This is a genomic window from Parazoarcus communis, from assembly GCF_003111645.1.
In the GTDB taxonomy this organism is placed as follows: domain Bacteria; phylum Pseudomonadota; class Gammaproteobacteria; order Burkholderiales; family Rhodocyclaceae; genus Parazoarcus; species Parazoarcus communis_A.
Window position 1 is genome coordinate 3891981 of record NZ_CP022187.1, and the last position, 226954, is coordinate 4118934.

Below are 226954 nucleotides of genomic sequence, written 5' to 3' on the forward strand. Positions count from 1 at the left end.
GCAGGTGGCTGGCGACTTCGTCCAGGGCCTGGCTGGCGCCCGCACACGAGAGGTCACCGACGTGCTGCGACAGAAAGGCCTCGTCGCCGCGGGTCATGCACAAGGTGTTCTTGAGCAATCCGCCGAAGGCCATGACCGGTTCGCCCTTGTCCGCCAGCCTCAGGGCGCGCGGGGTGTAGCCGCGCGAGCGGCGCACGAACTGCATCCTGAGATCGCCTGCACGCACGGCGGGCAGGCTGCGCACAACCGAGTCGTCGCAGCGGACGACGATCTCGCGGTCGTGGAGCAGGTAGGCGTCGGCGATCCCCATCAGGCGCCGTGTCGCCTCGCGGTCGCCGGTCACCAGCGGTTCGCCGCCGGGGTTGGCTGAGGTGCATACCAGCGCCAGTTCCTGCGCATCGCGAAGCCACCCTGTACCCGCAGGGCGGCCTGCGAAGTCGTGGAACAGCAGGTAATGCAGCGGTGTGTACGGCAGCATCAGACCGATCCAGGCCAGTCCCGGCGCCACACCGTGCAACTCCGCATCCACCGTGTCGTGCTTGTCGCACAGCACCACGGGGCGCTCGGGACTGCCGAGCAGCGATTCGTCGGTCGCTCCAAGGTTCGCCCAGTGGCGGGCCGAGGCCGTATTGGCCACCATGATCGCAAAGGGCTTGTCGTCGCGTGATTTGCGCTGACGCAGCCGATCGACAGCCTCCGGGTTGCGGGCATCGCACATCAGGTGATATCCACCGAGGCCCTTCACCGCAACGATCTCGCCGCACAGCAGGCGCAGCAAGGTGTCGGCGATCGGGTCGTGGCTTGCGACCGTTACCCCGTAGGCTTCGAGCAGGCTCAGTCTGGGGCCGCAGGCGGGACAGGCGTTGGGCTCTGCATGAAAGCGCCGGTGAAGCGGGTTGCGGTACTCGTCGGCACACTCCGGACATTGCGCAAATGCAGCCATGCTGGTGCTGACGCGGTCGTAAGGCAGGCCGCGGGTGATCGTGTAGCGTGGTCCGCACTGGGTGCAGTTGATGAAAGGGTGGCGCCAGCGCCGGCCGGTGGGGGCGAAAAGCTCATGCAGACATTCATCGCACACTGCGCTGTCGTGGGCGATCGATGTCGTGACGCTGCCCCCCTGGGATGCGCTGATGGTGAAGCCGCGGTCATTCGGATCGAGTTCGCACAGGCTGCTGTCGAGTCTCTCGATGCGAGCCAGCGGCGGCGCTTCGCCATGCAGGCGAGCGACAAGGGCCGAAAGGTTGCCTGCCGTCCCCTGTGCCTCGAGCTCGACGCCGCTACCGTCGTTGCGCACCCAGCCGCTCAGATCGAGTTCCTGTGCCAGGCGATAAACAAAAGGGCGAAAGCCCACGCCCTGCACGACGCCGCGCACAGTAAGGCGCCGCCGCTCGAGTTGTGGCCGGTTGCGTGGTGAAGTGCCGTACTCCTCATGCATCGCATGCACTCCCGGAAGGTGCTTCAATTGGTGCAAGCCTGATGGTGCGCAAGTCTGGGCGCGGTCCGTCGATGCGCCCGATTCTAATCCTGCATCCGAACGAAAAGGGTGGCGATACAGCTGCAGGGCACGTCGTCCGAAAGTCCTATTCTAGGGCTCGGGCTCTGCATGTGCGAGCGGTGATGCCGGAGCGACGATGGGCTGCCTCGGGCGTCTCGCACGGGCATTGCGGTCGTTCCGGATGCGCTCAAGGTCTGAAGGACATCGGATCGTCATTCGCGCGCATGGCCGTGACATTGCGTTGCGCTCAATACCACACCGGCTCGCAAGCCCCTGAGCACAGTGTTTTCAAGGCTTCGCAGTCCGGCACGAAAACCGGGTGTTGCTCCTGCGCAACAAGAAAGCGCTTCAGGTGCCAGTTTTTGATGCTGACGCTTGCGTGAGTCATGGCTCAATGCGCAGAATCGCTTCAACTTCTCGCATGAGAGGTAAGTCGGGATCCAGCCAAGCTGCATTCTCAACTTCAACTAGAGGAGAAACACATGCAAAAGAAACTGATCGCGCTGGCTGTTGCTGGCCTGATGTCCGCACCTGCCTTCGCTCAGTCGAACGTTACCGTTTATGGTCTTTTCGACATCGGTCTGGCTCACTACTCCGACAGCGCTACCTCGGGTAAGGCAAACCGCACCGCTCTCGATCAGGGCTTCCTGAACGGCAGCCGTCTGGGTTTCAAGGGTGTTGAGGACCTCGGCAATGGCCTGAAGGCTTCCTTCCAGTACGAATTCAACGTTGGTGTTGATAACGGCGGCGACGTCGGCGGTGGTCGTCAGACCGTGCTCGCGCTGTCGGGCAACTTCGGTACCCTGGCGCTTGGCCGTCAGTACACCCCCCAGTTCAACCTGTACGGTGAAGTCGACCCGTTCGGCGCCGGTTCGGTGGCTAACGTTGCCAACATCTCCCGCGTTCAGACCCGTCTGGACAACCTGGTTGCCTACGTTTCGCCGAGCTTCAGCGGCTTCAACGTGACCGCCGGTTACACCATGCAGGCTTCCGGTCAGGAAGTTGACAACGACAACGGCGTGCGCGTCTGGGCCGTGTCCCCGGTTTATAAGAACGGCCCGATCTACGTCGGCCTGAACTACCACGTTGCAAAGGACGATGCGACCAACGCTGAAGTGCAGAAGCGTATGGATATCGGCGCTTCCTACGACTTCGGTATGGTCAAGGTCAGCGGTACCTACGGTCGTGACAACTCTGAAACCCTGGCTGGCGTTGATAACGCCGCCAAGTACTGGATGCTCGGCGTGAGCGCTCCGGTTGGTGTGGGCAAGGTCATGGCCTCGTACAACTCGTACAAGGATCTGGACGGCCTCAAGGGTGAAGCCGACATGTGGGCCGTTGGTTACGAGCACCCGCTGTCGAAGCGCACCAAGGTGTACGCAATCTACGCTTCGATCGACAACGACGACACCACCAAGAGTGTTGACGGCAGCGATTACCAGAAGGGCCTGCAAGTGGCCATTCAGCACCGCTTCTAATCTCGTCTCCCGACGAGTTAGCGAAAACGGGCGCCTCGGCGCCCGTTTTTTCGTCAACGGATCAAAGGGGTCAGTTCAAGATCAAAGGGGTCAGAGTCGTTTGAAAGATGCTCTTTTTCGATGCCGACAGACCATCGTGCTACCATCGACGGCTCCGATTTGACCGAACCCGCATGTCGCAAACCGACGCCACATCAAGCTCCAGCCTTAAGATCTACCTGCGTCTGCTGACCTACGTCCGGCCTTATGTCGGCTTGTTTGCGATCAGTATTGTCGGCTTCGTCATCTTCGCTTCGTCGCAACCGATGCTGGCGGGCGTGTTGAAGTATTTTGTCGATGGTTTGAACAACCCCGCGCTCGCCGTCTTTTCCGGCATCCCGCTGCTCGGCGATCTCGCGCTGATGCAGGCCGTGCCGGCGCTGATCGTGGCCATCGCAGCCTGGCAGGGTCTGGGCTCCTATCTTGGTAACTATTTCATCGCCCAGGTTTCGCTTGGTCTGGTGCATGACCTGAGACTGGCCTTGTTCGACAGTCTCCTGCGCCTGCCCAACCGCTATTTCGACAGCAACAATTCCGGTCACCTGATCTCGCGCATCACCTTCAACGTGACCATGGTGACAGGCGCAGCAACTGACGCCATCAAGGTGGTGATCCGCGAAGGCCTGACCATCGTCTTTCTGTTCGGCTACCTGCTGTGGATGAACTGGAAGCTCACCCTGGTGATGGTCGCCATACTGCCCGTGATCGGCGTACTGGTCGGCAGCGCGAGCAAGAAATTCCGCAAGCAGGCAAAGAGGATTCAGGCTGCGATGGGCGACGTCACCCATGTCGCCTCGGAAACAATTCAGGGCTACCGGGTGGTGCGCAGCTTTGGTGGCGAGGCCTACGAGTCGGCACGTTTTCGTGCCGCAAGCGAAGACAACACCCGCAAGCAGCTGCGCATGGTCAAGACTGGCGCCACCTATACGCCGACCTTGCAGCTGGTCACGTATTCCGCGATGGCAGTGCTGCTGTTCCTGGTGCTGTGGCTGCGCGGCGATTCCACTGCGGGCGAGCTGGTCGCCTACATCACCGCAGCCGGTCTGCTGCCGAAGCCGATCCGGCAGTTGTCCGAGGTCAGTTCAACGATCCAGAAAGGCCTGGCGGGGGCGGAGAGCATCTTCAGTCAGCTCGACGAGGCGCCAGAGCTGGATCAGGGCACGCTCACCCGTCCACGGGTCGAGGGGCGGTTGTCGGTGAAACATCTCAGCTTCAGCTACCCCGGCACTGAACGCAAGGTGCTTGACGACATCAGCTTCGATGTCGAGCCGGGGCAGATGGTGGCGCTTGTGGGGCGTTCGGGCAGCGGGAAGTCGACGCTGGCCAACCTGATTCCACGCTTCTACGTGCATGACGAGGGCGACATCCTGATTGACGGGGTGGCGGTACAGAACTTTGCATTGCGTAACCTGCGCCAGCAGATTGCGCTCGTCACACAACACGTCACGCTGTTCAACGATACGGTTGCGAACAACATCGCCTATGGCGATCTGGCCGGCGCGCCGCGCGATGCGGTGGAGAGGGCGGCTGAGGCGGCGTATGCGCGCGAGTTCATCGACCGCCTGCCCTTGGGGTTCGATACCGAGATCGGTGAGAACGGCGTCTCGCTCTCGGGTGGCCAGCGACAACGCCTGGCGATTGCAAGGGCCTTGCTCAAGGATGCGCCCATCCTGATTCTGGATGAGGCAACCTCTGCGCTCGACACTGAGTCGGAGCGTCATATCCAGGCCGCCCTCGATCACGCCACCCGCGGGAGGACGACGCTGGTGATCGCACATCGCCTGTCCACGATCGAGCGTGCGGACATGATCCTGGTGATGGACCAGGGACATCTGGTGGAGCGTGGCACCCATGCCGAACTGCTTGCGGCGGGCGGCCACTATGCACGCTTGCATTCGATGCAGTTCAGGGATGAAGCCGGGGACTGACCTCCGCCGACCATCCGTTTCCCGGCGTCCGGCTATAATTCGAGGCTGTGTTCGGGCCACATCGGCCTGGCCTCCTCATTCACGTGCTCAAGTGCCGGTCGTCTGGAGATGTTTTGACTGAAGCCCGAATCCTGCAGTTCTGTCACTGCCATTACGGCCCGTTTCGGGATGTGGCCCGGCAGTACGCCACGCTGTTTCGCGACACCCCCTATAAGGTGACAACCGTTTATCTGACGGACCCGCCGAATGCGGAGGTCGAGGCCGGTTCGGCGTCGGACGAAGTCATTTTCCTGGATTACGACGGCAAGGACGTGCGCGGGCTGAAACTCGATGCCATGCGTCGCCTGCGACAGATCGTGGCGGAGCGGGACATTCGGCTTGTCATCGCACACAGGTTCAAGCCGATCTACATTTCGTGCTGGGCGACGAAACTTCCCGTCATTGGCGTGCATCACGCCTTTGGGGATTACGAGCGCCTGTCACACCAGCTCTTTGCGCGCTGGTTCGGCAAGCGACTCGGATTGCTCGGGGTTTCGGATGCGATTCGTGATGATATTCGCCGTGGCGTGCCGAGCTGGCCCGAGGGCCGGATCGAGACTTTGCACAACCGTATCGATGTCGAGACGGTGCGGGCAGGGCAGATCACGCGTGAGGCTGCGCGCGAGCGCCTCGGTCTGCCTGCGGATGCATTCATCGTCGGCAATGTCGGCCGCCTCCATCCGGACAAGGATCAGGCTACGCTGCTGCGAGCCTTCGCTCGCGCCTTGCCGCAACTGCCGGCGGAGGCGCAGTTGGTCATCCTCGGCAAGGGACGGCTGGAGAAGTCCTTGCGTGCGCAGGTCGAATCGCTAGGCATCGCAGGCAAGGTTCGTTTCTTGGGTCAGGTGCCGCAGGCGTGGCAGGCTTTCGCCGCCTTCGACGTGTTTGCGCTCAGTTCGGACCACGAGCCTTTCGGCATGGTCCTCCTTGAGGCCATGGCAGCCGGTGTGCCGGTGATCGCCACCAACTGTGGCGGTGCGCCGGAAGTGGTCGGTGAGGTCGGCAGCCTGTTCCCGCTGGGCGATGATGCGGAACTCGCACGACTGCTGGTCGAACATGCTGGTTGGTCGGTGTCGCGCAAGGAAGCGTGCGCCCATGCCAGTCTGACGCGGCTGCGTGAAGCATTCTCGGACGAGGCCGCAAGGCGCCGTTTTTTCGCCTTGCCAATGGTCCGCGATGTGCTCGGGGATGTGTGCGGATGAGCGCGTCGGTTCCGTCCTTGCCGAGTCTGTGTTTCGTCATTCCCTATTTTGGTCATTGGCCATTCTGGATGCCGTTCTTCCTGGAGAGCTGCCGCGCGAACCCGAGCATAGACTGGCTGCTGTTCTCCGATTGTGGTCAGGTCGAGCACTGTCCGCCCAACGTGCGCATCGTCGATATCGGCTACGACGCGTATTGCGCGCGGGTCACCCGCGCGCTTGGAATCGAGTTTGCACCGCAGAATCCCTACAAGCTCTGCGACCTGAAGCCCGCGCTTGGCTACATCCATGAAGAGGAACTGCGTTGCTACGACTTCTGGGCGTTCGGCGATCTCGACCTGGTGTTCGGCGACCTGCGGGCCTACTTCACGCCGGAGCGACTGGCGCATAAGGACCTGCTGTCTACCCACCGGCGTCGGGTATCGGGGCATTGTTGTCTGCTGAGAAATACGAAGCGCATGCGTGAGGCCTTTTTCCGCATCCGGGACTGGCGGACGCTGTTCTCAGATCAGAAACATCATGCGCTGGACGAGGGCGCCTTCAGCCGGATATTCATCCGCCACAAGAACTGGCCCGACTGGCTGTTCCGCCTCGCCGCGCAGGCAAACCCCTGGTATCGACGGGCTGAGTTCGTCGAGGCGTTCAGCACGCCAGATGCGAAGGTCCCCTGGGTCGATGGTGGTTTCGACTTTCCGCGACGCTGGTTCTGGAACGATGGCGCCCTCAGTAATGATCGTGACCAGGGCAGGGCTTTCCCATATTTCCATTTTCCCGTCTGGAAGAAGAACGCCTGGGCTGCATTGCCGCCGCAGGATGCCCGTGCGCTCGGCGTGCTCGCGGCCAGCGGGCGCTGGGAGATGAGTGAAACCGGGTTTCACGCGATGCAATCATGAAAAGACGAATCAAGGTTCTTCAGCTCCAGCCAGACTTCAACGTCAAGCATCACAGCTTCGCCGACCTCGCGGAGCAGATCGTGCTGAGTCTGCCGGCTAGTGACTACGAGGTGGTCTCCGCCTTTCTCAAGGGACGTCCCGCCGGGGACGATCCGGTGAGTCGCGCCGAGCGCTCGGTCTATTTCGACTTTTCCGATGCCCAGCTCAAGGGGGCGAGGCTTCGCGCCTTGTGGCGGCTGTTCCGCTTCTGCCGCGAGGAGCGGTTTGACGTAGTGATCTGCAATCGATTCAAGCCGGTCAACATGATGCTGTTGCTTAACCGCTGGTTACGCATCCCGTTGTGCATCGGGATCGCACATAACCTGGGTGACTACGAGCGCTCGTACCGTCGGCGTCAGGTGAGTCTGCGCGCAGACGCGCACTGGCGTTTCGTCGGTGTGTCCGCTGCGGTTCGTGACGAGCTGATCGGATACGGCAGCGGGTTTACGCCACAGAATACGGTTGCGATTACCAACGCCATCGATATCGATCAGGCCGAGTCGCTGCAGCTCGATCGCGATGCCGCCCGTCAGGCGCTCGGCCTGAGCGCAACGGCCCGCGTGATCGGAACCATTGGCCGACAGGTGCCGGTTAAGGGCTACCGTTACCTGGTTCAGGCGTTCGCGCGCATTGCGGACAGGCACGCTGATGCGCAGTTGATCCTGATTGGAGACGGTCGGGAGCATGCGGGGCTCAAGGATGAGGTGGCGCGGCTCGGGCTCGAAGGGCGCGTGCTGCTGCCCGGAATGCGCCCCTATGCAATGCAGTACGTGAGGGCCTTTGATGTGTGGATCATGCCGTCGCTTGCGGAAGGCTTCCCGCTCGCCTTGTTAGAAGGGATGAGCGGCAGATTGCCGGTCATCGCGTCGGACATTCCGTCGATGCATGAACTCGTCGCAGGTGCGGAGGGGCTGCTGGTGCCGCCGACCGATGTCGACGCGCTGGCTGAGGCAATGGACTGCTATCTCGCTGTGTCGCCAGATGAACTCCGCAGCAAGGGGGGACGCTGCTACAACTACCTTAAGGCGCATCATGGCATCAGCGAGTACAGGGCTGCGTATCGAAGGCTCATTGAATCCGGACTGCGCGCGAACACGGAGGGTGAGCGGTGAACGCTGATCCGGTCAGACCCCTGGTGACCGTGGTGATCGCTTCGTACAACCACGGTCCCTATGTGGAGGAATCAATCCGTAGCGTTCTGGCGCAGACCTACCCTTCCATCGAATTGCTGGTGATCGATGATGGCTCGAGCGATGACAGCGTAGCCAGAATACGGGCGCTCCAGGCCGAGCATGGCTTCGATTTCAGGGAGCAGAAGAATCAGGGGCTGACCCGAACGCTCAACGATGCGCTTGCGCGAGCCAAAGGCAGCCTTTTCGCGCCCTTTGGCTCGGATGACATCATGTTGCCTGAGCGAATTGCGCTGCAGGTCGAGTACATGACGGGCAAGCCTGAAGTCGGTATTTGCGCAGGGAACATCGAACTGATGCATGCGGACGGTAGCGCCTACCCGGCCTCCAGGCAGCGACTCGATATTCCGTTCCGGCGCCTGGATTTTGACGACATGTTTCTCGAGCGCAAGCCTTACCCGCCTGCGCCGACCCTGTTGTTTCGCACCGAGGTGCTGCGGGAGGTCGGTGGGTTCAATCCGGAGATCCGCCTCGAAGATCTGTACATCGAACTGAAGATTACTCACGCGGGTTATTTCATCGACGCACTCGGTGTGACCCTGGCCCGCTACCGGAAGCACGAGACCAACACGTACAAGAATCTGGGCTTCATGACCGCGAGTATTCTGAAGATCTACGACGAGTACGCCGCACATCCCCGCTACGAAGAGGTACGTGCCCGTTTTCTGAATTCGATGTTTCTGAAGTGCGCCAATCGTGACAGGAAGATGGCGTGGGCGTTGCTGAAACAGATTCCGCTGCAGAACTGGAACAGCAAGACGCTGCGCGGCCTCATCCGTCTGGTGTCTCCGACAAGGCGACACTAGCCGTTTGATGGCGCAGCACGACAGCGCTTACCTGGGCCGCGCCGCTGCATGCGCCAGAAATGCTGCGACGTCTCCCGAGCACAGGTGATGAACGATGCTGCGGATCTCCGCCTCGGGCCACGACCACCATGCTGTGGCCTGGATCGCAAGCCGGGTTTGTTCGTCAAAACGCCAGTCGATGGTCCGGGCAGGATTGCCGGCCACGATTGCATAGGGCGCGACATCCCTGGTCACAACGGAGCGTGCGGCGACGACCGCGCCGTCACCGACGGTGACACCTGACAGGATCAGGCTGCCCGACCCGAGCCAGACATCGTTCCCGATCACGACCGAACCCTTGCTGGTGACGTAGCCGGGTATCCCTTTCGCTTCCTCCATGTAGGCGGGGAATGGATAGCAACTGATCCAGTCGGTGCGATGGTTTCCACCGAGAAAAATGTGCACGTCATCGGCGATCGATGTGTAGGCACCAATCGAGAGGGTTGTGCCCTGAGCCCAGTCATGGACCTCGGGCATGCCGTAGGTGCCAAGCCCGATGGAAAAGCCGGGGTAGCGTTCCCTGAACCTGATCTGGTCGCGATAGAGCTTTGGGGGCTTCTGCTTTCTGCGGAAGAGTCTCTTGAATGCCTTCAGCATCTCCCGCCCGTCCCTTCGTTTTCCCGCCGCCTCAAGGTCGCGGCGGTGAGCAGCGCAAACGGGATCCAGAGCAGAAACCAGTGCTCCTTGGGTCTGGACAGGAAAGACCCGCCTTCGGTCATGCTGGCAACGAGTCCGTATACGATGGTCGCCGAAAATGCGAATATCATTACGTCCTTGCGGTTCTTCCAGCTCACGAACAGGGCAGACGCAAACAGTGCGGCCCAAAACACCAGACCCAGTGCTCCGCCCCTGTAGAACACGGACAGGGTCATGTTATGAGGGTCGGAAAAGGCGTAGTTGATTCCTTCGACCTGGATGCGCAGGGCATGGTTGTAGCCGTGACCAAACGTGGGGAACTCCAGCGCCTGGCGGATCGCCTCTGCCCAGATCTGTGGCCTGTAGGAAAGTCCCCGCTGTGCGATCGCCTCCGGCCACAACACGGCGATGATCCCTCCCGCAAGAACGAGGATGCTGAACGCGATCACGCCCCGGCGGTCCCCTGTCATCAGCCCCAGCCACAAAATCGTGGCCGAGAGGGCCAGCAGCGGAGTACGCGACCCCGTTGCGAGGATCAGGGCGCCCAGGACGGCAACTGCAATCATCGCTACCGGCAGGAAGAAGCGGCGGTGATGAATCCAGTATGCGATCCACAGCACCAGGAAAAAGCCGAAGACATGTGAGGTCAGAAGCGGGTTGTGGAGCGCGCCGTAGCCGGCCAAACGCGCGCCGTCATCCGACAGCAGGAAGAATGCAAGCTGCACGCTAGCTGCAACGACGGCAATGATCGAAGAGAGCCGCAGCACTGCCGTCAGCCGATCGGGCCGATGGAAGGCGACTCCGGCAAAGGCAAAAAACAGGCACAGGACGTAAAGCGGCCGCTTCAGCAGCGACAGCACGCTTTCGTCCGTTCCGGACCAGCTGATGCTGATGGAGAAATAGGCGGCGAAGCAGAGGAAGGCAATGAACACCGGGCTGCGGAGCAGTGCAGCGGCGAGGTCCCGGCAGTTCAGTGCCAGTACGAACGCGGGGAGTGCCAGGAATACATAGAACAGTTGCTGGAACAGCCTCTTTTCTCCCGCCCACATCATGCTGGTGAGCAGCAGCAGAATGCCCAGCGGGAGCACCCAGTTCGTCAGATGGTCGTTGATTCTGGCGCGCCACGCGGGGTATCCGGCCGCGCCGCCAAGTTTCTGTGTCTTCATTTGTCGAGCCTTGCCCATTCGATACTCCTGCGCAGCCATTCGCGATCGTCGCGATAGCGGAGCACGTGGCGAAGATTGCGGCGGCGCCTGAACGGCCCAAGTCTGAACCAGCTGATCCTGAGGTCCGAGATATCGATCAGGCCGAGCGTGTTCTCGGGTGTCAGCACGATGTTGCCGAGGTGTGCCGAGCGGAAGAATATCCCGAGCGAGTGGATGTGATGAATGAATTCCAGCAACTGATGCCTTAACGCGTCGGCTCTCGCCTCGCCGAGGCCGCCTGCGATGACCTGTCTGATGGTCTCGCCTTCAAGCGGAAGGTAATGTACCGCATCGCGGCTGATCGCCGGGATGCGGTAGTGCTTCAGCACCTGTGGGCAGGGTATGCCCAATCGGTGCAGAGCCGCAGCGTTGTCGACAAAGCGCTGTGCATACGGCTTCCACGCGGCAGAGGTCAGCACGCGCTTGCGCCTGAAGAGCTTGAAGTAGGTGCCGTCGGGCAGCAGGAGTACTTTTTCCCCATGCTCGTCCTGTTCGACAACGCGTGCGCCGGCACGCATCTCAAGATACTCATCGTGCCCAAGCAGTTGCAGCGGAATCCGGTTTCTCATGGGGTGAAATGTTAGCTTGGAACGCCTTTGGCCGGGCTTCATTTGCCGACCACATTGTCGTACATCATGAAGCGCGCGCTCTCGTGCAGCCCGCGTGCAAGTTTGGACAGACGCGCGAATTCCTCTGGATGGCTGGCCGAGACATCCTTCAGGGGCGCCTCGGCGGCGAGGTCGTGCATGCTTGCCTTGCTCCCGTCCGCGTTCATCCGCACCAGGTGCTTGCGGGTCACCGCACCGATGACCGGGAATGCGCCTTCGCGCAGGATCACGGGTACCGCGCGCTCGCCTTCGGGCGCCGGGTACTGAAGGTCGCGTCCCATGGTTGCAGTGCCGAATTCGAGTCCAAGCATGCCGGCGACCGTCGGCATCAGGTCGACGAGGCTTGCGGCCTCGTCGACGAGGCGTGGCTGAATCAGTTTTGGCGCATGGATCATTGCGTGCACATGCGTGCTTTCCAGCCCCAACAGTTCGAACGCAGGAGGCATGAAGGGCAGGGTGGAGATGCGGCCGTTATGGTCACCGAAGAGCACGAAGATCGTGTTGTCGTAGTAACCGCTCGCGCGCGCCATCTCGATGAAGCGACCAACGTTATGGTCGAGCAGTCTGACCGCATTGAACTGGGCCGTATTCTGGAATCCTGCCTGTTGCGCCTCGGCATCGGGAATGGAGCTTGCGATGAACCCGTCATTGTCTTCGGGAATGGTGAATGGCCTGTGGTTGCCTGCGGTCTGAATGTAGGCAAAGAAAGGTCCCTTGCGTGCCTGCTCGCGCAGGATGGCATCGATCTCGCGAAACAGGTTCAGATCGGAGATGCCCCATACGTCATCGTTGGGCGCGCGCCAGTGGCCCTCCTCATAGAGCCTGACCTTGTCGATGCTGCCGAGGACGAGTGCGTTCATGTTGGCCCATCCGGCGCTGCCTCCGACCGCGTAGATCTTCTCGTAGCCCCGCAGCGCGTTGATCACCGAGTGCTGGGAACTGATGAAGGGGTTGCGCGTGGCGCTTTCGCTGCGCGCCGCATCGGGGATGCCGGTGATGCTGGCCCAGACGGTCTTGGCTGTGCCGGTAACCGGAACATGGAGATTGCGGAACAGCCAGCCTTCGCGGGCGAGGGCGTCCAGCTCGGGGGTGGGATCAAGCGGGTTGCCGAACAGGCCGGAGCGACTCGCGCCAAGCGATTCGAGCATGATGAACACGACGTTGGGTGCTTGTGCGACCGGCAGGCGGTGCACATGCGGTTTGACCGTGCGCTGCATCGACAGTGTCGCGGGATCTGGCGAGTCGACCGACAGGTAGTGGGCGACGGTGTCGTAGTGTCGGCGGAGTTCGGCCAGATCGTATTTCTCGGGCGGGATCCGGTGGGTGTCGTAGATGAAGGTCACCGGGTTGAGACCGAGAGCGCCGACTGCAGCATTGCCGGAGAAGAATGCATCGCTCCAGCGCAGCGGTACCGGGTTCTCCGGGTTGATGTTGTCTACCCGGCCAAGCATCCCGAGAAGACCGAGCGCGGAAACCAGGACAATTCCTGCGATTGCGGGGAGCGGGCGGATCGGTTGCCGGCGTGGGCGGTCCAGCGTGACGCGTGCCGCCCTGAAGAGAAGACTGACGAAAGCTGCCGTCAGCGCGAGCCATCCGAGGCTGATCCAGACCACCGGGTAGCTCTCCCACAGCATGCGCGTCGAGATGTCCGCGTTTCCGGCGAAACGGAAGACCGTCGCGCTCAGCCGCTGGCCAAGATAGGAGTAGTGGCCGAAGTCGAGCACATAGACCAGCAGCACCAGCAGGGTTGCCAGTGCGAGGTAGAGCCCGGTCAGTGCCCGGGTGAATCTGCTTCGCACCAGATTGACCCGCGGCAGGGATGCGGCGAATGCAACCGGCAGCATGATCAGCAGTGCGAGCCGAAGATCGAAGCGGAGTCCAATCGAGATTGTCTGAAGGATGACTCCGGTGCTTTCGCCGGCCAGTGCAGCATGATCCGCGGAGGCGATGAGGAAGCCGAGACGCAGGGCGGCGAACAGGATGAAGAAAAGCGTGACGCCTGCGCAGAGAAAGCGGATGCGCCGGGAGTGAAGCCAGGACATGGAATAGCCTTATAAATTTGTCATTGCATGCGCGCAATACCGGTTCGCGTCGAACAGGATCACGTGCTGCGCCCGTCGGTGTGGTGACGGTACTGAGATGCAGTCATCTGCGCGCGCCGTGGCTGGCATTCGACGCGGATTGAGCGGCCCGCTTCAGCCTGCCGGAAGGTGAGCGTCAAGCCATTCAGACAGGACACAGTCAGGCGGCCAGTTGCGCAACAGTCGCTTGCGGTCACGCTGCCAGGCGCGCTGGTGGGCTGCGTCACTGCGGTGCTGTTGCATTGCGTCGAGATCGATCAGTTGAACATCCTTGCCGTCCCACAGCAGATTCGTTGCCTTGAGGTCGCCGTGACTGATGCGCTCGCGGTACAGGGTGGCAAAGAGAATCTGCAGTGCGCTGGCTTCGGCTGGCGGTGGTGCGGAATCCGGGTCGAGGTGGGTCAGCAGGTCGATGCCGGGGCAGTGTTCGGTGATCAGCCATGCGCGTCCGCGCAACGGCCCCCAGCGCTCCTCGACGAGTGCCAGCGGGGTGGGGGTCGGAATGCCGAACAGGCGCAGGCGGTGGCCTTCGCGCCATGAATGCCAGCCGCGGCTCGGGCGCCACAGCCGCGACAGGGCGTGGCGCAGGTTCTTGAGGTTGTAGCGTTTCACCACGACCGGCTGAGCCCCGGTCAGCACGCTGGCAACGGTGCAGGTGTTGCCGCGCTTGAGCAGGGAGCCGGCTTCGATGGATGCATCGATGTCGTCGAGCAGCGGTGCGAGGCGATTGCGCTCGCTGCGCAGCACGGCCTCGAAGCGCCTGAACCGGGACGTGACACTGAACAGCGAACAATCGCGCCCCGTCTTGTCGAGGTAGTCGCGCAAGCGCCACGCCAGTGCCGTCTTCAGTGCCCCGGCCTGCTCGGCGGTCGAGGGCATGTGCGGGTTGTTGTGGCGGTAAGCCTCCAGCAGGGGGGCGAGCGCTCCGTCCCAGGTGCGCGGGAGTTGTGCAATCAGCATGGCAAGGTCGCGCGCCGCGGCGGCGGAGGGAAGCGAGGGCCCGGCGTGAGTCTGCACGGCGTCGCCGTCGATCAGCAGCAGGCGGTTTTCATGCTGCAGAAAGTTGCCGAAATGAAGGTCTGAGTGCGTCAGGCCGGCTGCATGCAATTGCCCCAGCAGTGCAAAGGCAGGGGCGAGCGCTTCGCTTGCATCCGTCGCGGCAGGGCGGATGTCCGGCAGGGATTGCCAGACTTCGAGGAGGCTGCGGGCGTCAGCCAGGAAGCGGGTGAGCAGAACGTGGCCGCCCTCCGGCAGCGCTTCGGCAAGCAGCGCTGCGGGCGTCGGGATAGCGGCCTTGGTCAGGGCGGCAATGCCGGCATGTTCGCGCGACCAGTAGCGGGCGCTGCGCTTGTCGACAAAGAGCTTGGCGAGCACATGTTCGCCGTCCAGCACGGCTTCACCCACCACGCGTTTGCCCGGCAGCACGCGCAGCAGGCGAATGAGCTGCAACTCGCGTCCGTCCTTGAGGCGAATGCGGAATGCAGCGGGGGGCTGGCGGCCCGCCATCTGCAGGGCGGCAGCGTCGAGCAGGGGCGTCGTGCCCTCGGGGCGGGTGTCCGTCATGCCAGCCTCATTCGCGGCCGTCGAAGAAGCGCAGGATGTGGCGCACCCGCCTCCTGTCGCCGGCATCCAGTCGTGTCTTCTGCGTGTAGTCCAGATAGAAGCGCAGGCGCTGGGTGCGGGTCAGGTGGTACTTCGCCACCTTGTCGAGGCAGGCCAGGTCCTTGACGATCCGGTAGCGCAGGAATGGGCCCCACCAGAACTCGCCAGACGGGCAGTCGATCAGGTACAGGTGGGGTGTGTCCGCGTCGTCGACCAGCAGGTTGCGCCACTTCAGATCATTGTGCGTGAAGCGGTGGGCATGCATGATCCGCGTCATCTTCGCCAGCTGCCGCGATACCGCCGCGACCCAGCGCAGATCGGCTAGGCGCGCATCCTTGCGCAGCGCAAGCTGGTTCAGGTCGGTGGTGCCCGGCAGTTCGGCGGTGATCAGCGCACCGCGCAGGAATGCGCCTTTGCGTCGCTCCAGACCCCATCCGACCAGGGTGGCGGTGGGGATGCCCCACTCCGCGAAATGACGCAGGTTCTGCCACTCGGCCTGCACCCTGGGGCGGCCGAGCCAGCGGCGCAGCGGGTTCTTGCCGGCGCCGTGGTAACGCTTGACGTAGTAGCGACGCAGCCCTGCCGTAACACGCAATACCTGGCTGAGCGGGTCGGCCGCCACTTGCTCGCCTTCGAGCGCAAAGACGCTGTCGAGCGAAGCAAAAGCGCGTTCCGCGCTCGCATCGAGGGCGCCGGGATTGAGGGACCAGCGCATCATCGCTGCAATGCCGGGCGATTGGCGAACTTGCGCTCGAAGCGCAGCTTGAGCCGAGCCGCCTCGCGCTCAAGGTAGGCCAGCAGCCGGCGCTCCGTTTGCAGCGTGTGGCGCAGTGCACCCGGGAAGTAGGTCTGCAGAAAGCGCAGCTTGTCGCGGCGGGTGAGCCCAATGTCGAGCGCCGAGAAGTACAGGCCTGCGAGATCCTTGTCGCGCCAGCGCCGCGGAGTATGGCTGCGCAGCTGCGCACGGTGGAGGTCGATCAGTGCAAGCTCGAAGGCATCCGCCGCAGGTTCGGGGTCGGTACGCATGAGGAAGTGGCACAAGTAGAAATCGCGGTGGTTGACGCCACCTTCATGCAGGCGCCGTGCAATTGATGCGACCGCCCGGATCAGCGCGTGCTTCAGGGCGGGGTGCGGCGCTTGCTCGCGCCAGTTGCGGGTAAACTCATCGAGGTCGATGGCGGGCTCGATCGCCTCCGTGACGATGAACGAGTCCCGCCGTGCAGGCCCTGAACCACGCTCACCGAAGCCGACGGCTGTCATCGTGGGTACGCCGAGTTCATGGCAGCGCCCGATCGCGTTCCATTCGTTTCCTGCGCCCAGCACCGGACGCCGCAGGTGGACGAGCTCTTCGGCGATGCGTCTCCAGCTCACGCCGTTCTGCAGCTTCAGGTAATAGCCGCGACCGTCGATCTCGAAACGCAGCGTGCGCCGGCCCTCGACGTCACGCACGAGGTCGTCACTCGCAGCCTCCCGCGCGAGCGCGGCCGCGGCCGCAAAGGGATCGCAGCCGGACCATAGCGTCGTCAGCGGAGGGCGCAGTTCCAGCCGATTCATCCGCGCTTGCCCACGATCACATCGGTGGCGCGTTCCGGCAGGCTGTAGAGGTCGGCGCTGTCGGCAAACACGAGGGCGTTGTGCTGCCAGCAGGTAAGCGCGTCCGGGGTCGACAGCATCGCCGCCAGCGTGTCGTTCATCGCGCTTTGATGGAAGGGCTCGCCGATCACGCTGCCGGCGTCGGCGTCGGTGATGTAGTGCGCATAGCCGCAGGCGGCCGAGGCCAGTACCGGCAGGCCGGCAACGAGGGCTTCGAGCAGCACCGTACCGGTGTTTTCGTGGCGGGCGGGGTGGAGCAGAAGGTCGGCCGCGAGCAGAAAGTTGGGGACATCCTTGCGCCCGCCGGGCATGAACACCCTTTCGCCTACGCCCAGGCGCGCCGCCTGGCTCATGAAGGGGGCTGGGTCGTCGGCGCCGAGCGCGATCAGGCGGGTGCGCCGCTTGAGCGGCTCGGGCAATGAGGCCATGGCTTCGATACTGCGGTCCAGCCCCTTGCGCATGAAGTCCGAGCCGATCTGCACCAGCAGCAGGTCGCCGCTTTGCAGCTTGAACTCGGAGGCGAAGCGCGCGCGTGCGGCGACGCGCAGCTCGCTGGCGTTGGCCGGCGCGCGGCGATCCGGCGCAATGCCCGGTGGCAGCAGATGAAAGCGCTTGGACGGCGTGCCGTAATGCTTCTTGAACAGCGGTTGCTGCGTGGTCGAGATCATCAGGATCTCGGTGTGGCTCTCGGGCGCGAACACCGCACGTTCGTAGGCCGAGAAGTGGCGGTAGCGCGGGCTGTAGCGATACAGCGACTTGCGCATGGTGCGCGCCTTCTCCTCGTAGCACGGGTCGGCGGCGTAATACACGTCGAGCCCCGGCATCTTGTTGAATCCGACCACGCGGTCCACCGGCCGGCGCGCGAGATCGGCCTCAACCCAGCGTGTGAACTTGGCGTACAGACGGTGGTTGAGCATCGAGCTGACCGGCACCTTGATCAGGTCGAATCCGGGCGGCACTTCGCCCTCCCATTCGAGAACGTACACGCGGATGTCGTGGCCACGGGCCTGGCAGGCCAGGGCAATGCGAAGGAAATCGCGTTGCAGGCCGCCGAACGGGAAGTATTTGTACAGACAGAATGCAAGCTGCATCAGGCAGAGTCCTTGGTGGAGTCGAGTCGCCGCTCGAGCAGCGTTTCGAGCGCAGACCATACCTGCGCCGGCGCAAGCCGGGTAAAGCACAGGGGGTGTTCGGTTTCGAGGTCGAAGCGACTGCGGTCTTCGGCCGTTGGCTTGTAGCTGCAATCCTTCTGCAGGCAGGGGGCGCAATCGAAGTCTGCCGCCAGATGCACCTGACTGCGGCCCCAGGCCCCCGTATAGCCGGGGTTGGTGGGGCCGAACAGTGACAGCGTGGGGATGTCGAGTGCGGCCGCCAGATGGCCGAGGCCGGTGTCGACCGCAACACAGGCGCGTGCTTCGGCGAGTTCGGCGGCAAGATCGGTCAGCGTGAGCCGCGGCAGCACGCTGGCGCCGGCAATGCCGGCAACGATGCGGTCAGCGCGTTCATGTTCGGTGATGCTGCCCCACGGAAGCCGAACCTGCCAGCCATTCGCGCTCGCGCGCTCGACCAGCTGGCGCCAGTAGATTTCCGGCCAGTGTTTGGTGTCCCAGGTTGTGCCGTGCAGGAAGACGAGATAGGGCTTGCCTGTATCCGGGCGATGGGCGGCGGTTGCGAGCACGCGCTCATGATCGAGCCCGTAGGCCGAGGCGCCGGCGGGTTCTGCGCCGTCGCGGTCGCTGTGGGCATCCGGTGGCAGGCTGTAGCCAAGCACGTCGGCAAACAGTTCGCGCACGCGCAGCACTGCATGCCGCCCCCAGGGCACCGCATGGCGATGACGGTAGAGCAGGCTGGCAAGGGGTTCGCGCGCCGAGTGCCGGTCCAGGCCGTGCACTGTGCTGCGGGCGTAACAGCTGAGCCAGGCGCTCTTGAGCAGCCCCTGTGCGTCGATCACCGCGTCGTACTCGACGCTGGAGATGGCCTGGCGAAATGCGCGCCATTCACCGCTCTGGCGCGCTTTCAGCGGATGCTTGCGCCAGCGTCTCAGTGCCACCGGAATCACGCGGTCGACCGCAGGGTGCCAGGCAGGAATCTCGGCAAAGGCCTCTTCCACGACCCAGTCGAAGCGGATGTCCGGAAACACCCGCGCAGCATCGGTGACGGCGGGCAGCGTGTGGATGATGTCGCCCAGCGAAGAGGTCTTGATGATCAGGATTCGCATGGGCTGCTCAGTCTGCCGTGGCGGCCATGCGTGCGCCACCAGCGCCCAGGGTTTCGAGTGCCTGCAGCACGCTGGCCGGGGTGATGTCGACGAGGCAGCGGGTGTGACCGAGCGGGCAGACACGCTTGAAACAGGGCGAGCACTCAAGGCCGAGACTGCGGATCGAGACCTTGCCCGACAGGGGCGGCGTGTGCTCGGGGCTGGAGGAACCGTAGATCGCCACCAGTGGCACGTCGAGCGCCGCAGCGACATGCATCAGGCCGGAGTCGTTGGTCACTGCGGCCTCGGCAAGCGCGAGAAGGTCGACCGCGTCACCCAGCTGGGTGCGACCGGCCAGGTTATGGACCATGGGCGTGTCGGCGGCGATTTCCACGGCGGCCGGGTGATCCTTGGCCGAGCCAAGAATCCAGACCTGGTAACCACGGCCGACGAGTTCGCGGGCGAGTGCGGCGTAGTGGGGCAGCGGCCACTGCTTGGCAGGGCCGTACTCCGCGCCTGGCATGAACGCAATGCCGGGCCGGTCGTCGGCGAGTCCGAGCCGGCTGTGCAGCGTGGCCTGGTTGGCTGCGTCGGCAAGCAGGTGCGGGTTGGGAAAGGCGGGCGGCTGGGCGGCGTCCGCAGGCCGGCCGAGGGCGACGAAGCGCTGCACGGTCATCGGTAGCGCGGTCTCGTCGAGCAGGCGCAGGTCATTGAGCAGGCCGTAGCGCATCTCGCCCCGAAAACCTGTACGCAGCGGAATGCGGGCAAAGAACGGCACCAGCGCCGACTTCAGCGAGTTGGGCAGCAGGATGGCCTGGTCATAGCCTTCGGCGGCCAGTTCGCGACCCAGCGCCCAGCGCTTGCCGAGCCCGAACTCGCCATGGCCGAGCGGCATCGCCACCCCACGCCGCACCTCGGGCATGCGTGCAAGGATGGGGAGTGACCAGCCGGGCGCGAGCACGTCGATTTCACAGGGGCCGCTTCGCTTGAGCGTCACGAACAGGCTCTGTGCCATCACCATGTCACCCACCCAGGAAGGGCCCACGACCAGAATTCTGCGCATTCCTGCTGCCTTCACCGGGTCAGCCGTTGCGGGAGAGCCAGTCGAGGTAGCGCGGCACGCCGGTCTCGACATCCATGAAGGGACGGTCGTAGCCGGCTTTGCGCAGTGCGCTCATGTCGGCTTCGGTGAAGCTCTGGTAGCGGCCCTTCAGATGCTCCGGGAAGGGGATGTAATCGATGCCGCCGCCTTCGCTGCCGTTCGCGCGGGCCCACTTGATGGCTGCACGCGCCACTTCGTTGAAGCTCTGAGCGCGCCCGGTGCCAAGGTTGTAGATGCCCGATACCTGCGGGTTGTCGAGCAGCCACAGGTTGACGGCGACGATGTCATCCACGTGGATGAAGTCGCGGCGCTGTTCGCCCGGGCCGTAGCCGTCCGAGCCCTCGAAAAGGCGCACGCGGCCGGAGTCGTTGAGCTGGTTGTTGAAATGCCAGGCCACGCTCGCCATGCTGCCCTTGTGCTGCTCGCGCGGGCCGTAGACGTTGAAGTAGCGCAGGCCGACCACCTGGCTCTGCAGCCCGTCGAGCTGGGGGCGCAGGTGGCAGTCGAAAAGGAACTTCGAGTAGGCGTACATGTTGAGCGGCTGCTCGAACTCGCGCGCTTCGCGGAAGTTGGGGCCCATGCCGTACACGGATGCGGACGAGGCATAGATCAGCGGCACCTTGCGCGCCAGACACCAGGCCAGCAAGGCCTTGGTGTATTCGTAGTTCACCTTCATCACGAAGCGGCCATCCCATTCGGTGGTGGCCGAGCAGGCGCCTTCATGGAAGACGGCCTCGACGGTGCCGAAGTCATCGCCCGCCTCGATGCGTGCGAGGAAGTCGTCCTTGTCCATGTAGTCGCGGATGTCGGCGTCCGCGAGGTTGAGACACTTGTGACCGTCGCTGAGGTCATCCACCACGAGGATGTCGAAAATACCCCGCGCATTCAGGCCCTGAACGAGATTGCTGCCGATGAAGCCGGCGCCGCCGGTGACGATAATCATGCGAACTCCTAGTTCAATGTGTTGCGGTCAGCGCCGCGGTGAGCTCTGCGAGACTCACGGTGGCGGTGCCGAGCTTGCCGACGACGACGCCGGCAGCAGTATTGGCCAGTGCGGTGGCATCCGCCATCGACAGTCCGCAGGCGAGGCCGGTGCCGAGCACGGCGACCACGGTGTCACCTGCGCCGGTCACGTCGAATACGTCTCGCGCACGGGTCGGCAGGTCGAGCGCCGCCTGGCCTTTTTGCAGCAGGGTCATGCCGCGTTCGGAGCGGGTGATCAGCAGGGCTTCCAGGCCGAGCGCCTCGATCAGCGCTTCACCGCGACTGCGCACCGCGGCTTCGTCGCTGCAGTGCCCGACCACCGCTTCAAACTCGGTCATGTTGGGCGTGATTACGGTCGCACCGCTGTAGCGGCCGAAATCCGCGCCCTTGGGGTCGACCACGACCGGCAGCCCGCGTTCGCGAGCGAGCCGAATCAGGCTGCTGACCTGGGCAAGCGTGCCCTTGCCATAGTCCGACAGCACGACAGCGTGCGCGTCCGGCAGGGCAGCCTCGAAGGACTGTTCGATACCGGCGGATTCGAGTACTGCGAAATTGTCCTCGAAGTCGAGCCGGATCAGTTGCTGGTGGCGACTGATGATGCGCAGCTTGGTAATGGTTGGGTGCTGCGGTGCCTCGAGCAGCCTGCACAGTACCCCGCCGTGCTCAAGCCGCTCTCGCAGCAGGCGGGCAGGTTCGTCGCGTCCGACCAGGCCTACCAGTTCTGCGCAGGCGCCAAGCGAGGCCGCGTTCAGGGCGACGTTGCCCGCTCCGCCGGCGCGGAACTCATCGGTTTCGACCTTGACCACGGGCACCGGCGCCTCGGGCGAGATACGGGTGGTCGAGCCGTGCCAGTAGCGGTCTAGCATGACGTCACCGATGACGAGGAGGCGACCGGCGGAAAAGTCGGGCAGGATGTTCGGCATTAAGCGCAAGGCAAGACGTTGGAAAGACGGCGATTATCCCACGAAGGGCGGAAGGCGACGACTGCGAGCACGCACCGGCCCGTTTTCGAGGCGGCTGGCGCGTACTAGCGGTTGAACCACTTCAGCGTCGTGCCCCAGGATTCGACGTCGATCCGCGTGACCTGGCCACAGGCAAAGTCCAGCGCCAGCCAGCGCTCGGGGGGCAGGCCCAGCAGGTGGCCGGCAATGACCCGCAGCGGCCCGCCATGTGCAACGGTCACCACCGGCAGGTCGTCGGCCGCAGCGCTGCGCACCTCCGCCAGCCAGGGCAGGACGCGTGCGCTCAGCTCGCGGGCAGACTCGCCGCCCGGCGCGCGAAAACCGAGCGGATCGTCCGCCCAGGCGTCGATGGCGGTGCCGAGTTCGTCGAAACGGCGCCCCTCCCATTCGCCGAAGCTCATTTCCTGCAGGCGGGCGTCGATCTGCGGTGTGCCGAGTGCCTCGGCGAGCAGGCGGGCGCGACTGAGCGGACTGGCGTGCAGTGCGAAGCGCCCGGGCAGGAGCGGGCGCAGCCGGGCTGCGACATCGAAGGCGGATTCGGCCAGCCCGACGTCGGTCTGGCCGTAGCACACGCCGGGTGCGACGTCGGGCCGGGGGTGGCGGATCAGATGAAGTTCCATGCGCTCAGGATGCCAAGGTAGCAGGCAAGCTCGGTGACTTGCTGGGTGGCGCCGAGGAGGTCGCCGGTGTATCCGCCGAGCCGGCGCACGAACATGCGTGCGGCCCACACGGTGACGAGCGTGACCGCAGCCACGGCGAACAGGGCCTCGCGCGGGCCAAGGAGTATCAGCGGAAGCAGGCCGAAGCTGGCTGCGATCAGGAGTTCCGCACCGTTCATGCGGCGGGCAAGCGGCTTCGACTTTGCGCTTTCGTCCTCGCGCACGTAGGGCAGGCGGTGGATCAGGCTGGTCGCGCACAGGCGCGACAGCGGGTGTGCGACCAGCATGGCTGCAGCGACACCTGACAAGCCGTGGGCGCCGAGCTCGAACAGGGCGGCGGCCTTGGCGAGCAGCATCAGCACCATGCCGACGGTGCCGTAGCTGCCGATGCGCGAATCCTTCATGATCGTCAGTACCTGAGCTTTCTCCCAGCCGCCGCCGAGGCCATCGCAGGTGTCGGCCCAGCCGTCCTCGTGGAAGGCGCCGGTTGCACGAACCGTGACCGCCATCGACAGAATCACGGCGAGCGCGGGCGGGAGTGCCAGGGTGAAGATCAGATAGCTGCCTGCGCCGATCAGGCCCACGACCCAGCCCACCAGCGGGAAGTAGCGTGCAGCATGATTCAGGCGCTCGGTGGACCACGGTACCCAGGCCGGGACCGGCAGGCGCGTGAAGAAGCCGAGTGCGGTGAAGAAGAGTTCGAGCTGGTAGCGCATCAACGGGTGTCAGTCCTGCGCGCTGACGCCGGCCGACTCGAAGCTCGCCATTTCGTCGAGGAAGTTCACCGCCGCCTGCACCAGCGGGTAGGCCAGCGCAGCGCCAGTGCCCTCGCCGAGGCGCAGATCGAGTTCCATCAGCGGTTCGACGCCGAGGTGTTCAAGTTGCAGCGTATGGCCGGGTTCCTTTGAGCGGTGTGCGAACACGCAGTAAGGCAGGACTGCAGGTGCAACCGCATGGGCCACGAGCAGCGCAGAGGTCACGATGAAGCCGTCGATCAGCAGCACCATGCGCTTCTCGGCCGCGCCAAGCATCGCTCCGACCATCATCGCGATCTCGAAACCGCCGTATTGCACCAGGGCGACCAGCGGGTCGCGCTGGCGGCCACCGCGCGTGAGTGCCTGCTTGAGCAGTGCCTGCTTGCGCGCAAGACCGGCGTCGTCGAGTCCGGTGCCGCGGCCGGTCACCGTGGCGAGCTCGCCGCCGGCGACAAGGCAATGGGTCAGCAGCGATGCAGCGGCGGTATTGCCGATGCCCATCTCGCCAAAACCAACGCAGTTGCAGCCGTTTGCGGCCAGCGCGTGGGCGAGGTCACGGCCTTTGCCCAGGGCGGCTTCGCACTGTGCAGCGGACATCGCCGGGCGCTCGATGAAGTTGTCGGTGCCGGGTGCGATCTTGGCGTCGATCAGTCCGGGACGCTTGCCGAAGTCGTGATTTACGCCGGCGTCGATCACGGTCAGTCCGAGCCCCATCTGCCGGCTGAAGACGTTGATCGCGGCGCCGCCGGCGAGGAAGTTTTCCACCATCTGCCAGGTCACGTCCTGCGGGTAGGCCGAAACGCCTGCGCGCGCCGCGCCATGATCGCCAGCAAACACCATGATGTGCGGCTGGTTCAGAACGGGGGCCTCGGTCTGCTGGACGAGGCCGATCTGCAGGGCGAGCGCCTCAAGGCGCCCGAGTGCGCCCAGCGGCTTGGTCTTGGTGTCGATGCATTGCTGCAGCCGGGGGGCGATCGTCTGATCCGGCGCGCGGATGGTGAAGTTCATTGGTGATATCGCAACAGGGTGTGGATGAGCGCGGCGGATGTTAGCACGCTGCTTCAGCCACCCTTCAGCACCAGCGGCAAGCCGGCGGCGACGAATACGACGCGCTGGCTGCGCTCGGCAACGGCCTGATTGAGCCGTCCGGCTTCGTCGCGGAACAGGCGTCCGAGCGGATGTTCCGGCACCAGGCCGAGCCCGACCTCGTTGGCGACCAGCACGATGGTGCCGGGAAGTTCGGGCAGGGTGGCGAGCAACGCGTCGCGTTCGCGGCTGAACAGGGGCAGGGTGTCGGCACTGTGCGCAGAGACCAGCGTGTCCGCTTCCATGAGCAGGTTCGACAGCCACAGCGTGAGGCAGTCGACGATGATGCAGCGGCCCGGGGCGGCCTCCTGCTTCAGGGTTTCGGCGAGCCGGACGGGCGCTTCGACGGTGTGGAAGTGCGGCGGGCGGTCGAGCTGGTGGCGGCGGATGCGTGCGGCCATCTCCTCGTCTCCGGCTTCCGCCGTGGCAATCACGGTGACCGGCAGCCCGCTGTCGTGGGCGCGTTGTTCGGCGTGGCGGCTTTTTCCGGAGCGGGCGCCGCCAAGAATGAGTTCGCAGGTCATTGGAATGCTTCGCTTCTTGCAGTGCACTGGATAGCCGGACACGGTATCATCCGCCCCCTCTGCCCTGAAAGGGGCAACGCGTTCGTGGTGCCCGACGGCGACTCTCGCCACAGGGTTAAACGGGAAACAGGTGCGTACGCCGCAAGCGTGCAATGCCTGTGCTGCCCCCGCAACGGTAAGTGAGTGCAAGACGCCTCGAGAAGCCACTGGGTCATGCCCGGGAAGGCGATGCGTCGGGTCAGGAGGATGTTGCTCCAGACAGCTCATGAGCCCGGATACCGGCCCGAATGCGAAATGGCGGATGTGCTGCGGGGTGGCAGCGACGGGTGCGGCGTTTTCGGCTCTCTTCGGTTCTCTCCCGGCATGTCCTTGTGCGAATCAGTCACGGTATGCGGGGACGCGGGCCGTGGCGAAGGGAGTCTTTACAATGAAAATCCAGCTTTCCATTCTCGCGTCGGCGTGCGCACTCGTTTACCCCGTACTCGGCCAGGCGCAGACCGTGCATGGCGATTCCGAACTCGATCAGGTCGTTGTCACGGCCACCCGGCAAGCGGTCATTGCCTCAGAGGCACTCGCGAGTGTCGAAGTGATCAGTCGCGAGGACATCGCTGCAGCGGGCAATTCGAGCCTCGTCGAGTTGCTCTCCGCGCGATCCGGCATTCAGGTCGTGAGCAACGGCGGTGCCGGCGCGAGCAGCAGCATCTACATTCGCGGTGCCAACTCGGGTCACACCCTGGTGCTGATCGACGGCATGCGTATTGGTTCTGCGACCAATGGCGCCCCCTCGCTCGAAACGATTCCCCTGGCGCTGATCGATCGTGTCGAGATCCTGCGCGGGCCGGCGAGTGCGCTGTACGGTTCGGACGCAATCGGCGGTGTGATCCAGATCTTCACCCGCAAGGGCAAGGAAGGATTTCAGCCGTCGGTTCGCGTTGGCTTCGGCGCCGAGAACAGTCGCTCCCTGGAGGCTGCGGTCGCAGGCGGCGTGGATCGCCTGCGTTACAGTCTGGTCGTCGGTGAGGACCGCACCGACGGTATCAATGCCAGGCCCACCTCTTATGCAGGCAGGGATCAGGACGACGATGGTTTCCGCAACAATTACGTCAATGGATCGCTGACGGTGGGCTTTCGCGAGCGCGACGAGATCGGCCTGTCCGTGTTTCATACCGATGGCCGCAGCTGGTACGACGCCGGCAAGACCTACGACTCGTACCTGGATAAGCAGACCGATACCGCGAGCGTCTACATGCGCAACCAGATCACGGGCGACTGGGCCAGTACGGTCAAGGTCGGCTACAGCGCGGACACCTCGCATGACCACTCCACCGCGACCTCAACATCCGAGTTCGATACGGCGCAGACGCAGTTCACCTGGCAAAACGATGTTGCGCTGGCCGGCGGGTCGCTGCTGGCCGCATACGAGTACCTTGAGCAGAACGTGAGCACGACCACCGCGTATGCCAAGACGCAGCGCAACACCAATTCGCTGGTGCTCGGCTGGGGCGGCCAGCTCGGCAAGCACAACGTCCAGTTCAATGTCCGCCACGACGATGACTCGCAATTCGGCGGAGAAACCACCGGGTCGGCGGCATATGGCTATCAGTTCCTGCCTGAGTGGCGTGTGCATGGCAGTATCGGCACCGCGTTCAAGGCGCCGACCTTCAACGATCTCTACTATCCGCTGGCTTGTTTCGGCTCTTACGGCTGTTTTGGCGGAAACGCCGACCTCAAGCCGGAAGAGTCGCTCAATCGCGAGTTCGGACTGGTCTGGGAGCGTGGCGCGACCTCCGTGCGCGCGACCTATTTCAACAACCGGGTGAAGAACCTGATCGACTGGAGCTCCGGCATCGCGGACAACGTCGCCACCGCAACGCTGGAAGGCGTGGAGCTGGGACTGACGACGATGGTGTACGGCTACCGTCTGCGTGCAAACGTGGACTTTCTTGAGGCCAAGGACAAGGATAGCGGCAATTACCTTGGGCGTCGGGCCAAGGAAAGCGCGTCGCTGGCCATTGATCGCAGCACGGGCGCCTGGACCTGGGGGATGGAGCTGACCGGGCAGGGCCGGCGCTTCGACACAACGGCGAGCAACACGTCGGCAAAACGGCTGGCCGGATATTCCTTGCTCAACGCATACGTTCACTATGCGCTGGCGCCTGACTGGAGTGTGGAGCTGCGTGCGAACAACATCCTCGACAGGGACTACGAACTGGCTCAGGGCTACGGTACGAAGGGCGCGAATGCCTTCGTTGCGCTGCGCTACGCCCTGCACTGACAGCCGATGGAGGCCGTGGCATTGCGCAAGGGCGGGGAGGGCCTGATGACGAGCAGGCGTCGCCGCCTGCTCGTCGTCGCGCTGGTGCTGGTGCTGGTCGCGGCGCTGACGCTGGGGTGGGCGCTGATCGCGGGTAGCTTGCCAATCGCGCCCGCCGAGGTCCTTGCTGCCCTGGGCGGTGCCGACGGCATGTCAGCCAGCGTCGTGCGCGAACTTCGCCTGCCGCGCGCCGTGGCCACCTTTGTGTGTGGCGGCCTGCTCGCGCTGGCGGGGGCGCTGATGCAGGTCTTGCTGCGCAATCCCCTGGCCGATCCCTACATCCTCGGCATTTCCGGCGGCGCGGCGGTTGGTGCGCTGACCGGCATTTCGCTGGGGGCGGCGTCAATCTGGATCGATGGCGGCGCGTTTGCCGGCGCCCTGATTGCCATGTTGCTGGTGTTCGGACTTGCGCACGGCGACGGCAGCTGGACGCAGACGCGTCTGCTGCTGACCGGTGTGATCGTGGCCGCGGGCTGCGGCGCGGCGGTGACGCTGATGCTGGCGCTGGCACCGGACACACGCGTGCAGTCGATGCTGTTCTGGTTGATGGGCGATGCCAGTGGCGCGTCCAACCCGTGGCCGGCGCTGGGCGTGCTGCTGATCGGCCTGCTCGCGGTGCTGCCGTTTGCGCGTGATCTCAACGTGCTGGCGCGAGGCGAGATGACTGCACATGCGCTCGGTGTGAGCGTCAAACGCCTGCGCCTCGGACTGTACGTGCTGGCTTCGCTGCTGACCGCGGTGGCGGTGACGCAGGTGGGCTCGGTGGGTTTCGTCGGGCTGATCGTGCCGCATCTGGTGCGGCTTGCGCTGGGTAACGACCAGCGCGTGCTGTTGCCGACCGCGGCAGTGGCGGGCGGCATTCTGCTGACGGTGGCCGATACGCTGGCGCGCACGGTGATGGCGCCGCAGCAACTGCCGGTGGGCGTGCTGACCGCACTCATCGGCGTGCCTGTGTTCCTGTTCCTGCTTGCACGCCATCCGCGCTGACATGAAAACTTCGGGCGCATCCGCTTCCGCTTCACCCTTGCTCGAGGCCGACCGGCTCGCGCTGCAGGCAGGCGAACGCTGGCTGTGTTGCGAGTTCAGCCTCAAGCTGGCGATGGGCGAATGCCTGGTGCTGCTCGGACCCAATGGCGCGGGCAAGACCACGCTGCTGCATACACTGGCCGGACTGCGCGCGCCCAGCGTGGGCACGGTGCGTCTCGGCGGCGCGCCGTACTCGGAGTGGTCCACGCTCGATGCGGCGCGGTTCCGTGGCGTGCTGCCGCAGCAGCAGCCCGACCACTTTGCCGCGTCCGTCCTGGAGTCCGTGCTCATTGGCCGTCACCCGCACCTCGGGCGCTGGGGGTGGGAAGGCACGGACGACGAACGCATCGCCCGTGCTGCGCTAGCCGATGTCGGGCTGACCGGCTTCGAGCAGCGCGACATCCTTACCCTGTCGGGCGGCGAGCGTCAGCGCGTTGCGGTGGCCGCGCTGCTGGCGCAGGCGCCGACGCTGTTCCTGCTCGACGAGCCGCTCAACCACCTCGACCTGCGTTACCAGATCGCAGTGCTGTCCCTGTTCCGCCAGCTCGCTGACCAGGGGCGAGGGGTGGTCATGGTCTTGCACGACATCAACCTTGCCGCCCGCTTTGCCGATCACATCATCCTGCTCGATGGTCAGGGGGGCGTGATCGCCGGCGACCGCGACACCGTGCTGCAGGCCGATTGCCTGAGTCATGCCTTCGGGCATCCGCTGCGGCGCTTCGAGCTCGATGGGCGGATTACCTTTGTGCCCGACTGATGCGATGAAAACCCTGTTCCCACACTGCCCGCCAGAGGCAGTTCTGCAGTTGGAAACGCCACGGGCGTATTGCAGCCCGTCACGCCAACGAACCCCTGAACGAGAGAGAACACGATGAGCGAGAATCAGGACAAGGACGCGCGCCACAACGCACGCATGGCGCGCAAGAAGGAAGTGGTCGACAGCCACATCGCCGCAGCACAGATCGAGCGCGGGGTGTTGCTGGTCAATACCGGCAACGGCAAAGGCAAATCCAGTGCCGGATTCGGGCTGGTTGCGCGTGCGCTCGGCCATGGACAGAAAGTCGGGGTGGTGCAGTTCATCAAGGGCAGGTCGGACACCGGCGAGGAGGCCTTCTACCGCCGCCAGCCCGGCGTGAGCTGGCATGTGATGGGCGAGGGCTTCACCTGGGAAACGCAGGATCGCGCCCGCGACGTGGCAGCGGCACACGCCGCCTGGGAGCAGGCTCGCAGCTTTCTGCGCGACCCGGGGACTGGACTTGTCGTGCTCGATGAGCTCAACATCGCGCTGAAGTACGGCTATCTTGAAGTGGAGAGCGTGGTGGCCGACCTCATGGCCCGGCCGGTCGATCAGCACGTGGTGGTGACCGGCCGTGCAGCGCCGCCTGAACTGGTGGCGGTCGCCGACACGGTGACCGACATGACCGTGGTCAAGCATGCGTTTGCGGCCGGCATCAAGGCGATGGCCGGCATGGAGTGGTGAGATGAGTGTGCCCGTCATGCCTGGCGCGAGAGCGGGTGCCCAGCCCGGTCATGTGTATCTGGTCGGAGCCGGTCCCGGTGACCCGGAACTGCTGACGCTGCGCGGTGCGCGCCTGGTCGGGGGCGCCGATGTGGTGGTCTTCGACAACCTTGTCAGTCCCGCAATCGTCGCCCTGGCGCCTGCGGCCGCAGAGCGCATCTATGTCGGCAAGAAGGCTGCCGATCACACCCTGCCGCAGGACGAAATCAACCGCTTGCTGGTGACGCTGGCCCAGGCGGGAAAGCGGGTGGTGCGGCTGAAGGGCGGTGACCCCTTCATCTTCGGGCGCGGCGGTGAAGAGATGGAGGTGCTGGTCGAGGCCGGCATTACCGTCGAAGTGGTGCCGGGCGTCACGGCTGCAGCGGGTATTGCAGCGTACGCAGGCATTCCGCTGACCCACCGCGATCATGCGCAATCGGTGATCTTCACCACGGGTTTTCTCAAGAATGGCGCGCTCGATCTGGACTGGCCGATGCTTGCGCGCCCGGGGCAGACGCTGGTGATCTACATGGGCATTTCGCGCCTGGCCGAGATCTGTGAGCAACTCATCGCCCATGGCCTGCAAGCGGACACGCCGGCCGGGGTGATCGAGCGCGGCACGACCGATGCCCAGCGCGTGGTAACGGCCGACCTCGCGACGCTGACCGAGCGCGCACAGGCGGCGGGCATCCGCCCACCGGCGCTGACCGTGGTCGGCGGGGTGGTCGGGCTCTACCCGCGCTTGGCATGGTTCGCGCCGCAGAACGCTGTCGACACCCCCCATCCGCCGCACGCAGGCTGTGCGGTGGTGCATCCCGCAACGCCCGACGACCAGCGCTAGCGCCCGGCCCACGCCGGCGCGCATGTTGTTCAGCCTTTTTCGACGCCGATTCGTGGCGTCCATCGACATGACCGAAACCCGCACGCCGCGCCATTGTCCGGCGCTCTTCATCGCCGCCCCGGCTTCCGGTCAGGGCAAGACCACCGTCACCGCGGCGCTTGCGCGCATGCACAGCCGTCTTGGGCGCAAGGTGCGGGTGTTCAAGTCGGGGCCGGATTTCCTGGATCCGCAGATTCATGCCGTGGCCAGCGCTGCGGCTGTGTACAACGTCGATCTCGGCATGTGCGGCGAGGACGACATCGCACGGCGTTTGTACGACGCGGCGGGCGAGGCCGACCTGATCCTGGTCGAGGGCGTCATGGGCCTGTACGACGGCTCGCCCTCGGGTGCGGACATTGCCTGTCGCTTCGGTCTGCCCGTCATGGCAGTGATCGATGCCCGTGCGATGGCGCAGACCTTTGGCGCGCTGGCGCATGGGCTGGCGACCTACCGCGCAGGGCTGCCGTTTGCCGGCGTACTCGCCAACCATGTCGGCAGCCCGCGCCACGCTGGAATGCTTGAGGCGTCCTTGCCCGATGGCATGCGCTGGTTCGGCGCGCTCATGCGCGATGCCGATGCGGCCCTGCCCGAGCGCCATCTCGGGCTGATGCAGGCGGCGGAGATCGAGGATCTCGATGCGCGACTGGACCGTCTGGCCGACAGCCTGGCGCAGACCGGCGCGGCGGACCTGCCGCCTGCCGTTGCCTTCACCGCTGCGCCCGCAGTCCCCGTGGCGCCGGTCCTTGCCGGGCATACGGTCGCGGTCGCGCGCGATGCGGCTTACGGCTTCATCTATCCGGCAAACCTGGATAGCTTGCGCGCGCTGGGTGCCGAGCTCGCCTTCTTTTCTCCGCTCGCGGGCGACGGGCTGCCTGCCTGCGATGCTGTGTGGCTGCCGGGTGGATACCCGGAACTGCATGGCGAGCGCCTCGCGGCCAATCGCGGGTTCTGGCAGGCGCTGCACGCACATGTTGATGCTGGCCGTCCGGTGCTGGCCGAGTGCGGTGGCATGATGAGTCTGTTCGAGACCGTGGTCGACAAGGCGGGGGAGGCGCATGTCTTCGGTGGGTTGCTGCCGGGGCGCGCCGTGATGCAGAAGCGCCTTGCCGCACTCGGCTTGCAGATTGCCGACTTGCCCGAGGGCAGGCTTGCCGGGCATACCTTCCACTATTCGAAGAGCGAAACCCCGTTGCAGCCCTTGGTTCAAGCGCACACGCCGGACGGGCGCGAGGGCGAGGCGATCTACCGTCGTGCGCGGCTGACCGCCTCGTACGTGCACCTGTACTTCCCGTCCAACCCGGAGGCGGTCGGGCGTCTGTTCGCCCGTGCGGACGGCCTCCGCTGATTATTCCGGAGGTGTCCGCCGTGCGCGCTGCGGCAGGGATCAGGGCAGCGTCGGATAGTCCAGGTAACCTTTCTCCCCACCGCCATAGAAGGTCTTTGTGTCCGGCGCGTTGAGCGGCGCGTTTTCGCGCAGGCGGCGCACAAGGTCGGGGTTGGCGATGAAGGGCTTGCCGAAGGCGACCAGATCGGCGCGGCCATCGGCCACGACGGTTTCTGCCAGCGTGCCGTCGTAACCGTTATTCACCATCCACGCGCCAGCGCCGCCAGCCTCGGCATAAGCGGCGCGCAGGGCCGCGTAGTCGAAGGGCGTGTCGCCTTGCTGGAAATCACGCGCGCCACCGGTGGCGCCCTCGATCACGTGAATGTAGGACAGCGGCCATCTCGCGAGCTGTCGCACCACGTAGTCGAACAGCGGCTGCGGATCGGGATCCGATGCGTCGTTGGCGGGCGTGACCGGCGAGATGCGGATGGCCGTTCGGCCCGCGCCGATTTCGGCGGTGATCGCTTCCATGACTTCGACCAGCAGGCGTGCGCGGTTCTCGATGCTGCCGCCGTAGGCGTCGGTGCGGTGGTTGCTGCCGGAACGCAGGAACTGATCGATGAGATAGCCGTTCGCCGCATGCACCTCGACGCCGTCGAATCCGGCATCGATCGCGGCACGAGCCGCGCGCCGGTAGTCTTCAACGATCCCAGGCAGCTCGTCCAGCGCCAGCGCCCGTGGTTGAGAGGTGGCGACGAACTCGCCGCTGCCGTCTGCATTCACGATATAGGTCTTGGCCTTGGCGGTAATGGCCGAGGGAGCCACCGGCGCACCGCCCGCGGGTTGCAGCGAGGCGTGGGAAATGCGCCCGACGTGCCACATCTGCACCACGATTTTTCCGCCTGCGCCATGGACAGCCTCGGTGACGCGACGCCAGCCAGCCAGCTGTTCGGGGGCATACAGGCCGGGCACGTCGGCATAGCCCTGACCCTGCTGCGTAATGGCTGTGGCCTCGGTGATGATCAGGCCGGCGCTGGCACGTTGTGCGTAGTAGGTGGCCGTCATCTCGCCAGGCACCGCGCCGGGTGAGCGGTTGCGGGTCAGCGGGGCCATGACGATACGGTTGGAAAGCGCGATGTCGCCGGCGGTAAATGGGTCGAACAGGGTAGGCATGGGAGGTGTGTGTCCTGTAGTGAAGGGCGTTTCTGGAGCCTGGTGCTGATGATCGGGCGCGCGTTCAGTGCTGTGCCACAGGGGCCTGGGAGCAGGCGAAGCCCTAGAGCTCGTCGCTGATCTGGCGCAGGAAGGTGCTGATCGTTTCTTCGTTGCGTTTGTAGAACACCCACTGGCCGATGCGCCGCGTACTGACCAGACCAGCGTTCTGCAGGGTGGCGAGGTGGGTGGATACCGTGGATTGCGACAATCCGCAGCGCTCGAACATGCCCGCACATACACCGACTTCGAGCGGATGCGCTTGCTCGGAGAAGTGCTTTTCGGGCTCCTTCAGCCACTGCAGAATCTCGCGCCGTACAGGGTGCGCGAGTGCCTTGATGATGACGTCGATGTTCATGTCTGGGCGCCTGTCGGCGGGGCTGGGTTAATATCGAATTTTATCGAAGTATATATCGAAAAAAAGCGAAATATATATTCGTTGATCTAGATATGGGCTGGCGCATCACATTCGCAGCGTGTGACGGTGGTGTGGGTGAAGACCGGCGTGGAATGCAAAAAGGCCCGCCTGGGAGGCCGGCCTTTTCAGCTGGTGTTCGATATGATGGCTGGAGCGGGCGAAGGGAGTCGAACCCTCGTCATGAGCTTGGGAAGCTCAGGTAATGCCGTTATACGACGCCCGCTCTGAGGAAAGCCGGAAGGGCTTCACTGGACAGGCCGCCATTCTAATGGCGGGCGTCAGCGCGCGCAATCATGCTGATGAAAGCGTATGCGTTTGCGCGGAGCATGTGCTTCAAGGCAGGTTCCGGTCCATGTGTCGGGGCCGGACTTCCGACCCGTCGCCTAGCTTCCGAGCCGCTCCACGGCTTCGCGCACGCGTGCCGGCTCGTCCATCTTGAGAATGCGCTGCACTCGCGGTGCGAGTTCGCCCACATCGGCGCGCAGCACTTGCTGTTTGACCCCGAGGATATGGGCCGGGTGCATCGAGAAATTGCGCAGTCCCATGCCGAGCAGCAGTTCGGTATAGGCGGGGTCGCCCGCCATCTCGCCGCACACCGAAACCGGCACACCGAAGCGAACACCGGCCTGTATGGTGCCGCTGATGAGCTTGAGCACTGCCGGATGCAGGGGGTCGTAAAGATGAACGACGGACTCGTCCGAGCGGTCGATGGCGAGTGTGTACTGGATGAGGTCGTTGGTACCGATCGAGAGAAACGACAGGCGGCGGATGAACATGCCTAGCGACAGCGCAGCAGCAGGCACTTCGATCATGCCGCCGACGGGCACCGCTTCGTTGAACTTGACCTTTTCCGCACGCAGTTCGGTCTTGGCCTTTTCGATCAGGGTCAGGCACTGGTCGATCTCGTGCGCATGCGCCAGCATCGGCACCATGATCTGCAGTCTGCCGTGCGCAGATGCACGCAGCAGCGCACGCAGCTGGGTCATGAACATCTTCGGTTCGGCCAGGGAGTAGCGCACCGCTCGCAGGCCCAGCGCCGGGTTGGGCTCGTTGCGGCCCTGGTTGCCATTGAGCGCCTTGTCGGCGCCGACGTCGAAGGTGCGGATGGTCACCGGCTTGCTTGGCATGGCCTTGAGCACGGCGCGATAGGCTTCGTACTGCTCGTCTTCGTCGGGCAGGGTATCTCGACCGATGAAGAGAAACTCTGTTCGATACAGGCCGACGCCGTCAGAGCCGACCGCCTTCACCTGGGGCAGGTCCTTCGGGCCTTCGATGTTGGCAAGCAGATTGACGTTCTCGCCGTCGAGTGTCGTGGCGCGCGTGTCCTTGAGCCGGTTGAGCTTGGATTTTTCCAGTTCGAGCTCGGAGCGGCGCAGGCGGTATTCCTGCACGACCGTTTCGTCAGGATCGACAATGGCGACGCCGCGGGTGCCGTCGACGATGATGAGCTCACCGTCTTCCACGAGGTCGCGGATATGGTGCAGGCCGACGACGGCGGGAATTGACAGGCTGCGGGCAACAATCGCGGTATGGCTGGTTGGCCCGCCCACGTCGGTGACGAATCCCGAGATGTTGTGGTCGCGAAAGCCGATGGTGTCGGCTGGAGACAAGTCGTGTGCCACGACCACGGTGCCCAGTCCGTCGCGGCGTTTGGGTGGCAGGTGGCCCGGGTGGCCGAGCAGGACCTTCACCAGGCGTTCGACCACCTGCACGACGTCGGCCTGGCGCTCGCGCAGATAGGGGTCCTCGATCTGGCGGAACTGCTCGACGACCAGTTCCATCTGCTGGACCAGCGCCCATTCGGTGTTGCAGCGTCGCGACTCTATGAGCTTGCGAGCGGCATCGATCAGCATCGGGTCGGACAGCATCATCAGCTGCAGATCGACGAAAGCGCCGACTTCGTTGTGACTGGTCCCCGAACTGGCCGAGGCCTTGAGTCCGATGAGTTCGCCCTGCACGGTGGCAAGCGCATCGTCGAGCCGCGTCAGTTCGTCGGCAAGGTGTTTTGGCGGCACGTGGTAGTGGTTCACCTCGAGCAGTGCGTGAGACACGAGGTGCACCTGGCCGATGGCGATACCTTGCGAGACGGGCAGTCCGTGCAGCGTAAACGCCATCGTCTATTCCTCTTCGCCGAAGCGGTCGGCAATCAGTGCCTTGATCTGTTCGAGAGCGTTCTCGGCGTCGACCCCGGCGGTTTCGACGCTGATCGTGGCGCCGCGCGCGGCGGCGAGCATCATGACACCCATGATGCTTTTTGCATTGACCCTGCGGCCGTTTCGCTCCAGCCAGACCTCGGCGCCGAAGCCGCTTGCCAGTTGGGTCAGTTTGGCCGAAGCACGTGCATGCAGGCCAAGTTTGTTGATGATTTCCACGTCCGCTTTGGGCATCTTGCGTCTCGCTCGACTTCCGGTTTCTGGTTTGTAATGTGAGGCCCGAACTTGCTGCTTTACTTCATGTGCATCACCCCGTCACAGCCGCCCGATATGGCGCGCTGTATCAGCGTGGACATGTCTTTCTCACGGTATGTCAGTACACGCAGCAACATGGGCAGATTCACGCCCGCGACGCCCTCGACCAGACCGGGTTGCAGGAGCTTGGTCGCGATATTGGACGGTGTTGCGCCGTAGATGTCGGTCAGAATGACCACCCCACGACCGCTGTCCGCCCACGAGACCATCTGCCGCGCGGTCGGCAACAGGTCGAGCGGATCGTCCTGCGCGGACACGCCGAGCTGAATGATATTGGCAGGGCGCTTGTTGAGCACATGGCAGGCGCACTGAATGAGCGATTCGCCCAGCGTGGCATGGGTGATGAGAAAGATACCGATCATGGCGAAATCCGGTTGACCGGCCCATATTCTATCCGAGACGACGGCTCGTGGCCCTGCGACGCGTCTTCGGGAATTTCGTTCGCGGTGCCGAAGCCGTCGACCGAGATCCGCGTGCCGGCATTCGCAACGTCCAGCGCCTCGAGAATGACAGGCAGTTTGGGGTTGCGGTTGAGATAGATGCCATATGCGCCGCGGCTGATCGGCGCCGGGTCGGCCCGGATGTTGCGCAGTGCGGCATGCTTTGTACCCTGCATCCGCTTATCATCAGGCACAGATGCCATTTTGCCGCGGAGTGTGTGCCGGTGGACCTTGTCCTCGTGATTACCGTGTGCGCCGTTGCGACCGTCCTGCTGTTCGATTACACGAATGGCTTTCATGATGCTGCAAACGTCGTCGCCACCGTCATTGCCTCGCGTGCGATGAGCCCGGCGCAGGCCGTATTGGTGGTCGCAGTGTTCGAGTTTCTCGGACCCCTGCTCGGGGGGACGGCAGTGGCCAACACGATTGGCGGTTTCGTTGATCTTGCGGGCGTGCCGGTGATGCTGTCTCTGGGGATCTTGCTGGCCGGGTCGATCGGCGCCATTGGGTGGAATCTGCTGACCTGGTGGAAAGGCATCCCGTCCTCTTCATCCCATGCGCTGGTTGGCGGTCTTGTTGGCGCGGTTGTGAGCTCGGCGGGTGTCGATCACGTGGTGTGGGGATTTTCGGCGCTGGCTGACGGCCATCTTTCGGGGGTGACCAAGGTCCTGCTGGCGCTTGTCCTGTCTCCACTGCTTGGTTTTCTCGTCGGCTACCTGATACACCGTTTTCTGTCCCTGCTGTTCCGCGCGGCACGACCGACCCTCAACCGCCATCTGCGGCTGTCCCAGTATGTCACCACCGCCGGACTGGCGTTCGCACACGGGGCGAACGATGCCCAGAAGAGCATGGGCATTCTCACGCTGGTCCTTTTGCTCGGCGGTTTCATTCCGAGCTTCGACGTGCCGCTCTGGGTCATGCTCGTGTGCGCCATCGCGATGACGGCGGGCGTGCTGACGGGGGGCTGGCGCATCGTGCGCACGCTCGGGTTTGCGGTGTACAAGGTGCGTCCGCTGCATGCACTCGATTCGCAACTCACCTCGGCCACGGTCATCCTCTCCGCCTCGCTCGTGGGGGCGCCGGTCTCCACAAGCCATGTCGTTGCCAGTTCGATCATGGGGATCGGCGCATCCGAACGTCCGCGCAGTGTGCGCTGGGGCAAGGCGGGCGAGATCGTCGCGACCTGGGTGATCACGATTCCGGCCTCGGCGGCGGCCGGTGCCATCGTGCTGCTGCTGTTGCGCCCCTTGCTTGATTGAGGTCAGGACATGACAGAACCGACACGCTCCATCGTTTTTCGGGTGCTCGACCGCATCTTTCCAAAGGCGCCGGACTTTCATCGGCTGCTCACCGAACAGGCGCTTCAGGTGGTGCATACCGTCACCCTGCTGGTGCAGTTCATGGAGCAGGCGACCCCCGCGATCGCCAAGCAGATCAAGGCCGATGAGCATGCTGCCGACCGCCTCAAGATTCACAACCTGCATACCCTGAACGAGGCGTTTTCCACGCCGTTCGACCGCGAGGACATTCACCGCGCGATCATGGATCTCGACGAGGTGGTGAATTACTGCAAGAGCACCGTCAACGAGATGGACGTGCTTGGCGTCGGGCCAGACCCGTACACGACGGAGATGGCGCGGGCTCTGGAGCAGGGGGTGAAAGCGCTGGCGACGGGCTTCTCGGTGCTGGCAAAACAGCCTGCACTGAGTGCGGAGTGCGCCGACGTCGGGCGCAAGGCTGAGCGCAAGGTTGAAAAGCTCTACCGCAAGGCGCTTGCGGAACTATTTCAGGGAGAGGACTACCTGAACATGTTCAAACGGCGTGAAATCTACCGCCACCTTTCGAACGCGGCGGACCGCATGGCGCATTGTGCGAACACGCTGCACGACATTGTCGTCAAGACTTGTTGAGCAGGGTTCGAGGCCGGGCAGTGCCAGCCGTGACGGGGAGCACGAACGCCGGAGCGGATTGCGTCATAATTGGCTGCCGTCACCAATGAGCCTTATGGCGAATTCGGGTGAGCGGCCGGGATGTCCCGAATGGCCTCCGAAAGGCACCTGAATCGTCATGAACACAACTGCGCCACCCGAAGGTGATCCCATCAACGCATTACGTCTTGCGACTCCGCTGGCGGGTGCATCCGACCTCGTCTTCCTCAAGGACAGGGAAGGGGTGTTCCTTGCCTGCAATGCCCGCGTCGCATCGGTTTTCGGGCTCCCTGAAGCAGAGGTGCTCGGCAAGTGCGACTACGACCTGCTCCGCCCCGAACTGGCCGAATCCATCCGTGCCGAGGATTGCGCCGTGATGCGGAGCGGTCAGCCCGCGGGCCACAGTGACTGGATCGACTTCGCTGATGGCCACCGTGAGCTGCTGGAAACGGTCAAGATGCCGATGTTCGGCGCCGATGGGGAACTGCTTGGTGTGCTGGGCGTTGCACGTGACGTGACTGCGCTGCATCAGGCCCAGGAGCGGCTCGCCGAGCGTGAGGAGGTCTATGGGGCCATCGTCAATCAGGCTTTGGATTCGATATTGCTGTTCGATGCCGATAGCGGTGCCGTGCTCGAGTTCAACGAAGCGGCGCATCGCAATTTCGGCTATGGCCGCGATGTGTTCGACAAGCTCAATCTGAGCGATTTTGGGGCGGCCCTCGATCAGGCGCAGCTTGTGACGCATATCCGGCAGGTCATCGCCCAGGGGGAGGGCGTGTTTACCACGCAGTACCGGAATCGCAGCGGCGAGTTGCGTGACGTACGGGTGAGTGCGCGCGCCTTGGCGTTGCGCGGGCGCCACTGCGTGTCCACGGTGTGGAGCGACGTAACCGCGAGCGCGCGGTCGCAGCGCATGCTTGAGCTATCGAACAGCACGCTGGAGCGCGTTGCGCGCGGGGAAGCGCTGAGTGACACATTGCTGTACGTGACGACACTGCTCGAACAGCAAAACCCGGACATGCTGTGCTCCATCCTGTTGATGGACGAAGAAGGGACGCATCTGCTCACCCGGGTGGGCCCGAGTTTGCCGGAAGCGTATTGCGAAGCCATCAATGGTGCGCACATCGGTCCAGCGGCTGGCTCCTGCGGGACCGCCGCCTTTACCGCGCAATCCGTATTCGTCAGCGATATCGAGCACAGCCCCTTGTGGGTGGACTACGCAGAGATTGCGCTTGCTCACGGTCTGCGTGCGTGCTGGTCGGTGCCGCTGCTTGCCACCGATGGCCGTGTGCTGGGCACTTTTGCGGCTTATTACCGCACGCCGCGTGAAGCGGCCGAGCACGAACGCCAGCAGTTCGACAGCATCAGCCAGTTGCTGTCGATCGCCCTCGAGCGCCACCGTGAATCGTCGCGGCTTGCCGCAAGTGTCGAGGAGATGCGGCGCTGGTATGCGGTCACGCTTGGGCGGGAGTCGCGGGTTCTCGAGTTGAAGGATGAGGTCAATGCCTTGCTGCTTCGCCTCGGTGAGCCTCCGCGATACGGAAGTGAGCCAAAGTGAGGACGGCCGATATGGACGTCCTGTATCGGTCGGTGGTGGAGCAGTCGCTCGTCGCGATCTATGTCATTCAGGACGGACGTTTCCGCTACGTCAACCAGGCCTTTGCCGCGATGTTCGGCTTCGCTTCGCCGGCAGACGTGATTGATGGTGTCGAGATGGCGGCGCTGATCACCGAGCGCGATCGCGGGCTTGTACGCAGCAAGGTCGCGCAGCGGATGTCTGGCGAGGTGCGCGACTCACACTACGTTTTTTCCGCCCTGCGCCGCGATGGCACTGAATTTCAGGTGGAGGTGCATGGCAGCCGGGCTGAATTCGGAGGGCGTCCGGCGGTGGCCGGCGTATGCCTCGACATTACCTTGCGTCTTGAAGCCGAGCATGCAGTGCGGCAGGCCAAGGACGAAATGACGCAGATGCTGCTCGATGCCGAGCAGGCGCGACAGGTGTTGCTGAGCGTTCTGGAGGATCAGCGGCGGGCCGATGAAAGAATTCTGGAGCTCAACACGAGTCTGGAGCAGCAACTGCACTACCAGCAGGCGCTGATTGACAACTTTCCCTTCATGGTCTGGCTCAAGGATCGCGATGGGCGTTTCCTCGCGGTCAATCGGCAGGTTGCCGAAGCATGCGGTGAGCCGGATCAGAAAGGGGTCAAGGGCAAGACCGATGCCGACCTGTGGCCGGCAGAGCTCGCGCGGCAGTATGTCCGTGATGATCACGTGGTGATGACGACGGGCAAGAGCCTGTCGGTCGAAGAGCAGATCACGAACCGCGGAGAGCGGCGCTGGATTGAAACCTACAAGGCGCCGGTCGTCGACCGGAACGGCGAGCTGCTCGGTACGGTGGGTTTTGCGCGCGACATCTCCGATCGTCGCCGCGCCGACGAAGAGCTTCGTCTGGCTGACCGTGTCTTCAACAGCACGGTCGAAGGCGTTCTGGTGACGGATCCAAAGGGCTGCATCCTGACGGTGAATCCCGCGTTCGAAACGATTACCGGCTATCGCAAGGATGAGGTCGTGGGTGGCAATCCGCGCATTCTCAAGTCTGGCAGGCACGAGTCGGCGTTCTATCGCGAAATCTGGCGCAGCTTGAACGCTACCGGGCAATGGCGCGGGGAGTTATGGAACCGGCGCAAGAGCGGCGAGATCTACCCGCAGTGGCTGACCATCAGCGTGGTGCGCGGCAGCGACGAGCAGATTACGCACTATGTGGCTGTGTTCAGCGATATCTCCACTCTGAAGGTGGCGCAGGAGAAGATTGATTTTCTCGCCTATCACGATTCGCTTACCCGTCTGCCCAACCGCATTCTGCTGCGCGACCGGCTCGAGCATGCGCTCATGCGGGCGCGGCGCGAGAGGGGCACGCTCGCCCTGCTGTTCTTCGACCTCGACCGGTTCAAGAGCGTGAATGACACGCTGGGCCATACGGTCGGCGATGAGTTGCTGATCGATGTCGGGAACTGTATCAGCCGTCTGATCCGGGCCAGTGACACGCTCGCGCGTCTGGGCGGAGACGAGTTCGTGTTGCTGATGGAGGACGAAACCGACGTGCGGCAGGTGACGACCGTCGCGCGCAAGATGCTCGACATCTTCTCCACCCCGCGCACGGTCGGCGGGCATGCGCTGACGGTGACCGCAAGCATCGGCATCGCTCGCTACCCGGATGACGGGGACGACGCCGACACGCTGCTGAAGCATGCCGACCTGGCGATGTACGAGGCCAAGTCGCAGGGCCGCAACACGTACCAGTTCTTCTCGCAGGATCTGACAACCGGAACGCTTGAGCGCCTGGTCATGGAGAGCGCCTTGCGCGGGGCAGTGGCGCGCAAGGAGCTGGTCCTGCACTACCAGCCGCAGATTGATTTTGCGGATGGCAGCCTGGCCGGGGCAGAAGCGCTGGTGCGCTGGCAACACCCCGAGCTGGGGCTGGTCCCGCCGGACAGGTTCATTCCGCTTGCCGAGGAGATGGGCATCATTGGCGAGATCGGCGAGTGGGTCCTGAATGAGGCCTGCCGGCAGATGGTGGCCTGGGCTGCAGAGGGATTCGAGGTGCCGCTGGTTGCGGTCAACCTGTCGGCGCGTCAGATCGACCGCGACCAGATCGTAGAGATCACTGCTGGCGCGCTGCAGCGTAACGGACTCGCCGCCGAACGTCTCGAGCTCGAGGTAACCGAGTCGATGATCATGCGCGAGCCCGAGCGCGCACTGGACGTCCTCGATGGGCTGCGTGCGCTGGGCGTCGCGCTGGCGATTGACGACTTCGGAACCGGCTATTCAAGCCTGGCCTATCTCAGACGACTGCCACTCAACCGGCTGAAGGTCGATCAGTCGTTCGTGAGTGATATCGGTCACGACACGAACGGCGAGGCCATCATTCGGGCAGTGATAGCGCTGGCACGCAGCCTTGGTCTCAGCGCGGTTGCCGAAGGCGTTGAAACCCAGGCTCAGGCTGCGTTTCTGCGCGCAGAGGGCTGCGATATCGGGCAGGGCTACCTATATGACAAGCCCATGCCTGCCGCCAGCCTGCGTGCAAGCTGGGGGCGGGGCAGGAAGGCGGCGGACTGAGGGGCGAGGGCCCGGGTGATTACTCCACGCCCTGGCTGGACAGGTACTCTTCGTAGGTGCCGCGGTAGTCGATGATGCTGCCGTCGAGCTTGATCTCGATGATGCGGGTGGCCAGCGACGAGACGAACTCACGGTCGTGCGAGATGAACACCAGGGTGCCGGGGAACTTGTCCAGGCCGGTGTTGAGCGACTCGATCGATTCCATGTCGAGGTGGTTGGTCGGCTCGTCCATCAGCAGCACGTTGGGGCGCGACAGCATCAGCTTTCCGAACAGCATCCGCCCCTGCTCGCCACCGGAAATGACCTTGACCGATTTCTTGACCTCGTCGCCGGAGAACAGCAGACGGCCGAGCGTGCCGCGGATCAGGGTTTCGACATCGCCGCCGACGGCGTCTGCGGTGATGCGGGCGTAGTCGGCAATCCAGTCGGTCAGGTTGATGTCCTTGGCGAAGTCGGACGAGTGATCCTGCGCGTAGTAGCCCGGCTTGGCCTTCTCGGCCCATTTCACCGCGCCCTTCTGCGGGGTGAGTTCACCGATCAGCAGCTTCATCAGCGTGGTCTTGCCGACGCCGTTCTCACCGATGATCGCCACCTTGTCGCCGGCGTCGATCGCCAGCGAGAAGCGGTTGATCAGCGGCTTGTCCATGCCGTCGTAGGCGAAGCTGATGTTGTCGACCTCGCAGGCGAGGCGGTGCAGCTTGTCCTTCTCGTCGTAGTCGAAGCGAATCCACGGGTACTGGCGTGACGAAGGCTTGACGTCTTCCGGCTTGAGCTTGTCGATCAGCTTGAGGCGGCTGGTGGCCTGCTTGGCCTTGGACTTGTTGGCCGAGAAACGGCGCACGAACTGCTGCAGTTCGGAAATCTTGTCCTTGGCACGGGAGTTGGCTGCGGACTGACGCTCGCGGGCAATGGTCGCCGCTTCCATGTAGTCGTCGTAGTTGCCGGCGTAGACGGTGATGGTGCCGTAGTCCAGGTCGGCCATGTGGGTACAGACCTGGTTCAGGAAGTGGCGGTCGTGGGAGATGATCACCATCGTGCAGTCACGATTGTTGAGCACGTCTTCGAGCCAGCGGATGGTGTTGATGTCGAGGTTGTTGGTCGGTTCGTCGAGCAGCAGGATCTCGGGATTGGCGAACAGGGCCTGACACAGCAGCACGCGCAGTTTCCAGCCCGGCGCGACGTTCTTCATCGGGCCGTTGTGCAGTTCGGTGCCGATGCCGACACCAAGCAGCAGTTCGCCCGCACGCGCCTCGGCAGTGTAGCCGTCGTACTCGCCGAACTTGCCTTCGAGTTCGGCGGCGCGCATGTAGTCGTCTTCGGTGGCCTCTGGATTGGCGTAGATGGCATCCTTCTCGGCCATGCACGCCCACATCTGCTCGTGCCCCATCAGCACCACGTCGAGAACACGCAGGTCTTCATAGCCGAACTGGTCCTGGCGCAGATAGGCCATGCGTTCGTGCGGATCCTTCGATACGTTGCCGGCTGATGGCTCAAGCGCACCGCAAAGGATCTTCATGAAAGTCGACTTGCCCGCGCCGTTGGCGCCGATCAGGCCGTAACGGTTGCCGTCGCCGAATTTGACGGAGACGTTCTCGAACAGGGGCTTGGCCCCGAACTGCATGGTGATATTGGCGGCGACGAGCACAGTAAATCCTGTTTTTCAGATAAAACAAAGCCTTGCATTATAGCGCAAGGCAGGTTGCACTGCAGCGAAGGATCGGGGGCGAACTAAGGCGACGAGCGCTCAGGGGCAAGCCACTTCTGCAGCAACTGGGCATGTCCGGCTGCAGGGTCGAGGACGTAGGGACGAAAGCCTGCGCGCTCGTAGCTGGCAAGCGCCGTGTGATTGTTCGACAGCACTTCCAGCGTGAGCTTGCAGCAGCCGCGATTGCGGGCCGCGGTCTCTGCCGCGCCGAGCAGGGCCTGGCCGATACCGCGGCGGCGAAAGTCCGCATGTACGACCAGGTCGTGGACGTTCAGCAGCGGCGCCGCGGTAAAGGTCGAGAAGCCCTCGAAACAGTTGATCAGGCCGCATGGCGTGTTGCCGCTGAAGGCGACAAAAGCGACGAAGTCGTTGCGCTGCAGCAGGCGCTCGGCGAGTGTGGCCCGAACTGGTTCAGCCAGCGGCTTGCCGCCACCCATCGGATCGCGCGCATAGTGATCGAGCAACTCGATGAAGGCTTGGGCGTGGTGGGCCTGAGTGAGGTCCAGCTCGACGATATCGAGTGCTGGTGCAGTGCTTGTGTTCTGAGTGCAGGGCATCGTGGGCTGTGTGGTTGTGGTCGGGATGCCTGCCCCGGATGTGAATGCTGGTGCAGGTGGGCAGGCGCGCTGGCGACCGGTGGGTCAGGGGCTTGGGCGCTGTGTCGGGAAATTCTCGCTCTCCGTTTGCAGCTTGTCGAGCATTGTGTCGGCATTGCATGGCTGCGGGCTTCATATGCCATTTTCAGTATGGTGCGTTGGGCAATAGAATACGGAATCTCTTACGGCTCGCGCCTACATGTCTCGAACCTCACTTAAGTTGTATCTTGTCGAAGGCGGGATCAGGCTCATCTTTCCCCTGTTCGGCGTCGCCTTGCTGGTGGCCGGTATCTTCGGCGCGATCTCGTTCGGGGTGCAGCCGCTTTACGAGGCCATGCAGACACGGCAATGGACGCCGGTGCCCGCCACGCTCGAGTTCGTGTCAATCGAGCCGGCAGACCTGCTGCGCAACAGGCCGCTGCCGTCGCTGAAAGTTCGCTACCGCTATACGGTGGACGCCGAGGGCTTCGTCGGATCCCGCTATGACCTCCATCAGGGGGTGGGATACCACAGGACCCTGGCGGCGGTGTTGCGGGAGATGGATATCGGTCAGTCGGTCACGGCCTGGATCGATCCGGCCGATCCGGGCAAGGTCGTGCTTGTACGCTCGCTCAACTGGACGCTGCTTGCGATGGCCTTGCCCTTTGTCGCGATTGCGCTGCTCGGCGGTTTTCTGTTGCTCGGTGGCATGGTGGCCTGGAATCAGGCGCGGCCGCTGGGTAGCCTCGGGGGCAGTTCGGCGCCGGACGCCAAGCCCCGCCGCGCCCGGTCGCCCAGGACGTAGGCGTCAGACGAAACGCGCGACGAAGCAGGGCTGGGCCGGATTGGCGCCGGCTGGCAGCGCGAGCCGGATGCGACGTCCACTGCCCGGCACCATGTCGAGTGCACCGCCAACGGCATCTTCCATGTGCGTGCAGGTGGCGGTGAAGTTGCCGTCGGGCTGCACGAATTCCAGCGTATCGCCGACGCCGAAGCGGTTTTTCACCTCGACCTCGGCCAGCCCGCGCGCGCTATCGAAACCGACCACTTCGCCAACCAGCAGGCTGCGTCCCGATTCCGAATGACCCCGCAGGTAGTTCTGGTGTTCGGGTGTGTGGTGGCGCTGATAGAAGCCGTCCGTGTAGCCGCGGTTGGCGAGGCCTTCGAGTTCTCCGAGCAGCTTCAGGTCGAAGGGGCGCCCGGCAATCGCGTCGTCAATCGCGCGTCGGTAGCCCTGACTGGTGCGCGCAACGTAGTAGGGGCTCTTGGTGCGGCCTTCGATCTTGAGCGAGTCGACGCCGATGTCCACCAGTCGCTGTACATGCTCGATGGCGCGCAGGTCGCGCGAGTTCATGATGTAAGTGCCGTGCTCGTCTTCTTCGATCGGCATCAGCTCGCCCGGGCGGGAGCCCTCTTCCAGCAGCCATGTCCGGTTTGCCTCGGCGTGCCGCGGTCCGCCGCCGAGTGCCGTGCCCACGGTGCCGAAATCACGCGGATTGCCCAGTGCAGGGGCGTTGTTGCAGGTCTGAATGTCACCGCTTGCGGTCTCGGTGCCCGCGTGCACCTTGTAGTCCCAGCGGCAGGAGTTGGTGCAGCTGCCCTGGTTGGGGTCGCGATGGTTGAAATAGCCCGACAGCAGGCAGCGGCCGGAGTAGGCGATGCACAGCGCGCCGTGCACAAAGACTTCGAGTTCCATGTCGGGGCAGGCATCGCGAATCTCGGCGACTTCGTCCAGCGACAGTTCGCGTGACAGGATGATGCGCTTCACCCCCATCGACTGCCAGAAACGCACGCTCGCGTAGTTGGTCGTATTGGCCTGTACCGAAAGGTGGATTGCCATGTCCGGCCAGCGCTCGCGCACCATCATCATCAGGCCGGGGTCGGCCATGATCAGCGCGTCCGGCTTCATGTCGATCACGGGCGCGATGTCGCGTTCGAAGGTGCGAACCTTGGCGTTGTGCGGATAGATGTTGGCGACCAGGTAGAAGCCCTTGCCCGCTGCGTGCGCTTCATCAATGCCGGCCGCGAGTGCGTCGAGCTTGTCGAAGCTGTTGTTGCGCACCCGCAGCGAGTAGCGCGGCTGGCCGGCATACACCGCATCGGCGCCATAGGCGAAGGCGGTACGCATCATGTCGAGGGAGCCCGCAGGCGCAAGCAGTTCGGTGGGGCGGCGGGAGGCGGTCATGGCTGGAGGCGCAGGGCAAAGCGGCATTTTACGCATCGACTCTCGGTGGCGCACCCCCGCGGGAGATTTGCTGTTGCGGATGCACCGTAATCGGGCCGTCTGGGTGCGGAATGCACGATTAAGGTGCAGTGCATGTTCCTGTTTTGGGGCGCATGCACCGCCGTGTCTGGAGGTGCTGCACTGGAACGGTGCTTGCTTTCGATCCGCAATTCCGTTCGGAGGGATCATGGAAGCTTTCAAATCAAGCAGCGATGTCCTGTTCATCCTGCTGGGCGCCATCATGGTGTTGGCGATGCATGCAGGGTTTGCCTTTCTTGAGGTGGGCACGGTGCGCAAGAAGAATCAGGTCAACGCCCTGGTAAAAATCCTGACTGACTTTGCCGTATCGACCCTGGCCTATTTCCTGATTGGCTATGGCATCGCATACGGAGTCCATTTCTTTACCGGCGCCGAAACCCTGCTGGAGAAAAGCGGATTCGAGCTTACCCGTTTCTTCTTTCTGCTGACCTTTGCCGCAGCGATTCCCGCGATCATCTCTGGCGGTATCGCGGAGCGCGCGAAGTTCTATCCTCAGCTCGCGGCCACCTTCCTGATCGTCGGTTTCATCTACCCCTTCTTCGAAGGTGTTGCGTGGAACCAGGCGTACGGTGTGCAGGCGTGGCTCTCCGCGACGTTCGGTGCGGAGTTTCACGACTTCGCTGGCTCGGTCGTAGTGCACGCGATGGGTGGGTGGATCGCGCTTCCGGCGGTTCTGCTGCTGGGCGCGCGTCATGGCCGCTACTCCCGTACTGGCGCCATCTCTGCGCATCCGCCGTCGTCCATCCCTTTTCTGGCGCTGGGTGCCTGGATTCTGATCGTGGGCTGGTTCGGCTTCAACGTGATGTCTGCACAGACGCTGGAGAAGATCACTGGCTTGGTCGCGATCAATTCACTGATGGCGATGGTCGGCGGCACGCTGGCTGCACTGGTGCTGGGCAGGAATGACCCTGGTTTCGTGCACAACGGGCCGCTGGCAGGACTGGTTGCGGTCTGCGCAGGCTCCGATCTCATGCACCCGCTTGGTGCGCTGGTGGTCGGTGGGGTGGCCGGCGCCCTGTTCGTCGTGATGTTCACGCTCACCCAGAACCGCTGGAAGATCGACGACGTGCTCGGTGTGTGGCCGCTTCATGGTTTGTGCGGCACCTGGGGCGGGCTCGCCGCGGGCATTTTTGGCAGCACGGCGCTCGGAGGGCTCGGTGGCGTGTCTTTCATGTCGCAGTTGGTGATGACGGTATTCGCCATTGCGGTTGCCGTCGGCGGGGGCGTTCTGGTGTACGGCGTGCTCAAGCTCACGCTCGGGTTGCGCCTGGATCAGGAAGACGAATACATGGGGGCTGACCTCGCGATCCACCGCATCACTGCGACGGCGGAGCGCGAGTCGAACTGGTAAGGGCAGGGGTGGCGGGCCGGAATCGATGGCGCGGAGCAGGTTTCGTGGCACCCCGGTGCGCCGCGTCACGAACCATGTCATGAAGACAGGGCGCGGTGTTTGCCGCAGAATTGCGCCCTGTCTCACCATTCGGGCGCAGGGCGCCTCTGCTCATGATCATCCCATTTCAGGCCTTGGTCTGCCCGCTCGACGGCGCGCGTCTGCACTGCAACGGTTCCGCCTGGCGTTGCGCTGCCGGGCACACGTTCGACGTTGCCAGCCAGGGCTATACGCACTTGTTGCCGGTACAGCAGAAGCGCTCGCGCGATCCTGGCGACAGCAAGGAGATGGTGGCCGCGCGGCGACGCTTTCTCAATGCCGGGCCCTATCAGCCCATCGCTGCAGCGGTGGGGCGGATGGCGCTGGCGGGCGTGGAGGCCAAGGCAGCGCTCAGCTGCCTTGATGCCGGCTGTGGCGAAGGTTACTACCTGCGCCAGTTGGCGGCTGCATGCGGCGAAGGGCAGACGCTGGAACTGCTCGGGCTGGATATCTCCAAGTGGGCGGTGCTGTCGGCCGCAAAGCAGGACAAACGGCCCAACTGGGTGGTGGGCAGCAATGCCAACCTTCCGGTGTTCTCGGGCACGCTGGACCGGGTGCTGTGCATGTTCGGTTTTCCGGTCTACCCGGAGTTCGCACGTGTGCTCAAGCCGTCGGGCGTGCTGCTGCAGGTCGATTCGGGGCCGGACCATCTGCGGGAATTGCGCGAGATCATCTATCCGACGCTCAAACCCGAGCGCTCGGGCGAAATGCCGACGCCTGAAGGCTTTGTCAGGCAGTCCTCCGAGACCGTCCGCTACCGGCTGGATCTCTCGGGTAGCGAACAGATCGGCGATCTGCTGGCGATGACGCCGCACCTGTATCGCGCGAGCGCCGAAGGGCGTGCAAAGGCTGCCGCACTGACAGCGCTCCCGGTCACGGTGGATGTGCGTCTCAACGCCTTCCTGCGCCAGCCCGCTTTGGCCTAGGCTGGCCTAGGGCTGCTGCACTGCCTTGGCCTGAAACGGTGATGCCTCGTGCCACTGCATTGCGCCGTGCTCGAATTCATAGTCGGCGATGCGCGTCAGTGCGCCACCGATGTCGGCCGACCGGTATGCGAACAGGCTGATGCGCTCGATGCGCAGATCGAGATGCGCGCATGCGGCGAAGCGGCAGAGCCGTTCATGAACATCCGTGGTGGGCCAGGCGCCTGCGTAAAGGCCCACCGTTACGTGCGGGGTATAGCTGCCGTCGGGGTGATCGAACTCGTCGCTTGCGAGGCCGGTGCGCAGGCGGGCAATGTGCGCGCCTGCGTCGTCGACTTCAAGGTAGGGCGCGGAGGTGAAACTGCTCAATGACCCGATCCGGATTTCGAAAGGGCGGGGACGTACGCGTTGCAGCCCTGCGATTTGCCTGTGCAGAGCTTCGGCGCCAAAGTCGTCCGCGTGGCAGGGGGCGTTGCTGGGGAAACCGCACAGGCTCAGCGTGATGTGCGGCTGACGGGCGTAGTCGTCAAGGAGAAGCCCGCTCAGGTGGTGCTGAGCGGCGAGCACACGCCGGCGCACCGGCGCCGTATCCACATCGAGCGCCCACAGGAGATAGCGTGGCCGGCCAAGGTGCCACTCGTGGAAATCACGCCTGACATTGCGGATGGTGTGGCTGGCGCCTGCAAAGGCCGGGGTGTTCACTGCGTGTGTTGCGGCAATACGTGATGCCCGCAGTGCACGTCCTTCCTCACTGCTTGCAGGCGACGAGCCAGTCGACGACGCCCTGGCCGGCCGCCCGGCCGCTGGCGAAGCAGGCTGTCAGCAGATAACCACCGGTGGGCGCCTCCCAGTCGAGCATTTCGCCGGCGCAGAACACGCCGGGGATGGCTTTCAGCATCAGGCCAGCGGCCGTGTCCTCGAAGCGGACGCCGCCCGCGGTACTGATGGCTTCATCGATGGGGCGGGTTGCCCTGAGGCGCAGCGGCAGCGCCTTGATGCCGGCGGCGAGCCGAACCGGGTCGGCGAAGGCTGCGGCGGGCAGGCATTCGCGCAGCAGGCCGGCCTTGACGCCCTTGATCCCCGCCTGCCCTTGCAGATGGCTGGCCAGCGAGCGGCTGCCGCGCGGGCGGGACAGATCGGTGCTCAGCCGTGCCAGGCTGCGGCCGGGTGCGAGGTCGAGGTGCAACGTGGCCTCGCCCTGTGCGGCAAGCGTGTCGCGCAGCGGCGCAGACAAGGCGTAGATCAGCCCGCCTTCGATGCCGGTTGCACTGATCATGCACTCGCCACTGTGGGAGTGGGTCCGCCCCTGCGGGTCGGTGCACTGCGCCGCGAGCGACTTCACCGGCGCTCCGCCGAAGCGTTCGAGGAAGTGCGCGCTCCAGCCCGGAGTGAGCCCGTCGCCGCAGGAGACATCGAATCCGCAGTTGGCAGGGCGCAGGTCGGCGACGCCGATGCCTTGTGTGCGCAGGGTGGCAACCCAGGCGCCGTCCGAGCCCAGCTTCGCCCAGCTTCCGCCCCCGAGTGCGAGCACGACCGCGCTGGCTGACACGCTGCGCTCGCCGTCCGGTGTGGCGAATCGCAAGACCTGCGCTGAAGCGTCCGGGGACGGCCCCCAGCCGAGCCAGCGATGCCGTACGGCAAACTTCACTCCGTTCGTGCGCAGTCTCGCCAGCCAGGCCCGTAGCAGGGGGGCTGCCTTCATTTCCGTGGGAAACACCCGCCCTGAGCTGCCGACGAAGGTGTCGACGCCGAGGGCGGCGGCCCAGTCGCGAAGCGCACTCGGGCCAAAGGCATCGATCATCGGTGCCAGTTCGGCCGAACGCACGCCGTATCGCGACAGAAAGTGGGTGCTGTCTTCGCTGTGTGTGAGGTTGAGTCCGCCGCGTCCGGCCAGCAGAAACTTGCGCCCCACCGACGGCATCGCATCGAAGACGGTGACGGCGATGCCGTGCGAGGCGAGCACCTCGGCCGCCATCAGTCCGGCCGGCCCGCCACCAATGACGGCGACGAGCGCTTCAGCCCTGATCATGTCAGGTCTGGTCCGACGGGAAGCGGCGGCGGAAGCCGTCAGGTACGGGGGAAATCCTGCGCGCGGTGTAGTCGAAGAACACGATGCCGGTCTTGCCGCGGGCAACCTCCCGCCCCGAGGCAAGGTCGGTCATGCGCCACTGCAGATCACAGCCGTACTTGCTGAAATCGGCCGCGCCCATGGACACCACCATCGTTTCCCCATGGAACGCTTCGGATTTGTACTGCAGCGCCGCGTCGGCAACGATGATGCCCAGCCCTTCGACGCTCAGTTCGGTGTAGTCCATCGACTTCAGGTAACGCACCCGCGCTTCGCTGACGACGGTGAGCAGCAGGGCGTTGTCGAGGTGGCCGCCATAGTTCATGTGACTCAGGTAGAGCTGAATCTCGCAGGAAAAGGGCAGCGTGTCCGGGAGGTCGATCTGAATGCGGGGCATGTCGTATTCGCTCCGCAGAAGGCGGGCGCAGAAATTGGCGGTCGTCGACAGTAGCGCCCGCGGTGCAGCAATTCAAGCCCGGCAGGGGAGGGCGCGGGCTTCGGTGTGCGGCCCGACGGTTGCTGAGTGGCGCCGTCGGGCCGTGGAAACGCTCAGGCCTGCGGCGGAATGCGCAGCATCTGACCCGGGTAGATCTTGTCGGGGTGGCCGAGCATCGGCTTGTTGGCCTCGAAGATCACCATGTACTTGTTTGCATTGCCGTAGTAGGTCTTGGCGATGCCGGACAGGGTGTCACCGCGCACCACCGTATGGAAGCGGCCCTCGGGTTCGGGATTGAGCACGGTGAGCTTGTCTTCGACTTCGGCGACGCCCGAAACGTTTCCTGCGGCCAGCAGGATGCGCTCCTTGCTTGCCTGGTCTGGCGTCGTGCCACTGACCGTCACCGTGGCGGTCGCGCCGTTGAAGCTGATGGCAATCTCGGGCGTGAGCAGCTTGAGCGTGTCGATGTAGTGGCTGATGGCCTCGGCTGCCTTGGTGTTGGCAAGCGCGTTGGCTTCAGGACTGGGGGCGGCCGCTGCGGCTTCCTGGGCGGCCTTGGCCTCGCCGGTACCGAAGAGCTTTTCCCCTGCATCCTTGATAAAGCTGAACAAACCCATGCCAATCTCCTTGTAGTGAATGAAATGCAAACCCACATGAAGCTGTCTGCCTCATGTGTGTCGGGTAAATATTCTCACAAATCATTATTTCGGACTGTGCATTCTTCGACTGTTGCAGTGCGCAAATCAAATCGCAAGCTGATCCGTATCGGTTAGACTTGCGCGCGGATTGCCAAACAACACAATGACTTGAGCGGGAGTAAAGCATGTTTGATCAGGAAGACGGTGAGCTGAACGTTGTCATGGGGGTGCTTTTCGGCATCATCGCGCTGGTGATCGCCTTTGTGATCGGCCTTGGCGTGCATTCGATGAGCCGCAGCGGGGCTGCGCCGACGACTGTCGAGGCGCTTGAGGGCGGCATGGAAGTGATCTATGCCGAGGTCGAGGAAGTCGGCGAGCCCATGCTCAAGGTCTATTTCGAGTCAGGCGCAACCGATCTGCCTGCCGATGCCGTGGAGGCCCTGGCCCCCGTGCTGGCTGAACTCGAGGCGCGTGCCGATGCACTGGTGCTGCTGTCGGGCTTTCACGATGAAACCGGTTCTGCCGATGTGAACGCCGAAGTGGCAAAGAATCGTGCCATCAGCGTGCGCGAGGCGCTGCTGACGGCCGGTGTGCCGGCCGAGCGGGTGCTGATGCGTCGTCCGGCGGTCGCGCTGGGTGGTAGCAACGCAGACGAGGCCCGTCGCGTCGAGGTGCGCGTGCAGTAATCCCGCCGCTCGGGAAAGCATCAGGGCGCCCGTATTCGGGGCGCCCTTTTTTATGTGCCGGTGACCTCGGCTGTGTCGCGGGCTGTGCGCCGGGCATCATGCAGGAGTGCTTCGACCGCCTCGACCTTCATCGGGCGTGCGAACAGGAAGCCCTGGAAGCGATGACAGCCATTGGCGTCCAGGATGTCTCTTTGCGGCGCACACTCCACGCCTTCGGCAATGACCTTCAGGTCCAGCGCACGGGCGAGCGCGATGACCGCCTTCACGATCGCCAGGCCGTTGGCGCTGCCGGGCAGGTTCTGCACGAATGAGCGGTCGATCTTCAGCTGGTCGAGCGGCAGGCGCTGCAGATAGGACAGCGAGGAATACCCGGTGCCGAAGTCGTCGATCGAGAAGCGGATGCCTCGGGTCCGAAGCTGACCCATGCGTTCGATCGCTTCCTCCATGTCATCGAGGAGCAGGGATTCCGTCAGCTCCAGTGTCAGGCGGTCGGCCGGTGCGCCGCTGCGGGTCAGGCTGTCGAGAACCTGTTCGACAAACGCGTCGCTGTAGAGTTGCTGCGCGCTGACGTTCACCGCAATGCTCAGGCCGGCGGTGGCGGGGTCGCGGGCCCATTTTGCCAACTGATTGCAGGCGCTCTTCAGGACATGGAGACCGAGCGCCGGCATCAGGCCGGCGCGCTCGGCGACGTTGATGAACTGGTCAGGTGAAATGAAGCCGCGCTGCGGGTGCTGCCAGCGAACCAGCGCCTCCACGCCGAGCATTGCTCCGTCCCCGCCGAACTGCGGCTGGTACAGCACCACAAACTCGCCCGCCGCAGTGCCGAGCCGAATCTCCTCCTCGAGACGCAGGCGGGCGGTGACGGTCTCCTGCATTACCGGATCGTAGAAGCAGAGCCTGTTCTTGCCGCGGTGCTTTGCTTCGTTCATGGAAAGGTCGGCCTGTTTCATCAGTTCGTCGATCGAACGCTCATGATCCCGGAACAAGGTGATGCCAACGCTCGCGCTGCCTTGCTGCGTGTGTCCCTCGAGCGCATAGGGCGTCTTGAGCGCGGCCAGTGCACGCATGCCGATGCTCTCCGCGGCCTGGTGCGCCGCATCCTCATCGCTGTCGATCTCCTCCACCAGAACGACGAACTCGTCGCCCCCGAACCGCGCCACCGTATTGGCTTCGCCGGCCACGGCACACAGCCGTTTCGCAGCCTGTTGCAGCAGAACGTCGCCGTTGTGGTGTCCGAGCAGGTCGTTGATGTTCCGGAAGTCATCGAGATCGATGAACATCAGGGCGCCATAGCGCGAAGAGCGGGCGCTCAGGGCAAGGGCCTGTCCGAGTCTGTCCGTCAGCAGTCTGCGGTTGGGCAACTGCGTGAGATGGTCGAAGAAGGCAAGGGTGCGGATCTCTTCCTCGGTGGATTTGCGCAGTGAGATGTCGGTCAGTGCGGCGACGTAGTGCGTTACCCGGCCGTGTTCGTTGCGTACGGCATTGATCGACAGGGTCTGCGGGTAGGTCTCGCCATTCTTGCGCCGGTTCCAGACCTCGCCCTGCCATGTGCCTGTGCCCAGCAGGTCGTCCCACATGGCCTGGTAGAAGGCCAGGCTGTGACGGCCGGAACCCAGCATGCGCGTTTTCTTGCCGATCACTTCGGCTTCGCTGTAACCGGTGATGTCGGTGAACGCATTGTTGACACGCAGCATGACCGTATCGGCGTCGGTAATGATCATGCCCTGTTGCGATTCGAAGGCGATGGCCGCGATGCGTCGCTCCTGCTCTGCCGCGACACGCTCCGAAATGTCCCGGGCAAGGAAGAGAACCGCGCGTCGATTGTCCAGCAGGGTGTCGAGAGGCTGGCAGCGCCCTTCGAAGGTACGTGGTCCGGCAAGTGTCTGCAGGTCGTACTCGATACTTTGCGGGCGGTCCTCATCCAGGGTGCGGAGGATGAGCTTGAGAAAGCGGTCGGCTTCCAGCGCCGGCAGCACGTCATGCATGCGCTTCCCGATCAGCCCATTGGTCTCGGCAGCGAGCAGGCTCTCATTCTGCGAGATGACCTCGACGTAGCGACCGTCTTCATCCAGTACCAGCACGAGGTCGGGCATGGCGTGCGTGATTGCACGCAGTCTGGCCTCGCTTCCGGCAAGTGCCCGTTCGGTTTGAATGCGATTCTCCAGGTCCTGAAGCAGCATCCCCAGCAACGCCGTGGCGGGTGCCAGCACCAGCAGGTAGGGCAGCGCAAGCGCCTCGAAGAAGGCGCTTCTCTGCTCGTTCGGCAGTCCGGTGAACAGGAGCAGGGCGACGAGGTGCACGATCACGCCGAAGATCAGGAACTGCGAAGGGCCGCGTGATGCCCATCCCTTGCTCACTGCGGCACGGTAGGCCAGCCCGAGCAGCATTGAACTGCAGATGATGCTGACGCCGGTCAGCGCACCGGTACCGCCCAGTAGCGTGCGATAGGCCGCGGCAATCAGCACGGCCACGGAGCCCACCAGTGGCCCCCCGAAGAATCCCGCCATTGCGAGCACTGCGGAGCGGCCGTCGACGATCACACCCGGGCTGAAAAAGATGGGCGTCATCATGCCGATCACGCAGATACCGCCATAGATGATTCCTGCACTGAAGCGCGCAGCGTGTCGATGGTGCCTGAGCAGGCGGGTGTTGATGCCTTGTAACAGGCAGAGGGAGAGCAGGAGGGCCGCCGTTTTGACGAGCTCTAGGATCATTGGGGGCCTTTGGGGCGCTTGTGGTGTGGGCGCTCGAAAAGCGGCGGACCAACTGACGGCAGACGAATCACACTATAGCGAAGGCACTAGGGTGCGGGACGGGAAAATATCACACTATGGCTGTATGGGTAATTCCCGGCTGCCGGTGTCTAGGAATGCGGCGCGCAGGGCGCTCATGCCGGATCTGCTGCAGTGTGGAGGACCACCGTATTGCGCCCCTGCTTCTTTGCGCGGTACATGGCGTCGTCCGCATTCTTGGACAGTTCGATCAGGTCCTGCCCGCTCTCCGGGCAGAGCGCGATGCCGATGCTGGCGGAAATGCTGATCGATGCGTGGTTGATGATGAACGGTGCGCCGACTGCGATGCGGATCTTCTCTCCGACGGCCATGGCATCGTCGGCGCTCTGAACGTTCCGCAGCAGGACGACGAATTCGTCTCCACCGATGCGGGCGGCGGTGTCGGACTCGCGGACGGCCTTGCGCAGGCGCGTGCCGATCTCTTTCAGCAACTGGTCGCCGACGGCGTGTCCATATGCATCGTTCACCGGTTTGAAGTCGTCGAGATCGATGAACATCAATGCCAGCCGGGTCTGATCGCGGCGGACGGCGGCAAGGGCAAGTGCCATGCGATCGGCGAACAGCGCCCGGTTGGGAAGGCCGGTCAGCGGGTCGTGCTGTGCAAGATGCTCGAGATCCTGTCTGCTCTGGTTCAACTCCGACAGCTGCTGGCGGATCTGGTCGCGCAGTTGCTTGAAACTGCGGGCGAGCACGCCGATTTCGTCCTCCCGCGCCAGCGGAAGCCCGTGTGCCTGCCGCTCGTCGGAAAACCCTTGAACCGCTGCGCTCATCAGATTGATCGGGCGGGTGACCGCACGCGCCACAAGGACTGCAAGCAGCGCACAGACCAGGCAAAGTCCCAGCACGATCTGCAGGATGACGACGCCCAGCGCATCTGCCTTGTGCAGGACCGAGGTCAGCGGCTGCGCCAGGCCCAGAATGAGATTGCGCTCGTCCGAGCGGATGGAGATGCCCTGTTGCACGAAGGCGGCAACCATCGGGTAGTCGGCATAGCTGCCCTGGGTGGCGTCGACAAGTACTTGATCGGATTTGCCTGCAATGAGGTCGGCTGTGGGCGCAAACGTGTCCTGTACGAGGATGCGCCTCCCCCTGTCGAAGCCGAAGGTTTGGCTGTGGTCGGGGTGGATGAGGAAGTCGCCCTGACCGTTGGCGAGAAAGAGCTGAAACTCCGGGGGCAGTCCGGCAGCAAGCTGTGCAAAGACGCCGTTCAGATCGACATTGATCACGATCACCCCGAGTGCGGCCTCGTTGGCATCCACAACCGGCATTGCAAGCTGGGCAGTGGGCTCCTCCTGACCTGCGTGTGAGCCACGCTCGTGATTGATGACGAAGCGCGAGAGGTAGGTCTCGCCCGGGCGTGACTTCAGCGTTTCGAAGACGTATGCGTAATGGCCTTTTTCCTGCAGGTCGTCACCGTTGATGCGCAGCAGGCTGTCGCCGCTGCGGTCGATGCGGACACGTTCCATGCCGAAATCTGCAGCAGAAATCAGGCGAATCTGGAAGTAGTCCGGATTGGCCTTCATCAGGAGTTCGAACAGGGTTGCCATCTGATCGGCAGACGCGGTGTCGCTGGGGTCCAGCGCGCGAAGGGCCGAAGGGTGTGCACTCAGAATCTGAAGGTTGTGCGAGACCTCCTGACGGGCGACGACGATTCTGCTTGCGAGTACCTGCGTCGAGGTCAGAAGCTCGTCCTTGGCCGACTGGATCAGGAGGTCCCGACTGGCAGTGTATGCATAGAAGCCGGTCAGCCCGGCCGCCAGCATGCCGACCAGCGCCAGCAGCAGGGCGAGGCGCGCAGCGATGCCAAACCTCATGGCGCCAGCACCCTCGATGCCCGGTCGCCCGACATGATCCGCCCCCACAGCAGATTGCGCTGCTCCGCGCTCTCGACGGGCTCGAGCCAGATCAGCCTATCCTCATTGCCCGAACTGCTGGCGGGCCTGGTCGTGCTTGCCAGCCCCTGACGATTGTTGAGTACGGCGCCCGGGCCGTCCTCAAGCAGATAGTTGATCCATGTCTCGGCGAGCGCCTTGTTTCTGCTGTCGCGGTGAACTGCCCAGCAGTCGAGCCATGCGAGGGCACCCTCACGCGGGATTGCGTAGCCGACGTCAGCATCTGCAGCGCGCAACAACTGCAGCTGTTGCGATCCGAAGTTCGCAAACAGCAGGGCTGCTTTCAGGCGGATGAACATGTCCGCCGACTCTTGCGGCTGCGTATAGAAACTCAGTGTGTTCCGGCGCAGCGCGATCAGGCGCTCGACGGCAGCAGGCCAGTCCTGGTCGCGGAGCTGAAAGAGCGACGGCAGTCCCAGCGACTGTGCGGCAAGGGCGAAGTTGTGAGCGCCCCCGTCATAGACGAGGATCTTCCCGCGGTAGCGCGGGTCCCACAGGACATTGATCGAATCCGGCGCCGTTTCGAACTGCTTGCGGTCGTAGATCAGCCCCATCTCGGCATAGGTATAGGGAATGGCATACGCCTTGCCGTCATGGACGATGCCCGGAATGTTTTCGAGATCGCGAAAGCGGGGCAGCTGGCGTGAGCGATTGAAGATGGCGGTGGTGTCGACTGGCTGGACGAGGCCCTGGCGGATATAGCGCTGCAATTCGGCGGTATTGACCGCAAAGACGTCGAAAGATGTCGGACCGCTCCCGTTTGCCCGTCGCCACAGGGATTCGTCGGAATCGATGACGGTCACCTCGACCCGGCTGCCGGTGCGCTGCTCGAAGACTTTCACGACGTCGGGGTCGGCATAGCCCGGCCAGGCGAGCACCCGCAACACCTCAGCCGCCATGCCCTGTCCGGTGACAAGCATGGTCAGCATCAGTGCGAGTTGCCGCAGGCAGCAGTGAAGCCGGTGCATCCGAGTGACTCCGCCCTTAGTGATATGCGCAAGCGAGTGTAGCGCAGAACCCCGGCGCTGATGCTTCATCCTGCGCCGGATCTCGGTCTGGGTGTGCAGGCACATGCGCATACGCATGCGGACATCATTGCGCAAGGAGGCAGGAATTCCGAACAAGGATGTAATAAGTCAGTAACAAGAGTGTCATCGAATGCCACTAATGTGTGTAACAACTCTCGCCTTCCGTGCTTCCTGAAAATGAGTATTCGCCGTAACCTTGGACTCTTGCTTCTGATCGCCGTGATCGCGCTGTCGGGTCTGGGCGTGGTCGCCTTCCTGCAGTTCGAGCGCAACGCAGTGTCGATGCGAACCCTCACCGACCGGGCGATTCCGGGCTTTCTCGCTGCAGGCGAGCTCAAATCCGCGCTCAAGACCCTGCAGATCACGGTGATCAATCTCGTTCATGCTCCGGACGACAGCCTTGCCCGTCAGGGGGCAGACACCCTTGTTGCGCAAAAGGATGCGTTGCAGGAAGCCGTGGGTGAGCAGACGACGATGGCGGACGGGGAGGTCGAGCAAGGCCTGATGCGCCACGTACAGGACAGTCTGAATGCCTATCTTGCGGCACTGGATGATGTATCCAGTCTGCGCTTGGGCGGGCAGCAGGATATTGCCGAGGCGGTGCTCTCCGGGTCCGCTGACCCCTATCTGCAGGAACTGGAGCAAATCCTCGAAACCCTGCTGGTGGAAAAGCGGCGCACCAAGGACAGTCTGCTGAGCGAGATCGAAGCCGCCCGGCAGCAGTCCACTCTGATCCTGGCCGGGGCGCTGCTTGGCACGTTCGTGGTCCTCGGGGTGCTCGGATCGAAACTCTATCGCCAGATCTCGAGGCCTCTGGCCGAAATGAAGCGCGCCATGGCGACGGTTGCCGCCGATCTCGACTTCACTCGCCGCGTGCCGATCGTGCGCGAGGATGAGATCGGGCAGTCGATCCGTGCGTTCAATGCCCTGATCGAAGCGGTACATGGCAGCCTGGCGGAGATGGCGCAGGTGATCCGCAAGAATGAAGCGGCCTCGGTGGATATGCACGTTTCTGCTGCTGACATGACGAGCATTGCTGAGAACGGCAATGCATCCGCAGGCGATATCCAGTTCGCAGTCAGGGAGGTGCAGCGCCAGATCGAGCGCATCAACGACGATACCTTGCACGCGGGCGGCCTGACGGAGATCTCCGGGCAGCAGGCAACGGCGAATGGCGAACTCATCCGTGAGGCGGCCGCGCGCATTCATGAGCTCGCAGTGAGCGTGGAGTCGGCATCCGAGCGGGTGTTCGCGCTTGCCTCTGCGGGAGGGCAGATCGCGCTGCAGGTCAAGGAGATCAGGGAGATTGCCGATCAGACCAACCTGCTGGCCCTGAATGCGGCGATCGAGGCTGCACGTGCCGGAGAGTCCGGGCGGGGGTTCGCGGTCGTGGCCGGAGAGGTGAGAAAACTCGCCGAGCGGGTGTCCAGCGCGACGCTCTCCATTGCCGAGCAGGTCAAGGGCATCGACGCCACCTCGAACGCGTCGGCCGAGTTGATGCGCCGTGTGGTTGCCGGTATCAAGCACAACATCGATCTCACCGCTTCGGCGGGCAGGGCCATGACCGATATCGAGGGATCGGCGCGAGAGGTGATCGGTGTTGTCGGTCAGATCGGGGAGCAGGTCGCCGTCGGCCAGGCGTCGAGCAGGGATATCGTCGATCGCGTCGACACCATTGAAGACCTGATGCGAAGAGCGAGTGCGGCCGCGGATCAGAACCGGGCTGCCGCGGACACGATCCGGGAGATCTCGGATCAGATGGCGGGTATCGTCAATCGCTTTCGTATTGGCCCCGTCCTGCACAGCCAGGCGCGCTGAAGGCGATGTATCGCTGCCTGCCCGGCTCTACCGGCGCGCAGGCAGGGCAGAGGCGTCAGTGCCCGGCGTGACTGGACGTGCGGGATTGTTCCAGGCGTTTTTTCACCCAGGCGGTGCCGGGCTGCGGGCGTCCGTGCAGGTAGCCTTGCTGGATCAGTCCGGGAAAGCGAGTGAGGAACTCGCTGTGCTCCCTCGTTTCCACGCCTTCGGCCACGGTCTCGATATTCAGAATGGTGGCGATCGACTGGATCATTGCGACAAGCAGCGCATCGTTGGCGTCAGCGGGAGCGTCCCTGATGAAGCTCTGGTCGATCTTGAGCTCGTGAATCGGAAGACGCTTGAGATAGGCCAGACTTGAGTATCCGGTGCCGAAGTCATCGATCGAAAAGCACACCCCCATGGCGCTGATGGTCTTCATCTTTGCCACGACGTCGTCCATGTTGCGGATCATCAGGCTCTCGGTCACTTCCAGCATCAGCAGGCTTGGGTTGATGGCGCTGCTCTCGAGAAGACGCTGGATATCGTCCACGAAGCCGGCCTCGATGAAGTGGCGTGGGCTGATATTGACCGAAATGCGCAGGGGGCATGCATTGCGTTGCATCTCGGCGATGAGCTCGCAGGTGCGGCGAAGCATCCAGCGATCGAGTGCGACGATGAGACGCGATTCTTCCGCGACCGGAATGAATTCGGCCGGGAGGATCAGGCCGCGCTGAGGGTGTTCCCAGCGTACCAGCGACTCGGCGCCAACCACGACACCGCTGCCATTGACCTGGGGCTGCAGATAGAGGCGGAGCTGATTCTGTTCGATGGCTGCCTGCAAGGCCTGAGCAAGTTCGAAGTGCTGTCGTGCCTGCCGGGCCATGGACTCTTCAAAGAACACGACCCTGTTTCCGCCGTCGAGCATGGCCCTGTGGCGGGCGGTATCCGCGCTTTGCAGCACCTGAAGCGGGGTCTCGTCCGTATTGGCCGGAAAGACACGGATGCCGATGCTGCAGGTGAGAAGGAAGGTCTGGCCCCCGCATTCCAGTGCGTGCGCGAGCGCGCTGCGAATCGCTTCCGCGATCAGCAGCGCGTGGCCGGTGACATCGGCCAGTGACTGCTGTCGCGGGAAAAGCAGAATGGCAAACTCGTCTGCCGCCAGGCGCGCAACGGTATCGTCGGAACGCAGCACGATGGCGATGCGTCTGCCGACCTCGCACAAGACGCTGTCGCCGGTCTGCAGCCCCTGCGCATCATTGATTGCCTTGAACCCGTCGATATCGAGCACCATTGCTGCCGTATGTGTCGTGCTGCTGCGGCACGACCGGAGCGCGACGTCGAGACGATCAAGGTACAGCATGCGGTTCGGCAGTTGCGTAAGCGAGTCGTGCCAGGTGAGGAAGTCGATCCGCTCCTGTGTCTGCTTGATGCCGGAAACATCGCTGAACACCGACACGAAGTGCGAGACGCGCCCTTCGTCATCGTAGACAGCGCTGATGGTGCGCAGCTCGGGGTAGATCTCGCCGTTCTTGCGGCGATTGAGCATCTCACCGCTCCAGTGACCGCTGTCGTGCAGGCGCCTCGAGATCTCGCGATAGAAATCGGCGGCGTGAAGGCCGGATTTCAGGAAATAATGGTTCTGGTTTACGGCCTCTTCGGATGAGTAGCCCGTGATGCGGATGAATGCGCGATTGACTGCCTCGACCTGGCCCTCGGCGTTCGCCACGATGATGCCCTCGGCCGTGCTCGCAAAGATGCGGGCGAACAGCTCCTGACGGCTGCGCGCGAACTGCAGTTCGGATGCAGTCTGGTCCAGCGCGCGGTTGGTGCGATCCAGACCCGTGATTTTTTCGTTCAGTTCGGCATTGGTGTTGAACAACTGATCCAGCATGCCCCGAATGGTCATGTGGGTGCGAACCCGGGCGCGCACCAGCGCGACTTTCAGCGGCTTGTGGATGTAGTCAACGGCACCGAGTTCGAAGCCGTGCTCTTCGGAGGCGACGTCGGTCAGCGCAGTAATGAAGATGACCGGGATGCTGCGGGTGTCCGGGTTGCTCTTGAGGCGGTGGCAGACTTCGTAGCCATCCATCTCCGGCATCATGATATCGAGCAGAATGATGGCGGGCTTCTCGCCCGCCCTGAGGAACTGCAGCGCAGCCTTCCCGCTGTTGGCAACGGCAACCTCGTAGTCGGAGCGCAAGGCTTCGATGAGAAGCTGCAGGTTGCTGCTTTCGTCATCGACGAGCAGTACGAGCGGGCGCAAGGCTTTGCGCGCGCTCGGTGTATCAGCAGCGGCCTTCGCTGCGAGGGGGGTGCTCGACGAGGTTTCGCCCATTGTGTCTGGCCCGGTCCGGCTTTGCCCAGCGATACGGAAAACGGATTCCGCGCGCATGAAAATCATCAGCCTGCATGTTACTTCAGCCCTGCCTCAGCGTCATGCTGATCGAGTGGATCGGCATGAGAAACATGTGCCGGTCCGGTACTCGCGTGCGCGGGTGTGCCGGATGCTCCGTTCATCCGCTCAAGCGGTGCCGGAGTTCTCCGGTTGTGACGAGGGCAGCGGCGATATCGAAGCTGTCGATCCGCCGCAACAGTTCGGACAGCAGGGCATGGTGGGCGTCGTGATCGAGGTGCGATGCGAGCGTTTTCAGCAGGGGTTCGGGTACCAGTCTGCTGCGTTTGAGCAGGTCGTCGATCTGATCGAGATCGGAAAGCGCCTTCTCCGGGCTGGAATGAGCAGCCTGCTTCGGGGCGTGCTGTACCGGAAGCGCACCATCGATGGTGGCCAGCAGTGTCGTCAGCATGCCTGTCGTCCGGTCCGCCGCGCCGGCGTCGCCATGCGCCAGCCCCAGTTCAAGCTCCTCGGCGGCCGTCTGGAGTTGGGTGGCACCGACGTTGCCGGCGGCGCCCTTGAGCGTATGCGCAAGACGCACGGCCGCTTGAAGGTCATTGTCGGCGAGCGCCGTGCGAAGACGCTGCGGCCAGTCCGCAAAGTCGCGTGAAAAACCCCGGATCAGGCGCATGAGCAGCGCCTTGTCCTGGGTCAGCCGGTTCAGTGCGGCCCTGAAATCCAGGCCGTCGATCTGCATGGGCAGCATGGCCGTGGCTGCGGGCGTTTGCGCAGCTTCGGTCGCCTCTGCGATGGATGGCGGGCGGGCGGGGATCCACTGCAGCAGGACCTTGAGCAACACGAGCGTGTCGATCGGTTTGCTGATGTGTGCGTTCATGCCTGCCTGTTCGCTCGCCTTGCGGTCGTGGTCAAAGGCTGCGGCAGTCATGGCGATGATGGGCAGCGTGCGGCCCCAGTCGCTTGCGCGGATCTGCCGGGTGGCTTCGAGGCCATCCACTTCGGGCATCTGGATGTCCATCAGGATGGCGTCGAAGTGCCCGCTGCGCGCTTTTTCGATGGCTTCGCGTCCGTTGTGCGCGACCGTGACCTGAACGCCCATCTTGGATAGAACCGCCTCGGCAACCTCCTGGTTGGTGAGATTGTCTTCCGCCACCAGAATCCGTGCGCCGTGAATCGGGCCCGCCTGCTCGAGCGGGCTGTTGCCTTGCAGTGCATCCGCCAGGGGGCGGGGCGTGGAGAAGCCGTGCATCTGGACGTTCGCGAGCACGTCGAAGAGCCGGGACGCGGTTACGGGCTTGGTGAGAACCGCATCGGTGTATTCGGCTACAGAGGCTTGCGGCATGGCTGGATGGTCGTGGGCGGTCACCATGATGATGATCGGCGTAAACGGCAGGCTTCCGTCACTGCCGGCCTGTCTGATGGCCTGCGCGAGGGCGAGACCGTCCATGTCAGGCATCTTCCAGTCGATCATGGCGAGCCCGAACGGGTGGCCATCCGCGCCGGCCGCCAGTACCTTGCGCAGCGCCGTTTCACCATCGGCTGCGGTGTCTGGTTCAAGCCCCCATTCGGAGAGGTAATCGCTCAGTACGCTGCGCACACTGTCGCTGTCGTCTACCACCAGCACCCGTTCGCGGCGCAGATGGATATGCCGGGTGTCGGCAGGGCGTGTCGATCTGGACAGCACGGCCGTGAAGTGAAAGGTGGAGCCTTCGCCCTGCACGCTGTCGACGCCGATCGTTCCGCCCATGAGTTCGACCAGACGCTTGCAGATCGACAGACCGAGCCCGGTGCCGCCAAAGCGTCGGGTGGTGGACGAGTCGGCCTGGGTGAAGGGCGCAAAGATCTGTGCGCATTGCTCGGCGGTCATGCCGATCCCCGTGTCCTGCACCGAGAATTGCACCTTGAGGTCGCTGCCGCTGTTCATCGCGCATTCGATGCGGACCCTGATGAGGCCGCTCGCAGTGAACTTGATGGCGTTTCCGACCAGGTTGTTCAGGACCTGGGTCAGGCGCATCGCATCGCCTTCGAGTACCGCCGGAACGTCGGGCGCGACGTCGAACACCATCTCCAGGCCCTTCTCCGATGCCGGTACCGCAAACAGATCCGATACCCGCTCCAGCACGTCGTCGAGGCGGAAGGGCTCGTGCTCGATCTCGACCCGGCTCGCCTCAAGCTTGGAAAAGTCGAGGATGTCGTTGAGCACGTTCATCAGGCCATGTGACGCACTTCGGATCTTGTTCAGATAGTTGCGCTGATGGGCGGTGAGCCCGGTGTCGTCGAGCAGTTGCGAGAGCCCGATGATCGCATTCATCGGCGTGCGGACTTCATGGCTCATGTTGGCGACAAAGTCCGATTTTGCGTGGCTGGCATCTTCTGCCTGGCGCGTCCGTTCGGCCAGTGCGGCATTGAGTTGCTGCAGCTCGACCTGGGTCAGCTTCATCTGCGTGATATCGGTGACCAGCACCACCAGCCCGCGCACGGCCCCATCGGCAAGGTCGGGGATGTAGTGGGTCATCGCATAACGGACTTCGTCTTGCGAGCCTTTGGGCAGCGCGTGTTCGAACTGCTGGATTTCACCCTTCAGCGCGGCCCTGATCTGTGCCTCGTGCTTGTCGAAGAAGGCCCCGCCCATCACCTCGCGCATGCTCTTTCCGCGCACGGCATCGGGGTCGAGTTCGAACCAGGTCTTGAAGGCCGTATTGGCAAAGCTGCAGTGCAGATCGCGGTTCCAGTAGGCAACCAGGCCGGGCAGGGAGTCCGCCAGCGTGTGCAGGAAGCGGTTCGCGTCGGCCAGCTGACGGGTGCGCTCTGCAACGACGTCCTCCAGGTGGTCGCGATAGCGCTCGAGTTCCTTGCGCAGTCGTACCCTGTCGCGCAGATCGACCGTCGCGATGAATACGCGCCCTGGCGTGGCCTTGCTGTCGAATTGCGATGCGGAGACCAGCACATCCAGTGGCGTGCCCGCGAGCGTGGTGATCTGGGTCTGGTGGCTGGACAGAGTCTCGCCCCGGTGCAGCGCGAGGAGCAGGGTGACGAATCCGCGCCGGGCTTCGGGGCTGGCATACAGCACGGTGCTTGGACCGCGCAGGGATGCGGTTCCGTCGACACCCAGCAGGGCCATGGTCGCCTGGTTGAAGTTCAGGATGTGCGTCTGCGCGAGGAGGTGGCTGATCGAGGAGGGATGTGCCTCGAAGTGCGCCAGAAAGTCGGTGACGCCGTTCCCGGCGAGCGTGTCCAGGTGGGCGAGCGCGGCGCTCCAGTCCTCCTCCCGCCAGGCGACGGGCGTGGTGTCGTAGAGCGTCTGCAGGCGGTTGCGGTCCATGCGCGCACGGTGCTCGGACTGCTTGATGTCCTCGATGTCGGTGTTTGAGCCGTACCAGCGGTTCAGCTGTCCGTCGTCATCGACAATGGGAGTGGCGTGGGTCGTGAACCACCGGTATGCGCCGTCGTGGCGACGGATGCGGTACTCGATGTCGAGCGGGCGCAAGGTGCGCATCGACGCCTCCCAGGCCTCGGCAAAGGCTGGGCGGTCGTCCGGGTGTATCTGGTTCAGCCAGCGGTTTCCAAGCTGGCTTTGTTCGTCGATCCCGGTGTACTTCAGCCACTGGGGGCTCAGGTAATCACACAGCCCGTCGGCGTCGCAGCGCCACACCAGTTGCGGCATGGATTCGGCGAGGGTGCGCCAGCGCCGCTGACTGCTGGCTTCGAAGCGTGCGTGCTCGAGATCGCGTTCGGCCAAACGGTGCTGCTGCTGGGTTTTCAGCAGGCGCAGGCACATCCACGCGAACAGGCTCAGGAGCACGAGGGCCGATGCCGACACCGCCCCCCAGGTCTGAAAGCGCAGGCTCGCAAGCCGGGCGGCCGGCACCAGGCTGACGAGCTTCCAGGCTTCATGGCTGAGGATGGGGACCAGTTGCTTCCTGTTCGCGGAAATGGTTTCCCACGTCCACAGGCCGTCTGCGTTCTCGAACTGTCCTTGCAGCGCGCTGCTGATGCGTTGCCAGGCGGCGGGCGAACGGTCGGCCAGGGTGCGCTTGCGGCCGAACATGAAGCCCCACTCATCTGTCCGGTCGGGGCTGATCAACCAGTGCGCCTCACTGTTAAGCAGCATCAGGTGGTCGCGTCCGCCGCCCACGCTCTCGAGCAAGGCATCGAGCATGGGCTGCGCCTGGATGTTGATGACGAAGATTCCCTGGTCGAGGCCACTCTTGCGCTCGAGGCGGATGGCCATCCGCAGCGTCGGCTTGTAGGGGATCTCCACTTCGTTGTGTTCGACGTTGAGGTCGAGGGCCGAGATGTAGATGTCGCCACCGGCCAGATGCATGGATTCCTGGAAGTAGCTGCGCTCGCGCTTGCTCTGCAGTTCGTCGCGGGGTGTGATGCGGGCCCCGCCGTTCTCTGCATTGACCCTGACACGCTCTTCGCCGTCAGGGCCGATCCAGCGCACCTGGTCGTAACCCGCATTACGGTGGATCAGAGAGACGAAACTGCGTTCGATGGCACTGAAGTCCGTGCTTTCTGGTGTGTCCAGGATCGCTGCCACGCCGGGCTCGTTGGTCAGCCCGATCAGATGAAGGACGGGCACCTCAAGCGAGGATTCCAGGCGTTTGCTGGCGATGCCGATGTTCAGGTTCTCGGTTTCATGGATTCGGGTGAACTCTGCATCCAGGCGGGACAGGCCGATGGCCGTGCCGGCAATCACGACGATCAGCGCCAGTGGCAGAAAGAGCGCGAGGAACTGCGGCCAGATACTCAGAGGTTTCAGGTCTGCCGCGGCGGGCGCGTTGCTGTCGGTATCCGGTGGCATCCGGGTCTCTGTCTCATGCCGGGGGAATGCCGAACTGTATCAGGACAAGGTTACATCCACATCATTGCCGAACAGCCGCACGGGTGGTCGGATGAGCGCGGAGTTCGGCGCGGGACCGGTGTGTGGGGCCAGCGCAGCAGGCGCATCGGCGCTCAGGCCGGTGGCTTCGCCGGCTTGCCTGGCGTGGCGCGGAGGATGCGGTCGAGCCGGTTGGCAAAAGCCTGGCGGTCGGACGGGCCGAAGGCGGCGGGGCCGCCGGTGTCGACGCCGGTGCTGCGCAGGGTGTCCATGAAGTTGCGCAGGTCAAGCAGCTCGCGGATGTTGTCCTTGCCGTAGAGCTCGCCGCGCGGACTGAGCGCGCGTGCGCCCTTGGCAACGATTTCTGCGGCGAGCGGAATGTCCGCGGTGATGACGAGGTCGGCAGGCTGGACGTGGGTCGCAATGTACTTGTCGGCTTCATCGAAGCCGGACGGCACCTGCACCATGGCGATGTGAGCCGAAGGTGGTGTGCGCAAGTACTGGTTGGCAACCAGCGTCAGGGTCTGCCCGGTGCGTTCGGCAGCGCGGAACAGAATGTCCTTGACGACGCCGGGACAGGCGTCTGCATCAACCCAGATGTGCATGGAGTGCGCACGCAGGGGGGGCGTGCGTTGAGGCCCTGCCGTTGCCGGCAGGGCATGCGGCTTAGCGCGTTGCCGGTGCCATCGGCTGACGGCCGGGCATGTGGCGGAAGGTGATGCGACCCTTGCTCAGGTCGTAGGGCGACATTTCGAGCGAAACCTTGTCACCGGCAATAATGCGGATGTGGTGCTTGCGCAGCTTGCCGCCCGAGTAGGCGATGAGCTTGTGACCATTGTCCAGCGTGACGCGGTAGCGGGCGTCAGGGAGGACTTCGTCAACCGTGCCGTGCATTTCAATCAGTTCTTCTTTGGCCATATTCAGGCTCCTAGTGGGTGCGGCTAACCTCACTCCGCGCTGCGGGTGATGCTGGCCACGCTCGCCACCGCCTTGGCAAGCTTACAGTTCAGTGCTTGGCCGCTGCAGGTCGTCCCGCAGGCGGCATACTGTCAAAAGTCGGCACGATGATTGGCGGGCCGAATGTCTTGTGTTGCATTGGCACCCCGGGCGCACCTGGCGGCCGAAGTGGTCGGCGCGCTGGGTGTTTCGGTGTGCGCGCCGCACGAAAGGCGACCGTGATGTGCATGATCGCGATGCAGTGCCCGGTTGCTCGATGAGCAGCACAGGCGCCGGGTCCGAGTAGGCTTCGGTCCCCCGCGAATGATGTGTCGTGCGGATGGTGCCGGATCCAGAAATGGACCGACATTCGGAGCGAACAACGGATTGAAAAGAAAATAGCCAGACCTCAGTCCGGCTATCCCCTTGGTTCACTTGGTAGGCCGTGCGTGGATCGAACACGCGACCAACGGATTAAAAGTCCGCTGCTCTACCAGCTGAGCTAACGACCCCCGGAACAGCCAACAATTCTAGGGGCGAGTTCGCTTTGAGTCAAGTTTACGAGTGAAAAAATGCCCTCGACGGGCGCGGATGTGCGGAAAATCGAGGTGCGCGCATGTGACGCTTCAGCGCAGCGAGCCCTTCTCCATCTGCAGGAATACGTTGTAGGCGTTGGCGCGGTTGGCCTCGCGGAAGGCTGGCAGCTTCTCCCACTGGTGCCAGTCGGTGTTTTCGTAGGCCTCGTCGAAGGATTTGAGATCCGCCACTGCCTTGCCCATGGATTCACGCAGGTAGAGCAGGTAGTCGCGCGTGAGCGCCAGGTCGGCCTGCGGATTGGTGGAAGCGGGGCCGTGGCCCGGAACCAGCGCATCAGGCCGCGCAGCGATCAGGAGATCGAGTGCGCGCAACCACTGCGCGGTGTCCGCGTCACCGACGAAAGGTACGCGTCCGCGGAACAGCATGTCGCCTGCGAACATGATCCTGTCTTCGACCACCTCCATGACCACGTCGTCGGGGGCGTGCGCCGGGCCGACGTATGTGATGCGGAAGTGGAGGCCGCCCATCTCGAATGCAGTGTCCCCGTCGAGCCAGAGATCTGCGGGAATCAGGCGGGTATTGTCATCGACGAAGGGAAAGAGGTCGGCGCGACGCTGGGCGAGGCGTGCCTGGGCGCCATCCGAATTGAGTGCTTCAAGGCCGCGGCGATGGGACCAGACCTCGGCGCCGACGGCCTTGAATGCCTGCAGGCCGTAGTAATGGTCGGCATGATAGTGGCTGATGACCACGCGCCGGATCGGCTTGTCGGTGAGCTTGCGGATTTCGGCGATCAGTCTTTCACCCAGCACCGGCGTTCCGAGGGCGTCGAACACCACCACGCCGTCGGGGGTGATGACAAAGCCCGCGTTGGACATGAAGCCTTCGTTGACTGCCGAGGCCATGCCGGCCTTGCCCATGACATACCAGCTGTGGGGGCCGACCTTGACTGCACGCATGTCGATGGCGTGCACGACATGCGCTGAGAGCAGGCACAGGGTCCCGATCAGGATCGTGATGAGTCGGCGCATGTCCGCTCCTAATATTTGAATATCTGCATACACTAACGAATTGCGCTACAGGCGTCGATCTGCGGTGCAGCATGACGCCGCATGGATGGCACTGACGGTGAATGTGACGGAGGCGGACCGGCTTGCCTTTTGTCGCCAGCGCTAAGCGGGTATCTTCCCGCACTGCATGATGCACCCCACTGATGAACCGAAGCAGGAAGATTACCTTGAGCACCTATGCCGTCATCGACTTCGAGACCACGGGCATGTCTCCCGCACTTGGGGCCCGTCCGACCGAGATTGCCGCAGTTCTGGTGCGCGACGGGCTCATCGTCGATCGTTACCAGAGCCTGATGAACGCAGGTGTGCACGTTCCCTACGATATTCAGGCCCTTACGGGCATCACCAATGCCATGGTGCGCGCTGCGCCACGGGTGGAGCAGGTAATGAGTGAGGTCGCTGATTTCGTTGGTGAGCACTCACTCGTTGCGCACAATGCGGCCTTCGACCGCAAGTTCTGGGATGCCGAGCTTGCGCAGCTGGGGCGGCGGCGCGGGGGCGACTTCGTGTGTTCGCTGTTGCTGTCGCGGCGCCTGTTCCCGGATGCGCCGAACCACAAGCTCGGCACCCTGGTGCGCACGCTGCAATTGCCCGCGACCGGCCGCTATCACCGCGCCCTGGCCGATGCGGAGGCAACGGCGCATCTGTTCATGCGCTTGCGCAGTGAGTTGCAGTCGCGGTTCAGCCTTGCCGGGGTTGATCATGCGCTCCTGCTGGCGGTTCAGAAGGTTGCGCGCAGCGGCCTGGCGCGCTGCATCGAACGCCATCAAGCCTGCTGAGCACTGGGGCTGTGCCGGATCCGGCGTTCGCTCGGGTTCCGCCCGGATGACCGCCTGGTGCGCGCTGCGCTTGGATCGTACGCTGTCGGATGGCATAGTCACGGGCTGATTCCGCCACACCCGGCCAAGACCGGTGGGTGGCCGCAACCCTGACTCCGGAGTAGTGAAATGAGCGAATGCGTGATCCTGCGCGAGATTCCGACTGCCTGTGGCCGCCGTTTCGGCCATGCCACGCTGAATGCGCCAGGCACCCTCAACGCGTTGTCGCTCGAGATGATCGATCGCCTCGCGCCCCAGTTCGATGCGTGGGTGGCCGACCCGCAGATCGTCGGCATCGTGCTCGATGGTGCCGGTGACAAGGCCTTCTGTGCTGGCGGTGACGTGCGTGCGCTGTATCACGCGATCCGCGAGGCCCGCGCGAACGGCAGTCACGAGACGCCCGCCGTCGTTCCGGCCTTCTTCGAGCATGAGTATCGCCTCGACTATCGCATTCATACGTGTCCGAAGCCGGTGCTGTGCTGGGGGCACGGCATCGTCATGGGAGGCGGGATCGGGCTGATGGCGGGCGCTTCGCACCGGGTCGCGACCATGCAGACCAGGATGGCGATGCCGGAAATCAGCATCGGGCTCTATCCGGATGTGGGCGGAAGCTGGTTCCTGCGACGCATGCCCGGGCGGACCGGGCTGTTTCTCGCCCTGACCGGTGCCCAGATCAATGCGGCCGACGCACGTTTTGCCGGTCTCGCGGACTTCATCCTCGAGCATGGCGACAAGTCCGGGGTGCTGGCCGCCTTCGGTCAGACGTGCTGGAGCGACGATGTGGAGGCGAACCACCGCAGGCTGAGCAAGCTGCTGGAAGAGTCCGGTCGTCGGGGCGCGACGCCGGAGTCGATGTTGCGCCGTCACTACGACCGCATCGATGCCGTCATCGGACACGACGGCCTGGCGCTGATCGAGGCACGCCTTCAGGCGCTCGGAGCGGACCCCGAGCCGTGGCTCGCCGCTGCCGCAGCCACCTTCAGCCACGGTGCACCGAGTTCGGCCGTGCTGTCCTTTGCCTTGTGGGAGCGCGCCCTGCATCTGTCGCTCGCCGACGTGTTTCGTCTCGAGTATCAGGTTTCCCTGGCGGCGACGATGCAGCCTGACTTCTCCGAAGGTGTGCGCGCCTTGCTGGTGGACAAGGACCGGAATCCCCATTGGCAGCACGCTTCAATCGCGGACGTCGACGCCGAAGAAATTGCTGCGCTCCTGCTGCCCCGCTTTCAGGGCGAACACCCGCTGTCCGATCTCGCTTGAGGTAAGCCAAGGGGCGGGCCGCTACCGGTCCGTCGGCTTGCGCCCTGCTGCTGCGTATTGGGCGTTGGCAGGGCGCAGCGGATCAGGCTTCGCGCATCATCAGCCAGTACTGCACTTTCATCGTCGCCGCGGCGCCGGCAATGATGGCCGCCGTTGCGAGGAAAGAGCCGATGGCCAAGGTGGACAGGCCGGTGATGCCCTGACCGATGGTGCATCCCATCGCCGTGACACCGCCGAAGCCCATCAGGATGCCGCCGATGAGGTGGCGGATGAGATCGTCCGGCGTGCGAAAGCCTTCAAGGCGGAAACTGCGGGTGCTCAGCGCGTACAGCATGGAGCCGGCGATGACGCCGAGCGCGCAGGCGATACCGAAAGTCACCACCCGGCTGCTGTCGCTCCACAGCATCAGCAGCTCCAGCGTGTAGGCGAGCGGCGCAACAAAGGACAGCGATTCAGCACGGCCGCTGTTGGTGCCGATGAAGGCCTCTTCAAGCGTTTCAGGGTGCTCGGCGATGTAGCCGACGTGGGCGGAAACGTACCAGCCGGCGAGGATCAGGCCGCCGATCACAAGGCCGCCGAGCAGGACGTCACTGCGCCATGCCTCGCGGCGGCCGAGTGCGGCCAGCAGCAGGCCGCCTCCGATGACGCCGGCAGCGAGCAGGATCGCGACATCCGGCGCGAAGCCCGCGCTTGAGAGAAAGGAAGGGAGGTCCTGGGCGTGCCCCAGGTCTATGGCCACCACGTCGATGAAGTTCACCCGCCAGACGCCAAACAGCCCGCGCAGCGTCATGTAGGCGCCGATGGCAACGAAGAAGAACACCACAAGGGACTTCAGGTTGCCGGCGCCGATCCGGATCAGGGTCTTGCTGCCGCATCCGGACGCGAGGGTCATGCCGATGCCGAAACAGACGCCCCCGAAGATGTGCGACAGCCAGATCAGACGACTGCCGGTGTAGATCGACTTCGATACGTCGATCAGCCCGCCCAGCCCGAGCGCAGCGGTGCCGAGCACTGCAACCGCGATCGACAGCATCCACATGCGCATGCGGTTCCAGTCGCCCATGTTGACGATGTCGGACACGGCGCCGAGGGTGCAGAAGTTGGTCTTGTTACCAATGAACCCGAACACGATGCCAATGGCGAAAGCGAACGAGGCGATGGTGGATACAGCAATGGGTGCTTCATCCATGGTGCAGATACCGGATCAGGAACGAGCTGCGATTCTATTTGAAATCAGGCGCTTCGGTGCTGGTATGGCGTGGGGTCGGGAATGCCTGCAGCTTCGAAACCGGCGCGGCGCAGGCGGCAGGCGTCGCATCGGCCGCAGGCACGACCATCGTCTGCGGCCTGATAGCACGACACGGTCAGTCCGTAATCCACGCCCAGTGCGGTTCCGCGGCGCACGATGTCGGCTTTGGACAGAGTCATCAGCGGCGCATGAATGCGCAGGCCGTGGCCTTCGATGCCGGCCTTGGTGGCGAGGTTGGCCATGGTCTGAAAGGCCTCGATGAAGGCGGGACGGCAATCCGGGTAGCCGGAGTAATCCACGGCATTGACGCCGACGAAGACGTCGCGCGCGCCGAGCACTTCCGCCCAGGCCATTGCGATCGACAGCATGACGGTATTGCGGGCAGGGACGTAGGTGACCGGGATGCCGTCAGCCTCGACGTCTTCGGGTACGGCGATGCCCGGATCGGTCAGGGCCGAACCGCCGAACTGGCCCAGCTCGACACGGGCGAGGCGGTGCTCGCTGGCGCCAAGGGCCTCGGCGACGCGTTTCGATGCGGTCAGTTCGGCGACATGGCGCTGGCCGTAGGCGACGGACAGGGCGTAGGTTTCAAAGCCCTGCTCGCGGGCGATGGCCAGGCAGGTGGCGGAATCCAGCCCGCCAGACAGCAGGACGATGGCGCGGGGCGTTGAAGTCATGGAAGAGCTCCGGGCAAATCAGGTGGTGCGCACGAAGCGCGTGGTTCAGCGGCCGCGGGCGTCCTGCCACAGCACCTTGTGCAGTTGCAGCTGGAAGCGCACGGGCAGGCGGTCGCGTACGATCCATTCGGCCAGTCTGGCCGGGTCGAGCTTGCCGGCAACCGGCGAGAGCAGGACGGTGCAGCGGGCAGCGAGGTCGTACTCGGCAATTCTGGCCTTGGCCCAGTCGTAATCGGCTTCGTCAGCCAGCACCATCTTGATCTCGTCGCGCGCGTTGAGCAGCGCGATGTTTTCGAAACGGTTTCTCGCAGATTCGCCGGAACCCGGTGCCTTGAGGTCCATGATGCGCGAAACGCGAGGATCGACGGCGCTGATGTCGAGCGCGCCGCTGGTCTCAAGCGATACCGAATGCCCGGCATCGCACAGTGCGGTGAGCAGCGGAAGGCAGGCAGTCTGTGCCAGCGGTTCGCCACCGGTGACGCACACCGAGTGCAGGCCGTGGCTGGCCACGTCTTCGAGTACGGATTCGAGACTGACGGATTCGCCACCCTTGAAGGCATAGGCGGTATCGCACCAGGTGCAGCGCAAGGGGCAACCGGTCAGGCGGACAAATACGGTGGGCAGGCCGACGCGGGTCGACTCGCCCTGCAGTGAAGCAAATATTTCCGACAGCCGCAAAGTCGTGCTGCGACTGACGTTTTCCTGATCTGCCATGACTTAGCGCTTTGCCAGTCGTTGCTTCGCAGCCTGCGCGGCGTTAGACGACGGGTAACGTTCAATCAGGGTCTGCAGCGTGCGCTGGGACGTTTTCGGATCGCCCATGGCTTGCTGGCTGTTGGCAAGGCCGAGCATGGCGTCAGGCGCCACCATATCGTTGGGCCACTTGCCGAGCACAGTATTGAAGTGCCGGCTGGCTGCTGCCGCGTCCTTGTTCTGCAAGGCTGCATTGCCCGCCCAGAAGTGCGCACTGGGGGCGCTGGCGTTGTCGGGGTAGCGAACGATGAAACTCTCGAAAGCCGTCATGGCTTCGCGCGCCTTGCCTTCCTTGAGAAGGTTCAGTGCAGCTTCGTATTCGGCAGCTTCTTCTGCCGCGTTTCCACCTGCTTGCGGTGCGGTCTGGCCCGCGGTTTCGAGCGCGCGCATGCGGGCATCGAGGTCGACGTAGAAATCGCGTTGACGCTGCTTGAGCGACTCGACTTCATTGAGCACGACTTCGAGCTGGCCACGCAGCTTGGCGACTTCTGCGCGCAGCTTTTCGTTCTGGTTGGCCAGTTCGAGCTGCCCACGATTGGACGTTTCGATCCGGCCTTCCAGATCCTGCCGCATCTCGGTGATCTGGCGGCGCGCGTCAGTGTCGTCGAACAAGCCCGCTTGCGCGGGCCCGGCCATAGACAGTGCGACAAGCGCCGCCAGTGGCAGGAGGCGAATCATCAGAACTCACCCGAGTACAGGATGTCGCCACGGCGGTTCTGCGCGTAGCAGGCTTCCGACGCGTCGGTGCAACGCGGCTTCTCTTCGCCCAGGCTGACGGACTCGATCTGCGATTCCTTGGCGCCGAGCAGGCTCAGGGCCTGACGCACGGCGTCGGCACGCTTCTGGCCGAGTGCGAGGTTGTACTCACGGCTGCCGCGTTCGTCGGTGTTGCCCTGCAGGAGCACCTTCATCTGCGGGTTCTGCACCAGGAAGCGGGCGTGCGCTTCGATCAGCGCCTTGCCTTCACTCTTGATGACGAAGCTGTCGTAGTCGAAGTACACGCTGCGCTTGGACAGGATGTTGTTGGGATCGGTCAGCGCAGCGATGCCGGAGCCGGACATGCCCGGTGCGGTTACGGTGGCGACACCGGCGCCCGCGCCGGTACGATCTTCAACCTTGGCGCCGGTCGCATCGGTGCCGGTGCTGGAGCAGGCGGCAAGGAGGGCGGACAGCAGAGCGGGCAACAGCAGTTTTTTCATGGATGTATCTCCAATTTGATTATGCAAGGGACAGCAGCGTTGTTACCTTTGCAAGGGACCCCATGCGGGCTCCCTCACATCAGCGGCCTGCACCGAAAGGCGTTGCTTCACCCGGCCATCGGACGATACGGCCGCAAGCACTCCACGCCCACCGGTTTCGGTGGCGTAAAGGATCATGCGGCCATTTGGCGCGAAGCTTGGAGATTCGTCACGCGCCGAATCGGTGAGGATCGTTGTCTGGCGGCTGGCGAGGTCATTCACAGCCACCTGAAATTTGCCGTTGCTGCGGGTGATGAAGGCGAGCAGCTTGCCGTCGGCCGAGGGGCGCGGCGTCACGTTGTAGCTGCCTTCAAAGGTCACCCGCTGGGCGTTGCCGCCGCTGGTCGGAATGCGATAGATCTGGGGGCTGCCGCCGCGGTCGGAGGTGAAATAGATCCACTGTCCGTCGGGCGACCATGCCGGCTCGGTATCGATGCCGGCCGAGCTGGCCAGACGACGCACGCCCGAGCCGTCGGCATTGAGCACATAGAGCTGCGACTGTCCGTCCTTGGTCAGCACGACTGCGAGCTGACCGCCATCGGGCGACCATGTCGGTGCGGAGTTGGAGCCCTTGAAGTTGGCGACCACCTGACGCTGGCCGGTTGCCAGGGTATGGATGTAGATGATGGGCTTCTTGGCTTCGAAGGAAACGTAAGCCAGACGCTGGCCGTCGGGCGACCACGCCGGCGAGATGATGGGCTCGCGGGACACGAGTGCAGCCTGCGCATTCATGCCGTCGGCGTCGGCGATCTGCAGCTCGTAGCGCGCACCGCTCTTCACGACGTAGGCAATGCGGGTGGCGAAGTAGCCGGGCAGGCCGGTGAGCTTCTCGTAGACGAAATCCGCGATGCGGTGGCCGGTAAGCCGGTTCTGTGCCGGCGCCATCCGCAGCGACATCGCGCCCAGTTCGACCTGCTTCTGGGTGTCGAACAGACGGAAGCGCACTTCGTAGCGGCCGTCGGATTGCGGCAGCAGGGAGGCACTCAGCACCGCGTCGGCACCGCGGCTGCGCATGGCGGCGAGGTCGGGCACGCGCGACTCGGGCAGTGGGAGGGGGCCGATGTCGACAAGGCTGAAGAGCCCGCTGCGTTCGAGGTCGGCGCGGACGACGTCCGAGATGCCGCGTGGCAGGCTGCTTTCGTTTTCGAACACCGGGATGATGACCGGGAAGCGCGAAGCGCCGGCACCGGTGATCTCGATGGAGAGCTGCGCATGCGCGCCGAGTGCGAGGCAGGCAAGCGCTCCGGCGAGCAGCAGACGGAAAGAGGCGAGGATTTTGGTCATAACGTGGTGCACAACAATGTTGTCGATTATAGCCATAGGGTGACCTTATTCATCCAGAGGACGGAATTTCAGTTCCAGCGTACGCTGAAAAAGTTCCCGTTGGGCCGGCAAAGGCAGGGGACTGGAGCGCCGGATTGCGCGCTCGATCGCATCGTCGAGCGCAGGAATGCCTGATGAACGTTTCAGCCGGATGACCAGCACCTCGCCGCTCGGCAGCTGGTCGACCTCGAATACCGCCTCAGGGTTGCCGCTGAGGCCGGGCGGGCTCAGGAGGTTGCCGCGGACCTTGGTGCGGATCGCGTTCTGGTAGGCGTCGATCTCGCCCTTGGTGCGCGCCGAGGCGGCGCGCGCAGCCTCACCGCGCATCATGCCTTCGACCTTTGTGCGATCACTTTCCTGCTCCAGCAGCTTGGCCATGTAGTCGTCCTTCGGCGGAACGACCGGCTTTGGAGGCTCGGGTTTCTTCGGCTCAACCTTGGGCTCGGGCTTTTTCGGCTCCGGCTTGGGCTCGGGCTTCTTGGGTTCGGGTTTTGGCTCCAGCTTCGGCGGTTCCGGTTTCTTGGGCTCGGGTTTGGGCGGCTCCGGCTTTCTCGGCTCGGGCTTGGGTTCGGGCTTCGGGGGCTCCGGCTTCTTTTCCGGCGCCTTGGTCGCAATCTCGGGCTTGACCACAGGCTTGGGGGGCTCGGGCGGCGGCACTGGCTTGGGTACCGGCTTTGGCTCCGGTTTCGGCTCGGGCTTGGGTTCGGGTTTCGGGGGCTCGGGTTTGGGCTCCGGCGCGGGCTCGGTCTGCGGCGCGGGACGGCTGGGCGGGGCCGAGACGAGCTCGACCTCGAGCGAGGCCGGCGGCTTGCTCTGCCAGTTGACGCCGAAGAACAGGAACAGCGCCAGGCCCACGTGGACCAGGACGGTCAGCGTGAGCGATGCGAATTTCCCGGGTTGCTCCTGCGGGCGGTGACGTTCTTCGTTCATTGTCCCCGGTTGCCTGATTGCGTCTGCAGGCTGATCTTCTTCACGCCCAGCTCGCGAGCGGTTTCGAGAATGTCGATCACCTTCTGGTACTGGAGCTCGCTGCTTGCTGCGACCAGGAAGGGCTGTTCCGGATTGCTGGCGATGGCCTGCTTCAGCTCACGCTGGAACTCGAGGCTGGACAGCTTCTTCGAGCTTGCGCTGCTGCTTGCCCGCAAAGCGAGCGAACCGTCCTTGCTGACCTCGATCACCATCGCTTCTGCCGGGGGCGCGGCGAGGGGGCCGGACGAGGGTACGTCGATATTGCCCGGCTGTACCATCGGCGCAGTCACCATGAAGATGACGAGCAGCACCAGCATCACGTCGATGTAGGGCACGACGTTGATCTGGTTCATGAGGCGGCGTTGGCGCATGTCTTGCCTCCCGACCGCTTAGCGCAGGTGCCGCTGAAGAATGTTCGAGAACTCTTCCATGAAGCTCTCGAAGCGGATGCTGACGCGGTCGATGTCATGGACGAAACGGTTGTAGGCCACGACTGCGGGGATGGCCGCAAACAGGCCGATTGCCGTGGCGACAAGCGCTTCGGCAATGCCGGGGGCAACCTGTGTGAGCGTTGCTGCGCCGACGTTGGCGAGGCCGCGAAAGGCGTTCATGATGCCCCAGACGGTGCCCAGCAGGCCGATGTAGGGTGACACCGAGCCGACCGACGCCAGAAACGCCAAGTGGGCTTCGAGGTCGTCGACTTCGCGCTGGTAGGTGGCCCGCATCGCGCGGCGTGCACCGTCGATGGTGGCCGTCTGGTCGTGGCTCTTGGCGCGCAGCTTGGTGAATTCACGGTAGCCGGATTCAAAGATGCGTTCCATGCCGCCGCTGTGGTGGCGACCGGCCGAAGCCGACTGAAACAGGCCGTTGAGGTCCCCGCCGCTCCAGAAGTCGCGCTCGAACTCGGCCGTTTTCGCGCGGGCAGCCCGGATCTGGAACCACTTGCGGAAAATCCAGTACCAGGACACCAGCGATACGGTGGCGAGCAGCGCCATCACCAGTTGCACGAGTACGCTGGCCTGACTGATCAGGCTGAGAATGGAAAGGTCGTGGGAGACAGTCATGCTGTTTGGTGTTTTTCGAGTTGGGTGCGGACGGCATCCGGAATCGGCGCCGGCTTGTTGCGGTTCCAGTCGACACAGGCAATCTGGATGCTTGCGTCGAACAGGAGGGTGTCGCCACGCATCACTTTCTGACCGAAGATGATGCTGGCGCGGCGAAGCTGATCTATCGTGCTGACAACGGCAAGCGCGTCGTCGAGGCGGGCGGGCGAGCGGTAATCGGCCCTGACCGAACGTACGACGAAGGCGAGACCGTCTTCAGCGAGCATGCGCTGCTGTTCAAAGCCGATCGCACGCAGCCACTCGGTGCGCGCGCGCTCGCAGAAACGCAGGTAATTGGCGTAGTAAACGACGCCTGCCGCGTCGGTGTCTTCGTAATAGACACGAACAGGCAGGACGAAACCGGGCGGGAACGCCGGGTCTCCGGGCGTATGATTCGTTTGCATTGCAGCATTCTAGCCGAGCAGCCTGACTGGTTTGTGGTTCATTGGTGGCAAGGTGTTTGCAAAAGGTAAGCATTCGTTTCCTGCGCGGGGCGGGGCGGGCCTGCGGCGGGTGTGAGATTCTGCTGCGCAAGCACCTGTGCTGAAGTGATATGCTTTCAGGCCGGTCAGTACTGGCATCCCCGCAATCATTCTGGTTGATTCAGGCGTGGCGCTTCCCTTTTTCGGCAAGAAACCCAATTCCGCACCCGGCGAGCAGCAGCATACGCCGGCTACTCCGGACGCGCGGCGCTCACAGTCTCCGCGTACCGAGCTGTCTACGCTCGATTTTTCGGGCGGTGACGTCAATCGTGCCCTGGCGCAATGCGCCGGCATGGTGGAGGTGCAGGAGGTCGGTGCGGGCATCGGCGCCATCTATGAAGAGGCGGCGGTACTCTACGCAAATGGCAATGTGGCTGAAGCCGAGCGTGTGCTCGACTTCGTGATCGAGGATTCCACCAATTCGGCCGGCGAAGGCCTGTGGATGATGCTGCTCGATCTGTACCGGCTCACCGGGCAGCGTGAGCGCTTCGAGTCACGCGTACTCGATTACGCCACCCGCTTCGAGCGTTCTCCACCGCCATGGGTGGATCTCTCCTGTCAGCCGGGGGCACGGCGGGGGGATGTCGCGCCGCTGATCAATCTCTCCGGCAATCTCTCGGGCCAGGCCGCGCCGCAGTTCCAGCAGATCTGCGTGATTGGCCGCAAGAGCGGGGCGATCAGGATCGATCTCGGGCGTTTGCGCGCTGTCGACGATACCGGCTGCGGTCTGCTGAGCAAGACCCTTGCGCAACTGGCAAGCGACCGGGTGCGGGTGTCGGTGCTCAATGCGGCGCAGCTGGTCAATATGTTGCAGGGGCAGGTGGCGCCCGGGCGCTGCGACAATCGAGAAATCTGGTTGCTGATGCTCGAGTTGCTGCAATACACGGGTGAGCACGAGCGTTTCGAGGATCTCGCGGTCGATTATGCCGTCACCTTCGAGGAGTCGCCGCCGTCCTGGGAGTTCAAGTCCCAGCAGAAGGCGGCGGAAGATACGGCGGTGCTCGACACCGCCGAGCGTGGCGGGGACGCTTTCCGTTTCGAAGGCGAATTGACCGGCGCCTCCAACGAGCCCATCCGCAAGCTCGCCGCGCATGCGTCCGGGAAGCAGGTGGTGACGGTGGACTGCAGTCGCCTCAAGCGCATCGATTTCGTCGGTGCCGGTACCCTGTTCAACATTCTTGCCACCTTGCAGTCTCAGGGTAAACTCGTGGTCATGCAGAATGTGAACGCCATGGTCGGTGCGCTGCTGCGTGTCATGAGCGTCGATCAGGTTGCCCAGGTGACGCTGCGCCCCTGAGCAACGCCATTGGCGGCAAGCGTTCGCCAGCCAGGCTGCAAGCCCCACACCAATTCCGGCAAGGATTCATGATGGAACAGTATCACGGCACAACCATTCTCTCGGTGCGTCGCGGAAACCGCGTCGCGCTCGGCGGCGACGGTCAGGTCACGCTCGGCAATATCGTCATCAAGGCCTCGGCACGCAAGGTGCGCACCCTGTACCAGGGCCGTATTCTGGCGGGTTTCGCGGGGGGGACGGCAGACGCCTTTACGCTGTTCGAGCGCTTCGAGGCCAAGCTGGAAAAGCACCAGGGCAACCTGCTGCGCAGTGCCGTCGAACTCGCCAAGGACTGGCGTACCGATCGCATGCTGCGCCGCCTCGAAGCCATGCTCGCGGTGGCCGATCGCGACCATTCGCTGGTGATTACCGGCAATGGTGACGTGCTCGAGCCCGAGCAGGGGATCGTCGCCATCGGCAGCGGCGGTGCCTATGCCCAGGCCGCCGCGCGCGGCCTGATCGAGAATACCGAACTCACGCCGCAGGAAGTGGTGGCGAAGTCACTCGCCATCGCTGGAGACCTGTGCATCTATACCAACCAGTGCCACACCATCGAAGTGCTGGACTGACCTCTTTTCGAGTGCCCTCATGACCCAGATGACCCCACCCGAGATCGTGTCCGAACTCGACAAGCACATCGTCGGCCAGAATCGAGCCAAGAAGTCGGTGGCGATTGCACTGCGCAACCGCTGGCGGCGCGCCCAGGTGGCCGAGCCCCTGCGCAGCGAGATCACGCCGAAGAACATTCTCATGATCGGCCCGACCGGCGTCGGCAAGACCGAAATCGCCCGTCGCCTGGCGCGGCTGGCCAACGCCCCCTTCATCAAGATCGAGGCCACCAAGTTCACCGAAGTGGGTTATGTCGGGCGTGATGTGGAGACGATCATCCGTGATCTGGTCGAGATCGCGATCAAGGATGGACGCGAGGAAGCGATGCGGGTGGTGCGTGACCGTGCGCTCGACGCCGCCGAGGACCGGGTGCTCGATGCCCTGTTGCCGCCCGCACGCGGTGCCGGTTTCAATGCCGAGCCCGAAACGCAGGATTCGACCACGCGGCAGAAATTCCGCAAGAAGCTGCGCGAAGGCGAGCTCGATGACAAGGAAATCGAGATCGAGCTGGCGGCGTCGCCTATGCATGCCGAGATCTTCGCCCCGCCGGGCATGGAGGAGCTGACCCAGCAGATTCAGGGCATGTTCCAGAGCATGGGCAACGGCAAGCGCAAGCAGCGCAAGCTCAAGATCGTCGACGCGCTCAAGCTTCTGGTCGAGGAAGAGGCCGCCCGTCTGGTCAATGACGAGGAGGTGAAGACCGCTGCAGTGAAGGCGGTCGAGCAGAACGGCATCGTCTTTCTCGATGAGATCGACAAGATCGCCGCGCGCTCCGACTCGCAGGGAGCGGACGTCTCGCGCCAGGGTGTGCAGCGCGACTTGCTGCCCCTGGTCGAAGGGACGACGATTTCGACCAAGTACGGCATGGTCAAGACCGATCATGTGCTCTTCATCGCCAGCGGTGCCTTCCATCTGTCGCGGCCGAGCGACCTGATCCCTGAGCTGCAGGGGCGCTTCCCGATCCGGGTCGAGCTGGATGCGCTGTCGGTTGAGGATTTCGAGTGCATTCTGACCAGCACCGATGCCTGCCTCACCCGACAGTACGAAGCGCTGCTCGCGACCGACGGCGTGACGCTCGAATTCAGGCCTGACGGCATTCGTCGCCTGGCCGAAATTGCCTATCAGGTGAACGAAAAAACCGAGAACATCGGTGCCCGACGGCTCTATACCGTGATGGAAAAGCTGCTCGAAGAGGTTTCCTTCGACGCCGGCAAGATCGGGCTCACGGCGCTGGTGGTCGATGCGCCTTACGTCGATACCCGGCTTGAGGTTCTGGCCGAGCGGGAAGATCTCGCGCGTTACGTCCTTTGAGTGCGCTCCGCGAATGCCGGTGCCAGCCATGCGGAACGATGGCGTCGGCATTCATCCGTGTCGGGCGCGGCGTTCTGACGCAGAATGACGATCTTTCAGGACCGGGTGTAACCGGCTCTGCGTTTGTACACGGCGTGCATGTCGCGCTGCATTTTCGGTAGCCATCATGCTCATACGCATCGTCTCGATCCTGTTCCCCCTGTTTGCGATTACCGCGCTGGGGTATTTCGTCGGCAAGCGGCTGAAGCCCGACATGTCCCACGCCAACAAGCTCAACATGGACGTGTTCGTGCCGGCGCTGGTGTTTGCCGCGCTGGCAAACAAGGAGTTTCACATCTCCGAGTACATGCCGCTGCTCGGGGCCACGCTGATCATGGTGCTGGGCGCGGGCGTACTGGGCTGGGTGACGGCCCGCATTGCAAAGGTCGATCCCAGGACCTTTGTGCCGCCGCAGATGTTCAACAATTGTGGCAACCTGGGGCTGCCGCTTGCCGTGCTGGCCTTTGGCGACGAGGCGCTGGCGCCTGCGGTGGTGATGTTCATGGTGTCGAACCTGCTGCATTTCTCGTTCGGGGCCTGGCTTCTGGACCACAACATCCGGATTGCAACGGTCTGGCGGGTGCCGTCAGTGCTGGCGACCATGGCCGGTCTGGTGGTTGCCGTTTCCGGAATTGAGGTGTGGTCGCCGCTGATGCTGGCGATCAAGATGCTGGGCGATATCGCGATTCCGCTGATGCTGTTTGCGCTTGGCGTGCGGCTCAACGATTCCCGCATCACTTCGGTCGGTCTTGGCGTGTTTGCCGCGGTGGTGCGGCCGGTGACCGGCATGCTGCTGGCGTGGGGGGTGATGCTGCTCATCGACCTGCCACCTCGCGAACAGGCCCTGCTGCTGGTCTTTGGCGCCCTGCCGCCGGCGGTCCTGAATTACATCTTCGCCGAGCGCTACCATCAGGAGCCGGAGAAAGTGGCGTCCATGGTGTTGATCGGCAATCTCTTCGCGATGCTGTTTCTGCCGGTTGCGCTCGCCCTGGCGCTGGTCTGAGTGCCTGAGCCCCGTTCTCAGGGGAGGGGGCCCGCCATGGTGTTCAGCCCGCTTCCGCTGCGTTTGCTGCGATACATTGCAGCGTCTGCCCGGCTCAGCAGTTCGGCAAAGCTCGTGCCGTGGTCGGGGAACATCGCCATGCCGATGCTGGCGCGGACGAACCAGTTGCGGCCGTCGACGTTCAGCGGCAGGGCGAGATCGCGCGTGAGTCGGCCCGCCGCAGCACGGACGTCCACCTCGTTGGCCGGCTGACCGAGCAGGATCACGAACTCGTCTCCGCCGAGCCTTGCCACGGTGTCGCTGTCACGCAGGGCCAGTTGCAGGCGGGTCGCCACGGTAGCGAGAACGGTGTCGCCGGTGGCGTGTCCCGCGTTGTCGTTGATCTGCTTGAAGCCGTCGAGGTCGATGACGAGCAGCGCCGCACGTCCGCGGTGGCGGCGCGCGGCGCTGAAGGTCATTTCAGCGCGCTGCTCGAGCAGGCGCCGGTTAGGCAACTTGGTCAGCGAGTCGAAGAACGCCAGGCGCTCGATTTCGGCTTCGGCCTGCTTGCGCGCATCGATATCCGATACCTGCGCCAGCACGGCTCCAATTGTGCGTTTTGAGAGTTGGTTGCCGAGGCGGATCTCGATCCAGCGCGGATCGGCATCCGGGCGCGCGAGGCGGCACTCAAGCGCAATCGGGGGGCCGTCCGCGACCACTTTGCCAAAGCCTGTCCGCACCGCATCTGCGTCCTCTTCGACAACACTGCTCCACAGCGGTCTGCCTTCCCACTGTACCGGCGGCATACCGGTGATGCGGGCGGTCGACGCATCGGCACTGCGCACGACGCCGTCGGCATCGATCTCGAGCACGCAGTCCAGCGCCTGCTCGGCGAGGGCCTGGTTGCGCGCAGCGCGGCGGATGCGCTGCTGGGTAAGATGGGTGATCGTGCCGGCCATCAGCGCGCCACCGATCATGAGGAGCACGATGACCGGCATCGGGATCAGGTGGAGTTCGGCGTTGCGGGGGGTGAAACGGATATCCCAGCGACGACCGCCGTAGATGTGTGTCCGGTGCAGCATTTGCCGGTAGGGCAGGGTTTCGTTATTGATCGCGTCGTCTTCGAAAAGAACCGTGGGAAAGGTGTCCAGGCCCTCTTCTGAGCCCAGGTCGACGATCTGCAGGTGGAAGCGGCGGCGCAGCGCCGGTGCAATGGCGGTGTGGATGAGATCGTTGACGAGAAAGGATGCAGCGACGGTCTGCTGGTTGGATAAATGACCGTTCCAGCCCGGCGTGCTGACCGGAGCCAGTATCAGCACCGCAATGGCGTTGGGTGCCTGCTGCAGACGGATCGGTGGCGTGGCAGCGAAGCCGTGACTGCGCGCGCGCGCGATCGCGAGGCGACGGACCTCGCTGCTCATGAGGTCGTAGCCGAGGGAGCGCTGGTTGCCCAGCGGCGGGTGAATGGTCTCGACGACGTGGTGGGTATGACCGGGTTCGACCGGGTAGATGTCAAAACCAGCGTAGGCAGGGTCATACTCCGAAAGTGTCTTGCGGACCCATTTCACATACGCTTCCCGGTCATCCTCGCTGACCTCCCGGTTGAAGGCAAATGCGCGCAGTCCGGGCAAGGCCTGTTCAATCTCGAGCGCGCGTGCATAACGCGCAAACTTGGCAACGGTGACCTCGTCGCTGCCGAGATAATGCGCGCGCAGGCCGAGTACGGCGTTCTGGTAGAGCACGGTCTGCTGTATCAGCGAGACCGTGGCCTGATCGACCGTGCGCGCGAAAGCGCGTTCGGAACGCGAGGCTTCCAGCGCCTGATACTGCAGCAGGACCAGCCACTGCAAGACGATGACCGCCGCGACGACGGCCGCCGTGATCAGGGCGGAACGCCGCCGTGCCGGCAGAGTCAATGCCGATACATACGAACGCGCGGTTGGCGACGGGGAGTCCATGCTGCTGCCTTGCTCCTTACTGCTCCTTGTGCGGGCCGTGTGCTCACTCGCGCTGAAAGCGCTCGATCTGCCTGCGATCGCGTTTGGTTGGGCGACCATGCAGGCCTGCGCCGGGTGTCGCTGCGAGGCGGCGAGCCTCGCCCTCGGTTTCGCGACGCTCAATGCTCTCCGCGCTCTCTTCGTACAACAGACGAGCCTGCTCGGCAGGGCCGCGCTTTTCGGCGATGCCGCGCACAAGTACCGATACGGTGGTTTCGGCCTGGGTGATGTCGATCCGGTCGCCCGGTTTCACCGCCCGGGCCGGTTTTGCCGACGCTCCGTTCAGTTTTACCTTGCCGCCTTCCACCGCTTCGGTTGCGGCACTTCGGTGCTTGAAGAAGCGGGCGGCCCACAGCCACTTGTCGAGGCGGGTGCGGTCGGTGTCGGAAACGGGTTGGCCTGCCATGTTCGGAAGTCTTGGGAGAGGGTCGAGATCATCTCAGTAAAGTATCGCACACAGAAGCAGGGCAAACCCGCGGTCATGCGGACGCGATTACGCAAGTGTGATGGTCGATTCGTGCACAAGCGTCTATGGCTGCTGTGGCGGGCACTGCTAACCTAGTGCGCTCTTTCCTCCGGATGTGGACATGAACACCGCTTTCCGCCTTGGTGCCCGTGAAGGCTGGCGCGATTTTCTGCCGATGTCGCTCGGTCTCGTGCCGTGGGCCGTCGTGACGGGCATCGCGATGCGCTCGATCGGCCTCTCGCCGCTTGAGGCAATGGGCATGAACATGCTTGTGTATGCCGGTACCGCGCAGCTCGGCACCCTTCCCCTGATCGCCACGGGTGCGCCGCTGTGGCTGATCTTTCTGACCGCGATGGTGCTCAACCTGCGCTTCGTGATCTTCAGCGCCGCGCTCGCGCCAGCGTTTCATGGTCATGCCTGGTCGCGGCGTGCGCGTGCGAGCTATCTGCTGGTGGATGGTGTATTCGCCGTCGGTTCGGAGAAGATGCTTGCGAGCGAGGATCCCGAGTGGCGCTGGGGCTATTTCATTGCGCCGTCGGCATGGGCCTGGTGCCTGTGGCAGACCTTTGTGCTGCTGGGCACGCTTGGTGCCGAAGTGATCCCGACCGACTGGTCGCTTGAGTTCATGGTGACCATCGCGCTGATGCTGATGATGATCCCGATGGCCCGTTCCCGGCCGATGCTGGTGGCTGCGCTGGCTGGCGGCGTTTCGGCCGTGCTGCTGCGCGAGCTTCCGCTGCGACTGGGGCTGTTTGCCGGCATCGCGATCGGCATCGCATCGGGCTTCGTTGCCGAGCACTGGCAGCAGCGGAGGGCGGGCGCATGAGCGAAGGCATCTGGCTGTGGCTGACCTTCATCGCTATCGGCAGCACCACCATCCTGACCCGTGGCAGCTTCATCATGCTGGGGGAGAAGGCCCGCCTGCCCAGGGCCTTGCATCGTGCATTGCGCTACGCGCCGGCGGCAGCGCTGTCCGCCCTGGTGGCACCGGACATTCTCCTCGACGAAGGCGTGCTGCAGCCCTTCAATCCGAAGTTTGCAGCAGCCCTGGTCGTGCTCTTCTTTGCCTTGCGCTCGCGAAACCCCTGGCTGCCTTTCATCTTTGGCATGGGGCTGCTGATCCTGATGCGCAAGGGCTTCGGCTGGTAGCCGGGGCGGAGGAGGTTCAGGCCTCTTCGACCCAGACGTGGCGTGCGACAGCGTGCTCGAGCGCGAGCTCCATGTGGTCGCACAACACGACGGTCATCGGCTGCTGCTGCGTTACGCGAATGATGTGTGGCGGCGACATGCCGTAGGCGTGAAGCTGTTCGACCTGCAGCGGATCGATTTCAGTGCCGAAGTCCGCAACGCGGACCTTGCGGCCGATCGGGGTGCCGGTCAGGCGGATGCGCTCGGAGGGGGATGGGCTCATGTCGATCTCGTTCAGAAGAAGAGGCGCAGGACGTGGTTGAGTACGCCGCCGACAAAGAAGGCGGTCGGCATGATCATCGCCAGCATCAGTGCGGTGGTGCGGACGCCCTGTTCCTTGACGATCATCATCACGCTGGCGATGCAGGGCACGAACAGGGTGATGGTCACCATGCCGACGACGGCCTGAATCATGTCCAGCTGGTGGCTCAGGGCGAAGAGGCCGGTGGCGCCGAAGTCGCGGCGCAGAAAGCCCATGACGAAGGCCGCGCTGGCTTCCGGCGGCAGTCCGAGCCAGCCGGTGACCAGCGGTTTGCCGGCCTCGATGATCCACGGCAGGGCGCCGGTGCGGTCGAGCACGAACATGATCAGGGTGCCGAGCAGAAAGAGCGGGATGACCTCGATCAGGTACCACTTGAGCCGGCCACCGGTCTTCTTCAGCACATTGCCGAGTACCGGCATGCGCATGGGCGGGAGTTCGGTCACGAGCGGTACGCGTCGCCCCTTCACCAGCTTGCCAGCCAGCCAGCCAGCACTGAGCAGCACCAGGACCATGGCACCGGCCCAGATCACGGTGGCGCCGAACGAGATGCCACCGAGCAGGCCGAGCACCACGCCTAGCTGTGCCGAGCACGGAATCGCCAGCGCCATCAGGAAGATGGTGATCAGGCGCTCGCGTGGCGTGTGCAGGATGCGGGTGGTCAGTGTGGCCATGGTGACGCAGCCCAGGCCCAGCACCATCGGCAGCACTGCGCGGCCATTGAGGCCGATGGCGGCGAACATGCGGTTGGCGATGACCGACAGGCGGGTGAAGTAGCCGGAATCCTCGAGCAGGCCGAAGGCAAGAAAGAAGGTGGTCACGATGGGCAGGATCAGCGCGAGCGCGTAGGTCATGCCCATGGTCCACAAGCCGTACTCGCCCACCAGCAGGTCGGCGATCCACGCAACGGTGATGTGGGTCTGCACCAGGGTGGTCACCGCAGGGTTGAGGATCTCGCCGAAGAAGTCCTCTTCGAGCAGGCCGACCAGGGTGCTGGCACCAAAGTCACCGACAAACAGGTACACCACATAGAGCACGGCCAGCAGCATCGGCCAGCCCCAGATCCGGTGCACCGCCACTTGTCCGACCAGCAGCGACAGGCTGCGGTCCTTGCCTGCGGCTTGCTGCGACACGGTGCGCGACAGGGCTTCGGCTGCACGTCCACGCTCACGCGCGAGCCTAGCCGGAAGGGAGTCACGGCCGGTGGCCGGCGCAAGGGCGCCGACCTCTGCCAGCAGCGCAGGCCCCTCAGAACGGGTGGCGAGCCAGGCCTGCACCTCTGCATCATGTCCGAGCAGCAGGATGGCCAGGCCGCGGGCGGTCAGTCGCGGGTGAGGGGCGCGTGCAGCGATCATGGCGGTGACCTGACCGATGACGGTCTCGATCTCCGGGTCGTAGCGCAGCATCGCCGCCGGGTGGCGTGCGTGGGCGAGGGCGTCGGTCAGCGGTGCGATGCCTTCGCCGCCGGTTGCGACGGTTGCCACCACCGGTACGCCGAGTGCCTCGGCGAGTGCCGACGCATCCACCGTCACGCCGCGTGCGCTGGCCTCGTCCGTCATGTTCAGCGCCATTACCATCGGCACGCCGAGTTCTGCGAGCAGGGCGGTGAGGTTCAGCGTGCGCCGCAGGTTCTTGGCGTCGCCCACCTGCACGATCAGGCGCAGATCTTCGTGTAGCAGTGCGCGCACCGTGGCCCGCTCATCGTCGCTGCGCGAGGGCAGGGCGAGCACCCCGGGGGTGTCGAGCAAGGACATCTCGCGGTCGAAACGGGCGGGCGCCCGGGCCACCTCGACCGTCGTGCCGGGGTAGTTGGATACGTTTACGTAGGTGCCGGTCAGGCGATGGAACAGCACTGACTTGCCCACGTTGGGGTGTCCGACGAGGGCGAGGGTTGTGGTGCCCGACTCGGAAGCGGCAAGACTTGCGTGTTCGGTCAGCGTGGCCTGGGTCATTGGAAGCTCGGCGATGAAAGTTCATGGGAATGATAATGCATCGCATTAAGAGTTCTTTGATTTGGCTCAACTGCTGTTGTATCCATGCACCTGGTGTGGCTATCACCCCTGCCGCATCAGGTCACGGCCCAGCGCCGGAGCAGGTTGTGATAGACCTGCGTCAGCGTGATCAGATCGGGACGGGTGGTGCTGTCTGGCGTCAGCCCCTGAATGGCCCGGTCGAGATCGAATAGCAGGGTCCGGTCGTCCTGTTGCTGCACCATGCTTTGTATCCAGAAAAAGGATGCGATGCGTTCGCCGCGGGTGACCGGGGTGACCTGATGCAGGCTGCTCGACGGATAGAGCACCATGTCGCCGGCGCCGAGTTTGACCGCCTGTACGCCGAAGGGGCCGTCGATCTGCAGTTCGCCGCCGTCGTACTCGTCCGGCTCGGACAGGAACAGCGTGGCCGAAAGGTCCGAGCGCACGGTGAGTTCCGTGCCGCCGACCGCCATCAGCGCGCTATCGACGTGCAGGCCGTAGGCGCCGCCGTTGCGGTAGCAGTTGAACTTCGGTGGAAAGATGCGGTGGGGGAGTGCGGCGGAGATGAAGGCAGGGTGGTTGCCAAGCTTGCGCAGGATGTGGTTGCCCAGCGCAACGGCGAGTGCCGAGCCGTCTTCGAGCTGGAGATTGGTCTTTGCCGAGCGCGCCAGGGTGCCCGCGGTCATTGCACCATCCTGCCAGTCCGCAGCGGCGAGTTGCTGCCTGAAGTGCAGTACTTCGTCCTTGCTCAGGACGTTTTCGATCGGAATCAGCATGTGTGGTGCGCCCCTTTCTGTTCTTGAATCATTTCCGGGCCGATATCGTCCAGGGTCGCGCAGCCGGCAAGGGCCATGCAGACTTCGAGCTCCTCGCGCAGCGTCCTGATCAGGTGAGCCACGCCAAGCGCGCCGGCGACGGCCAGCGCATGAAGCTGAAGACGGCCGACCATCACTGCGTCGGCGCCAAGTGCGAGTGCCTTGAAGATGTCGGTACCGCTGCGAATGCCGCTGTCTAGCATCAGAGGGTAATCTTCACCCACCGCCCGGCGGATCTCCGGCAGCGCAGGCAGGCTTGCCGGCACGCCATCGAGGCTGCGGCCACCGTGGTTCGATACCACAAGCCCAGCAACCCCTTTGCTGCGGAGCTCAATGGCATCCGCGGGGTGGAGCACACCCTTGACGACCACGGGCAGCGTGGTGTGTGCGAGCAGCCAGGTCAGGTCTGCCCAGGTCGGTGCTTCGCTCATCATGCCCTGAAAGATGATGCTCTGATCCCGGTCCAGTCGAACCTGTGCGGGCGCCGGGTAAGCGGCAAGATTGACCGGCTGAATCGCGGGCGGCATGACGAAGCCTGCGCGGCGTGCGCGGATGCTCGGCGCCTGGATCGATGCGTCCAGCGTGACGACCAGGGCAGTGAAGCCAGCCCTTTCAGCGCGCCGGACCAGATCGAGGGTGTGTTCCCGGCGCGGCTGAAAATACAGCTGGAACCATTTCTCCGCGCCTGCCCGTTCGGCGACGTCCTCCAGGCGGAAGGAGGACAAGGTGGAGCACACCATGCAGGCATCCGTGGCGGCCGCGCCGTTTGCGCTCGCGAGTTCGCCTTCGGGGTGGGCAAGCCTGTGAAATGCGACCGGCGCGAGCATGACCGGATGCAGCAGCGTGCGGCCGAGCAGGCGCAGTCGCGTATGGCCCGCGCTCAGGTCGCGCAGCAGGCGGGGCCGCAGACTGAAGCCGGCGAATGCGTCGAGGTTGCTGCGCAGCGTTGTTTCCGTGCCGCTGCCGCCGTCGATATAGGCCAGTGCGCGCGGGTCGATATGCTCGCGAACGAGGCGCTCATAGTCCTGCGCGCAATGGATGTCGGCGGGAATGTGATTCAGTGCAGCCTGCGGATCTGTTATGTCGTTCATTGTGATGTGTGCAAGGGAGAAGCCCGGCCGGAACCAGGCCTCCCCCATGAATCAGCCCGGAATCAGAAGCTGTAGTCGAGCGTCAGACGCACGTTGCGCCGGTCGCCCATGTAGGCAAACGAACCCGAGCGATACACCGCGGTGTAGTACTTCTCGTCGGTGACGTTGCCGATATTGACGCGCGCGCTCAACTGCTTGCTGACCTTGTAGTTGGCAAAGAGGTCATAGACGGTGTACTCCGGCACCTCGAGCGAGGTCGCCGCGACGGACTCCGGTTCGCCTGAATATTTCTCGCTGGAATAGGTGACACCACCGCCGAAAGTGAATTTCGGCGTGAGCGCATAGCTCAGCAGCAGCGAGGCCGTCTTTTCCGGGAAGTTGCTCAGGCCTTCGCCGACGTTCGCAGCCGTCGCGGATTCGAGGATCTTCGAACTCATGACCGCAACACCGAACTGGGTGGTGAGCTTGTCGGTGAGCTTGCCGGTGAGCCCCAGTTCGACTCCCTGGATGCGGTACTTGCCGGTGTTGATGCTGCCGGTGGCTGAGTACGCATTGCCCGTGGTGTTCTCCATGACGTCGCTCTTGACCGTGCGGAACACCGCAGCGGTGGCGAGCAGCTTGCGATCCATCAGGTCCCACTTGGTGCCGAGTTCGAAGTTCTGCGACAGTTCGGGTTTGCTGTTGGCGAACATGTTGCGCCGCTCTTCGGTCGTGGTGCCACTCGGCACGCAGATGCCGCCATAGCCGCAGCTCGCGCCGACGTCGGATTCGCCGCCATTGAAGTCGCTTGAAGTGCTGTAGTTGAAGTACACATTGGCATAGGGCAGGAACTTGTAGCTCAAGCCGATGTGCCCGTTCCACAGGCCGTCTTCAAGTTCGTACTCGATCGGCCCCAGGGTACGGTCGACAACCGTGTTGTTGTAGTCGAAACGGTCGTAGCGCAGACCGCCGAACACCGTCCATTTGTCGGTCAGATCGACGGTGTCCATCGCGCTGAGCGAAACTGTCCTGACGTTCCAGTCCGAATCCTCGGCGCCCTTGACCACACGGCGGTTCATCAGGCTCTGCCAGTCGGTCTCGCTGCCGGTAACCGTGTAAGTCGTCGGCGTCGTCGTGTAGGTCCCGTTCTTGACGCTGTGGTCGGAGTACTCGACCCCGAACACGAACTGGTGCTTCATGCCCGCGATCTGCTGATCGAGATACATGTTGAGGCTGTTGGCGAAGTACTCGACATCCTGCCAGCCCTGGTGGGTACTCAGGCGGGTGCCGTTGTAGCCAGTGGCGAGATAGCCGTTTTTCGTGGTGCCATAGCGGGTCAGGTTCTCGATGCGCAGATCGGTGCTGGCCTGATAGCTCGCCCGCAGCGTATAGGTGTCGATCGTGGACGTGAGGAAGTCTTCATCCTGCAGATAGACCGGTACGTCGTCGACCACCTTGCGGGTCGTGCGGTTGATGTAGGCGCCGAGGTCAGGCGAATCGTTCGCCTCGGCGTGGTAGTAGTCCGCCGTCAGGTTGAACTGGTCGGTCGGCTTCCACAGGAAGGAGATCGCGGCACCGGAGCGGTCGCGGTCTGCCGGGTCGCGGTCCGGCACCTTCTGGTAAGCGTCGAGCACGTTTACCCGGATGGCCATGGTATCGGTGAGTACGCGGTTGCCGTCGAAGGTGAGACGGTGATACTCGTCGGTGCCGATGCCGCCGGACAACTTGGCAAAGTCGAGGTCGGTCGTGGCCTGCTTGGTGACCGAGTTGACCGCGCCTCCCGTGGCCCCGCGGCCGGCGAAGGTCGAACTCGGGCCCTTGGTGATCTCGACCTGCTCGGTGGCGAAGCTCTCACGCACCGTCATGCCGGGATCGCGCAAGCCATCGACGAAGACATCGCTGCGCGCTTCCTGACCACGGATGATGTAGCGGTCGCCGAAGGCGTTGCCGTTCTCGCCGGTGCCGAGCGTAATGCCGGGCTGCGCCTGCAGCACGTCGCGCAGGTCGGTGCGGCCGGTGTCCTCCAGTTGCTTCGCCGTCAGCACGGTGATCGTCTGCGGGGTTTCTGCCAGCGGTTTGACGTGGCGTTTGTCGCCTGAGGTCCGGGCCTTGTAGGGCACATCGGGTTCCGCGTTGGGGTTGGGGTCGATCGCAGTATCGACGACCTGTACCGCCTGCATTTCGGCTTCATTCCTTTGTGCAGCGTCATCGGCGGCGAACGACGGCATTGGCATCAGCATCACGGTCGAGATGCCCAGTGCGATACGGGTCATTCCGGTGGTGGAATTCAGGGGTTTGCGGAAGCTGTGGGGGAATTTCGCGCTGTTGCTTTTCATTGTGAGCCTTGTCCTCGGTTTCTCTGAGCGGGAAACGCATGCCGGCGCCGAGTGGCGGGCAGCGTGATCGCATGCATCGGAGACGTCCTGAAAGCTGACGTCCGGACACATGCATGTGGGCCGTCTGGCTGGCTGATCCGCAGGGAGGACTGGCTGGCTGTTCTGCGGGCGTGGTGACTGAGGGCACTCAGGCGACCGGCGTCGTGCAGATGAGATTGATTCTCAATTTAACGACTGTATCAGTCAATACAAATGAGACCGGTTATCATTATTGGTGAAGATCTGATGTTTTTTTACGACAGTTTTCGCGTCTGACGAAGGCCTGATGTGGCTTCAGCGCGCGCTGGCGAGTTAGGGAGCCTGCCAGCCGCCGCCCAGTACCCTGTAGAGGTCCACTGCGTTGGTGAGCCTGGCCTGGCGCAACTGGACGAGTCTGTCCTGGCTTGAAAACAGGGTGCGCTGTGCGTCGAGTACGCTCAGCAGATCATCCGCGCCCTCGCGGTAGCGCAATTCGGCCAGACGCAGCGAGCGCTCTGCCTCGAGAACGATCCTTGCCTGAATGCGCTCCTGAGTGGCATCGCGCGCAGCGTTGCCAAGCGCATCCTCCACCTCCTTGAGCGAGGTGAGGATGGCCTTGCGGTATTGCTCGAGCAGTTCGCGCTGCCGTGAGCGGGTGCTGTCGACCTGCGCCTGCCGCCTGCCGCCGTCAAAGACCGTGTGCACCAGTGAAGCGGAGAGTGCGACGGTGGAGGACGGGGCGGCCAGCGACAGCAGAAAGTCGCTCGCCAGTCCGCCCGCCGCCGACAGGCTGAATGCCGGGAGCAGGGCGGCGCGGGCGGCGGCAATGTCGGCAGCGGCGCCCCGCAGTGCGGCTTCGGCTGCGGCAAGGTCGGGACGGCGGAGCAGCAGATCGGCGGGCAGGCCCGCAGCGACGGACGGAATGCGCAGGGCCGAGAGCGACTCGGGTTCGAGCCCGGGTTTCAGCGGCGTGCGCCCGAGCAGGAGCGCAAGTGCCGAGCCTGTCTGGCGCACCTGAACCTCAAGCGGGCCTATGGTCGCGGATTGGGTGAGTACCGTGGTGCGCTGCCGGCTGACATCGAGTGCCGAGGCGGCACCGTATCGATAGCGCGCTTCGACGACCTTGAGCACGCGCTCGGCGGTCGCAAGGTTTGCGCGTGCGATATCGAGCCGCGACTGCGAGGCCAGCAGCTGAAAGTAGGTGGTGGCAACGCTCGCCGTCATGCTCAGGCGCAGCGCATCGAGCTCGTAGCGGGTGGCGGAGAGGCTGGCGTCTGCGCTGTCGATGGTGGCGGCGACACGGCCCCAGAGATCGATCTCGTAGCTTGCCGACAGTCCGAGCGAGGACGACCTGGACTCGCTCACTGCACTGCCACCACGGTCGCCGCTGTCGCTGCGGCGCCAGTCGGTGTCGCCGCTCAGCCCGAGGCTGGGAAAGAGGGCGGCGCCGGTGCTGCGCAGCGCGAGTTCGGCCTGGATGACGCGTTCGCCCTGGATCTTCAGGTCCGGGCTTGCCGCCAGGGCCTCACGCACGAGCGCATCGAGCTGGGCCGAATCGAAGCCGATCCACCAGTCGCTCGAGATGTCTTGTGCCGCCTCGGCCTCGGGCAAGGACTCCGCCCAGTTCCCGGGCAGGGCGATGTCAGGATGGACGATGGGTTCAACCACCGCGCAGCCACTCAGCCCGAAGGCAAGGGCGAGGACGAGTGGGCGGAACTGGGCAGAGAGCGTCATGGTTTCATTCCGACGCCAGCGCGACCACGGGGTCGAGGCGCGCGGCCTTGCGTGCGGGCAGGTAGCCGAAGATCAGGCCGGTGGCAAAGGCACAGCCGAAGGCCAGCACCACCGGCGCGAGCGAGTACTCGATCGGCGTGTCGAAGAGCGCAATGATGGCGGCCGAGCCAAGCCCGACGCCAACGCCGATGGCGCCGCCGAGCGAGGACACGACCAGCGCCTCGATCAGGAACTGCTGCAGGATGTTCTTCATGCGTGCGCCGGTGGCCATGCGGATGCCGATCTCGCGCGTGCGCTCGGTGACCGACACCAGCATGATGTTCATCACGCCAATGCCGCCCACCAGCAGGGAGATGGCAGCCACGGTGCCGAGCAGGATGGTGAGCGTGTTCTGGGTGGCGGAGACGGTTTCGATGATCGAAGCCATGTTGCGAATCTGGAAGTCCTCGACCCCGTGACGTGCAAGCAGCAGGCTGTGCACCGCAGCCTGGGTCTGGTCGATGGCGCCGACATCGTCGACGGCCACGGTGATGTTGCGCAGGTGGCGCTGACCGGTGAGGCGCAGGCTGCCGGTCGTGAACGGAACGAACACGATGTCATCCTGATCCGCTCCCCAGGATGTTGCCCCCTTCGGCGTCATCACCCCGACGACCTGGAAGGGGATGTTATTGACCAGCAGGTATTCGCCGACCGGGTCGGCGCGGGGAAACAGGGCCTCGGCCACGGTCTGGCCGATGACCGCCACGGCGGCATAGCGCGTTTCGTCGTCGGCACTGAAGAAGGTGCCACTGGCGACAGGCCATTTGCGGGCAAAGCTGTAATCCCACGAAGTGGCATTGGCGCTGGTGCGATGATCCAGGTTGCCCGTGCGCACGGTGATGCCGGTGCTTTGCTCAGGCACCGCAGCGAGCACGTTCGGCAAGTCGGAAATCGCGCGCACATCCTCGATCACCAGCGTGGCCGTGGTGTCTCGCCCGCGCTGATTGGGGGCGCCGGGGCGGACGTTGAGCAGGTTGGTGCCCATCGCGCTGATCTGGTTCACCACCTTTGCCTTTGCGCCGTCGCCAATGGCGAGCATGGCAATCACCGAGGCCACGCCGATGACAATGCCGAGCAGGGTCAGTACCGAGCGGAACAGATTGCTGCGCAGGGCGCGCAAGGCAGTGCGGGTGGCTTCGAGCACGTCGGTCATTGACGAGGTGCGATCGACGTGCGGGGCAAAGTCGGGTTCGGGGCCGGCAGGCAGCACCGGGCCGGGGTCGGACACGATGCGTCCGTCACGGATCTCGATCACGCGCTGGGCCAGCGCGGCAACCTCGGGCGCGTGGGTGATCAGGATGATGGTGTGGCCCTCGGCAGACAGTCTGCGCAGGAGCTTCATCACTTCTTCGCCGCTTCTGCTGTCGAGCGCGCCGGTCGGTTCGTCGGCGAGGATGATCCGGCCGCCGTTCATCAGCGCCCGGGCGATCGATACGCGTTGCTGCTGGCCGCCGGAGAGCTGGTTGGGGCGATGGTGGCCGCGTCCCTCCAGGCCGAGGGTGGCGAGCAGTGCTTCTGCCCGTTCATGTCGCTCCTGCGGCGGCATGCCGGAGTAGATGGCTGGGACTTCGATGTTTTCGCGCGCCGAGGCGCCGCCGATCAGGTTGTAGCTCTGAAACACGAAGCCGAAGGCCTCGCGTCGCAGGCGGGCGAGTTCGTCGCGGTCGAGACCGGCCACGTCCTGACCCATGAACCGGTAGGTCCCGCTGCTGGGGCGGTCGAGGCAGCCGAGCAGGTTCATCAGCGTCGACTTGCCCGAGCCCGATGCACCCATGATGGCAACGAATTCGCCGGGATAGATCTGCAGGTCGATGCCGTGCAGCACCCGGGTTTGGACCTCGCCATTGACGAAGCTGCGGGTGATGCCGCCCAGCTCGATCAGGGGCTGCACCGCGCGCGCGTCCGGGTCGTTCGCAGCGAGGGGCGCCTCCCGCTTCATAGGCGGGGCGTGCGGCTGGGGCGACGACTTTCGCCGGCGCCGGCGCCAGCGCCAGCGCCGGAGACGACCTTGTCGCCTTCGTTCAGCCCGGACACCACCTGGGCCTGGACGCGGCTGGACAGGCCGATCTCGATGCTGCGTGCTTCCAGCGAGTTGTCTGCCTTGAGCACCTGAACGGTGGCGCGTCGCCTCGGCTGTGCTTCCGGCTCCGGTGTCTCGCCGGCAGGCCGGGCTTCCTTGCGCGATGGCCGTCGCGGCGGGGTGTCCAGCGTCAGTGCGCCCATCGGCAGTTGCAGCACGTCGCTTGCACGCGAGACCACGAAGAACACCTGAGCCGTCATCTGCGTCATCAACCTGCCGTCGGTGTTGGGGACATCGAACAAGGCGTTGTAGAGCACGACGTTGTTGGTGACGGTGGGTGTCGGTTCGATGCTGGCAAGCGTGCCTTCCCAGCGTTTGCCCTGACTGCCCAAGGTGGTGAAATAGGCGTCCATGCCGATCTTCAGGCGGCCGATATCGGCTTCCGAGACCTGGGTCTGCACCGTCATTGTCGACAGGTCGGCGACCCGCAGGATGACCGGTGCGGACTGGTTGGTGTTGAGCGTCTGCCCCTGACGGGCGGTGATCGACACCACGGTCCCCGCCATCGGCGACAGGATGCGGGCGTACTGCAGGTTGGCTTCGTCGCCGCGCAGCGTGGATTCGTTCTGCTCGATCTGCGCGCGCAGGGCTTCGAGCTGGGCATTGCTCGACTTCAGCGAGGCTTCAGCGATCTGCAGCGCTTCGGTGGTGGTGGCGTCCTCGGCCATCAGCGCCGTCTGGCGCCTGAACTGTATCTGCGCCAGCGTGAGCTGGGCTTCGCGGTCCTTGAGCTGGGCGCGCAGGTTGCGCAACTGGGCGCGGGCCGCATCGACTCGCGACAGATAGACGGTCGGGTCGATCTCGGCGAGCAGGTCACCCGCCTTGACCTCGGAGCCAACCTCGACATGAATCTTCTTCAGCTGTCCTGAAACCTGCGCGCCGACATCCACGTACTCACGCGGTTGCAGGGTGCCGGTGGCGGTGACCACATCCTCGATGTCGCCACGCTGTACGGTCGTGAACTGGTAGCCGGCAGCGGGGTCCGAATTGCCGAACAGACGCGGCCAGAGCAGCCAGATCGCGGCGGCGACAAGGACGCCGATCAGTGCGACAAGCAGGGTACGCCGTCCCCTGGCGGTGCGGGGACGAGGGGCGGTAGAGGCTGACATGAAACTCCCGGAAACGGCATTCGCCTGAAACAGACCGCATTGCGTGCAAAAAGGTCACCGAGCAGGAGCATCGGCGTGGTCCTTTGCGCCCGTATTGTATTGCATGCAGTTCGGCCTGTTGGCCAGGCGCCATGACCGCCCCGGCGGGGGCGGGCGAGTGCCCGCGCCGGGTCCTTACTTGGGCGGTATGGTGATGAAGCCCATTTTCTCGATACCGGCTTCGCGCGCGGCCGACATCACTTCGGCCAGTATCTGATAGCGGGTGTTCTGATCCGCGCGCAGGTGCAGTTCCGGTTGCGGGCTGCGCGCTGCCGCAGCCTGCAGGCGCAGGGCAAGATCCGCGTCCGGCATGGGTTCGTCATTCCAGAACAGGCCGCCATTGGCGTCGAGCGCGAGGGTGACGGTGTCCGGCTTCTCAGTGTTCGGCGCACTGGATGCCTGAGGCAGGTCGATCTTGACCGAGTGGGTCAGCAGCGGCGCGGTGATCATGAATACGATCAGCAACACGAGCATGACGTCGATCAGCGGAACCATGTTGATCTCGCTGGTCGGCATCCGCTCGCTGCCCTGATCGAAGCTGCCGAAAGCCATTATGCGGCCTCCGTCGACGGCAGCCGGGCTGTCTCGGCTCTGGGCTGCGTGCGGCCATTGACCGGCGCGATGCGGGCGCCGGTGCAGAACCATGCGTGCAGGTCATGCGCGAAGGCGTCGAGTTCGGACAGTTCGACACGGTTGGCGCGCGTGAAAGCGTTGTAGGCGAGGACGGCGGGAATCGCAACGAAGAGGCCGAAGGCCGTCATGATCAGCGCCTCGCCGACCGGGCCCGCGACCTTGTCCAGCGTGGCCATGCCTGACACTGAAATATTGACCAGTGCGTGGTAGATGCCCCATACCGTGCCGAACAGGCCGATGAAGGGCGCAGTGGAGCCAATGGAGGCGAGCATGGTCTGGCCGGACTCAAGGCTTGAGGTGGACATCGAAATCGACTTGCGCAGCGCGCGGGTGATGAATTCGTCGGTGTTCATCGTTCCGCCGAGGGTTTCCCGGTGGCTGTGCTGACGCAGGTGTTCGGCTGCGGCTGCGCCCTGTTGGGCGAGGGCTTCGAACGGTGAGTCGGGAGCCTGTTCATTCAGGCGCTGCAGCCCCGACTTGAGACTGGGCGCCGCCCAGAACGCGTCCACCGCGCCTTCGCTGCGACGGGCGCGCAGCTGGCGCAATCCGCGGGTCAGAATCAGGTACCAGCTGGTGATCGACATCAGCAGCAGGATCGCCGCAACGGCCCGGATGGCGAAATCGGACTGCGTCCACAGGTGGGCAAGTCCGAAGGCTTGGGTTTCCATGCTCAGTTTCCTTCGAGTTTGAATATGATCGGAACCAGTACTGCTGCCTCAATGGCACGTTCGCCCTGCCGGGCGGGTACGAAGCGCCAGCGCTCCACCGCGCTGCGGGCTGCCTTGTCGAGCCGCTCGGAGCCCGAGCCTTGCGAAATCTCGACAAGCTTTGGCGTGCCGTCGGCCGAAACCACGACCCGCAGCAGCACCTTGCCTTCTTCGCGCATGCGCCGCGAAAGCTGTGGATACGACGGGGGCGGGTTGTTGAGGTAGTCGGCATCGAAGCGCGCCGATGTCACCGGTGCCGGTGCTGCTGCAGGCGCCGCGGTCTTGTCGGGTGCCGTGGCCGGCGCAGTTGCAGGCTGAAGCGACGTTGCCGCAGGGGCGGGCGCCGGGGCAGGGGCCGGAGCGGCCTGGACCGGCTCGGGCGCTGTAGTCTCGATGGGCGTGGGCTTGATCACCGGTTTCGGCGCCGGTTTGACCACAGGTTTGGGCGCCGGCTTGGGCGCAGGACGTGGCGGCGCTTTTGCAGGCTGGATCACGGGTGCCGGAGGCGGTGGTGAGGGGGGCTGAATCTGCACCGGCGCAGGTGCTTCCGCCTGAATCAGCGCGATCTCGATGCTCTGAACTTCTGGCGCCTTGGGCGGAACGCTCCCGAGCCGAACCAGTGTCAGTACACCTGCCACGTGCAGCACGACGACGAGCGCAGCAAGGCCGCGACGCTCGCGGCGGCTTACGCGCGGGCGTTCAGCGGCGCGGCGCGAAGACTGCTTGCGGTCGGCTTGGGACGTGTCCGGGGACGGTCTTTCCATGGACGGCGTGGAGGGCTGCGATAGTGCGATGGATGCGGCTGTCATTATACGTCGGTACGTTTGGCCTGATGCCGGTGAGGGCGCGAGCGAGCGGTGCCCGGGGGGCTGCGTGTCGGCTCAAGCCATTCCGGGGCTGATCATGAAGTACAGCAGGGCCGCTGCAGCCACCAGATAGAGCGTGAAACGACCGGCGGGAAACGATGGCAGCGCGTTGCGGCGGGGGGCGTGCTCGGGAACGTGCGGGGGCGGAAGAAACTGCATGGTGTTGTTTCCTTTGTGATGTGCCCGGGCCGTTCCCGGGGGGCTCAGGATGAAGCGTGGTCCATCTGGGATTGCAGGTAGTTCTGCACGCCCACCTTGTCGATCAGTTCGATCTGGGTCTCGAGGTAGTCGATGTGCTCTTCGGTATCCTCGAGGATGTGCTCGAAGATCTCGCGCGACACATAGTCCCGACAGGATTCGCAGTAGGCGATGGCTTCAATCAGGTTGGCACGACCGCCTGTTTCCAGCGTGAGGTCGCCCTTGAGGCACTCGGGCACGTTTTCGCCGATCAGCAGCTTGTCGAGGTTCTGCAGATTGGGCAGCCCTTCGAGGAAGAGGACGCGCTCGATCAGCATGTCCGCATGCTTCATCTCTTCTATCGACTCTTCGTACTCGTGCTTGCCGAGCCTGCCCAGGCCCCAGTTCTTGTACATCCGCGCGTGCAGAAAGTACTGGTTGATCGCGGTGAGCTCGATGGTCAGTTGCCTGTTCAGAAACTGGATGACTTTCTTGTCGCCTTTCATATGGCCTCCAGGGCTAGTGGAAAGATGCTCCGTTGCAGGAGTTTGCCCTGCGTTGCATGCCGCTCCGCCGTCTCGTCAAGCGCCGAGCGCAGGCAGTCGCGTGCGCACGTGGCACAGCGCCCGCACTCCGCACTCACGCCCAGTTCCAGGCGCAGGTGGCGCAGGGTCGTTGCACCCTTGCGGACGGCTTCTCCGATGTGATTTTCGGTTACAGCATTGCAGACACAAACGTACATAGTCTAGCCCCGTTTATGGTTCATATCGCCCGGAGACGATCTATTTGGTCAGGATCAGTTTTCCCGCGCGGGTCGCACGCAGAACGTAGCGCATGCCCTCGTGGTCGATCGTGACGCTGAGTTGCCCATCCAGAAGTTCGCTGCTCGAAATCGACCGCGGCACCTTGATCGTCTCCGAGCCCACCCGGGTCGCATGCCTTGCGCACGGTTCCCCGGCGCGGCTTGCTTCAGGCTCATCTGTGGAAGGGCACCGTTCAGTGGTCATGCTGCTTTTCTTAATAAGAATGATTTGCATTAAATCATTCGGGCAAGCGCAGCGTCAAGGTGTTTTTCACTCATGCAGCGTTGATGCTGACCGCAGGCTTCGGGTGCGCCCGCTCAGGGCAGGCGCAGCAGAATCTGCAGTCGGTCGTCGATGACGTCTGCGGGCAGGTAGCCGATCGCGTCAGGGGTTGTCGCCAGCCAGTCACGCGCCTGCTGTTGACTCTCGGCCTCGCGCGGGGGGAGGGCGCGTCCGGTGAAGACCTGTCGCGACCAGTAGGCACGGGTTTGAATCGGGTTTTTTCCGGTCAGCAGCAGGTACAGGCGGTCGCGTACCGTGCCAGCCGGCAGGTCAACAAGTTTGACCGGCGTGCCATTCGCGAGGGTCGTCCGGCGCCCAAGAAAGAGCTGCTCGGCATCGTCGAGGCTGAGGTTCGCAATCTGCCCTCCGCGCGCTGCGACAAGGTGGATCTCGGCCGCGCTTACCGCAGATGCCATCCCGCCCGCGCATGCAAGGGCAAAGAATGCCGGAGCGAGTCTGAGCAGGAGTCGTCTAGAACGTAACATCGAGCGCTACACCTAGCATGTTGACCGAACGGTTTCTGAGTTCCGTAAGTGCCGGATCGCCGCGCGGGAAGAAGCTGTTGCCCCAACTGTTTCCAGTCGTCTGAATATGGCTGAACTCCACCTTCAGGGCTGTGTCACGGCGGAAATCCCAACGGGAGCCGACGGTGATGCTGCGCTGAGCGCCGTTGCGCGAGACCAGAAAGCCCTCGAGCGCCGCCGTCTGATAGGGGCCAATAACTGGGTCGGTGAATGTGGCCTGAGCGACGGCACGGTCCTGAGTCTGACGCGCGATGGTCACGTAGGGCATGATGTTGCCGAACCGCCTGCCGAGCGTCAGGTACCAGCCGTGACCGCTGTTCACGTAGCGGCTGGCCGTGCGTTTCGCGTATTCGCCGATCAGCAGCCACTCGCTGTCGTCCCACTGGAAGCCCGCGGAGCTGAAGGTGGTGTAGCCGTCGTTTCCGGAGAGTTTGGCGTTGACGTCGGGCGGCATCAGCGACTCGAGCACGGTGAAATTGTCATCGCCCCAGTGCAGCTTCAGTGAAGATTCGCCATGACCGACGAAGACCGTCAGTTGCTCTGTGGTCAGGGTCAGGTTGACGCCCATCAGACGCGTCAGGCGCGCATCTCCGCTGCTGTAGATTGTGATCGAGCTCTGGCCCATGTAGGGGTGGATCTCGAGGTCGGCAGACCCCACCCGGGTTCGATACAGCAGGTCGATGCCGTTGAGGTCGGTGAAGGGGTTGAGCCCATACACTTCTGCCGGCGGACGTATCCAAGGATTGGCGTAGTTTATGCTGAGCGAATCGGACTGCATGAAGAAGGGAATGCGCAGTCGGCCGATCCGCACCGTGGCTTCCTGCGTGACCTTGTGGCTGAGAAAGGCAAGGGTGGCGCGCGGATCGTAATTGCCCCTCGTGTTTTCCCTGCTCACCAACTGGATGACGGCGGATGTGCTCGGCGAAAACACCATGTTCGCCTGCACGCCGAGTACGCTGTCGGGGGCGAAGTCCGGATTGTCCGAGCCTGGCTGGTCGATACCGAAGTTGGTGGCGCGCAGGTCGGACTGGCCTGAGTACACCATCCCCAGGGTGCCGAACCCCGATAGCTGAAGTCCAGGAAGCTCGGCGTGCGCGAACGACGCGGATAGCGTCAGCAGGAGTGCGGAACCGAGTGCCGCAAGGCGTCGGGTCATGGCTGGGTTTCCTTGGATACGGGTGTCAGGAAGCGTGAAGCCTCCTCGGCAGGCAGTGGGCGCGAGAACAGGTAGCCCTGACCGAAGTCGCAGCCCATGCCGTTGAGCGTGGTGGCCTGTTCCCCGCTTTCAATGCACTCGGCGACGACGCCGATGTTCAGGTCATGGGCGAGCTCGATGCTGCGGCGGACGATGGCGCGCAGACGAGAGTCGTTTGTAATCGCGCCGACAAAGGAGCCATCGAGCTTGATGATGTCGCACGGGATCGTATGCAGGTAGCTGAGCGCAGAGAATCCGGTACCGAAATCGTCGATCAGGACCTTGATGCCTGCGCTTCGCAGCTGGCGCAAGGTGTTGCTGGCAGGACCGTCGGCGCGGGCAAGAATGCTCTCGGTGACCTCGAAGCGAATCCGTTCCGGTTCAAGCTTGCTGGCCTTGATGATGGCGATGAGTTCGTCAGCGAGATTGCTGCGCGAAAGCTGTCGTGCCGACAGGTTCACGCTCACGGGCGGAACCTGTTCGGTGCCGGTCTGAGCCTGCCAGCGGTGGATGTCTTCGCAGACCCGGCGCAGGACGAGGAGGCCCAGATCGTGGATCATGTCGAGCGCCTCCGCGAGCGGGATGAACTGTGAGGGCGGGATCATGCCGTGCACCGGATGTTCCCAGCGCACCAGTGCTTCGAAGCTGCTGATCCGGCGGTCCATCAGGCGCATGATCGGCTGGTAATGCACCGACAGCGTCCCGGTGCTCAGCGCGTTGCGCAGATCGGTCTCCAGTTGCAGCGTGTTGAGCGCCAGCGCGTGCATCGAGGCATGGAAGACCTTGATCGAGCAGCCGTCGCTCTGTCTGGCGATCTGCAAGGCATTGTCGGCGTCGCGCAACAGGGCTTCGCCATCGGTGCGTTCGTTGTCGCTCATGGCCAGGCCGACGCGGCACTTCGGATGCAGGGTGCGATCTGCGCCGGGGGCGTCGAAGCCGGGCAGTTCGACCATCGTTTTCGCGATCTCGAGCGCTTCCGTGCTGTCCTCAAGTCCGTTCAGCAACACCGCGAACTGGTCTCCGCCAACCCTTGCCAGCAGATCGCCCGCCCTGAGCAGGTCGTGCAGCCGGTGGGCGACTTCGCGCAACAGGAGATCGCCGGTGGCGTGCCCATAGCTGTCATTGACCAGGTGGAAGCGCTCAAGGTTGATCGCGAGCACGGCGAAGCGATAGCTTTCGTCGCGACGCTGCTGCCCCAGGGCAAGTCGAACATGCTCTATGAAGAGGGCGCGATTGGGCAGGCCGGTGAGACCGTCGTGCAATGCGTCGTGGATCAGCTGCTCTTCGGCCCGCTTGCGCAGATGCACGTCGCTGATCGATCCGGCCATGCGGATGGCGCGCCCGCCCGCGTCCCTCAGGGCTACGCCGCGGGTCATGATCCAGCGATAGCTGCCATCGGGCTGGCGAATGCGATGCTCAAGCATGAACTGAGGATTGTCACCCCGCAGGTGGTCGATCATGCGCGCGCGGTATCCGGCGGTTTCATCCGGATGCAGCCTGGATATGAAGGGTTCGGGATCGGTCGCCGCGTCATCTTCGGGGATGCCGATCAGCTCGCAGAAGCGCGGGGCGAAATAGGTCCGGTTGGTATTGATGTCCCAGTCCCACAGTCCGTCGTTTGCACCGCGCATGGCCAGGGCGTAGCGCTGTTCGCTGGTCTTCAGTCGCTCGGCCGTCTGTTGCAGTTCGGACACCCGCTGCTGCAGGGTGGAGGCCATGATGTTGAAATGCTTGGCGAGCCGCGCCAGCTCGTCGCCACCATCGTCGGGCAGGCGGTGGTCGAGGTAGCCGTCGGTAATGGCCTTGCTGCCTGCGAGCAGGCGGGCCAGCTTGTTGCTGAGCAGGTAGCCGATGCCCGACAGCAGCACGAAGGTAATGACGATTTCAATCAGCGCGATCAGGGCGCCCTGCTGGATGATCGACTGTCTCGCCTTCGCCAGCACCGATACCGATACGCCGAACTGAAGGAAGCCGACCTCGTTGCGGGCAAGCAGGAGCGGGCGCCGCACGTGAATCACGGGGTGGTCGAGCATCTCGCCGATACCGACGCCAGGGGTCGCGGTCGCCGGTGGCAGGCCGCGCATTCCGGTCTGTCCGGCGCTCAGCAGTATCCTGCCGGTGGAGTCACCGATGCGGACGTAGATCAGCCCCTTGTCCGAGTCTGCCAGCAGTTCGCCGAGCGTGTCCTGCAAGGGGCCGTAGCTCGGCTGTTCGCCGTACGCTGTTGCCATCGCGTGCAGCATGCTCGCGTTCTGACTGATCAGTGTGTCGAGACTGGCGGTGGTGGCGTCGTTCATCAGGCGCACGCTGTTTGCCAGCAACAGGCTCAACAGGACGACCTGCACCGCGGTGCTTGCAAGGAGCAGCCGGGTGCGTATCGAACTGTTGCGGAAAGGCATGCGCACGTAGTATCCCCGGGGCGGCGTTTTCAGCGTTTCGCCAGGCGTCGGACAGCCGCCGATGCGTCGATTCGCCCTTCACGCGCAAACGCCTCGAGGTTGGATTCGATGCGGTCGGGGGCGTAGAGATAGTTCACCATGATTCCCCAGGACTGCGACAGGCCCTTTGGCGAGGTGTCGGCGAGCCAGTTGAGACGTTCGATGCGGGCGCCGTTGCCAAGGTGGAAGCGCGCGACCGGGTCCACCGGTTTATCCGCGCGCCGTGCCTCGCACAGGTAGCGTGCGGCAAGACGCAGCAGCGGGTCGCGCAGCGCTGTGCAAAGCGCTTCGTTGCTGGCCCAGTCGCCGCCGCCGTCGAGCAGCGCGTGCAGAACGGGGGCGTTTTCGTCCTCGACCCCAGCAGCCGTGAGCCGTTTCCAGTCTGCCGCCGTGATTGCCTCACCAAGCGCCTGGGGATTGCGGTTCACCCATTTGAGCAAGCCGGGAATCGGCGACAGGGTGGCGAACTGTTGCAGCTTCGGAAAATCGCGCTGCAAGTCTTCCACCACGCGCTTGAGCAGGAAGTTGCCGAAGGAGACGCCGCGAAGGCCGGTCTGGGTTGCACTGATCGAATAGAAGATCGCGGTATTGGCCTTGCTGGCGTCGGCCAGCGGTGCGTTGATGTCGAGCAATTGCTGGACGTCGTCGGCGAGCCCTTCGGTAAGCGCGACCTGAACGAAGATCAGTGGCTCGAGCGGCATCCGTGGATGGAAGAAGCCATAGCAGCGGCGGTCGGAGTCGAGCCGGTTCTTCAGGTCGAGCCAGGACTTGATTTCGTGCACAGCCTCGTACTCGACCAGCTTCTCGAGCAGCGCTGCGGGCGAGTTCCACGTAATGCGTGCGAGCTCGAGAAAGCCAACATCGAACCAGGCGCCCAGACGCGCTTCGAGCTCGCGGTCGAGCGGTTTCAGCAGCGGGTTGTCAGGCAGAAAGCGCAGCAGGTCGGCGCGCAGGTCGACGAGAAACTTGACCCCCTGCGGTATGGCGTTGAACTGGGTCAGGATGCGGATGCGACGCGAGCGCATGGCACCGCGCAGCCGCGCCTCAGCCTCCCACTGGTCCTTGCTGCCGACGGCTTTCTGGTAGGCCGCATGGGCCTCGGCGATTGCCGCAGGGTCGGGGCCGAAGTCGAGCGCGATCATGTGCAGCATGGCCATGCGGCCGCTGTCGTCCAGCTTGAGGTAGGTCTCGGCCAGTCGGGCTGCTCGTTGACGGGTGGAGATCTCGCCACCCAGTCCGGCGGCGCACTCCTCCAGTTGCTGGCGAATGCGCTCGAGAACCTTCTCGGAGGGCTCGCGCGTCTTGCCGGTTGCCTGGGCAACCATCTCGCGCATTTTCGACAGGCTTTTCGATACCAGACTGGTCGCTGACATGACGTTCTCTTGTTCCGGCCGGGGTGTCTCTTGCAGGGATCATATCGCGTTCGCTTGATCGCTGTGTCTGCAGTTCCTCACGACTGGGCGGGTTTACCTGCCCGGATATGGATCAGGAGCCCGGCGCCCAGCGCGATCATCGGCAGGCACAGCCATTGAGCGGTCGATATGCCAAGTGTGAGTGTACCGAAGATGCCCGGGTCTGGCGTGCGGAAAAACTCGGCCATGAAACGCAAGCTGCCATAGCCGATCAGAAAGACGGCAGACACTGCTCGCATGGGGCGTGGTTTTGCGGCGTAGAGCCACAGAATCACGAACAGCAGCAGGCCTTCGCCCGCGGCCTGGTAGAGCTGGCTCGGATGCCGCGGCAGCGCGTCGACCCAGGGAAAGACCATGCCCCAGGCCCAGTCGCCATCCATCGGCCGGCCCCAGAGTTCGCCATTGATGAAGTTGCCGATTCGACCTGCCGCCAGTCCGGTGGGGACGAGTGGTGCGATGAAGTCGGTGACCTGCCAGAACCCCTTGCCATGTTTGCGACCGTACACCAGCATGGCCACCAGCACGCCCAGAAAGCCGCCGTGGAAACTCATGCCGCCCTTCCACACCGCGAGAATCTCCCCCGGGTTGGCGAGGTAGTAGCCGGGCTGAAAGAAGATGACCTCGCCCAGACGTCCGCCGATAATGACGCCGAGCACGCCGTAGAACAGCAGGTCGTCGATGGCCTGGGCGTTCCATCCAAGCTCCGGGCGACGTCGTGCGTGAACGCGCCCCAGGGCCACGAACAGCACGAAGGATACGAGGTACATCAGGCCGTACCAGCGCACGCTGAGTGGGCCGAGGGAGAAGGCGATCGGGTCGAACTGGGGGTGGATGAGCATGGGCAGGGCTTATTCGAACTGGCGGCGGAAATCTGAGAATTCTAGCTTGAGCGCATCGAGCTCTTCGCGCAGACGGCGAACCTCGTCCTCGAGTTCCGCAGACCGTCCCCGTGAGCTGCCGGCGCTCAGCGTTCCGGAGGCCTGGGCCTCGATCGCAGCCTGCAGCAGGGCGTCGCCGCCAAGCAGGTGCATGTGTCGGGTTTCCTTGGTGCCGGGGGCCTTGGGCAGGCTGGCCGCCATGGCCGGGTATTTCTCGGCCAGATGTTCCAGCGCGGCCTCGACGGTGGAAATGTCGTCGAAATGATGCAGGCGCTCACAGCGCGTACGGACTTCGCCGGCCGTCTGTGCGCCGCGCAGCAGCAGCGTGGCAAGGACAGCCTGTTCCGCCGGTGGCAGCGAGTGGCGCAGGCGGACCTGATGCTCGTACTTTGGCACTCTGGCGCTGGCCTGGTCGCGGCGCGTCACCAGGCGACGCTCCATGAGGCTGTCGATGGCGCGCTGCACCTCGGCCTCGCTCAGTGACATCACCGGCTCTCGTGCGGTGAGCTGGTTGCAGCCACTCAGCAGCGCATTCAGCGAAAGCGGATAGGCGTCGGGGGTCACGAAGGCCTTTTCGATCAGGACTCCGAGGACGCGGATCTCGATCGGGTCAAGATCGAAGCCTGCTTCGGTTGCGGTCGGCGAGTTGTCCATGCGTGCTCCGTATAAGGCGGGAGGGGCGATCATAAAGGACGGGGGCGAGACGTGCTCGCCTGTCGTGTGAGCAAGCCGGCGCAGATGGTCCGCAAGGCAGGACGCATGGCGGGGGCAGGCTGCACCCGGCTATCATGCGGAATCTTCCCGGATGAGTGCTGCCGACTTGCGCCCCATTCTGCCGAAATCTGCCGCTCTGCTCCCGTTCGTGGTTCTGCTTGCCGGGCTCGTCCTGATGGTAAGCGAGCCTGCGGTGCTGGTGTCACTGCGCCATGCCGTGTTCGACCACTTTCAGCGCCTGCAGCCGGCGGTGGCGCCGGCAGAGCCCGTGCAGGTGATCGACATTGATGACGAAAGCCTTGCGCGGATCGGGCAATGGCCATGGTCGCGCACCGTGCTCGCCAGGCTCACCCAGCGCCTGAGCGAAGCCGGTGCAAGCGTGATCGGCTTCGACGTGCTGTTTGCCGAGCCCGACCGCACGGCTTTGAGCAGTGACGACGGCCAGCTGCCCGCGCCGCGCACGACCGCATCCGACCAGGTTTTTTCCCACAGTCTCGGCAATGTACCGAGCGTGCTCGGCTTCGCACTCGGGCCGCGCGGTGCGAGCGCGCCGCCCGATGGCCGGCTGTCGCTTTTTGCGGGCGAAGGGCCTGAGGTCTTCGACGGACTCCACCGCTTTGCCGGGGGGCTGTTCCCGCTGTCGGAACTCAGCCTGGGCGCCGGGCTGGGGGCGATCAACTTCGTTCCCGATGCCGATGGTGTGGTCCGACGCTTGCCGCTGGTGCTTGCCCTCGGCGATCGCCAGGTCCCGTCACTGGTGAGCGAGATGCTGCGTCTGGCGCAGGGCGCGTCGGGCTTTGTGCTGCGGGAGGATGCGCTCGCGGGGCGACTGCTGCACATCGGGCTGTTGCGGATCCCGGTGTCAGAGGCTGGGGAACTCTGGATTCATTACGGCCAGTTGCGTCCCGACCGATATCTGCCTGCATGGAAGGTTCTCAATGGGGAAGTCGATCTGGCGGGCCTGCGCGGGCGCCCTGTGCTGATCGGGGCCTCGGCGCAGGCCTTGATGGATCTTCGCTTCAGCCCCCTGGGCGAGGTTGTGCCGGGCGTCGAAGTCCACGCCCAGTCGCTCGAGCAGGTGATGGCAGGGCACTGGCTGCAGCGCCCCGCGAATGCGATGGCGATCGAAGTGCTGGTCCTTTGCCTGGTGGGCGGGCTGGTCGGTGGGCTCGCCCTTCGGGCGCGTGCGCTGATGTCCGCGACAATTGCCGCGCTGCTGTTGCTTGCGCTTGCGTGGGGCGGTTGGCATGCGTATGCGGCACACGGCCTTCTGCTCGATCCCGCGGTGCCGGGCTTGCTGATCGCGCTGATCTTCGTCAGCACCAGCGTGGCGCGCCACATTGCCACTGAGCGACGTCAGCGCTGGGTGCGGCAGGCCTTCGAGCGCTATGTGTCGCCCAACCTTGTCGACTACCTGGTTTCTCACCCGGAAGAGCTCGAGCTCGGCGGTGTGCGACGGGTCTGCAGCTTCGTGTTCACCGACCTCGCCGACTACACCACGTTGGTGGAGAGCCATGATCCGGCGCAGGTCGTGAGTCTGATCAATGCCTATCTTGATGGCCTGATCCGCATTGCGTTCGCGCATCAGGGCACACTCGACCGCATTGTGGGCGATGCGGTCGTGGTGATGTTTTCGGCACCGCTGGTGCAGGCCGATCATGCCAAACGCGCGCTTGCGTGCGCCGGCGAAATGCATGCCTTCGCCAGCGCGTTCGCGCGCGCGCGCGGTGCGGAAGGACTGGTATGGGGGCAGACGCGAATCGGGGTGCATACCGGTGAAGTGATCGTGGGCAACTTCGGCGGCGCCACCATCTTCGATTACTCGGCGCTGGGTGACCCGGTCAATACGGCCTCTCGCCTCGAGGGGGCAAACAAGTACCTCGGCACCTTGGTCTGCGTTTCGCAGGCGACCCTCGACGAATGCCCCGAGGCCCTTGCCCGGCCCGCGGCAAGACTGGTGCTCAAGGGCCGCTCCGGCGCGATCGCAGTGAGCGAACCCCTGTTCGAGGCATCACCGGCCGATGGTACGCGCGATGCCGAGTACGAGGCCGCCTATGCCTTGCTCGCGCTTGGCGCCGACAGCGCACTGGCCGCATTCGAGCGTCTTGCCCTGCAACGCCCTGCCGATGCGCTGGTTGCGCTTCATCTCGGGCGCCTGCGCCAAGGCGAGCGCGGTGACCTGATCGTGCTGACGGAAAAGTGAGGGGCGTGGTGTGGACGGGAGCGCCCGCGTGCCCGCAGGGGGCGGCTGCGTTGCTTTCGCCTTGCGAGGTGTTCAGCGGATGGTCAGTTCGACCCTGCGGTTTCTCGGCTCACTGACGCCGTCGGCGGTCGGCAGAAGCGGATTGCGCTCGCCATGGGAGGCGATTTCGACCGAGACCGCTGCGGTGATTTCCCGGGTCAGCATGTCGCGTACAGCGCGTGCCCGGGTCAGTCCGAGGGCTTCGTTGGCGGCGTCATCGCCGGCGCGGTCGGTGTGACCGACGATGGAGACATCGGGCGCCGGTCGGGTACTCATGATCTTGCGGATGTCGTTGATCTTCGCCTGCGACTCTGGCATCAAGGCAACGCCGACCCCGTCGAAGTAGAGCACGAAGGTTTGCGGCGGCAGAGGCTGTGCGGCCATCGCCGCGCCGAAATCGGCCAGGATCCGGGCAGGATCCACGTCTATCGGGCTCGGGCCGTCTGCATTCAGGGCGAGACCTGCTCCCGCCTTGTCCAGGCTGGCGCTGCGGCCTGCGTGGGTGACGACGACGCTGCCAGTGCGGCCGTCTTCCTGCTCCAGCAGAACCATGTAGGCCTTGGGGGCGCAACCGGTGGCCAGCAGGACGCAGGCGAGGTTCAGGCCAATGCGGCGCAACCGCAGTGCGCACATGTTACGGGTGGTGGATTCCGCGTTCGTCATTCTCCGGCCTTGACCACAAAACGGGTACCGCGCACGCCGATCGTGGCGGAGGGGGTTTCGATGCTCACCGCCTCAGGCTTGAGTTTCGCAATCACCCCGGAAATGAAGTGCAGCGTGCCGTGCAGGAGGCGCGTGGCAAGACGCAGCTCTTCTCGGGCAGGCTCGAAAAGATACGCGTCGATGCTGAGTTCGCTGTTGGGGCCAAGGGACAGCATGGTGTTGTCCTTGAGCGTGAGGCCGACGCTGCCGTCCGCTGCCGTACGAAGGCGATCGCCGACCCTCACCGGGGTGCCGACTGCAGCCGCAGCGGGTTTTTCCGCGCTCATCAGGAGCACGGCACCGGAGTTCGTCTTGACGTAGCCGACAACAGGGCTTTCGTCCGCCTGCACGTTGAGGCTGAACAGGCAGAGCAGCGTGAGAAGGAAATGGCCGAACGGATTCAATGTGGCGCTCATGGCTTCATGGGTATGTGCTGGTTTTACCGCTTGTGGGTTTGCGGTGCAACATGCAGATGCTGAATTGTATGCCTGTTGTCATGAGTCGGAGGTGTCCGCATGCGCTGTTGCGTGCTGTCGTGAAATGCTGTGCTGAGCGAACGTTCATCCAGTCTTCATCCCACGGTCACGTCTCTGTCGTCTGCGATGTTCAGCATTCGCGCTCATGGACGCGCCGCTCTCCCTCCAGCATCTTGCTCACGCCGCACGCCAGTTGCGTATTGCGGTCGTGACCGAAACCTACCCGCCCGAAGTCAATGGGGTGGCGATGACGACAGGCCGGGTGGTCGATGGCCTCCTCCGTCTTGGGCATCGCGTACAACTGGTCCGGCCCCGCCAGGGTGTCGGAGACCACGCAGCAAGCGGCGAGGGCTTTGAGGAGGTGTTGTCGCGAGGCTTGCCGATTCCCAGGTACAACCACCTCAAGATGGGGCTGCCAGCCCGCAGCGCCTTGCTGCGCATGTGGTCCTTGCGGCGACCGGACGTGGTCCAGGTGGTCACGGAGGGTCCGCTGGGGTGGTCGGCGGTCGCGGCTGCGCGCAAACTCCGACTGCCGGTGATCACCGAGTTTCACACCAACTTTCACAGCTATAGCCGCTATTACGGCATGGGCTGGCTGAAGCAGCCGGTCGAGGCCTACCTGCGACGTTTCCACAACAAGGGAGCGCGTTGCCTGGCCCCGACTGCAGAGCTGGCCGGGCAGTTGATGAATCGTGGCATCCGCCGCGTGGATGTCGTGGCGCGTGGGGTCGACACCCGGCTCTTTTCGCCCCAGCGCCGCGATCCCGCGTTGCGGGCCGCGTGGGGGGCGAGCGATACGACTTTGGTGCTGGTCGTGGTGGGGCGGGTTGCGCCAGAAAAGAACCTCGGGTTGGCCGTGCGTGCATTTGAGGCACTGCGCGGCAGCGTGTCCGACGTGCGACTGCTGTTCGTGGGCGACGGTCCGGCACGCGCCGGGCTGCAGTCGGGGGATGATGGCCTGGTGTTTGCCGGCATGCGGACCGGCGAGGATCTGGCGGCCCACTATGCATCGGCAGACCTGTTCCTGATGCCGAGCGTGACGGAGACCTTCGGCAACGTGACGACCGAGGCACTCGCCAGCGGCTTGCCGGTCATCGGTTTCGACTATGCCGCTGCGGCCGAGCGCGTGCAGACGGGGCATAACGGCTGGCTGGCTGCGCTGGGCGACGAGCCGGCTTTTGTGGACGCGGTGCTGCGCGTTGCTGGCGATGGCGCGCTACGGCAGCGCCTGGCGGCGAACGCACGCGCGAGCGTGAGCGATGCGGACTGGGGGGCGATCGCGCGTCAGCTGGCAGCGGTGATGGAAGAGGTGGTGGAGGCGCATGAGGCACGCATGACGTCCGATGCGAAGGTCGCCGGTCTGGCCGGTTGATCGCCGTGCGCTGAGTGCAGCCGTGTCCGCTTTCCGGGGGCAGCCTATAATTGCGGTCTTTACTCAATTACAGGCCTGCCATGTCCATCCTCGTCTGCGGTTCGATGGCTTACGACACCATCATGGTGTTTCATGACCGTTTCAAGAACCACATCCTGCCCGAGCAGATCCACATACTGAACGTGTCCTTCCTGGTGCCGGATCTGCGTCGCGAGTTCGGTGGCTGTGCCGGCAATATCGCTTACAACCTGCGACTGCTCGGTGACGATCCGCTGATCATGGCCACGGTTGGTGACGACGTGGCGCCCTATCGGGAGCGCCTTGAGTCGCTCGGGCTGCGACAGGATCATGTGCTCCACGTTCCGGGCACCTATACCGCGCAAGCCTTCATCACCACCGACACCGACGACAACCAGATCACGGCCTTCCATCCCGGCGCGATGATGCACTCGCACCTCAACCGGGTGCAGGATGCCGCGGACGCGACGCTGGGCATTGTGGCGCCTGATGGCCGTGACGGCATGCTGCGTCACGTCAATGGATTTTCCGAGGCGGGTGTGCCTTTCATCTTCGATCCCGGCCAGGCGTTGCCCATCCTCTCCGGCGACGAGTTGCTGCACTGTCTGAAACTGGCGCGCTATTGCACGGTCAATGACTATGAGGCCCGCCTGATGTGTGACAAGACCGGCCGCACGCTTGAGCAGCTTGCCGCCGAGGTGGATGCACTGGTGGTGACCCTGGGAGCGGACGGATCGGAGATCCATGCCGGCGGCGAGTGCATCCGGATTCCGGTGGTCAAGGTGAATGACATCGTGGACCCCACCGGTTGCGGTGATGCCTATCGTGCAGGGCTGCTGTATGGCTTGTCCCAGGCTTGGGACTGGAGCCGGACCGGGCGTCTTGCAGCGGTCATGGGCGCGATCAAGATCGGTCATCGCGGGGGGCAGAACCACAGCCCGTCGCGTAACGAAATTGCCGCGATGTACAAGTCGGCTTTTGGAGAGACTTTATGGACTTGAGCAACGGAAAGAAGCTGCGCGCCGTGTGCGGCGCATTGCTTGCGGGCTTGCTGATTACCGGCTGCGCTTCGGGCTTGGGCGGCGGGACGTATTCCCGCGGCGAAGCCCGGCGCACCATGGTCGTGCAGTTCGGCTCGGTGGAGTCGGTACGGGCGGTGCAGCTTGAAGGCACCAAGAGCCCGGTCGGCACCGTGGCCGGTGCGGCGGTGGGCGGCATTGCCGGCAGCTCGGTCGGTGGCGGCCGGGGAGCCTCGATCGCAACCGTGCTCGGCGCGGTGGCCGGCGGTCTGGCCGGTTCGGCGCTCGAGGAAGGCGTGACGCGCGAACAAGGCGTGGAAGTGACGGTGCGTCTCGATAACGGCCAGTACCTGGCCGTTGTGCAGGAAGACCAGGGCGAAAACTTCATGCCCGGTCAGCGCGTGCGCATCCTGCGTGATGGCGGGACGACCCGCGTAACCCGCTGATCTTGCCCGCGGCGGTTCAGCCGAACAGCACCAGCGCCCAGACCGCCGCGAGGTTGATCAGCGCGATGAGGACGGCGGCGCTGCCAATGTCCTTTGCCCGTTTGGCGAGCTGGTGACGCTCAAGAGACACCCGGTCCACGGTTGCTTCGATCGCAGAGTTCAGCAGCTCAACCACCAGCACCAGCAAGGTGCTGCCAATGAGGAGTGCCTTGCCGATGCCGTTCGTGGGCACGAAGAATGCGGCCGGAATCAGGATGGCTGCCAGCAGGCACTCCTGGCGAAAGGCGTCTTCATGCAGGATGGCGGCGCGCAGGCCTGCGAGCGAATAGCGCAGTGCGTTCCAGATTCGGATCAGGCCCGTCTTGCCCTTGAAGGGGCTTTCGGCATGCGGTGTATTTTCAGGGGCGCTCATGGTTTCGCTTCGGGAAGCATCGGTGGCGACGGCAGTGTGGCACGGCGTGATGACTGCGCCGTGACTTGGTCAAGCGGCGTCGCCGGGATCAGGGATAGAAGACATACACTCGGTAGCCCGTCGGTGCGACGGCTGTCACGTCGAAGGCCAGCCGCACCACGGCGTCGCCGCGCGGCGCGAACCCGGCCTCGATGCGGCCGCTGGCGACCCATTCAGCCGGGCTGAACACCTTGCGCACCAGTGCCGCGTCATTCGCGTCGGTAAGGGTGAGTTCGAGATGTGGCCAGGCCTGCAGGAAGTCGGCCCGGTTCTTCACCGTCGCATGCAGCACGAAGCGGCCGGGACGGCCGGGTTCCGATTGCAGGTCGGAGGTGTCGATCGAGATCTGTGCCGCTTCGCGTGGCAGGGGCATTGTGCAGCCGAGGCGTTCGCAGGCGGTGACCAGCAGTGGCCTCAGCCCGGGGAGCGCGCGCGCCACGTCCTGTCGAAACAGGTAGATCGCCTGCACTGCGAGGATGCCCGCAAGCAGGCCGACCGCCAGCCCCCAAAGTGTTCGCCTGAGGCCGCTTGCCTGCGGCGGCTTGCCATACGTTGCGTCGAGGTGCTGGTTGTCGAGTGCAGGTGCATCCGGCACGTCCGGATCGGTGTCGACTTCGTTGTCGACTCGATGGCGCTCGAACTCGGTGAGCGGGACGCGCTCATCAATGTCCGGCTGCTTGGTGAGGGGGGCGTCGGTGTGGTCCGGCATCCCGGGTTCGACACGTGTGTCGGCGCTCGAGCGGCGCTCGGCACGAATCACGTCGGGAAGCGTGAAAGCGGCGGCAGGGGGCTCGATGCCAGATGCGATGCCTGCTTCCGGGGTTTGTCTCCAATCGACATTCGAGCCCGGTTTTTGCTCATCGTCGTCGTAATGACGCTCAAGCTCGGGAAAGGCCGCCATGCCCGGGCCGGATGCTGCACGGGGCTCGTCCTCGTGCGGTGGCAGTTGCAGGCTGTTGCTGTCGGGCTCGAAGAAGCTCGAGAAGTCGATCTCGTCGAGACGCGGCTCGGTGCGCTCCGGCGGCCGGGGGGGCTGGTCCGCGCCGACGATGTCGTCAGGGATGTCAAAGTCGAGGTTGCTGAGCAAAGCCGGGGCGTGCTCGGACTGGGCCTCGGCTGGCTGTGTGTCGGGCGTCCCGGCGCCGTTCGCGGTGTCGGCGTCATCGCTGGCTGCAGCATCCGGGGCTGTTTCCGGCTCGCTTGTGAATGGCTCGTTGCCTGTCGTGGGTTCGGCGCCTTCCGGCGGCGGATCGACGGGCTCGGGGTTCATGCTCGCAGGCGCGAATGTTTCAGGTTCGTCGGCTGTGGGGTGCTCAGCTTCTGCCGCGGGCTCTTGGGGCATCGGCGCGAGCGGCGGTTCGTTTTCAGTTGCCGGCTCTGCCGCGGGCGCCGGCTGGGGCGAGGTGGGGTCTGCGATGAGCTGATCAAGTGCGTTGAACGGATTGAAGCAGTGTCCGCATCGCACTTCGCCGTGGCGCGCGCGCAGCTGCTCGGCACGCAGCCGGAAAACGGTCTGGCACGCCGGGCAGCGGGTCAGCATCATCGTCGGGCGCTCAGCGCCGGCCTTCCAGTCTGACCCAGCCATCGCTGGCGGCACCAACCTCAAGGGCGACATAGGGTGCCCAGGCGTCGATGACCTGCTCTGACTGTTGCTCGAGTACGCCCGACAGCGCAACCCGCCCGCCCGGCGCGACCCGCGCAGCGATGGCGGGAGCGAGGACGCACAGGGGATTGGTCAGAATGTTGGCGACGACGATGTCGAAGGTTTCGCTCAGGGCGATGCCCGAGTGCTGCAGCCGCATGGCGACCGCATTGCGCTGTGCGTTGTCGCGAGCAGCCTCGACCGCTTTTTCGTCAATGTCTACGCCGAGTACATCCCCTGCGCCCAGCCGAACGGCAGCGATGCCGAGGATGCCTGAGCCGCAGCCATAGTCGAGCACCGACTGGCCGGGCTGGACTGCATCGCACAGCCACTCCAGGCAGAGCCGGGTCGTCGGGTGTGAGCCCGTGCCGAAGGCCATGCCAGGGTCGAGTTCGATGTTGATCGCGTCGCTGTCCGGTGCGGTGTGCCAGGAAGGGACGATCCACAGGCGCTCGGTGATCCGGATAGGGTCGAACTGGCTCTGGGTCAGCTGCACCCAGTTCTGCTCTTCCACGGCTTCCGTCGTATAGGGTGGAACAGCGTCGAGTCCGACGGCCTTCGATGCTTCGGCGAGCACGGTCTCGAACGCGGCATCGCGGTCGAACAGGGCAATCACCCGGCTGTGATCCCACAAGCTGGTGGGCAGGTGTCCGGGTTCGCCGAACTGGGGTGTCTCCGCCTCAGTGCCGGCGTCCGCGTCCTCAATGGAGACCGACAGGGCGCCGGCCTCCATCAGGGCGTCGGAGAGTGCTTCTGCCTTGTTGGCATCTGCCTGCAGGGTGACCGAAGTCCACATTGTTGTTGTCGTGCTCAGCTGGACTTGACTTCGCCACGGTCGGCGAGTTTGTGCTCAAGGTAATGAATACTGGTGCCGCCTTCGACGAAACGGGCATCGAGCATCAGTTCCTGGTGCAGCGCGATATTGGTCTTGATGCCGCCGACCGCCATCTCCGACAGCGCGATGCGCATGCGGCGAATCGCCTGCTCGCGGGTGTCGCCGTACGAGATCAGCTTGCCGATCATCGAGTCGTAATGCGGAGGAACGGTGTAGCCGTTGTAGACATGCGAATCAACGCGGATGCCGGGGCCGCCGGGGGTGTGCCAGTTCGTGATCTTGCCCGGCGAGGGGGTGAACTTGAACGGGTCTTCGGCGTTGATGCGGCATTCGATCGAGTGGCCGCGGAACTCGATGTCACGCTGACGGAACCAGAGTTTCTCGCCGGCAGCGACACGGATCTGGGCCTGAACGATATCCACGCCGGTAATCATCTCGGTGACCGGATGCTCGACCTGGACGCGGGTGTTCATCTCGATGAAGTAGAACTCACCGTTCTCGTACAGGAACTCGAAGGTGCCGGCGCCGCGGTAGCCGATCTTGCGGCAGGCTTCGGCGCAGCGCTCGCCGATCTTGGCGATCAGCTTGCGATCGATGCCTGGTGCCGGTGCCTCTTCGATCACCTTCTGGTGACGGCGCTGCATCGAGCAGTCGCGCTCACCCAGGTAGACCGCATTGCCGTGCTGGTCGGCCATGATCTGGATTTCCACATGGCGCGGGTTCTCGAGGAACTTTTCCATGTAGACCACCGGGTTGCTGAACGCAGCCTGGGCTTCGGCGCGCGTCGTCGTGACCGCGTTGAGCAGTGCTGCCTCGGTATGCACGACGCGCATGCCGCGACCGCCGCCGCCGCCCGCAGCCTTGATGATGACCGGGTAGCCGACCGCACGGCCGATCTTGACGATTTCCTTGGGGTCTTCCGGCAGCGCGCCGTCGGAGCCGGGAACACAGGGCACGCCAGCGACCTTCATCGCATCCTTGGCCGAAACCTTGTCACCCATCAGGCGGATGGTCTCGGGGCGCGGGCCGATGAAGACAAAGCCGGACTGCTCGACGCGTTCGGCAAAGTCAGCGTTCTCGGACAGGAAGCCATAACCGGGGTGGATGGCTTCGGAGTCGGTCACTTCCGCTGCGGAGATGATGGCCGGCACGTTGAGGTAGCTCAGGCCGGACGGTGCGGGGCCGATGCAGACCGATTCGTCCGCCAGCTTCACGTACTTGGCTTCGGTGTCGGCCTCGGAGTGCACGGCGACGGTCTTGACGCCGAGTTCGCGGCAGGCGCGCAGCACCCGCAGTGCGATCTCGCCGCGGTTCGCGATCAGGATCTTTTCGAACATGGCGTTCAGCCGATCACGAACAGGGGCTGGCCGTATTCGACCGGCTGGCCGTTCTCGACCAGCACCGCCTTGACGGTGCCGCTCACTTCACACTCGATCTCGTTCATCAGCTTCATCGCTTCGATGATGCACAGACGGTCACCTTCGTTGATGCTCTGACCGACCTCGGCCAGGGGCTTGGCGCCGGGTGCCGAAGCGCGGTAGAAGGTGCCGACCATCGGCGACTTGATCACGTGGCCATCGGGCAGGGCGTCTGCGTCTGGTTCGCTTGCAACCGCGACGGCCACTGGGGCTGCGGCTGCGGCTTGGGCGGGCGCCTGCATGTAGGCAACCTGAGGGGCAGCTGCGAGGTGCTTGGCGATACGCACCTTTTCCTCGCCCTCGGTGACTTCGAGTTCCGAAATGCCCGATTCCTGGACGAGGTCGATCAGTTTCTTGAGCTTGCGCAGATCCATGCTGTTCTCCGTACGTAACGACGCCGCGGCTGGCGGTCGCCGTCGTGGATGGCTAGTTGTTGTGTTCCCGCAGACGGGTGAGTGCGAATTCGAGTGCGGCGAGATAGCCGTAGGCGCCCAGACCGCAGACGACTCCGACTGCCCGGTCCGAAAAATACGAGTGCTGACGGAACGGTTCGCGAGCGTGGACGTTGGACAGGTGAACTTCCACGTACGGAATCTGTACCGCAGCCAGTGCGTCGCGCAGTGCGACACTGGTGTGGGTGTAAGCGGCCGGGTTGATGATGATGAAGGCGACGCCTTCGCTTGCCGCAGCCTGCACCCGATCGATCAGCTGGCCTTCGTGGTTGCTCTGGAAGGATTCGAGCAATACGCTGTCCGCACGAGCGCGCGACTCCATGGCAGCATGGATGTCGGATAGTGTGGTTTTGCCGTAGATATCGGGTTCGCGACTGCCGAGCAGGTTCAGATTCGGGCCATGAAGGACCAGTATTCGAGCTTGCGGCGGCGGGGGCGATTCGGCTTGTTGGCTGCGTTTTGAGCGCGTCATGGCGGCAAGTTTGCCGTAATTGACGACAACTTGTCCAGTACGGTCTGCTCTGGATCAGGACTTGTCGTCGATCAGCGGGCGAATTTTGCGCTCGAGTTCGTCCTGATTCAAGGTCCCGACCTTGACATGGCGCGCGACGCCCTGACGGTCGATGATCACCGTGAATGGCAAGCCCTGTGCTGCATTGCCGAATCCCGGGCCCAGTGCGAGCACATCTGCCGATGCGATCAGCAGCGGGTAGGGCACATCAAATTCGGCCTTGAAGGCCTTTACCTTGTCGAGCGAGTCGATACTGAGCCCGACGAACTGCACCGGCGCATCACCGAAGCTGCGACTGGCTGCGGAGAAGTCCGGGATCTCGCGGCGGCAGGGTGGGCACCAGGTTGCCCAGAAGTTGGCCACGATGACCTTGCCCCGCCATTGCGCCAGCGGCTGCATGTGACCCTCGGTGTCCGGGAGCGCCAGCGCCAGCAGTGCTTCGGTGGTGCCTGCCGATGCAGTGGATGTGGTGGAGGATCCGGCCGAGTCGCCGATCTGGCTCGTGAAGTAGCCGGCGATGCCGGCAATGCCTGCGACTGCAGCGATCAGGCCGTACTGGAGGTATCGGTTCATGAGCTCATTCCGCGGCTGCGGCGTTGTTCAGGAGGGCTTCGACCTGCGCCAGCCGGGCGCGTTCCTGATGCGGGCGGCGGCCGTTGCGTTCGGCGCCGGCGCCGTAAATGGACAGCCTGACCGGGACGTCGTCCCAGTCGAGACTGAGGACGACTTCGGGTGCGCCGGGCGCGGGGCGCCTCGGTTCCCGGTGCTCGTAGGCCAGGTCCTGGTTGAGGAAGAAGATCTCCACTTCCTTCGCGCTCTCCGGGTAGAGCTCGATCTCCAGTTCGGAGTAGCGGCCCGCAGTGCCGTCGAGGGCGCCACCGGTCAGGTAGGGGCGGAAATCGGCCAGCAACTGCATGATTTCCACCGCTGCCGAGCGCATGGCTTCGAGTCGTTCGGCCTGCTCGTCGTCCTGGTACAGCGCCTGCCAGACTCGCAGTTCGGCCTCGATCTCGGCGTTGTTCGGAAGCGACTCGGAAACGCTTGCGCCGAGTTGCTTGGCGGCCTTGCGCTTGGCGAAGCCGTAGTCGCTGATCCCGTCCTCGGCCATCATGCGGGCGGCCAGTGCGGCGATTTCTCGGCGAAGGGTGCCGATTTTCGGGAAGTTGGCGTTTGCTGGCATGGATGCTGTGGGCTCGGTGCCATCGGGTAGAATGCGGCCCATTCTACACGGGCGGGTTTCATTCGTTTCGCGCTCTTCCGGAGTCTTCATGCATATCCATATTCTCGGCATCTGCGGCACCTTCATGGGCGGGGTGGCGCTGCTTGCCCGTGCCGCCGGTCATCGGGTCACCGGTTGCGATGCCAACGTCTATCCGCCGATGAGCACTCAGCTCGAAGAGCAGGGCATTGAACTCACCGAGGGCTTTGATCCGGCGCAACTCGCGCTCGAACCTGACGTGTTCGTGGTCGGTAACGCCATTTCGCGCGGCAATCCGCTGCTTGAGGCGATTCTCGATCGTGGCCTGCCCTATGTGTCGGGGCCGCAGTGGCTGGCGGAGCATGTGCTCGCGGGGCGCTGGGTGCTCGGTGTGGCGGGCACGCATGGGAAGACGACCACGACCTCGCTGCTGGCATGGATCCTCGAGGATGCCGGGCTCAATCCCGGCTTTCTGGTCGGCGGCGTGCCGCAGAACTTCGGGCTGTCCGCGCGGCTGACCGAATCGCCCTTCTTCGTGATCGAGGCCGACGAATACGACACCGCTTTCTGCGACAAGCGTTCCAAGTTTGTGCACTACCGCCCGCGGACCGCGATTCTCAACAATCTCGAATTCGATCACGCCGACATCTTCGCCGATCTGCCTGCGATCGAAACGCAGTTTCATCACCTGGTCCGCACGCTGCCGGCGAGTGGCCGGATCATTGCCAATGGCGCTGAGGCGGCACTGCACAGGGTGATCGAGCGTGGTTGCTGGTCGGAACTCGAGTGGTTCAATACCGCAGAGGGCTGGTCTGCGGGTGTCGGCGCGTCCGACGCCGAGGCAGTGTTCTCGCTGGCAGGGCGTGAGCTCGGGCGGGTTGAACTGCCTCTGGCGGGCAGTCACAACCGCGACAACGCCCTCGCGGCCATTGCCGCAGCCCGTCATGTCGGGGTGACGCCGGCGCAGTCAATCGCCAGTCTGGCGAAGTTTGCGGGCATCAAGCGCCGGCTGGAGGTTCGGGGCGTGGTGGAAGGCGTCACCGTGTATGACGACTTTGCACATCATCCGACGGCGATCGCACTGACCGTCGAAGGCCTGCGGCGGCGTCACCCCGAAGGGCGCATTCTCGCCGTTCTTGAGCCGCGCTCGAACACGATGAAGCTGGGGGTGATGAAGGATCAGTTGCCGCGCAGCCTGGCGCATGCAGACCGTGTGTTCTGCTATACCCGTGGTCTGGGCTGGGATGCCGCTGGCGCCCTGGCGCCGCTGGGAGCAGTGGCGGCCTGCCATGACGATCTGGATGCGCTGGTGGCCGATGTGGTGCGCGCAGTACAGCCCGGTGACCACGTGCTGGTCATGAGCAACGGCGGATTTGGCGGTGTGCACCAGAAGCTGCTCACGGCGCTTGTGCGCGCCTGAGGTGCGCGGGCGGCTGGACGACTCCGGCGGAGGCGTCCAGCGCGCGGCGGATGTTTACTGTTTCGACTTGCTGCCGGCGGGCGCGTCCAGGCGACGTGCCTCGTCGTCGCTGATGTAGTCGAACACCCGCACGACCTTGCGCACGCCCTGGCTGGTGCTTGCGATGGCGCTGGCCGCGTCGGCCTCGGCGCGCGTCACCAGTCCCATCAGGAAGACGACGTTGGCCTCGGTGACGACCTTCACGTGGTTGGCGGAGAAATGCTGGCCATCCACGAAACGGGCCTTGACGTTGGAGGTGATCAGGCTGTCGTTGGCGCGAGCGCTCATTGACGACGCCGGGCCGATCGCGAGCTCGTTGATGATCCCGCGCACGTTCTCCACGCCGGCGATGATGCGCTCGGCTTCCGCGCGTACGGTTTCGTTCTGCACCTCACCGGTGAGCAGTACGTTGCGGTTGTAGGACGTGACATTGATGTGGTTGATGGTGCCGAACTGCTCGCGCAGGCGGCTGGCTGCCTTCCACTCGATGCCTTCGTCTTCTACGTAGACGCCGGAGCTGCGACGGTCGGCGATCATCATGGCGCCGGCGCCGACGCCGGTGGCCACGACCGGGAAGCAGCCTTGCAGCAAGGGCAGGGTGCCGGCGGCGCAAAGGCCGAGAAGCAGTTTGCGGCGGGTATGGGATGGGGTCATCAGTCTTCCACTCCTAATAGCAGACAATCGATGCCGTCGCACAGGCAGTGCAGGACGAGCAGGTGGACTTCCTGGATGCGCGCGGTGCGATCGGCCGGCACGCACAGATGAATGTCGTCGTCGCCGAGCAGGGCGGCAATCGAGCCGCCGCCCTTGCCGGTCAGGGCAATGACGCGCATTTCGCGTTCGTGTGCTGCGTTGATGGCGTCGATGACGTTCGGCGAATTGCCGCTGGTCGAAATCGCCAGCAGGACGTCGCCCGGTTGTCCCAGTGCGCGAACCTGCTTGGAAAAGATCTGTACGAAGTCGTAGTCGTTGCCGATCGAGGTCAGGGTGGAACTGTCGGTGGTCAGTGCCACCGCCGCCAATGGCGGGCGCTCCATCTCGAAGCGGTTGACCAGTTCGGCTGCGAAGTGCTGGGCGTCGGCTGCCGATCCGCCGTTGCCGCAGGCTAGGATCTTGCCGTTGTTGATCAGGCAGCCGGTCATGGCCTCCACGGCCTGCGCAATGGGTGCAGCCATCCACTCGATCGAGGCGAGCTTGGTCTGCGCGCTGTCCTCGAAGTGGCGGGAAATTCTGTCAATCAGGTCCATGTCTCGATCGGGGTCATGCCTTGGGGGTTGAAGTCTAGCACGCACTTTCAGGTGCCGACTGCTGCCAAGCATGGCGGCAAGCGCGCCTTTGCGCACGCGGTTTTACATGGGCTTACCGGAGGTTGCGATCAGTCTGCGTCGAACGCAGCCCTGATCCAGTTGAGGTGGTTTGCGTCGGGGGCATCGAACAGGATGGCGTCGAAGCGGCACGGGCGCTTGGCGTGGCCGCGGCCGTCGCCGCTCAGCCACCAGCGCGCGGCATGCACGACGCGCCTTTGCTTCTCTGCGGTGATGCTCGCTGCAGCGCCGCCGAAGCGTGAATTGCCGCGCAGGCGCACTTCGACGAAGACAAGTGTGCCGTGCTCGAGCCCGATCAGGTCGACCTCGCCGCCGCGGCAGCGCACGTTGCGCGCGAGGATCTGCAGGCCGTTGCGCTCGAGGTGCGCTGCTGCGAGATCTTCGGCAATTTTCCCGCGCGCTTGCGCCGGAGTCGCCCGCGCGCCGACAATCGATGTCCTGCCCCCTTCTGCTGACTTCTTCATGACCGACTCTTCTGCAAGGCTCCTTTCCAGGACGCCGTCATTATATGTAGTGGCGACGCCGCTGGGAAATCTGGGTGACATATCCGCGCGGGCTCAGGGAATCCTGGCTGCGGTCGATGTCATTGCGGCCGAAGATACCCGCCATAGCCAGCGCTTGATGGAGGCGTGCGGCGTTCGTACCCGGCTGGTTGCCCTGCATCAGCACAACGAGCAGCGCGCGGCCGGGCAACTGGTGGAGTGGCTGGCGGCCGGGCAGCATGTGGCGCTCATCACCGATGCGGGCACGCCTGCGGTGTCGGACCCGGGGGCGAAGGCAGTGGCCCGGGTGCGGGAGGCAGGGTATCCGGTGGTGCCGGTTCCCGGTGCCTGTGCCGCGATCGCGGCGCTGTCGGTGTCCGGGTTTGCGGAGGGCGGTTTTCGCTTCGTCGGATTCCTGTCACCCAAGTCCGGCGCCCGTCGTGCATCGCTGGCGGCGCTGGTGGAGGATCGCGACGCCCTGGTGTTCTACGAGGCGCCCCATCGGGTGCTTGAGTGCGTCACCGACATGGCCGCAGTGTTCGGGCCTGCACGCGAGATTCTGGTGGCGCGCGAGATGACGAAGCTGCACGAGGAGATCGTGCGCATGCCGCTGGGCGAGGCCGTCGCCTGGTTCGAAGCGGACAGCAACCGGGTGCGCGGCGAGTTCGTGCTGGTGGTCGATGGCGCGCCTGAGCAGGAAGGCCTGGGGGTGGAGGCCGAGCGCGTGCTCGACCTGCTGCTTGGCGAATTGCCGGTAAAGACGGCCGCGCGGATCGCGGCCGAGATCACCGGGGCACCCAAGAATGCGCTTTATGCGCGGGCGCTGGCACTCAAGGACGCCGACTGAGGCTCTGCCCGCTTATAATCCTCACAAACGATCACAGAGCGAAGCGATGCACACGATTACCCTGACCCGCCCGGATGACTGGCATCTGCATGTCCGCGACGGCGATGCGCTTGCCACCGTTGTGCCCCACACTGCGCAACGCTTCGGCCGCGCCCTGATCATGCCGAACCTGCGTCCTCCGGTCACCACGACGGAACAGGCGCTGGCCTATCGCGATCGGATCCTCGCGGCCGTGCCGCAGGGCGTGCGTTTCGAGCCTCTGATGAGCCTGTATCTCACGGACAACATGCCGCCTGACGAGATCGACAGGGCCAAGGCCAGTGGTGCGATCGTGGCAGCGAAGCTCTATCCCGCGGGGGCGACCACCAATTCCGATGCAGGTGTGACCTCGGTCGACAAGATCTATCCCGTGCTCGAGCGCATGGAAGCGTGCGGCATGGTGCTGTGCGTGCATGGCGAGGTGACCGCCGGCGATGTCGACGTCTTCGATCGCGAACGTGTCTTCATCGAGCGCGTGCTGTCGCCGGTGGTGCGGCGTTTCCCCGGGCTGAAGGTGGTGTTCGAGCACATCACGACAGCCGAGGCCGCGCAGTTCGTGCGTGCGGCCGGGGCGCACGTCGGCGCGACAGTGACCGCACATCACCTGTTGCTCAACCGGAATGCCATCTTTGCCGGCGGCATCCGTCCGCATCACTACTGCCTTCCGGTGCTCAAGCGCGAAACGCATCGTCAGGCGCTCGTCGAAGCGGTGGCTTCGGGCAATCCGCGCTTCTTCCTCGGCACCGACTCCGCACCCCATGCGCGCAGCGCCAAGGAGTCTGCATGTGGGTGCGCTGGCTGTTACACCGCCCATGCGGGCATCGAACTGTATGCGGAAGTCTTTGAGGCTGCCGGAGCGCTCGACCGGCTTGAGGCCTTCGCGAGTCTGAACGGACCTGCGTTCTACGGCCTCAAGCCGAACCCCGAGCGCATCACGCTGCAGCGTGAGACCTGGCAGGTGCCTGAGTCCTACGGCTATCTCGGTGCGGATCCTCTGGTTCCGCTGCGCGCGGGAGAGTCCGTGGCGTGGAAGCTGGTGCCCTGAGGAGGTCTGGCCCGATGTCCTTCCCACGTCTGCGCTGTGTTGCCCTGCTTGCCTTGGCTCCGTTGCTGGCGGCTTGCGAGAACAGTGCCGTTGCCTATTCGATCGAAGGCAAGGAGCACGCGCTGACCCTGCTGCGCGAGCAGCCCTATTTCTGGAGTGACGAGGTCACGCAATACATCGTTGCGGCGCGTCTGCCGCAATGCCAGAAGAAGGTGCGCATTCATCCCGGCCGAACGGCGATGACCGATATCGAAGTCTTCGACGCGGGTTACCAGATGTGGGCGCTGCATCAGGGTGCCCGCTGGTATCTGGCCAGTACGGAAACATGTCAGGTGCAGGACTGGGACAACGCCGGCGATGCGCCGCCGGGCGCGCTTGTGGGACGCTTCCGCCTCAGGGATGGTGTGTCGGCATTCGAGGCCGCGCCCACAGTCGCGCCCGCTGCGGGCGGGTGAGGCTGCTGCGGAGTTGCGGCTTTCGCGGTGAGTGTCTGACGCTGGCCCGTGCGCCGGATCTGCCGCACAGCTTGTTTTGCCGATGGCACGCCCGGGGCGGGGTGTTCACGTATAATCCGCCCGGGAAGTTCGCCAGGCAGTCGCTGTGCACCTCAGGGTGCGTGGAGGAAAGTCCGGGCCCCGCAGAGCAGGATGCCGGCTAACGGCCGGGCGTCGTGAGGCGACGGAAAGTGCAACAGAGAGCAGACCGCCGATGGCTTTCGCAAGAAAGATCAGGTAAGGGTGAAAGGGTGGGGTAAGAGCCCACCGCAGGACTGGCAACAGGACTGGCACGGTAAACCCCATCCGGGGCAAGGCCAAATAGGGGAGTAATGGCGTGGCTCGCGTCGCTCCCGGGTAGGCTGCTAGAGCTTCACGGTAACGTGTCGCCCAGAGGAATGACTGCCCGATGGTCCGGTTTGCGCTGGATCGTTCGACAGAACCCGGCTTATCGGCGAACTTCCCAATTTCGTTTCATTCCGAGTTCAGCGGCTGCTGCACATCAGCGCCGAAGTGGCGACATGCCGTCATCCGGCAGTCATTTTTCGTCCGCGTCCTGCGGAATTTCCCACTTCGCCCCACCCCGGTCAGACCCACTTTCGCTGTTCATGCGCTCTTGCATGAAGCTGCGCTATTTGCCTTGATTTAACAGGGATTATTCGAGCTTGCCCGCTTTGACTTAAGTCATTGTGTAGCAAAGAGTTTCCCTCTTTCGTCGGCTTGACCGGGTTGTGCCTTTACTCTACAGTGGGGATAAGTGGAGAAAAGTGGGGTGGAGTGTCATTTTGATGCTTCGCCCGAACCGTTCAGGGGGCGCGATGTTTCAGGGAGCCGCAGCGCTGAGTCTCGATGCGAAGGGTCGCCTTGCGATTCCCTCGCGGCATCGTGACGCGCTTGCTGTTGAGAATGGGCAGGTGGTCATCACCGCCCATCCTCACGGCTGCCTGATCGTTTACCCGGTTCCTGCGTGGGAGCCGATCCGTGACAAGGTCTTGAGTGCGCCCAGCCTCGACCCGGTCTCGGCCCAGCTGAAGCGACTCCTCGTCGGCTTTGCCCAGGATGAGGCGCTCGACAGCGCCGGGCGCGTGCTGATTGCGCCTTCCCTGCGGCAGTTCGCCCGTCTCGAAAAACAGGTCTGGCTGGTGGGTCAGGGCAGCCACTTCGAACTCTGGTCCGACGCTGGCTGGCAGAAACAGCAGGAAGCCATGATGGCGCTGGCAGGCACCGGGTTGCCGCCTGGCTTTGAGAGTCTGGCGCTATGAGCGAACAAGCGCTGCACATCACCGTTTTGCTCAAGGAGGGCGTCGATGCACTGGCGATCAAGCCTGACGGCATCTACGTGGACTGCACTTTCGGGCGTGGTGGGCACAGTCGCGAGATCCTTGCGCGGCTTGGCCCGGCCGGGCGCCTGATCGCCTTCGATCGTGACCTCGTTGCCATTGCGGCCGGACGGGAGATGAATGACGACCGCCTGACGCTGGTCCATGCCCCGTTCAGCGACCTCGATATCGAGCTCGAGCAGCTCGGCGTGGGGCTGGTGGATGGCGTGCTGATGGATCTCGGGGTGTCGTCTCCACAGCTCGATGACGGCGCACGCGGGATGAGCTTTCGCTTTGATGCGCCGCTCGACATGCGCATGGACACAAGTCGCGGACAGACCGTAGCAGACTGGCTGGCGGATGCTTCCGTCGCCCAAATCACGGAGGTACTCAGAGATTATGGAGAAGAACGGTTTGCTTATGCGATTGCAAAGGCGATTGCAGCTGCTCGGGCAGGGGGGGCTGTCGAAACCACTGGACAACTTGCCGCGATCGTGGAAAAAACGGTCCGCACGCGCGAGCCGGGGAAGCACCCAGCGACGCGCAGTTTCCAGGCTCTACGGATTTTCATCAATCAGGAGCTTGAGGAGCTGACGCAGGTGCTGCCCGCCTGTGTTCGTCGTCTGCGCACTGGCGGCCGGCTGGCCGTGATCAGTTTTCATTCTCTCGAGGACCGCATCGTCAAGCGCTTCATGCGTGACGGCTCGCGTCCGCCCCAGTTGCCGTCGCGCCTGCCGGTGCGTGCAGCCGACATGCCAAAGCCGCCGCTGGTGCTGGTCGGCAAGGCGGTGCATCCGGGGGATGCAGAGGTTGCACTCAACCCGCGCTCCCGCAGTGCGGTGATGCGCGTGGCCGAACGCACGGAGGCAGCAGCATGATCCGCCTCGATGCACTCCTCGTCGCGCTCGTGGTGGCCAGTGCGCTCGGCGTCGTTGCCGCACAGCACCAGGCCAGAAAACTGTTCTCCGCGCTTGAGCGCGAGCAGACGCGCGCGCACGGACTCGAGGTCGAGTGGGGGCAGCTGCAGCTCGAGCAAAGCACCTGGGCGGCGCATGGGCGTGTCGAGAAGCTCGCCCGTGAGCGCCTTGGTCTGCGGCCGCCCGTACAGGGTCAGGTCGTCGTGCTGGAGGCGCAATGATGCAGAAGCAGCGCACTGTGACCTTCAATCACAATCCCTTGCTCAAGCGCGAGCTGCCCGTGTGGCGCTCGCGTTTTGTGCTGATGGTGCTGCTCGGCTCCATGCTGGTGCTGATCGGGCGGGCGCTGTTCCTGCAAGGCATCAACAACGAGTTTCTCCAGGCCAAGGGCGAGATGCGCTACGCCCGTGTGCTTGAGGTGCCCGCAACCCGGGGGCGGATCACCGATCGCAATGGCGACATGTTCGCCGTGAGCACGCCGGTGCGTTCCGTGTGGGCAATTCCATCCGACGTCAGTCTTGAGCCAGGCGAGGCACGGCAGCTGGCAAAGCTGCTTGAGATGGATGTGCCCGAACTCAATGCCAAGCTGGCGTCGGGTCGTGACTTCGCCTACCTCAAGCGTCAGCTCTCACCCGATGTGGCCGAGCGTATCGCCGAGCTCAAGCTCCCGGGCATCCATCAGCAGCGTGAATATCGCCGTTTCTACCCGGGTGGCGAGGTGACCGCCCACATGCTGGGTTTCACCAGCGTCGAAGACCGTGGCCAGGAAGGCATCGAGCTCGCGTACGAGGCTCAGCTTGCCGGTCAGCCCGGTTCGCGGCGGGTGATCAAGGATCGTCGCGGGCAGGTCGTCGAGGACGTCGAGTCCATCCGGCCGCCGCGAGATGGCGAGGACGTCGTGCTCGCGATGGACGGCAAGATCCAGTATCTCGCCTACTCGGCCTTGCGCGAAGCCATGCAGAAATTCCGCGCCAAGGCGGGCGCCGTCGTCGTCGTGGATGTGCAGACCGGCGAAGTGCTGGCGCTGGCCAACGCCCCCACCTTCAATCCGAACAATCGCGCCAACCTGACCGGGGCCCAGTTGCGGAACCGGGCGTTCACCGACACCTTCGAGCCGGGTTCGGTCATGAAGCCCTTCGTCGCCGCGCTTGCGCTCGAGAGTGGCAAGTTCAAGGCCGCGACCAAGATCGATACCAGTCCGGGCCGCATGACGATCGGCACTGCAACGATCGGCGACGCGCATCCTCATGGCGTCCTGACGGTTGCCGAGGTCATCCAGAAGTCGTCCAACGTCGGCACCGTCAAGATGGCGCTGCAGTTCAGCCCGGATGAGATGTGGCGCCTGCTGGACGGGCTTGGCTTCGGCTCGCAGCTCAGCCTCGGATTTCCGGGTGAAGCGGCGGGCCGCCTGCGCCCGGCCAAGTCATGGCGTCCGATCGAGCAGGCCACGATGTCCTATGGACACGGGATTTCGGTCAGTCTGATTCAGGTCGCGCACGCATATCTCGCTTTCGCGCGAGATGGCGATCTGCTGCCGCTGTCGCTGACCCGGGTCGACACGGCAAAAGCGGCCCCGAAGCGTGTTTTCTCGCCGCAGGTGGCAAGAGAGGTCCGGGCCATGCTTGAGCTGGCTGCCGGGCCCGGTGGGACGGCGCCCCAGGCCCAGGTGCCTGGCTATCGCGTTGCCGGCAAGACCGGCACCGCATACAAGCTTGAGGGTGGACAGTACGTCAAGAAGTACATCTCCTCGTTTGTCGGTCTTGCACCGGTTTCCCGTCCGCGGCTGGTCGTCGCGGTGATGATCGATGAGCCAACCGGCGCGCATTACGGTGGTGCAGTTGCTGCCCCCGTCTTTGCCCGTATCGTCGAAGGCTCCCTGCGCGCACTGGGTGTGGCGCCCGATGCGCCCATCACGCCACTGCAACTTGCCCGCAAGCAAGGTGCAGAAGCCCCGACCACCGTGCGGGAGAGCATGTGAGCGAGCAGGCCCAGGCGATCCTCGAACAGCTGCGCATGCAGGGCGTCACGCCCGCGGGCATCACCGCCGATTCGCGCCGCGTTGGCGCGGGCGACGTCTTTGCGGCGTGGCCGGGCTACGCGACCGACGGCCGTCGCTTCATCGACTCCGCCGTCGCCGCGGGTGCTGCTGCTGTGCTTTACGAAGGCAGTGACGGCTTTCAGTGCGCCACGGGTGCCCGCCCGCTCATCGCGGTCAATGGCCTGCGCGAACTGGCCGGACATCTGGCGCACGAAATCTACGAGCGTCCCTCGGAGAAACTCTGGCTCGCCGGCGTGACGGGCACCAATGGCAAGACCACGGTCAGCCAGTGGCTGGCGCGGGCGCTGGATGAACTCGGTTGCCGCTGCGGCATCGTCGGCACGCTGGGCTGCGGCTTTGTCGACCAGCTGTCGGCAAGTGCCAATACCACCCCGGACGCGCTCGATCTGCATCGTCTGCTGGCCGGCTTTGTGGCGGGCGGTGCGGGTGCGGCCGCGATGGAAGTGTCCTCGATCGGGCTCGACCAGGGGCGGGTGAATGGTGCCCGCTTCGACGTGGCAATCTTCACCAACCTGTCGCGGGACCATCTCGACTATCACCGCACGATGGATGCCTATGCGGCCGCCAAGGCCCGCATGTTCGATCTGCCGGGTGTTGGCGAAGTGGTGATCAACCTCGACGATGCCTTCGGCCTGATGCAGGCGCGCCGTCTGCTTGCCGAGGGGCGGCGCGTGCTGGGCTACACCCGCATCGCCTCGAATGCAGACGCGGTACCGGGCGCTCGCGTGCTGATCGGCGACCGCCTTGAAGCCACTGTTTCCGGCCTGCGTTTCACCGTGCTCTGGGAGGGCCGCAAGTTTGATCTCCAGGTGCGCATGGTGGCCCCCTTCAACGTGTCCAACCTGCTTGCCGTCATCGGCGCCCTGATTGCCCGTGGCGTAGCACTGGATGAAGCACTGCACGTGGCGGCCAGGCTGACGCCGCCCGAAGGCCGCATGCAACTCGTCGGTGGCGTGGGAGAGCCCTTGATCGTGATTGACTATGCGCACTCTCCGGATGCGCTGGCAAAAGTGCTCGAGGCCTTGCGCGGTACGGTGCGTACCCGCAGCGGACGGCTGATCTGCGTGTTTGGCTGTGGCGGTGACCGAGACCCCGGCAAGCGGCCGATGATGGGAGAGGTGGTGCGCGAACTTGCCGACCGTGTCGTGGTAACGAGTGACAACCCGCGCAGCGAAGATCCGCAGCAGATCATCGACGCAATCATGGAGGGCGCAGGTCCCGGTGCGGAGAGCATCGTTGACCGCGCGCTGGCGATCCGGACGGCGGTTGCGGAGGCCGGCGCTGACGATGTGATCCTTCTTGCTGGAAAGGGGCATGAGCCCTATCAGGAAGTCCACGGCACGCGCCTGCCCTTCCTTGATCTTGAACATGCCCGTGCGGCCTTGCGCGAATGGAACGGGGGGAGCAACACATGATGACGCTGCTGGACGCGGTGCGCGCCCTTGCCACCCGGGATGCCCGGGTCATCGGTGTCGCGCGCTTCGAGTCGGTTGGAACGGATACCCGTAATCTGCAGGCCGGGCAGCTCTTCGTTGCCCTGCGCGGCGACCGCTTCGACGGGCACGATTTCATCGATGTCGCCGCTGCCGCCGGGGCCGCCGCCGCACTGGTGGATTCGCGCTGGGCGGAAATGCACCCGGGCGCGCCCTTGCCACTGGTGATCGTGGACGACACCCGGCTGGCACTCGGCACGCTTGCAGCCGCCTGGCGTGCCGGTTTCGACCTGCCTCTGATCGGCGTGACCGGCAGCAATGGCAAGACCACGGTAAAGGAAATGTGCGCAGCCATCATGCGGGCGGACGCAGCCCTGAACGGCGCGGGTGGCGATGCCGTGCTGGCGACGCGGGGCAACCTGAACAACGACATCGGCCTGCCGCTGACCCTGCTTGAGCTGCGTGACCACCATCGTGCGGCCGTGATCGAGATGGGGATGAACCGTCCGGGCGAGATTGCCTACCTGACCGGCCTCGCCCGTCCGACCGTGGCCGTGGTGAACAACGCACAGCGGGCACACCTGCAGGGCATGGGCTCGCTGACCGAAGTGGCGCGCGAGAAAGGCAGCATCTACCAGGGCCTCAGATCCGATGGCGTGGCGATCATCAACGCCGACGATGCGCACGCGGACTACTGGCGGGAGATCAACGCCGGTCACAGGATTGTGACATTCGGTATCGACGAGGCAGCGGACGTGCGCGGCCGGTGTACCCTCCACGGCCTCGGATCGCAGCTCGAACTCGACACTCAGCAGGGGCGGGTCGGGATCGTGCTGCAGGTGCCGGGTCTTCACAACGCACGCAATGCCGTTGCGGCGGCGGCAGCCTGCCTCGCAGCCGGCGCCGCACTGGAGGCGGTGGTCGAAGGGCTGGCCGATTTCGTTGGGACCAAGGGACGTCTGCAGCGTCGCTCCGGGCCGCACGGTTCGGTCATTCTGGATGACAGCTATAACGCCAACCCCGATTCCGTGCGCGCAGGGATCGACGTTCTGGCGCTGACGCCCGGGCATACGTTTCTGGTGCTGGGCGACATGGGCGAGATCGGCGAGACCAGCGCTCAGGTGCATGACGAAATCGGTGGCTATGCCAAGAGCAAGGGTGTCGACGGGCTCTACGCACTGGGTGATGTGAGCGCGGTGGCCGCGCGCAACTTCGGCGAAGGTGGTGCCCATTTCGGCAGCGTCGAGGCCCTGGTCGAAGCGCTTGCCGGGCAACTCGATGCCGATTCGGTGGTGCTGGTGAAGGGCTCGCGCTTCATGCGCATGGAACGTGTGGCGGATGCGCTCGCTGCACTGCACAATACCGCCCCTCGTACGGAAACAGGTTCCTAATATGCTGCACGAACTCGCGCTCTGGCTCAGTCAGGATATCCGCGGCTTCAATGTCTTCGGCTACATCACGTTGCGCACCGTGCTGGCCGCGCTGACTGCGCTCGCGCTTTCCCTGATGGCAGGGCCGGGCGTGATCCGCTGGCTGGCCGCGAAGAAGATCGGTCAGGCGGTGCGCGACGATGGTCCGAAGTCACACCTGACCAAGACCGGTACGCCGACAATGGGCGGCGCCCTCATCCTGCTGTCGATTGCGGTCACCGTCTTCCTGTGGGGCGATCTCAGCAATGGCTATATCTGGGTGACGCTGTTCGTGACGCTCGGCTTCGGTGCCGTGGGCTGGGTGGATGACTGGCGCAAGGTGGTGCACCGTGACCCCAAGGGGCTGGCCAGCCGCTGGAAGTATCTGTGGACCTCGCTGATTGCGCTGGCTGCGGCGATCTTCCTGGGTGTGACCGCGAGCACGCCAGCTGAAACCGAACTGATCGTGCCCTTCTTCAAGGCCGTGACATATCCGCTGGGCGTCTTCGGCTTCATCGCGCTGACCTATTTCGTCATCAACGGCACCAGCCACGCGGTCAACCTGACTGACGGTCTCGACGGCCTCGCAATCATGCCAACGGTGATGGTGGCCGGCGCACTCGCGATCTTTGCCTATGTTGCCGGGCATGTCGGCTTCTCGAAGTATCTCGGCGTGCCCTATGTCGCCGGTGCAGGCGAGCTCGCGGTGTTCTGCGGCGCGATCTGCGGTGCCGGGCTCGGCTTCCTGTGGTTCAACGCCTATCCGGCCGAAGTGTTCATGGGCGACGTCGGTGCGCTGGCGCTGGGCGCGGCGCTCGGGACCATCGCCGTCATCGTGCGTCAGGAAATCGTGCTCTTCATCATGGGCGGACTGTTCGTTGCTGAAACCCTGTCGGTGATGGTGCAGGTGCTGTACTTCAAGATCAGCGGTGGCAAGCGGATCTTCCGCATGGCGCCGCTGCATCACCACTACGAGCTGGGTGGATGGAAGGAAACGCAGGTGGTGGTCCGCTTCTGGATCATCACCATCATGCTGGTGCTGTTTGGTTTGTCGACGCTGAAACTGAGATGAGCACGTTCGCAGCTAAACACGTTCTGGTACTCGGGCTGGGTGAATCCGGTCTCGCGATGGCACGCTGGTGCGGGCGCCAGGGCGCACGGCTGCGCGTGGCCGACAGTCGCGAGCGGCCGCCCGGTCTCGATACCCTGCAGCAGGACGTGCCGCTGGCCGAGATCATCACGGGTGCTTTCGGAAATGAAGTGCTCGAAGGTGTCGATCTGCTTGCGGTCAGTCCCGGCCTTGACCCCCGCACGGGCGTGATTGCCGAAGCTACGCGCCGGGGCCTGCCGGTCACCGGCGAGATGAGCCTGCTCGCTGCGGCATTGCGCGACCTCGGTGTGAGGGACGAGACCCGCGTCATCGCCATCACCGGGACCAACGGCAAGACCACCACGACCGCGCTGACCGCGGCACTGGCCGCAGCGTCGGGCATGGATGCCGTCGCGGCGGGCAATATCAGTCCGGCCGCCCTCGACGTGCTCATGGACCGCCTCGACCGCGGCGAAGATCTGCCCGCGTGCTGGGTGCTCGAACTGTCGAGCTTCCAGATCGAAACCATGGAAGGGCTCGATCCGGATGCAGCGACCGTGCTCAACGTGACCGACGACCACCTCGACCGCTACGCCGATCTCGAAGCCTACGCTGCGACCAAGGCGAAGATCTTCGAGGGCAAGGGTGCGCAGGTGCTTAACCGGGACGACGAACGCGTGCTGGCTATGGCGCGCCCGGGGCGGAGAGTGCTCGGCTTTTCAACGTCGGCGCCGCAGTGTGCCGACGATTACGGCCTGATCAGTCAGGCCGGTGAAGACTGGCTTGAGCGTGGTGACGAGCGGCTTATTCCGCTGGCCGCGTTGCCGATCGCCGGACGCCACAATGCGGCCAATGCGATGGCAGCCCTGGCCTTGTGCGAAGCCGGTCTTGGTCTGGACCCGCAGGCCCTGCTGCCAGCGCTGCGCGCCTTCCGCGGTCTCCCTCACAGGGTTGAACTGGTCGCCGAACGTGACGACGGCGTGCGCTTCTACGACGATTCCAAGGGCACGAACGTCGGTGCCACGGTTGCAGCGCTGGACGGTCTTGCCGGCACGGTCGTGCTGATCGCCGGCGGTGATGGCAAGGGGCAGGACTTCTCGCCGCTTGCAGAGCCGTTCTCGCGTCATGTTCGTGCTGCCGTGCTCATTGGACGTGATGCAGCACGGATCGAGGCGGGTGTCGCGGGATGCGGCGTCCCGCTCGAGCATGCCGACAGACTCGATGCGGCTGTTGAGCGTGCTGCGCAGCTGGCCCAACCAGGCGATGTGGTGCTGCTCTCACCGGCCTGCTCCAGCCTCGACATGTTCCGCAACTATGCGCATCGTGCCGACGTCTTTGTCGCGGCCGTGCGCAGGCTGCCGGGGGTCAGCGCCCGATGAAGATTTCAGCCGCGCTCGCCGGAATGTTTGCCTCCCGTACGCCGCGCACCAGCAGCGCCGGGGCACGCACGGTCGCGCGCATGATGCGGCCGTCGGCACCGGCTCGTGAGCTCGATCTGCTGCTGATCTGGTCCGCAGTCGGCCTGCTGCTGCTTGGCCTGGTGATGGTGTATTCAGCCTCGATCGCGATTGCCGAGGGCAGCCGCTTTACCGGCAACCAGTCGCATTACTTCCTGATGCGCCATGCGGTCTTTCTTGCGGTCGGCATCGGTGTCGGGCTGGTGGCGTTCCAGCTGCCGATGACACAGTGGCAGCGGCTCGCGCCCGCCCTGTTCGTGGGCGGCGTGGTGCTGCTGATCGTGGTGCTGATTCCGGGTGTCGGGCGCGAGGTCAATGGCGCTCAGCGCTGGCTGTCGCTTGGTCCGGTCAACCTGCAGCCCTCGGAGCTGATGAAGGTGTTTGCCGCGATCTATGCGGCGGACTACACGGTGCGCAAGCTCGACGCCATGGGCAGCTTCAAGCGCGGCTTCCTGCCGATGATGATGGTCATCCTTTTCGTCGGTTTCCTGCTGCTGCGCGAGCCCGACTTCGGCGCCTTCGTGGTGATCACCGCGATTGCGTTCGGTGTGCTCTTCCTCGGCGGCGTGAATATCCGCGTGTTTGCGCTGCTCGGCGTCGTGGCGCTGATCGGTTTCGTGATTCTGATCTGGACCTCACCCTATCGGCGCGAGCGCATTTTCGGTTTCATGGACCCGTGGCAGGACGCATTCGGCAAGGGCTATCAGCTGTCGCATGCGCTGATCGCCTTCGGTCGCGGCGAATGGTTCGGCGTCGGCCTCGGTGCGAGCGTCGAGAAGCTCTTCTACCTGCCCGAAGCGCATACCGACTTCCTGCTCTCGGTGATTGCCGAAGAGCTCGGATTTGTCGGCGTGGTCGTGGTCGTCGGCATGTTCGCGATCCTGATTCAGCGCGCCTTCGTCATTGGTCGTGAGGCAATCAAGCTCGAGCGCTATTTCTCCGGCCTGGTGGCGCAGGGCATCGGTCTGTGGATGGGCGTCCAGTCCTTCATCAACATGGGTGTGAACACCGGCCTGCTGCCGACAAAGGGGCTGACCCTGCCGCTGATGAGCTTCGGTGGCTCCGGCATCGTGGCCAACTGCCTGGCGCTCGCCATTCTGCTGCGGATCGACTGGGAAGTCAGGCAAATGAAACGGGGAGGCGGGTCATGAAAACCCTGTTGATGATGGCTGGCGGCACAGGCGGCCATATCTTCCCCGGTGTGGCGGTCGCCGAGGCGCTCAAGGCGAAGGGCTGGCACATCGTATGGATGGGCAATCCTGATGGCATGGAGGCGCGCATCGTGCCGACCTACGGCTACGACACCGCGTGGGTCCGCTTCGGTGCGCTGCGTGGCAAGGGGCTGATGCGCAAGCTGATGCTTCCGCTCAATCTGCTGTCGGGATTCTGGCAGGCGCTGCGCGAACTGCGCCGTGTCCGGCCGGACGTCGTGATCGGCATGGGCGGCTACATCACGTTCCCGGGCGGCATGATGGCGGTGCTTCTTGGGAGGCCGCTGGTGCTGCACGAACAGAACTCGGTGGCGGGTCTTGCCAACCGGGTGCTGGCAATGGTCGCGGACAAGGTGCTGTCCGGCTTTCCGCATGCCTTAAGGAAGGCAGGCTGGGTCGGCAATCCCGTGCGTACGGAGATCAGCGCGGTTGCGCCACCTGCCGAGCGATTCGCCGGACGGGAAGGCCCGCTGCGTCTGCTGGTGGTCGGTGGCAGCCTCGGCGCTGCGGTGCTCAATGAGACGCTGCCGCAGGCCCTGGCCCGGATTCCCGCCGCAGTCCGTCCCACCGTGGTGCACCAGGCGGGCGAGAAGCAGATCGAGGCCTTGCGTGCCGCCTATGCGGGCGCAGGTGTCGAAGGTGATCTGCGTCCCTTCATTCAGGACATGGCCGGGGAATATGCGGCCGCGGACCTGGTCATCTCGCGCTCGGGGGCGCTTACCGTGGCCGAACTTGCTGCGGTCGGGGCGGCGAGCCTGCTTGTGCCCTTTCCGCACGCGGTCGATGACCACCAGACCGGCAACGCTGGATTCCTCGCCGAAAACGGTGCGGCCTACCTGCTGCCGCAAACAGAACTCAACGCCGAACGACTGGCCGGCATTCTCGTCAGTCTCGATCGAACGCGCCTGTTGCAGATGGCGGAACATGCCCGGGCGCTGGCCAAGCCGCGCGCCACCGAGGCAGTCATCCGTATCTGCGAGGAACTGGCAGGCGGGGAAGAAAAATGAAGCACAAGGTAAAGAACATTCATTTCGTCGGCATTGGCGGCTCGGGCATGAGCGGCATTGCTGAAGTGCTGGTTAACCTCGGGTTCCGGGTCAGCGGCTCGGATCTGAGCGAAAGCGCAGCGACGCGCCGGCTGAAGGCCGCAGGTGCGCGCGTGGTGCTCGGTCACGACGCGGCCAACGTCGAGGCGGCTGACGCCGTGGTCGTATCCACTGCAGTCAAGAACGACAACCCCGAGGTGATCGCTGCGCGTGCGCGTCACATTCCGGTCGTGCCGCGTGCCCAGATGCTGGCAGAGCTGATGCGGCTCAAGAGCGGCATCGCCATTGCCGGCACCCATGGCAAGACCACGACGACGTCGCTGGTCGCCAGCATTCTTGCCGAAGGCGGGATGGATCCGACCTTTGTCATCGGCGGCCGCCTCAATGCGGCAGGCGCCAATGCACGACTGGGCAAGGGCGACTTTCTGGTGGCCGAGGCCGACGAGTCGGACGCGTCCTTCCTGATGCTGAGCCCGGTGATCTCGGTGGTGACCAACATCGATGCGGATCACATGGATACCTATGGCCACGACTTCGCCCGCCTGAAGCAGGCCTTCGTGGATTTCCTCCAGCGCCTGCCCTTCTACGGTGTGGCCGTGCTGTGCGAGGACGATCCGCACGTGCGCTCGATCATGCCCCTGGTGTCGAAGCAGGTGGTGCGCTACGGGCTGTCGGAGACGGCCAACATCCGTGCCGAGAACATCCGCGCGGAGAACGGGCGGATGAAGTTTGACGCGGTCCGCGTCAATGGCACGACTTCGCGCCTGCCGATCGAACTCAACCTGCCGGGTTTGCACAACGTGCTCAACGCGCTTGCCGCGATTGCGGTCGCAACCGAAGTGCAGGTGCCGGACGCAGCCATCATCAAGGCGCTTTCGGAGTTCCGCGGCGTTGGCCGCCGCTTCCAGCGCTATGGCGAAATCGCACTCGCAAACGGCGGCAGCTTCACCCTGATCGATGACTACGGCCACCATCCGGTCGAGATGGCTGCAACCATTGCAGCCGCGCGCGGCGCCTTCCCCGACCGTCGCCTGGTGCTGGCCTTCCAGCCGCACCGCTTTACCCGCACCCGCGACTGCTTCGAGGATTTCGTCAAGGTGCTGTCGACGGTCGATGCGCTCCTGCTGAGCGAAGTCTATGCCGCCGGCGAAGCGCCGGTCGTGGCGGCCGACGGGCGCAGTCTGGCCCGCGCCCTGCGTGTGGCCGGAAAAGTGGAGCCGGTGTTCATCGAGGATGTCGCCGACATGCCGCAGGCCATGCTCGACCTCGCCCAGGACGGCGATGTGGTCATCACCATGGGTGCCGGCAGCATCGGCGCCGTACCCGGCAAGCTCTGCAACAGCGAGGATCAGTCGTGAAGGCGCGCTTCGGAAAGGTCGCAGTGCTGTTCGGCGGCTCGTCCGCCGAGCGTGAGGTATCGCTGATGTCCGGCGCAGCCGTGCTCGCAGCACTGCAGCACGCCGGGGTCGATGCGCACGCTTTCGATCCGGCCGAGCGCGATCTGCACATCCTCAAGGAAGAAGGCTTCGACCGTGTGTTCATCGCCCTGCATGGACGCGGTGGCGAAGACGGCACGGTGCAGGGCGCGCTCGAACTCATGGGTATCCCCTATACCGGCAGCGGCGTCATGGCTTCCGCGATCTCGATGGACAAGTGGCGGACCAAGATGGTGTGGCTGGCGGCCGGTCTGCCCACGCCGCGTTACGCCATTCTTGACGCCGATACCGACTGGGCCGCGGTGGTCGCAGACCTCGGGCTGCCGATTTTCGTCAAGCCCGCGCACGAAGGCTCGAGCATGGGCGCCACCAAGGTGGTCGAGGCCGCTCAGCTCAGGGCCGCATGGGAGCTGGCCGCACGCTACGACAGCCTGGTGATCGCAGAGGAGTTCGTGTCCGGTCAGGAGCTCACCGCTCCCTTCCTCGAGGATCGCGTTCTGCCGCTGGTGCGCATCGTCGCGCCCGATGGCAATTACGACTACCAGAACAAGTACTTTACCGACGTCACCCGCTACGACTGTCCCTGCGGCCTGCCCGAAGCCGAGGAGCAGGCGCTGCAGGCGCTGGTGATGAAGAGCGCACGTGTGCTCGGATGCCGTGGCTGGGGCCGCGCAGACCTGATCCTGACCGAAGACGGCAAGCCCTACCTGCTGGAAATGAATACCTCGCCCGGCATGACCGGGCATTCGCTGGTGCCGATGTCGGCCAGTGTTGCGGGCCTCTCCTTCGAGGCCCTCTGTCTTGAACTGCTCAAGGGAGCCCGCCTTGGCTGAAGCGCGCATGCGATCCGCTGCAGCACCTGCCCGCAAGGCCGGGCAGCGGACGAACGCGCGCGACGACCGTGGGCTGTGGAATCGTCCGGCATTGCTCGATCTGTTCTCCGACGTGTTGATGCTGTTCGCAGCCATCGGTCTGGGCTGGGCGCTGGTGACATGGTTTCTGTCGCGGCCGCTGTTTCCGCTGCGCGAGCTGGTGGTATTGACCCCGCCGGGACAGGTGACCGAGGCGCAGCTGCAATACGTGGCACGCACGGCGATCCGCGGCAATTTCTTCACCATTGAGCTTGATTCGGTGCGCTCGGCGTTCGAGAAGCTGCCCTGGGTGCGGCGTGCCGAGGTGCGCAGGCGCTGGCCAGACGGCATCGAACTGCGCCTTGAGGAACACCAGGCGGTTGCGTACTGGACGGCGACCGAGAGCGGCGACACGCGTCTGGTCAACCGTCAGGGCGAGGTGTTTACCGCATCGAGCGATGCCCGCATGCCTGCGTTCTCCGGCCCGCAAGGTTCGGCAGCGACGCTGCTGGCGCGCTACGAGACCTACTCCGGAATGCTGAAGCCGATGGGCGCGTCGCTGATGGGCTTGATGTTGTCGGCGCGCGAGGCCTGGCAGCTCAAACTTGATAACGGCGTGCTCATCGTGCTCGGGCGCGAGCAGGAGCGTGTCCCCCTCGAGGCCAGGTTGAAGCGCTTCGTCGCCGCCTGGCCCGAAGTTCGGGACTCCATCGGATTACAGGTCGCCGTGGCGGATCTCCGCTACCCGGGCGGTTTTGCATTGACTCCCATTGATGCCGTGCCGGTCGGCCGGAACCAGGCAACGAAAGGCAAGAAATGAGCAAGGATTTCAAAGAACTGATCGTCGGTCTCGATATCGGCACGTCCAAGATCACCTGCATGGTGGCCGAGGTGCGCCCTGACGGACGACTCAATGTCGTCGGCCTCGGCACGCAGCCGACCAACGGCCTCAAGCGTGGTGTGGTGGTCAATATCGAAGCCACGGTCGATGCGATTTCCCGGGTGATCCAGGAAGTCGAACTGATGGCCGAGTGCAAGATCCATGATCTCTACACCGGCATTGCCGGCAGCCACATCAAGAGCTTCAACTCCAACGGCATGGTGGCGATCAAGGACAAGGAAGTCACGCCGATGGATGTGGAGCGGGTGATCGAGGTCGCGCGTGCGATGCCGATTCCGGCCGAACAGCAGATCCTGCACATCCTCACCCAGGAATTCATCATCGATGGCCAGGGAGGTGTGCGCGAACCGATCGGCATGAGCGGCGTCAAGCTGGAGGTCAAGGTGCACATCGTCACTGGCGCCGTGTCGGCCGCTCAGAACGTGGTCAAGTGCGTGCGTCGCTGCGGGCTCGAGGTCATGGACCTGATCCTGCAGCCGCTGGCGTCGAGCTACGCCGTGCTGACCGAGGACGAGAAGGAACTCGGCGTGTGCATGGTCGATATCGGCGGCGGCACGACCGACATCGCAGTGTTCACCCAGGGTGCCATTCGCCACACGGCGGTGATTCCGGTTGCAGGCGACCAGATCACCAACGACATCGCAATGGCGCTGCGTACGCCGACCTCGGAGGCCGAGGAGATCAAGATCCGCCACGGGGTGGCGATGCACACCCTCGCCGATCCCGAGGAAATGATCGAGGTGCCCGGTGTGGGCGATCGTCCGCCGCGCCCGCTGTCGCGTCAGCGTCTGGCAGATGTGATCGAGCCGCGGGTGTCCGAACTCTTCGAGCTTGTGCAGGCGGAGCTGCGTCGCAGCGGTTACGAAGAGTTGTTGTCGTCGGGCATCGTGCTCACCGGTGGTTCGGCGGTCATGGAAGGCATGGTCGAACTGGGCGAGGACGTGTTCCACATGCCGGTCAGGGTCGGTGCACCGCAGTACGACGGCGGCCTGGCCGACGTGGTGTGTCAGCCGCGCTATGCGGCCGCGATGGGGCTGGTGATCGAAGGCGCAGCGCAGCGCAGGAGAGGCTTGCAGGCGCGCGATACGCGCGGCGTGAAACAGTTTTTCGGACGCATGAAGTCATGGTTCGAGCGAAATTTCTGACCGACTGCAGGTGCAGTCAGTCATTTTGAATGAGTGTCTGTTTTGACACCTAGATTTAGTATTACACTTTACAGTTAATACTAGATGCGGGTTAAACGGACGTTCTGAGTGCAGCAGGGCCGTTTATCAAGGAGGCGAGGCAAATGTTTGAAATCATTGAGAAAGAGCCGGTTGGAACGATCATCAAGGTGGTCGGCGTGGGTGGCGCCGGCGGGAACGCTGTCGACCACATGATCCGCGAGGGTGTGAAAGGGGTGGATTTCATCTCCGCAAACACCGATGCGCAGGCGCTCGCACGCTGTCTGGCCCCGACCAAGATTCAGCTCGGCGTTACGGGCCTGGGCGCAGGCTCCAAGCCTGAGGCCGGTCGCGCTGCAGCTCAGGAGTCGCGCGAAGCGATCGCCGCCGCACTGGAAGGTGCGCACATGTGTTTCATCACCGGCGGCATGGGTGGTGGTACGGGTACTGGCGCTGCGCCTGTCGTGGCTGAGATCGCCAAGGAGATGGGCATCCTGGCCGTTGCCGTGGTGACCAAGCCCTTCGACTTCGAGAACCGCATTCGTGTGGCCGAGAGCGGTGTCGAGGAACTGACCCGCCACGTGGATTCGCTGATCGTCGTGCTCAACGACAAGCTGCTCGACGTCTTCGGTGACGACGCCGGCTTCGAGGAATGCTTCCGTTCGGCCGACAACGTGCTGCGTTCAGCCGTTGGCGGTATCGCCGAGATCATCAATGTGCCGGGCCTGGTCAACGTCGACTTCCAGGATGTGCGTACCGCGATGGCCGAAATGGGCCGCGCGATGATGGGCTCCGCAGAAGCCGCTGGAATGGACCGTGCGCGGATTGCCGCCGAGCAGGCAGCCGTATCGCCGCTGCTTGAGGGGACCGAGCTCTCCGGCGCACGCTGTGTGCTGATCAACATCACCGCCAGCAAGTCGCTGAAGATGTCCGAAGTGCGCGATGCGGTGAAAACGGTGCAGGCGTTTGCCGCACCGGAAGCCTTCGTCAAGTACGGTACCGTGTTTGAAGACAGCATGGAAGACCGCATCCGCATCACCGTCGTCGCCACCGGTCTCGGTACGCCGCGTGCTACCGCTCGCCAGCCGGTGATGCAGGTGGTGCAGGGTACGGGTACCTACGGCCCGAACAGCGGCGTCGATATGAACAATCTCGACGTGCCTGCCGTGATGCGCAGTGGTCGCCGTACGACCGTCGATGCGATGAGCAACAACGGCGTCGGTACCTACGACATTCCGGCTTTCCTGCGTCGTCAGGCAGACTGATCCCGCTTCCTGCGGGCCCGCACGGGCACTCACGCGCGAACCGCCGCCTCCGGTTCGCGCGCGGGTGCCCGTCTCTTTTGTGCACTGCAACTGGAAATTTGGGGCGTGCTAAACTGCGGGTGTGAAACGGGAATGAAACACATGATCAGGCAGCGAACACTTAAATCGATCGTCAAGGCAACCGGCGTCGGCCTCCACGGCGGACGCAAGGTCAATCTCGTGCTGCGTCCGGCCGCGCCGGACACGGGTATCGTCTTTCACCGCGTCGATCTTGATCCGCCGCTCGATCTGCCTGCCGATCCCTATGCCGTGTGCGATACCCGGATGTGCTCCGGACTGGAGCAGGGCGGTGAGAAAGTGGGTACGGTCGAACACCTGATGTCGGCGCTGGCCGGCCTCGGCATCGACAACCTGCACGTCGATGTCGATGCGCCCGAAATCCCGATTCTCGACGGCAGTTCCGGTCCTTTTGTGTTCCTGTTGCAGTCAGCGGGCATCGAAGAGCAGTCTGCGCCCAAGAGGTTCATGCGGGTCAAGAAGGCGGTTGAGTATCGCGAGGGCGACAAGTGGGTGCGCCTTGAGCCTTACGATGGCTTCAAGCTGCAGTTTTCCATCGTGTTCAACCATCCCGCGATCGACAGTACCTCGACGTCGGTCAATATCGACTTCGCCGAACATTCATACATTCGCGATGTGGCACGGGCCCGCACCTTCGGCTTCATGCAGGACGTCGAATTCATGCGCGCAAACGGCCTGGCGCTGGGCGGCAGCCTCGACAACGCCATCGTGATGGACGAGTACCGCGTGCTCAACGCCGAAGGGCTGCGCTACGCCGACGAGTTCGTCAAGCACAAGGTCCTCGACGCCATCGGCGACCTGTACCTGTGCGGCCATCCGCTGCTCGCCGCCTATTCGGCTCACAAGGCCGGGCATGCATTGAACAACCAGGTGCTGCGCGTTCTGCTCGAAGACGCTTCGGCCTGGGAGATCGTGACCTTCGAAAAAGTAGCCGCTACGCCTGCTGCTGTCGTGCATCAGTTTGCCGACGCCGCGCTGGCGACCTGAGCCCCCGCGATGCTTGTGCTGCGCGTTGTCGGCCTGCTGCTGCTGCTCGGGATTGCCGGCTCCATCCTGCTGTGGCTGCTGACCGGCAACCGCCGCTATCGGCAGTGGGCATGGAAGATCTTTCGTGCCGGCCTCGTCGTACTCTTCGTCTTTCTGTCCCTGTTTGCCCTTGAGCGCCTGCTGGCGCCCATGATCTGACGCTCTGTCAGCTTTCCCTGCTGAGGCGCGCAAGCCGCTCGAGCGCATCGCGCAGCGGTGAGTCCTCGGGCAGCGTCGCAGCAAATTCCCGCAACTGATTCTTGGCCGCCGGTGACACCGTGCGCACGGTCGGTGCGCGTTGTACGACGGTCTCCTCGGGCGTGGACACCTTGATCCTGATCGACTGCAGCGGGTAGCCCGCGTGCAGGAAGTGGTCCATCAGGGAGGGCGCCATCTGCTTGAGGCGCACTGCAAGGGCGCTGCCACGGGTGGCGATCACCAGCACGTCATCCTTCAGATTGACCACGCTGCACGCATGCGCGAACTGGGGGGGCAGGCCGCCGTCGAGGACGGTCTGCAGGCGGCGCAGCCGGGCTGCATGGTCCTGCAGGCGGGCAAGTGCATTGCCGGCGCCAAGGTATCGTTGCAGGAGCTTGCTCATGAGTTTCGGGTCGCTAAATGAGGGAGAAATATGGGAGGACAGTCCGACATGATAAACTCGCCGCTTTGCCGAATCGACGTCGACCCCATCTCATGTTCTCCGGCCTTCTCAAGAAATTATTCGGTACACGTAACGACCGTCTGATCCGCCAGTATTCGCAGACCGTTCGTCGGATCAATGCTCTGGAGCCCGAGATCTCGGCGCTGTCGGACGAAGCGCTCAAAGGCAAGACTGCCGAGTTCAGGCAGCGTGTAGCAAACGGCGAAACGCTTGATGCGCTGCTGCCCGAGGCTTTTGCCGTGGTGCGCGAAGCGGGCAAGCGGGTGCACGGCATGCGCCACTTCGATGTGCAGCTCATTGGCGGCATGGTGCTGCACGACGGCAGGATTGCCGAAATGCGTACCGGCGAGGGCAAGACCCTGGTCGCCACGCTGCCGGCCTATCTGAATGCGCTCGCCGACAAGGGCGTGCATGTCATCACCGTCAACGATTACCTGGCCAGCCGCGACGCCGACTGGATGGGCCGGATCTTCGGTTTTCTCGGGCTGACCACCGGCTGCAACCTGTCGCGCATGTCGCACCAGGAAAAGCAGGCGGCCTATGCGTCCGATATCACCTACGGCACCAACAACGAATTCGGGTTCGACTACCTGCGCGACAACATGGTGTACAACACCGGCGAACGTGTTCAGCGCAAACTGAACTTCGCCATTGTCGACGAAGTGGACTCGATCCTCATCGACGAAGCGCGCACGCCGCTGATCATCTCCGGCCAGGCCGAAGATCACACCGAGCTGTACCTGAAGATGAACCAGGTTGCGCCGCTGCTGAAAAAGCAGGAAGGCGAAGGCGACGATGTGACCGTGCCGGGCGACTACACGGTCGACCTCAAGGCCCATCAGGTGCTGCTGACCGAGCAGGGGCACGAGACGGCCGAACAGCTGCTGGTGCGCACGGGCCTGCTGCCGGAAGGCAGCGGCCTCTATGAGCCGGGCAACATCCTGCTGGTGCACCATCTCTACGCCTCGCTGCGTGCCCACGCGCTGTATCACAAGGATCAGCACTACGTCGTCCAGAACGGCGAAGTGGTCATCGTCGACGAGTTCACTGGGCGCCTGATGGCGGGCCGGCGCTGGTCCGACGGTCTGCATCAGGCCGTCGAGGCTAAGGAAGGCGCGCGCATCCAAGCCGAGAACCAGACCCTGGCCTCGATCACCTTCCAGAACTACTTCCGCATGTACGGCAAGCTCGCCGGCATGACGGGTACGGCCGACACCGAAGCGTTCGAGTTCCACTCCATCTACGGTCTCGAGACGGTCGTCATTCCGACCAATCGTCCGGCCGCACGGCGCGACGAGAACGACAAGGTCTATCGTACCGCCAAGGAAAAGTGGGATGCGGTGATCGCCGATATCGAAGGCTGCGTCACTCGCGGGCAACCGGTGCTGGTGGGTACGACCTCGATCGAGACCAACGAGTACCTGTCCGGCCTGCTGAACAAGGCCAAGATTGCGCATCAGCTGCTCAACGCCAAGCAGCACGACAGCGAAGCCCAGATCGTCGCTCAGGCCGGCCGTCCCGGTGTGGTGACGATTGCCACCAACATGGCCGGTCGCGGTACCGACATCGTGCTGGGCGGCAATATCGAGAAGCCGGTGTCCTTGCTGCGTGAAGACGAGAGCATTCCGGAAAGCGAGAAGGAGGGCCGCATCGCCACCTTGCGTGCGGAGTGGCAGAAGGTGCATGAGCAGGTCTGTGCCGCGGGCGGTCTTCACATCATCGGCACCGAGCGCCACGAGTCGCGTCGTATCGACAATCAGCTGCGCGGCCGTTCGGGCCGTCAGGGCGACCCGGGTTCGAGCCGTTTCTACCTCTCGCTTGAAGATCCGCTGATGAAGATCTTCGCCGGCGAGCGCCTGAACGCGATCATGGTCCGCCTCAAGATGCCTGAAGGCGAGGCCATCGAGCATGCAATGGTCACCCGCTCGCTGGAATCTGCGCAGCGCAAGGTCGAGCAGCGCAACTTCGATATCCGCAAGCAGCTGCTCGAGTACGACGACGTCTCCAACGATCAGCGCAAGGTGATCTACCAGCAGCGCAACGAGCTGCTCGAGAGCGAGAGCATCTCCGACACGATCACCGCGATGCGCCAGGGCGTTGTGCATGACACCTTCCGCCTCTACGTGCCGCTGGACACCGTGGAAGAGCAGTGGGACGTGCCCGCGCTGGAGCAGGCGCTCGCGGCGGACTTCCAGCTCAAGCTGGACGTGGCCGAGTGGATCAAGGCCGAGCCGAGCCTGGATGACGACGCGATTCTGAAGCGCATTCTCGAAGCGGCCGAAGCCGCCTATGCCGCCAAGACCGCGACGGTCGATCCGGTGGCGTGGCAGCAGTTCGAGCGCAATGTGATGCTGCAAAGCCTCGATACCCACTGGCGGGAGCACCTTGCGGCGCTGGATCACCTGCGTCAGGGCATCCATCTGCGCGGGTATGCGCAGAAGAACCCCAAGCAGGAATACAAGCGCGAAGCGTTCGAACTGTTCGAGACCCTGCTCGATGCGGTCCGTGCCGATGTCAGCAAGCTGCTGATGACGGTGCAGATTCGTACCGAATCGCAGCTCGATGAGGCCGAACCGCAGTCGGACGTCGAGAACGTGCAGTATCACCACGCCGATTACGACGAGGCACTTGGCAAGGCCGCAGCGGGCGGCGATGCCCCGCAGCCGGCCACGGCCGGGCCGAAGGTCGGGCGCAACGATGCATGCCCCTGCGGATCGGGCAAGAAGTACAAACACTGTCACGGCAGGCTGAGCTGAGCCGGTCCAGGAGAACACCATGGCTGTAAATCTGACGACTCCGAACCCGGCTGAGCTGAACGCTGTCGCCGGCGTGCGTCTGGGTGTTGCCGAAGCGGGTATCCGCAAGGCCAACCGGCGCGACCTGACCGTGATCGAACTTGCACCGGGCAGCCGTGTTGCAGGCGTGTTCACGCTGAACCGTTTCTGCGCAGCGCCGGTTCAGCTGTGCAAGACGCACCTGCCGCTCGGCGACATTCGTGCATTGGTGATCAACACCGGTGTGGCAAATGCCGGCACCGGCGAGTCGGGCCTGGCCAACGCGCGCACGACGTGCGAAGCGGTGGCGGCGCGGCTGGATATCGGTGCGGAACAGGTGCTCCCGTTTTCGACCGGCGTCATTCTCGAGCCGCTGCCGGTTGACCGCCTCGTGGCCGGTCTGCCGAAGGCCGTGTCCGATCTCCGCGCCAATGGCTGGTTCGACGCTGCGCACGCGATCATGACCACCGATACCCTGGCGAAGGGCATCTCGAAGCAGGTCGTCGTGGGCGGGCGCACCGTCACGCTCACCGGTATCAGCAAGGGCGCGGGCATGATCAGGCCCAACATGGCAACCATGCTCGGTTTTCTCGCCTGCGATGCTGCGATCAGTCAGCCGCTGCTGGAGGCCGTGACGCGCGAAGCGGCGGATCTGTCCTTCAACAGCATCACCATCGATGGTGATACCTCGACCAACGACTCCTTCATCGTGATCGCGACGGGGCAGGCCGGCAACGCAGAGATTACCGACGCGAGCACGGCCGACTACGCGGCACTGCGCGATGCAATCGTCGACGTGTCGATCCGCCTTGCGCAGGCCATCGTTCGCGACGGCGAGGGCGCGACCAAGTTCATGAGCATCGTCGTCGAAGGCGGCGCAAGCCGTGAAGAGTGCCGCAAGGTAGCCTATGCGGTGGGCCACTCGCCGCTGGTCAAGACCGCGTTCTTTGCGTCCGATCCCAACCTCGGGCGGATTCTCGCTGCGATCGGTTATGCGGGCATCGACGACCTCGATGTCTCCAGGCTTCGCGTCTGGCTCGGCAACACGGCAGAGTCCGTGCTGGTCGCCGAACACGGTGGGCGGGCTGAGAGCTATGTTGAAGAAGCCGGCACCCGGATCATGAAGGAAGCGGAGCTGACCGTGCGCATCGATCTCGCCCGTGGTGATGCGGCTGCCACGGTGTGGACCTGCGATTTCTCCTACGACTACGTAAAGATCAACGCCGACTACCGCAGCTGATCCAGCCCAGCCCGGCAGCACACAAACCGGACACCGCGTCGAGCGCTCTGTCCGGTTTTTTTCATGGTTAAGGGGCATGCTGCCCGTGGCGGACGTGAGCGCAGACTTCAGGCACGCACGTTCGCGCTCGCCGCCGCCTTGGTGCAGAATGCTGCGGTGCTTGAAACGCCTGCTGCGGTCCGCACGGGCCGGAGCGGCACGCCTTAGCAGCCTATTGCACAGCGCGCGGAGATCGACGGTGTCGGCACATGATCAGAGTCAGCCTTCTGTGAATGCAGGTCACGGACCCAGAGCGGGCATCGCAGGGCTTGCGGTGTCGGCTATCGGCATCGTTTACGGCGACATCGGCACCAGCCCGCTCTATACGCTGAAGGAAGTGTTCAACGGCGAACATGCCGTGCCGGTGACGCCCGAAAACGTCTACGGGATTCTGTCCCTGGTGTTCTGGGCGCTGATGCTGGTGGTCTCGGCGAAGTACGTGCTTTTCATCATGCGTGCCGACAACGACGGCGAGGGCGGCATCATGGCGCTGACTTCGCTCGCGCTGCGTGCGGTGAAGCCGGGGCGCAAGGCATGGTGGCTGTCGGTGCTCGGGGTGTTCGGTGCCGCGCTGTTCTACGGCGACGGCATGATCACGCCCGCCATTTCAGTGCTCTCCGCAGTGGAGGGACTCGAGATTGCCACGCCGGCGTTCCGCCCCTTCGTGCTCCCGATCGCTCTCGTCCTGCTGATCGGGCTGTTCATGATGCAGCGCCGCGGAACCGGCAGCGTCGGTGCAATTTTCGGCCCGGTCATGCTGTGCTGGTTTGCGGTGCTGGCCGTGCTCGGCGTCAACGGCATTCGTCTGCATCCAGAGATTCTCGGCGCCATCAGTCCGTGGTGGGCGGCGCACTTCTTCGCCACTCAGCCACTGATCGCGTGGCTCGCGCTGGGCGCGGTCGTGCTGGCGATTACCGGTGGTGAGGCCCTGTATGCCGACATGGGGCACTTCGGCCGCCGGCCGATCAAGCTGAGCTGGTTCTTTGTCGTCTTTCCCGCCCTGTACCTGAACTATCTGGGGCAGGGAGCGCTGATTCTCGATCATCCCGACAACGTCCGGAATCCCTTCTTTCTGCTGGTGCCCGATCAGCTGCTGTATCCGATGGTGGCGCTGTCCGCGCTGGCAACGATCATTGCAAGTCAGGCGGTGATCTCGGGGGCGTTCTCGCTCACCCGGCAGGCGATACAGCTTGGCTATGCGCCGCGGATGCTGATGGTTCACACCTCGGAGCGGGAGATCGGCCAGATCTACGTGCCGGGCATCAACTGGATGCTGCTGGGCGCGGTGATCGCCCTCGTGGCGGGTTTCCGCTCGTCGAGCGCGCTGGCGTCCGCCTACGGCATCGCCGTGACGCTGACAATGCTGATCGACACCATCCTCGCCTTCGTCGTCGTGCGCGCCCTGTGGCGATGGAACGTCGCGACCTCGCTCGCCTTCATTGGCGTATTCATCACGGTCGACATCGCCTTCTTTTCCGCCACCGCGGTCAAGATCGTCGCCGGTGGATGGTTTCCGCTGCTGATTGGCGCGCTGATCTTCGTCGTGCTCAGAACCTGGAAACGCGGTCGCGCCGTGCTCGAGGAGCGCTCACGTGCGGATACGATGCGTCTCGAGATCTTCATTCCGTCCCTGTTCAACGACCCGCCGCCCAGGGTGCCAGGGACGGCCGTGTTTCTGACGCACTGGCTCGAGAGCGTGCCGCGAACCCTGCTGCACAACCTTTATCACAACAAGGTTCTGCACGAGCGGGTGGTGCTGCTGAAGGTGGAAACCGCAGACACGCCATGGGTGTCCGACGAGCGGCGCCTGGAGGTGGAGCAACTGGACTACGGCTTCTGGCGCGTGCTGGTGCGCTACGGCTTCAAGGAGGAGCCGGACATTCCGGCGGCGCTGGCGCTGAGTGCTCAGCAGGGGCTCGAATTCGATCTGATGAGCACCTCGTTTTTCCTCGGGCACGAGAAGCTCGTATCGCGCGCAAGTTCGGGCATGGCCGGATGGCGGAAGAAGCTGTTCATCGTGCTGTTTCGCAATGCCGGCAGTGCGGCCGACTATTTCGGCATTCCGCCCAACCGGGTGGTGGAACTGGGGGCGCAGGTCGAGTTCTGAGCGCGCTGCGGTGGGGCGCGCTCGGACTGCGACGACGAGGCCTCAGTGTCGGCCACCGCTGCGCCAGATCGAGATCAGGACCCACAGACCGCCCAGCACGGCCGCGCCGAAGCCGAGCCAGCCAAATGAGATGCCGCCGGGCAGGGCGGCATCGTTATCGACCGTCAGGATGATGGCCGAGCCGATGATCAGTGCCGCGGTCACGATGCTCAGTGCCAGACGGCTGATTGCGCGGTCCAGCCGTTCACCGAACTGCTTGAGCGGAACGACCTCGACCTGAACCTTCAGCCGGCCGGTGCGCGATGCCCGCAGCAGTTGGCGCAGGTCCTGAGGAAGCCCGGCAATCAGGTCAAGGGCGCTGTTGAGCGTGCGCCAGCCGCGCCTGGCCAGCGCGAGCGGGGCGGCGTGAGCGATCAGCACCTTCTCCAGAAACGGGGTGGCCTCGCCCGCCATGTCGAACTCGGGGTCGAGCTGGCGACCGAGGCCTTCGAGGGTGATGAAGGTCTTCACCAGCAGCGCGAGATCGGGAGGCAGGGCCAGTCCGTGATCGCGCAGGATCGTGATCAGGTCGGAAAGCATGGCGCTGAAATCGAGCGCCTTCAGCGGGACGCCATGGTACTGATCGACAAAGGCGTCGATCTCGTCCATCAGCGGCGCGCTGTCGCCCTCCATGCCGCCACTCCAGTCGATCAGGATGTCCGCCACGGCCGCCGCTTCGTGGCGAACGAGGCCGTGCAGCAGGCGCGCAACCTGGTAGCGGCGCTCTTCGGTGAGTCTGCCAACCATGCCGAAGTCGATGAAGGCGATGCGGTTGCCCGGCAGGTAGAACAGATTGCCCGGGTGTGGGTCGGCGTGGAAGAAACCGTCTTCCAGTATCATCTGCAGCACCGCATTGGCACCGCGGCAGGCGAGCAGCTTGCGATCGAGACCGGTGGCATCAACAGCGGCGAGGTTGCGCCCCGGAATGCCCTCGATGCAGTCCTGCACATTGACCCGTTCACTGGTCCATTGCCAGTGGATGCGCGGCAGCACGATTTCCGGACGGTCTGCGAAACGGGCGGCGATGCGCTCGGCGCTGCGGCCCTCGGCGGAAAAATCCATCTCGCGACGCAGGGAACGGGTGAACTGGCGTATGACCTCGCGTGGACGGTAACGCCGCAGATCGGGGGCGTCGGCTTCGACAATCTCGGCGAGGCGGGCCAGCAGGCGCAGATCGGCTTCCACGACCGGACGGATGCCCGGACGGCGCACCTTGAGCACCACCGGCGTGCCGTCCGCGAGCCACGCACGATGCACCTGGGCCAGGGAGGCGGCGGCCAGCGGGGAGGTCTCGAGTCGCGGGAAGATGTTTTCGGGCGCCTCGCCGAAGGCTTCCGTCAGTTGCGCGTGGATGTCGGCATAGGGCAGGGCGGGGGCGGCGTCCTGCAGCTTGCTGAACTCGGTCGTCCACTCAGCCGAAAACAGGTCGACGCGGGTCGCGAGGATCTGGCCGAGCTTGACAAAGGTCGGGCCAAGATCCTCGAGTGCTCGACGCACCCTGGCGGGTGGCTCGAGCTGGGCGAGCTCATCCGGGGCGCGCCAGTGCAATACCTTGCCCGCGCGCTCGAGTGCGCCGGCCATGCCGATGCGACGCACCAGATCGCCGAAGCCGTAGCGAATCAGGACACTTGCAATGTCATGCAGGCGGCCAAGGTCGCGAACTGCGCTGACGGCCTCCGACCACATCAGCGGGGCTGGTCGGGTGGCGTGGGCTTGCTGCTATCGTCCGTCTGCGGATGCAGGCGGTCGGCGATGCCGCGGAGCAGGCCGGCAGCGAGTCCGGCGAGAACCGCGGCTTCGTTGCGCACGATACGCGCACCATCTTCGACCTGGCCACGTGCGGTGTCGGCCAGGCTCTGAGTGAGCTCGGACAGTGCGCTCCGGATGCGCCCGCCCACCGCCGTGCCGCTGCTGCGCGCGTGGTCGTTCAGGTCCTGCAGGGTCGCCCGCGCAATGCCGCTGGCGTTATGTGCCGCATTGCCCAAGGTTTCGATGAACAGGGTTTCAAGCGCGGAGAGTTCGTCGCGTGTCTGCTTGAGCACCTGATGCGAAAACGCTTCGCCGCGCTTTCCTGCCTCCTGCAGCGCAAGCTGGGTGGCCTCCGCTGCGGATGCCAGTGCCTCGTCAAGGCCGGTCATCGCCTGCCTGAGTGCCTGTGCCTCGTCTCCGCCACGGTTGGCCGCGCCTTGCTGGGCGCCTTTTACCACTGCATCCAGCACGCCACGAATCTCATCACCGTTCAGATGGCCGTCGGCGAGGGCCCGAAGGGTGATGGCGCGGACGCGTTCGGAAATTTCCTCGGGGGTGCCCCCGGTAGCATTGCGGGTCTCGCGCTCGATCTCGTCGACTGCCGGTCCCGCGGCTGGCGCGCCTCCGCTTGCATGCGAAGCACTGCCGGTCATAGACGTTTGCTTGCTCATGGTGACGACTCCTTTGCTGGGCGCCCGGCGCTGCAAAGCGGACGCTTCCGCGTGCACTCAGGTGCCTTGCTGCGATCCGCTGGTGGCCGGCGGCGACGCGCCGAAAGCCTTCCACGCGTTGACACCATTGTACTGAGCATCGTGCCCGGCGGCACGGTCGGCACCTTTCGAATCAGTGCAGTACGCGCGGCATTGCCAGCATGAAGGGCGGGATCTCGGCTTCGAAGCGATGGCCGTCGGTTGCTTCCATCTGGTAGCTGCCGTGCATCGTGCCCACGGCCGTTTCGAGCACCGAGCCGCTGGAATAGCGGAACACTTCGCCCGGTTCGAGCAGCGGCTGCTCGCCGATCACGCCCTGACCATGGACCTCCTGAACCTTGCCGGTGCCGTCGGTGATGATCCAGTGGCGGCTGACCAGTCGTGCTGGCACGGTGCCGGTGTTGCGAATGGTGATGTGATAGGCGAAAACGAAGTGGTCCTCGTCCGGATTGGACTGTGCCGGAATGAATTCGGCGACAGCTTCGACGGCGATGCGATAGGCGTCTGAAGTGCTCACGCGCGTGATTCTCCTGGAATGACCATCGGTTAAGGTGGCGCAGGCGCCACGGTTTGCCGGTGGGTGGTGTTGGCTTTCTTGTCCCGAAAGCGGGCCAAGACAGGGGTCAGAGCGGTAAAATAACATTTTGTCCGGAAAATCTGTCATGTCCGTTTCTGCCCTTACTGCCCTGTCCCCGCTCGATGGCCGTTATCACGGCAAGGTTGGGGGCTTGCGCGACCATTTTTCCGAACACGGCCTGATCCGCAATCGGGTAAGGGTGGAGGTGGAGTGGCTCAAGGCCCTTGCGGCCGACGCCGGCCTCGCGGAGATCGCGCCGTTCTCTGCCGCAACCGTTGCTGAACTCGATGCCGTCGTGGCGGGCTTCTCCCCGGACGACAGCGAGGCGGTGAAGGCCATTGAGGCCACCACCAATCACGACGTCAAGGCCATGGAGTACTGGCTCAAGAAGCGCCTCGGCCATAACGCCGAGGTGATGAAGGTGTCGGAGTTCATCCACTTTGCCTGCACCTCGGAAGACATCAACAACACTTCGCACGCGCTGATGCTCAAGGCCGGTCGCGACGAGGTGCTGCTGCCGGCGGTCGACAAGGTGATCGCCCGTTTCCGCGAGCTTGCACATCAGCTCGCCGATCTGCCGATGCTGTCGCGCACCCATGGCCAGCCGGCGAGCCCGACGACGCTGGGCAAGGAGATGGCCAACATCGCCGCGCGCCTGATGCGGGCGCGCGCGCAGATCGCAGCGGTGTCGCTGACCGCCAAGTTCAACGGTGCGGTGGGCAACTACAATGCCCACCTTTCGGCCTGGCCCGAGTTCGACTGGGAGGGCTTCAACCGCCGCTTCATCGAGTCGCTGGGGCTGGAGTTCAACCCCTACACCATCCAGATCGAGCCGCATGATGCGATGGCCGAGCTGTATGACGCCACCGGCCGCATGAACACCATCCTGATCGACGCCTGCCGCGACATCTGGATGTACATCTCGCTGGGTTACTTCAAGCAGCGTCTGAAGGACGGCGAAGTGGGTTCGTCGACCATGCCGCACAAGGTCAATCCGATCGATTTCGAGAACGCGGAGGGCAACCTCGGCATCGCCAACGCGGTGCTGCGTCACTTCTCGGAGAAGCTCCCGGTGTCGCGCATGCAGCGCGACCTGACCGACTCCACGGTGTTGCGCAACATGGGCGTGGGCTTTGGTCATACGGTGCTGGCAATCGACAGCGCGCTGCGCGGTCTGGGCAAGCTCGAAGCCGAGCCGGCGCGCCTGGCGGCCGACCTCGACGACTGCTGGGAAGTGCTGGCCGAGCCGGTGCAGACCGTCATGCGTCGTTTTGCGATCGAGAACCCTTACGAACAGCTCAAGGCCATGACGCGCGGCAAGGGCATCACCCGTGAGGCGCTGCAGTCCTTCATCGCCACGCTGGCGATTCCGCAGAGCGAGCGTGACCGTCTGCTGGCGATGACGCCGGCGAGCTACATCGGCAAGGCCGCAGAACTGGCCCGCGCCATCTGAGCGTTGCCGAAGTGTCGGGGTCTTGAGCCCCGGCACGATAAGACATTCAACGCCACCCCCGGGTGGCGTTTTCCATCAAACAGGGAGTGTGAACATGGCCTTTGCCGATAACCTCAAGCAGCTGCCCAAGGTGTCCCACCTGGCGGCAATCAATCTGATCGACGCTGCGGACGCAGTCGTGGGAACGATCGAGAACAAGCCCGGCCAGGGCGGCTCGCTGGCGGTGTACAACCATCTGGCGCAGATTCATGGCGCGATCAGCCCCGAAGCCGCCGCAAAGGGGCTGGAGCTGTATGCCGAGCATACCGAGGATGCGCGCCAGAACCCCGGCAAGCACCCGAACATTGACCGCCTGATCGGTCTGATCGAGCGCGCCGAAACGCTGCGGGTGAAGCAGGTGTTTGCCGTTTGATGCAGGGCAGTCCGGCGCTGCCGGGCAGGGTGGCATGAAAAAGGGCGCCAATCGGCGCCCTTGTCATGTGTGCTGCAGGAAGCGTCAGACGACGGCTTCTTCCTTTTCCTTCTTCGGCTTGATGAACTGCTCGCGCGAGACGCCGAGCCACATCACCAGCGGGCTGGCGACCAGCACCGACGAGTAGATGCCGAACAGGATGCCGATGGTCAGCGCGAGGGCGAAGTAGTACAGCGTTTCGCCGCCGAAGATCAGCATGGCCAGGACCATCATCTGCGTACTGCCGTGGGTGATCACGGTACGCGAGATGGTGCTGGTGATGGCGTGGTTGAGCACATCGGGCGTGGTCATGCTGCGCTTCTTCTTGAAAGTCTCGCGCACGCGGTCGAACACCACGACGGATTCGTTCACCGAGTAGCCCAGCACCGCGAGCACGGCCGCCAGCACCGGCAGCGAGAACTCCCACTGGAAGAAGGCGAAGAAGCCGAGAATGATGATTACGTCGTGCAGGTTGGCAACGATGGCCGACACCGCGAAGCGCCATTCAAAGCGGGCGGCAAGGTAGAGCATGATGCCGATGATCACCAGCAGCAGTGCCATCGCGCCGTCGGTGGCGAGCTCCTTGCCGACCTGGGGGCCGACGAACTCGACCCGGCGCAGTTCGGCCGTGGGGCCGTCGATGGTTGCCAGCGTGCTCATGACCCGCTCCGACACCCGGTTGGTATCGAGGTCTTCGCGGTTCGGCAGGCGGATCAGCACATCGCTCGCGCTGCCGAAGTTCTGCACCTGGGCATCCGGGTAGCCTTCGGTGCCAAGCGCCTGACGGATGGGCTCGAGTTGCGCCGCTTCGGTGTAGCTGACCTCGATCAGCGTACCGCCGGTGAACTCGACCGACAGATGCAGGCCGCGGGTGGCGAGAAAGAACACGGCCAGCACGAAGGTGATCAACGAGATGATGTTGAACAACAGCGCATGGCGCATGAAGGGGATGTCTTTCTTGATGCGGAAAAATTCCATGATTGCTTGTCCTTGTCTTCCGCTCAGTTATTGCCCGGCTTCCAGACCTGACCGATCGCCAGCTTTTCCACCTTGCGCTGACGACCGTAGATCAGGTTGATCATCATCCGCGACACCAGTACCGCGCTGAACATCGAGGTCAGGATGCCCAGGCAGTGCACCACGGCGAAGCCGCGCACCGGTCCTGAACCGAATACCAGCAGCGCAATGCCTGCGATCAGGGTGGTGATGTTGGAGTCGAGAATGGTGTCGAAGGCGCGGTCGTAGCCGGCAGCAATGGCCGCCTGCGGGCTCGAGCCGTTACGCAGTTCTTCGCGGATGCGCTCGTTGATCAGCACGTTGGCATCGATGGCCATGCCCAGGGTGAGCGCCATGGCGGCGATACCCGGCAGGGTCAGCGTGGCCTGCAGCAGCGACAGCAAGGCCACCAGCAGCAGCAGGTTGGCTGCCAGTGCGATGGTCGATACCACACCGAAAAGCGCGTAATAGGCGCACATGAACACGGCGATGGCGAGGAAGCCCCACAGCGTCGAGTTGAAGCCCTTGGCGATGTTCTCGGCGCCCAGGCTGGGGCCGACGGTGCGCTCTTCGATGATCTCCATCGGTGCTGCGAGCGAGCCGGCACGCAGCAGCAGGGCAACGTCGTTGGCTTCGGCGGTGGTCATGCGGCCGGAAATCTGTACCCGGCCTCCACCGATTTCGCTGCGGATGACCGGTGCGGTCACCACTTCGCCCTTGCCCTTCTCGATCAGCAGGATGGCCATGCGCTTGCCGATGCTTTCGCGGGTGACATCGCGGAAGATCCGGGCGCCGGCTGCATCCAGGGTGAGGTGCACGGCCGCTTCGTTGGTCTGGCCGTCGAAGCCGGGCTGGGCGTCGGTAAGACGGTCTCCGGTCAGCACCACCTGCTTCTTCACCAGCAGGGGCAAGCCGCCACGCTCGGTGTAGAGCTCGGTGCCGAAGGGCACCTTGCCGGCAATGGCGTCCTCGACCGCGCCGGGGGTGTCGTCGACCATGCGCACCTCGAGGGTGGCGGTACGGCCGAGGATGTCCTTGGCCTTGGCCACATCCTGCACGCCAGGCAACTGGACGACGATGCGTTCTGCACCCTGCTGCTGGATCACCGGCTCGGCGACGCCCAGTTCGTTGATCCGGTTGTGCAGCGTGGTGATGTTCTGCTTGATCGCGAAGTCGCGCATGGTCTGCTGTGCCTGCGCCGTCAGCGTGGCCACCAGCTTGAGGTCATCGCTGCCGTCGTCGCGGTCGGACAGCTGGAGGTCGGTCGTGCTGGCCTGGATGGCGCTGCGGCCGGCGTCGCGCTGCGCGCTGTCGCGGAAGCGGATGTGAATCGTATTGCCTTCGCGGGTGATGCCGGCATGGCGCACGTTCTTGTCGCGCATCAGGGTACGCAGGTCGCCGGTGGTGGAGTCGAGGCGCTTGGTGAGTGCCCCGGGCATGTCCACCTGAAGCAGGAAGTGCACGCCGCCGCGCAGGTCGAGGCCCAGATACATCGGCAAGGCGTGAATCGAGGTCAGCCAGGCCGGCGAGGCCGACAGCAGGTTGAGCGCGACGACGTAGGACGGATCCTGCGGATCGGGGTTGAAGGCGCGCTCGATGGCGTCCTTGGCGCGCAACTGGATGTCGGTGCTGGCAAAGCGGGCGCGGACGCCGGAGACATCCGAGAAAATTCCGTTGTGCTCGATGCCGGCGCTGCGCAGCACCTCGGCAACGCGGTCGGTGACGGAGGCGGGATCAAGCTTGAGCGTGGCCTTTCCGCTCGACACCTGAACCGCGGGCACCTCGCCGTAGAAGTTCGGCAATGTGTAGATCAGGCCCCATAGCAGGACGAGCCCGATGAGGATGTTCTTCCAGAGTGGATAGCGATTCATTGTGGAGGGCAGTGCGTTGAGGATGAGGCTGCTCGGAAAATGGGCCGGTCATGCACCCGTCTTCCGGACAACGTAAAAGGCATCCCCTGCGCCTCGGCAGCGCGGGAGTGTCGGTACGGAGGCGGCAGAGCGCCGCCTCCGTTCAGGCAATGCTCAGAGTGCCTTCAGCGTGCCCTTGGGCAGCACCGTGGCAACGGCATTCTTCTGCACGGCGACAACGGTGTTGGGCGCGACCTCGACCTGCACGAAGCTGTCGTTCACTTCGGTGACGCGGCCAGCGATGCCGCCGCCGGTGACGACTTCATCACCCTTGCCCAGCGCTTCAACCATGGCCTTGTGTTCCTTGGCCTTCTTCATCTGCGGCCGAATCATCAGGAACCACAGCACCACGAACATCAGGATCAGCGGCAGCATGCCCATCAGGCCACCGGTAGGATCGGCGCCTGCGGCCTGAGCGTATGCGTTGGAAATCAGCACGTTGTTACTCCAAAGTTGGCAAAAAGCGTTGAATTATAGCAGCGAAGCATGCGCTGCCTTGGTGGGGATCAGACGGTGCCTGCATTGCGGTCGCGCTGGAAGCGCTCGACAAACGCAGCGAAGCCATCGACCGCAATGGCGTCGCGGAGTTCGGCGGTGAGCGTCTGGTAGTAGCGCAGATTGTGAATCGTGTTGAGCATGCTGCCCAGAATCTCCCCGGTGCGGTGCAGATGGTGAAGATAAGCCCTGCTGAAGTTCTGGCAGGTGTAGCAGTCGCAAGTGGGGTCGAGTGGCCGGGTATCAAGCTTGTGCGTGGCATTCTTGATCTTGATGTCGCCAAAACGGGTGAACAGCCAGCCGTTGCGGGCGTTGCGGGTCGGCATCACGCAGTCGAACATGTCGATGCCGGCCGCCACGCCTTCCACGATGTCTTCCGGTGTGCCCACGCCCATCAGGTAGCGCGGTTTGCCCACGGGCAGGCGCGGTGCGGTGTGGGCGAGGATGCGGCGCATGTCCTCCTTGGGTTCGCCCACCGACAGGCCGCCAATGGCAAAGCCGTGGAAGCCGATTTCATCGAGTGCGGCCAGCGATTCGTCGCGCAGGTCCTCGTACATCCCGCCCTGGACGATGCCGAACAGTGCGTTGGTGTTTTCCAGGCGGTCGAATTCGTCGCGCGAGCGCTGCGCCCAGCGCTGCGACATGCGCATCGATTTGGCGGCTTCATCGCGGGTGGCAGGGTAGGGCGTGCACTCGTCGAAGATCATCACCACGTCCGAGTTCAGCGTGTGCTGAATCTGCATGGAGATCTCGGGCGTGAGGAAGAGCTTGGCGCCGTCGATCGGGCTGGCAAACTTCACGCCTTCTTCGGTGATCTTGCGCAGGGCGCCGAGACTGAAGACCTGGAAACCGCCGGAGTCGGTGAGGATCGGTTTGTCCCAGCCCATGAAGCCATGCAGGCCGCCGTGTGCCGCAATGACATCGAGCCCCGGGCGCAGCCACAGGTGGAAGGTGTTGCCGAGGCAGATCTGGGCGCCGATGTCTGCGAGCATCGTCGGCGTCATGGCCTTGACCGTGCCATAGGTGCCGACCGGCATGAATACCGGGGTTTCGACCACGCCGTGAGCCAGGGTCAGGCGGCCGCGGCGGGCGCTGCCGCTGGTGGTGAGGAGTTCAAACTGCATTGTCGTTCCGGGTCAGAAGCATGGCGTCGCCGTAGCTGAAAAAACGATAGCGCTGGGCGATTGCGTGGCGATAGGCCTGCCGCATGATGTCCATGCCGGCAAAGGCGGAGACCAGCATCAGCAGGGTTGATTTGGGCAGGTGAAAGTTCGTGACGAGGGCGTCCACCACGCGAAAGCGGAAGCCGGGCAGGATGAAGATCTCGGTCTCGCCGCTGCCTGCCGCGAGCGGGCCTTCCTGCGCAGCGGCTTCAAGCGCGCGCATGCTGGTGGTGCCGACTGCGATCACCCGCCCGCCGGCGGCGCGGGTGGCGGCGATCGCGTCTACGGTTTCCTGCGGAATCACGTAGCGCTCGCAGTGCATGCGGTGTTCGCCGAGGTCGTCAACCCTGACTGGCTGGAAGGTGCCTGCACCCACGTGCAGCGTCAGCCAGGCGCACTTGGCGCCGCGCTCGGCGACACGCTTGAGCACGGACTCGTCGAAGTGGAGCCCAGCGGTAGGCGCCGCCACCGAGCCAGGCGAGCGTGCATATACCGTTTGATAGCGGCTCTCGTCGGCGTCGCCAGCAGCACGCTGAATATAGGGCGGGAGCGGCAGTTTGCCGTGGCGTTCGAGCAACTGGACGAGGTCTTCATCGTCCGGGAAGCGGAGGTGGAAGAATTCGCCCACGCGCCCGAGCACGGTCACGTCGAACGCATCTGCCAGTCGCAGGGTGCTGCCCGGTTTGGGAGACTTGGATGCGCGGATCTGCGCAAGCGCTTCGTGCGGGCCCACCGGGCGCTCGATCAGAACCTCGATCTGGCCGCCCGAGGTCTTGGTGCCGTGCAGGCGCGCATGCAGCACACGGGTGTCATTGAACACCAGCAGGTCGCCGGGACGAATGTAGTCGGGCAGGTCCGAAAACTGCCGGTCGTCGAGGGCCTCACCCACAATCAGCAGGCGGCTGGCGCTGCGCTCGGCAAGCGGTGCCTGCGCAATAAGCTCGGGTGGAAGCTCGTAGTCAAAATCGTTGAGGGTCAGAGGCATCAATTAACAGTAACGGCTTGCCGCAATCGGTCGAGTTCAGTGATAATGCGTGCCCCTCCCTGCCGGGATGGCGGAATCGGTAGACGCAGCGGATTCAAAATCCGCCGCTGGTAACAGTGTGAGGGTTCGAGTCCCTCTCCCGGCACCAGGCAAGACAGCACGCATCGAAAGCGGCGGATTCTAGCAGCTTTCATCGGCGGGCTCGGTCTCTGCCATTCTTCCCTTGGCCTTACCTGCCTTCCAGTGTGCTTCGTTGCGCTTGATGCTGCTGGACGTGTCTGACCCTCATGGCGTCGTGTCGGTGGAGTCCGATTGCATCGGGCCGGCATTGCTGATCGCGCGCACTGCGGGATGCGTCAGCCGGCGCTCCACGGAAATCGCATAGAAGGACTCCCTGACGCTGTCGGCCGTGCCCAGGCGTTGCACGCCGTGCTGCCTGCAGACCTCGTCGGAAATCAGGTCGGCGGAGGGGAAGATGCCGACGCCGGCTTCCCCGAAGGCTTTCATCAGTGCGCTGTCGTCGAATTCGCCGACGATGCGCGGGTGCACCTTGTGATCTTCGAGCCAGCGCAGCAGGGGGCGCCGCACCGCGGCATCGGCACCCGGCAGCAACATGGGCGCGCCATGCAGGCAGGCGGGGAAAGCGCCTTTGAGACTGGCCGAGAGGGCCGGCGTGGCAAAGAAGCTGACCGGCGACTCGCCCAGCTTGTGGCTGAAGCCGCGCACGTCCATATGCGGTGGAAGCGGGCTGTCGGCCAGCACCACGTCGAGTTTGTGGACGGCCAGCTCCCCAAGCAACTGGTCGAGCTTGTTTTCGCGGCACACGATGCGCATCGGCTCGGGCAGGGCGATCGAGGGGGCGAGCAGGACATAGGCGATTGCCTTGGGCACGACATCTGAGACGCCGACGCGAAAGGGCAGGGCGCGGCCGGCCGAGCGCGTGCTGAGAGCGTCCTCCAGTTCGGTGCCGAGGCGGAAGATCTCCTCTGCGTAGTCGAGCACCATGTCACCGGTTTCGGTCAGCACCAGCCGCCGCCCCTGGCGGCGAAACAGATTGACGCCGAGCGTGGTCTCAAGCGCGGCAATCTGGCCCGACAGCGTCTGTGGTGCGAGGCCGGTGCGCTCGCTGGCCCTGACCACGCCGCCGGCACGCGCCACGCTCCAGAAATGGTGAAGCTGCTTGAAGTTGATCATGTGTATAGTTCGATAAAACCAGATGAAAATTCAGTTGAACCCGGAGTTTATCGAACAGTCTGAGCCTTAGCATCCGAACTGTGTATTGCAGGGCGGTCATTGCACCAGACAAAGGAGACTCAGACATGCGAATCGATCTGCATTGTGATGGCGTTGAAGCGGCTCCCGGTTTGCAGGACTACGTGGCGCGGAGGATGCGCTTTGCTGTCGGCAAATTCAGGGATCACATCCAGTGGGCCCGGATCAAGGTGGCCGACGTAAACGGGCCGCGCGGTGGAGCGGACAAGCGCTGTGTGGTGCAGTTGCGCTTGCGCAACCTGCCGGACGTGGTGTTCGCGATTACCCAGCTCGATGTCAGGGCGGCGGTCGATGAGGCGGCGGACAGGGTTTCGCGCGTTCTCGCCCAGCGCCTGCGTCGTAACCGGCGCGTGGATCACACCCGCTGCGCGGCGTTGATCGAAGCGCCCGCCTGAGCACGCATTCAGTGTTTATGTTTCGAACAAATCAAAACTAGACTACGGCATCGCCGCTTGTTTCAAGGAGAATCACAGATGGAAAATCGCATTGCCTCGATGAACCGGTCGGAAGCCTCGGTGCTGTCGACCAACAAGGTCATCCGCAACACCTACATGCTGCTGTCGCTGACGCTGGCGTTTTCGGCGCTGACCGCAGGTGCCTCGATGGCGTTCGGGCTGCCGCATCCGGGCCTGATCCTGACGCTGGTCGGCTATTTCGGCCTGTTGTTCCTGACGACCAAGTTCCGCAACAGCAGTCTGGGCATCCTGTTCGTCTTCGCGCTGACCGGGTTCATGGGTTACACCCTTGGCCCGATCATCTCGCACTACCTGTCCATGCCCAACGGCAGTCAGGTCGTGATGCAGGCGATGGGGGGCACGGCGGCGATTTTCCTGGGCCTGTCGGGCTATGCCCTGACCACGCGCAAGGACTTCTCCTTCATGGGCGGCTTCCTGATGGTTGGCATCCTGGTGGCCTTCCTTGCGGGTCTGGGCGCGGTGTTCTTTGAAATGCCCGGCCTGTCGCTTGCCGTGTCGGCGATGTTCGTGATGCTGATGTCGGGCCTGATCCTGTACGAGACCAGCAACATCATCCACGGTGGCGAAACCAACTACGTGATGGCGACGGTCACGCTGTACGTGACGATCTACAACCTCTTCACCAGCCTGCTGCATCTGCTGGGTTTCATGAACAACGACTGACGCGCCTGCTGACTGCAGACCGGGGCGACTTCCGCAAAGGGGTCGCCCCTTTGCATTTGTGCTTGCTGCGGCCGAGAGCTGCGCGAGCGGTTACAATGGATGACTTTTTTCAACGGGAAAGGTCCCATGAAGACCACCTTTCTGGACTTCGAACAGTCGATTGCCGAGCTTGAAGGCAAGATCGAACAGTTGCGTTTCGTGCAGGACGACTCTGCGGTGGACATCTCCGAGGAGATCGGCCGACTCGAGGCCAAGAGCCACACCATGACCAAGGATCTCTACGGCAAGCTCACGCCGTGGCAGATTGCACAGGTCGCACGCCATCCGCAGCGTCCGTACACGCTGGACTATGTCCAGCATATCTTTACCGATTTCGAAGAATTGCACGGCGATCGCGCCTTTGCCGACGACAAGGCAATCGTGGGTGGTCTGGCGCGCTTCAATGGCCAGAGTTGCGTGGTCATCGGCCACCAGAAAGGGCGCGATACCAAAGAGAAAATCGTGCGCAACTTCGGCATGCCGCGGCCCGAGGGTTACCGCAAGGCCATGCGGCTGATGAAGCTGGCGGAGAAGTTCGGCCTGCCGGTGTTCACGTTCGTCGACACGCCGGGCGCTTACCCGGGCATCGGTGCCGAGGAGCGTGGACAGTCCGAGGCCATCGGCCACAATCTCTACGTGATGGCCGAGCTCAAGGTTCCGCTGATCTGCACCATCATCGGCGAAGGCGGTTCGGGCGGTGCGCTGGCGATTGCCGTCGGCGACCAGGTGATGATGCTGCAGTATTCCACCTACTCGGTGATCTCCCCCGAAGGCTGCGCCTCCATTCTGTGGAAGAGTGCGGACAAGGCGTCGGAGGCGGCTGAAACCATGGGCATTACCGCCGCTCGTCTGAAGTCGCTGGGCCTGATCGACAAGATCGTCAACGAGCCGGTGGGCGGTGCGCACCGCGATCATCGGGCGATGGCACAGAGCCTGAAGCGCGCGCTGACCGATGCCTTGCGTCAGGTCGATTCGATGACGCCGGCCGATCTGGTGGCGCAGCGGATCGAGAAGCTGATGGGTTACGGCCGCTTCAAGGAACAGGCAGCCTGAGTACATCCCCGCTACACGCAGCGGCTGCCGTCCTCGAGGCGGCTGGCGTCGGGGCGCACAGCCGCTTGTGCTGTGCGCTCTCAGGCGGAGTTGATTCGGTCGTTCTGCTGGACCTGCTGGCGGGCTTGCAGGCACGCTTTGGCTTTGCGCTGAGCGCGGCGCATGTGAACCATGGCCTGAACCCTGCAGCCAGTGCCTGGCAGGCACACTGCGCAGCACTGTGCAGCCACCGTGGCATTCCCTTTGCTGCGTTTTCGGTCGATGTCGCACGCGACGATCCCGAGGGGCTGGAGTCTGCGGCGCGCAAGGCCCGACACGCAGTGCTGGAGTCAGTGGCGTGTGACTGGCTGGTGTTTGGCCATCACCGCGACGATCAGGCCGAAACGGTTCTGTTTCGCCTCTTTCGTGGAACCGGTTTGCGCGGCGCGAGCGCCATGGCTGCAGTCGAGCCCGGTGCGGAAGGGCGTGCAGGGCGTCTGCGTCCGCTGCTTGGCGTCGGCCGCGCCGCCATCCGCGACTGGGCTCGTGTGCACGCACTGACCTGGGTCGAGGATGACAGCAATACCGACCGTCGTTTTGCGCGCAACGACATTCGCCATCGCATTCTGCCGGCGATTGAAACCGCCTATCCTTCCGCTTCAGCCTCGATCGCGCGCGCTGCGGCGCACTTCAGAGAAGCCAGCGACCTGCTCGACGAGCTTGCCGCCAGTGACGAGCGTGCCTGCGGCGGCCGCATGCTGGTGAGCGAGGTGCTGCTCGCGCTGTCCGATGCGCGCGTTGCCAACCTGCTGCGCTGGCAGGCCCGATGTTGCGGCATGGCAGCGCCCTCGCGTGCGCGCCTGCTGGAGGCTTTGCGCCAGCTGCGTGCGGCGCCTGCGGTGCGGCCACTCCATTTTCCGCTCGGCGATCTGGTCTGCTGTGCCTACCGCGGCGAGGTCTGGCTGGAGCCGGTCGGGGGCGGTCTGCCGACGCCTTGCCACTGGGTGGGTGCGGCGGAGGTCGAGAAACCGTGGGGCGTGGGCAAGGTGGTGTTCAGCCCGGCTCCGGGGCGTGGCATTGTCCGGGCTGCGATGGATCAGGCGGCGAAGCTGAGTCTGGTGACGCGCCCGGTGGGCCTGCGCATGCGGCTGGCGCCGGAGCGGCCCAGTCGCACATTCAAGAATCTGTGCCAGGAGGCCGGCATTCCGGCGTGGATGCGCGAACGTCTGCCTGTGCTGGAGATCGACGGCAGGGTGGCCTGGATTGGCGGGATTGGCGTCGACGTGGCTTTTGCGTGCCCGCCCGGGGGTGAGGGTGTCGTGCCGGAGTGGGTGCCCGTCAGCTCCTGAGCGTGGTCAGCATCTGCGCCAGTTCGACGGCCGAGCGTACCTGCATCTTGTCGAATACCCTTGATCTGTGTGCCTCGACGGTGCGCATCGAGATCGACAGTTCGTCGGCAATGACCTTGTTGAATTTTCCTTCCAGAATCAGTTCCATGACCTCACGTTCGCGTGCCGTCAGCGTGGCCAGCCTGGCCTCGACCGTGTCGCGATCGGCTGCCGCCTGCTGACTCGCTGCATCGCGCTCGAACGCGCGCTGCACGTGCTCGATCAGGTCGTTGTCGTTGAACGGTTTTTCGATGAAGTCGAAGGCGCCTTTCTTGAGCGCGCTGACCGCCATCGGTACGTCGCCGTGACCGGTGATGAAAATCACCGGCAAGGTGCAGTTGCGTTCGATCAGCGCGTCGAAGCACTCCAGCCCGCTCATGCCTTCCATGCGGATGTCGAGCACAATGCAGCCGCGCCATTCTGGCTGCCAGGCGGCGAGAAAATCCTCGGCCCCTGGCCACATCCGGCATGCCACGCCGCGGGTCCGGAACTGCCACTGCAGGGCATCGCGAATGGCTTCGTCGTCGTCGATGATGTGGGCGCAAGCCTGGGTCATTGGCGTTCTACCGGTAGCGAAAGGATGAAGATGGTACCGCCTGAAGGGTTTGGCTCAAAAGTCAGGCGGCCATGGTGGAGTTCGGCAATCGAGCGACAGATATTGAGCCCCATGCCCATGCCCTCCTCCTTGGTGGTGAAAAAGGGCTGGAAGAGCCGGGCCGCAGACTCTGCGTCAATGCCTGCGCCGCAGTCGCAGACCTGCACTTCCATCGTGCTTCCGGTGCTGCGGGTGCGGATGCGCACTTCCCGCAATGCTGCGGGCGTACTGCGCATTGCGTCCATGCCGTTACGCGCGAGGTTCACGAGGATCTGCTCGATCATGACCGGGTCTGCCGTCACCATGGGCGGGTTCGGCAGCAGCTCGGTGGTGATGCGCATCCGGCGTTTGCGCGCATCCGCTTCGATGAGGCCGACGGCCTCGACGATGATGGCGTTGAGGTCGACGGTCTCGCGTTTCGGTTCGGAACGGCGCACGAAATCATGCACGCGGCGGATGATCTCGCCCGCACGACGCGCCTGACGGCCTATTTTTTCGTGGATCTCGCGCAGCTCCGCAGGGTCGACTTCGCTCGCATCGAGGCGGTTGATGCAGCCGCTGTTGTAGCTGGCAATCGCGGCCAGCGGCTGGTTCAGCTCGTGCGCCAGCGTGGAGGCCATTTCACCCATGGTGACCAGGCGCGAGGTGGCCTGCAGGCGCTCCTCCTGCTGGCGGGCAAGTTCGCGTGCCCGCTTCTGCTCGGTGATGTCCAGTACCGAGCCCATCCAGCCGTTGTCCCGTCCTTCCGCATCGATCAGCGGTGCTTCGAAAATCAGGGCGTCGAAGCGCTCCCCGTTCTTGCGCCGCAGCGAGACCTCGAGCCCGTCCACCGGCGTGCCGGCCGCCATCACATTGTCGTGGACCTCAAGCGTGCGGTCGATCTGGTCCGGGTCCCAGTAAGGCATGGGCGGCGTGGCGCCGATCAGTTCGTCGGCGCTGTACCCGGTCATGCGGCAGAAGGCCGGGTTGACGTGGGTGATGCGGCCTTCATGGTCACGCGCGCGCAGGCCGGTGATGACGGAGTCCTCCATGGCCTTGCGAAACGCGGACTCTCGCCTCAGGGCCTGTTCGGCGGCCTGACGGCGCGCAAGCTGGCGTCGCAATTGCCAGGTGCTCCATACGATGACGGTTCCAAAGAGCACGATGGACGCAATCAGCAGGACCAGCACCCACCGGGTTTCGCCCTTGTAGGCCGTGATCTGCAGCATCAGACCGCGCCCTGGGGGGTCGAAGGGGGTGGTGTAGCTCAGGTGGGAGGCAAGCGGTGCAATCTTGGACTTCGCTGCAATTTCCTGTCCGTCCGGATCGAGCACCGCAACGCGGTATCGCTCCGAGAACCACCACGGCAATTCGCGGGAAACAAGATCGGAAAGTGAGTAGACGGCGACGACCACGCCCAGAAACGCATCGTCCGACCACGCGGGAACATGCACTTCGAAGTGGTACCTGTCGTTGACCACCGGGTAGGCCGGGCCATAGACCGGCCGTCCGAGCCCGCGTGCAAGGGTCATGACCGATTCCGAGGGAACCGCGCCGTCGGCCTCGCCAACCAGGCCGCGGTCCTGGGCCGGGGGCAGGGCCCCCTTGAGCTCGCCATCCTGGTCGAGCCACAGCACGCGGACAATGCCGCGATCCTGGCTCATCAGCTGGCGCAGCTGTGCCTCGGTCTGCCCCGACGGTCGTCCGGCACTGAGCAGGAGCTCCGGGCCGATCTGCTGCAGGAGGGCCTCGTTACGATCGAGCTGAAAGCGCAGGTTCTGCTCCATCCACAGGACATCGGTGAGCAGCGTCGTCTGCTGCTCCTCGGCGTCGTACTGCCGTGTGAGCCAGACCAGCAGCACAATGGTTGCGAGGAACAGGGTGAGGAAGAAATACGGAAGGCGACCGATCCAGCGGTTGCGCGTGGTGTTCTGGGTATCGGACAGAGAGTGCATTACGCGGACGTTCGACCTTGGCTTGGAATCGGCTGCATTGACGGGGTTTATGCCCGCATCCATTAGATTTGCGGTATTCCACAATTGCGATCATTGTTCCGATCGACCAGTATGCTCACACTTTACGGCGGGTTTGGCCGGCCTTGAAGTCTCGTATGGCGGTGTGCAAGGCATGCCGTGCTCGAGTCGAAAACGCATTCAGTGCGTCAGTTTCTCAATTGGAGGAGATGGGTAATGAAAATTCGTGCGCTTCTACTGGGTCTTATTGCTGCCGGCATCACCGCAACTGCTGCTGCAGCCGATCCTATCGTAATCAAGTTCAGCCACGTCGTGGCGACGGATACCCCCAAGGGCAAGGCTGCAGAAAAATTCAAGGAACTGGCCGAAAAATACACCAGCGGTGCCGTGAAGGTCGAAGTTTACGCGAACAGCACCCTGTACAAGGACAAGGAAGAGATGGAAGCGCTGCAGCTTGGCGCCGTCCAGCTGCTCGCCCCGTCGCTGGCCAAGTTCGGCCCGCTCGGCGTGCGTGAATTTGAAGCATTTGACCTGCCCTACATCTTCGACGGCTACGCCGACCTGCACAAGGTGACGACCGGTCCGGTCGGTCAGATGATGCTGTCCAAGCTTGAGGCCAAGGGCATCAAGGGTCTGGCATTCTGGGACAACGGCTTCAAGTCGTTCTCGGCCAACAGCCCGATCAAGACGCCCGATGACCTGAAGGGCAAGAAGATGCGCATTCAGTCGTCCAAGGTGCTCGAAGAGCAGATGCGCGAACTGAAGTCGCTGCCGCAGGTGATGGCATTCTCCGAAGTCTATCAGGCGCTGCAGACCGGCGTGGTTGATGGCACCGAGAACCCGCACTCCAACCTGTATACGCAGAAGATGCACGAAGTGCAGAAGAACGTGACCCTGACCGAGCACGGTTACCTGGGTTATGCCGTGATCACCAACAAGAAGTTCTGGGATGGCCTGCCGTCCGCCGTTCGAACCGAACTTGAGAAGGCCATGGTCGAGTCGACCGAATACGCCAACACGATTGCCAAGGAAGAGAACGACAAGGCACTGGCTGCCGTCCGTGCTTCGGGCAAGACCGAGGTGTATCAGCTGACCCCGGCTGAAAAGCTGGCTTTCAAGAAGGCGCTGGCGCCGGTGCACAAGAAGATGGAATCGCGTATCGGGGCTGACCTGATCCAGTCCATCTACAAGGAAACGGGTTTCGATCCGTCCAAGCTGTAATTTGTTTCTGTACCCGGAAGCGCCCGTCAGGCCGTCACCTGACGGGCGCTTTTTGCAGGGAGATCCCCATGAATAAGATTCTCGATCGTCTCGAAGAGTTCATCATTGCATCGCTGATGGCGGTGGCAACGGTGGTGATCTTTGTTTCGGTGGTGCACCGGTATGCCTCCGGTTTTGCGATTCCTTTCGTTCAGGACTGGCTGCTGGAGATGAATGTCGGCTGGGCGCAGGAGTTCTGCATCATCCTCTTCGTATGGATGGCCAAGTTCGGCGCAGCCTATGGCGTGCGTACCGGCATCCACGTTGGTGTGGACCTCCTCATCAACAAGCTCTCCGACAAGCCCCGCGCCGTGATGGTCCAGCTCGGACTGTTGTGCGGCGTCATCTTCACCGGCTTGATCGGCATTTTCGGCGCCCTGTTCGTGTGGGAGAACGGTATGGCGTACGAGACGCTGACCCTGTTCGGGCTCGATGCCGGTCATTTCTACGAAGGTCCGACCACGCCCGACCTCGAGTGGCCAACCTGGATCGTGTATGCCGCGGTTCCGCTTGGTTCCTTTCTGATGTGCTTCCGTTTCCTGCAGGTGATGGTCAGCTTTGCCAAGACCGGCGAGCTCCCCCGTCACGACCACGGCCATGTCGAAGGACTGGACGAAGAACAGGATGCAGATGTCCTGCTCGAGGGTGAAGCAATTTCGATGTACGAGGATATCGAGCACGGGCAGGCTGGCAAGCCCCGCGCAGATCGTCCCGACACCGACGGCAAGCGCTAACAGGAGCATGCAGGAATGACTAACTCACTTGCGATTTTCGGCCTGCTCGTCGTTCTGATGGCGATCGGCATGCCGGTAGGCGTGGCGCTCGGCCTCACCGTGCTGAGCTTCATGTTTATCTTCACCGACGTGCCGCTTGAAGCGGTGGCGTTGAAAATGTTCACCGGTATCGAGAAGTTCGAGATCATGGCGATCCCGTTCTTCATCCTCGCCGGTAACTTCCTGACCCATGGCGGCGTGGCGCGACGCATGATCAACTTTGCCACGGCAATGGTCGGGCACCTGCGCGGCGGTCTGGGCATGTCTGCAGTGCTGGCATGCGCGCTGTTCGCGGCGGTGTCGGGCTCAAGTCCCGCAACGGTGGTGGCGATCGGCTCAATCCTGATTCCGGCAATGATCAAGCAGGGTTACCCGGTGGGCTTCGGCGCCGGCGTGGTGGCCTCTGCGGGCGGTCTGGGTATCCTGATCCCGCCATCCATCGTCATGGTGATGTACGCGGTAACGACCAACTCGTCGGTCGGCGCGCTGTTCATGGCGGGGGTGATCCCGGGTCTGTTGCTGGCATTCATGCTTGGTGTTTGCACCTGGTATGTGGCCAAGAAGAACAACTACCCGACGCTGCCCCGCGCACCGTGGAAGATGAAGCTGCGCTACTTCAAGGATGCCTTCTGGGGTCTGATGCTGATCGTCGTAGTGATGGGCGGGATCTATTCCGGCATTTTCACCCCGACCGAAGCGGCAGCGATGAGCGCGGTGTACGCCTTCTTCATCGCGGTGTTCGTGTACAAGGATCTGACCTTCAAGCAGATCCCCCGTGTGCTGCTCGACTCGGCAAACATGAGTGCGATGCTGCTGTTCATCATCGCCAGTGCGATCCTGTTCTCCTTCATCCTGACTTCGGAACAGATTCCGCAGCGCATGGCCGATGCGATCGTGGCCAGTGGTCTGGGGCAGATCGGTTTCCTGGTCGTGGTGAACTTGCTGCTGCTGGTCGCCGGCATGATCATGGAGCCGTCCTCGATCATCCTGATCCTGGCGCCGATCCTGTTCCCGGTGGCCGTGGCGCTGGGCATCGATCCGATTCACTTCGGCATCATGATCACGGTGAACATGGAAATCGGCATGATCACGCCGCCGCTCGGGCTGAACCTGTTCGTGGCCAGCGGTATCACCAATACGGGCATGACCGAGATGAGCAAAGCCGTATTGCCCTGGTTGTACACCATGCTGGTGTTCCTGATGCTGATCACCTACATCCCGAGCATCTCGACCTTCCTGCCCAAGGCACTGGGCATGATGTAACCGGTGCTGTTCGCCGCACGCTGCAAAACCCGGCCTCGTGCCGGGTTTTGTTTTTTGTTCGGCTGGCGTGCTGAATGCAGCAGTGCGAACTCGCCGACGCAACGGCCGCATCGCAGGGCGCAGAAGCGTTCCGTGCGCCTTGCGTCCCACTTCGGCGCATAATTGCGCCTGTTTCTCTGAAAACGTCGTCCGACGCCCGAGGTCTGTTTTGAATACTGTCCGCAAGAATCCGCCGCAGCCGGCCCCGTCCCGCATTGCAGGCACGCTCAAGGTCAATCGTCCCGCACCCGAGGCGCCGCCTGCCGACGCCGCAGATGCGCGGCGCAAGCCGAAGAAGGAAGGCGAGCAGAGCGGGCGTGGCGGTCGCGACTCGCGCCCGGATGACAGACGCGCAAAGGACGCGAATCCGCCCCGACGTGCGGGCAAGCCCGAAGCGCGTGACGCAGGTCGCAGCGGTGGGCGTACCGATGCGCGCAGCGATGGTCGCAATGATGGCCGCAGCGCGACCCGTTCCGATAATCGTACTTTGCCCCGCGAGCATCGCGCCATTCCGCCCGGCCCGCCGCTGACGCCGCGCACGTCCACCGCTGAAGGACTGCGCCTGTCCAAGGTCATGGCGGATCGTGGTATCTGTTCGCGTCGTGAAGCCGACGAATTGATCGAGCGCGGCTGGGTGTTCGTCGATGGCAAGCGGGTGTCCGAACTCGGAACCCGGATCGATCCTGATGCACGCATTGCGCTGGCCCCGGAGGCCAAGCAGGAACAGGCGCAACGCGTGACCATTCTGCTGCACAAGCCCGTTGGCTACGTGTCCGGCCAGCCCGAGCCGGGGTATCAGCCGGCAATGGCACTGATTGGCAGTGACACCCAGTATGACCACGAAACCTCGCAACGCTTTCACCCCTCGCAGTTCAAGGGGCTGGCGCCGGCCGGCCGGCTCGACATCGATTCGACCGGCTTGCTGGTGTTTACTCAGGATGGCCGCATTGCCCGTCAGCTGATCGGCGACAACTCTTCGGTGGAAAAAGAGTACATCGTGCGGGTCGAGGGTCAGCTGGCCGAAAATGGTCTCGCACTGCTCAACCATGGTTTGTGGCTGGACGATCGTCCGCTGCGCGAGGCGAAGGTCGAGTGGATCAACGATGACCAGTTGCGATTCGTGCTGCGCGAGGGGCGCAAGCGCCAGATCCGCCGCATGTGCGAACTGGTGGGACTGAATGTGGTGGGCCTCAAGCGGGTGCGGATCGGCAAGGTCGCCCTGCGCGACCTGCCCCTCGGGCAGTGGCGTTACCTGTCCGACGACGAATCATTCGCCTGAGTCGCAATCACGGATTGGAGGGGCTGCTGGCATTGGCGGCCTCGCCCGGGCTTATGGCGCCGCTGCCGTCCCTGACTGTTTGAACGAGCAGCGTGCTCAGCCGCCCTCGTTCGAGTTCGGGTCGGGCGAGGTCATTGGCAGGGCGGTGGCAAGTACCTTGTCGATCCGCTTGCCGTCGAGGTCGATCACTTCCAGGCGCCAGCCTTCCCAGGTGGCGATATCCCCGGTGTTGGGCAGGCGTCCGAGCAGCCACATGACCATGCCGGACAGGGTGTGATAACGGCCCTTTTCTTCCTCAGGCACGGTCTTGAAGCCGAGTCGATCCTTCAGCTCCACAATTGGAATCAGGCCGTCGAGCAGCCAGGAACCATCCTCGCGTTGCATGGCCCAGGCTTCTTCCTTGTTTTGAGGCGTGAACTCTCCGGTTACCGATTCAATCACGTCATGCAGGGTGACCATGCCCTGAACTTCGCCGTATTCGTCGATCACGAACACCGTATGCGCGCCGGAGGCGCGGAGCTGATCAAGCAGTTCCATGCCGGTGAGCGACTCAGGCACATACACTGGAGGCTGCAAGTCGTGGGTGAGGTCGACCCGGGCGCCACGCAGCATCTGGTTGAAGAGCTGCTTCGAGCTGACGATGCCGAGGATGTCATCGAGCCCCCCGCGGCAGACCGGGAAGCGTGAGTAGCAGGACTCTGCCATCAGGGTCATGTTCTCCTCGGGCGGACGGTTGACGTCGAGCCAGACCATGTCCGAGCGCGGCACCATCAACGAAGCGATCTGGCGATCATCCAGTCGAAAGACGTTGCGCACCATCTCGTGTTCGCTTTTCTCGATCACGCCTGCTTCCGACCCTTCGTCGAGCATTGCGTGGATCTCCTCCTCCGTGACACTGGGGCCGCCGGACTCGCGCTGTCCCATCAAACTCAGCAGCAGCGCGGTGGAGCCGGCCAGCAGGTGGACGAAAGGGCGGGAGGCGATCGACAACAGGTACATCGGCCGCGCCACGAGACGGGCAATGCCCTCCGGATTGATCTGACCGATGCGTTTCGGCACCAGCTCACCGACCACGATCGAGACATAGGTAATGACTACCACGACCAGCACGGTAGAGCCGATTTCGCTCATGCGCTGCTCCATCCCAAGCGTTTGCAGCCAGATTGCCAGCGGGCCCGCGAGCGCTGCTTCGCCGACGATGCCATTGAGGATGCCGATGGAGGTGATGCCGATCTGGATGGTCGACAGAAAGCGCGTCGGCTCTTCGCCCAGTTTCATTGCGACGGCAGCGGAGCCGTCACCGTCTTCGGCCAGACGCGCGAGGCGGGCCCGGCGTGCGGTCACCAGGGCAATTTCGGACATCGCGAAAAGGCCGTTCACGACGATGAGGGCGGTAAGCAGGAGTATTTCCATGGAAGGTCTTCAGTTTCCTGAGTCGTGACGTGTGCAGCCCTGCCCGCAGGCATGCTGAAAGATTCGTGGTGGGGTGGCGCGAAGGGCAGGGCCGGTCGCCATCAGGCGCTGCGTCGGTGCCTGCGCCGCAGGGGCGTGGAAGGACGCATCAGGGCGGACAGGATCCCCGCGCGGGTGGCCTGACGTGAACCGGTGGCCGGAGGTGTCGGGTGCGCCAATATTCGACGACTGGGGGACGAGGCCCCGGGAAGGACAGAAGCAACTCATAGTGCGGAGTTGTCAAACCCCGCGCAAGCCCTGATCTATTGAGAAGCGGCGATCATGCCGCAAGTCTGCATCCTTGTCACGGCCCTGAAGTATGTGCTTGATCCATCCTTCGGCACCTTGACTTTGGCGTAACGCGATATAGACTGCGTGGAATCAAGGGGAGTAGCTTTTCAACGCCGCAGCATCGTCATCACGGCTGGTTCGTCTCGCGACGGCCTCCCGGTGCTTCGGGCGACGGAATACCGTCGCAGGCGAGACCTTGCCCGAGGGCAAGGTCCATGCATGGATAGCGTGCATCCAGGGTCTGTGTCCTTCGGGAACAGGCCCTTTTTGTTTTCTGTGCGGAGTCAGCGGTGGAATCGATCGGTACGTGGTGGATGTGGGTGGCGTTTGCAGTCATCGTGCTGGCGATGCTGGCGGCAGACCTCTTTCTGTTCAAGGGCGGACAACAGCACCGTGTGTCGCTCAGGGAGGCTGCCGCGTGGTCGGCAGCCTGGGTGTCGGTGGCAATGCTGTTCGCGGCGGGGCTGTGGTGGTACCTCGATGTCAGCCTCGGCCGGGTTGTTGCCAACGAGAAGGCGGTGGCATTTCTGACCGGCTACTTGGTCGAGAAGTCGCTGGCGGTCGACAACGTCTTCGTCTGGATGATGATCTTCAGCTATTTCGCCGTGCCCCTCGAGTTGCAGCGCAGGGTGTTGTTGTATGGCATCGTGGGGGCAATCGCGTTGCGTACGGTCCTGATTTTTGCCGGGAGCTGGCTCGTGACCGAGTTTCACTGGCTGCTCTACGTGTTCGGCGCCTTCCTGGTCATCACCGGAATCAAGATGGTGTGGTTTGCCGAGCACGATCCGAACCTGGAGAAAAACCCCTTCATCCGCTGGATTCGCAATCACTACCCGATTACCGAACGGCTTGAGGGCGAGCGCTTCTTCGTGATGCGCGACGGGGTTCGCATGGCGACTCCCTTACTGCTTGCGCTGGTGCTGGTGGAAATCTCCGACGTGATCTTCGCGGTCGACAGCATCCCCGCGATCTTTGCGATCACCACAGACCCCTTCATCGTGCTGACCTCAAACCTGTTCGCGATCCTTGGTTTGCGGGCGATGTACTTCCTGCTGGCTGACCTGGGCGACCGCTTCTCGCTGCTCAAGTACGGTCTGGCAGCAATCCTGATCTTCATCGGCACCAAGATGCTGATCGTCGAGTGGGTGAAGATTCCGGTGATGGTGTCGCTTGGTGTCGTCGCCGTGCTGCTTGCGTTGGCGGTGGGGGCCAGCCTGTGGCACTCGGCGCGCGAACGAGCGCATGCCCCTTGAACGGTCTGCGGGCTATTCGCTTTTTCGCACGCGCCGGCGCGACACGCCATCGTGATTCAGCTTGTCCGGGCTTTACGGCTTGCCGGTTTGTGCGAGAGAAGTTCAGCGTCTTCTTCGGATAGTCCGCTTACCGGTGTGAAGTGACCGTCGAGCGGGCATTCCCTGCCGGGCGGGCACTCGTGTTCGCATGCACACTCAGCCTGGGTTTCGTCCAGCAAGACCATTTCCTTGACCGCTTCGCAACGGCCGATCGGGGAGTCGAATATGCTCATGATTGTCTCCTGCGCCAGATTTTATTGATCAGTTGCTACCTGCTTTGTCAATGTCAGTCTAGGCGTTGGGTGCGAACTTTGTGCGGCGAATCCGCCTCGGGTTGACCTGGCTCAAACCGGGGGCGCGATGTGCCCGGGGGCTGCGGGGCAGGCTTCTTGCAGGTCACGTCCAGATACGGGCGCGAGAGCTTGTTCCAGCCCGGCCCGGGCGAGGCCTGGGCACAAAACAGGCGTCCGTCCAGCCTGCTCTGCCACCAATGCCAGGCGGCGGGCGCGGCAATCGACGAGGTGCCTGGCAGCATGCAGAGCAGAATGCTCAGGGTGCGGAGGCGGCGTGAGGGCATGGCCTACTCCGCGCGCAAGGCTTCGACCGCGTTCATGCCCGCGGCACGGCGTGCGGGGACGACTCCGGCGGCCAGGCCAATGAGCACCGCCACGGATTCGGCGACGAAAACAAAGTGCCAGGGCGTGGTCACTGGCAGGGCGGGAACGAACAGTCCGATCAGCTGGGCAATGCCGGCGCCGATGGCGAGGCCGAACAGGCCGCCAATCGCGGCGAGCGCGACCGCTTCGCCAAGAAACAGCCCGAGAATGGTTCTGCGTCGCGCGCCGAGCGCAACCAGCAGACCGATTTCGTTGGTGCGTTCGGCCACTGCGATGGTCATGATGGTGATGATGCCAACGCCGCCCACCAGCAGCGAAATGCCGCCCAGGGCACCGACGGCCGCGGTGAGAATGTCGAGGATGTTCGAGAGGCTGGCAAGCATGTCCTCCTGGGTGGTGAGGGTGAAGTCGTCGCGCCCATGGCGCGTGACCAGGATCTTCTTCACCGCGGCGGCAACCCGCGACGCGGCGACCCCTTCGTCGTAGGTGATGTTGATTTCCATCAGACCGTCGCGGTTGTACAGCGACAGCGCGCGCGCCGTGGGGATGTAGGCCGTGTCGTCGAGATCGATGCCGAGAAACTGTCCCTTGCTCTCCATGACACCGATGACGCGGTAACGTTCGCCACCGATCTGTACCCGTTCGCCGAGCGGATTCGCGGTGCCGAAGAGTTCGTGCTTGAGCGTGGAGCCGAGCACGATGAAGGCGCGGGCGTTGGCCGCATCGTCAGGGGGCAGGAACTGACCGCTCTTGACCCGCATCGAGAACACGTTCTGCATGTCTGCGCCCACACCCATGATGTAGGTGCGGCGAACGCGGCCGTTGGCACGGACTTCCGAGTTTCCCGACACATTGGGCGTGACGCCGGTGACGAAGGGCGCACGCTCGAGCGCGGCCGCATCCTCGAGCGTCAGCTCCCGGGTGGTGGAGGGCAGGCCGGGTGGCCCGCCGCGCGCGCCCTGGCGGCCCGGCGTGACCTGGATGAGATTGGTGCCGAACTGGGTGAACTCCTTGAGCACGAACTGATGCAGCCCCTCGCCGATCGAGGTCAGCAGGATCACTGCGGCAATGCCGACGCCGATGCCGAGCAGGGTCAGGAAGCTGCGCATGCGGTGCGCAATCAGGGCACGGAGTGAGAGCTGGAAGAAGTCTCGCCAGAGCATGGCCTGTCCTAACGCTTGGCCAGAGCCTGCACGGGGTCGAGGCGTGCAGCCCGCCGCGCCGGCAACACGCCGAACAGCAGTCCGGTGCCCAGCGCCGTGCCGAGGCCGGCCGCGACCGCCCAGTCAGGCGGCCACGCCGGCAGCACCGGGTAGGCCAGGCGGATGCCCCAGGCACCAAGGTGGCCGAGCCCGTAGCCGACCAGCGCACCGGCAATCGACAGCAGCGCCGCTTCGGTGAGAAAGGCAAACCGGATGTCGCGAGCGGTGGCGCCGAGGGCCTTGAGCAGACCGATTTCGCCGGTGCGCTGGGTAACCGCCACCAGCATCACGTTCATCACCAGGATGCCGGCGACCGCGAGGCTGATTGCGGCGATGCCGGCGACGCCCATTGTGAGTGCGCCAAGGATGCGGTCGAAGGTGCCGAGCACCGCGTCCTGGGTGATCAGGGTGACGTCGAGTTCGCCATCGCGGCGGGCCCGAAGAATGTCCTCAAGCTGCCGCTGTGCGGGAGCGAGGGCCTCGCGATTGCGGGCCTCGACCATGATGCGGAACAGGGTGTTGGTATTGAACATGGCCTGCGCGGTGGCGACAGGCACCATCACCAGTTCGTCGGTGGTCATGCCCAGGCCCTGGCCGGCCGGGGCCATGACGCCGATGACGCGCAGGCGCGTGTCGCCAACGCGCACCATGCGCCCCACCGCGGCTTCGGCGCCGAACAGCTCGCGCCGGATCTTGTCGCCGATCACCGCCACTGCGCTCGCACGCCCGAGGTCTTCCCGGGGCAGGAAGCGCCCCTGGGCGACGCTGTACTGACGGATGTCGAGGTAGTCGGCATTGGTGCCGAGCACCATCACGTCGCGCAGGCGTCCGCCCACCGAAATCTCGGAGTTGCCGACCGACAGCGGGGCGATGCGGCTCACCAGCGGTGCGCGCAGCAGGGCGGCGGCGTCGTTCACCGTAAGGTCGCGCGGGGTACTGGTGATGAAGCTGCCCGCGTTCACGCCCCCGGTCTCGTTGCGACCGGGCAGAACGATGATGAGATTGGCGCCGAGCGAGGCAAACTCGCCGACGACGTAACGGCGTGCGCCATCGCCAAGGGCTGTCAGCACCACGACTGCAGCGACACCGATCGCCATGGCCAGCACCATCAGCGAGGTGCGCAGTGGATAGCCCAGTGCCGCACGGGTGGCAAAGCGCAGGGTGTCGGCGGGGGTCACGATCCGCTTGCCCCCCGATCTGCATCTGTGCCGCCACGCAGATCCCTGACCAGGGCGCCGTCCTCCATCATCAGGCGGCGGCGCGCACGCTCGCCCATCGAGGGGTCGTGGGTGACAACGATCAGCGTGGTGCCGCTGGCGTTCAGCGCCTCGAGCAGGGCGGTGACCTCTTGCCCGGTATGCCGGTCGAGGTTGCCCGTCGGCTCGTCGGCCAGCAGCACGGCGGGTTGCATGATGGTGGCGCGCGCGATTGCGACGCGCTGGCGCTGGCCGCCCGAGAGCTCTTCCGGGCGGTGGTCAGCGCGGGTCTGAAGGCCGAAGTCCTTCAGCGCGCGCTTTACGCGGGTCGAGCGTTCGGATGCCGGCATGCCGGCAAGCATCAGCGGCAGGGCGATATTCTCGGCCGCGGTCAGGCGGGGAACGAGGTGGAAACTCTGGAACACGAAGCCGATGCGACTGCGGCGCACCGTCGCCTGCTCGTCCGCGGACAGGGTGGTGACGTCGCGCCCCTCCAGTCGGTAGTGCCCGGCATCGGGGCGGTCGAGCAGGCCGAGCAGGTTCAGCAGCGTGGATTTGCCCGAGCCTGACGGCCCCATCACCGCGACGTACTCGCCCGCCTCGATGGTGAGCGACACCGCGTTCAGCGCATGTACTTCACTGTCGCCCAGGGTAAAGACGCGCTCGATGCCTTCAAGCTCGATCTGCGCCATGGCTTTGCCTCCGGCGTGGTCAGCGGGTGCGGCCATCGTCGTCGACGACAGCCTGCGCGCCCGCCGTTACGCCCTCACGCTCCAGCGAGGTGACGATACGCTCGCCAGCCGCGAGCCCTTCGAGTACCTCGGTCTGATCCCAGTTGGCGAGCCCGGTCTTGAGCGCCCGCTCGCTCAGCACGCCGTCGTCGCCCAGGACCAGTACGCGCTGGCCTTCGCGCAGGGCTGCGGTCGGGATTCGCAGGGTGTCCTCGCGGGTGTCGAGCACGATCTCGACATCGGCGCTGTAGCCCACAAGCAGGCCGCGCGCTTCTTCAGGGTGGTCGAAGGCGACGTCGACCTCCACCGTGCGGGCCTGTTTTTCCACTGCCGTAATGTAGGGCGCGATGCGCTTGACCCTGCCCGCAAAGACGCGGTCAGGCAGCGCTTCGAAACTGATGCGGACGACCTGTCCGGGCTGGATCTTGGGTGCATCGATTTCGTCCATCGGCGCCTTGACGTAAAGGCAGGACTCGTCGATGAGGTCGATGGCCGGGGGGGTGGGCACGCCCGGGGGCGACGGGGTGGCGTACTCGCCGAGTTCGCCCGTGATCTTGGCGACCGTACCGTCAAACGGGGCGGTCAGCACCGTACGCTGGCGATCGATCTCGGTCGCGGCCATCTGCGCCTCGACCGTGGCAACGTCGGCGCGGGCCGTGGCGCAGGCCGAGCGACGCGCCCTGGCCTCGGTGCGGGCCTTGTCCTCGACGCTGGCGGAAACAAAGCCGCGCTTGACCAGCGCAGCCTGCCGTTCTGCTTCGCGCTCGGCATTGTCCGCAAGCGCGCAGGCTTCCTGAACGCGGCGCCCTGCGGTGATCAGCTGGGTCCGGTTGACGCTGAGGCGGGCGTCGATGTCACGGTTCCACAGGCGCATCAGCACCTGCCCGGCCTTGACGTGATCGCCCTCCCTGACCGGGAGGTCTTCTATCCGCCCGCCAATGATGGTCGACATTTTGGTGCGCTGGCAGGCCTCGACCTCGCCGGCACGGGTATTGGCAATGCTGGCCTCCACCTTGCCGCGACCGACTTCGTGCACCACAACGGCAACCGGCTGCGGTCGCGTCAGCCACCAGATGGCCCCGCCAAGCAGCGCGAAGATGAGGAGGAGATAGAACAGGCGGCGTGCGAGCGTCATGGCAGTGAGTCTATCAGTGCGTGATGATCCTTGTGGCGTCGCCCGCTACTGTGTCCCTGCTGCAATGGAAGCTTGAGTGCGCGGGACCCCGGAAAGGCCCCCGCGTGCCGGCCGTCAGCCCTTCTTGCTGACCTTTGCCCAGGAATCCTTGAGCGTGACCGTGCGGTTGAATACGGGCGCTCCATCCGCAGAGTCGCGACGGTCGGCGACGAAATAACCGTGGCGCTCGAACTGGAAGTGGTCTTCAGGATGCGCACCGCGCAGCGCCGGTTCGAGCCAGGCGGTGATGACCTGTTTTGAGTCGGGGTTGATGTCGTCAAGGAAGTTCCGCTCCATCTCCTCCGCGTCGCCTTCGCGACGCTGCCCGGGGTGAGGATGGGCAAACAGGCGGTCGTAGATGCGGACTTCGGTCGCATAGCCATGGGCAGCAGACACCCAGTGCAGGTTGCCCTTGACCTTGTAGTTGTCGGCGCCCGGTGTGCCGGACTTGGAGTCGGGCATGTACTCGGCCAGCACCTTGACGACATTGCCGTCGGCATCCTTCTCGCAGCCGGTGCATTTGACGACATAGCCATAGCGCAGACGCACCATGTTGCCGGGGTAGAGGCGGTGAAAGCCCTTGACCGGCTCTTCCATGAAGTCCTCACGCTCGATCCACAGTTCGCGCGAAAACGGCATCTCGCGCTTGCCCAGTTCGGGTTTCAGCGGGTGGTTCGGGGCGTGGCACTGCTCGCTCTGGCCGGCGGGGTAATTGCTCAGCTCGAGCTTGAGCGGATCGAGCACGGCGACCCGGCGCGGGGCCGAGTCGTTGAGGTGTTCGCGCATGCACTCCTCGAGCACGCTCATGTCGATCCACGCGTCGCCCTTGGAGACGCCGATACGCTCGGCGAACAGACGGAAACCCTCGGGGGTGAAGCCGCGTCGACGGGCGCCGATCAGGGTTGGCAGGCGCGGGTCGTCCCAGCCGTCGACATGGCCTTCGTCTACAAGCTGGATCAGCTTGCGCTTGGACAGCACGACGTAAGTGAGGTTGAGGCGGGCAAACTCGATCTGCTGCGGCAGCGGACGCGGGAAGTGACCGGCGGTGGCCAGCGCGTCGAGCAGCCAGTCGTAGAACGGGCGCTGATCGGCAAATTCGAGCGTGCAGATCGAGTGGGTGACGCTTTCGATGGCGTCCTCGATCGGGTGGGCGAAGGTGTACATCGGATAGATGCACCAGTTGTCGCCCGTGCGGTGGTGGGTCGCCTTGCGGATGCGGTAGATCGCAGGGTCGCGCAGGTTGATGTTGGGGCTCGCCATGTCGATCTTGGCGCGCAGGATCTGGCTGCCTTCGGCAAACTCACCGGCACGCATGCGGCTGAAGAGGTCGAGGTTTTCGGCCACGCTGCGGTCGCGCCAGGGGCTGTTGGTGCCGGGCTTGGTGAGTGTGCCGCGGTTGGCGCGCATCTCGTCGGCCGACTGCGAATCGACGTAGGCCTTGCCGGCCTTGATCAGCGACACCGCGCAGGCGTACATGATGTCGAAGTAGTCGGAGGCAAAATACAGGTGCTTGCCCCATTTGAAGCCGAGCCACTGCACGGCCTCGATGATCGAGTCGACGTACTCCTGCTCTTCCTTCTCGGGGTTGGTGTCATCGAAGCGCAAATGGCAGGCGCCATCGTAGGCTTCGGCAAGGCCGAAGTTCAGGCAGATCGATTTGGCGTGGCCATAGTGCAGGTAGCCATTCGGTTCGGGCGGGAAACGGGTTTCCACGCGGCCGGCCCATTTGCCGCTGCGCATGTCTTCATCGATGATGTTGCGCACGAAATTGGTGGCAGGAGCGGGTGCAGCCTTGGTGTCGTTCGGATTCATCGGGTGGGGCGGGTCCGGGTTGCGGCGCGCGATGCGCCGGGTTGGTTACTGGCTTGGGCGAAATTGTAGCCGATGCGCCGCCCTTGGCGCCTGATCACGTCCGTGGCGCGACATCAGCCTTGGGTACAATGGAGCCTGTTTTCGCCTGGTATGTGACTCATGAACCTCGATTCGCTTGAAAGCTGGCTGAAACAGATTGCCGGTGGCGATGCGCTGCTTGCACTGGTGCTGCAGGTCTTCGTTGTCGTGCTGGTGGTCGTGGTGGCCAACTTTTTTCTGCGCAGGGTGCTGGCCCGGCTTGAAGAGCGTACCCGGCTGACCACCACGCCGTGGGACTTTGCCCTGGTCTCCGCAGCCCGCAAGCCGCTCACGCTGCTGGCATGGATCGTCGGCATCACCTTTGCTGCGCGCATCGTGCAGGCACACGCGGATGCCGCGCTGTTCGAAGCGGTTGCGCCGGTGCGCACCATCGGCGTCATCGGCTGCATCACCTGGTTCCTCGTGCGCTTCATCTCCAATGTGCAGGACGGCGTGATGGCACAGCGCCTGGCGCAGGGCGAGTCGGTCGATCGCACCACGGTGGACGCAATCGGAAAGCTGCTGCGCATCTCGGTGCTGATTACCGCCGTGCTGGTCGGGCTGCAGAGTCTGGGCTTCTCGATATCCGGGGTGCTGGCGTTCGGCGGTGTCGGCGGCATTGCGGTCGGCTTTGCCGCCAAGGATCTGCTGGCCAACTTCTTCGGCGGACTGATGGTGTATCTCGACCGGCCCTTCGTGGTGGGAGAGTGGATTCGCTCTCCGGACAAGGAGATCGAAGGCACGGTGGAGGAGATCGGCTGGCGCCTGACCCGCATCCGCACCTTCGACAAGCGCCCGCTGTATGTGCCCAACTCGGTGTTCACCCAGATCACGGTGGAAAACCCGTCGCGGATGAGCAATCGCCGCATCAAGGAAACGGTTGGACTGCGCTACGCCGACATCGACAAGGTGGCGCCGATCGTGAGAGACATCAAGGCCATGCTGCGCGCGCATCCGGACATCGACCAGGCGCCGACCATGATCGTGAATTTCACCCAGTTTGCCGCGTCTTCGCTCGACATCATGGTGTACACCTTCACCGTGACGACGGCCTGGGTGGCGTATCACGAGGTCAAGCAGGATGTGATGCTGAAAATCGCCGAAATCATCGAGCGTCATGGCGCCGAGATCGCGTTCCCGACCCGCACGCTGCATGTGGAGGGCGCCGTCGATACGGTGCCGGCGTCGGCGCCGGTTGCGGGTTGATGGACTTCCACTACGAACTTCGGGTTTCGATATGAACTTCTCGGCGTTTGCCGCAGTCGGTGTGGGTGCAGCGTGTGGCGCGTGGCTGCGGTGGGGCTTGGGCGTGTGGCTCAACCCGGTGTCTGCAAAGATCCCGCTGGGAACGCTGGTGGCAAACCTCACCGGTGGATTTCTGATGGGGCTGGCGCTTGCGATGGTGCATGCGCTGCCTTCATTGTCACCGACCGTGAAGCTGATGCTGACGACGGGGTTGCTGGGCGGTCTCACCACCTTCTCGACGTTTTCCGCGGAGGCCTTTCACCTGGTTCAGCGGGGTGCCTGGCTGTGGTTCGGCGTGCATCTGGGCGCTCATGTCGCAGGATCGGTGCTGATGACCTGGGCGGGCTACAGTCTGTTCAATGCCATCAGGGCCTGATCAGCAGTCGCGCTAACGCTTTGTTGCATTCCGGTCTGTGTGCTCAGACGTGCAACACTGCAGAATTGTTGGGCATGAATCGTGGTCCAATAACTATTCGCCAACAAGAAAGGAGGCTCGATCACCATGAAGACCATTATTTCTTCCGTTGTTTGCGTGGCACTTGTCAGTGGGTGCGCAGGGATGAATGAAACCCAGCGTGACACCGGTACCGGTGCGGCCATCGGTGCTGTTGCCGGCGCTGTGCTGGGGGCAGCAACTTCGGGCAAGGGCAATCGCGGAGAGGCGACTGCCATCGGCGCAGCGGCGGGTGCCGCGATCGGTGCGGGCGGTGGCTACCTGTGGTCGCAGCGCATGCAGGAGCAGAAAGCGGCCATGGAGCAGGCGAGCCAGGGAACCGGCGTCGGGGTGATGCAGACCTCGGACAACCGTCTCAAGCTTGATATCCCGAGCGACATCTCCTTCGATACCGGCCGCTACGACATCAAGCCCAATCTGCGCCCTGTGCTCGACCGGCTGGCTTCCAACCTCACCCAGTACACGGTGACCACGGTAACCATCGTCGGCCATACCGACAGCACGGGCTCGGATGCGGTGAATAACCCGCTGTCGATCAATCGTGCGGCCGCGACGCGTGACTATCTGACGGCACGTGGCGTGGCGCCGAATCGCATCACCATCGACGGCCGTGGTTCGCGCGAGCCGGTGGCTGACAACAGCACGGCGGCTGGTCGCGCGATGAACCGCCGGGTCGAGATCTTCATTGCCGAGCCTGCGAAGTAAACCGGCACCGGTCTGACTGAATGGCAAAGGGCCCGTCCGCAGTCGCTGCGGGCGGGCCCTTTTTGTTGGGCGCTGCCTTGGCCTAGCCCTTCTCTGCCGGCAGTGGCGCGAGCAGGGCGGCGATGTCGGACTCGCCAAACTTGGCCAGCGCGTTGCCATCTTCCGACAGCACGCCGGCTGCCAGCGCGGCTTTCTTGTCCTGCAGGGCGAGGATGCGTTCCTCGATGCTGCCGGCACAGATGAGCTTGAACACGAACACCGGCTTGTCCTGCCCGATGCGGTGGGCACGGTCGGTTGCCTGGTTCTCGGCGGCGGGGTTCCACCATGGATCGTAATGGATCACGGTGTCTGCCGCGGTCAGGTTGAGGCCGACGCCGCCGGCCTTGAGGCTGATCAGGAACACCGGCGCGCGGCCCTGCTGGAAGTCTTCCACCGGAATGCGACGGTCGCGGGTGTCGCCGGTGAGGCTGACCCAGCCGATCTGTGCCTCGTCGAGCTCGGCTGCGATCAGCGACAGCATCTGGGTGAACTGCGAGAACACCAGAATCCGCCGTCCCTCATCGATGAGTTCGGGCAGCATGTCCATCAGCATGTCGAGCTTCGCCCGCTCGGTGACGCGCGATGCGGCCGGGGACTTGAGGAGGCGGGGGTCGCAGCAGACCTGACGCAGTTTCAGCAAGGCGTCGAGGATCACGATCTGGCTGCGGGCGAAGCCCTTGCTGGCAATCTCGCCGCGAATCTTTTCGTTCATCGCTGCGCGCACGGTCTCGTACAGGTCGCGCTGTGCGCCTTCAAAGGCGACGCTGCGCACGATGATGGTCTTGGGCGGCAGTTCGGTGGCGACGTCTTCCTTGCGCCGGCGCAGGATGAAAGGTTTGAGCCGGGCTGCGAGGAGGTCGCGGCGCACGGTGTCACCATGCTTTTCGATCGGCGTACGCCAGATGCGGGTGAACTGCTTGAGGTCGCCGAGAAAGCCCGGCAGCAGGAAGTCGAACTGCGCCCACAGCTCGCCGAGGTGGTTCTCCAGCGGCGTGCCGGTGAGGCCGAGCCGGTGCCGGGCGCGGATCTGGCGAATGACCTGTGCGCCCTTGCTTGCTGCATTCTTGACGGTCTGTGCCTCGTCGAGGATCAGCAGGCTCCATTCACGGGCCTGCAGCGCCTCGGCGTCGCGCCACAGCAAGGGATAGGTTGTGAGCGCCACGTCGACGCCGTCGAGTTCGTCGAAACGTGCGTGACGATCTGCGCCGTGCAGGTTCAGCACCTTGAGCCGGGGGGCAAAGCGCTTGGCTTCGGACTGCCAGTTGAACACCAGCGAGGTCGGCAGGATGACCAGGGCGGGCTGGTCGAGGCGGCCGGCCTGTTTTTCGGTAAGCAGGTGGGCGAGTGCCTGCGCCGTCTTGCCCAGACCCATGTCGTCGGCAAGAATGCCCGCGAGGTCGTGTCGCACGAGATGCTGCAGCCACGCCAGGCCTTCGAGCTGGTAGGGGCGCAGCTCGGCCTTGAAGCCTCGCGGTGCGCGTACGCTCTTGATGCCTTCGGCGTTGCGCATGCGTGCCGACAGCGCGAGCAGGGTGTCAGCGCCGCGACCGGGAAGTTCCAGTTCGGCCAGTCGTCCGGCATCGAAAGCGGGCAGGCGCATGGGCTCGCCGGGGCTGTCGAAGAGGTCGACCAGTGCGCGCACCAGCGGCTTGAGGCGGCGGGCCGGAATGCGCAGCCGGCCGAGTTCCTCGTGGTGCAGGAAGATGGATTCGTCGTCGCCGATCTGGTCCAGCGCCCCCGACAGCCAGCGTCCGTCCTGCGCGAACAGCGTCGTTAGCAAGGGCGCCAGCGCGACCGGGCGGCCATCGACCTCGATTCCCGGCGAAATGTCGAGCCAGCCGCTCTCGGCTTCGTCGACGTCGAGGATCAGGGCGTCGATATCGACTGCGTGATGACGGAAGTCCGCCGGCATCTCGATGATCCAGCCTTCGGCCCGCAGTTGTGGCAACTCATTGGCGGTGAACTGTGCCCACTCGTCTTCGTCCGAGAGCCCCAGCATGTGCGCGGGCACAAGGTCGTAGCCTCCGTGAACCTTGCCTGGCGGGACCTTGGCCAGACCGCTGCGGACCAGGCGGCGTGCTGCGGCGGCCTCGACGTCGGCATCGCGCTCGAGGCGGGCGGTGCGGCCGTCCGGCAGCGCGTGCAGCATTGCGCTGTCATGCGCGTCGATGGTGAGTTCGCCGTAGCGGAAAGCCAGGGTTGCGTAATCGAAGTGCTCAAGGCCGTAGCGCGGATAGCTGCGAAAGTTCACGCCCGCCACATCGAGGGTGCCAATGCGCAGCACCGGGATGGCGGGGCCGCCGACGCGTACCGCGGGGGCATCGCTGCTGGCCGGCCCGGGGAGCTCGGGCGCGACTTCGCGCAGGGTGTCGGCGACGAGTTCGGATTCTGACGGGGTGAGCGGGGGCAGCAAGAGCAGGCGGACGATCTGCTCGGGCGCTGCGTCGAGCGTGATGAGCCCGGCTTCGTTGGTCTTGCGCTCCACGTACCAGGGCGGCACCAGGGGCATGACCAGTTCGGCTTGCGGTTCGACGCGCAGGGCAGGCGCACGGCGACCATCCGTGGTGGTCAGCCATTCGAGGCGGCCGGGGCGGGCAGCGCCCGGCTTCAGTGCCGGGTTCATGAGGTCTTCGAAGTGGCATCGCCCGCTTTCGACCAGTGCCTCGACCAGCGCCTGCGAGTTGCGCCCGGCGAGCGGCAGCGGGTTGTCGAAAAGCGGGCCGCGCGGGCGCTGGGCCCACAGCAGGCGCAGGATGTCGAGATCCGTGTCGTCGATGAACGAGGGTGGTGCGTCGAGCGCCCGCTCGTAGTTGCTCCAGTTCTCCGAACTGCGGATCTGGCCCTGACGGTCCAGTCTGACCTTGAAGCAGTTCAGTGCGTACTGGCGGGTTTCGGGGTCGAAGCGGACCAGATAGCGCAGGCCGTGGGTGGTCGATGCCTGTCGTTCGGTCGGGGCAGCGGGCACCCCGGCTGCGGCGCGGAAGGCCTCGACCCAGGCCAGCACCTGCTCGCGCGGACGATTCGGGTCCTGGCGGCGGTTCAGCCACGCCAGCAGGGTGGCCGCGACGTGTTTGCAACTGCCGCCCACAGGGCAACTGCAGGTGGACTGCAAGGCGCGTGCGGCCAGCGGGTGCGGGTTGAACCGGATCGCCACACGGTAGGGCTGACGCGCAGAGCCCTGAACCTGTGCCGAAAGCAGGTCGCCCTCAAGCTGCAGGTTGCTCGTCGCACGCAGGCAGGCGCGCCCCTTGTCCAGTTCGCGCTGTCCGAGCCAGGTGATGATGTCGGCTTCAGAGAAAGTATCGAACACGGTCATGCGGCGATTTGCGGGGAGCGGGACAGGTTGGGCTGCACGGCAGTCGAAGGTGTCCGGGACACGTTGGCGAAAGGCGGAAGTTTACCTGTAAATGGCGCCGCGCCGTGTGATTGCTGTGCTGATTTGCCCGCGATGGAGTCTGCAGCGGCGCAGGCGCGGGGTGTCGGCGCCTGTTCCTGGCCCGAAAGACAGGCGCGCATGCCGCGAAGAGGGGGGCTTGAGGGGAGCGCTGCGCCCGCAGCGTTTGCGCGGGGGCTGCCCCGGATGGGATGGGGGACGCGGTGTGCCGGGTCAGAACGATCGGGCGCGGGCCCGGTGCGTTCTGACCCCCTGGCGGTTCAGTCGTTGCAGGCCATCAGGTCGGGGGAGAGACGCCATGCGGGTGTGGTCTGTACCGCGAACCCGCAGCCGGTCTTGGCCCGCACTTCATCGAGTGTCACGCCCGGATGCAGTTCGGTCAGCGTCAGTCCGCCTGCCTGATTGACGAGGAAGACGCACAGGTCGGTGATGATCATGTCCACCACGCCTTTTCCGGTCAGCGGCAGACTGCACTGGGGCAGGATCTTGGGCGAGCCGTCCCGCGCCGTGTGTTCCATCAGCACGATCACTCGACCGACGCCGGAGACCAGGTCCATTGCGCCGCCGGGACCCTTGACCATCTTGCCCGGTACCATCCAGTTGGCCAGGTCGCCGTTTTCCGACACTTCGAGCCCGCCGAGAATGGAAAGGTCTACATGCCCGCCGCGAATCATCGCGAAGGAGTCTGCGCTGGAGAAGAAGCTGCTGCCCGGCAGGCTGGTGATGGTCTGCTTGCCGGCGTTGATCAGGTCGGGGTCCAGCGCCTCGGCGGTGGGAAAGGGGCCGATGCCGAGCAGGCCGTTCTCCGACTGCAGCGTCACCTGCATGCCGTCCGGGATGTAGTTGGCGACCAGGGTCGGGATGCCGATGCCGAGATTGACGTAGAAACCGTTACGCAACTCCTGGGCGGCACGCTGTGCCATGCGGTCGCGTACAGGGTCGTGCTTGCCGGGTGCGGCGGCGCCGGCCGTGGTGCGGAATTCGATGCGTTTCTGGTAGTCGCGCCCCTGGATGATGCGGTCGACGTAGATGCCCGGAGTATGGATCTGGTCCGCATCCAGCTCCCCCGGTTCGACTAGTTCCTCGACCTCGGCGACGGTGATGCGACCGCAGGTGGCGATCATCGGATTGAAGTTACGGGCCGTTTTACGGAAAACCAGGTTGCCGGCGCGATCGCCCTTCCACGCCTTGACGATGGAGACGTCGGCCTGGATCGCGGGTTCGAGCACATATTCGCGTCCGTCGAAGGAACGTGTTTCCTTGTCCTTGGCGAGGAGCGTGCCGTACGCGGTGCGGGTGTAGAAGCCCGGGATGCCGGCGCCGCCTGCGCGCAGGCGTTCGGCCAGCGTGCCCTGGGGAACGAGTTCGAGTTCCAGTTCGCCGGCGAGCACCTGACGTTCGAACTCCTTGTTCTCGCCCACGTAGGACGCGACCACCTTCTTTACCTGGCGCGTCTTGAGCAGCGGCCCCATGCCGAAATCGTCGACGCCGGCATTGTTGCCGACAATGGTCAGTTCGCGGGTGCCGGCCTGCAGCACCGCGTCAATGAGATTCTCCGGTATGCCGCACAGGCCGAAGCCGCCCGACGCCAGGGTCATGCCATCGAACAGCAGTCCGTCGAGGGCTGCTGCGCCATCCGTGTACACCTTGTTCATATCTTTTCGACTCCCCTCAGATCCTGTCTCTGGCAAAAAAACGGGGCAGGCCGTGGCCTGCCCCGCGCGGAACAGCGCTCAGTCAGCGCGTTCCGGCACCGGCATGCCGATCCAGTCCTTGTAGAAGGACTCGATATCCGGCTCGAAGTCGTGGATCACCGGATACCAGGGGGTGGGCGCTTCGACGTCGTGCATCGTGCCGCAGGTCGGGCAGTAGTACTCGCGATAGACCTGCCACTGCGTGTCAGGCGCCATTAGCCTGGGGTACACCTCGGTCATGGCCTCTTCGGTGTCGCGCACGTAGATCGAGGCATGCATCTTCCAGTTCTCGCGGTAGTCGCAGAACTCGTGACCGCAATCACACTTGATGAGCCACTTCTTGCTCTTTGCGGACTGCACGATGTACATGTGCGGGCCGAGCGGCAGGACGATGCGGTCCTTGAACGTGACCTTCTTCTGCAAGGCATCGACGTACTGCTTGAAGCGGCTGTTGTCCTTGGGCATGGACAGCATGCGGAAGGTGGTTTCCCAGTCCAGCGAGCCGTCGACCAGGTGCGAAACCTGTTCATTCGTGTAGGTAGACATTGATTGCTCCTTGATTATCTTGGTCGTTTGCCTGGGAGGTCACTCTTCGACCTGGACAACGGTCGTGACGTCCGGCATCAGTGAGAGGTCCATGCGATGCTTGGAGCCGTAGGTCGGCACATCGAGTTCGTCTTCCAGCAACTGCCAGTCGGCCGGAAGGGTCCAGAAGTCCTTGAACTGGCGGGTGAACTTCTCCGACAGTGCAAAGCTGGTGGCGAACATGTGCTGCACCTGCACCGACGCATGCTTGTTGAGGATGCGTTCGCGCTCTTCCTTCATCCACTCGCGGGTCGGCAAGGCACGTGCAAGGCGTTCCTTGCGCATCTCGGCACGGCGCGCCTGGGTCGCGGCGGCATCGACCGTGAACACGCCCTTGGCATCCTGCGAGAACACCGCGCCATACACCTTCCGTGCGTACTCGGGGAGCAGGAACTTCTGGTTGAGGTCGCTCTCGATGGCCTTGGGTTCGCGATCGATCGGATCGCCAAAGCCAGGGCCGCCGCGCAGGTAGTTGAGGTAAAGGTCGTGGTTGTCGTAGCAGTCCTCGGTGGTGACGCACTGCTTGTCGCGCTTGACCACCGCGGTGGCATCAATGTGACGCTCGTAGTCCGGATTGCTCGGATCGATATCGCCACCCAGCGGCAGGGAGTCGCCGACGGTGATGCGCTGCTCGAGCCCGGTCTTGTGCGCTTCGAAACGGTAGCCGGTGGCCGAGGGGTAGCCGCCCATCATGCCCCAGTCACTGTTCATGTAGCCGTTGCCCATGAAGAACATCGTCCAGTCCTGGGCGTTCCACACCATGCGCAAGGTCTCGAAGCCGCAACCGCCGCGGTACTTGCCATAGCCACCGGAGTTGGCCTTGACGTTGCGTCCGAGATAGAGCAATGGCTCGGCCATTTCCCAGATCTCGATGTCCCCCATGTCGCCTTCGGGGTTCCAGATGGCGGCGGCGTGGTTCAGGCCGTCCTTGATCGCGCAGGCACCGGTGCCGCAGGACGAGGCTTCGAAGCTGTTGACCGCGTGGATCTCGCCGTCCTGGTTGATGCCACCACCCTGCAGCCAGTTGGAGGTGTTGGCGTTGCCGGCATTGACCTCTTCCAGATAGCCGCGGCTGAAGTAGGACTGGCCGAGGCCGCGCCACAGTGCCGCCCAGCCCGAGACCAGGAAGTGCCAGGCGTAGGCGTGCCCGGTGCGGCGGTCGTCCGGGTTGCACCAGGTGCCCTTGGGCAGGTGGAACTCGGTGGCGTAGTAGGCGCCGTCATTGATGCGCTGGGTCGGTACCAGGGTCTGACACATCATCACCCAGATGCCCGAGGTGAAGGCCACCTGATGGGCATTGAAGGTGTGCCAGCCCCAGCGGCTCGCACCCTCGAAGTCGAGGCGCCACTTGCCGTCCGGCTTGATCGTCATCTCGCAGGGCGAGTGCATGATCGAGTCGAGCTTGGCGAAGGCGTTGGAGACCTGAACGTCGTCGTGGTTGAAAGGCACATCGACAAAGGACACCTTGCGATACTTGCCCGGCAGCGTCATCGCCTTGACGCGGCTCATCAGCCCGCGGCGTCCCTCCTCGATGACCTCCTGCGAGAACTTCTCGTAGGCGTCGAGCCCGTCAGCACGGATCACGTCCTCGACCAGTTCGCGGATCATGTGGCAACCGGCGATTCGGGTCTTTTCGTCGAGGATCCAGTACTTGGGCGTGCGCACCGAACGCTGCGATTCATGCAGCCAGTCGCGCAGCGGCTCGTCATTCACGCCGGTCTTGCGGCAGGTGATCATGTAGCCGTCACCGAAGCGCTGGGTCTGGCCGGTGGACATCGAGCCCGGTGTGACCGCGCCGGTGTCGATGACGTGGGTGACGCCGCCCACCCAGCCGATCAGCTTGCCTTCCCAGAAGATCGGCACGATGGTGGCGATGTCGCAGGGGTGCACGTTGCCGATGGCGCAGTCGTTGGTGGTGAACATGTCGCCGGGGTTGATCGTCGGGTTGGCTTCCCAGTTGTTCTCGATCATGTACTTGATCGCGGCGCCCATCGTCCCGACGTGGATGATGATGCCGGTCGAGGTCAGGATGCAGTCGCCGGCGGCGTTGTACAGCGTGAAGCAGAGCTCGCCTTCCTGCTCGACGATCGGGCTGGCAGCGATCTTCTTGGCGGTTTCACGGGCGTGGACCAGGCCTCCGCGCAGCTTGGAGAACAGCTTCTCGTAGCCGATCGGGTCGCTGTCGCGCAGCTCGAGCTTCTCCAGACCGTCGTAGTAGCCGGTCTCCTTGGTGCGGGCAATGATTGCGTCGCGGTTCTGCTTGAGCGTCAGGCCGCTCTTGAGCAGGTTGCCGACACCGATTTCCTTGTGGCTCATCATATTCATGATCTGTCTCCTTACTTGACTTCTTTGAGGTGGAACAGGCGATGCTTGTCGATCGTCGTTTCGAAGCCGTCGGGCACGACGAAGGTCGTGGCATCGGATTCGATGATGGCGGGGCCCATGATGTAGTTACCGGCCTTGAGCGACTCCATCTTCCACAGTGATGCTTCGACCCACTTCTTGTGGCGGTAGAAGGGGCGGGTGCCGAGATAGGCCTCCTGCGGCGGAGTGGGGCCGGCATCCGGGTCTTCCGGGAGCACCGGCTTCTGCGTCATGACCATGCCGCGCAGAATCGCGCCGGTGATGGAGAAGCCCAGCTCAGGCGAGCGCGCGGAGTTGGCATAGACGCGACCGTAGGTGGTCTCGAAGGTCTCGATGATCTTGTTCCAGTCATCGGCGGTGGATGCGCTGGTGACCGGGGACACGATCTCGAGGTCGTTGAGCTGGCCCATGTACTGCATCTTGTAGCCGGGGATCAGCATCACGTCTTCGGCCTTGTAGCCGTTGATCACGAACTCCTCGATGACCTTGACCGCCAGTTCGCCCCAGGCGTCCTGCAGGCTGGCGCAGGCTGCAGCCTTCTCTGCATCGCTGGCGAACTGCGCCACGCCGAGGTCCACCGATTTGTCGTAGCGGTACTCGAAGTCGGCGCAGGCGCAGCCGAAGGCCGAGAAGCCGGCGGCCCAGGCGGGCACCACGACATCCTTGAATCCGACGCCCTCGGTATAGCCGTAGGTATGCACCGGGCCGGCACCGCCGTAGGAGAAGCAGGTGAACTCGGCCGGGTTGTAGCCCTTGGCGCTGATGTTGGCGCGCAGGTACTCGGACAGGGTGAGGTCGAGCAGTTCGATGACGCCGGCTGCCGCATCTTCGACCGACAGGCCGAGCGGGTCGGCAATCTGCGCCTTGATGTGGTCGCGGGCACGCTGCACGTCGAGCTTGATCGCACCGCCGAGGAAGTTCTCGGGGTTGAGGTAGCCGAGTACGACGTGGCAGTCGGACACCGATACCGTGTCCAGCCCGCTGTCGGCCCAGCAGGTGCCGACGCGATAGCCGGCGCTGTCGGGCCCGAGCTTGATCGATTTGCTGTACGGGTCGAGACGCACGAAGCTGCCGGCGCCGGCACCGACCGAGTCCATGGCGACCAGCGGCAGCGACAGCACCAGGCGTGCCATGTCGGGATCGGACTTGATGGCGAAATTGCCCTTGGTGATCAGCGCCACGTCGAAGCTTGTGCCGCCGATGTCGGAGCAGGCGATGTTCTCGTCACCGAGGTACTCGCCCAGCAGCTTGGAGCCGATGACGCCGCCGATCGGGCCGGACACGATGGTGCGGGCGAGCTCCTTGGCCTTCCAGCTGATCGTGCCGCCGTGTGTGGCCATCACCCGCAGGTCGAACTTGGCGCCATGCTTCTTGAAGCGGTCGCTCACCTTCTTCAGCGTCTGACGCGAAGGTTCGGCGCCGTAAGCTTCCAGAATGGTGGTGTTCATGCGGTGGCTTTCCTTGCGCGACGGGTAGTAATCCACCGAGGCGAAAACCGGAATGTCCACCTTGAGCTTCTGCAACTCATCCTTGGCAAGGTCGCGTGCGCGCTGTTCGCTGATCTCGTTCTTGTGCGACTGCAGCAGACAGATCACGATGGCCTGAGAGCCGGCCTCAACCAGTTCGCGTGTGGCCTGACGGACCTCTTCCTCACGCAGCGGAATGACGATCTTGCCCTGCACGTCGGTGCGCTCGGTGACGCCGCGGGTGCGCGACACGGGTACCAGCGGCTCGTCGTAGCGGTGGGTGTTGAGGTGGATGCGGTCTTCCAGCGCGTAGCCGAGGTAGCTTTGCAGGGCCCGGCCCATGGAGTGGATCTGTTCAAAGCCGCGATTGCAGATCAGGCCGACGTCGAGCCCCTTGCGCATCAGGATGCGGTTGAGCATCGCGGTGCCGGAGTAGACGCAGGTCGCAAGCTCCGGGTAGACGTCGTCCACCGTGCGGTTCCAGTGGGCCAGGGCGTCTTCGGACGAGTTGAAGATGGCCAGCGATTCGTCCCCCGGGTTGCTCTGGGCCTTGCCCACCACAAAGCGCCCATCGGCGCGAACGAAGAAGGTGTCAGTCATCGTGCCACCGGCATCGATGCCCATCACCTGTACGGTTGAGTCCTGAACTTGCATGTCGCCTCCTGTCATTGATGTGTCGGGCTTTGAGACTTTTGCCGACGGCCCTCGCCTGGTGATTCGATTCGCCGGCAAGGCATCTCAGTCGCCCCCGGGGTGTTCCCCTGTGCCAGACATCGCAAGGGCTGTTCCAGGTGCGCACGGAAATGACATCGAGGATGTCAAAAGAAAAACAAATCAATGGGTTAATTATTTTTATGGCGAACGGGGCGGGGTGGCGAGGTGCGTGCTGGAGTGTCCGGATTCCGGACAGTCGGACACTTCTGTCCAGACTTCAGACAGTTCGGCGTACGCCATGTTGCGGTGCACAGATTATTGATTACATTGGGTATTTTCTTGACGTGCGGATGTGGAGGTATTAGTTTTAACCAGACTCGAATCCCGCATCACCGATGGGGCCATTACACGCTGAATATGCATTCATCACATCCCATGATTCCACGTGCAGGTAATGAAAACGCAGTAGCCGACTCCTGGGAGCGCTTCGTGCATGACGATCCGCTCGTGAATGCACCTGTGCGCGATGTCGTTCTTGAATCATGGCGACGCTGCCGGTCCGAAGCGGTCGATCCCTCGCGGGGTCGCGCTCCGACGGCAGACGAGGCATGGGTCAGGTCGCTGCGGGAGAAGCACCATTCGCTGCACGAGGCCGCACGTCCGGTGCTGGATGCGATGAAGGAGGTCCTGCACGAGTCCGGCAGCATCATCATGCTGACCGACCCCAGCGGCACCATCATCGACCTTCATGGCGATGCCCGGGCGCGCAATGCGGGTGAGGCGGTCAATCTGGCGCAGGGCGGGCGCTGGGTTGAGAACGCGATGGGCACCAACGCCATCGGCACGGCGATTGCTGCGCTGAAGCCCGTGCAGATCTACGCCAGCGAACACTATTGTCTCGACGTCAAACGCTGGACTTGCGCGGCTGCACCCATACTCGACCTGACCGGCACGGCCTTGCTGGGCGTGGTCGACGTGTCGGGCGTGAAGGAGACCTTTCACGGGCACAGCCTCGGCCTGGTCATGGCCGCTGCAAAGCAGATCGAGGCCGTCCTTGCGAGCCGTGAACGCGATCTCCACGCCCGACTGCTTGAACATTCGATGGACAGCTTTGTGCGCTTTGGCGGCGACTGCGTCATGGTGTTCGATCGTCGCGGAAGGCTGCTCAAGAGCAATGGGCGGCAGCATCTCGCACGCGAGCAACACGGTGTGCAGTTGCCGGCCATCACCGGGGGCCAGGTCGATGCGCTCGACCTCGATCATTCGCCCGACGAGCGCGCAGTCCGCATGCCGCTCTGGCTGAACAGGGAGTGGCTGCAAGTCGTTCGCACGCCGAGCGGCGAACTGGGAACCATGCTCGTCATCCCGCTGGGTCATGGTTCGGGTGGGCAGACACCGGGTGTGGCTGCGCGCGAGGTGCGCGAACCGGCTTCATGTCCAAAGGCCGATCCATTTGCCGAAATCATCGGCGCATCGGATGCCCTGGTGGCCGCGAAGGCCCGCGCGCAACGTCTGGCCCCCCTGGATCTGCCGGTCATGCTGCTCGGCGAAACCGGGGTCGGCAAGGAGGTGTTTGCGCGGGCGATCCACAAGGCGGGCGTGAAGCCAGACGCACCGTTTGTTGCGGTGAACTGTGGTGCCCTGACCCGCGAACTGCTCGCCAGTGAGTTGTTCGGCTACGTCGAGGGCGCTTTCACCGGTGCGCGCCGCAATGGCTTGCCGGGAAAGTTCGAGCTCGCCGATGGCGGGGTGCTGTTTCTCGATGAGATTGGTGAGATGCCGCTCGACATGCAGCCCCATCTGCTGCGCGTCCTGCAGGATGGCGTCGTGGTACGTCTTGGCGACACGCGCGAGCGTCGGGTGAGCGTCCGGATCATTGCGGCCACCAACCGAGATCTGCGTGGTGAGGTTGCGGCGGGACGCTTCCGTGAAGACCTGTTTCATCGCCTGTGCGTGACAAGCATTCGCCTTCCCGCGTTGCGCGAGCGGCCGGATGACATCAGCCGCATCGTTGATCATCTGAACGCGCGTCTGGCACAGAAGTATGCCTGTCCGGCCAAGCGCATCACGCCGGAGGTTGTCGACGCCTTGTTGCATTACCCCTGGCCCGGGAACGTCCGCGAGTTGCAGAACGTGTTCGAGGGGCTTTTCGCGCTGAGTGACAACGGCCTGATCGACCGCAGCGTATTGCCTGAAGAGCTGGTATCGGCCGGACGGAAAGCAGCATCGCCGGCGGCCTTGCCTGCTGCGGGGCTGAATGGCGCTCGCCTGGAGGATCTGGAGCAACAGGCGATTCTTTCGGCTGTGTCCAATGCCAAGGGGAACATCTCCCAGGCCGCAAGGGCGCTCGGTATTTCGCGCAGTACCCTGTACGTCAAACTGGGCATATTGCGCGGGCGAGCCGACGGGCTGGCGCATCGGCACTGAGGCGGGGGGCGCCGACGCCCGGGCAAGCGGCTGCGGCATGCCCGTCTGCCCGTTGACGGAGGCAGACGTGCCGGGCAAACGACCAGGCAAAAAAGAGCGGGCCGCATCGGGCCCGCTCGTGTGCTGCTGTCAGCTGCCGGTGGCAGCCCGTGCCTTACACGTTCCGATAGACCTCGGCGCCACTCTTCACGAATTCCACCGCTTTCACTTCCATGCCCTTCTTCAGCGCATCGATTTCGCTGATGCCCTGCTGGGCGGCGAAGTCGCGCACGTCCTGAGTGATCTTCATCGAGCAGAAGTGGGGGCCACACATCGAGCAGAAGTGCGCGACCTTGGCGGAATCCTTGGGCAGGGTCTCGTCGTGGAATTCCTTGGCCTTGTCAGGGTCGAGGCCAAGGTTGAACTGATCTTCCCAGCGGAACTCGAAGCGCGCCTTCGACAGCGCGTTGTCACGGATCTGCGAACCCGGATGACCCTTGGCGAGGTCGGCGGCGTGGGCGGCGAGCTTGTAGGTGATGATGCCTTCCTTCACGTCCTGCTTGTTGGGCAGGCCGAGGTGCTCCTTGGGCGTCACGTAGCACAGCATCGCGGTGCCGTACCAGCCGATGGTGGCCGCACCGATGCCGCTGGTGATGTGGTCGTAGCCGGGGGCGATGTCGGTGGTCAGCGGCCCCAGGGTGTAGAAGGGGGCTTCATGGCACTGCTCGAGTTGCAGGTCCATGTTTTCCTTGATCATGTGCATCGGCACGTGGCCGGGGCCTTCGATCATCACCTGCACGTCGTGCTTCCACGCGATCTGGGTGAGTTCGCCCAGGGTCTTGAGCTCGCCGAGCTGGGCTTCGTCGTTGGCGTCGTAGATCGAGCCCGGACGCAGGCCGTCGCCGAGGCTGAAGGCCACGTCGTAGGCCTTCATGATTTCGCAGATGTCCTCGAAGTGGGTGTAGAGGAAGCTCTCCTGGTGATGCGCCAGGCACCACTTGGCCATGATCGAGCCGCCGCGCGACACGATGCCGGTCATGCGGTTGGCGGTGAGCGGGATGTAGCGCAGCAGCACGCCGGCGTGGATGGTGAAGTAGTCCACGCCCTGTTCGGCCTGCTCGATGAGGGTGTCGCGGAAGATCTCCCAGGTCAGGTCCTCGGCCTTGCCGTCGACCTTTTCCAGTGCCTGGTAGATCGGCACGGTGCCGATCGGCACTGGCGAGTTGCGGATGATCCACTCGCGGGTTTCGTGAATGTTCTTGCCGGTCGACAGATCCATCACCGTGTCGCCGCCCCAGCGGATGGCCCAGGTCATCTTGTCGACCTCTTCCGAGATGGACGAGCCCAGGGCCGAGTTGCCGATGTTGGCGTTGATCTTCACCAGGAAGTTGCGGCCGATGATCATCGGCTCGGATTCGGGGTGGTTGATGTTGTTGGGGATGATGGCGCGGCCGCGGGCGACTTCGTCACGCACGAACTCGGGGGTGATCTCTTCCGGGATCGATGCGCCGAAGTGCTGGCCCGGGTGCTGTCGGCCGAGCAGCGCGGCCATCTTGTTGCCGGTGGGGCCGGCGGCCTTGAGCGATTCGATGTAGGCCTTGCGGTTGAGGTTCTCGCGGATGGCGATGTATTCCATCTCGGGGGTGATGATGCCGCGGCGGGCGTAGTGCATCTGCGACACGTTCGCACCGGGTTTGGCGCGACGTGGCTTGCGGTGCAGGCCGGGGAAGCGCAGTTCGTCGAGCTTGGCGTCGGCGGCGCGGATGCGGCCGAACTCGGAGGAGAGGTCGGACAGCACCTCGGTGTCGCCACGCTCTTCGATCCAGCCGGCGCGCAGGGCGGGCAGGCCGGAGCGGATGTCGATCTTCGCGGTCGGGTCGGAGTAGGGGCCGGAGCAGTCGTAGACGTAGATCGGCGGGTTGGGCTCGGCACCGAAGGACGCGGGGGTGTCGCTCTGGCGGATCTCGCGCATCGGCACCTGGATGTCAGCGCGGCTGCCGGCGATGTAGACCTTGCGCGAGTTTGGCAGCGGCGCGATGGCGGCTTCGTCGACGTGGGCGCTCGAGGCGATGAATTTTTCGCTGGCGTTCATTGCTTGTCTCCTGATGGGGCGGGTTCGTTGGCCGGTGAGTCAGTACGTGTCCGGCAGGTTGTTGTATGTGTGTGGCGGGCCGGCGTCCTTGCCGGTTGCCGCTGCATTAAGCGCCGGGCCTGGGCCACATGGCGTGGAAATGATGTACCGGGCCATGTCCATGGCCGACTGAGAGCTCGCCCGAATGGGCGATGGCGCCGAGCAGCCATTGCCGTGCCTGTCGCACCGCGGCCTCCACCGGCCTGAAACCGCCGGTGTGATGTGGCAGCAGGGCGGCGATTGCCGATGACAGCGTGCAGCCGGTGCCGTGGGTGTTCTTCGTTTCAATGCGCGGGGCAGGCAGTTCAATCATCTGGTCGCCATCGAACAGCAAGTCGACCAGATCGTTGCCTGGCAGGTGGCCGCCCTTGAGCATTACCCAGCGTTCGCTCGACAAGGGCAGCAGTTCGCGCAGGCGCTCGGCAGCACGGTACATTTCCTTGACCGATTCGGGCGCGCGCTGCTCAAGCAGCACGCCCGCTTCGGGCAGATTGGGCGTGATCATGAAGGCTTGTGGAAAGAGCGCATCGCGCATCATGTTGATTGCGCTCTTGGCCAGCAGCGAATCGCCGCTCTTGGCGACCATGACCGGATCCAGCACCACGTTGGCTGCCTGCCAGTGGCCAAGACGGTCGGCTACCGTTGCAGTGACTTCAGCGCTCCCCAGCATGCCGATCTTGGTGGCGTGCAGGCTGACATCACTGAACAGGGTGTCGATCTGCAGACGCAGAAAGTCGGTGGGCGGCACATGCACGCCGGTCACGGCCTGGGTGCTCTGTGCAGTGAGCGCGGCGACGACGCCGCAGCCGTAGGCGCCAAGTGCCGAAAACGTCTTGAGGTCGGCGAACACGCCCGCACCGCCTGACGGATCGACGCCAGCGATGGAAACGACATTCGGAACGGAGCTCGAGCGGACAGGTGATGATTTCATGCTTGCGTTTCCCTACGCCGGTACAAGCCGGGTCAGGTTCGAAGGGTTTCTCTCAGCACGCACCGGATGTGCGGGCACCCCCAACGGCAGACGGACGATACTGGATGGAGGCTGGCGTGACAAGGGATGGGCTATGGGCGGACAGGCTGGGACGAGTCGGCCCTGTGGCTGCGCCGGCCGGGGATGCGCCTGTAACGGGCATCTCCGCGGAGTCGGGGCGAAGGCGGTTACCAGTGACCGGTTGCAGCCCGCCAGTTCTGGCGCTCAGCCCAGACGACGCAGGTACTCGCGGGTGAACAGGCGCTCGGGCAGGTCCTGCAGAACCATGTTCGAATAGCTCAAGACCGAGACTTCGCCTTTCTTGAGGGCATCTTCCATGACCAGGCGGGTGGGGCGAACGCGGCCGGCGAGTTCGCGGAACTCCTCGTAGCGGCAGGACTTGAGCAGACGACCGGAGAGCGCGAAGAACTCGGCCTTCAGGGGGCGCCCGTCCTTTTCGCTGACCCAGTACTTGACCTTGGCGTAGGTGACGCCGCGATCGACTGCGGTGAGGTCGAGGACATGGGCGTTGATGCCGTCGAGCACTTCCGTGCCGACCAGGATCGGCGTGTAATCGCCGGCAAAGTTCGCGCGCGCCAGATCGCCGTTGGCAACCTGCCCAGTCAGGCGCTGCGCGAGCGAGAGCCGCACGGGCTGAGACACGCTGGGCATGAAGATCCACAGGTCGCGGCCACGCATGAGCAAGGCCTGACCGCGTTCCGATACGGGTTCGAGGGTGAGTACGATGGTGTTCTCGTTACCCCGCGAGAGGATGCGGAACTTGCGCGTCTCGCCCGGCTGCCCGTCGCTGAAGTTCTGTACCTCGATTTCGGTCTGGAAACTGTCGCGCGGGAAGCGGATCTCGTCCGCCTTGGTCACGATGCGCACCGCAGCCTCATCCACGGGGGCCTCGGCCGCGTCTTCGGCAGCCCATGCCGAGGGGGCGATCGCAGGCGCAAGCAGGCCGCTGGCGAACATGCCGAGGAATTTCCGGCGGGATCGGAAGTGATCGGTCATGAGTGGTATCCTTTTGGCGTTTTCATAACTGTGTGGCCCTGCCATGCCGCTCGTTCGTGTCGAAAACGTAAGCAAGCATTATCGCCTCGGCGAGCAGGATGTTCAGGCCCTGACCGACATCTCGCTGGCCATCGAGCCGGGTGTCTTTCTTGCCATCGCCGGTCCGTCGGGCAGTGGCAAGTCGACCCTGCTCAACATCATTGGTTGCATCGATACGCCAAGCAGCGGGAAGGTCATCATAAACGGCCAGGATGTCTCCGGCCAGACGCCAGATCAACTGGCTGACGTTCGCGCGCGCACCCTTGGGTTCATTTTTCAGACCTTCAACCTGTTGCCGGTGCTGTCCGCAGAAGAAAATGTCGAGTATCCGCTGTTGCAGCTTCCTGAACTCAGCAAGGCGGAGCGGCAGGAACGGGTGAAGCACTATCTGGCCATGGTCGGCCTCACCAAGTACGCGGGGCATCGTCCGAATCAGCTCTCTGGCGGACAGCGGCAGCGGGTGGCGATTGCACGCGCGCTGGCTACGCACTCGAAGATGGTCCTGGCCGACGAGCCAACGGCCAACCTCGACAGCAAGACCGGCGCGAGCATTCTGAAGCTGATGAAGGACATCAACCGCAAGCACGGTACGACCTTTGTGTTTTCCACTCACGACCGCAAGGTCATGAACATGGCCGACCGCCTCGTCCGGATCGCGGATGGTCAGATCGTTGCACTCGGCATGCGTGCCGAGGGGCGGTGGGTATTCGTGCAGGACAAGCGCCCGCAGGGCGAAGAAGATCCCGAAGTCTAGGAGCCTGGAATGCGATTGTTGAAAGGAATGCTGCTTGCAGCAGCGTGCGCCGGCAGCCCGGTGGTGATGGCTGCGGATGATCTGGATCTCGACGCTTTGCTCGATGTCGGATCGCCCAAAGAGAGTGAGGGCAGCGGCATCCGTCTGGGCGGCTATGCCGAGTTCGGCGGCGCTTATACCTTGCCGGACGAGGGGCACTGGTCGAAGCTGCGTGCCCGCATGGAGCTGGCTGCAAGTGGAAACCTCGGAAACGGATTGCGCTGGAAGGTTTCCGGGCGGGTCGATGCAGACGGTGCGCCCGATCTGGAGCGCAACTACTACTCCGGCGCGGTCAGGCGAGACCAGCGTACCGATGCGACCCTGCGCGAGGCCTATCTCGATGTGCCGGTGGGTGACTGGGAGTTCCGTCTTGGCCGGCAGCAGATCATCTGGGGGGAAATGGTCGGCTTCTTCTTTGCCGATGTGGTTTCGGGCCGGGACATGCGTGAGTTCCTGCTGCCCGAATTTGAATCGATACGGATCCCGCAGTGGGCGGCGCGTGCGGAGTATTTCGGCGGCGAGACCCATTTCGAGTTGCTATGGGTGCCAGTTGCCAGCTATGACAAGGTCGGTAAGCCGGGAACGGATTTCTATCCCTATCCCTTCTTGCCGTCCGGCACGCATGTGAAGGAGAAAACGCCTGCGCACGATGTGCGCAACGGCAACTGGGGTTTACGGGCTTCGCGTCTGATCGACGGCTGGGATCTGTCGGCCTTCTACTACGACAGCCTGAACGTGGAGCCGACGCTGTATCGCACCTCGGTGACACCGACCTACGAACTGCGGCATGACCGCATCCACCAGACCGGCGGCACGTTCAGCAAGGACATGGGGCAGTTCGTGCTCAAGGGTGAGGCGGTTTATACCCGTGGTCGGCGCTTCAACACGCTTGACCCTGCTGCGACCTATGGATTGAAGTCGTCTCCTACGCTGGACTATGCGGTCGGCGTTGATGTGCCGTTTGGCAGTGAGTGGCGAGTGAATGCCCAGTACTTCGCACGGGTTCATTTTGATCACGCGGAGGGGATGTATGTCGAGCGCGAAGAGCCTGGTGTAACCCTGCAGGTGGTGCGAACGATCGGGAGCGATTTCGAGGTCGAGTTTCTCGCTGCATCGAGCCTGATTCGAAACGATTACATGCTGCGCCCCAAACTGACCTGGAAGTTCGCGCCCGAGTGGCGTGCATTGATAGGGGTCGATCACTTCGAAGGGCGGTCCACCGCCTTGTTTGGCCGATTCGATGACAGCGACAGGGTGTATTTCGAGGTTCGCCGCTGGTTCTGATCGAGGCTGACCTCGCGGTTCAGCGGCGAGGTCAGCGCAGCAGCTGGGCAGTCAGTTGTCGCTGCAGCGCGAGCATTTCAGCCGGCGGTGCGAACAGCCGGTACAGACTGCGGGTCGAGCTTGTCTCCTTCCCCGCATGCTGTGCGATGAGTTCGTCGACTTCCTGCTGGGACATGTGCATCAGCACTGCGGGTGCGCCAACACGGGGGCAGACCCGTTCTTCCCCGACCACCCGATAACCCAGCATTCGGCGGTAAAAGCCTGCATGGCGTGGATGAACCTCGATGAAAAGGTCCGTCATCCGGTAAATTCGGCGGGTCAATAGATAGACCAGCTGGAACAGATCGGCCATGACGTCAGCGGAATTGTGTTCCGGGTCCATCGCCATCCGGGTGACCTCGCAGACCCTTCCGCCGCGCGCGCGAGCAGCATCGATCTCGGGGCGGTAGAGCGTATCGGCCATCAGGCCATTCTCGGAATCGATACCAACCGTTAGCGTGGCAAAGAGATGGTCGCCGCGACAGGCCACGATCGTGGTCTGATGCTCGGTCTGCGCGAGTTCCGGATGGTAGATCTGCAGGCCGCGCGTCGAATACATGCGTTCGATCAGCGCAGAGATGTGGTGCTGAAGCCCGGTGAAGCCGTTTGCGCAACGGATATGATATCCGTCGCGGATCATGGCGAACTCCACGCTTGTGTCATCATCCGGGTGTGGCAAACGCTCCAGTTTCGTTGCGTGCCCGGAGGGAGTGCGCATCGAATCACGAGTTTTTGCTTCCGAGGGCAGTCTGCAACGAGCGTTCATGCTTGGATTCGTGGCGCGTCCCTGCAAGGGGAGAGATTTGGAGTGGATGTGTTTCTGCAAATGCGAGCGACTTTATCGGTCCTTAAGATCGCAGGCTGTAAGCGATTGTGTAATTGTTCCTTCGGGCGGACTGACGTATCTTCGTAGCATGTGGGTAAATCTCAGGGCGTATCATAGGCGTCGTTCAGAAATAGGGGTAGGGTGACCATGAGTAAACAAGCTTCGAACGTGTGGGCGGGGTTCCGTCGTTTCCTGGGTCTGTCGCTGCTTGCCGGCCTGCTGGGTGGCTGCGCATCCTCGTTTCCGCCTGCGCCGATGGCCGCTGCGGATGCCGATTACAATTATGTAATCGGGGCAGGAGATTCCGTGAACATCGTGGTGTGGCGCAATCCGGAGTTGTCGATGTCGGTGCCGGTACGCCCGGATGGCAAGATCACGACGCCGCTGGTCGAGGATCTTCCTGCGCTGGGCAAGGACTCAACGACGCTCGCTCGGGATATCGAGAAAGAGTTGTCCAAGTTCATTCGCGAACCGGTCGTGACCGTCATCGTTACCGGTTTCGTTGGTCCGTACAGCGAGCAGATTCGTGTAGTGGGCGAAGCGGGCAAGCCGCAGATCCTGCCTTACCAGCAGAAGATGACCCTGCTCGACGTCATGATCGCCGTGGGCGGCATCACCGAATTCGCCGACGGCAATGGTGCGACGATCCTGCGCACCGGCGAAGGCAACAAGCAGTACAGCGTGCGGATCAAGGACTTGATCAAGCGTGGCGATGTCTCGGCCAACGTCGAGATGCGTCCCGGCGATGTGCTGATCATTCCGCAAAGCTGGTTCTGATCACTTTTCCTTCAACCAGCCTCGCCTGCCTTCCTGCGTCGGAAGGCAGTGCATAGGCGTGACCAAGACTGACCCATGGAAGAACTCGTAAGACAGCTTATCGGTTACCTGCGCGACATGTGGCGTTTCCGCTGGTGGGGACTGGCGATGGCCTGGATTGTCGGTGCCGTCGGCGGTGTTGTGATTTACACGATGCCCGATAAATACGAGTCCTCTGCTCGCGTGTTCGTCGATACCCAGTCGATTCTGCGTCCGTTGATGTCGGGCCTCGCGGTGCAGCCCAATGTCGATCAGCAGATTGCGATTCTGAGCCGGACCTTGATCAGTCGGCCCAACGTCGAGAAGCTGATCACCATGGCCGATCTTGATCTCGGGGTGAAGGATGCTGCGCAGCGCGAGGCCTTGATCACGACGCTGTCCAAGGGCTTGCAGATCAGGGGTACCGGGCGTGACAACCTCTTTACCCTGGCTTATGCCGATGTCGAGGCAGCACGGGCGCAGCGTATTGTTCAGGCGCTGGTTTCCCTGTTTGTCGAGTCCGGCCTGGGCGGTAAGCGACAGGATTCCGATACGGCTCGCCGCTTCATCGAGGAGCAGATCAAGAATTACGAGCAGAAACTCGTCGATGCAGAGAACCGCCTCAAGGAGTTCCGCCTCAAGAACATGGCGCTGCTCGGTGATGGCGCACGCGACTATGTCACCCAGATCGCTCAGTTGAATGGGCAGCTTGCCCAGGCGAAGCTGGAATTGCGCGAGGCGGAGAACTCCCGTGATGCCATGCAGCGCCAACTGGTTGGTGAGGAGCCGGTATTATTGCCGCAGACACCGAATGCCTCGAACGTATCGATTCCTGAGATCGATGGCCGGATTGACGCGCTCAAGCGCAACCTCGATGACATGATGCAGCGCTACACCGACAAGCATCCTGATGTGATTGGCGCGCGTCGGGTCATCGAACAGCTTGAGCAGCAAAAGCTCGAAGAGGTCGAGGCCCGTCGCAAGGCCGGACCGGGGCAGTTCGGGGCGCTCAACTCGAATCCGGTCTTCCAGCAGATGAAGCTTTCGCTGGCCGAGTCCGAGTCACGAGTGGCGTCGATGCGGGCACGCGTTAGCGAGTACGAGTCCCGCCTTGCGCAGCTGGAGAGCTCGGCCAAGATGCTGCCTGAACTCGAAGCCGAGATGACACAGCTCAATCGGGACTACGCGGTTCATAAGACGAACTACGATAGCCTCGTGGCGCGGCGTGAGTCCGCCAATATCGCGGTGGAAATGGACAATCAGTCGGGTATTGCCGAGTTTCGCCTGATTGACCCGCCCAGCTTGCCGGTCAAGCCTTCAGCACCGAATCGTTTGTTGCTGATGCCGGTGGCTGGTGCTGCGGGCTTGGCAATCGGGCTTGCGCTGACCTTTTTGCTCAGCCAGCTCAGGCCCTCGTTTGTCGATGGTCGCAGCCTGCGCGAGGTGACCGGCTTGCCGGTGCTGGGCACGGTATCCATGCTTTCGACGCCCGAGCGCCGTCGTGCGAGGCTGCGTGGTCTGTTCGCGTTTGGCGGCGGGCTTGCTGGATTCGTCGGTGCTATCGGTATTGCCACTGTGGTTCTGAACATCATTCAGGGATAAGCGGAAGAGCTGATGAGCCTTATCGAAAAAGCAGTACAGCGTCTCGATGCACTCAAGCAGGCCAGCGGGGTGGAGGAGCAAGTCGCCCCGCAGGCAGAACGGGTCGTGAACGAGGTGGCGCATGATCCAGTGCTCGATGCCGGCCGGACGTCGTCTTCGGTTCCCCTCGCAGATCCCGTGCCGACGCCTAATCCGAGCGTCTCCCGTGACGTTCACATTGATCTCCAGAGACTTGGCGCAATGGGGATGGTGACCCCGGATGTGCCGCGCTCGGCGATCGCCGAGGAGTTTCGCCTCATCAAGCGGCCGCTTCTGCGCAATGCCACAGTCAGTGGGCCTGCCGAGATCGAGAATGGCAGTCTGATCATGGTGACGAGTGCAATGCCTGGGGAGGGGAAGTCTTTCACCGCCATCAACCTTGCAGTTTCCATGGCAATGGAGCTCGATTACACGGTGTTGCTGGTGGATGCCGACGTGTCCCGCCCCTCGGTGCTCAACCGCCTTGGTCTGCCACCCGAAAGAGGTTTGATGGACGTTCTCTCGGGCGAGGTTTCCGACCTTGGCGATGTTCTGCTCAGGACCAACATCGAGAAACTTTCGATTCTGCCCGCCGGGATGCCTCACCCCCGGGCGACCGAGATGCTGGCGTCGGAGTCCATGAACCGTCTGCTTGAGCAGATTGCGAATCGCTATGCGGACCGCATTATCGTGTTCGATTCGCCACCCTTGCTGGTCACCACCGAGGCTCGCGTGCTGGCAACGCACATGGGGCAGGTCGTAATCGTGGTCGAAGCCGGGCACACCACGCACGCCACGGTCAAGCAGGCGCTGGCGACGATCGAGAACTGTCCGGTCAAGTTGATGGTGCTGAACAAGTCCCGTGAAAATGCCGCGGGTTCCTACTATGGATATGGGTATGGCTATGGTGCAGAACCCCGTTCTGAAGCGGCCTGATCGTTCGGCAGGTGCTTTGCGCCTGCTGGTGCTTGCCTTGGGGGCAATCGGTGCGTCAAGCGCATATGCGCAGACGGTCTCCGTGACGCCAAGCGTGCAGAGTCGGCTGACCTGGACCGACAACGTCGGCGCTTCCAGTGACAAGGAATCCGACTGGATCGCCGAGATCTCTCCAGGCATTACCGTTTCGCGCAAGAGTGGTCGATTCAATGGCCTTCTTAACGCGCAACTTCGGAATGTAGGATATGCCAACGACAGCAGTCGCAACACGTCCTTTCTTGCCTTGCAGGGCAGTGGCCAGATTGAGGCGGTTGAGAATCTGTTTTTCGTCGACCTGAATGCGAACATCAGTCGCAACAATCTCTCTGCGTTTTCAGGGCGTAGCAGCAGTGACGACTTGAGCGTCGACGAAAACAACGAAACGCGTACGTGGTCGATCGGCCCCAGACTCGAGTTTCGCCTTGGGGATACTGCGAGAGGTTCTTTACGTTACAAGGCCAGTTGGCTGGATTCCGGCGGGTCGGCAGTTGGTGGTCAGCGGTTGAATGAACTCACTGCACAGGCGAGTGATCCGGCGGCAGTCAGGGTGTTCGGCTGGGGGCTGAGTTACAGCCGCAGTGAATCCGAGTATGACGCGTCGGCCAGTCGCGACGTGACCGAGGAGGTTGGGCGCGCAACGCTTTTCATCAATCTGACGCCACAGTTGCGCCTGCGCGCCATTGGTGGATACGAGAAGAACGATTACGCCAGCACCGAGGACGAGAAAGGCAGCATTTATGGTGCCGGCTTCGATTGGAATCCGACTGAGCGCACGGCCATCTCGGGAACGACCGAGGAGCGTGTTTTCGGGCGGGGGTACAATTTCAGCCTGAAGCATCGCGCGCAGCGCTCGACCTGGGATCTGAGCTATGTGAAGGATATTTCGTCTTCGCTGCAGACGCTGGGCGGCGGGATCTATCAGGACCCTCAGTTCCTTGCGTTTTTCAATGACGCAACGCTGGTGGCGGCGATCCCGGACGATTTGCAACGCGAGGCGTTCGTACGCATTCTGCTGGGCTATCCTGCGACCGGCGGCACCGGCGACATCGTCTCGAACGCCCACTTCGTGTCGAAAACCTGGCGTGCTGCCTTTTCTTTGCTTGGTCTCCGCAATTCGCTTACCGTCTCTGCCCAGCAGTCCGATCGCTCAAGCCTGAGTTCGATTACGGGTTTGTCTTCAGACGACGACTTTGCCCTGTCCGATACCATCAAGACGACGTCGCTTACGGTGTCCTTCAATCACAAGCTCTCTGGCATTTCGTCACTCAATACTGCGGTCACGCATTCGCGCTCAGAGGGTGCGTCAGGCACCGGACTGGATACCAAGCGCTTGACGGCGACCGTCGGGCTGACCACCAAACTGGGCCCCCGAACCAATGCCGGGTTGACGTACCGCTACCAGCGTTCGGATGGCAGTTCTGCGTCGAGCGATTTCACCGAGAATGCGTTGACGGCCAACCTCGGCATGACCTTCTGATCGGCCCACTGATGTACGAGTCCTACTTCAAATTTCGCAACAAGCCCTTCCAGCTCAATCCCGATCCGGCCTTCTTTTTCGGCAGTCGCGGACACCGCCGCGCGATGGCGTATCTCGAGTACGGGATGCACCAGAGCGAAGGCTTCATCGTGATCACCGGCGAGATCGGCGCGGGTAAGACCACCATCGTGCGCAGTCTGCTCGAGCATCTTGATCCGGAGAAGGTCGTCGCCGCCAATCTGGTCAGTACCCAGATTGATGCCAGCGAGATTCTGCGCATGGTCGCCACTGCGTTTGGTCTTCCGAATCGCACGCTTGACAAGGCCGGTCTGCTGCTCGCGCTAGAGACCTTCCTGGTGCAGACCACCGCTGCGGGCAAGCGTGCACTGCTGATCGTCGACGAAGCGCAAAACCTCACGCCGTCGGCGGTGGAAGAGCTGCGCATGCTGTCCAATTTCCAGCTGGAGGACCATGCACTCCTGCAGAGCTTCCTGGTCGGGCAGCCGGAGTTTCGCGACATCATGCAAAGCGCCGAGATGCAGCAGTTGCGCCAGCGCGTGATCGCGTCGTACCACCTTGGCCCTCTCGACTCGGAAGAAACCCGTTCGTATATCGAGCACCGGCTACGTCATGTTGGCTGGACGGACGACCCGATCTTCGAGGCCGACGCCTTCAATGTCATTTACGGCTACACGGGCGGCATTCCAAGGCGCATCAATACCTTGTGCGACCGCCTGTTGCTGGGTGCATTTCTGGCCGAGCGACACAGTATCGGCGAGGAAGACGTCCGTGAGGTCATCGAAGAGCTGAAGCTGGAGTTTGCGTCTCCGCAACGGTCCGCTGCACTTCCTGCTGGATCGAGTGGCGCTGGAGAAGCTGGTGTGGCGACACTGGCAGTGGATCGTCTGCAGGTGAGCGACGAATTGCTCGCGCATGCCGCGAGCCTTAGTAGCAACGCCGATATTCAGCGCCTCGAGGCGAGACTTGTCGGCCTGGAGCAGTCTGTTGCTGCAACGCTCGGCGTTCTCAATCAATTGCTGCATGCGGTCCGTCGCGACCCGCCTGCGGGAGGCAAGGAACATGAGTAGTCAAATGTCTGCAGGTGCGGATGCGCCGGTGATCTGCGTGGTGGGTGCCCGTCCGAACTACATGAAGGTGGCGCCGATCATCCGCGCCTTTGCGGCGGGTTCACCCGTCCTTCGTACCCTGCTGGTGCACACCGGCCAGCATTACGATCCCGCGATGAAGGACCGTTTGTTCACCGACCTTGAACTGCCCGACCCGGATGTCAATCTGGCGGTGGGTTCAGGGACTCATGCCGTTCAAACCGCCGAGGTGATGAAGCGGTTCGAACCGATCATCGACCAGTACGGTGCGCGTGCCGTGCTGGTGGTGGGCGACGTCAACTCCACTCTTGCCTGTGCGCTGGTTGCAGCGAAGCGCCACATTCCGGTGATTCACGTTGAGTCGGGTCTGCGCAGCAACGACCGGCGCATGCCGGAAGAGATCAACCGTATCCTCACCGACCAGATCTCGGACCTGCTGTACACCACCGAGCGCAGTGCGCATGCCAACCTTGCGCGTGAAGGCATCCCGGAAGAGCGGGCGGTGTTTGTCGGTAATGTCATGATCGACAGCCTGCGTGCCAGCCTGCCCAAGGCGATTCCTGCTGCCGATCTGCTCGCTGCTGCGGGGCTTGATCCGGCACGCATCGAAAATGGCTATGGTGTGGTGACGCTGCATCGCCCGTCCAACGTCGACCAGGCCGATACGCTTGGCCCGATTATCGGCGCGCTGCGCCAGATCAGCGAAAAGCTGCCGCTGGTGTTCGCATTGCATCCGCGTACACGCACCAACCTTGAGCGTTTCGGCATGCTTGGCCTGCTCGATACGCCGGGTTTCCTGATCCTGCCGCCGCAAGGCTATCTCGAAATGCTTGGTTTGATGTCCGGCGCGCGCATGGTGCTGACCGACTCGGGCGGGATTCAGGAAGAGACCACGGCGCTGGGCGTCCCGTGCCTGACGATCCGTGAGAACACTGAGCGCCCGATCACGGTTGATCAGGGCACGAACACACTGGTCGGGATTGATCCGCAAGCCCTCATCACGGCTGCAGACGCCATTCTGGCGGGCGGCGGAAAGGCTGGACGAGTGCCCGAGCATTGGGACGGACATACTGCCGAGCGAATCGCGAGTCATCTGGCGTCCTGGCTGGAACAGCACGAGGCGGCTCAGGCCGCTGCGGTCTGAGCAAGGGGGCGTATGAGCGAGAATTCACGCACCGCTTCGGAAAAGGCCATTGTCAATGCCCTGACCATCGACGTTGAGGACTACTTTCAGGTTTCGGCGTTGGCGCCGCATTTTCCGCGCAAGAACTGGGACGCGGTGCCCTGCCGTGTAGAGCGGAACGTCGACCTGATTCTTGATCTGCTCGATCAGCGTGGTGCGAAGGCCACCTTCTTTACTCTGGGCTGGGTCGCAGAGCGCTACCCCCAGTTGGTGCGGCGTATTGTCGAGGGTGGGCATGAGGTTGCAAGCCATGGTTACAGCCATGAGCGCGCCAGTGCAATGACGCCAAAGGCCTTTCTTGCGGATATCGCGCTTGCCAAGGCCGTGCTGGAAGACATTGCAGGAAAGAAGGTTACCGGTTATCGCGCGCCCAGTTTCTCGATTGGCATGCAGAATCTCTGGGCGCATGACACGATCGCGGAGGCCGGCTACGTCTATAGCTCCAGTGTGTACCCGGTCAAGCACGATCACTACGGGATCCCGGATGCACCGCGCTTCCCGTATCTGCTTGCGTCAGGCCTGATGGAAATTCCGGTGACCACGATGCGCTTACTGGGTCGCAACTGGCCCGCCGGCGGTGGTGGCTATTTCCGTCTTCTGCCCTACGCGGTGTCGCGCTGGCAGATTGCGCGCGTCAACCGCGATGACAAGCGCCCCGCGATCTTTTACTTCCATCCGTGGGAAGTTGACCCGGATCAGCCGCGCGTGGCCGAAGCGTCAGCGAAAACGCGGTTCCGACACTACGTGAACCTCGCACGAACCGAAAACCGTCTCAAGCGACTGCTGGGCGACTTCAACTGGGGACGGGCGGACGAGGTTTTCCGCAATGCCGCCTGAGTCATCGGGAGTGATCATTGTGGACAGGCTAGCCATCACCGTCAAACCGCTTGCACCGGAAGATGCGCTGCGCTGGGACGCCTTCGTGCGGGCCTGCCCGCAGGCGACGTTCTTTCATCTGTCGGCGTGGCAGCAGATTACCGAGCAGATCTTCAGGCACCGCAGTTTTTTCCTTTACGCGGAGCGCGCTGGGGAAATCGTGGGCGTGTTGCCGCTCGCAGAGGTCAAGAGCAGGCTCTTCGGCCATGCACTCACCTCGCTCCCATTTTGCGTCTATGGTGGCGTGGCTGCCAGCGCGGATTCGGAGGCCGAGGCGCTTGCCGCACTCGAAGCCGAGGCAGATGCGCTGGCTCGCAAGCTTGGCGTGCAACACCTCGAATACCGTAACCTGAACCCGAGGCACCCCGACTGGCCGCACCAGGAATTGTACGTCACCTTCCGCAAGGCGATTCTGCCCGAGGTCGAGGACAACATGCTCGCGATCCCGCGCAAACAGCGGGCGATGGTGCGCAAGGGAATCAAGAACGGTCTGGTCAGCCATGTCGATACCGACGTTGAGCGCTTTTTCGCTGTCTATGCCGACAACGTGCTACGGCACGGTACGCCGGCACTGCCCAAGCGCTTCTTTCAGTGCCTGAAGGAGACTTTCGGCGATGACTGTGAGGTTCTGACCGTGACGGATGACGCTGGCAAGGTGCTGTCGAGCGTGCTCAGCTTCTACTTCCGCGATGAAGTCTTGCCCTACTACGCGGGAGACGACCTCGCCGCGCGTGACGTCGCCGCCAATGATTTCAAGTACTGGGAGCTGATGCGGCGGGCCTGCGAGCGCGGGTGCAAAGTCTTCGACTACGGCCGCAGCAAGGTGGGAACAGGGCCTTACAGTTTCAAGAAAAACTGGGGTTTCGAGCCGCAGCACTTGTCTTACGAATATCAGTTGTACAAGCGCGACAGCGTGCCGCAGAACAACCCGATGAATCCGAAATACAGGCTCTTCATTGCCATGTGGCGTCGCTTGCCGGTCGGTGTGGCGAACGCGATCGGGCCGCATATTGTGCGCAATCTGGGATGACTTTGGATGTCAGATTAAATCGTAGCAGTGTATGTCGCGAAGCCGTTGTCCGGATGCCGCGAGCGCGAACGCTGTGCCGGTGCGTTTTATCGTAAAGCGGATTTTTCTGGCTGCGGAGGCTTGAGCTGCCAAAATCAAGACCGAAGGGTGTCTTTGGCGCATGCTTGAATTGCGGCCATGCTGTGAGATTGCCCACGGTCAGGATGCATCTGATTCGGATATATTCGGGCGTCCGTGTTGGAGCGCGTCGTTATGTTCTGCGATGCTTACGATGTGTTCCTCTGCAGATGCCCGCTTTGGGTTTCTTCTGATCCAGGAGCTTGGCACACAATGCCGGCATTTTGCCCCTGCCCCTGATCCGATCCTTTGTTTTCCGGCATATTTATGGCGCGAGCAGCTGTGGAAAATGGTAAAAACATGAATGTTGCCACCTCCTTCATGAAGGAGCACGCCGCTTTTGTCCGCGTTGCGTTGACCTTGGCTGTGGTCTTTGCTTGGTGTGTGGCTTGGTATTTTCCGACAGCGATCGAAATTGCTTCGATCTGGTGGCGTTCCGAGACCTATGCTCACGGCCTGGTCGTGCTCCCCGTGTTTGTATGGCTGGTGTGGGGTAAGCGCGACAGAATGGGGGGGCTGACTCCTCAGGCAATTCCATTGCTTGCTGCGCCAGCTGCGCTTGCCGGCTTTCTGTGGCTGCTAGGGAAGTTGGTGTCCGTGGCCGCAGCTGCCCATGCCGGCTTCGTCCTTATGCTTGTCATTGGAATGGTCGCCGCGCTGGGATGGCAGTTGTCACGTGTGCTCCTGTTTCCGCTCGCCTTTCTGTTGTTCGGCATTCCCATCGGGGATTTCCTTTTGCCGACACTCATGGACTTTACCGCCGAGTTTACCGTGTGGGCGCTTCGGCTGAGTGGTGTTCCGGTGTATCAGGAAGGCTTGCACTTTGTTGTGCCGAACGGCCGATGGTCGGTGGTTGAGGCGTGCAGCGGCATCCGTTACCTGATCGCTTCTCTCATGGTCGGCTCACTCTACGCTTATCTGAATTACACCAACCTGCGCAAGCGGCTGTTATTCATGCTGGTGGCAATACTGGTGCCTATTGTTGCGAACTGGATTCGCGCCTACATGATTGTCATGCTGGGCTATCTCTCCAACAACGAGCTTGCTGCGGGCGTTGATCATCTGATCTATGGGTGGGTGTTCTTTGGTATTGTAATTATGATGATGTTCTGGATAGGGCAGCGCTGGAGTGACCCTGAGATCCTTACGAAGAGAGGGGAGGGCGCAGCCTCACCAAGGATGCCGGCTTACTGGCTGAGGTTGTTGCCGGTTGCCGCAGTGATTGCCATCACCTCCCTTGTCGGTGCCCGGGTCGATGCCCCCAGCGATCAAATCGAAGTTTCCTACGCGTTGCCGGCGCCGCGTGATGGATGGGTCGAGGGTGACCTTTCCACTTTGGCATACCGCCCACACTACAGTGGTTTCCGCGCTCAGAAAGAGTCCGCCTATCGTGACGCGGAGGGAGGCATGGTAATGCTGTACTCGGCGTTGTTTGCCGACCAGCGTGAAGGCGCAGAGATGGTTGCTTGGGGGAACGGGCTTGTTTCACCCGGCAACAATCGACTGAATGTGATCTCCATGCGTGCCTTGATTACACCTTTCGGGGTGCTGAACAATGCACAGATCATCGGTGAGGGAGAGCGCGTATTGGTTGCTCACTGGTATGTCGTGAATGACAAAGTGGTCACGCGCGACTGGGAGCTCAAGCTCCGACTTGCTGGGGATCGCCTGATCGGGCGGCCGGACGCTACGATGGTTTTTGTACTTGCCACGCCCGCCTCTGACGAGGAGGAGGGCGTTCGCCGGCTGAGGGCATTCGTCAGCACGTATGGTGAGTCACTTAAGCGCGTGTTTGCCAATGTGGAGACAAAGGTCGCTGATGGTCGATGAACGTCCCTTGGTAATGCATCTGGTGTTCAGCTTCGATGTGGGCGGACTGGAGAACGGCATCGTCAACCTGATCAACCGCATGGATCCTGCGCTTTTTCGTCACATGGTCGTTGCGCTTTCACATTGTTCGCCTGGCTTCTGCAGCAGGGTCCAGCGAGATGACGTCGAGTTCATCTCGCTGGAGAAGGCGCCGGGACATGGGGTCAAGCTCTATCCGAGGCTCTACAGTTTATTTAAGCAGTACCGGCCGTCTATCCTGCACTCCCGGAATCTTGCGGCGCTTGAGGCTGTAGTGCCTGCGCGGGCAGCAGGTGTGCCTGTCCGGATACACGGAGAGCACGGCTGGGATGTGTCGGACCCAGGTGGGACCCGGGTGCGTTACCGCTTGATGCGTCGTCTGTACCGGCCTTTCGTCAGTCACTATGTCGCGCTCTCGGCTCATCTTGCGGATTATCTTGTTGAGCATGTGCACGTGCCTGAGTCCCGGCTGACCCGGATCTGCAATGGTGTGGACACCACACGCTTTCACCCAGCGAGGGAGGGCAGGGATCTGCTTGGGGGCTCCCCTTTCAATGCCTCGGATCTCACCGTTGTAGGTACTGTTGGTCGCTTGCAGGCGGTGAAGGATCAGGTCACCCTTGTGCGCGCCTTTGCGCTAAGTCGATCATTGGCTGGCGCGGCGAGCGACAGATTGCGCTTATGCATTGCCGGGGACGGTCCGCTGCGAAGAGAGGTCGAGGAAGAAATCGTGCGAGCAGGCGTGGGGAGCCAGGTCTGGCTGGCCGGGACGCGAGGCGATGTGCCAGATGTCATGAGGGGACTGGATCTGTTTGTGCTACCGTCGCGTGCCGAAGGAATCTCCAATACCATACTTGAAGCCATGGCCACCGGTCTGGCGGTGATTGCAACCAATGTGGGGGGCAATGCCGAACTGGTGCTGCCCGGCGAGACTGGGGCGCTGGTGCCTGCGGGAGATCCTGCAGCGATGTCCGAGGCCATTGCACAGTACGCGGCGGACGGCGCACTGCGGCGTGAGCATGGTCTGGCAGGACGTCTGCGCGTTGAATCTGCGTTCAGTCTTGACGGCATGGTGGAGCGGTATGCATTGCTCTATCAGTCTCTGCTTGAGGCAGCGTGTGCGCGCCGCGCGGCGGCCTGAAAAAGGAAAAGAACGATGTGTGGAATAGCTGGCCTCTTTGATATCCCTGGCAAGCGCGAATTCGACCGGACGCTCATGCAGCGGATGAACGATATTCAGTACCACCGTGGCCCCGACGAGGGTGATCTCTATCTTGAGCCTGGGGTCGCGCTGGGTCACCGCCGCCTGTCGATCATTGACCTCGCATCCGGTCAGCAGCCGCTGTTCAACGAGGATGGCTCGGTTGCCGTGGTGTTCAATGGCGAGATCTACAACTATCAGGAGTTGGTGCCCGAGCTGGAAGCACTCGGACATGTGTTTCACACCCGTAGCGACACCGAAGTGATTGTTCATGCCTGGGAGGCGTGGGGCGAAGACTGCGTACAACGCTTTCGCGGGATGTTTGCCTTTGGCCTGTGGGACCGCAACCAGCAGTGCTTCTTCATGGCGCGCGACCGCCTTGGCGTGAAGCCGCTGCATTACGCAATTCTGGACGATGGAACCCTGGTTTTTGGCTCAGAGCTCAAGGTGCTCATGCAGCATCCGGGGCTCGACCGCAGCATCGACCCGCATGCTGTCGAGGAGTACTTCGCACTCGGATATGTGGCCGAGCCGCGCACGATCTTCAAGGGCGCCCGCAAGCTGCAACCGGCTGAAAGCCTGTGCATCCGGCGTGGTCAGCCCGTCCCCGCGCCCAAGATTTACTGGGACGTGCGTTTCTCGCTCGACAATCCCTTGTCTCTCGAAGAGGCCAGCCTCGAACTCACCGAACGTCTGCGTGATTCCGTGCGGCTGCGCATGATCTCCGAAGTGCCTCTGGGCGCTTTCCTCTCGGGCGGGGTCGACTCCAGTGCGGTGGTCGCAACCATGGCAGGGTTGTCGAGCGAGCCCGTCAATACCTGCTCGATTGCTTTCGACGACCCGGCTTTCAACGAGTCAGCCTTCGCAAAAATGGTGGCCGATCGTTACAGGACCAATCACCATGTTGAAACGGTGAAGTCTGACGATTTCGACCTGATCGACACGCTCGCAGCACTTTACGACGAGCCTTACGCCGACAGCTCCGCCATCCCGACCTACAGAGTGTGCCAACTCGCCCGCAAGCATGTGACGGTGGCGCTTTCCGGCGACGGCGGCGACGAGAGCATGGGTGGCTACCGCCGCTACCGCATGCACATGATGGAAGAAAAAATGCGCGCGGCGATGCCTCACGGCGTGCGCAAACCGGTGTTTGGACTGCTGGGGCGGATGTATCCCAAGGCTGATTGGGCACCGAGGGTGTTTCGTGCCAAGACGACCTTTCAGGCGCTGGCACGTGACTCGGTGCAGGCATACTTCCATTCCGTCTCGATCCTGCGGGATGAGATGCGCGCGAGCCTGTTTTCGACGGATTTTCAGCGAAAACTGGGTGGTTACAATGCGATAGAGGTCTTTCGTCGCCACGCCGATGCCGCGCAAACTGACGACCCGCTGGCACTTATCCAGTACATCGACACCAAGACGTATCTTGTAGGTGATATCAATACCAAGGTCGACCGCGCGAGCATGGCGCATTCACTCGAAGTGCGCGAACCCTTGATGGATCACAAGCTGGTCGAGTGGCTCGGGTCATTGCCTTCCGGTCTCAAGATCAAGGGTCAGGAGGGTAAGTACGTGTTCAAGAAGGCGATGGAGCCGCTGTTGCCCAATGATGTGCTCTATCGACCAAAGATGGGTTTTTCGGTACCGCTGGCGCGGTGGTTCAGAGGCCCGCTGAAACAGCGCGTGCGGGATGCGGTGCTTGGTGACACGCTGGCCGCCACCGGCATCTTCAATCGCAGCTACCTGCAGCATCTTGTTGACGCACATCAGTCTGGCGCGCGTGACTACAGTGCATCGCTGTGGACGATCCTGATGTTCGAAGCTTTCTTGCGGAATACGGGCATTGTCGCCTCGGGGTCACTCGCGACCGAAGCAGTGGGTTGATCCATGCGCATCCTTCACATTCTCGATCACTCGCTTCCGCTGCATAGTGGATATACGTTTCGCACGGCCGCGATTCTGCGCGAACAGCATGCGCTCGGCTGGGAGACGTTTCATCTCACGACGCCGAAGCAGGGGCAAACCACAGCTGCTGAGGAAGAGGCCGACGGGCTGCGGTTTTACAGAACAGCGGCGCCCGAAGGCGCCGGACTCGTGGCCCAGATGCGACTTACCGCAGCGCGTATCGATGAACTCGTGGGCACGCTTCGCCCGGACCTCATTCACGCCCATTCTCCGGTGCTCAATGCCCTGCCAAGCCTTTGGGTCGGGCGGCAGCGCAAAGTGCCGGTCGTATATGAGATGCGCGCTTCGTGGGAGGATGCTGCGGTCGATCACGGCACCACGACCGAGGGCAGCCTGCGCTATCGCGTCTCGCGAGCGCTGGAGAGCTTCGCACTCCGTCGGGCGAGCCACGTTACCACCATCTGCGAGGGCTTGCGTGGCGACATCATGGCCCGCGGGCTGGCGCCGGAAGCCATCACTGTCATCCCCAATGCCGTCGATGCCGACGCCTTCCAGTTTGGCGCTGAAGCAGATCCATCTCTGCGCGCCGAACTCGGGCTTGAAGGGAAAACCGTACTGGGCTTTGCGGGCTCGTTTTACGGCTATGAGGGGCTTGATCTGCTGGTTTCTGCGCTTGCCAGCCTGGTTGAGCGATATCCGGACATCCGCTTGCTGCTGGTCGGTGGTGGTGTGCAGGAGCAGGCCCTGCGCGAGCAGGCGGCGCGTGAGGGCGTGGCCGATCGCGTCATCTTCACCGGACGGGTGCCGCATAACCGCGTGCAGAAGTACTACGAGCTCATCGACGTTCTAGCGTATCCACGCCTGCCGATTCGGCTCACCGAACTGGTAACGCCGCTCAAACCGCTGGAGGCGATGGCGCAGGGGCGGATGTTTGTCGCCTCAGACGTTGGCGGTCATCGTGAGTTGGTGAAGCACGGTGAAACCGGCTTTCTGTTCAAGGCCGGCAGCGTCGAGGCGTTGGCGGAGTCGATTGCGCACTTGCTCGATCATCGGGATGTGTGGCCCGCTGTTCGTGCCCAGGCGCGCGCCTTTGTCGAACGCGAGCGGACCTGGGCCAACAGTGTGGCGCGGTATCGCGAGGTTTACCGCAAGGCGTTGGCAACGCGTGGCCGCGAGTCTGTACTTGCCGAGGTGAAATAGGTCATGTGCGGCATTCACGGTTTCTATCGTTTTGACGGCGAGCGCGTCGATCCTGCCCAGCTCACGGCCATGGGGGACGTGACCCGCCATCGTGGCCCCGATGACGAAGGACAGCATATCGACCGCAATGGGCGCTGTGGCATTGCCATGCGACGCCTGTCCATCATCGATCTTGCCGGCGGGCACCAACCGATCTCCAATGCGGACGATACCCTTTGGGTCGTGTGCAATGGCGAGATCTACAATTTCCGCGAGCTCCGTGCCGAACTGCAGGACCGCGGCTATCGCTTCAAGACCGGGTCGGATAGCGAAGTGTTGCTGCATCTCTATGACGAGATGGGCGACGACTTTGTTCATCGACTCGATGGCATGTTCAACTTCGCGCTGTGGGATGCCCGTCGCAAGCGCTTGCTGATCGGGCGCGACCATCTCGGCGTAAAGCCGCTATACGTTCATCAGTCTGCGACCGTGCTGGGTTTCGCTACCGAGGCCAAAGCCCTATTGCAGTTGCCGGGCATGCGTACCGAACTCAATCGCGATGTGCTCGGCGATTACCTGCACCTGGGTTACGTGCCTGCGCCGCACTCGATGTTCAGCGGCATCCGCAAGCTGCCGCCGGCCACCTTGCTGGCGGTGGAGAACGGCGAGGTGCGTGAGTGGCGTTACTGGCGCCTGCCCGCGACGATCGATCGCAGCGTCTCCGAGGCCGAGTGGGTGGATCGCATCCGAAGCGGAATGGAGTCAGCGGTACACCGGCAGATGGTCAGCGATGTGCCAATCGGCGCGTTTCTGTCAGGCGGCGTCGATTCCAGTGCGGTGGTTGCCTACATGGCCAGGCATTCCTCGCACCCGATCCGCACTTATGCGATTGGTTTCGAGGGCGGTGAGGCCGAGCAGCTCTACAACGAGCTGCCCTATGCCCGTCAGGTGGCAAGGCTCTTCGGCACCGAACACCGCGAGATCGTCGTTAAGCCGGATGTGGTCGGTCTGCTGCCAAAGCTGCTGTGGCACATGGATGAGCCGGTCTCCGATTCCGCGTTCATCACCACCTTTCTGGTGTCTGAGTTTGCCCGGCAGGACGTCAAGGTGATTCTTTCGGGGGTTGGCGGCGACGAACTGTTCGGCGGCTACCGACGCTATCTTGGTGGTCACTATGTGCGCAAACTGGAACGCTTGCCGCGCTGGTCGAGAAGGCTGATGTCGCGTGCAGCCGAGCTCATGCCCAGTGACCGTCATTCGAAGGTGCTGAATACCTTGCGTCTGGCCCGGGGCTTTCTCGCCTCGGCCGAGCTTTCGCCGGATGAGCGTTACCGTCACTACCTGCAGGTGCTCGACCACGAGACTGTGTCGGCGCTGACCGGCGGTCGCAACGGGTCCAGCGATGCACTCGCTGCTGCGTTCGCTGCTGCAGGTGACGAGGATGCACTCAACCGGATGTTTGCAGTCGACGCCGAAACCCAGTTGCCTGACGATCTGTTGATGCTTACAGACAAGATGAGCATGGCTGTATCGCTCGAATGCCGCGTGCCGCTGCTCGATCGCGAGCTGGTTGAGTTGGCAGCAGCCATCCCCGAGTCCCTGAAGGTAAAGAACGGCCGTCTCAAGCATCTGATGAAGGATGCGCTCTCCGATGTGCTGCCGCCGGACATTCTCGATCGCAAGAAGCGGGGCTTCGGCACGCCGATGGGAGCCTGGCTCAAGCGTGAGCTTGCCCCAGTGCTGCGCAGGCTGCTCGCAACCGATGTCGTGAGAGACCGTGGCTTGTTCGATCCTGCGGTGGTGTCCCGCCTCATGGCCGATCATGAGTCTGCCCGTATCGATGGCACGGACGCGCTGCTTGCCCTGATGAACCTGGAAATCTGGAGTCGTCTCTACCTTGATGGTCATTCGGTTGATGACGTCACGGCAGAGCTCAAAAGCCATCTCGCATGAAAATTCTCTACGTCTGTCACCGCTTTCCGTTTCCGCCCAAGCGCGGTGGAAAGATCCGCCCCTTCAACATGATCCGGCATCTGTCGCAGAATCATCAGGTCACGGTGTGCTCGCTGGCGCGTTCCGAGGCTGAAGCTGAAGAGGGCAGGGGGATCGCACCGCACTGCGAGCGGTTCGAAATGGGGGTGGTGTCGAACCCGATCCAGATGCTGCGCATGGTGGCGCGATTGCCGACAACCGTGCCCTCGTCAATGGGTTTTTTCTATTCGCCCGACCTGGCGGCCAAGGTCAATGCCCTGCTTGCATCCGAGCAATTCGACCTGATTTTCGTGCATTGCTCATCCGTGGCGCAGTACGTCAGTCACGTTCGTGACATTCCCAAGATTCTCGATTTCGGCGACATGGATTCGCAGAAATGGCTTGAGTACGTCAATTACAAGCCGTTTCCGCTCAAGGCCGGGTACTGGCTCGAAGGCAGCAAGATGGAGCGCGAGGAGAAGCGCCTGGCCCGTCTCTTCAACCTCTGCACCGCCACCACGCGTGCCGAGTGGGAGACGCTGGAGTCCTACTCCACGGGGGTGTCGACCGACTGGTTCCCCAACGGCGTCGATGCTGAC

200 protein-coding genes, 3 tRNA genes, 1 other RNA gene and 2 riboswitches (2 of these 206 only partly in view) are annotated in these 226954 nt (G+C 63.7%); of the genes, 90 read left to right on the forward strand and 114 right to left on the reverse strand.

All coding sequences use genetic code 11. The annotated features are described in order from the left end of the window. Nucleotides 1–1435, reverse strand: partial view of a carbamoyltransferase HypF gene (gene hypF / locus CEW83_RS17780; RefSeq protein WP_108950541.1) — the 5' portion only. It extends 932 nt beyond the left edge of the window; the window shows 1435 of its 2367 coding nt (coding positions 1–1435); the start codon lies at nt 1433–1435; its stop codon lies off the left edge, out of view. A 542-nt stretch (nt 1436–1977) separates the two neighbouring features. On the opposite strand from hypF, the gene CEW83_RS17785 reads away from it, so the two are divergent. The 6 genes from CEW83_RS17785 to CEW83_RS17810 all read left to right on the forward strand — a co-directional run bounded on the left by CEW83_RS17785 (nt 1978) and on the right by CEW83_RS17810 (nt 9106). Further along, nucleotides 1978–2973: a porin gene (locus tag CEW83_RS17785; RefSeq protein ID WP_108950542.1), complete on the forward strand. Its 996-nt coding sequence runs from the start codon at nt 1978–1980 to the stop codon at nt 2971–2973. Between the two features lie 173 nt (nt 2974–3146). Next, nucleotides 3147–4940 (forward strand): lipid A export permease/ATP-binding protein MsbA, encoded by a 1794-nt coding sequence (gene msbA, locus CEW83_RS17790; RefSeq protein ID WP_108950543.1) that lies wholly within the window; start codon nt 3147–3149, stop codon nt 4938–4940. A 113-nt stretch (nt 4941–5053) separates the two neighbouring features. Continuing rightward, a complete protein-coding gene (locus tag CEW83_RS17795; protein WP_108950544.1) occupies nt 5054–6181 on the forward strand; it encodes a glycosyltransferase in 1128 nt (375 codons plus the stop codon). Beyond that, entirely contained in the window at nt 6178–7071 is an 894-nt protein-coding gene (locus CEW83_RS17800) for a DUF6625 family protein (RefSeq protein WP_108950545.1), read from the forward strand. The genes CEW83_RS17795 and CEW83_RS17800 overlap by 4 nt, the downstream gene beginning before the upstream one ends. Next, on the forward strand, nt 7068–8222 hold the full coding sequence (locus CEW83_RS17805; RefSeq protein WP_108950546.1) for a glycosyltransferase: 1155 nt from the start codon (nt 7068–7070) through the stop codon (nt 8220–8222). Before CEW83_RS17800 ends, CEW83_RS17805 begins: the two co-directional genes overlap by 4 nt. After that, complete coding sequence (locus CEW83_RS17810) at nt 8219–9106, forward strand: glycosyltransferase family 2 protein (protein ID WP_108950547.1); 888 nt, start codon at nt 8219–8221, stop codon at nt 9104–9106. Before CEW83_RS17805 ends, CEW83_RS17810 begins: the two co-directional genes overlap by 4 nt. Nucleotides 9107–9133: 27 nt before the next feature. Here CEW83_RS17810 and CEW83_RS21645 read toward each other — a convergent pair whose 3' ends face one another. From CEW83_RS21645 to cobU, 16 genes are all read right to left on the reverse strand, one after another. Next, nucleotides 9134–9742, reverse strand: a complete 609-nt coding sequence (locus CEW83_RS21645) for a CatB-related O-acetyltransferase (protein WP_108950548.1) — start codon at nt 9740–9742, stop codon at nt 9134–9136. Further along, nucleotides 9736–10965, reverse strand: coding sequence for an O-antigen ligase family protein (locus tag CEW83_RS17820; RefSeq protein ID WP_159099493.1), 1230 nt, complete (start codon nt 10963–10965; stop codon nt 9736–9738). Before CEW83_RS17820 ends, CEW83_RS21645 begins: the two co-directional genes overlap by 7 nt. Further along, entirely contained in the window at nt 10944–11555 is a 612-nt protein-coding gene (locus CEW83_RS17825; RefSeq protein ID WP_108950550.1) for a toluene tolerance protein, read from the reverse strand. Before CEW83_RS17825 ends, CEW83_RS17820 begins: the two co-directional genes overlap by 22 nt. Before the next feature lie 38 nt (nt 11556–11593). After that, a complete protein-coding gene (locus CEW83_RS17830; RefSeq protein WP_108950551.1) occupies nt 11594–13636 on the reverse strand; it encodes an LTA synthase family protein in 2043 nt (680 codons plus the stop codon). Nucleotides 13637–13789: 153 nt separating this feature from the next. Then, nucleotides 13790–15238, reverse strand: coding sequence for a lipopolysaccharide kinase InaA family protein (locus CEW83_RS17835; RefSeq protein ID WP_234418892.1), 1449 nt, complete (start codon nt 15236–15238; stop codon nt 13790–13792). 7 nt (nt 15239–15245) lie between these two features. Then, nucleotides 15246–15995: a lipopolysaccharide kinase InaA family protein gene (locus CEW83_RS17840; RefSeq protein WP_108950552.1), complete on the reverse strand. Its 750-nt coding sequence runs from the start codon at nt 15993–15995 to the stop codon at nt 15246–15248. After that, on the reverse strand, nt 15992–16831 hold the full coding sequence (rfaP, locus tag CEW83_RS17845) for a lipopolysaccharide core heptose(I) kinase RfaP (protein ID WP_108950553.1): 840 nt from the start codon (nt 16829–16831) through the stop codon (nt 15992–15994). Before rfaP ends, CEW83_RS17840 begins: the two co-directional genes overlap by 4 nt. Then, nucleotides 16828–17961 (reverse strand): glycosyltransferase family 4 protein, encoded by a 1134-nt coding sequence (locus CEW83_RS17850; RefSeq protein ID WP_108950554.1) that lies wholly within the window; start codon nt 17959–17961, stop codon nt 16828–16830. Before CEW83_RS17850 ends, rfaP begins: the two co-directional genes overlap by 4 nt. Further along, nucleotides 17961–19088, reverse strand: a complete 1128-nt coding sequence (gene waaC, locus CEW83_RS17855) for a lipopolysaccharide heptosyltransferase I (RefSeq protein WP_108950555.1) — start codon at nt 19086–19088, stop codon at nt 17961–17963. Before waaC ends, CEW83_RS17850 begins: the two co-directional genes overlap by 1 nt. A 7-nt stretch (nt 19089–19095) precedes the next feature. Beyond that, a complete protein-coding gene (waaF, locus tag CEW83_RS17860; RefSeq protein WP_108950556.1) occupies nt 19096–20130 on the reverse strand; it encodes a lipopolysaccharide heptosyltransferase II in 1035 nt (344 codons plus the stop codon). A gap of 19 nt (nt 20131–20149) precedes the next feature. Next, the gene (gene rfaD / locus CEW83_RS17865) at nt 20150–21112 is read right to left on the reverse strand and encodes an ADP-glyceromanno-heptose 6-epimerase (protein WP_108950557.1); all 963 of its coding nucleotides are present in this window, start codon (nt 21110–21112) and stop codon (nt 20150–20152) included. Between the two features lie 13 nt (nt 21113–21125). Next, entirely contained in the window at nt 21126–22076 is a 951-nt protein-coding gene (rfaE1, locus tag CEW83_RS17870) for a D-glycero-beta-D-manno-heptose-7-phosphate kinase (protein ID WP_108950558.1), read from the reverse strand. Between the two features lie 104 nt (nt 22077–22180). Next, on the reverse strand, nt 22181–22735 hold the full coding sequence (gene cobC, locus CEW83_RS17875; protein ID WP_108950559.1) for an alpha-ribazole phosphatase family protein: 555 nt from the start codon (nt 22733–22735) through the stop codon (nt 22181–22183). After that, nucleotides 22720–23490, reverse strand: coding sequence for an adenosylcobinamide-GDP ribazoletransferase (locus CEW83_RS17880; RefSeq protein ID WP_108950560.1), 771 nt, complete (start codon nt 23488–23490; stop codon nt 22720–22722). Before CEW83_RS17880 ends, cobC begins: the two co-directional genes overlap by 16 nt. 9 nt (nt 23491–23499) lie before the next feature. Beyond that, entirely contained in the window at nt 23500–24537 is a 1038-nt protein-coding gene (cobT, locus tag CEW83_RS17885; RefSeq protein ID WP_108950561.1) for a nicotinate-nucleotide--dimethylbenzimidazole phosphoribosyltransferase, read from the reverse strand. A gap of 53 nt (nt 24538–24590) precedes the next feature. Further along, nucleotides 24591–25139 (reverse strand): bifunctional adenosylcobinamide kinase/adenosylcobinamide-phosphate guanylyltransferase, encoded by a 549-nt coding sequence (gene cobU / locus CEW83_RS17890; RefSeq protein WP_108950562.1) that lies wholly within the window; start codon nt 25137–25139, stop codon nt 24591–24593. 68 nt (nt 25140–25207) lie between these two features. After that, a riboswitch (cobalamin riboswitch) is annotated at nt 25208–25441 on the forward strand. Nucleotides 25442–25566: 125 nt separating this feature from the next. Between cobU and CEW83_RS17895 the strand changes: the two genes are divergently transcribed. The 6 genes from CEW83_RS17895 (at nt 25567) to CEW83_RS17920 (ending at nt 32202) form a co-directional block, all read left to right on the forward strand. Further along, the gene (locus CEW83_RS17895; RefSeq protein ID WP_108950563.1) at nt 25567–27414 is read left to right on the forward strand and encodes a TonB-dependent receptor domain-containing protein; all 1848 of its coding nucleotides are present in this window, start codon (nt 25567–25569) and stop codon (nt 27412–27414) included. 45 nt (nt 27415–27459) lie between these two features. Further along, nucleotides 27460–28440: a FecCD family ABC transporter permease gene (locus tag CEW83_RS17900; protein ID WP_108951509.1), complete on the forward strand. Its 981-nt coding sequence runs from the start codon at nt 27460–27462 to the stop codon at nt 28438–28440. 1 nt (nt 28441) lies between these two features. Next, nucleotides 28442–29236 (forward strand): ABC transporter ATP-binding protein, encoded by a 795-nt coding sequence (locus CEW83_RS17905; RefSeq protein WP_108950564.1) that lies wholly within the window; start codon nt 28442–28444, stop codon nt 29234–29236. Between the two features lie 114 nt (nt 29237–29350). After that, the gene (gene cobO / locus CEW83_RS17910) at nt 29351–29959 is read left to right on the forward strand and encodes a cob(I)yrinic acid a,c-diamide adenosyltransferase (RefSeq protein ID WP_108950565.1); all 609 of its coding nucleotides are present in this window, start codon (nt 29351–29353) and stop codon (nt 29957–29959) included. Nucleotide 29960: 1 nt separating this feature from the next. After that, nucleotides 29961–30818: a uroporphyrinogen-III C-methyltransferase gene (gene cobA / locus CEW83_RS17915; RefSeq protein ID WP_108950566.1), complete on the forward strand. Its 858-nt coding sequence runs from the start codon at nt 29961–29963 to the stop codon at nt 30816–30818. Between the two features lie 67 nt (nt 30819–30885). Further along, nucleotides 30886–32202, forward strand: a complete 1317-nt coding sequence (locus tag CEW83_RS17920) for a cobyrinate a,c-diamide synthase (RefSeq protein WP_108950567.1) — start codon at nt 30886–30888, stop codon at nt 32200–32202. 39 nt (nt 32203–32241) lie between these two features. Here the strand turns inward: CEW83_RS17920 and CEW83_RS17925 are convergent, their stop codons facing one another. The 7 genes from CEW83_RS17925 to CEW83_RS21140 form a co-directional block, all read right to left on the reverse strand. Next, on the reverse strand, nt 32242–33354 hold the full coding sequence (locus CEW83_RS17925) for an alkene reductase (protein ID WP_108950568.1): 1113 nt from the start codon (nt 33352–33354) through the stop codon (nt 32242–32244). 103 nt (nt 33355–33457) lie between these two features. Next, nucleotides 33458–33751: an ArsR/SmtB family transcription factor gene (locus tag CEW83_RS17930; RefSeq protein WP_108950569.1), complete on the reverse strand. Its 294-nt coding sequence runs from the start codon at nt 33749–33751 to the stop codon at nt 33458–33460. A gap of 209 nt (nt 33752–33960) precedes the next feature. Next, nucleotides 33961–34034: transfer RNA gene (locus CEW83_RS17935), tRNA-Gly, on the reverse strand. 160 nt (nt 34035–34194) lie between these two features. After that, nucleotides 34195–35925 (reverse strand): phosphoenolpyruvate--protein phosphotransferase, encoded by a 1731-nt coding sequence (ptsP, locus tag CEW83_RS17940; RefSeq protein WP_108950570.1) that lies wholly within the window; start codon nt 35923–35925, stop codon nt 34195–34197. A gap of 3 nt (nt 35926–35928) precedes the next feature. Next, nucleotides 35929–36198 (reverse strand): HPr family phosphocarrier protein, encoded by a 270-nt coding sequence (locus CEW83_RS17945; protein ID WP_108950571.1) that lies wholly within the window; start codon nt 36196–36198, stop codon nt 35929–35931. 59 nt (nt 36199–36257) lie between these two features. Next, nucleotides 36258–36641 carry a PTS sugar transporter subunit IIA gene (locus CEW83_RS17950; RefSeq protein ID WP_108950572.1) on the reverse strand — a complete coding sequence of 128 codons (384 nt, stop codon included), beginning with the start codon at nt 36639–36641 and terminating at the stop codon, nt 36258–36260. Then, nucleotides 36638–36895: a hypothetical protein gene (locus tag CEW83_RS21140; protein WP_159099494.1), complete on the reverse strand. Its 258-nt coding sequence runs from the start codon at nt 36893–36895 to the stop codon at nt 36638–36640. Before CEW83_RS21140 ends, CEW83_RS17950 begins: the two co-directional genes overlap by 4 nt. A 48-nt stretch (nt 36896–36943) precedes the next feature. Here CEW83_RS21140 and CEW83_RS17955 point away from each other — a divergent pair, with 48 nt between their 5' ends. The 4 genes from CEW83_RS17955 to CEW83_RS17970 all read left to right on the forward strand — a co-directional run bounded on the left by CEW83_RS17955 (nt 36944) and on the right by CEW83_RS17970 (nt 42763). Further along, nucleotides 36944–37978 carry an inorganic phosphate transporter gene (locus CEW83_RS17955; RefSeq protein WP_234418894.1) on the forward strand — a complete coding sequence of 345 codons (1035 nt, stop codon included), beginning with the start codon at nt 36944–36946 and terminating at the stop codon, nt 37976–37978. A gap of 9 nt (nt 37979–37987) precedes the next feature. Continuing rightward, complete coding sequence (locus CEW83_RS17960; RefSeq protein WP_108950573.1) at nt 37988–38629, forward strand: DUF47 domain-containing protein; 642 nt, start codon at nt 37988–37990, stop codon at nt 38627–38629. Nucleotides 38630–38786: 157 nt separating this feature from the next. Continuing rightward, nucleotides 38787–40205 (forward strand): PAS domain S-box protein, encoded by a 1419-nt coding sequence (locus tag CEW83_RS17965; RefSeq protein ID WP_108950574.1) that lies wholly within the window; start codon nt 38787–38789, stop codon nt 40203–40205. Between the two features lie 11 nt (nt 40206–40216). After that, a complete protein-coding gene (locus CEW83_RS17970; RefSeq protein ID WP_108950575.1) occupies nt 40217–42763 on the forward strand; it encodes an EAL and GGDEF domain-containing protein in 2547 nt (848 codons plus the stop codon). Nucleotides 42764–42782: 19 nt separating this feature from the next. Here the strand turns inward: CEW83_RS17970 and CEW83_RS17975 are convergent, their stop codons facing one another. Continuing rightward, nucleotides 42783–44408, reverse strand: coding sequence for an ABC-F family ATPase (locus CEW83_RS17975; protein WP_108950576.1), 1626 nt, complete (start codon nt 44406–44408; stop codon nt 42783–42785). 83 nt (nt 44409–44491) lie between these two features. After that, nucleotides 44492–45025, reverse strand: a complete 534-nt coding sequence (locus CEW83_RS17980) for a GNAT family N-acetyltransferase (RefSeq protein ID WP_108950577.1) — start codon at nt 45023–45025, stop codon at nt 44492–44494. Between the two features lie 238 nt (nt 45026–45263). Between CEW83_RS17980 and CEW83_RS17985 the strand changes: the two genes are divergently transcribed. Continuing rightward, nucleotides 45264–45848: a DUF3592 domain-containing protein gene (locus CEW83_RS17985; protein WP_108950578.1), complete on the forward strand. Its 585-nt coding sequence runs from the start codon at nt 45264–45266 to the stop codon at nt 45846–45848. 3 nt (nt 45849–45851) lie between these two features. Here the strand turns inward: CEW83_RS17985 and yegQ are convergent, their stop codons facing one another. Beyond that, the gene (gene yegQ / locus CEW83_RS17990) at nt 45852–47228 is read right to left on the reverse strand and encodes a tRNA 5-hydroxyuridine modification protein YegQ (protein ID WP_108950579.1); all 1377 of its coding nucleotides are present in this window, start codon (nt 47226–47228) and stop codon (nt 45852–45854) included. Nucleotides 47229–47454: 226 nt separating this feature from the next. Between yegQ and CEW83_RS17995 the strand changes: the two genes are divergently transcribed. Continuing rightward, entirely contained in the window at nt 47455–48657 is a 1203-nt protein-coding gene (locus CEW83_RS17995) for an ammonium transporter (RefSeq protein WP_108950580.1), read from the forward strand. Nucleotides 48658–48809: 152 nt separating this feature from the next. Continuing rightward, nucleotides 48810–49661 (forward strand): putative RNA methyltransferase, encoded by an 852-nt coding sequence (locus CEW83_RS18000; RefSeq protein ID WP_108950581.1) that lies wholly within the window; start codon nt 48810–48812, stop codon nt 49659–49661. 6 nt (nt 49662–49667) lie between these two features. Here CEW83_RS18000 and CEW83_RS18005 read toward each other — a convergent pair whose 3' ends face one another. From CEW83_RS18005 to lysM, 4 genes are all read right to left on the reverse strand, one after another. Next, complete coding sequence (locus CEW83_RS18005; protein ID WP_159099495.1) at nt 49668–50360, reverse strand: 2'-5' RNA ligase family protein; 693 nt, start codon at nt 50358–50360, stop codon at nt 49668–49670. 46 nt (nt 50361–50406) lie between these two features. Continuing rightward, nucleotides 50407–51687, reverse strand: coding sequence for a TIGR03862 family flavoprotein (locus tag CEW83_RS18010; protein WP_108950583.1), 1281 nt, complete (start codon nt 51685–51687; stop codon nt 50407–50409). A 1-nt stretch (nt 51688) separates the two neighbouring features. Beyond that, nucleotides 51689–52123, reverse strand: a complete 435-nt coding sequence (locus CEW83_RS18015; RefSeq protein WP_108950584.1) for an acyl-CoA thioesterase — start codon at nt 52121–52123, stop codon at nt 51689–51691. A 152-nt stretch (nt 52124–52275) separates the two neighbouring features. Then, entirely contained in the window at nt 52276–52779 is a 504-nt protein-coding gene (lysM, locus tag CEW83_RS18020) for a peptidoglycan-binding protein LysM (RefSeq protein WP_108951511.1), read from the reverse strand. 206 nt (nt 52780–52985) lie between these two features. On the opposite strand from lysM, the gene CEW83_RS18025 reads away from it, so the two are divergent. Next, nucleotides 52986–53486, forward strand: coding sequence for an OmpA family protein (locus CEW83_RS18025; protein WP_108950585.1), 501 nt, complete (start codon nt 52986–52988; stop codon nt 53484–53486). A 50-nt stretch (nt 53487–53536) separates the two neighbouring features. On the opposite strand, the gene CEW83_RS18030 is transcribed toward CEW83_RS18025, so the two are convergent. The 3 genes from CEW83_RS18030 to CEW83_RS18040 form a co-directional block, all read right to left on the reverse strand. Then, nucleotides 53537–56200 (reverse strand): EAL domain-containing protein, encoded by a 2664-nt coding sequence (locus CEW83_RS18030; protein WP_108950586.1) that lies wholly within the window; start codon nt 56198–56200, stop codon nt 53537–53539. A 173-nt stretch (nt 56201–56373) separates the two neighbouring features. After that, complete coding sequence (locus tag CEW83_RS18035) at nt 56374–58092, reverse strand: diguanylate cyclase domain-containing protein (protein ID WP_108950587.1); 1719 nt, start codon at nt 58090–58092, stop codon at nt 56374–56376. Continuing rightward, complete coding sequence (locus CEW83_RS18040; RefSeq protein ID WP_108950588.1) at nt 58089–59138, reverse strand: extracellular solute-binding protein; 1050 nt, start codon at nt 59136–59138, stop codon at nt 58089–58091. Before CEW83_RS18040 ends, CEW83_RS18035 begins: the two co-directional genes overlap by 4 nt. A gap of 237 nt (nt 59139–59375) precedes the next feature. Between CEW83_RS18040 and CEW83_RS18045 the strand changes: the two genes are divergently transcribed. Continuing rightward, nucleotides 59376–61016, forward strand: coding sequence for a methyl-accepting chemotaxis protein (locus CEW83_RS18045; RefSeq protein ID WP_159099496.1), 1641 nt, complete (start codon nt 59376–59378; stop codon nt 61014–61016). 55 nt (nt 61017–61071) lie between these two features. On the opposite strand, the gene CEW83_RS18050 is transcribed toward CEW83_RS18045, so the two are convergent. From CEW83_RS18050 to CEW83_RS18075, 6 genes are all read right to left on the reverse strand, one after another. Continuing rightward, on the reverse strand, nt 61072–63330 hold the full coding sequence (locus CEW83_RS18050) for an EAL domain-containing protein (RefSeq protein ID WP_159099497.1): 2259 nt from the start codon (nt 63328–63330) through the stop codon (nt 61072–61074). A 178-nt stretch (nt 63331–63508) separates the two neighbouring features. Continuing rightward, nucleotides 63509–68152, reverse strand: a complete 4644-nt coding sequence (locus tag CEW83_RS18055) for a response regulator (protein WP_108950591.1) — start codon at nt 68150–68152, stop codon at nt 63509–63511. Between the two features lie 152 nt (nt 68153–68304). Next, a complete protein-coding gene (locus CEW83_RS18060) occupies nt 68305–68775 on the reverse strand; it encodes a YaiI/YqxD family protein (protein ID WP_108950592.1) in 471 nt (156 codons plus the stop codon). 61 nt (nt 68776–68836) lie between these two features. Further along, the gene (gene infA / locus CEW83_RS18065; protein ID WP_108950593.1) at nt 68837–69088 is read right to left on the reverse strand and encodes a translation initiation factor IF-1; all 252 of its coding nucleotides are present in this window, start codon (nt 69086–69088) and stop codon (nt 68837–68839) included. 454 nt (nt 69089–69542) lie between these two features. Further along, a tRNA-Lys gene (locus CEW83_RS18070) sits at nt 69543–69618 on the reverse strand. Between the two features lie 114 nt (nt 69619–69732). Continuing rightward, entirely contained in the window at nt 69733–70671 is a 939-nt protein-coding gene (locus tag CEW83_RS18075) for an MBL fold metallo-hydrolase (protein WP_108950594.1), read from the reverse strand. A gap of 206 nt (nt 70672–70877) precedes the next feature. Between CEW83_RS18075 and CEW83_RS18080 the strand changes: the two genes are divergently transcribed. Both CEW83_RS18080 and CEW83_RS18085 read left to right on the forward strand, forming a co-directional pair. Next, a complete protein-coding gene (locus CEW83_RS18080; RefSeq protein WP_108951512.1) occupies nt 70878–71489 on the forward strand; it encodes a PolC-type DNA polymerase III in 612 nt (203 codons plus the stop codon). A 168-nt stretch (nt 71490–71657) separates the two neighbouring features. After that, entirely contained in the window at nt 71658–72785 is a 1128-nt protein-coding gene (locus CEW83_RS18085) for an enoyl-CoA hydratase/isomerase family protein (RefSeq protein WP_108950595.1), read from the forward strand. A gap of 82 nt (nt 72786–72867) precedes the next feature. Here the strand turns inward: CEW83_RS18085 and CEW83_RS18090 are convergent, their stop codons facing one another. Genes CEW83_RS18090 through ybgC form a run of 10 tightly spaced genes read right to left on the reverse strand, consistent with a single transcriptional unit; the run spans nt 72868 to nt 80501 of the window. Continuing rightward, nucleotides 72868–73974: a YeeE/YedE family protein gene (locus CEW83_RS18090; RefSeq protein ID WP_108950596.1), complete on the reverse strand. Its 1107-nt coding sequence runs from the start codon at nt 73972–73974 to the stop codon at nt 72868–72870. A gap of 44 nt (nt 73975–74018) precedes the next feature. Continuing rightward, nucleotides 74019–74711, reverse strand: coding sequence for a 7-cyano-7-deazaguanine synthase QueC (gene queC, locus CEW83_RS18095; RefSeq protein ID WP_108950597.1), 693 nt, complete (start codon nt 74709–74711; stop codon nt 74019–74021). Nucleotides 74712–74756: 45 nt separating this feature from the next. Further along, nucleotides 74757–75425, reverse strand: coding sequence for a 7-carboxy-7-deazaguanine synthase QueE (gene queE / locus CEW83_RS18100; RefSeq protein WP_108950598.1), 669 nt, complete (start codon nt 75423–75425; stop codon nt 74757–74759). 3 nt (nt 75426–75428) lie between these two features. Continuing rightward, on the reverse strand, nt 75429–76142 hold the full coding sequence (gene ybgF / locus CEW83_RS18105) for a tol-pal system protein YbgF (protein ID WP_108950599.1): 714 nt from the start codon (nt 76140–76142) through the stop codon (nt 75429–75431). Continuing rightward, the gene (gene pal / locus CEW83_RS18110) at nt 76142–76663 is read right to left on the reverse strand and encodes a peptidoglycan-associated lipoprotein Pal (protein ID WP_108950600.1); all 522 of its coding nucleotides are present in this window, start codon (nt 76661–76663) and stop codon (nt 76142–76144) included. The genes ybgF and pal overlap by 1 nt, the downstream gene beginning before the upstream one ends. A gap of 42 nt (nt 76664–76705) precedes the next feature. After that, nucleotides 76706–77986: a Tol-Pal system beta propeller repeat protein TolB gene (gene tolB / locus CEW83_RS18115; protein WP_108950601.1), complete on the reverse strand. Its 1281-nt coding sequence runs from the start codon at nt 77984–77986 to the stop codon at nt 76706–76708. Between the two features lie 45 nt (nt 77987–78031). Beyond that, nucleotides 78032–78955 carry an energy transducer TonB gene (locus tag CEW83_RS18120; RefSeq protein WP_108950602.1) on the reverse strand — a complete coding sequence of 308 codons (924 nt, stop codon included), beginning with the start codon at nt 78953–78955 and terminating at the stop codon, nt 78032–78034. Next, a complete protein-coding gene (locus tag CEW83_RS18125) occupies nt 78952–79365 on the reverse strand; it encodes a biopolymer transporter ExbD (protein WP_108950603.1) in 414 nt (137 codons plus the stop codon). Before CEW83_RS18125 ends, CEW83_RS18120 begins: the two co-directional genes overlap by 4 nt. A gap of 18 nt (nt 79366–79383) precedes the next feature. Then, entirely contained in the window at nt 79384–80058 is a 675-nt protein-coding gene (gene tolQ, locus CEW83_RS18130) for a protein TolQ (RefSeq protein ID WP_108950604.1), read from the reverse strand. Further along, nucleotides 80055–80501, reverse strand: coding sequence for a tol-pal system-associated acyl-CoA thioesterase (gene ybgC / locus CEW83_RS18135; RefSeq protein ID WP_108950605.1), 447 nt, complete (start codon nt 80499–80501; stop codon nt 80055–80057). Before ybgC ends, tolQ begins: the two co-directional genes overlap by 4 nt. 205 nt (nt 80502–80706) lie before the next feature. Here ybgC and CEW83_RS18140 point away from each other — a divergent pair, with 205 nt between their 5' ends. From CEW83_RS18140 to CEW83_RS18155, 4 genes are all read left to right on the forward strand, one after another. Further along, the gene (locus tag CEW83_RS18140) at nt 80707–81876 is read left to right on the forward strand and encodes an STAS domain-containing protein (protein WP_199915155.1); all 1170 of its coding nucleotides are present in this window, start codon (nt 80707–80709) and stop codon (nt 81874–81876) included. Nucleotides 81877–81947: 71 nt separating this feature from the next. Beyond that, on the forward strand, nt 81948–82484 hold the full coding sequence (gene hslV, locus CEW83_RS18145; RefSeq protein WP_108951514.1) for an ATP-dependent protease subunit HslV: 537 nt from the start codon (nt 81948–81950) through the stop codon (nt 82482–82484). Between the two features lie 19 nt (nt 82485–82503). Next, nucleotides 82504–83835: an ATP-dependent protease ATPase subunit HslU gene (hslU, locus tag CEW83_RS18150; protein ID WP_108950606.1), complete on the forward strand. Its 1332-nt coding sequence runs from the start codon at nt 82504–82506 to the stop codon at nt 83833–83835. A gap of 166 nt (nt 83836–84001) precedes the next feature. Continuing rightward, nucleotides 84002–84877 (forward strand): AEC family transporter, encoded by an 876-nt coding sequence (locus CEW83_RS18155; protein ID WP_108950607.1) that lies wholly within the window; start codon nt 84002–84004, stop codon nt 84875–84877. Between the two features lie 17 nt (nt 84878–84894). Here the strand turns inward: CEW83_RS18155 and CEW83_RS18160 are convergent, their stop codons facing one another. Then, complete coding sequence (locus CEW83_RS18160; protein WP_159099498.1) at nt 84895–86814, reverse strand: diguanylate cyclase domain-containing protein; 1920 nt, start codon at nt 86812–86814, stop codon at nt 84895–84897. A 43-nt stretch (nt 86815–86857) separates the two neighbouring features. Continuing rightward, the gene (locus tag CEW83_RS18165) at nt 86858–87259 is read right to left on the reverse strand and encodes an RNA-binding S4 domain-containing protein (protein WP_108950609.1); all 402 of its coding nucleotides are present in this window, start codon (nt 87257–87259) and stop codon (nt 86858–86860) included. A 181-nt stretch (nt 87260–87440) separates the two neighbouring features. Here CEW83_RS18165 and CEW83_RS18170 point away from each other — a divergent pair, with 181 nt between their 5' ends. Together CEW83_RS18170 and CEW83_RS18175 are read left to right on the forward strand one after the other, a co-directional pair. Beyond that, nucleotides 87441–88145, forward strand: a complete 705-nt coding sequence (locus CEW83_RS18170; protein WP_108950610.1) for an AzlC family ABC transporter permease — start codon at nt 87441–87443, stop codon at nt 88143–88145. After that, on the forward strand, nt 88142–88468 hold the full coding sequence (locus CEW83_RS18175) for an AzlD domain-containing protein (RefSeq protein WP_108950611.1): 327 nt from the start codon (nt 88142–88144) through the stop codon (nt 88466–88468). The genes CEW83_RS18170 and CEW83_RS18175 overlap by 4 nt, the downstream gene beginning before the upstream one ends. Before the next feature lie 16 nt (nt 88469–88484). On the opposite strand, the gene CEW83_RS18180 is transcribed toward CEW83_RS18175, so the two are convergent. The 21 genes from CEW83_RS18180 to CEW83_RS18275 form a co-directional block, all read right to left on the reverse strand. Then, complete coding sequence (locus CEW83_RS18180; RefSeq protein WP_108950612.1) at nt 88485–88730, reverse strand: ferrous iron transport protein A; 246 nt, start codon at nt 88728–88730, stop codon at nt 88485–88487. A gap of 11 nt (nt 88731–88741) precedes the next feature. Then, a complete protein-coding gene (gene feoB / locus CEW83_RS18185; protein WP_108950613.1) occupies nt 88742–90718 on the reverse strand; it encodes a ferrous iron transport protein B in 1977 nt (658 codons plus the stop codon). Between the two features lie 116 nt (nt 90719–90834). Beyond that, on the reverse strand, nt 90835–91515 hold the full coding sequence (locus tag CEW83_RS18190; protein WP_108950614.1) for a Fe2+-dependent dioxygenase: 681 nt from the start codon (nt 91513–91515) through the stop codon (nt 90835–90837). Next, nucleotides 91509–92645, reverse strand: coding sequence for an alpha-hydroxy acid oxidase (locus CEW83_RS18195; protein WP_108951515.1), 1137 nt, complete (start codon nt 92643–92645; stop codon nt 91509–91511). Before CEW83_RS18195 ends, CEW83_RS18190 begins: the two co-directional genes overlap by 7 nt. A 62-nt stretch (nt 92646–92707) precedes the next feature. Then, nucleotides 92708–94960, reverse strand: coding sequence for a TonB-dependent receptor (locus CEW83_RS18200; RefSeq protein ID WP_108950615.1), 2253 nt, complete (start codon nt 94958–94960; stop codon nt 92708–92710). A gap of 351 nt (nt 94961–95311) precedes the next feature. Then, a complete protein-coding gene (locus tag CEW83_RS18205) occupies nt 95312–96712 on the reverse strand; it encodes an efflux transporter outer membrane subunit (protein WP_108950616.1) in 1401 nt (466 codons plus the stop codon). 4 nt (nt 96713–96716) lie between these two features. After that, on the reverse strand, nt 96717–98690 hold the full coding sequence (locus CEW83_RS18210) for a MacB family efflux pump subunit (protein ID WP_108950617.1): 1974 nt from the start codon (nt 98688–98690) through the stop codon (nt 96717–96719). After that, entirely contained in the window at nt 98687–99940 is a 1254-nt protein-coding gene (locus CEW83_RS18215) for an efflux RND transporter periplasmic adaptor subunit (protein ID WP_108950618.1), read from the reverse strand. Before CEW83_RS18215 ends, CEW83_RS18210 begins: the two co-directional genes overlap by 4 nt. A 174-nt stretch (nt 99941–100114) precedes the next feature. Further along, nucleotides 100115–100531, reverse strand: a complete 417-nt coding sequence (locus tag CEW83_RS18220; protein ID WP_108950619.1) for an ExbD/TolR family protein — start codon at nt 100529–100531, stop codon at nt 100115–100117. Further along, complete coding sequence (locus tag CEW83_RS18225) at nt 100531–101280, reverse strand: MotA/TolQ/ExbB proton channel family protein (RefSeq protein ID WP_108950620.1); 750 nt, start codon at nt 101278–101280, stop codon at nt 100531–100533. Before CEW83_RS18225 ends, CEW83_RS18220 begins: the two co-directional genes overlap by 1 nt. Before the next feature lie 2 nt (nt 101281–101282). After that, nucleotides 101283–102083, reverse strand: coding sequence for an energy transducer TonB (locus CEW83_RS18230; RefSeq protein ID WP_108950621.1), 801 nt, complete (start codon nt 102081–102083; stop codon nt 101283–101285). A 117-nt stretch (nt 102084–102200) separates the two neighbouring features. Next, nucleotides 102201–102344 (reverse strand): hypothetical protein, encoded by a 144-nt coding sequence (locus CEW83_RS21145; RefSeq protein ID WP_159099499.1) that lies wholly within the window; start codon nt 102342–102344, stop codon nt 102201–102203. Between the two features lie 44 nt (nt 102345–102388). After that, nucleotides 102389–102868: a bacterioferritin gene (bfr, locus tag CEW83_RS18235; RefSeq protein ID WP_108950622.1), complete on the reverse strand. Its 480-nt coding sequence runs from the start codon at nt 102866–102868 to the stop codon at nt 102389–102391. Beyond that, nucleotides 102865–103104: a (2Fe-2S)-binding protein gene (locus CEW83_RS18240; RefSeq protein ID WP_108950623.1), complete on the reverse strand. Its 240-nt coding sequence runs from the start codon at nt 103102–103104 to the stop codon at nt 102865–102867. The genes bfr and CEW83_RS18240 overlap by 4 nt, the downstream gene beginning before the upstream one ends. 40 nt (nt 103105–103144) lie before the next feature. Then, entirely contained in the window at nt 103145–103399 is a 255-nt protein-coding gene (gene hemP, locus CEW83_RS18245) for a hemin uptake protein HemP (RefSeq protein WP_234418895.1), read from the reverse strand. An 83-nt stretch (nt 103400–103482) separates the two neighbouring features. Beyond that, on the reverse strand, nt 103483–103863 hold the full coding sequence (locus CEW83_RS18250) for a hypothetical protein (protein WP_108950625.1): 381 nt from the start codon (nt 103861–103863) through the stop codon (nt 103483–103485). 55 nt (nt 103864–103918) lie between these two features. After that, on the reverse strand, nt 103919–105127 hold the full coding sequence (locus CEW83_RS18255; protein ID WP_108950626.1) for a hypothetical protein: 1209 nt from the start codon (nt 105125–105127) through the stop codon (nt 103919–103921). Next, on the reverse strand, nt 105124–107565 hold the full coding sequence (locus CEW83_RS18260) for an EAL domain-containing protein (protein WP_108950627.1): 2442 nt from the start codon (nt 107563–107565) through the stop codon (nt 105124–105126). The genes CEW83_RS18255 and CEW83_RS18260 overlap by 4 nt, the downstream gene beginning before the upstream one ends. A gap of 29 nt (nt 107566–107594) precedes the next feature. After that, nucleotides 107595–108977 carry a malonyl-CoA decarboxylase gene (locus tag CEW83_RS18265; RefSeq protein WP_108950628.1) on the reverse strand — a complete coding sequence of 461 codons (1383 nt, stop codon included), beginning with the start codon at nt 108975–108977 and terminating at the stop codon, nt 107595–107597. Between the two features lie 77 nt (nt 108978–109054). After that, on the reverse strand, nt 109055–109855 hold the full coding sequence (gene lgt, locus CEW83_RS18270) for a prolipoprotein diacylglyceryl transferase (protein ID WP_108950629.1): 801 nt from the start codon (nt 109853–109855) through the stop codon (nt 109055–109057). Nucleotides 109856–109864: 9 nt separating this feature from the next. Next, nucleotides 109865–110548: a YceH family protein gene (locus CEW83_RS18275; protein WP_108950630.1), complete on the reverse strand. Its 684-nt coding sequence runs from the start codon at nt 110546–110548 to the stop codon at nt 109865–109867. A gap of 151 nt (nt 110549–110699) precedes the next feature. On the opposite strand from CEW83_RS18275, the gene CEW83_RS18280 reads away from it, so the two are divergent. Further along, entirely contained in the window at nt 110700–112811 is a 2112-nt protein-coding gene (locus CEW83_RS18280; protein ID WP_108950631.1) for a CHASE2 domain-containing protein, read from the forward strand. A gap of 72 nt (nt 112812–112883) precedes the next feature. On the opposite strand, the gene CEW83_RS18285 is transcribed toward CEW83_RS18280, so the two are convergent. Further along, nucleotides 112884–113513 (reverse strand): OmpA family protein, encoded by a 630-nt coding sequence (locus tag CEW83_RS18285; RefSeq protein WP_108950632.1) that lies wholly within the window; start codon nt 113511–113513, stop codon nt 112884–112886. After that, nucleotides 113510–113968, reverse strand: coding sequence for a FecR family protein (locus CEW83_RS18290; protein ID WP_108950633.1), 459 nt, complete (start codon nt 113966–113968; stop codon nt 113510–113512). Before CEW83_RS18290 ends, CEW83_RS18285 begins: the two co-directional genes overlap by 4 nt. Nucleotides 113969–114173: 205 nt before the next feature. On the opposite strand from CEW83_RS18290, the gene CEW83_RS18295 reads away from it, so the two are divergent. The 3 genes from CEW83_RS18295 (at nt 114174) to CEW83_RS18305 (ending at nt 116883) form a co-directional block, all read left to right on the forward strand. Next, nucleotides 114174–115400, forward strand: a complete 1227-nt coding sequence (locus tag CEW83_RS18295) for a glycosyltransferase family 4 protein (protein ID WP_108950634.1) — start codon at nt 114174–114176, stop codon at nt 115398–115400. Nucleotides 115401–115480: 80 nt separating this feature from the next. After that, the gene (locus tag CEW83_RS18300) at nt 115481–116419 is read left to right on the forward strand and encodes a carbohydrate kinase family protein (protein WP_108950635.1); all 939 of its coding nucleotides are present in this window, start codon (nt 115481–115483) and stop codon (nt 116417–116419) included. Beyond that, nucleotides 116410–116883, forward strand: coding sequence for a glycine zipper 2TM domain-containing protein (locus CEW83_RS18305; protein ID WP_108950636.1), 474 nt, complete (start codon nt 116410–116412; stop codon nt 116881–116883). Before CEW83_RS18300 ends, CEW83_RS18305 begins: the two co-directional genes overlap by 10 nt. Nucleotides 116884–116899: 16 nt before the next feature. Here CEW83_RS18305 and CEW83_RS18310 read toward each other — a convergent pair whose 3' ends face one another. The 8 genes from CEW83_RS18310 to CEW83_RS18345 all read right to left on the reverse strand — a co-directional run bounded on the left by CEW83_RS18310 (nt 116900) and on the right by CEW83_RS18345 (nt 123303). Continuing rightward, entirely contained in the window at nt 116900–117295 is a 396-nt protein-coding gene (locus CEW83_RS18310; RefSeq protein WP_108950637.1) for a diacylglycerol kinase, read from the reverse strand. An 88-nt stretch (nt 117296–117383) separates the two neighbouring features. Next, nucleotides 117384–118877, reverse strand: a complete 1494-nt coding sequence (locus CEW83_RS18315) for a DUF3426 domain-containing protein (RefSeq protein WP_159099522.1) — start codon at nt 118875–118877, stop codon at nt 117384–117386. 10 nt (nt 118878–118887) lie between these two features. Then, nucleotides 118888–119772: a 50S ribosomal protein L11 methyltransferase gene (gene prmA / locus CEW83_RS18320; protein WP_108950639.1), complete on the reverse strand. Its 885-nt coding sequence runs from the start codon at nt 119770–119772 to the stop codon at nt 118888–118890. Between the two features lie 14 nt (nt 119773–119786). After that, nucleotides 119787–121148 (reverse strand): acetyl-CoA carboxylase biotin carboxylase subunit, encoded by a 1362-nt coding sequence (gene accC, locus CEW83_RS18325; protein ID WP_108950640.1) that lies wholly within the window; start codon nt 121146–121148, stop codon nt 119787–119789. Nucleotides 121149–121153: 5 nt separating this feature from the next. Then, a complete protein-coding gene (gene accB / locus CEW83_RS18330) occupies nt 121154–121603 on the reverse strand; it encodes an acetyl-CoA carboxylase biotin carboxyl carrier protein (protein WP_108950641.1) in 450 nt (149 codons plus the stop codon). A gap of 52 nt (nt 121604–121655) precedes the next feature. After that, nucleotides 121656–122153, reverse strand: a complete 498-nt coding sequence (aroQ, locus tag CEW83_RS18335) for a type II 3-dehydroquinate dehydratase (protein WP_108950642.1) — start codon at nt 122151–122153, stop codon at nt 121656–121658. 54 nt (nt 122154–122207) lie between these two features. Beyond that, nucleotides 122208–122765, reverse strand: a complete 558-nt coding sequence (locus CEW83_RS18340) for a TlpA family protein disulfide reductase (RefSeq protein ID WP_108950643.1) — start codon at nt 122763–122765, stop codon at nt 122208–122210. Between the two features lie 4 nt (nt 122766–122769). Beyond that, nucleotides 122770–123303, reverse strand: a complete 534-nt coding sequence (locus tag CEW83_RS18345; RefSeq protein ID WP_420094106.1) for a hypothetical protein — start codon at nt 123301–123303, stop codon at nt 122770–122772. 157 nt (nt 123304–123460) lie between these two features. On the opposite strand from CEW83_RS18345, the gene mpl reads away from it, so the two are divergent. Further along, on the forward strand, nt 123461–124810 hold the full coding sequence (gene mpl, locus CEW83_RS18350) for a UDP-N-acetylmuramate:L-alanyl-gamma-D-glutamyl-meso-diaminopimelate ligase (protein WP_108950645.1): 1350 nt from the start codon (nt 123461–123463) through the stop codon (nt 124808–124810). Between the two features lie 54 nt (nt 124811–124864). Here mpl and CEW83_RS18355 read toward each other — a convergent pair whose 3' ends face one another. The 3 genes from CEW83_RS18355 to CEW83_RS18365 all read right to left on the reverse strand — a co-directional run bounded on the left by CEW83_RS18355 (nt 124865) and on the right by CEW83_RS18365 (nt 126638). Then, entirely contained in the window at nt 124865–125503 is a 639-nt protein-coding gene (locus tag CEW83_RS18355) for a BON domain-containing protein (RefSeq protein ID WP_108950646.1), read from the reverse strand. After that, the gene (locus CEW83_RS18360; RefSeq protein WP_108950647.1) at nt 125503–126096 is read right to left on the reverse strand and encodes a phosphoheptose isomerase; all 594 of its coding nucleotides are present in this window, start codon (nt 126094–126096) and stop codon (nt 125503–125505) included. Before CEW83_RS18360 ends, CEW83_RS18355 begins: the two co-directional genes overlap by 1 nt. A 128-nt stretch (nt 126097–126224) precedes the next feature. After that, entirely contained in the window at nt 126225–126638 is a 414-nt protein-coding gene (locus CEW83_RS18365; RefSeq protein ID WP_108950648.1) for a YraN family protein, read from the reverse strand. Here CEW83_RS18365 and rsmI point away from each other — a divergent pair. From rsmI to CEW83_RS18470, 21 genes are all read left to right on the forward strand, one after another. Next, entirely contained in the window at nt 126637–127503 is an 867-nt protein-coding gene (rsmI, locus tag CEW83_RS18370; protein ID WP_108950649.1) for a 16S rRNA (cytidine(1402)-2'-O)-methyltransferase, read from the forward strand. The genes CEW83_RS18365 and rsmI overlap by 2 nt on opposite strands. Nucleotides 127504–127549: 46 nt before the next feature. Next, nucleotides 127550–128587: a dihydroorotase gene (gene pyrC, locus CEW83_RS18375; protein WP_108950650.1), complete on the forward strand. Its 1038-nt coding sequence runs from the start codon at nt 127550–127552 to the stop codon at nt 128585–128587. A gap of 14 nt (nt 128588–128601) precedes the next feature. Further along, nucleotides 128602–129042 carry a hypothetical protein gene (locus CEW83_RS18380; RefSeq protein ID WP_108950651.1) on the forward strand — a complete coding sequence of 147 codons (441 nt, stop codon included), beginning with the start codon at nt 128602–128604 and terminating at the stop codon, nt 129040–129042. A 124-nt stretch (nt 129043–129166) separates the two neighbouring features. Next, nucleotides 129167–129548, forward strand: an RNA gene (gene rnpB, locus CEW83_RS18385) — RNase P RNA component class A. Between the two features lie 351 nt (nt 129549–129899). Next, entirely contained in the window at nt 129900–130343 is a 444-nt protein-coding gene (gene mraZ / locus CEW83_RS18390) for a division/cell wall cluster transcriptional repressor MraZ (protein ID WP_108950652.1), read from the forward strand. Beyond that, entirely contained in the window at nt 130340–131278 is a 939-nt protein-coding gene (gene rsmH, locus CEW83_RS18395) for a 16S rRNA (cytosine(1402)-N(4))-methyltransferase RsmH (protein WP_108950653.1), read from the forward strand. Before mraZ ends, rsmH begins: the two co-directional genes overlap by 4 nt. After that, on the forward strand, nt 131275–131538 hold the full coding sequence (ftsL, locus tag CEW83_RS18400; RefSeq protein WP_108950654.1) for a cell division protein FtsL: 264 nt from the start codon (nt 131275–131277) through the stop codon (nt 131536–131538). Before rsmH ends, ftsL begins: the two co-directional genes overlap by 4 nt. After that, the gene (locus CEW83_RS18405) at nt 131538–133295 is read left to right on the forward strand and encodes a peptidoglycan D,D-transpeptidase FtsI family protein (protein ID WP_108950655.1); all 1758 of its coding nucleotides are present in this window, start codon (nt 131538–131540) and stop codon (nt 133293–133295) included. Before ftsL ends, CEW83_RS18405 begins: the two co-directional genes overlap by 1 nt. Before the next feature lie 35 nt (nt 133296–133330). Beyond that, a complete protein-coding gene (locus CEW83_RS18410; RefSeq protein WP_108951516.1) occupies nt 133331–134791 on the forward strand; it encodes a UDP-N-acetylmuramoyl-L-alanyl-D-glutamate--2,6-diaminopimelate ligase in 1461 nt (486 codons plus the stop codon). Further along, a complete protein-coding gene (locus CEW83_RS18415) occupies nt 134788–136200 on the forward strand; it encodes a UDP-N-acetylmuramoyl-tripeptide--D-alanyl-D-alanine ligase (protein ID WP_108950656.1) in 1413 nt (470 codons plus the stop codon). Before CEW83_RS18410 ends, CEW83_RS18415 begins: the two co-directional genes overlap by 4 nt. 1 nt (nt 136201) lies before the next feature. After that, the gene (gene mraY / locus CEW83_RS18420; protein ID WP_108950657.1) at nt 136202–137290 is read left to right on the forward strand and encodes a phospho-N-acetylmuramoyl-pentapeptide-transferase; all 1089 of its coding nucleotides are present in this window, start codon (nt 136202–136204) and stop codon (nt 137288–137290) included. Then, on the forward strand, nt 137287–138687 hold the full coding sequence (murD, locus tag CEW83_RS18425; protein ID WP_108950658.1) for a UDP-N-acetylmuramoyl-L-alanine--D-glutamate ligase: 1401 nt from the start codon (nt 137287–137289) through the stop codon (nt 138685–138687). The genes mraY and murD overlap by 4 nt, the downstream gene beginning before the upstream one ends. Next, a complete protein-coding gene (gene ftsW, locus CEW83_RS18430) occupies nt 138684–139916 on the forward strand; it encodes a putative lipid II flippase FtsW (protein ID WP_108950659.1) in 1233 nt (410 codons plus the stop codon). Before murD ends, ftsW begins: the two co-directional genes overlap by 4 nt. Further along, nucleotides 139913–140983 carry an undecaprenyldiphospho-muramoylpentapeptide beta-N-acetylglucosaminyltransferase gene (murG, locus tag CEW83_RS18435; protein WP_108950660.1) on the forward strand — a complete coding sequence of 357 codons (1071 nt, stop codon included), beginning with the start codon at nt 139913–139915 and terminating at the stop codon, nt 140981–140983. Before ftsW ends, murG begins: the two co-directional genes overlap by 4 nt. After that, nucleotides 140980–142380, forward strand: coding sequence for a UDP-N-acetylmuramate--L-alanine ligase (murC, locus tag CEW83_RS18440; RefSeq protein WP_108950661.1), 1401 nt, complete (start codon nt 140980–140982; stop codon nt 142378–142380). Before murG ends, murC begins: the two co-directional genes overlap by 4 nt. Next, nucleotides 142377–143291, forward strand: a complete 915-nt coding sequence (locus CEW83_RS18445) for a D-alanine--D-alanine ligase (protein ID WP_108950662.1) — start codon at nt 142377–142379, stop codon at nt 143289–143291. The genes murC and CEW83_RS18445 overlap by 4 nt, the downstream gene beginning before the upstream one ends. After that, nucleotides 143284–144129 (forward strand): cell division protein FtsQ/DivIB, encoded by an 846-nt coding sequence (locus CEW83_RS18450; protein WP_420094084.1) that lies wholly within the window; start codon nt 143284–143286, stop codon nt 144127–144129. Before CEW83_RS18445 ends, CEW83_RS18450 begins: the two co-directional genes overlap by 8 nt. Next, nucleotides 144126–145355 carry a cell division protein FtsA gene (gene ftsA, locus CEW83_RS18455; protein WP_108950664.1) on the forward strand — a complete coding sequence of 410 codons (1230 nt, stop codon included), beginning with the start codon at nt 144126–144128 and terminating at the stop codon, nt 145353–145355. Before CEW83_RS18450 ends, ftsA begins: the two co-directional genes overlap by 4 nt. A gap of 143 nt (nt 145356–145498) precedes the next feature. After that, nucleotides 145499–146638: a cell division protein FtsZ gene (gene ftsZ, locus CEW83_RS18460; protein WP_108950665.1), complete on the forward strand. Its 1140-nt coding sequence runs from the start codon at nt 145499–145501 to the stop codon at nt 146636–146638. A gap of 141 nt (nt 146639–146779) precedes the next feature. Continuing rightward, complete coding sequence (gene lpxC, locus CEW83_RS18465; RefSeq protein ID WP_108951517.1) at nt 146780–147703, forward strand: UDP-3-O-acyl-N-acetylglucosamine deacetylase; 924 nt, start codon at nt 146780–146782, stop codon at nt 147701–147703. 9 nt (nt 147704–147712) lie between these two features. After that, nucleotides 147713–147901 carry a hypothetical protein gene (locus CEW83_RS18470; RefSeq protein ID WP_108950666.1) on the forward strand — a complete coding sequence of 63 codons (189 nt, stop codon included), beginning with the start codon at nt 147713–147715 and terminating at the stop codon, nt 147899–147901. A 7-nt stretch (nt 147902–147908) separates the two neighbouring features. Here the strand turns inward: CEW83_RS18470 and CEW83_RS18475 are convergent, their stop codons facing one another. After that, entirely contained in the window at nt 147909–148343 is a 435-nt protein-coding gene (locus CEW83_RS18475; protein ID WP_108950667.1) for a DciA family protein, read from the reverse strand. Nucleotides 148344–148435: 92 nt separating this feature from the next. Between CEW83_RS18475 and secA the strand changes: the two genes are divergently transcribed. From secA to CEW83_RS18490, 3 genes are all read left to right on the forward strand, one after another. Next, nucleotides 148436–151159, forward strand: a complete 2724-nt coding sequence (secA, locus tag CEW83_RS18480) for a preprotein translocase subunit SecA (RefSeq protein WP_108950668.1) — start codon at nt 148436–148438, stop codon at nt 151157–151159. A gap of 19 nt (nt 151160–151178) precedes the next feature. Further along, a complete protein-coding gene (gene argJ, locus CEW83_RS18485; protein ID WP_108950669.1) occupies nt 151179–152417 on the forward strand; it encodes a bifunctional glutamate N-acetyltransferase/amino-acid acetyltransferase ArgJ in 1239 nt (412 codons plus the stop codon). A 238-nt stretch (nt 152418–152655) separates the two neighbouring features. Continuing rightward, entirely contained in the window at nt 152656–154563 is a 1908-nt protein-coding gene (locus tag CEW83_RS18490) for a potassium transporter Kup (RefSeq protein WP_234418896.1), read from the forward strand. A gap of 42 nt (nt 154564–154605) precedes the next feature. On the opposite strand, the gene CEW83_RS18495 is transcribed toward CEW83_RS18490, so the two are convergent. From CEW83_RS18495 to apaG, 3 genes are all read right to left on the reverse strand, one after another. Then, nucleotides 154606–156288 (reverse strand): ABC1 kinase family protein, encoded by a 1683-nt coding sequence (locus CEW83_RS18495; protein ID WP_108950670.1) that lies wholly within the window; start codon nt 156286–156288, stop codon nt 154606–154608. Further along, nucleotides 156288–157022 carry a DUF6781 family protein gene (locus CEW83_RS18500; RefSeq protein ID WP_234418897.1) on the reverse strand — a complete coding sequence of 245 codons (735 nt, stop codon included), beginning with the start codon at nt 157020–157022 and terminating at the stop codon, nt 156288–156290. Before CEW83_RS18500 ends, CEW83_RS18495 begins: the two co-directional genes overlap by 1 nt. Nucleotides 157023–157194: 172 nt before the next feature. Beyond that, the gene (gene apaG, locus CEW83_RS18505; RefSeq protein ID WP_108950672.1) at nt 157195–157578 is read right to left on the reverse strand and encodes a Co2+/Mg2+ efflux protein ApaG; all 384 of its coding nucleotides are present in this window, start codon (nt 157576–157578) and stop codon (nt 157195–157197) included. Between the two features lie 145 nt (nt 157579–157723). On the opposite strand from apaG, the gene purB reads away from it, so the two are divergent. Further along, nucleotides 157724–159091 carry an adenylosuccinate lyase gene (purB, locus tag CEW83_RS18510; RefSeq protein WP_108950673.1) on the forward strand — a complete coding sequence of 456 codons (1368 nt, stop codon included), beginning with the start codon at nt 157724–157726 and terminating at the stop codon, nt 159089–159091. Between the two features lie 94 nt (nt 159092–159185). Beyond that, nucleotides 159186–159503 carry a DUF2322 family protein gene (locus tag CEW83_RS18515; protein WP_108950674.1) on the forward strand — a complete coding sequence of 106 codons (318 nt, stop codon included), beginning with the start codon at nt 159186–159188 and terminating at the stop codon, nt 159501–159503. 84 nt (nt 159504–159587) lie between these two features. Here the strand turns inward: CEW83_RS18515 and secF are convergent, their stop codons facing one another. The 5 genes from secF to queA form a co-directional block, all read right to left on the reverse strand. Beyond that, complete coding sequence (gene secF / locus CEW83_RS18520) at nt 159588–160520, reverse strand: protein translocase subunit SecF (RefSeq protein WP_108950675.1); 933 nt, start codon at nt 160518–160520, stop codon at nt 159588–159590. Between the two features lie 23 nt (nt 160521–160543). Then, on the reverse strand, nt 160544–162409 hold the full coding sequence (secD, locus tag CEW83_RS18525; protein ID WP_108950676.1) for a protein translocase subunit SecD: 1866 nt from the start codon (nt 162407–162409) through the stop codon (nt 160544–160546). 153 nt (nt 162410–162562) lie between these two features. Continuing rightward, nucleotides 162563–162886 carry a preprotein translocase subunit YajC gene (gene yajC, locus CEW83_RS18530; RefSeq protein WP_108950677.1) on the reverse strand — a complete coding sequence of 108 codons (324 nt, stop codon included), beginning with the start codon at nt 162884–162886 and terminating at the stop codon, nt 162563–162565. Between the two features lie 68 nt (nt 162887–162954). Further along, nucleotides 162955–164067, reverse strand: a complete 1113-nt coding sequence (gene tgt, locus CEW83_RS18535; protein WP_108950678.1) for a tRNA guanosine(34) transglycosylase Tgt — start codon at nt 164065–164067, stop codon at nt 162955–162957. Then, nucleotides 164057–165091: a tRNA preQ1(34) S-adenosylmethionine ribosyltransferase-isomerase QueA gene (queA, locus tag CEW83_RS18540; protein WP_108950679.1), complete on the reverse strand. Its 1035-nt coding sequence runs from the start codon at nt 165089–165091 to the stop codon at nt 164057–164059. Before queA ends, tgt begins: the two co-directional genes overlap by 11 nt. Nucleotides 165092–165152: 61 nt before the next feature. Between queA and CEW83_RS18545 the strand changes: the two genes are divergently transcribed. Continuing rightward, nucleotides 165153–165239 (forward strand) — tRNA-Leu (locus CEW83_RS18545). Nucleotides 165240–165376: 137 nt separating this feature from the next. Here CEW83_RS18545 and nhaR read toward each other — a convergent pair. Further along, nucleotides 165377–166285: a transcriptional activator NhaR gene (gene nhaR, locus CEW83_RS18550; protein WP_108950680.1), complete on the reverse strand. Its 909-nt coding sequence runs from the start codon at nt 166283–166285 to the stop codon at nt 165377–165379. Between the two features lie 125 nt (nt 166286–166410). Between nhaR and CEW83_RS18555 the strand changes: the two genes are divergently transcribed. The 4 genes from CEW83_RS18555 to tilS all read left to right on the forward strand — a co-directional run bounded on the left by CEW83_RS18555 (nt 166411) and on the right by tilS (nt 169922). After that, nucleotides 166411–166758 carry an HPF/RaiA family ribosome-associated protein gene (locus CEW83_RS18555; protein ID WP_108950681.1) on the forward strand — a complete coding sequence of 116 codons (348 nt, stop codon included), beginning with the start codon at nt 166411–166413 and terminating at the stop codon, nt 166756–166758. Nucleotides 166759–166836: 78 nt separating this feature from the next. After that, nucleotides 166837–167502 (forward strand): Bax inhibitor-1/YccA family protein, encoded by a 666-nt coding sequence (locus tag CEW83_RS18560; RefSeq protein WP_108950682.1) that lies wholly within the window; start codon nt 166837–166839, stop codon nt 167500–167502. A gap of 126 nt (nt 167503–167628) precedes the next feature. Then, nucleotides 167629–168594: an acetyl-CoA carboxylase carboxyltransferase subunit alpha gene (locus CEW83_RS18565; RefSeq protein WP_108950683.1), complete on the forward strand. Its 966-nt coding sequence runs from the start codon at nt 167629–167631 to the stop codon at nt 168592–168594. Between the two features lie 125 nt (nt 168595–168719). Beyond that, nucleotides 168720–169922: a tRNA lysidine(34) synthetase TilS gene (tilS, locus tag CEW83_RS18570; protein WP_234418898.1), complete on the forward strand. Its 1203-nt coding sequence runs from the start codon at nt 168720–168722 to the stop codon at nt 169920–169922. Here the strand turns inward: tilS and CEW83_RS18575 are convergent. Together CEW83_RS18575 and CEW83_RS18580 are read right to left on the reverse strand one after the other, a co-directional pair. Further along, nucleotides 169912–170517, reverse strand: coding sequence for a response regulator transcription factor (locus CEW83_RS18575; RefSeq protein WP_108950685.1), 606 nt, complete (start codon nt 170515–170517; stop codon nt 169912–169914). The two genes, tilS and CEW83_RS18575, sit on opposite strands and share 11 nt — an antisense overlap. Next, a complete protein-coding gene (locus tag CEW83_RS18580) occupies nt 170514–172490 on the reverse strand; it encodes a sensor histidine kinase (RefSeq protein ID WP_199915157.1) in 1977 nt (658 codons plus the stop codon). Before CEW83_RS18580 ends, CEW83_RS18575 begins: the two co-directional genes overlap by 4 nt. A 234-nt stretch (nt 172491–172724) precedes the next feature. Here CEW83_RS18580 and CEW83_RS18585 point away from each other — a divergent pair, with 234 nt between their 5' ends. The 4 genes from CEW83_RS18585 (at nt 172725) to CEW83_RS21505 (ending at nt 177122) form a co-directional block, all read left to right on the forward strand. Continuing rightward, nucleotides 172725–173729 carry a TRAP transporter substrate-binding protein gene (locus CEW83_RS18585; RefSeq protein WP_108950686.1) on the forward strand — a complete coding sequence of 335 codons (1005 nt, stop codon included), beginning with the start codon at nt 172725–172727 and terminating at the stop codon, nt 173727–173729. A 68-nt stretch (nt 173730–173797) separates the two neighbouring features. Further along, nucleotides 173798–174502: a TRAP transporter small permease gene (locus CEW83_RS18590; protein WP_108950687.1), complete on the forward strand. Its 705-nt coding sequence runs from the start codon at nt 173798–173800 to the stop codon at nt 174500–174502. Between the two features lie 15 nt (nt 174503–174517). Then, nucleotides 174518–175804 (forward strand): TRAP transporter large permease, encoded by a 1287-nt coding sequence (locus CEW83_RS18595; RefSeq protein WP_108950688.1) that lies wholly within the window; start codon nt 174518–174520, stop codon nt 175802–175804. 208 nt (nt 175805–176012) lie between these two features. Continuing rightward, nucleotides 176013–177122, forward strand: coding sequence for a pseudouridine synthase (locus CEW83_RS21505; protein WP_234418899.1), 1110 nt, complete (start codon nt 176013–176015; stop codon nt 177120–177122). A 96-nt stretch (nt 177123–177218) separates the two neighbouring features. Here CEW83_RS21505 and CEW83_RS18605 read toward each other — a convergent pair whose 3' ends face one another. Beyond that, nucleotides 177219–178535 (reverse strand): hemolysin family protein, encoded by a 1317-nt coding sequence (locus CEW83_RS18605; protein WP_108950689.1) that lies wholly within the window; start codon nt 178533–178535, stop codon nt 177219–177221. 620 nt (nt 178536–179155) lie between these two features. Between CEW83_RS18605 and CEW83_RS18610 the strand changes: the two genes are divergently transcribed. After that, nucleotides 179156–180118, forward strand: a complete 963-nt coding sequence (locus CEW83_RS18610) for a TerC family protein (protein WP_108950690.1) — start codon at nt 179156–179158, stop codon at nt 180116–180118. Between the two features lie 56 nt (nt 180119–180174). Here the strand turns inward: CEW83_RS18610 and CEW83_RS18615 are convergent, their stop codons facing one another. The 6 genes from CEW83_RS18615 to CEW83_RS18645 all read right to left on the reverse strand — a co-directional run bounded on the left by CEW83_RS18615 (nt 180175) and on the right by CEW83_RS18645 (nt 186889). Continuing rightward, complete coding sequence (locus CEW83_RS18615) at nt 180175–180390, reverse strand: hypothetical protein (RefSeq protein ID WP_108950691.1); 216 nt, start codon at nt 180388–180390, stop codon at nt 180175–180177. A gap of 347 nt (nt 180391–180737) precedes the next feature. Further along, nucleotides 180738–181937 (reverse strand): ABC transporter permease, encoded by a 1200-nt coding sequence (locus tag CEW83_RS18625; RefSeq protein WP_108950693.1) that lies wholly within the window; start codon nt 181935–181937, stop codon nt 180738–180740. An 8-nt stretch (nt 181938–181945) separates the two neighbouring features. After that, entirely contained in the window at nt 181946–183154 is a 1209-nt protein-coding gene (locus CEW83_RS18630) for an ABC transporter permease (protein ID WP_108950694.1), read from the reverse strand. Then, entirely contained in the window at nt 183151–183864 is a 714-nt protein-coding gene (locus tag CEW83_RS18635) for an ABC transporter ATP-binding protein (protein ID WP_108951521.1), read from the reverse strand. Before CEW83_RS18635 ends, CEW83_RS18630 begins: the two co-directional genes overlap by 4 nt. A 19-nt stretch (nt 183865–183883) precedes the next feature. After that, entirely contained in the window at nt 183884–185038 is a 1155-nt protein-coding gene (locus CEW83_RS18640; RefSeq protein WP_108950695.1) for an efflux RND transporter periplasmic adaptor subunit, read from the reverse strand. Between the two features lie 114 nt (nt 185039–185152). Further along, nucleotides 185153–186889 carry a glutamine--tRNA ligase/YqeY domain fusion protein gene (locus CEW83_RS18645; RefSeq protein ID WP_108950696.1) on the reverse strand — a complete coding sequence of 579 codons (1737 nt, stop codon included), beginning with the start codon at nt 186887–186889 and terminating at the stop codon, nt 185153–185155. Between the two features lie 159 nt (nt 186890–187048). Between CEW83_RS18645 and CEW83_RS18650 the strand changes: the two genes are divergently transcribed. The 3 genes from CEW83_RS18650 to CEW83_RS18660 all read left to right on the forward strand — a co-directional run bounded on the left by CEW83_RS18650 (nt 187049) and on the right by CEW83_RS18660 (nt 189371). Beyond that, nucleotides 187049–188173, forward strand: a complete 1125-nt coding sequence (locus CEW83_RS18650; RefSeq protein ID WP_108950697.1) for a mechanosensitive ion channel family protein — start codon at nt 187049–187051, stop codon at nt 188171–188173. 31 nt (nt 188174–188204) lie between these two features. Next, on the forward strand, nt 188205–188588 hold the full coding sequence (gene crcB, locus CEW83_RS18655; protein ID WP_108950698.1) for a fluoride efflux transporter CrcB: 384 nt from the start codon (nt 188205–188207) through the stop codon (nt 188586–188588). A gap of 126 nt (nt 188589–188714) precedes the next feature. Beyond that, on the forward strand, nt 188715–189371 hold the full coding sequence (locus tag CEW83_RS18660) for an OmpA family protein (protein WP_108950699.1): 657 nt from the start codon (nt 188715–188717) through the stop codon (nt 189369–189371). 82 nt (nt 189372–189453) lie between these two features. Here CEW83_RS18660 and CEW83_RS18665 read toward each other — a convergent pair whose 3' ends face one another. The 5 genes from CEW83_RS18665 to CEW83_RS18685 all read right to left on the reverse strand — a co-directional run bounded on the left by CEW83_RS18665 (nt 189454) and on the right by CEW83_RS18685 (nt 199567). Then, entirely contained in the window at nt 189454–192726 is a 3273-nt protein-coding gene (locus CEW83_RS18665; protein ID WP_108950700.1) for a DEAD/DEAH box helicase, read from the reverse strand. A 338-nt stretch (nt 192727–193064) separates the two neighbouring features. Next, nucleotides 193065–194459 (reverse strand): 3-oxoacid CoA-transferase, encoded by a 1395-nt coding sequence (locus CEW83_RS21780; protein ID WP_108950701.1) that lies wholly within the window; start codon nt 194457–194459, stop codon nt 193065–193067. A 78-nt stretch (nt 194460–194537) separates the two neighbouring features. Beyond that, the gene (locus CEW83_RS18675; protein ID WP_108950702.1) at nt 194538–195044 is read right to left on the reverse strand and encodes an acetone carboxylase subunit gamma; all 507 of its coding nucleotides are present in this window, start codon (nt 195042–195044) and stop codon (nt 194538–194540) included. A gap of 39 nt (nt 195045–195083) precedes the next feature. After that, entirely contained in the window at nt 195084–197408 is a 2325-nt protein-coding gene (locus CEW83_RS18680; protein WP_108950703.1) for a hydantoinase B/oxoprolinase family protein, read from the reverse strand. Between the two features lie 11 nt (nt 197409–197419). Then, nucleotides 197420–199567 (reverse strand): hydantoinase/oxoprolinase family protein, encoded by a 2148-nt coding sequence (locus CEW83_RS18685; protein WP_108950704.1) that lies wholly within the window; start codon nt 199565–199567, stop codon nt 197420–197422. 435 nt (nt 199568–200002) lie between these two features. Between CEW83_RS18685 and CEW83_RS18690 the strand changes: the two genes are divergently transcribed. After that, complete coding sequence (locus CEW83_RS18690) at nt 200003–201994, forward strand: sigma-54-dependent Fis family transcriptional regulator (RefSeq protein WP_234418900.1); 1992 nt, start codon at nt 200003–200005, stop codon at nt 201992–201994. Nucleotides 201995–202148: 154 nt separating this feature from the next. Here the strand turns inward: CEW83_RS18690 and thiC are convergent, their stop codons facing one another. The 3 genes from thiC to CEW83_RS18705 all read right to left on the reverse strand — a co-directional run bounded on the left by thiC (nt 202149) and on the right by CEW83_RS18705 (nt 206091). Next, nucleotides 202149–204065, reverse strand: coding sequence for a phosphomethylpyrimidine synthase ThiC (thiC, locus tag CEW83_RS18695; protein ID WP_108950706.1), 1917 nt, complete (start codon nt 204063–204065; stop codon nt 202149–202151). Nucleotides 204066–204171: 106 nt separating this feature from the next. Then, entirely contained in the window at nt 204172–205035 is an 864-nt protein-coding gene (gene thiD, locus CEW83_RS18700) for a bifunctional hydroxymethylpyrimidine kinase/phosphomethylpyrimidine kinase (RefSeq protein ID WP_108950707.1), read from the reverse strand. Then, a riboswitch (TPP riboswitch) is annotated at nt 205028–205127 on the reverse strand. It overlaps the preceding gene by 8 nt. Nucleotides 205128–205299: 172 nt before the next feature. After that, nucleotides 205300–206091: an outer membrane lipoprotein-sorting protein gene (locus CEW83_RS18705; protein WP_108950708.1), complete on the reverse strand. Its 792-nt coding sequence runs from the start codon at nt 206089–206091 to the stop codon at nt 205300–205302. Between the two features lie 43 nt (nt 206092–206134). On the opposite strand from CEW83_RS18705, the gene CEW83_RS18710 reads away from it, so the two are divergent. Both CEW83_RS18710 and CEW83_RS18715 read left to right on the forward strand, forming a co-directional pair. Beyond that, nucleotides 206135–206884 (forward strand): ABC transporter ATP-binding protein, encoded by a 750-nt coding sequence (locus CEW83_RS18710; protein ID WP_108950709.1) that lies wholly within the window; start codon nt 206135–206137, stop codon nt 206882–206884. Nucleotides 206885–206893: 9 nt separating this feature from the next. Continuing rightward, nucleotides 206894–208207: a DUF1302 family protein gene (locus CEW83_RS18715; RefSeq protein ID WP_159099500.1), complete on the forward strand. Its 1314-nt coding sequence runs from the start codon at nt 206894–206896 to the stop codon at nt 208205–208207. A gap of 31 nt (nt 208208–208238) precedes the next feature. Here the strand turns inward: CEW83_RS18715 and CEW83_RS18720 are convergent, their stop codons facing one another. After that, entirely contained in the window at nt 208239–208886 is a 648-nt protein-coding gene (locus tag CEW83_RS18720; protein ID WP_108950711.1) for an N-acyl amino acid synthase FeeM domain-containing protein, read from the reverse strand. 333 nt (nt 208887–209219) lie between these two features. On the opposite strand from CEW83_RS18720, the gene CEW83_RS18725 reads away from it, so the two are divergent. The 14 genes from CEW83_RS18725 to CEW83_RS18790 all read left to right on the forward strand — a co-directional run. Beyond that, on the forward strand, nt 209220–209849 hold the full coding sequence (locus tag CEW83_RS18725) for an XrtA/PEP-CTERM system exopolysaccharide export protein (RefSeq protein ID WP_199915158.1): 630 nt from the start codon (nt 209220–209222) through the stop codon (nt 209847–209849). 75 nt (nt 209850–209924) lie between these two features. Next, complete coding sequence (locus CEW83_RS18730) at nt 209925–211469, forward strand: XrtA system polysaccharide chain length determinant (protein ID WP_108950712.1); 1545 nt, start codon at nt 209925–209927, stop codon at nt 211467–211469. A gap of 12 nt (nt 211470–211481) precedes the next feature. Next, entirely contained in the window at nt 211482–212423 is a 942-nt protein-coding gene (locus tag CEW83_RS18735) for an XrtA-associated tyrosine autokinase (protein WP_108950713.1), read from the forward strand. Continuing rightward, a complete protein-coding gene (locus tag CEW83_RS18740; RefSeq protein WP_234418902.1) occupies nt 212386–213939 on the forward strand; it encodes a TIGR03016 family PEP-CTERM system-associated outer membrane protein in 1554 nt (517 codons plus the stop codon). Before CEW83_RS18735 ends, CEW83_RS18740 begins: the two co-directional genes overlap by 38 nt. Nucleotides 213940–213950: 11 nt before the next feature. Then, nucleotides 213951–215027, forward strand: coding sequence for an XrtA/PEP-CTERM system-associated ATPase (locus CEW83_RS18745; protein ID WP_108950715.1), 1077 nt, complete (start codon nt 213951–213953; stop codon nt 215025–215027). Beyond that, on the forward strand, nt 215020–216189 hold the full coding sequence (gene wecB / locus CEW83_RS18750; RefSeq protein WP_420094085.1) for a non-hydrolyzing UDP-N-acetylglucosamine 2-epimerase: 1170 nt from the start codon (nt 215020–215022) through the stop codon (nt 216187–216189). Before CEW83_RS18745 ends, wecB begins: the two co-directional genes overlap by 8 nt. 12 nt (nt 216190–216201) lie before the next feature. Further along, nucleotides 216202–217065: an XrtA system polysaccharide deacetylase gene (locus CEW83_RS18755; RefSeq protein ID WP_108950717.1), complete on the forward strand. Its 864-nt coding sequence runs from the start codon at nt 216202–216204 to the stop codon at nt 217063–217065. 19 nt (nt 217066–217084) lie between these two features. Then, a complete protein-coding gene (locus tag CEW83_RS18760) occupies nt 217085–218134 on the forward strand; it encodes a FemAB family XrtA/PEP-CTERM system-associated protein (protein ID WP_108951523.1) in 1050 nt (349 codons plus the stop codon). A gap of 366 nt (nt 218135–218500) precedes the next feature. Continuing rightward, nucleotides 218501–220081 (forward strand): exosortase A, encoded by a 1581-nt coding sequence (gene xrtA, locus CEW83_RS18765; protein WP_234418903.1) that lies wholly within the window; start codon nt 218501–218503, stop codon nt 220079–220081. After that, a complete protein-coding gene (locus tag CEW83_RS18770; protein ID WP_108950718.1) occupies nt 220071–221240 on the forward strand; it encodes a TIGR03088 family PEP-CTERM/XrtA system glycosyltransferase in 1170 nt (389 codons plus the stop codon). The genes xrtA and CEW83_RS18770 overlap by 11 nt, the downstream gene beginning before the upstream one ends. A gap of 15 nt (nt 221241–221255) precedes the next feature. Next, nucleotides 221256–223184, forward strand: a complete 1929-nt coding sequence (locus CEW83_RS18775; protein WP_108950719.1) for an XrtA/PEP-CTERM system amidotransferase — start codon at nt 221256–221258, stop codon at nt 223182–223184. A gap of 3 nt (nt 223185–223187) precedes the next feature. Further along, nucleotides 223188–224405: a TIGR04063 family PEP-CTERM/XrtA system glycosyltransferase gene (locus CEW83_RS18780; protein ID WP_108950720.1), complete on the forward strand. Its 1218-nt coding sequence runs from the start codon at nt 223188–223190 to the stop codon at nt 224403–224405. Between the two features lie 3 nt (nt 224406–224408). Next, the gene (asnB, locus tag CEW83_RS18785; RefSeq protein ID WP_108950721.1) at nt 224409–226337 is read left to right on the forward strand and encodes an asparagine synthase (glutamine-hydrolyzing); all 1929 of its coding nucleotides are present in this window, start codon (nt 224409–224411) and stop codon (nt 226335–226337) included. Then, nucleotides 226334–226954: the 5' portion of a TIGR03087 family PEP-CTERM/XrtA system glycosyltransferase gene (locus CEW83_RS18790; RefSeq protein ID WP_108950722.1), read on the forward strand. It continues 591 nt past the right edge of the window; the window shows 621 of its 1212 coding nt (coding positions 1–621); it begins with the start codon at nt 226334–226336; the stop codon falls past the right edge of the window. The genes asnB and CEW83_RS18790 overlap by 4 nt, the downstream gene beginning before the upstream one ends.

Excerpts from the sequence above, each read along its gene's own strand:
- CEW83_RS17785 (WP_108950542.1), top strand. The coding sequence starts at position 1,978 with ATGCAAAAGAAACTGATCGCGCTGGCTGTTGCTGGCCTGATGTCCGCA.
- msbA (WP_108950543.1), top strand. The coding sequence starts at position 3,147 with ATGTCGCAAACCGACGCCACATCAAGCTCCAGCCTTAAGATCTACCTG.
- CEW83_RS17800 (WP_108950545.1), top strand. The coding sequence starts at position 6,178 with ATGAGCGCGTCGGTTCCGTCCTTGCCGAGTCTGTGTTTCGTCATTCCC.
- CEW83_RS17805 (WP_108950546.1), top strand. The coding sequence starts at position 7,068 with ATGAAAAGACGAATCAAGGTTCTTCAGCTCCAGCCAGACTTCAACGTC.
- CEW83_RS21645 (WP_108950548.1), bottom strand. The coding sequence starts at position 9,742 with ATGCTGAAGGCATTCAAGAGACTCTTCCGCAGAAAGCAGAAGCCCCCA.
- CEW83_RS17820 (WP_159099493.1), bottom strand. The coding sequence starts at position 10,965 with ATGGGCAAGGCTCGACAAATGAAGACACAGAAACTTGGCGGCGCGGCC.
- CEW83_RS17825 (WP_108950550.1), bottom strand. The coding sequence starts at position 11,555 with ATGAGAAACCGGATTCCGCTGCAACTGCTTGGGCACGATGAGTATCTT.
- CEW83_RS17830 (WP_108950551.1), bottom strand. The coding sequence starts at position 13,636 with ATGTCCTGGCTTCACTCCCGGCGCATCCGCTTTCTCTGCGCAGGCGTC.
- CEW83_RS17835 (WP_234418892.1), bottom strand. The coding sequence starts at position 15,238 with ATGACGGACACCCGCCCCGAGGGCACGACGCCCCTGCTCGACGCTGCC.
- CEW83_RS17840 (WP_108950552.1), bottom strand. The coding sequence starts at position 15,995 with ATGATGCGCTGGTCCCTCAATCCCGGCGCCCTCGATGCGAGCGCGGAA.
- rfaP (WP_108950553.1), bottom strand. The coding sequence starts at position 16,831 with ATGAATCGGCTGGAACTGCGCCCTCCGCTGACGACGCTATGGTCCGGC.
- CEW83_RS17850 (WP_108950554.1), bottom strand. The coding sequence starts at position 17,961 with ATGCAGCTTGCATTCTGTCTGTACAAATACTTCCCGTTCGGCGGCCTG.
- waaC (WP_108950555.1), bottom strand. The coding sequence starts at position 19,088 with ATGCGAATCCTGATCATCAAGACCTCTTCGCTGGGCGACATCATCCAC.
- waaF (WP_108950556.1), bottom strand. The coding sequence starts at position 20,130 with ATGCGCAGAATTCTGGTCGTGGGCCCTTCCTGGGTGGGTGACATGGTG.
- rfaD (WP_108950557.1), bottom strand. The coding sequence starts at position 21,112 with ATGATTATCGTCACCGGCGGCGCCGGCTTCATCGGCAGCAATCTCGTT.
- rfaE1 (WP_108950558.1), bottom strand. The coding sequence starts at position 22,076 with ATGCCGAACATCCTGCCCGACTTTTCCGCCGGTCGCCTCCTCGTCATC.
- cobC (WP_108950559.1), bottom strand. The coding sequence starts at position 22,735 with ATGGAACTTCATCTGATCCGCCACCCCCGGCCCGACGTCGCACCCGGC.
- CEW83_RS17880 (WP_108950560.1), bottom strand. The coding sequence starts at position 23,490 with ATGCGCTACCAGCTCGAACTCTTCTTCACCGCACTCGGCTTCTTCACG.
- cobT (WP_108950561.1), bottom strand. The coding sequence starts at position 24,537 with ATGAACTTCACCATCCGCGCGCCGGATCAGACGATCGCCCCCCGGCTG.
- cobU (WP_108950562.1), bottom strand. The coding sequence starts at position 25,139 with ATGACCTGCGAACTCATTCTTGGCGGCGCCCGCTCCGGAAAAAGCCGC.
- CEW83_RS17895 (WP_108950563.1), top strand. The coding sequence starts at position 25,567 with ATGAAAATCCAGCTTTCCATTCTCGCGTCGGCGTGCGCACTCGTTTAC.
- CEW83_RS17900 (WP_108951509.1), top strand. The coding sequence starts at position 27,460 with ATGACGAGCAGGCGTCGCCGCCTGCTCGTCGTCGCGCTGGTGCTGGTG.
- CEW83_RS17905 (WP_108950564.1), top strand. The coding sequence starts at position 28,442 with ATGAAAACTTCGGGCGCATCCGCTTCCGCTTCACCCTTGCTCGAGGCC.
- cobO (WP_108950565.1), top strand. The coding sequence starts at position 29,351 with ATGAGCGAGAATCAGGACAAGGACGCGCGCCACAACGCACGCATGGCG.
- cobA (WP_108950566.1), top strand. The coding sequence starts at position 29,961 with ATGAGTGTGCCCGTCATGCCTGGCGCGAGAGCGGGTGCCCAGCCCGGT.
- CEW83_RS17920 (WP_108950567.1), top strand. The coding sequence starts at position 30,886 with ATGACCGAAACCCGCACGCCGCGCCATTGTCCGGCGCTCTTCATCGCC.
- CEW83_RS17925 (WP_108950568.1), bottom strand. The coding sequence starts at position 33,354 with ATGCCTACCCTGTTCGACCCATTTACCGCCGGCGACATCGCGCTTTCC.
- CEW83_RS17930 (WP_108950569.1), bottom strand. The coding sequence starts at position 33,751 with ATGAACATCGACGTCATCATCAAGGCACTCGCGCACCCTGTACGGCGC.
- ptsP (WP_108950570.1), bottom strand. The coding sequence starts at position 35,925 with ATGGCGTTTACGCTGCACGGACTGCCCGTCTCGCAAGGTATCGCCATC.
- CEW83_RS17945 (WP_108950571.1), bottom strand. The coding sequence starts at position 36,198 with ATGCCCAAAGCGGACGTGGAAATCATCAACAAACTTGGCCTGCATGCA.
- CEW83_RS17950 (WP_108950572.1), bottom strand. The coding sequence starts at position 36,641 with ATGATCGGTATCTTTCTCATCACCCATGCCACGCTGGGCGAATCGCTC.
- CEW83_RS21140 (WP_159099494.1), bottom strand. The coding sequence starts at position 36,895 with ATGCAGGGTACAAAGCATGCCGCACTGCGCAACATCCGGGCCGACCCG.
- CEW83_RS17960 (WP_108950573.1), top strand. The coding sequence starts at position 37,988 with ATGACAGAACCGACACGCTCCATCGTTTTTCGGGTGCTCGACCGCATC.
- CEW83_RS17965 (WP_108950574.1), top strand. The coding sequence starts at position 38,787 with ATGAACACAACTGCGCCACCCGAAGGTGATCCCATCAACGCATTACGT.
- CEW83_RS17970 (WP_108950575.1), top strand. The coding sequence starts at position 40,217 with ATGGACGTCCTGTATCGGTCGGTGGTGGAGCAGTCGCTCGTCGCGATC.
- CEW83_RS17980 (WP_108950577.1), bottom strand. The coding sequence starts at position 45,025 with ATGCCCTGCACTCAGAACACAAGCACTGCACCAGCACTCGATATCGTC.
- CEW83_RS17985 (WP_108950578.1), top strand. The coding sequence starts at position 45,264 with ATGTCTCGAACCTCACTTAAGTTGTATCTTGTCGAAGGCGGGATCAGG.
- yegQ (WP_108950579.1), bottom strand. The coding sequence starts at position 47,228 with ATGACCGCCTCCCGCCGCCCCACCGAACTGCTTGCGCCTGCGGGCTCC.
- CEW83_RS17995 (WP_108950580.1), top strand. The coding sequence starts at position 47,455 with ATGGAAGCTTTCAAATCAAGCAGCGATGTCCTGTTCATCCTGCTGGGC.
- CEW83_RS18000 (WP_108950581.1), top strand. The coding sequence starts at position 48,810 with ATGATCATCCCATTTCAGGCCTTGGTCTGCCCGCTCGACGGCGCGCGT.
- CEW83_RS18010 (WP_108950583.1), bottom strand. The coding sequence starts at position 51,687 with ATGATCAGGGCTGAAGCGCTCGTCGCCGTCATTGGTGGCGGGCCGGCC.
- CEW83_RS18015 (WP_108950584.1), bottom strand. The coding sequence starts at position 52,123 with ATGCCCCGCATTCAGATCGACCTCCCGGACACGCTGCCCTTTTCCTGC.
- lysM (WP_108951511.1), bottom strand. The coding sequence starts at position 52,779 with ATGGGTTTGTTCAGCTTTATCAAGGATGCAGGGGAAAAGCTCTTCGGT.
- CEW83_RS18025 (WP_108950585.1), top strand. The coding sequence starts at position 52,986 with ATGTTTGATCAGGAAGACGGTGAGCTGAACGTTGTCATGGGGGTGCTT.
- CEW83_RS18030 (WP_108950586.1), bottom strand. The coding sequence starts at position 56,200 with ATGATCCTAGAGCTCGTCAAAACGGCGGCCCTCCTGCTCTCCCTCTGC.
- CEW83_RS18035 (WP_108950587.1), bottom strand. The coding sequence starts at position 58,092 with ATGAGGTTTGGCATCGCTGCGCGCCTCGCCCTGCTGCTGGCGCTGGTC.
- CEW83_RS18040 (WP_108950588.1), bottom strand. The coding sequence starts at position 59,138 with ATGCACCGGCTTCACTGCTGCCTGCGGCAACTCGCACTGATGCTGACC.
- CEW83_RS18045 (WP_159099496.1), top strand. The coding sequence starts at position 59,376 with ATGAGTATTCGCCGTAACCTTGGACTCTTGCTTCTGATCGCCGTGATC.
- CEW83_RS18050 (WP_159099497.1), bottom strand. The coding sequence starts at position 63,330 with ATGGGCGAAACCTCGTCGAGCACCCCCCTCGCAGCGAAGGCCGCTGCT.
- CEW83_RS18055 (WP_108950591.1), bottom strand. The coding sequence starts at position 68,152 with ATGCCACCGGATACCGACAGCAACGCGCCCGCCGCGGCAGACCTGAAA.
- CEW83_RS18060 (WP_108950592.1), bottom strand. The coding sequence starts at position 68,775 with ATGCACATCTGGGTTGATGCAGACGCCTGTCCCGGCGTCGTCAAGGAC.
- infA (WP_108950593.1), bottom strand. The coding sequence starts at position 69,088 with ATGGCCAAAGAAGAACTGATTGAAATGCACGGCACGGTTGACGAAGTC.
- CEW83_RS18075 (WP_108950594.1), bottom strand. The coding sequence starts at position 70,671 with ATGCGCCGACTCATCACGATCCTGATCGGGACCCTGTGCCTGCTCTCA.
- CEW83_RS18085 (WP_108950595.1), top strand. The coding sequence starts at position 71,658 with ATGAGCGAATGCGTGATCCTGCGCGAGATTCCGACTGCCTGTGGCCGC.
- CEW83_RS18090 (WP_108950596.1), bottom strand. The coding sequence starts at position 73,974 with ATGGATGAAGCACCCATTGCTGTATCCACCATCGCCTCGTTCGCTTTC.
- queC (WP_108950597.1), bottom strand. The coding sequence starts at position 74,711 with ATGACTTCAACGCCCCGCGCCATCGTCCTGCTGTCTGGCGGGCTGGAT.
- queE (WP_108950598.1), bottom strand. The coding sequence starts at position 75,425 with ATGGCAGATCAGGAAAACGTCAGTCGCAGCACGACTTTGCGGCTGTCG.
- ybgF (WP_108950599.1), bottom strand. The coding sequence starts at position 76,142 with ATGATTCGCCTCCTGCCACTGGCGGCGCTTGTCGCACTGTCTATGGCC.
- pal (WP_108950600.1), bottom strand. The coding sequence starts at position 76,663 with ATGAAAAAACTGCTGTTGCCCGCTCTGCTGTCCGCCCTCCTTGCCGCC.
- tolB (WP_108950601.1), bottom strand. The coding sequence starts at position 77,986 with ATGACCAAAATCCTCGCCTCTTTCCGTCTGCTGCTCGCCGGAGCGCTT.
- CEW83_RS18120 (WP_108950602.1), bottom strand. The coding sequence starts at position 78,955 with ATGAACGAAGAACGTCACCGCCCGCAGGAGCAACCCGGGAAATTCGCA.
- CEW83_RS18125 (WP_108950603.1), bottom strand. The coding sequence starts at position 79,365 with ATGCGCCAACGCCGCCTCATGAACCAGATCAACGTCGTGCCCTACATC.
- tolQ (WP_108950604.1), bottom strand. The coding sequence starts at position 80,058 with ATGACTGTCTCCCACGACCTTTCCATTCTCAGCCTGATCAGTCAGGCC.
- ybgC (WP_108950605.1), bottom strand. The coding sequence starts at position 80,501 with ATGCAAACGAATCATACGCCCGGAGACCCGGCGTTCCCGCCCGGTTTC.
- hslV (WP_108951514.1), top strand. The coding sequence starts at position 81,948 with ATGGAACAGTATCACGGCACAACCATTCTCTCGGTGCGTCGCGGAAAC.
- hslU (WP_108950606.1), top strand. The coding sequence starts at position 82,504 with ATGACCCAGATGACCCCACCCGAGATCGTGTCCGAACTCGACAAGCAC.
- CEW83_RS18155 (WP_108950607.1), top strand. The coding sequence starts at position 84,002 with ATGCTCATACGCATCGTCTCGATCCTGTTCCCCCTGTTTGCGATTACC.
- CEW83_RS18160 (WP_159099498.1), bottom strand. The coding sequence starts at position 86,814 with ATGGACTCCCCGTCGCCAACCGCGCGTTCGTATGTATCGGCATTGACT.
- CEW83_RS18165 (WP_108950609.1), bottom strand. The coding sequence starts at position 87,259 with ATGGCAGGCCAACCCGTTTCCGACACCGACCGCACCCGCCTCGACAAG.
- CEW83_RS18170 (WP_108950610.1), top strand. The coding sequence starts at position 87,441 with ATGAACACCGCTTTCCGCCTTGGTGCCCGTGAAGGCTGGCGCGATTTT.
- CEW83_RS18175 (WP_108950611.1), top strand. The coding sequence starts at position 88,142 with ATGAGCGAAGGCATCTGGCTGTGGCTGACCTTCATCGCTATCGGCAGC.
- CEW83_RS18180 (WP_108950612.1), bottom strand. The coding sequence starts at position 88,730 with ATGAGCCCATCCCCCTCCGAGCGCATCCGCCTGACCGGCACCCCGATC.
- feoB (WP_108950613.1), bottom strand. The coding sequence starts at position 90,718 with ATGACCCAGGCCACGCTGACCGAACACGCAAGTCTTGCCGCTTCCGAG.
- CEW83_RS18190 (WP_108950614.1), bottom strand. The coding sequence starts at position 91,515 with ATGCTGATTCCGATCGAAAACGTCCTGAGCAAGGACGAAGTACTGCAC.
- CEW83_RS18195 (WP_108951515.1), bottom strand. The coding sequence starts at position 92,645 with ATGAACGACATAACAGATCCGCAGGCTGCACTGAATCACATTCCCGCC.
- CEW83_RS18200 (WP_108950615.1), bottom strand. The coding sequence starts at position 94,960 with ATGAAAAGCAACAGCGCGAAATTCCCCCACAGCTTCCGCAAACCCCTG.
- CEW83_RS18205 (WP_108950616.1), bottom strand. The coding sequence starts at position 96,712 with ATGACGCTCTCTGCCCAGTTCCGCCCACTCGTCCTCGCCCTTGCCTTC.
- CEW83_RS18210 (WP_108950617.1), bottom strand. The coding sequence starts at position 98,690 with ATGAAGCGGGAGGCGCCCCTCGCTGCGAACGACCCGGACGCGCGCGCG.
- CEW83_RS18215 (WP_108950618.1), bottom strand. The coding sequence starts at position 99,940 with ATGTCAGCCTCTACCGCCCCTCGTCCCCGCACCGCCAGGGGACGGCGT.
- CEW83_RS18220 (WP_108950619.1), bottom strand. The coding sequence starts at position 100,531 with ATGGCTTTCGGCAGCTTCGATCAGGGCAGCGAGCGGATGCCGACCAGC.
- CEW83_RS18225 (WP_108950620.1), bottom strand. The coding sequence starts at position 101,280 with ATGGAAACCCAAGCCTTCGGACTTGCCCACCTGTGGACGCAGTCCGAT.
- CEW83_RS18230 (WP_108950621.1), bottom strand. The coding sequence starts at position 102,083 with ATGGAAAGACCGTCCCCGGACACGTCCCAAGCCGACCGCAAGCAGTCT.
- CEW83_RS21145 (WP_159099499.1), bottom strand. The coding sequence starts at position 102,344 with ATGCAGTTTCTTCCGCCCCCGCACGTTCCCGAGCACGCCCCCCGCCGC.
- bfr (WP_108950622.1), bottom strand. The coding sequence starts at position 102,868 with ATGAAAGGCGACAAGAAAGTCATCCAGTTTCTGAACAGGCAACTGACC.
- CEW83_RS18240 (WP_108950623.1), bottom strand. The coding sequence starts at position 103,104 with ATGTACGTTTGTGTCTGCAATGCTGTAACCGAAAATCACATCGGAGAA.
- hemP (WP_234418895.1), bottom strand. The coding sequence starts at position 103,399 with ATGCAAATCATTCTTATTAAGAAAAGCAGCATGACCACTGAACGGTGC.
- CEW83_RS18250 (WP_108950625.1), bottom strand. The coding sequence starts at position 103,863 with ATGGCATCTGCGGTAAGCGCGGCCGAGATCCACCTTGTCGCAGCGCGC.
- CEW83_RS18255 (WP_108950626.1), bottom strand. The coding sequence starts at position 105,127 with ATGACCCGACGCCTTGCGGCACTCGGTTCCGCACTCCTGCTGACGCTA.
- CEW83_RS18260 (WP_108950627.1), bottom strand. The coding sequence starts at position 107,565 with ATGCCTTTCCGCAACAGTTCGATACGCACCCGGCTGCTCCTTGCAAGC.
- CEW83_RS18265 (WP_108950628.1), bottom strand. The coding sequence starts at position 108,977 with ATGTCAGCGACCAGTCTGGTATCGAAAAGCCTGTCGAAAATGCGCGAG.
- lgt (WP_108950629.1), bottom strand. The coding sequence starts at position 109,855 with ATGCTCATCCACCCCCAGTTCGACCCGATCGCCTTCTCCCTCGGCCCA.
- CEW83_RS18275 (WP_108950630.1), bottom strand. The coding sequence starts at position 110,548 with ATGGACAACTCGCCGACCGCAACCGAAGCAGGCTTCGATCTTGACCCG.
- CEW83_RS18280 (WP_108950631.1), top strand. The coding sequence starts at position 110,700 with ATGAGTGCTGCCGACTTGCGCCCCATTCTGCCGAAATCTGCCGCTCTG.
- CEW83_RS18285 (WP_108950632.1), bottom strand. The coding sequence starts at position 113,513 with ATGACGAACGCGGAATCCACCACCCGTAACATGTGCGCACTGCGGTTG.
- CEW83_RS18290 (WP_108950633.1), bottom strand. The coding sequence starts at position 113,968 with ATGAGCGCCACATTGAATCCGTTCGGCCATTTCCTTCTCACGCTGCTC.
- CEW83_RS18295 (WP_108950634.1), top strand. The coding sequence starts at position 114,174 with ATGGACGCGCCGCTCTCCCTCCAGCATCTTGCTCACGCCGCACGCCAG.
- CEW83_RS18300 (WP_108950635.1), top strand. The coding sequence starts at position 115,481 with ATGTCCATCCTCGTCTGCGGTTCGATGGCTTACGACACCATCATGGTG.
- CEW83_RS18305 (WP_108950636.1), top strand. The coding sequence starts at position 116,410 with ATGGACTTGAGCAACGGAAAGAAGCTGCGCGCCGTGTGCGGCGCATTG.
- CEW83_RS18310 (WP_108950637.1), bottom strand. The coding sequence starts at position 117,295 with ATGAGCGCCCCTGAAAATACACCGCATGCCGAAAGCCCCTTCAAGGGC.
- CEW83_RS18315 (WP_159099522.1), bottom strand. The coding sequence starts at position 118,877 with ATGATGCTGACCCGCTGCCCGGCGTGCCAGACCGTTTTCCGGCTGCGT.
- prmA (WP_108950639.1), bottom strand. The coding sequence starts at position 119,772 with ATGTGGACTTCGGTCACCCTGCAGGCAGATGCCAACAAGGCAGAAGCA.
- accC (WP_108950640.1), bottom strand. The coding sequence starts at position 121,148 with ATGTTCGAAAAGATCCTGATCGCGAACCGCGGCGAGATCGCACTGCGG.
- accB (WP_108950641.1), bottom strand. The coding sequence starts at position 121,603 with ATGGATCTGCGCAAGCTCAAGAAACTGATCGACCTCGTCCAGGAATCG.
- aroQ (WP_108950642.1), bottom strand. The coding sequence starts at position 122,153 with ATGACGCGCTCAAAACGCAGCCAACAAGCCGAATCGCCCCCGCCGCCG.
- CEW83_RS18340 (WP_108950643.1), bottom strand. The coding sequence starts at position 122,765 with ATGAACCGATACCTCCAGTACGGCCTGATCGCTGCAGTCGCAGGCATT.
- CEW83_RS18345 (WP_420094106.1), bottom strand. The coding sequence starts at position 123,303 with ATGATGGCCGAGGACGGGATCAGCGACTACGGCTTCGCCAAGCGCAAG.
- mpl (WP_108950645.1), top strand. The coding sequence starts at position 123,461 with ATGCATATCCATATTCTCGGCATCTGCGGCACCTTCATGGGCGGGGTG.
- CEW83_RS18355 (WP_108950646.1), bottom strand. The coding sequence starts at position 125,503 with ATGACCCCATCCCATACCCGCCGCAAACTGCTTCTCGGCCTTTGCGCC.
- CEW83_RS18360 (WP_108950647.1), bottom strand. The coding sequence starts at position 126,096 with ATGGACCTGATTGACAGAATTTCCCGCCACTTCGAGGACAGCGCGCAG.
- rsmI (WP_108950649.1), top strand. The coding sequence starts at position 126,637 with ATGACCGACTCTTCTGCAAGGCTCCTTTCCAGGACGCCGTCATTATAT.
- CEW83_RS18365 (WP_108950648.1), bottom strand. The coding sequence starts at position 126,638 with ATGAAGAAGTCAGCAGAAGGGGGCAGGACATCGATTGTCGGCGCGCGG.
- pyrC (WP_108950650.1), top strand. The coding sequence starts at position 127,550 with ATGCACACGATTACCCTGACCCGCCCGGATGACTGGCATCTGCATGTC.
- CEW83_RS18380 (WP_108950651.1), top strand. The coding sequence starts at position 128,602 with ATGTCCTTCCCACGTCTGCGCTGTGTTGCCCTGCTTGCCTTGGCTCCG.
- mraZ (WP_108950652.1), top strand. The coding sequence starts at position 129,900 with ATGTTTCAGGGAGCCGCAGCGCTGAGTCTCGATGCGAAGGGTCGCCTT.
- rsmH (WP_108950653.1), top strand. The coding sequence starts at position 130,340 with ATGAGCGAACAAGCGCTGCACATCACCGTTTTGCTCAAGGAGGGCGTC.
- ftsL (WP_108950654.1), top strand. The coding sequence starts at position 131,275 with ATGATCCGCCTCGATGCACTCCTCGTCGCGCTCGTGGTGGCCAGTGCG.
- CEW83_RS18405 (WP_108950655.1), top strand. The coding sequence starts at position 131,538 with ATGCAGAAGCAGCGCACTGTGACCTTCAATCACAATCCCTTGCTCAAG.
- CEW83_RS18410 (WP_108951516.1), top strand. The coding sequence starts at position 133,331 with ATGCAGGGCGTCACGCCCGCGGGCATCACCGCCGATTCGCGCCGCGTT.
- CEW83_RS18415 (WP_108950656.1), top strand. The coding sequence starts at position 134,788 with ATGATGACGCTGCTGGACGCGGTGCGCGCCCTTGCCACCCGGGATGCC.
- mraY (WP_108950657.1), top strand. The coding sequence starts at position 136,202 with ATGCTGCACGAACTCGCGCTCTGGCTCAGTCAGGATATCCGCGGCTTC.
- murD (WP_108950658.1), top strand. The coding sequence starts at position 137,287 with ATGAGCACGTTCGCAGCTAAACACGTTCTGGTACTCGGGCTGGGTGAA.
- ftsW (WP_108950659.1), top strand. The coding sequence starts at position 138,684 with ATGAAGATTTCAGCCGCGCTCGCCGGAATGTTTGCCTCCCGTACGCCG.
- murG (WP_108950660.1), top strand. The coding sequence starts at position 139,913 with ATGAAAACCCTGTTGATGATGGCTGGCGGCACAGGCGGCCATATCTTC.
- murC (WP_108950661.1), top strand. The coding sequence starts at position 140,980 with ATGAAGCACAAGGTAAAGAACATTCATTTCGTCGGCATTGGCGGCTCG.
- ftsA (WP_108950664.1), top strand. The coding sequence starts at position 144,126 with ATGAGCAAGGATTTCAAAGAACTGATCGTCGGTCTCGATATCGGCACG.
- ftsZ (WP_108950665.1), top strand. The coding sequence starts at position 145,499 with ATGTTTGAAATCATTGAGAAAGAGCCGGTTGGAACGATCATCAAGGTG.
- lpxC (WP_108951517.1), top strand. The coding sequence starts at position 146,780 with ATGATCAGGCAGCGAACACTTAAATCGATCGTCAAGGCAACCGGCGTC.
- CEW83_RS18470 (WP_108950666.1), top strand. The coding sequence starts at position 147,713 with ATGCTTGTGCTGCGCGTTGTCGGCCTGCTGCTGCTGCTCGGGATTGCC.
- CEW83_RS18475 (WP_108950667.1), bottom strand. The coding sequence starts at position 148,343 with ATGAGCAAGCTCCTGCAACGATACCTTGGCGCCGGCAATGCACTTGCC.
- secA (WP_108950668.1), top strand. The coding sequence starts at position 148,436 with ATGTTCTCCGGCCTTCTCAAGAAATTATTCGGTACACGTAACGACCGT.
- argJ (WP_108950669.1), top strand. The coding sequence starts at position 151,179 with ATGGCTGTAAATCTGACGACTCCGAACCCGGCTGAGCTGAACGCTGTC.
- CEW83_RS18495 (WP_108950670.1), bottom strand. The coding sequence starts at position 156,288 with ATGTGGTCGGAGGCCGTCAGCGCAGTTCGCGACCTTGGCCGCCTGCAT.
- CEW83_RS18500 (WP_234418897.1), bottom strand. The coding sequence starts at position 157,022 with ATGAGCAAGCAAACGTCTATGACCGGCAGTGCTTCGCATGCAAGCGGA.
- purB (WP_108950673.1), top strand. The coding sequence starts at position 157,724 with ATGTCCGTTTCTGCCCTTACTGCCCTGTCCCCGCTCGATGGCCGTTAT.
- CEW83_RS18515 (WP_108950674.1), top strand. The coding sequence starts at position 159,186 with ATGGCCTTTGCCGATAACCTCAAGCAGCTGCCCAAGGTGTCCCACCTG.
- secF (WP_108950675.1), bottom strand. The coding sequence starts at position 160,520 with ATGGAATTTTTCCGCATCAAGAAAGACATCCCCTTCATGCGCCATGCG.
- secD (WP_108950676.1), bottom strand. The coding sequence starts at position 162,409 with ATGAATCGCTATCCACTCTGGAAGAACATCCTCATCGGGCTCGTCCTG.
- tgt (WP_108950678.1), bottom strand. The coding sequence starts at position 164,067 with ATGCAGTTTGAACTCCTCACCACCAGCGGCAGCGCCCGCCGCGGCCGC.
- queA (WP_108950679.1), bottom strand. The coding sequence starts at position 165,091 with ATGCCTCTGACCCTCAACGATTTTGACTACGAGCTTCCACCCGAGCTT.
- nhaR (WP_108950680.1), bottom strand. The coding sequence starts at position 166,285 with ATGATCAACTTCAAGCAGCTTCACCATTTCTGGAGCGTGGCGCGTGCC.
- CEW83_RS18555 (WP_108950681.1), top strand. The coding sequence starts at position 166,411 with ATGCGAATCGATCTGCATTGTGATGGCGTTGAAGCGGCTCCCGGTTTG.
- CEW83_RS18560 (WP_108950682.1), top strand. The coding sequence starts at position 166,837 with ATGGAAAATCGCATTGCCTCGATGAACCGGTCGGAAGCCTCGGTGCTG.
- CEW83_RS18565 (WP_108950683.1), top strand. The coding sequence starts at position 167,629 with ATGAAGACCACCTTTCTGGACTTCGAACAGTCGATTGCCGAGCTTGAA.
- CEW83_RS18575 (WP_108950685.1), bottom strand. The coding sequence starts at position 170,517 with ATGACCCAGGCTTGCGCCCACATCATCGACGACGACGAAGCCATTCGC.
- CEW83_RS18580 (WP_199915157.1), bottom strand. The coding sequence starts at position 172,490 with ATGCACTCTCTGTCCGATACCCAGAACACCACGCGCAACCGCTGGATC.
- CEW83_RS18585 (WP_108950686.1), top strand. The coding sequence starts at position 172,725 with ATGAAAATTCGTGCGCTTCTACTGGGTCTTATTGCTGCCGGCATCACC.
- CEW83_RS18590 (WP_108950687.1), top strand. The coding sequence starts at position 173,798 with ATGAATAAGATTCTCGATCGTCTCGAAGAGTTCATCATTGCATCGCTG.
- CEW83_RS18595 (WP_108950688.1), top strand. The coding sequence starts at position 174,518 with ATGACTAACTCACTTGCGATTTTCGGCCTGCTCGTCGTTCTGATGGCG.
- CEW83_RS18605 (WP_108950689.1), bottom strand. The coding sequence starts at position 178,535 with ATGGAAATACTCCTGCTTACCGCCCTCATCGTCGTGAACGGCCTTTTC.
- CEW83_RS18615 (WP_108950691.1), bottom strand. The coding sequence starts at position 180,390 with ATGAGCATATTCGACTCCCCGATCGGCCGTTGCGAAGCGGTCAAGGAA.
- CEW83_RS18625 (WP_108950693.1), bottom strand. The coding sequence starts at position 181,937 with ATGCTCTGGCGAGACTTCTTCCAGCTCTCACTCCGTGCCCTGATTGCG.
- CEW83_RS18635 (WP_108951521.1), bottom strand. The coding sequence starts at position 183,864 with ATGGCGCAGATCGAGCTTGAAGGCATCGAGCGCGTCTTTACCCTGGGC.
- CEW83_RS18640 (WP_108950695.1), bottom strand. The coding sequence starts at position 185,038 with ATGACGCTCGCACGCCGCCTGTTCTATCTCCTCCTCATCTTCGCGCTG.
- CEW83_RS18645 (WP_108950696.1), bottom strand. The coding sequence starts at position 186,889 with ATGAATCCGAACGACACCAAGGCTGCACCCGCTCCTGCCACCAATTTC.
- CEW83_RS18650 (WP_108950697.1), top strand. The coding sequence starts at position 187,049 with ATGAACCTCGATTCGCTTGAAAGCTGGCTGAAACAGATTGCCGGTGGC.
- crcB (WP_108950698.1), top strand. The coding sequence starts at position 188,205 with ATGAACTTCTCGGCGTTTGCCGCAGTCGGTGTGGGTGCAGCGTGTGGC.
- CEW83_RS18660 (WP_108950699.1), top strand. The coding sequence starts at position 188,715 with ATGAAGACCATTATTTCTTCCGTTGTTTGCGTGGCACTTGTCAGTGGG.
- CEW83_RS18665 (WP_108950700.1), bottom strand. The coding sequence starts at position 192,726 with ATGACCGTGTTCGATACTTTCTCTGAAGCCGACATCATCACCTGGCTC.
- CEW83_RS21780 (WP_108950701.1), bottom strand. The coding sequence starts at position 194,459 with ATGAACAAGGTGTACACGGATGGCGCAGCAGCCCTCGACGGACTGCTG.
- CEW83_RS18675 (WP_108950702.1), bottom strand. The coding sequence starts at position 195,044 with ATGTCTACCTACACGAATGAACAGGTTTCGCACCTGGTCGACGGCTCG.
- CEW83_RS18680 (WP_108950703.1), bottom strand. The coding sequence starts at position 197,408 with ATGAATATGATGAGCCACAAGGAAATCGGTGTCGGCAACCTGCTCAAG.
- CEW83_RS18685 (WP_108950704.1), bottom strand. The coding sequence starts at position 199,567 with ATGCAAGTTCAGGACTCAACCGTACAGGTGATGGGCATCGATGCCGGT.
- CEW83_RS18690 (WP_234418900.1), top strand. The coding sequence starts at position 200,003 with ATGATTCCACGTGCAGGTAATGAAAACGCAGTAGCCGACTCCTGGGAG.
- thiC (WP_108950706.1), bottom strand. The coding sequence starts at position 204,065 with ATGAACGCCAGCGAAAAATTCATCGCCTCGAGCGCCCACGTCGACGAA.
- thiD (WP_108950707.1), bottom strand. The coding sequence starts at position 205,035 with ATGAAATCATCACCTGTCCGCTCGAGCTCCGTTCCGAATGTCGTTTCC.
- CEW83_RS18705 (WP_108950708.1), bottom strand. The coding sequence starts at position 206,091 with ATGACCGATCACTTCCGATCCCGCCGGAAATTCCTCGGCATGTTCGCC.
- CEW83_RS18710 (WP_108950709.1), top strand. The coding sequence starts at position 206,135 with ATGCCGCTCGTTCGTGTCGAAAACGTAAGCAAGCATTATCGCCTCGGC.
- CEW83_RS18715 (WP_159099500.1), top strand. The coding sequence starts at position 206,894 with ATGCGATTGTTGAAAGGAATGCTGCTTGCAGCAGCGTGCGCCGGCAGC.
- CEW83_RS18720 (WP_108950711.1), bottom strand. The coding sequence starts at position 208,886 with ATGATCCGCGACGGATATCATATCCGTTGCGCAAACGGCTTCACCGGG.
- CEW83_RS18725 (WP_199915158.1), top strand. The coding sequence starts at position 209,220 with ATGAGTAAACAAGCTTCGAACGTGTGGGCGGGGTTCCGTCGTTTCCTG.
- CEW83_RS18730 (WP_108950712.1), top strand. The coding sequence starts at position 209,925 with ATGGAAGAACTCGTAAGACAGCTTATCGGTTACCTGCGCGACATGTGG.
- CEW83_RS18735 (WP_108950713.1), top strand. The coding sequence starts at position 211,482 with ATGAGCCTTATCGAAAAAGCAGTACAGCGTCTCGATGCACTCAAGCAG.
- CEW83_RS18740 (WP_234418902.1), top strand. The coding sequence starts at position 212,386 with ATGGCTATGGTGCAGAACCCCGTTCTGAAGCGGCCTGATCGTTCGGCA.
- CEW83_RS18745 (WP_108950715.1), top strand. The coding sequence starts at position 213,951 with ATGTACGAGTCCTACTTCAAATTTCGCAACAAGCCCTTCCAGCTCAAT.
- wecB (WP_420094085.1), top strand. The coding sequence starts at position 215,020 with ATGAGTAGTCAAATGTCTGCAGGTGCGGATGCGCCGGTGATCTGCGTG.
- CEW83_RS18755 (WP_108950717.1), top strand. The coding sequence starts at position 216,202 with ATGAGCGAGAATTCACGCACCGCTTCGGAAAAGGCCATTGTCAATGCC.
- CEW83_RS18770 (WP_108950718.1), top strand. The coding sequence starts at position 220,071 with ATGGTCGATGAACGTCCCTTGGTAATGCATCTGGTGTTCAGCTTCGAT.
- CEW83_RS18775 (WP_108950719.1), top strand. The coding sequence starts at position 221,256 with ATGTGTGGAATAGCTGGCCTCTTTGATATCCCTGGCAAGCGCGAATTC.
- CEW83_RS18780 (WP_108950720.1), top strand. The coding sequence starts at position 223,188 with ATGCGCATCCTTCACATTCTCGATCACTCGCTTCCGCTGCATAGTGGA.
- asnB (WP_108950721.1), top strand. The coding sequence starts at position 224,409 with ATGTGCGGCATTCACGGTTTCTATCGTTTTGACGGCGAGCGCGTCGAT.